Below are 229,153 nucleotides of genomic sequence, written 5' to 3' on the forward strand. Positions count from 1 at the left end.
CTGGCCGACAGTGACGAGGCCGAGCGTGACGAGTTGCTGACGTTGGCCGCCGGTTCGCCGTTGATGGCCGTCAGCCTGCAGGCACAGGGCGTGCGCGAGCAGCGGGCGCTGGTGACCGACGGGGTGAAGAAGCTGCTCAAGCAGCAGCAATCGCCCAGCCAGTTGGCCGAGGCCTGGAACAACGTGCCGCTGTTGCTGCTGTTCGACTGGTTCTGCGATTGGGCGCACTTGATCCTGCGCTACCAATTGACCCAGGACGAGGAGGGGCTAGGCTTGGCCGATATGCGCAAGGTGGTGCAGTACCTGGCGCAGAAGAGCCGCCAGGCCAAGGTACTGGAGGTACAGGCGTGGCTCCTGGAGCAACGCCAGAAGGTGCTGGGCAAGGCCAACCTCAATCGCGCCCTGTTGCTTGAATCGCTGCTGGCTCATTGGCTGCAGTTGCCGGGCGCCCGCTGATTTTCATTTTTCCATGTGTGCCGTTATCCCATGCTCGTAGATTCCCATTGCCACCTCGACCGTCTTGACCTCAGCGCTCACCAGGGCTCGCTCGATGCTGCCTTGCAGGCGGCGCGTGAGCGCGGGGTCGGGCACTTTCTGTGTATCGGCGTCAGTGCCGAGAATGCCGCTGCGGTGAAGGCGCTGAGCGAACAGTACGCCGATGTCGACTGCTCGGTGGGCGTGCACCCACTGGACCTTGCACCTGGCGAGACCCCGGCGCTGGAGTGGCTGTTGCGCGAGCTGGCCCACCCGCATGTGGTGGCGATTGGCGAAACCGGGCTGGATTATCACTACGAGCCGGAGGCCGCCGAGCTGCAGCAGGCTTCGTTCCGCTTGCACCTGGAGGCGTCGCGGCAGACCGGCAAGCCGGTGATCGTGCACACCCGCGCGGCGCGCGCCGACACCTTGGCGCTGTTGCGCGAGGCTGCTCTGCCGCAGGCCGGCGTATTGCACTGCTTCACCGAAGACTGGGAGATGGCCAAGGCCGCGCTGGACCTGGGGTACTACATTTCCTTGTCTGGCATTGTCACGTTCCGCAATGCCGATGCCTTGCGTGAGGTGGCGCGGCAGGTGCCGGTCGATCGGCTGCTGGTGGAAACCGATTCGCCGTATCTGGCGCCGATTCCGTATCGCGGCAAACCGAACCTGCCGCAGTATGTGCGCGAGGTGGCGGAATATGTGGCTTCGTTGCGGGGGGCCAGCTATGAGCAACTGGCCGAGCAGACCACGGCCAACTTCAAGCGGTTGTTCCCATTGGCACGGGTGGCCTGATTCGGCAGGGCGTTGGGGTTGTGTGGGGGCGACAGGTGCCTGCCGCGCCAAATTCAGCGCCTGTGAGATCGAGCGCAACAAAACCCGAGGCATACCCTTGCCGCCCTCATGCAATCCCCCGAATCCCATCGCCCCGAGCCCCCGAAACGAAAAAAAACCCGGGTTCTGGGGGGGGAATCCGGGTTAAGACCATTAGGAGTAAAACAAAGGTACGCGGTCCCTGAGCACCTTTATCGGCGCGCCACTTGGGGGGGATGCGCCGCGCCAACACTTCTAGTATTGGCCAGGTTTGGCGCAGTGCCAGTGCCTGCTGGTCGTTTTTTAAACAGATTTGGAATACGTCGACGTTTCATTCCTCCCGCAGCGTATGGCCGTAAGCATCGTGAAACACAGACATGCTTGGATGATCCGTGCAATTTCCTGCAAGTTAGGCATAATAAACCGCTTCGATTGTCATCCAGCTCCTTCCTATGCAGAAAGAACCTCGTAAGGTCCGTGAGTTTCGCCGTCGCGAACAGGAAATCCTCGATACCGCGCTCAAACTGTTCCTCGAACAGGGTGAAGACAGCGTCACGGTCGAGATGATCGCCGACGCCGTGGGCATCGGCAAAGGCACGATCTACAAGCACTTCAAGTCCAAGGCGGAGATCTACCTGCGCCTTATGCTCGACTACGAGCGCGACCTGAACACGCTGTTGCACTCGGCCGATGTCGACCGCGACAAGGAAGCCCTGTCGCGCGCCTACTTCGAGTTCCGCATGCGCGACCCGCAGCGTTACCGGCTGTTCGACCGCCTGGAAGAAAAGGTGGTCAAGGGCAACCAGGTGCCGGAAATGGTCGGGCAATTGCACAAGATCCGTGCCTCCAACTTCGACCGCCTGACCCAGCTGATCGAAGGCCGTATCAGCGAAGGCAAGCTCGAAGACGTGCCGCCGTATTTCCACTACTGCGCTGCCTGGGCGCTGGTGCATGGCGCTGTGGCGCTGTACCACTCGCCGTTCTGGAGCAACGTGCTGGAGGATCAGGAAGGCTTCTTCCAATTCCTCATGGACATTGGCGTGCGCATGGGCAACAAGCGCAAGCGCGACCCGGAACCTTCCAACTGAAGCGTTCCGACGCTTCCTGCTGAAACCGTCATGGCGCGGGGCTTGCAAAAACCTGATTTATGAGTCAGGTTTTGTCAGCCCCATCACCCATGCCGGAGTCATTCATGATCGTCGATCGTCAAGGCAGGCGTTTTCGCAACCTGCGCGTCAGCCTGACGGCTGCCTGCAACTACGCCTGCACCTATTGCGTTGCCGATGGCAAGCGCCTGGTGGCAGCGCAGGACGAGTTGTCGGCAGACGCACTGGCTCGCGGCGTGGCCTACCTGATCGAGGCGGCCGGTATCGAACGCTTGCGCATCACTGGCGGCGAGCCACTGGTCAGCCCACGGCTGGAGGGCTTCCTGGCCGCGGTGGCCAGGCTCGACCTCGACGATGTCTCGCTGACCACCAATGGCCAGCTGCTGGCGCGCAAGTTGCCCCAGCTGCAGGCGGCGGGTATTCGCCGCCTGAACATTTCCCTCGATACGCTGGACCCGCTGGCTTTCCGCCGCATCGCCCGCGGAGGTGACCTGGCGAGCGTGCTGGCGGGCATGGAGCAGGCCAGCGCGCTGGGCATGCAGATCAAGGTGAACATGGTGCCGATGCGCGGGCAAAACCTCGACCAGGTATTGCCGCTGCTGGACTACTGCCTTGCGCGCGGTTTCGAACTGCGTTTCATCGAACTCATGCGCATGGGGCACCTGGCCCGCGACCATAACGCGTTCCTGCAGCAGTTCGTCGGCCTCGACCAGTTGCTGGCACTGATCGCTGATCGGCATGCCATTGCCAAGGTCGATGCGCCGCCAGGTGCCACCGCCTTGCGTTATCAGGTCCCCGGCAAAGGCCACTTCGGCGTGATCGCCAATGAAAGCGAACCGTTCTGCCGCAGCTGCTCGCGGCTGCGCCTGTCCTCTACCGGCTGGCTGCATGGCTGCCTGTCGTCGGGTAATCGCCACTACATCGCTGACTTGCTGGAGAAGCCGCGCCATCAGGCGCTCCCAGCCTTGCAGCGGTTGCTGGTCAAGGCCCTTGCAGACAAGCAGGAGCTGGCGTTTTCCGGCGATGTGATGGTGATGAAGGTGATCGGTGGTTGAAGCTGGCGCAAAAGCTGCATCCGCCGGCTATTCGCCGGTTTTTCGTCGCCGGCCACTGGAGGAAAGATGCGTAGCCTGGTCTTGCTGCTGGCGCTGATGGCGCTTGGCGGTTGTATGAATGTCAGCGATATGGGCGAGGGCGTCCGTTATCACATGAGCGATGCCGGTCTGCTGGACCACAGCGATACCCGTCGCACCCTGTCGATCCGCCTGCAGCCCGACTCGTTCATCTTCATTGGCCAGGGTGCGTTCGTGCCGCCGGGCAAGGGGCCGGTGCCACGGCAGAATGTGGTCGCCGAGCAGGCGTTCAAGAGTTTCGTCGAATACTTCCCGCTGGTACGCCGGGCCCAGGGCCCGCTGGGCCTCGAAGAGGCCATCGCCCAGGCGCGTTCGGTGGGGGCCGATTATGTGCTGTACACCCGCTTTGCGCGTACCGATGACCGCATCGGCAATGGCGACGAATGGTACGACGAACAGGCCGTCGACCGCCTGGGCTGGGACACTGGCGTGGTGCAGATGATGCTGATCGAGACCAACACCCGCTACCTGATCGACACCGCGCGGATCAAGAGCCGTGGCGGTTTGTTGACGTTCCACGACAATACTCCGGAAGATTTGCTTGCGGCGCCGATGCGCGAGTACGCTCGTAGCCTCCTGGGCATGAGTGAATGAGGCAAGCGCGATGAGCGATTCCGGCAAGGCCAATGATCTGCTGGCGCAGCTTCCCAAGGCCAAGGCCAAGGGCCTGCCGCCGGTGCATCTATGGAACCCGGACTTCTGTGGTGACATCGACATGCGCATCGCCCGCGATGGCACCTGGTACTACCTGGGCAGCCCCATCGGACGCAAGCCGATGGTGCGGCTGTTTTCCACCATCATCCGCCGTGACGGCGATGACTACTTCCTGGTTACTCCGGTGGAAAAGGTGGGTATCCGCGTTGATGATGCGCCGTTCGTGGCCGTGGCGCTGGATGTGCAGGGGCAGGGTGAGCAGCAGGTGCTGCGCTTCACCAGCAATGTCGAGGACCAGGTGGAGGCCGGGCCTGCCAACCCGCTGCGGGTGGTGACCGACCCGGTGACCCAGGAGCCGTCGCCGTATGTACTGATGCGCAGCAACCTCGAGGCGCTGGTTCATCGCAACGTGTTCTACCAACTGGTGGAGCTGGCGGTACCGCGCGACATTGCAGGCGAGCAATGGCTGGGGGTGTGGAGCCACGGTGAGTTCTACCCGATCGGGCGCAACTGCTGAAGGTTTTGGCGGGTGTCGGCCTTCTCGTCCTGAGCATGACCCGGCGTAACGAAAAAGCCCCCGGTGCTTGCGCACCCGGGGGCTTTTTCAGTGTTTGGCTCCGCGACCTGGACTCGAACCAGGGACCCAATGATTAACAGTCATTTGCTCTACCGACTGAGCTATCGCGGAATCTGCGCACATCTTACTGATTGCCCGGGGGAAGTCAAGCCACCCCCCCAGGCAAATCAAGCAGTTACAGCACTTCGACGATGGCCTTGGTGACCACGTGGATGTTGCTCTGGTTCAGGGCGGCCACCGCGATGCGGCCAGTGTCCAGGGCGTAGATGCCGAAGTCGTTCTTCAGGCGGGCGACCTGGTCAACGGTCAGGCCCGAGTAGGAGAACATGCCGACCTGACGACCAACGAAGCTGAAGTCGCGCTTGGCGCCGTACTGGGCCAGCAGCTCGACCATCTGCTTGCGCATGCCGTGGATGCGCTCGCGCATTTCGGCCAGTTCGGTTTCCCACATCTGGCGCAGTTCGGAACTGTTCAGCACGGTGGCAACGATGGTCGCGCCGTGGGTCGGCGGGTTGGAGTAGGTGGTGCGGATCACGCGCTTGACCTGCGACAGCACGCGGGTGCTCTCGTCCTTGGAAGCAGTGACGATCGACAGCGCGCCGACGCGCTCGCCATACAGCGAGAACGACTTGGAGAACGAGCTGGAGACGAAGAACTCCAGGCCCGATTCGGCGAACAGGCGCACGGCGAAGGCGTCTTCGGCGATACCGTCACCGAAGCCCTGGTAGGCCATGTCGAGGAACGGCACGTGGCCCTTGGCCTTGACCACTTCCAGCACGTTCTTCCAGTCGTCCAGGTTGAGGTCGACACCGGTCGGGTTGTGGCAGCAGGCGTGCAGTACCACGATCGAGCCGGACGGCAGGTTGTTCAGGTCTTCCAGCATGCCGGCGCGGTTGACATCGTTGGTCGGTGCGTCGTAGTAGCGGTAGTTCTGCACCGGGAAGCCGGCCGATTCGAACAGGGCACGGTGGTTTTCCCAGCTCGGGTCGCTGATGGCGACCACGGCGTTCGGCGAGATGCGCTTGAGGAAGTCGGCACCAATCTTCAGTGCGCCGGTACCGCCGACGGCCTGTACGGTGACCACGCGGCCTGCGGCCAGCAGCGGCGACTCGGCGCCGAACAGCAGCTTTTGTACAGCCTGGTCGTAGGAGGCGATGCCGTCGATCGGCAGGTAGCCGCGCGAGGCGTGCTGGGCAGCACGCTGGGTCTCGGCTTCGATCACGGCGCGCAGCAGCGGAATGCGGCCTTCCTCATTGCAGTAAACGCCTACGCCCAGGTTGACCTTGTCGGTACGTGGGTCGGCGTTGAATGCTTCGTTGAGGCCCAGAATAGGGTCGCGGGGTGCCAGCTCGACAGCGGAAAACAGGCTCATTGTTACCTTGGCTCTGATTGGAGTGTGATAGGACGTACACGCTCCAGCCGAATGCACTGAAGCGGTGCACAAACGGGGTGTCAGTATAGTGATACCGACCGGTCACCGCGACACTATGGCGCAGCTTTTCCAGTGATTTGCGCAAATATTTTTCGACCATTGGTCCAATTACCCGGTCCACCGTAACAAGCGCTCACAGCTATGCCTTGAAAGCGCCCCCCGGCGAACGCATTTGGGTATAGACTACTGGCTAAATTTACAGTTGCTGAAACACCGCGAGGTCCGTCATGTCCGAGTTCCAGCTCGTCACCCGTTTCCAGCCGGCCGGCGACCAGCCCGAGGCCATCCGCCAGATGGTCGAAGGCATCGAGGCGGGGCTGTCGCACCAGACGCTGCTCGGGGTGACCGGCTCGGGCAAGACCTTCAGCATTGCCAACGTCATCCAGCAGGTGCAGCGGCCGACCTTGGTACTGGCACCGAACAAGACGTTGGCCGCGCAGTTGTACGGTGAATTCAAGGCGTTCTTCCCCAACAACGCGGTGGAGTACTTCGTTTCCTACTACGATTACTACCAACCCGAAGCCTACGTGCCGTCCTCGGACACCTTCATCGAGAAGGACGCGTCGATCAACGACCATATCGAGCAGATGCGCCTGTCGGCAACCAAGGCGCTGCTGGAGCGGCGCGATGCGATCATTGTCACCACGGTATCGTGCATCTACGGCCTGGGCAGCCCCGAGACCTACCTGAAGATGGTCCTGCACGTCGATCGCGGCGACAAGCTCGACCAGCGTGCGCTGCTGCGACGCCTGGCCGACCTGCAGTACACCCGCAACGAGATGGACTTCGCCCGCGCCACCTTCCGTGTGCGTGGCGATGTGGTCGACATCTTCCCGGCCGAATCGGACCTCGAGGCCATCCGCATCGAACTGTTCGATGACGAGGTGGAGAACATCGCCGCGTTCGACCCGCTGACCGGCGAGGTCTTCCGCAAGCTGCCGCGGTTCACCTTCTACCCCAAGAGCCACTACGTGACCCCGCGGGAAACCCTGCTGGAAGCGGTCGAGGGCATCAAGGAAGAGCTCAAGGACCGCCTGGAATACCTGCAGAAAGCCAACAAGCTGGTGGAGGCGCAGCGCCTGGAGCAGCGCACCCGCTTTGACCTGGAGATGATCCTGGAGCTGGGCTACTGCAACGGCATCGAGAACTACTCGCGCTACCTGTCCGGGCGCCCGGCCGGGGCGCCGCCGCCGACCTTGTATGACTACCTGCCGGCTGATGCCCTGCTGGTGATCGACGAATCCCACGTCAGCGTTCCGCAGGTAGGCGCCATGTACAAGGGCGACCGTTCGCGCAAGGAAACCCTGGTCGAATACGGTTTCCGCCTGCCTTCGGCCCTGGACAACCGACCCATGCGTTTCGACGAGTGGGAGGCGGTCAGCCCGCAGACCATTTTCGTGTCGGCGACACCGGGCAGCTACGAGGCCGAGCACGCCGGGCGCGTGGTGGAACAGGTGGTGCGCCCGACCGGCCTGGTCGACCCGCAGGTGGAAGTGCGCCCGGCGCTGACCCAGGTCGACGACCTGCTGTCGGAAATCCGCAAGCGTGTGGCACAGGGCGAGCGGGTGCTGGCGACCACGCTGACCAAGCGCATGGCCGAAGACCTTACCGACTACCTGGCCGACCACGACGTGCGGGTGCGTTACCTGCACTCGGACATCGACACCGTCGAGCGGGTGGAGATCATCCGCGACCTGCGCCTGGGGACTTTCGATGTGCTGGTAGGCATCAACCTGTTGCGCGAAGGCCTGGACATGCCCGAAGTGTCGTTGGTAGCGATCCTCGATGCCGACAAGGAAGGCTTCCTGCGTTCCGAGCGTTCGCTGATCCAGACCATCGGTCGCGCGGCGCGCAACCTCAATGGCCGGGCCATCCTGTACGCCGACCAGATTACCGGTTCGATGCAGCGGGCCATCGACGAAACCGAGCGGCGCCGCGAGAAGCAGATTGCCTTCAACCAGGCTCATGGCATTGTGCCCAAGGGCGTGGTCAAGGACATCACCGACATCATGGAAGGGGCCACCGTGCCAGGCGCGCGCAGCAAGAAGCGCAAGGGCATGGCCAAGGCGGCGGAGGAGAGCGCCCGTTACGAGGCCGAGCTGCGTACGCCAGGCGAGATCACCAAGCGCATCAAGCAGCTGGAAGAGAAGATGATGCAGTTCGCCCGCGACCTGGAATTCGAGGCCGCGGCGCAGTTGCGCGACGAGATTGCCCAGTTGCGGGAGCGGTTGATTACCAGCTGAAGCCAGGCGCGGCCCTTTGTAGGAGCGGCCTTGTGTCGCGATGGGCTGCGCAGCGGCCCCAGGATATTCCATGCGGCACAAATCCTGGGGCCGCTACGCAGCCCATCGCGACACAAGGCCGCTCCTACAGGGGGGGCGTCGATCTGCAGCGGCCTTAATGGGCCTCCCCAGCCTTCAACCCCTCAGGCAGCTTGCGGGTCATCAACACCGCCACCATGCTCACCGCCAAGCCGATCCCGACAAAGTGGAAGGCATCGTTGTAGGCCATGATCAATGCCTGCTGATGGGTAATCTCGCTCAATTTCCCCAGCGCGGCATTGTCATTCCCCAGCCGCTCCGCCAGTTGCGCCAGGCGCTCCGCCACCTGTGGGTTGCCCGGCACCAGCGCCTCCCTCAAATAATCGAAATACACCTTGGTCCGCGCATCCAGCAGCGTGGCCAGCAGCGCAATGCCGATCGCCCCGCCCAGGTTGCGCAGGATATTGAACAGGCTCGATGCCGAGCCGGCATCCTGCGGCTGGATATACGCCGTGGCGATCAGCGAGATGGTCACCATGATCATCGGCTGGCCAATGGCACGGATGATCTGGATATGGTTGAACTGCGGCCCGGCGAAATCCGGGTTGAGCACCCCCGAGCCGAAACTCGCGGCGCCGAACAGGCAGAAGCCCAAAGCGCATAACAACTTGGGCGACACCACTTTCATCAATTGCGGCACCAGCGGGATGAGAAACAGCTGCGGGATGCCCATCCACATGATCACCTCGCCGATTTGCAGGGCGTTGTAGCCTTGCACCTGCGCCAGGTACAGCGGCAACAGGTAGATCGAGCCATACAGGCCCACGCCCATGCCCAGGCTGGCGATGCTCGACAGGCCGAAGTTGCGGTTGCCCAGGATGCGCAGGTTGATCAGTGGCTGTGGTCTGGAAAACTGCAGGATGACAAAGGTGATCAGGCTGACCAGGGCGATGCTGCCGAGGCCGACGATCAGCTGCGACTCCAGCCAGTCCTTGCGGTGGCCTTCCTCCAGAAACACCTGCAGGCAACCCAGGCCCAGGCCCAAGGTGACGATGCCGGCGTAGTCGGTGCTTTTCAGCAGCTCCCAGTGCGCGTCCTTCTTCTCCAGCCCGTACAGCAGGCCGGCGATCATCACCAGGCCTGGCGGGATGTTGATGTAGAAGATGTATTCCCAGCCCCAGTTCTCGGTCAGCCAGCCACCCAGGGTGGGGCCGATGGAGGGGGCGAAGGTGGCGGTCATGGCGAACATGGCCATGCCCTTGGCGCGGTGGTGCTCGGGCAGCTTGATCAGGGTCAGGGTGAAGGCCAGCGGGATCAATGCGCCGCCGGTAAAGCCCTGCAGGGCACGGAACAGGATCATGCTCTCCAGGTTCCAGGCCATCGAACACAGCAGCGACGACAGCAGGAAGCCGCCGGACACCCACACCGCCAGGCGCCGCGCCGACAGCAGTTGCACCAGCCAGGCGGTGAGCGGAATCATGATGATTTCCGCTACCAGGTACGAGGTGGAAATCCACGAGCCTTCCTCCAGCGTCGCCGACAAGGCGCCCTGGATGTCCTTCAACGACGAGTTGGTGATCTGGATGTCCAGCACCGCCATGAACGCACCGAGCATCACGCTCATTACCGCGATCCAGTCGCGCCGGGTCGGCTCCGCAGAGGGCCTGAGCAACACGTCAGCGGCCATTTTGGCCTTCGTCTTCGCTGCGCAGGTCGACGGTGGCGGTCACCGACATGCCTGGGCGGATGCGCCCGTGCAGCGGGTTGTCGGCACGGAAGGTCAGCTTGACCGGGATGCGCTGCACCACCTTGGTGAAGTTGCCGGTGGCATTGTCGGGTGGTAGCAGGCTGAACTGCGCACCAGAGGCGGCGAACAGGCTGTCGACCCGGCCTTCGATCGGTGTATCGGGGTAGCTGTCGAAGACCAGTTCGGCGCGCTGCCCTGGCTGCATGCGGCCGATCTGGGTTTCCTTGAAGTTGGCCTGCACCCAGATGTCTTCGTCCGGCACGATCGACAGCAGGTAGGCACCGGCCTGTACCACCTGGCCATCACGTGCGCTGCGCTGACCAATGGTGCCACTGATCGGCGCACGGATTTCGCAGCGGGTCAGGTTCAGTTCGGCCTGGGCCAGGTCGGCGCGGGCGTTGGCGATTTGCGCGTCGAGGCGCTTGAGTTCGGCGCTCAGTGCGTTGACCTGCTGGCGCTGGCTTTGCAGGTCGGCGCGGGCCTTGTCGACCTGCGAGCCGGCGACATGGCTGTCGGCCGACAACGTGGTGACCCGTTCTTCCGAGACAAAACCCGGCTTGCGCAGCTTCTCGGCGCGGCTCAGGTCCAGGCGCGAGCGGTCGAAGGTGGCCTGGTTGGCTGCCACCTGGGCCTGCCCGGCGGCAATCAGGCTGGCCTGCTGGGTGAGGCGGCTTTCTGCCTGCGCATGCTCGGCTTCGCGGGTGGCCAGGGCGGCGCGGGCGCGTTGCACGGCCAGCTCGAAGTCGGCGGCTTCCAGGCGCACCAGCAGGTCGCCTTTGTTCACATGCTGGTTGTCCGCAACCGCGACGGCATCGATACGCGCGCCCAACTGGCTGGAAACGCGCGTGATTTCGCCCTGCACGTAAGCGTTGTCGGTGCTTTCGTAGAAGCGCCCCTTGAAGTACCAATGGCCGAGGAAGGCGAGGGCGATGATCGTCACCAGGGTGAAGAAGACCAGCAGGCGACGTTTGAGTTGGGCAGGCATGAGCACTATCGTTCCAGAAATGTAAATAAATTTAACAGCGGCATGGGGCGTATCGACAAGTGTCGTTCGCGCCATTGCTGGAGCCCGGTGCCTGCCTCCTGCTAACATCCCGCCTTTGTTTCATCTTTCGTTCGAGACCCTCCATGACCACCGTACGCACGCGTATCGCGCCATCGCCGACCGGCGACCCCCATGTCGGCACTGCCTACATCGCCCTGTTCAACTACTGCTTTGCCAAGCAGCACGGCGGTGAGTTCATCCTGCGCATCGAAGACACCGACCAGCTGCGTTCCACGCGCGAGTCGGAACAGCAGATCTTCGATGCCCTGCGCTGGCTCGGTATTGAATGGAACGAAGGCCCGGACGTCGGCGGCCCGCACGGCCCGTATCGGCAGAGCGAGCGTGGCGAGATCTACGCCAAGTATGCCAAGCAGCTGGTGGACGCCGGCCATGCCTTCTATTGCTTCTGCACCGCCGAAGAGCTGGAGCAGATGCGTGCCGAGCAGCAAGCCCGTGGCGAAACCCCGCGCTACGATGGCCGGGCGCTGTTGCTGAGTGCCGAGGAAGTGCAGCGCCGCCTGGACGCTGGCGAGCCGCACGTGATCCGCATGAAGGTGCCGAGCGAAGGCGTATGCGTGGTCCCGGACATGCTGCGTGGCGATGTCGAGATCCCGTGGGACCGCATGGACATGCAGGTGCTGATGAAGAACGACGGCCTGCCGACGTACTTCCTGGCCAACGTGGTCGACGACCATCTGATGGGCATCACCCACGTGCTGCGCGGCGAAGAGTGGCTGCCATCGGCGCCCAAGCTGATCAAGCTGTACGAATACTTCGGTTGGGAACAGCCCAAGCTGTGCTACATGCCGCTGCTGCGTAACCCGGACAAGTCCAAGCTGTCCAAGCGCAAGAACCCGACCTCGGTGACCTTCTACGAGCGCATGGGCTTCATGCCCGAGGCGATGCTCAACTACCTGGGCCGCATGGGCTGGTCGATGCCGGACGAGCGGGAGAAGTTCTCGCTGGCCGAGATGGTCGAGCATTTCGACCTGTCGCGTATTTCGCTGGGCGGCCCGATCTTCGACATCGAGAAGCTGTCCTGGCTGAACGGTCAGTGGCTGCGCGAGTTGCCGGTCGAAGAGTTCGCCGCGCGCCTGCAGAAGTGGGCGTTCAACAGCGACTACATGATGAAGATTGCCCCGCACGTGCAGGGCCGGGTGGAGACCTTCAGCCAGGTTGCTCCGCTGGGCGGGTTCTTCTTCGAAGGTGCGCTGAAGCTCGATGCCAAGCTGTTCGAAAGCAAGAAGCTGTCCGCCGACCAGGTGCGCCAGGTGATCCAGCTGATCCTGTGGAAGCTCGAAAGCCTGCGCCAATGGGAAAAGGAGCGCATCACCGGTTGCATCCAGGCGGTGGTCGAGGCGCTGGAGCTGAAGCTGCGTGACGCCATGCCGCTGATGTTCGCCGCCATCACTGGCCAGGCCAGCTCGGTGTCGGTGCTCGATGCCATGGAAATCCTTGGCCCCGACCTGACCCGCTACCGCCTGCGCCAGGCCCTGGACCTGCTGGGTGGCGTGTCGAAGAAAGAAAACAAGGAATGGGAAAAGCTGCTGGCGTCCATCGCCTGATAGCGCTCCAAAGGCCTTGGCTGAGCCCGGTAGGAGCGGCCTTGTGTCGCGAAAGGAGCGCAACGCGGTCCCGCGATTTCAGCTTTAACGCAAAAATTGCCGGGGCCGCTTTGCGGCCCTTTGGCGACACAAGATCGCTCCTACAAGCGCGCGGCGCTTAGATTTACCAAGGCAGGGCGGTAAGTGATTGTTATCTGTGAAAATTTTTTTGAATATTTTGAAAAATTAGTTTGACAGCCCTGCAATCCGATCTTAATATGCGCCCCGTCCACAGCGATGAACGAAAACGAAACGCCAGGCACCCAGCCAGTGCTTCGGTTCAGAGCGACATTGTGGGGCTATAGCTCAGCTGGGAGAGCGCCTGCATGGCATGCAGGAGGTCAGCGGTTCGATCCCGCTTAGCTCCACCAAATTCCGCTTGGCAGCCAAGGCTGTCAAGCAAGACCGGGTCCAGCAACCGGGTCTTGCAGGTAAGAAGGTTCGTCCCCTTCGTCTAGTGGCCTAGGACACCGCCCTTTCACGGCGGTAACAGGGGTTCGAGTCCCCTAGGGGACGCCAGTTTTGCACAAGCGATGTTTCAGGATGTCGCTGGGCCGAGAGGCTAGAAATCCGGGGCTATAGCTCAGCTGGGAGAGCGCCTGCATGGCATGCAGGAGGTCAGCGGTTCGATCCCGCTTAGCTCCACCAAATTTTGCCGCGGTTCGCGCAAGCGGATCGGCACGAAGGTTACGTCCCCTTCGTCTAGTGGCCTAGGACACCGCCCTTTCACGGCGGTAACAGGGGTTCGAGTCCCCTAGGGGACGCCACTTTTCCTGCGTTTTGCAGGGCTTAAAAAGGCTCGTCGATTATTGATGAGCCTTTTGTTTCGGGGCTATAGCTCAGCTGGGAGAGCGCCTGCATGGCATGCAGGAGGTCAGCGGTTCGATCCCGCTTAGCTCCACCATTTCTGCCAGGGTTCACATACGTGGATCTTCGCGAAGGTTACGTCCCCTTCGTCTAGTGGCCTAGGACACCGCCCTTTCACGGCGGTAACAGGGGTTCGAGTCCCCTAGGGGACGCCACATTTACCCGCGTATTGCGGGACCTTAAAGGCTCATTCGCTTATTGAATGGGCCTTTTGTTTTTTCTCCCAAAAAAACTTGCCGACAGAAGGCTGCAGAATTCGCTTGCGGGAAAATATGATGGGGATAATATTTCGATCATCATATTTTATCGGCGAGTGCCTGATGAGCGACAAGAAGAGCAAAACCCGCGAGCGCATTCTCGAAGCGGCATGCACGGCGTTGATCCAGCATGGCCCGGCCGAGCCTAGCGTCAGCCAGGTGATGGGGGCGGCAGGCCTGACCGTGGGCGGTTTCTATGCCCATTTCGACAGCAAGGACGAAATGATGCTCGAGGCGTTCCGCCAACTGTTGGGCGAGCGCCGAGCCTTGCTGGCCCAGGTCGATCCCAGCCTCGATGGCGCTGAGCGGCGGGCATTGGTCAGCGCCTTCTACCTGTCGCGCAAGCACCGCGATGCCGAGGTGCATGCCTGCCCACTGCCCAATTCGCTGGGTGAAATGCAGCGCCTGCCAGAGGCTTTCCGCGAGGTGCTGGCCGAGCACATCGAGTTGATGACGGCCGCCATGGTCGACCGCCCCGAGGAAGCCGACAAGGCCCTGGCCGACCTGGCCCTGATGATCGGCGGCCTGGCCCTGGCCCGGGCCTTGGGCACCAGCGAGCTGTCTGACCGCATTCTACGCGCCGCCAAATCGGCGGTGCTCTGACAGGAGCATGGCGATGACGACCCTGAGCTGGATTCGTGGTGTCAACGGCACCCTGGGCCGCCTGGCCCCGGAGCATGTTGCGGGCAAGATGCGCCGTGCGTTCATGACCCCGCGCAACCTGCCACCGCGGGAATGGGAACTGCCGGTACTGGCCAGCGCCGAGCGCATCACCTTGCGCTTCGGTTTGTCTGCGTTGCGATGGGGCAAAGGGCCGACTGTGCTGTTGATGCACGGTTGGGAGGGGCGGCCGACCCAGTTTGCCGCCTTGATCGAGACCCTGGTCGAGGCCGGGCATACCGTGGTGGCGCTGGAGGGGCCGGGGCATGGTCGGTCGCCAGGCGAGCAGGCGCACGTGGTGCTGTTTGCCCGAGCCTTGCTGGAGGCTGCCGCCGAGTTGCCGCCGCTGCGCGCGGTGATTGGCCATTCCATGGGCGGTGCCAGTGTGTTGCTGGCGCTGCAGATGGGCCTGCGTGCGGAAGCAGCAGTGAGCATCGCTGCACCGGCGCAACTGCTGGGCGTGCTGCGTGGTTTCGCCCATCGCCTGGGCCTGCCGGCACGTGCGCGGGCCGCATTCATCCGCCAGGTGGCGCGGGATGTGGGCATGAAGATTGCGCGGCTCGATGTCAGTGGTTACCAGCTGGAGTTGCCGGGGTTGGTGGTGCATGCCGCCGATGATGAGCTGGTGCCTGTTACTGAAGCCCAGGTCATTCACAAGGCCTGGTTCGACAGCCGGCTGCTGCGGCTGGAGGAGGGCGGGCACCAGCGCGTGCTGGCCGACCCGCGCCTGGGTGAAGCGGTGCTGGAGCTGCTGGCCCGGGCTGGTGCGGTCCCTGTAGGAGCGGCCTTGCGTCGCGATGGGCTGCGCAGCAGCCCCGGCAATCTGTGCTGGGACTGAGATTTTCGGGCCGCTATGCGCCCCATCGCGACACAAGGCCGCTCCTACAAGGGCGCGTAGCCCCGCAGGCAAGCGCCGAAGGGCTGGACTTTGCCCCGCAGGTCACTGCTAAATCCACTTTTGCGCCAAGGAAGCGAACATGAGCTGGGACCTGGCAACACCTTTCGTCATCGACCTGCGCGTGGCTAACGAGGACATCGATGGCCTCGGCCACGCCAACAATGCCGTCTACGTCACCTGGCTGGAGCGCTGCGCCTGGCGCCACTCGCAGCGCCTGGGCCTGGACCTGGCCGAATACCGCCGGCTGGACCGGGCCATGGCCGTGGTGCGCCACGAAATCGACTACCTGGCTGCAGCCTATGAGGACGACGAGCTGCAACTGGCCACCTGGATCATCGACTGGGACCAACGCCTGCGCATGACCCGGCGCTTCCAGCTCAAGCGCCCGCGTGACGGCGTGACCCTGCTGCGCGCCCAGACCACCTTCGCCTGCATCGAGCTGTCCAGCGGCAAGCCCAGGCGCATGCCGGCGGAATTTCTCGATGGTTACGGCCCGGCGCTGATCGGCGCCTGAAACAGCGGCAATTTTTGCTAGACTGCCGGCTTTTTCCCGCCGAGACCCCGACATGCAAATTGCCCTGGCCCCCATGGAGGGGCTGGTCGACAACATCCTGCGCGACGTGCTGACCCGCGTTGGCGGTATCGACTGGTGCGTCACCGAGTTTATTCGCGTATGTGACCGCCTGCTGCCGCCTGCCTCGTTCGACAAGCTGGCGCCCGAGTTGCGCAACGGCGCGCGGACTGCCGCCGGGGTGCCGATGCGTGTGCAATTGCTGGGTTCCGACCCGGTGTGCCTGGCCGAAAACGCCGCGCTGGCCTGCGCGCTGGGGGCGCCGGTGATCGACCTGAACTTCGGTTGCCCGGCCAAGACCGTGAACAAGTCGCGTGGTGGTGCAGTACTGCTCAAGGAGCCGGAGCTGCTGCACGCCATCGTGCGCGAGGTGCGCCGCGCCGTGCCGGCGGATATTCCGGTGACGGCGAAAATGCGCCTGGGCTTCGACAGCCCCGATGGCGCGCTGGACTGTGCCACCGCCCTGGCCGAGGGCGGTTCGGCGCACCTGGTGGTGCATGCGCGGACCAAGGTCGAGGGCTACAAGCCGCCGGCCCACTGGGAGTGGGTGGCGCGGGTGCAGGATGTGGTCAAGGTGCCGGTGTTCGCCAATGGCGAGATCTGGACCGTGGACGACTGGCAGCGTTGTCGCGAAGTCAGTGGTGCCGAAGACATCATGCTGGGCCGCGGGCTGGTTTCGCGCCCGGACCTGGGCCTGCAGATTGCCGCAGCGCGAGATGGGCGGGAGTATTTGCCAATGACCTGGGCCGACCTGCTGCCGTTGTTGCGTGAATTCTGGCGCCAGGCCCAGGCCAAGCTGTCGCCGCGTTATGCGCCGGGGCGAATGAAGCAGTGGTTGGCGATGCTGACCCGCAGTTACCCGGAGGCGGTGGTGCTGTTCGCCGAATTGCGCCGGGAAGATGACTGCGCGCGGATCAGTCGCTTGCTGGGGGTTGAAGCGCAACCCTTGACGGCATGTGTTGCCTGATCAGGCGCTTTCACCGGCGTGCCTGCGAAAAGGGGGGCGCACCGGTTCAAGATTTTTTTGCTGGCCCCTCTTGAAAGCCTTTCCCTCGACCCTATCTCTTGAGTACGCGATGCCGAAGTCGGGTCGCGTAGTGAATTTACTTGCTGAATCTCAGGAGTTTATGACCATGAACACTGCTTTTTCTCTCGCTCCACTGTTCCGCCATTCCGTAGGTTTCGACCGTTTCAACGACCTGTTCGAATCTGCGGCACGTAACGAGGCCGGTAGCAGCTACCCGCCCTACAACGTGGAAAAGCATGGCGATGACCACTACCGCATCGTGGTAGCCGCAGCCGGCTTCCAGGAGCAGGACCTCGACCTGCAGGTCGAGAAAGGTGTCCTGACCGTATCCGGTGGCAAGCGCGACAACGGCACTGAAGAAGTGACCTACCTGCACCAGGGTATCGCCCAGCGCGCCTTCAAGCTGTCCTTCCGCCTGGCCGACCATATCGAAGTCAAGGCTGCCGGCCTGGCCAATGGCCTGCTCAGCATCGACCTGCTGCGCATCGTGCCTGAAGAAGCCAAGGCCAAGCGCATCCCGATCAATGGTGACAAGCCAGCGCTGAACTGATCGCGGCGATGTGAAGAAGGGCACCCCAGGGGTGCCCTTTTTTGTGCCCGCTGTACTGGCCCTGGCGCGCTACCTTTTGTAGGAGCGGCCTTGTGTCGCGATAGGGCGCGAAGCGGCCCCAAGACCCAGTCGTCGCAACAATAGCCAGGGCTGCGGCGCTGCCCATCGCGACACCAGGCCACTCCTGCAGGGAGCGTGACTGTCAGCTCCCGGAATTCGCCGGCGCCTCCAGCAGCATCTGCCGAAACTCCGACAAAGGTAGCGGCCGGCTGTGCAGGTACCCCTGGTACAAGTGGCACCCCAGCCGTTCCAGAAACTCCAGCTGTTCGGTCAGTTCCACGCCTTCGGCAATCACCGCCAGGCCCAGGCTGCGGGCCATGGCGACGATGGCGCGGACGATCTCGGCGTCGTTGGGGTCCATCGGCGCATCGCGCACGAAGGTCTGGTCGATTTTCAGTGCGTCTATCGGCAGGCGCTTCAGATAGGTCAGCGAGGAGTAGCCGGTGCCAAAGTCATCCATCGCAAAACTCACCCCGTGGCGCTTCAGCTCCCGCATCTTGCTGATGGTGTCTTCGAGGTTCTGGATGACGATGCCTTCGGTAATCTCCAGCTTCAGCATCTGCCGTGGCAAACGATAGTCGTCCAGGCTGCGCAGCACCCGCCCGACGAAATCGTTCTGGCGGAACTGCCGCGGGCTGATGTTCACGCACAGGCTGAAGCTGTCGGCCTCGACCAGCCCGTCGGCCAGCATGCTGGCGCAGGCGTCGCAGGCTTCGTCGAGAATCCAGCTGCCAACCTCCAGGATCAGGCCGCTTTCTTCCAGCACCTGGATGAATTGTGCCGGCGGTTGCTGGCCCAGTTGCGGGTGGTGCCAGCGCAGCAATACCTCGGCGCCGACGATGCGGTTGTCACGCGCGTCCACCTGCGGCTGGAAGTGCAACGCCAGTTCGCCACGGGCCAGGGCCAGGCGCAGGTCGTTTTCCATGCGCAGGCGCTCGCTGGCGGCCTTCTGCATGGTGGTATGGAACAGCTGGGTGGTGTTGCGCCCGGAGTCCTTGGCCCGGTACAAGGCGATATCGGCGCGCTTGAGCAGGTCGGCTGGCGTGGCGCCATGGTCGGGGATCAGTGCGACACCGATGCTCGGCGTCACCTGCAGGCGCTGGCCATCCAGCGACATTGGCTCGGCCAGCAGTTCGCGCAGGTTGTCGGCCAGTTCACGGACTTTTGCTTCGACCATGTCGCGGCTGCCTTCCAGGCCGCTCAGCAATACCACGAACTCGTCGCCGCCCAGGCGCGCCACGGTGTCTTCCAGGCGCACGCTGGCTTCCAGGCGCGCAGTGACGATTTTCAGCACCGTGTCGCCCACCGGGTGGCCGAGCGAGTCGTTGATGTGCTTGAAATGGTCGAGGTCGAGGAACAGCAGGGCGCCGCGCAGGTTATGGCGCTTGAGCAGGGCGATCTGCTGGCTCAGGCGGTCCATCAGCAGGGCGCGGTTGGGCAGGTTGGTCAATGGATCGTGATAGGCCAGGTGGCGGATTTGCGCTTGGGCATTCTTCAGCTGGCTGACATCGCGAGCATTCAGCAGCAGGCAGTCGACTTCGTTCAGGGTAATGGGTTCGACCGATACCTCCACGGTGAGGATATCGCCACGCTTGTTGCGCCCGAGCATCTCGCGGTGGTGCACCCGGCCACGCTCGCGTAATTCGGCCAGCAGGGCGCTTCGCTGCTTGTCGTCGGCCCAGATGCCCACCTCGTACACCGTGCGGCCGACCACTTCGGCGGCGCTGTAGCCGGTCAGGCGGCAGAAACCGTCGTTGATTTCCAGGTAGCGGCCACTGTAGCGCTCGGTGATGGTGATGGCGTCGGGGCTGGAGTGGAAGGCTTTGGCGAACTTCTCCTCGCTGGACTTGAGCGCCGCCTCGGCGCGCTGCTGCTGGGTGATGTCGCGCAGGGTGGTGACGCTGCAGGGCTGGCCGTCGACGGTGATCAGGCGGCTGGAAATCACGCAGGTCAGCGGTGCACCATTGCGGTGGTTGACCACCACCGCGACGTTGCTCAGGGCCTGTTCGCGGATCACCCGCTCGATGCGTTGCGCGCGCTCGAAGGTCTCGGCCCACAGGCCGATTTCCTCGGCCGTGCGGCCAATGACCTGGTCGGTGCTCCAGCCAAAGGTCTGGGTGAACGCCGGGTTGATCTCGATGAACTGGCCGGTGTCCTGGCGGTTGACGCAGATCGGGTCGGGGCTGACCTGGAACAGGCTGGCGAATTTCTCCTCCGAAGCGCTCAGGCGTTGTTCACGTTCCACCTGGTCGGTGATGTCGAGCAAGGTGCCGGCCATGCGCAACGGGTTGCCCTGCTCGTCGCGGTACAGCCGGGCGCGGCTTTCGATATAGCGCGAGACGCCGTTTTCCAGCTGTACCTGGTAGGTGATCTGGTAGTTGCCGGCAGGGCCTTCGCGCAGGCTGCGGTAGGTCTGGCGCATCGCGTTGCGCTCTTGCTCCGGCACCCCTTCGAAGAATGCGTCGAACGATTCGTGAAAGGGGATCGGCGGCAGGCCATGCAGCTGCGCGGCGCGGGCCGAGCCGTAGAGCATGCCACTGGGTATATGCCAATCCCAGGTGCCCAGCTGTGCCGAGTCCAGGGCCAGGTCCAGGCGCTCCTGGCTTTCCTTCAGCGCCTGTTCGGCGCGCTTGCGTTCGGTGGTGTCCATGAAGGTGCTGAGGAGGAAGGTCACGCCTTCCAGCTCTATGCCCTGGGTGCTGAGTATGCCGTCATGCACCTTGCCGCTGATGGCGCGGAACTGGACTTCCAGGTTCAACGGGCCGTTGCTGGTGCGAGTCGATTCCAGCAATTGGTGGCGCTGTTCGGGGTTGACCCACAGGCCCAGTTCCAGGCTGGTCTTGCCGATCACCTGGCTGCCGGGCCAGCCGAACATGTTTTCGAAGTGCTGGTTGACTTCGAAAATCATGCCGTCGTGGCGGCGGGTCAGCAGAATGGCGTTGGGGCTGAGGTGGAACAGGGTGGCGAAGCGCTTTTCCGAGTTGATCAGCGCGGTTTCCCGTTCGCGTTGGCGGGTGATCTCGCGGATGACCCCGATCATCTGCGGCCGGCCGTGCTGGTCATGGGTCAGGCTGCCGTTGATCTCCAGCCAGTGCAGGCTGCCGTCTGGCCAGCGGATGCGGTGGCGCATGGCTTTTTCCGCCGGCTCGCCGTTGACCACGGCCTGGAACAGCTGGCGGGTGCGGGCGCGGTCTTCTTCTGGCAGCAAATCGAGATAGTCTATATCGCTGGGTAGTGGCTTGTGCGGGTCGAAGCCGAACAGCGCCTGGGTACCGCGCGACCAGCTCACCCGGCCGGTCTGTATGTCCCATAGCCAGGCGCCCAGGCGCGCTCCGTTGAGCGCTGCCAGCAATTGCGGGGCGTTCTGCCAGGCCTGTTCCGACTCCTGTGGATCGGCCGCAGGGATGCGCGGCAGGCGCGGAAAGCGGTTCGCTGATTTGGGCATCGGTACCAGACCTTTGGCGTATGACGCGTCCTTTGGAGGTGGAAAACCGGGCTGACAGCCAGTCAGGCGGGCCCCGCGTGGCTGTCGAGCAGGGCCATGAATGCCCTGGCGGCGTTCGATAGCGTGCGCTCCGTGTGCAAAATGTAGCCTAGCTGGCGCGACAGCTGTATGCCCGGCAAACTGATGCGTGCAACCTGTTCATCGAGCATGGTGCGCGGCAGCACGCTCCAGGCCAAACCGATCGAGACCATCATCTTGATGGTTTCCAGGTAATTGGTGCTCATGGCGATATTGGGAGTCAGGCCCTGGCTTTCGAACAGGCGCTGCACGATATGGTGGGTGAACGTATTGCCGCCCGGGAATACTGCCGGGTGGCGCGCGACGTCGGCCAGGCTCACCGCATGGTTGGCGGCCAGTGGGTGTTCAGGGGCGGCGACGAAATCCAGGGCGTCGTCCCACACCGGCACGGCCTTGACCAGGTGGTGCGGTTCGGGTGCCAGGGTGATTACGGCAATCTCGGCGCGGCCATGCAGGATTTCGTCGTAGGCCTGTTCCGAATCCATGAACTGGATATCCAGCGCCACGGCTGGGTATTGGCGCGTGAAGGCCCGCAACAGCGGCGGCAGGCGGTGCAGGCCGATATGGTGGCTGGTGGCCAGGGTCAGGCGGCCGCTCACTGCGCCGGTGAGGTTGGTCAACGCTCGGCGGGTGTCGTCCAGGACATTGAGGATCTGGTAGGCGCGCGGCAGCAAGGCGCGGCCAGCCTCGGTCAGGGTGACCTCGCGGCCCAGCCGGTCGAACAGGCGCACCTCCAGTTGCTGCTCCAGCCCGGCGATGCGCTTGCTGACCGCTGGCTGGGTCAGGAACAGGCGTTCGGCTGCCCCGGAAAAGCTTCCAGTTTCGGCGATGGCGATGAAGGCGCTGAGGTTGGCCAGGTCCATGGTTTGAATTCCTGTTGGTTATCCAAAGCATAAAAATTATGAATTTGAGTTATTCAATCTAAACCCCTAGCATCGACCGCACAAGCCAAGGGGTCTTTGGCATAGAAAGACGCTGATGAGGAACAGTCTGATGGCTGGCAAAACGCTCTACGACAAACTCTGGGAAGCCCATGAGGTCAAGCGCCGCGATGACGGCTCGTCCTTGATCTACATCGACCGCCACATCATCCACGAAGTGACGTCGCCCCAGGCCTTCGAAGGCCTGCGCCTGGCCAACCGCAAGCCTTGGCGCATCGACGCCAACATCGCCACGCCGGATCACAACGTGCCGACCACGCCCGAGCGCAAGGGGGGGATCGAGGCCATCGTCGACCAGGTGTCGCGCCTGCAGGTACAGACCCTCGACGAAAACTGTGACGAATACGGCATCGTCGAATTCAAGATGAACGACGAGCGCCAGGGCATCGTCCACGTCATCAGCCCGGAGCAGGGTGCCACCTTGCCGGGCATGACCGTGGTCTGCGGCGATTCGCACACCTCCACCCATGGCGCTTTCGGCGCCTTGGCCCACGGTATCGGTACTTCCGAAGTCGAGCACGTGCTGGCGACCCAGTGCCTGGTCGCCAAGAAGATGAAGAACATGCTGGTGCGCGTGGAAGGCCAGTTGCCTGCCGGCGTTACCGCCAAGGACATCGTCCTGGCGGTGATCGGCAAGATCGGCACCGCCGGTGGTAACGGCCACGCCATGGAATTTGCCGGCAGCGCCATCCGCGAACTGTCGATGGAAGGCCGCATGACCATTTGCAACATGTCCATCGAGGCCGGTGCCCGCGTAGGCCTGGTAGCGGTGGACGACACAACCGTTGCCTATGTCGAAGGCCGCCCGTACGCGCCCAAGGGTGAGCAGTGGAAACAGGCGGTCGCAGCCTGGAAAGGCCTGGTTTCCGACGCTGACGCGGTGTTCGACACCGTGGTCGAGCTCGACGCTGCGCAAATCAAGCCGCAGGTCAGCTGGGGCACTTCGCCGGAGATGGTCCTGGCCGTCGACCAGCGCGTGCCGGACCCAGCTGCCGAGCCGGACCTGATCAAGCGTGGTTCGATCGAGCGTGCCCTCAAATACATGGGCCTGGCCGCCAACCAGGCGATCACCGACATCAAGCTCGACCGCGTGTTCATCGGCTCGTGCACCAACTCGCGCATCGAAGACCTGCGCGCCGCGGCCGCGATCGCCAAGGGCCGCAAGGTCGCTGCCAACGTCAAGCAGGCGCTGGTGGTGCCGGGCTCGGGCCTGGTCAAGGCCCAGGCCGAACGCGAAGGCCTGGACAAGATCTTCCTCGAAGCCGGTTTCGAATGGCGTGAACCAGGCTGCTCGATGTGCCTGGCGATGAACCCGGACCGCCTGGAGAGCGGCGAGCACTGCGCGTCCACCTCCAACCGCAACTTCGAAGGCCGTCAGGGCGCCGGTGGCCGTACCCACCTGGTCAGCCCGGCCATGGCCGCCGCCGCCGCGGTGACCGGCCACTTCATCGATGTCCGCGAGTTGATCCAAGGGAGCGCAGCATGAAAGCCTTTACCCAGCACACTGGCCTCGTCGCCCCGTTGGACCGTGCCAACGTCGACACCGACCAGATCATCCCCAAGCAGTTCCTGAAGTCGATCAAGCGCACCGGCTTCGGCCCCAACCTGTTCGACGAGTGGCGTTACCTGGATGTGGGCCAGCCCTACCAGGACAACAGCAAGCGCCCGTTGAACAAAGAGTTCGTGCTCAACCACGAACGTTACCAGGGTGCCAGCGTATTGCTGGCGCGGGAGAACTTCGGTTGCGGCTCGAGCCGTGAGCACGCGCCGTGGGCGCTGGACGAGTACGGCTTCCGCAGCGTGATCGCGCCGAGCTTTGCCGACATCTTCTTCAATAACAGCTTCAAGAACGGCTTGCTGCCGATCATCCTCAGTGATGAGGAAGTCGACGAGCTGTTCAAGCAGGTCGAAGCCAACCAGGGCTACCAGCTGGTCATCGACCTGCAGGCGCAGGCCGTGACCCGCCCGGATGGCAAGGTGCTGCACTTCGAGATCGACGCGTTCCGCAAGCACTGCCTGCTCAACGGCCTGGACGATATCGGCCTGACCTTGCAGGACAGCGATGCGATCAAGGCCTTCGAAAGCAAGCATCGCGCAGCGCAGCCTTGGCTGTTCCGTGATGCCTGATTGTTTGTAGGTGGCAGTACCGGCCTCTTCGCGGGCACGCCCGCTCCCACAGAGAGCAGCGCTGTACCTGTGGGAGCGGGCGTGCCCGCGAAAGGGCCGGTACAGGCAGCGAGAAACCAAAAGGATCGAGACATGACCAGCACCACCCACACCGATGTGGTCCAACGCCAGTTCGGCGAACAGGCCAGCGCCTACCTCAGCAGCGCCGTACACGCCCAGGGCAGCGAATTCGCCCTGCTGCAGGCCGCGCTGGCGGGGCAGGGCCATGCCCGCGTGCTGGACCTGGGCTGCGGTGCCGGCCATGTCAGCTTCCACGTCGCCCCGCTGGTTGCCGAAGTGGTCGCCTACGACCTCTCGCAAGCCATGCTCGACGTGGTCGCCAGTGCCGCTGCCGAGCGCGGCCTGGCCAATATCACCACCGAACGCGGCGCCGCCGAACGCCTGCCGTTCGCCGACGCCTCGTTCGACTTCGTCTTCAGCCGCTACTCGGCCCACCACTGGAGCGACCTGGGCCTGGCCCTGCGCGAAGTGCGCCGGGTGCTCAAGCCGGGCGGCGTGGCGGCCTTCATCGACGTCATGTCGCCCGGTAGCCCGTTGCTCGATACCTACCTGCAAACGGTGGAAGTGCTGCGCGACACCAGCCACGTACGCGACTACTCCGCCGCCGAATGGCAGCGCCAGGTCAGCGAGGCCGGCCTGCACGTGCGCAGCCACACCCGCCAGCCGCTGCGCCTGGAGTTCGGCAGCTGGGTCGAGCGCATGCGCACCCCCGAGCCGATGCGCGTGGCCATCCGCCAGTTGCAGCAAGCCATGGGCGCAGAAGTACGGCAGTATTACCAGATCGAGGCCGATGGTTCGTTCAGCACGGATGTGCTGGTGTTGTGGGCCGAGCGTTAAGAACTTTTCGGTGTGGCCCGCTTGGCCGCACCGCGTGAATGGATAGAGGAAAGCATGAGCAAGCAGATTCTGATTCTCCCAGGTGACGGTATCGGCCCGGAAATCATGGCCGAGGCGGTCAAGGTGCTGGAGCTGGCCAACGACAAGTTCCAGCTCGGTTTCAGCCTGGCCCACGACGTCATCGGTGGCGCCGCCATCGACAAGCACGGCGTGCCACTGGCCGACGAGACCCTGGAGCGTGCGCGCAAGGCCGATGCCGTGCTGCTGGGCGCCGTAGGCGGGCCGAAGTGGGACAAGATCGAGCGTGACATCCGCCCGGAGCGCGGCCTGCTGAAGATCCGTTCGCAACTGGGCCTGTTCGCCAACCTGCGCCCGGCCATCCTCTATCCGCAACTGGCCGATGCCTCGTCGCTCAAGCCGGAAATCGTCTCCGGCCTGGACATCCTCATCGTCCGTGAGCTGACTGGCGGCATCTACTTCGGTGCGCCGCGTGGCCAGCGCGAGCTACAAGGCGGCGAGCGCCAGGCCTACGACACCCTGCCGTACAGCGAAAGCGAAGTGCGCCGCATTGCCCGGGTCGGCTTCGACATGGCCCGTGTGCGCGGCAAGAAGCTGTGCTCGGTGGACAAGGCCAACGTCCTGGCGTCCAGCCAGCTGTGGCGCGAAGTGGTCGAGGACGTGGCCAAGGACTACCCGGACGTGGAACTGAGCCACATGTACGTCGACAATGCTGCCATGCAGCTGGTGCGAGCACCCAAGCAGTTCGACGTGATGGTGACCGACAACATGTTCGGTGACATTCTGTCGGATGAAGCTTCCATGCTGACCGGTTCCATCGGCATGCTGCCTTCGGCGTCGCTGGATGCCGACAACAAGGGCATGTACGAACCTTGCCACGGCTCGGCGCCAGACATCGCCGGCCTGGGTATCGCCAACCCGTTGGCGACCATCCTCTCGGTGTCGATGATGCTGCGCTACAGCTTCAATCAGGTGGCTGCCGCCGAAGCGATCGAGAAGGCCGTGAGCGTGGTTCTGGACCAGGGCCTGCGCACCGGCGACATTTTCTCGGAAGGCTGCCGCAAGGTGGGTACGCAGGAAATGGGCGACGCAGTAGTCGCAGCGCTGCGGAATCTGTAATCTCTCTGGCCCGCCACCCCAAATTCCCGGTGGCGGCCCACTTTTAGCAAAGGTGTAGTTGCGATGAAACGTGTAGGTCTGATCGGTTGGCGCGGTATGGTCGGTTCCGTGCTCATGCAGCGGATGCTGGAGGAGCAGGATTTCGACCTTATCGAGCCGGTGTTCTTCACCACCTCCAACGTCGGTGGCCAAGGCCCGAACGTGGGCAAGGATACTGCTCCACTCAAGGACGCTTATTCGATCGAAGAACTCAAGACCCTCGACGTGATCCTGACCTGCCAGGGCGGCGACTACACCAACGAGGTCTTCCCCAAGCTGCGTGAAGCCGGCTGGCAGGGCTACTGGATCGATGCCGCTTCGTCCCTGCGCATGCAGGATGACGCGGTGATCATCCTCGACCCGGTCAACCGCAAGGTCATCGACCAGCAACTGGACGCGGGCACCAAGAACTACATCGGCGGCAACTGCACCGTCAGCCTGATGCTGATGGGCCTGGGTGGCCTGTTCGAAGCCGGCCTGGTCGAGTGGATGAGCGCCATGACCTACCAGGCGGCCTCGGGTGCTGGCGCGCAGAACATGCGTGAGCTGATCAAGCAGATGGGCGCTACCCACGCCGCGGTGGCCGATGACCTGGCCAACCCGGCCAGCGCCATCCTCGACATCGACCGCAAGGTTGCCGAAACCATGCGTAGCGAAGCGTTCCCGACCGAGAACTTCGGTGTGCCGCTGGCTGGTAGCCTGATCCCGTGGATCGACAAGGAGCTGCCGAACGGCCAGAGCCGCGAAGAGTGGAAGGCCCAGGCCGAGACCAACAAGATCCTCGGGCGCTTCAAGAGCCCGATCCCGGTGGACGGCATCTGCGTGCGCATCGGCGCCATGCGTTGCCATAGCCAGGCGCTGACCATCAAGCTGAACAAGGATGTGCCGCTCGCCGACATCGAAGGCATGATCAGCCAGCACAACCCTTGGGTGAAACTGGTGCCGAACCAGCGGGAGATCAGCATGCAGGAGCTGACCCCGACCAAGGTGACCGGGACCTTGAATATTCCGGTTGGCCGCTTGCGCAAGCTGAACATGGGGTCGCAGTACCTCGGTGCGTTCACCGTCGGTGACCAGCTGCTGTGGGGCGCGGCCGAACCGCTGCGTCGCATGCTGCGGATCCTGCTGGAGCGTTGATCGTTCTGGTGTGACCGAAAACCCGTGCTGGCGACAGTGCGGGTTTTTTTTTGCAGCTGATTGTGGGGTGGGTAGGGCGGCAAGTGTATGGCGCGACATGGTTGGCGCCTGTGAGATCGAGCGCCGCCCGCGCGGCTCATCGCGAGCTGCGCTCGCTCCTACGTTTATTTCGGGCCAGTAACGCCTGTGGCAGGCGCGCGCGACCGCCTGGTTGGTACGACGCGATGGCACGCCATGCGCCAAAGGGGGCCGCGCGCAAATCCCACAGAAATGATTGGCCCGAAACAAACGTAGGAGCGAGCGCAGCTCGCGATGAGCCGCGCGGGCGGCGCTCGATCTCACAGGCGCCGAAAACCCCGCGACCCACCCATACCGGCGATCACGCGTTCAGCCCGCATACCCACGATACGCCAGCAAAGACAAACATCGACAATCCAAGTAAAGTGCCGCCCCCGCCGTTTTCAGCAAAAGGATTCCTTCCATGACAAACCCTTTGGACATCGCCGTCGTCGGCGCCACCGGCAGCGTCGGTGAAGCCCTGGTACAGATCCTCGAAGAACTGGCCTTCCCGGTCGGCACGCTGCACCTGCTGGCCAGCATGGAGTCCGCCGGTAACAGCGTGATGTTCGCCGGCAAGAAGCTGAAAGTACGCGAAGTGGACAGCTTCGACTTCGCCCAGGTCAAACTCGCCTTCTTCGCCACCGGCGCCGCCGTCAGCCGCAGTTTTGCCGGCAAGGCGCTGCAGGCGGGTTGTACGGTTATCGACCTGTCCGGCGGCCTGGACGACGCCCTGGCCCTGGTGCCCGAAGCCAACGCCGAACGCCTGGCCGGCCTGGCGCTGCCTGCGCGTATCGTCAGCCCGTGCTCGGCCGCCGTTGCCCTGGCTGTGGCGCTGGCACCGCTCAAAGGCCTGCTGGATATCGAGCGAGTGCAGGTGATGGCGGCGCTGGCGGTGTCCGCACAGGGCCGCGAAGCCGTCACTGAGCTGGCCCGGCAAACCGCCGAGCTGCTCAATGCCCGGCCGCTGGAGCCACGCTTCTTCGATCGTCAGGTCGCATTCAACCTGCTGGCCCAGGTGGGTGCTGCCGATGAACAGGGCCATACCGCGCTGGAGCGGCGCCTGGTCAGCGAGCTGCGTGTGCTACTGGGCATGCCTGAACTGAAGATTTCCGTGAGCTGTGTTCAAGTCCCGGTGTTTTTTGGCGATAGCTTCAGTGTGGCGGTGCAGAGCCGTCGCCCGGTCGACCTGGAGGCGATTCAACAGGCACTCGAGGCCGCCGACAGTGTCGAACTGGTGGAACGCGACGATTATCCGACCCCGGTTGGTGACGCAGTGGGCCAAGACGTGGTCTATGTTGGTCGTGTACGGCATGGTGTTGATGAAGACCAGCAGCTCAACCTCTGGCTGACCACCGACAACGTGCGCAAAGGCGCCGCGCTGAACGCCGTGCAAGTGGCGCAATTGTTGATTAAACACATGCCGTAAAAGATACTGGCGAGCAATTTTGTCCTGCTCCGCATGCAGGTTTCAGGACGCTTCATACAAGGGAAGAGGTCATGCTTCGAATTCGCAAACTGGTTCTGGCCATGGCTGCAGCATCGGCGCTGTCATCAGGCATGGCGAATGCCCTGGGCCTGGGGGAGTTGACCCTCAAGTCGGCACAGAACCAGCCGCTGGACGCCGAGATCGAGCTGCTGGACGTGCGCGACCTCACCGCCGCCGAAGTGGCGCCGAGCCTGGCGCCGCCGGAAGAGTTCAGCAAGGCCGGGGTGGCGCTGCCGCCTTACCTCGAAGACCTGACCTTCACGCCGGTGATTAACCCCAACGGCAGGAGTGTGCTGCGGGTAACCTCCAGCCAGCCGCTGCCCGGGCCGGTGGTCAAGTTCCTGGTCCAGGTGATGTGGCCGCAGGGCCGTCTGCTGCGTGACTACAGTGTGCTGCTAGACCAGGCCAAGGCCCAGGGCGACAAGCCGGCGGCAGGCAATGTCGCACCGGCGGTGACCAGTGCCGGCAGCTACACCACCCAACGTCGTGACACCTTGTGGCAGATTGCCGCGCGCAACACCCAGGGTGGCTCGATCCAGCAGACCATGATCGCGATCCAGGCGCTGAACCCGGACGCCTTCATCGGCAACAACATCAACCAGCTGAAGGTGGGCCAGGTGCTGCGCCTGCCCGACCAGCAGCAGATCCAGAGTATTGCGCAGGGCGAGGCGACCCGTGAGGTGGCCGAGCAGTATGCGGCCTGGCGTGAAGGCCGCCGTCTGGGCCCACGTGCCCGCCAGCTGGATGCCACCCGTCGCGGTGCCGCCGATGCAGCGCCGGCGCGCATTGCCCAGGGCGACAACCTGCGCCTGGTCAGCCCGGGCACCCAGGCCGGCGCCGACCAGGCCAAGGCACTCAGCGACAAGCTGGCCGTGGCCGAGGAAAGCCTGGATACCAGCCGTCGCGACAACGAAGAGCTCAAGAGCCGCATGGCCGACCTGCAGAGCCAGCTGGACAAGCTGCAGCGTCTGATCGAGCTGAAGAACAACCAGTTGGCCCAGCTGGAGGCCCAGGGCGCAGCTGCCCCGGCCCAGCCTGCAGCCGATGCGCAACCCGTGGTCAAGCCTGCACCTGCCGCCGTGGATACGGCGCCCGAGCCGGCGCCAGCCACCGAGGCAGCAGTCAATGAGCAGCCTGGCGGTGTGCTGGACGAAATCACCGGCAACCCGCTGCTGCTGGGGCTGATTGCCGGCAGTGCATTCCTCGTGCTGCTGCTTCTGCTGTTGCTGCTGGCGCGCAAGCGCAAGGCCCAGCAGGAAGCCGAAAAACATCTGCGCATGGCGCGCGCACTGGAAGAAGAGCAGGGCGCAGGCTTCGACAACGACAGCGCAAGCCTCGAGGGCGTCGAGGTCTCGGCGCCGAGCGTGACCCTGTCGCCAGCCGTGGTCGCCGCTTCGGCCGCCGCCGCAGCAGCAGCGGAAAAACCGCCGACAGCGGCCGTCGAAGCGCAGCCCGAGGCGCAAGCCGACCCGTACGCCGCGCTGCTGGAGGAAGTTGGGCAATGCCTGGCCGCCGGCCGCCTGAACCGTGCTGCCGACCTGCTGGAGCCCGCTGTGGCCGCCGCGCCGCAGCGTGATGACCTGCGCCTGCAACTGATGGATGTGTACGCCCGCCAGGGTGACCAGAGCGCCTTCGCCGAGCAGGAGCGCAAGCTGCCGACCAGCGAGCAGAACACTGCCGCAGTTGCCAGCTTGAAGGAACGCTACCCGGCCATGCTCGGCCTGGCTGCTGCCGGCCTCGGTGCTGCGGCCCTGGCTGCCGAGATGGACGAACAGTATGTGCAGGGCTTGCTGCAGGATCAGCCTGAAACCCCAGCGGCTGCCGATCTCGGGCTGGACGACCTGCCGACCCTCGAGCCGGAGTTGGCGGTCGAGCCGGAGGCCGTCGCGCCAGCGCAGCCTGAAGCAGCACCCGAGCCGGAAGCCGAGCTGGATGCCTTCGATGAAGTGCCGACCCTCGATGTGCCGGGCCTGGACGAACAGGACCTGGACAGTGCCTTCGACCTGAGCCTGGGTGATGACCTGCCCGAGGATGGCCCGCTGGCCGCGCCAGTGCTGGATGAGCCGGTACTGGATGAGCCTCTGCCGCCAGAGGTTCCGGCAGCAGAAGAGCCGTTTGCCGTCGATGCCGAGCTGCAGGCCGATGCCGACGCCGATTTCGAGGCCATGCTGGCCCAAGCCGAAGCGCAACCCACGGTCGACCTGGCCGATTTCGACCTCGATGTCAGCGAGCCGGTTGCCCCGGCTGCCCCGGCGGCGGCCGACGAGCCCACGGTGGATGTCGCTGCGGAACTGGCCGCCTTCGACAGCGTGCCGGCGTTCGACCCATTGTCCGAATTCGACCTGCCGTCCGACTTCGACCTGTCGTTGTCGCTGGAAGACGATTCGCCGGCAGCCAAGAGCTTTGCCTCCGAGCTGGACGACGTCAACGCCGAGCTGGACAAGCTGTCGCAGAGCCTCGAGTCCCCCTCGCTGGAGCCGCACTTCACCAGCGAAGACGCGGCTGCCCAGCCAGAGCCCGAGCCACTGGACGACCTCGACTTCGACTTCTTCTCCGGCAGCGACGAAGTGGCCACCAAGCTTGACCTGGCCCGTGCCTATATCGACATGGGCGATCACCAGGGGGCGCGTGACATCCTCGACGAAGTGGTCAAGGATGGCGATGAAAGCCAGCGCCAGGAAGCCGAGGACATGCTTTCCCGGTTGATCTGAAGCAGGCAGGGCTGGTGCCTTCGCGGGCCAGCCAAGGCAATGCAGATCCAACGGCAGCCCTGCACGGCTGCCGTTGTCGTTATAATCCCCGCCATTACGTACACCCCACAGGTTTCATGCTCTTGGACATCATCGACACCGCCGCCGCCGAGTCTGCGGCCGAAGGCTACTCTCGCATCGCCCTGGGCGTGGAATACAAAGGCGCGCGCTACCGCGGCTGGCAGCGCCAGGCCAGCGGTGTGCCGAGTGTCCAGCAGGCGCTCGAACAAGCCCTGTCCAAGGTGGCCAACGAGCCGATCTCGGTCATCTGCGCCGGGCGCACCGACGCCGGCGTACACGGTTGCGGGCAGGTCGTGCATTTCGACACCCGCGCCGTGCGCGACGAGCGCGCCTGGACCATGGGCACCAACTTCAACCTGCCGCATGACATCAGTGTGGTCTGGTCGCGGCCGATGCCGGCCGACTTCCACGCCCGTTTCAAGGCCTGTGCCCGGCGTTACCGCTACGTCATCTACAACGACCCGATCCGCCCGGCGCACCTGGCCGAGGAGGTCACCTGGAACCATCGCCCGCTGGATGTCGAACGCATGGCGCAAGCCGCGCAGTACCTGCTTGGCACCCATGATTTCAGCGCCTTCCGTGCCAGCCAGTGCCAGGCCAAGTCGCCGATCAAGCATATCTACCATCTGCGCGTTACCCGCCATGGCCAGATGATCGTGCTGGATGTGCGCGCCACCGCCTTCCTGCACCACATGGTGCGCAACATTGCCGGCGTCCTGATGACCATCGGTGCCGGCGAACGCCCGGTGGCCTGGGCGCGTGAGGTGCTGGAGGGGCGCAATCGCCGCGCAGGCGGGGTCACGGCGCACCCGTACGGGCTCTACCTGGTGCAGGTGGAGTACCCCGAGGAGTATGCCCTGCCCAAACGTTACATCGGCCCACACTTTTTGACCGGCTACGAGGCACTGGCTGACTGACGGGCCAAACGTCATTTGTTAACATCCGGCCTTTCACTGCCACCAGCAGGGTTCGCTGTCCATGAGCAACGTTCGCAGCAAGATCTGCGGTATTACCCGCATCGAAGACGCACTGGCCGCTGCCGAGGCCGGGGCTGATGCCATCGGCCTGGTGTTCTACGCCAGGAGCCCACGCGCGGTGGACGTGCGTCAGGCACGGGCGATCATCGCCGCACTGCCACCGTTCGTGACCACGGTGGGGCTGTTCGTCAACGCCACACGCTGCGAGCTGAACGAGATTCTCGAAGCGGTGCCGCTGGACCTGCTACAGTTCCACGGCGATGAAACCCCGCAGGACTGCGAAGGCTACCAGCGCCCCTGGATAAAGGCCCTGCGGGTGCGCCCGGGCGACGACCTGGAGGCGGCTTGCCGGCTATACGCCGGCGCCCGCGGCATTCTGCTGGACACATACGTACCTGGCGTACCCGGAGGTACCGGTGAGGCATTCGACTGGTCGCTGGTACCGGCGCGCCTGAGCAAGCCGGTCATCCTGGCCGGTGGGCTGTCGGCCGACAATGTCGGCCAGGCCATCGCCCAGGTGCGGCCATACGCGGTGGATGTCAGTGGCGGCGTGGAGCAGGCCAAGGGCATCAAGGATGCGGCGAAGATCGAAGCCTTCGTGCGGGCGGTGAAACAGGCGTGATGGCAGATGTGACGGCTGGCTGCGCGCCATCGTCCATAGCTTTCGCAGCCCTGTTGGGCAGCCGCCTGCGCCTGAGGCGGCAGAACGACACATTAGCGGTGGAGTGGCGCGCCGGAAGCCCCGGCGGTCGGTCCATCATCGTTTCATACAAGATTGTGAGCTCAAGGGCAGGGCCGGCGATAGCGGCCGCTGCCTGCCGATACTGGAGAAAGAAAGCATGAGCAACTGGTTAGTCGACAAACTGATCCCTTCGATCATGCGTTCCGAGGTGAAGAAGAGCTCGGTGCCTGAAGGCCTGTGGCACAAGTGCCCGGCCTGCGAGGCCGTGCTGTATCGTCCGGAGCTGGAAAAGACCCTGGATGTCTGCCCCAAGTGCAACCACCACATGCGCATCGGCGCACGTGCGCGCATCGACATCTTCCTCGACGCCGATGGCCGTGCCGAACTGGGCGCCGACCTGGAGCCGGTCGACCGCCTGAAGTTCCGTGATGGCAAGAAGTACAAGGACCGCCTGGCCGGTGCCCAGAAGCAGACCGGCGAGAAAGACGCGCTGATCTCCATGAGCGGCACCCTGATGGGCATGCCGATCGTGGTCAGTGCCTTCGAGTTCTCGTTCATGGGTGGCTCGATGGGCGCTATCGTCGGCGAGCGTTTCGTGCGCGCCGCCAACTACGCTCTGGAACACCGCTGCCCGATGGTCTGCTTCTCCGCCTCGGGTGGTGCGCGCATGCAGGAAGCCCTGATCTCGCTGATGCAGATGGCCAAGACCTCGGCCGTGCTGGCGCGCCTGCGTGAAGAAGGCATCCCGTTCATCTCGGTACTGACCGACCCGGTGTACGGTGGCGTATCCGCCAGCCTGGCGATGCTCGGCGACGTGATCGTCGGCGAGCCAAAGGCCCTGATCGGTTTCGCCGGCCCACGCGTGATCGAGCAGACCGTACGCGAGAAACTGCCGGAAGGCTTCCAGCGCAGCGAGTTCCTGCTGGAGCACGGCGCCATCGACCTGATCATCCCGCGTGGTGAGCTGCGTCCGCGTCTGGCCCGCCTGCTGGCGCAGATGACTGGCCAGAAAACCCCGGAGCAGGCGCGTGAGGCGGCTGCCGTCGCGTGATGAAACAACGATCCCTGGGCGAATGGCTCGCCTACCTCGAGCAGTTGCACCCCACGGCCATCGACATGGGCCTGGAGCGGTCGCAGAAGGTGCTTGCCCGGCTGGCGCTGGGCAAGCTGGCGCCACGCGTGGTAACGGTGACCGGTACCAACGGCAAGGGCTCGACCTGCGCCTTCGTGGCGTCGCTGCTGCGTGCCCAGGGGTTGAGGGTCGGCGTATACAGCTCGCCGCACCTGTTGCGTTACAACGAGCGGGTGCTGATCGATGGCCAGGAAGCCAGCGATCAGCGCCTGTGTGACGCCTTCGCCGCTGTCGAAGCGGCGCGGGGCGATATTTCGCTGACCTATTTCGAAATGGGCACCCTGGCCGCGTTCTGGTTGTTCTACCAGTCGCAACTGGACGCGGTGGTGCTGGAAGTCGGCCTGGGTGGGCGCCTGGACACCGTCAACGTGGTGGATGCCGACCTGGCCCTGGTGACCAGCATCGGCGTCGACCATGTCGACTACCTGGGCGATACCCGCGAGCAGGTGGCCTTTGAAAAGGCCGGGATCTTCCGCCAGGGCAAGCCTGCCCTGTGTGGTGACCTGGATCCGCCCCAGCCGCTGCTGGACAAGGCCGCCGAGCTGGCTGCGCCATTGTTCCTGCGCGGGCGCGATTTCGACCTGGCCAGCGCCGATGGCCACTGGAGCTGGCGTGGGACAGCCGCGACGGGGGAGGCGGTAGCGTTGCCCGACCTGCCATTGCTCGACCTGCCGATGGAGAACGCCGCGCTCGCCCTGCAGGCCTACCTGCTGATGGGGCTGCCATGGGACGCCGGGCAGATTCGCCAGGCGCTGCTGGATACCCGTATCACCGGGCGCCTCGATCGCCGGCTGCTGAGCTGGCAGGGGCGGCCGGTGGAGCTGTTGCTGGATGTGGGGCACAACCCGCACGCCGCAGAATACCTGGCGCGACGCCTGGCCGCCCGCCCGCTGAAGGGGCGCCGCCTGGCGGTGTTCGGACTGCTCGCCGACAAGGACCTGGACGGCGTTGTCGCGCCGCTGCAGGGCCTGGTCGATGACTGGGCGGTGGCGCCGCTGGACACCCCGCGCAGCCGCCCGGCTGCCGAGCTGGCTGCGGCCTTGACGAACCTCGGCGCCGCGGTGAAGTCTTATGCCAGCGTCGACGCCGCCCTCGAGGGGCAATGCGCGCAGGCGACGGCAGATGACCAGATCCTGCTGTTCGGTTCGTTTTTCTGTGTTGCCCAGGCGCTGGAATGGCTGGAGCGGCACGCCCAGGAGGGTGGAGTAGATGGCAGTGCTGGATAAAGGGATGAAACAGCGCATGGTGGGTGCGTTGGTGCTGGTGGCGCTGGCGGTGATTTTCCTGCCGATGCTGTTCACCCGCGAGGACGAGATGCGCCAGGTGCACGTCGAGGCCCCGCAGGCACCGGCCATGCCAAACCTGCCGGAAGTGAAGGTGGAACCGGTCGCCGTGCCGGAGCCACAGGCCATTGCGCAAGAGCCACAACAGCCCCCGGTGGTGGTAGAAGAATCCACTGCACCGGCGAGCCCGCCCAGCCAGCCGATCACGCCGTCGCCGCAGGCCCAGGCTCAGGCGCAGGCTCAGCCGCCCAAGGCCCAGGCTCCTGCACCAAAGGTCGAGCCCAAGCCGGAGCCCAAGCCGGCAGTCGCTTCGGCCTCGGCCGCCACCGTGGCCAAACCGGAAGCGCCCTCGAAGATCGACGTCAATGGCCTGCCGGTCAGTTGGTCCATCCAGCTGGCCAGCCTGTCCAACCGCGCCGGTGCCGAGAAGCTGCAGCAAACCTTGCGTAGCCAGGGTTACAACGCCTATGTCCGCTCGGCGGGTGGCATGAACCGGGTGTACGTGGGGCCGTTGATCGAGCGCGCCGAGGCCGAGCGCATGCGCGATGCGATCAACCGCCAGAACAGCCTCAAGGGCTTTGTGGTGCGTTTCCAGCCCGAGCGCAGCTGATACTGGCTGACTCGGTCCGTGTAGGAGCGGCCTCGTGTCGCGATCGGGCCGCGCCGCGGCCCCTCGGTTATTGCTATGGCCGAAATTGCTGGGGCCGCGGCGCGGCCCGATCGCGACAAGGCCGCTCCTGCAGAAGTCGTGCGTTTCGCTTTGGCGCGCAATCCTTGTCGGCGCTGGCTTGCCGGCGATGAAGCCAACGCCAATCGACCTGACATTCCGCTTACCCAACCCCTCGCCGCTCTGGTAAAATGCGCCGCCTCAAACGTCTGCAGGCAGCACCGTGGCATTTACCCTGGTTGATTGGGCGATCATCGCGATCATCGCCGTCTCCACACTGATCAGTCTCAAGCGCGGCTTCGTCAAGGAAGCCATGTCCTTGCTCATCTGGATCATTGCCGGTGCGGTTGCCTGGATGTTCGGCGGTTCGCTCTCGGTATATCTTGAAAGCTACATCCAGACGCCGTCGATGCGTGTCATCGCCGGCTGCGCCATTCTGTTCGTCGCCACCTTGCTGGTAGGCGCCATGATCAACTTCCTCATCGGCGAGCTGATCCGCGTGACCGGGTTGTCCGGCACCGATCGTTTCCTGGGCATGGCCTTCGGCGCCGCGCGCGGGGCCTTGCTGGTGGTGGTGGCCATCGGGCTGATCAGCCTGGGGCCGGTTCAACAGGACACCTGGTGGCAGGAATCACGCCTGATACCACAATTTCTCTTGGTTGCCGACTGGTCGAAAAACCTGATCCTGGGTTTTACCGGCCAGTGGACACCCAGTGGGCTGATCGGCACTCCGGCTGATCTTCCGTTCAAGGAACAGTTGCTCGGGCCGGCAAAGCCCTGAGCGCTATTCACTCAAGTTTCGTCAAAGTAGGGGTTGCGTCGCATGTGTGGCATCGTCGGTATCGTCGGTAAGTCGAACGTCAATCAGGCGCTGTATGACGCGCTTACGGTCCTCCAGCACCGCGGCCAGGACGCTGCCGGTATCGTGACCAGCCATGACGGCCGGTTGTTCCTGCGCAAGGATAATGGCCTGGTGCGCGATGTCTTCCAGCAGCGCCACATGCAGCGCCTGGTCGGCAACATCGGCATCGGCCACGTGCGCTATCCGACGGCGGGCAGCTCGACCTCGGCCGAGGCACAGCCGTTCTACGTCAACTCGCCGTACGGCATCACCCTGGCACACAACGGCAACCTGACCAACGTCGAGCAGTTGGCCAAGGAGATCTACGAGTCCGACCTGCGTCACGTCAACACCAACTCCGACTCGGAAGTGCTGCTGAACGTGTTCGCCCATGAGCTGGCCGTACGCGGCAAGCTGCAGCCGACCGAAGAAGACGTGTTCGCCGCCGTGTCCCACGTGCACAGCCGCTGCGTCGGCGGTTACGCCGTGGTGGCGATGATCACCGGCTACGGCATCGTCGGTTTCCGCGACCCCAACGGCATCCGCCCGGTGGTGTTCGGCCAGCGTCATACCGACGAAGGCGTGGAGTACATGATCGCCTCGGAAAGCGTGGCCCTGGACGTGCTCGGCTTCACCCTGATCCGCGACCTGGCACCCGGCGAAGCGGTGTACATCACCGAAGAAGGCCAGCTGTACACTAAGCAGTGCGCCGACGCGCCGAAACTGCAGCCGTGCATCTTCGAGCACGTCTACCTGGCCCGCCCGGACTCGATCATGGACGGCGTGTCGGTGTACAAGGCGCGCCTGCGCATGGGTGAGAAGCTGGCCGAGAAGATCCAGCGCGAGCGCCCGGACCACGATATCGACGTGGTCATCCCGATTCCGGATACCAGCCGCACTGCGGCCCTGGAGCTGGCCAATCACCTGGGCGTGAAATTCCGCGAAGGTTTCGTCAAGAACCGCTACATCGGCCGTACCTTCATCATGCCCGGCCAGGCCGCGCGCAAGAAGTCGGTACGCCAGAAGCTCAACGCCATCGAGCTGGAGTTCCGCGGCAAGAACGTGATGCTGGTGGACGACTCGATCGTGCGCGGCACCACCTGCAAGCAGATCATCCAGATGGCCCGCGAAGCCGGCGCCAAGAACGTCTACTTCTGCTCCGCAGCCCCTGCGGTGCGCTACCCCAACGTCTACGGCATCGACATGCCGAGCGCTCACGAACTGATCGCCCACAACCGCACCACCGAACAGGTGGCCGAGTTGATCGGCGCCGACTGGCTGGTCTACCAGGACCTGCCGGACCTGATCGAGTCGGTCGGTGGCGGCAAGATCAAGATCGAGCACTTCGACTGCGCGGTGTTCAACGGTGAATATGTCACTGGCGACATCGACGAGGCCTACCTCGACCGCATCGAGCAAGCCCGCAATGACCTGGCCAAGGTCAAGAACCAGGCAGTCAGCGCGATCATCGACCTGTACAACAACTGATTCGGGAGCGACGGCATGACGGATCAATGGGATGCCGGGCGGCTGGACAGTGACCTCGAGGGTGTCGGTTTCGACACCCTTGCGGTGCGCGCCGGTCAGCACCGTACACCGGAGGCCGAGCACAGCGAAGCGCTGTTCCTGACCTCCAGCTATGTGTTCCGCACGGCTGCCGACGCCGCCGCGCGCTTTGCCGGCGAAACGCCGGGCAACGTCTACTCGCGTTATACCAACCCGTCGGTGCGCGCCTTCGAGGAGCGCCTGGCGGCCATGGAAGGCGCCGAACAGGCCGTGGGCACGTCCACCGGCATGGCCGCGATCCTCGCCGTGGTGATGTCGCTGTGCAGCGCCGGTGACCACGTGCTGGTGTCGCAAAGCGTGTTCGGTTCGACCATCAGCCTGTTCGAGAAGTACTTCAAGCGCTTTGGCTTGCAGGTGGACTACGTGCCGCTGGTCGACCTGGCCGGCTGGGAAAAGGCCATCAAGGCCAACACCAAGCTGCTGATCGTCGAGTCGCCGTCCAACCCGCTGGCCGAGCTGGTCGATATCGCTGCCCTCAGCGAGATCGCCCACGCCCACGGTGCCATGCTGGTGGTGGACAACTGCTTCAGCACCCCGGCGCTGCAGCAACCGCTGAAGCTCGGTGCCGACATCGTGTTCCACTCGGCCACCAAGTTCATCGACGGCCAGGGCCGCTGCATGGGCGGCGTGGTTGCCGGGCGTGCCGAGCAGATGAAGGAGGTGGTCGGTTTCCTGCGTACCGCAGGCCCGACCCTCAGCCCGTTCAACGCCTGGATCTTCACCAAGGGCCTGGAAACCCTGCGCCTGCGCATGCGTGCGCACTGCGAAAGTGCCCAGGCACTGGCCGAATGGCTGGAGCAGCAGGAGGGTGTGGAGAAGGTGCATTACGCCGGCCTGCCGAGCCACCCGCAGCACGAGCTGGCCAAGCGCCAGATGAGTGGCTTCGGTGCGGTGGTCAGTTTCGAGGTCAAGGGCGGCAAAGAGGGCGCCTGGCGCTTCATCGACGCTACCCGGGTGATCTCCATCACCACCAACCTCGGTGACAGCAAGACCACCATTGCCCACCCGGCCACCACCTCCCACGGCCGTCTGACGCCGCAGGAGCGTGAAGCCGCGGGTATCCGCGACAGCCTGATCCGTGTTGCCGTGGGCCTGGAAGACGTGGCCGACCTGCAGGCCGACCTGGCGCGCGGGCTGGCGGCCCTGTGATCGAGATCGGCGGCGCTGCGCCCGGCCATAATGGCCGGGTCGCCCTGGTCACCGGTGCCGCGCGCGGCATCGGCCTGGGCATTGCCGCCTGGCTGATCTGCGAAGGCTGGCAGGTGGTGCTCAGTGACCTCGACCGGCCGCGTGGCGCCAAGGTGGCCAAGGCTTTGGGTGATAACGCCTGGTTCGTTACCATGGACGTTGCCGACGAGGCCCAGGTCAGTGCCGGGGTATCCGAGGTGCTGGGACAGTTTGGCCGCCTGGACGCATTGGTGTGCAACGCGGCCATTGCCAACCCGCACAACCACACCCTGGAAAGCCTGAGCCTGGCGCAGTGGAACCGCGTGCTGGCGGTCAACCTCAGTGGCCCGATGCTGTTGGCCAAGCACTGTGCGCCGTACCTGCGTGCGCACAACGGGGCGATCGTCAACCTGACCTCTACCCGGGCGCGGCAGTCCGAGCCCGACACCGAGGCCTACGCAGCCAGCAAGGGCGGCCTGGTGGCGTTGACCCATGCCCTGGCCATGAGCCTCGGCCCGGAGATCCGCGTCAATGCGGTGAGCCCGGGCTGGATCGACGCCCGCGACCCGTCGCAGCGCCGTGCCGAACCGTTGACCGAGGCCGACCATGCCCAGCATCCGACCGGCAGGGTAGGGACGGTGGAAGACGTCGCGGCCATGGTGGCCTGGCTGTTGTCACGCCAGGCGGCATTCGTTACCGGCCAGGAGTTCGTGGTCGATGGCGGCATGACCCGCAAGATGATCTACACCTGAGCATTCTGCATATCCTGTATTGGCCTCTTCGCGGGCACGCCCGCTCCCACAGGTATTTCACATAGGTCAAGATCGGTGGAGATCCTGTGGGAGCGGGCAAGCCCGTGAAGAGGTCGGTGCAGCCAACCGACCTTTTTTGAAAAAAATCCAACGGGGCTATTGACTTAGCTTCACCACCTGCGTAAATTTCGCGGCCTCAGCGAAGCAAACGCAACAAGCAACATCGCGAGGGTGATTAGCTCAGCCGGGAGAGCATCTGCCTTACAAGCAGAGGGTCGGCGGTTCGATCCCGTCATCACCCACCACTTCCTGAGAAGTTCCTGGTGCTCGAGGTTTCGCAAGAAGCCGATAGCCAGAGAGGAGCGCACTGCGCAGCGGTAGTTCAGTCGGTTAGAATACCGGCCTGTCACGCCGGGGGTCGCGGGTTCGAGTCCCGTCCGCTGCGCCATTTTTCAATAACAGATGGGTGCCTGGCACCGGTCTGAAGTCGCAAGGCAAGCTGCCTTGGACTGATCCCAGTTTCAATCGGGCGCAAGCCTGAACGATACGCAGCGGTAGTTCAGTCGGTTAGAATACCGGCCTGTCACGCCGGGGGTCGCGGGTTCGAGTCCCGTCCGCTGCGCCATCTTCGTTTCAAGGTCCCTTGAACACCTTGAAGCAAATACAAGAAAAGCGATCCAGTCATCGCTTTTTTTGTGCCTGTCCTGAGGCCATTGAGCCGGAAGGGTAGACCCAGGTTTCAATCGGGCGCAAGCCTGAATGATACGCAGCGGTAGTTCAGTCGGTTAGAATACCGGCCTGTCACGCCGGGGGTCGCGGGTTCGAGTCCCGTCCGCTGCGCCATCTTCACTTCAAGGCCCCTTGAACGCCTCGAAGTACGATAAAGCGACCTCATGGTCGCTTTTTTCGTTTCTACGCCTGGCCATCGCCGGCCTTGCCCCAGATTTACACGAATCTGACAGACTCTTCACCGATCAGCGGTTCCTGTGCCAGCCTCGTGTGTTGCACAATAGGCACCTTTCTGACTTACCCGGAATACGCAATGACCAGATCTTCCGTCTTTGGTGCGCTCGGGCTGGCCCTGGTGCTGGCGGGCGTGACCGGTTGTTCCTCGAAAAAAGCCGCCGTCTACGAGCACGAGAATTTCGATGACTCGGGCACCTTTTCGCGCAGCTTCCCAGTGAGCGATGCCGGCTCTTGCGAGGCCGCCCGGCGCGCCTTGCTCAGCCAGGGCTACATCATCACCAGCAGCGGTGCCAACCAGGTGATGGGCAACAAGAGTTTCCAGCAGAACAGCGAGAATCACCTGCAGATCAGCTTCAACGTTACCTGTGCGCCGGATGTGAGCGACGAGCAGCGCTCGACCATGTTCGCCAACGCCCTGCAGGACCGCTATGCCCTGAAAAAGTCCAACACCTCGGCCAGCCTGGGCGTTGGCGTGCTGGGTTCTGTGTCGATGCCGATCGGCTCCAGCGACGACTCCATGGTCAAGGTGGCCAGCGAGACGGTGACGGCGGCGCAGTTCTATGATCGCTATTTCGCCCTGGTGGAGAGCTATCTGCCCAAGCCCAAGCCGCAGCAGGAAAGCAAGGCCAAGGTCGAGGAGCCCGCGCCGAAGGCCGAAGCGCCCGCGCCTGCCCTGGGGCTGCCGGAGCAGGCTGCGGTGGCACCGGTGGCACCAGCCCCGGCAGCGGCACCCTTGGTGGAAGCGGCGCCAGCCCCGGCTGCCGTTACCCCAGCCAATGAGGCAGTAGCGGCACCGGTGGTGGATGACAGCCAGGGCTCGCAGCCGGTGGCGCCGCCGGCGGAGGCGGCTCCTATTGAAGTACAGCAGCAAGCGCAGCCTGCCGAGGCCGTTTCGCCCGCCCTCTGATTTTTAGCCTGTACCGGCCTCTCGCGGGGCTTGCCCGCTTCCACAGATAATGCGCAAGTTCCAGAGCCTATGGAGATCCTGTGGGAGCGGGCAAGCCCGCGAAGAGGCCGGCACAGGGCGAACACATCCCCTGTTACAGACACCCGGTGATTATGTCCTGAACACCTGCTACGTTTACCACTCATAAGATTGTCATCATTCCTTCACTCCACCTGCTTAGGTTGAAGGCGACACCGATAAAATCATGAGATGAGAGGACGCAGGTCGATGGACGAATATCAGGAAGAACTTCTCGAATACCAGGCTTATGAACTGGACACTCCGGAACCGGCTGACGACGCTACCGAGCTCTAGCCCACCCGCCGCTGGCTGCGGCGGAACTCCCCCGGCGTAAGGCCCGTCCAGCGCTTGAAAGCGCGCTGGAATGCCTCGGCCGATGCAAACCCCAACAGATAGGCGATCTCGCCGAAGGCCAGTTCCGTATCGCGGATGTAGGTCTCGGCCAAGTCGCGCCGTGTTTCGTTGAGCAGGTCGCGAAAACGCGTGCCTTCCTCGGCCAGCTTGCGGCGCAAGGTCCAGGTCGGCAGTTGCAGGTGCCGCGCCACTTCTTCCAGGTCCGGTTCGCGACCGCCATTGAGCATCGGGCCCAGCAGGTGGGTGATGCGCTCACCCAGGCTGCGTACGCGCGTGCGTTGCAGCATCTCCGCCTCGCACAATTGCAACAGGTGCTGCCAGGTGCTTGGGCAGTGTCGGGGGTTGGCCAGCTGCAGCGTGGCGCGGCTCAGGCGCAATTGATTGCGTTCGGCGGCAAATTGCACAGGTGTGCCGCACAACGGCTGGTAACGCTCGGCGTAGGCGGGGGCGGCAAATTCGATTTCCAGGCGTTCTGCCTGGACCGGTGTGCCGGCAAGGTCGCTCAGCTGGGCCAACCAGCCCGCGAGCAGGGAATCGACGACGAACCGGTTGTAGGCGTTGTAGGGGCTGATCGAGTAGAAGCGCAGCCAGGCGCCCTGGGCATCTTCATGAAAACTGGAATGGCCACGGTAGTTGGCCGCATACAGCGGTTCGAAGCGCAGCAGGGTACGTGCCGCCTCGCCCACGGAGGGCGCCTGGGCGGCGGTGACCCCGGCCAGTCCGGCATGCGCCAGACGGCTCAGGCGCCCCATGTGCAGGCCCAGCGCAGCCTCGCCGCACAGTTCGATGGCGGCGTGGCCCAGGTGCATGTAGCGCGGTATCGACAAGCGTGCATTGGCCTCGCCCAGGCGAGCCGCATCCAGGCCATAGCGCTGCAACAGCGGCTCAGGGGCGTGGCCAAGCTCGCGCAGGGCCTCGCTCAGCGGCTGGACAAAACCGACCGAAAGGTCGCCCAGGCGCACACGGGGGCGGGCCATCGGCCTACAGCCACAGGTTCAGCAGGCGGGCGCCAGGGCTGGGCGTTCCCACCAGCAGTTCGCCAGCCTGGTGGGCAAAGCCCTGGCCGTCGCTGCCCTGTTCCCAGAACTGCCCACGCATGAACACGCTCATGCTGCTGACATTGGCACCGGCGGCCTTGGTCAGGTGCTGCCAGGCAGCCTGTTCGCTGACTTCGCCGCGCTGCAAGGGCAACCTGGCGCTGGCGTCCTGGTGGCGATTGCCACGCCAGGGTGCCTGCCAGCTGCCCTTGCCGCTGAGGAACACCGGGTTGGCGATCAGTTCCACTGCCTGGCGGGCCAGTTGCTGGTGGTTTTCCGGGTACCAGCTGTCGCTGCCCACCAGTACCCCCAGGCGCCCGGCGGGGGTTTGCACGACCTGCAAAGGCTGCTGGCGGCCATCGTGGACATAGCGGCGCATTTCGCTGTCAGGGAACTGTTGACGCTGTGGCTGGCCCAGCAGCGAGCCGTCGCCGGCGAACACCATGCTGCTGTTGAACAGCGGGCCGCTGCCGGCATGCAGTACGCCCTGCTTCACATAGGGGGCGGGCAGCACGATCGAGCCGGCTACCAGGGTCACGTTGAATTCCTTGGCCAGGCCACCGAACAGTTGCTGGTAATCCGTGGCCATCTGTTCGGCCTTCATGCGCAGGTGTGCGTCGGCGCGGCGGTCGTCGCCGTCAGCACCGAGCATGGCCAGGCCATAGCGCAGCGGGTTGCTCAGCTCCAGCCATTGCAGGGCTTCACGGCTTTGCGTGACCTGGTACAGCTCGTTCTTTTCGCCGCGCGCCCACAGCCAGGTACCGATGTGCTCGGGCAGCACCACCACCGTGCGCGGGCCGACCAGGCCCTGGGCCCGGGCCTGCTCCAGGTAGGCCGCGAGCTTGCGGTGCAGGCGTTGCAGGTTCTGGTAGTCGCCCGGGTACAGCAGCGGCTCGACGCCGAGCAGGTTGCCGTGCTCACCGGGTACGCCATGGTTCAGCGCCAGTTCGATGCGCAGGTCGGACAGGTAATGGCCTTCCGGGCGCTGCTGGGTCCAGAAACCGTAGCCACAGAGTGCGGCGGCCATCACCAGCGCCAGGGTGCTTGCCAGGAGTTTTCGCATCAAACTTCAGCTTTCACCTAAAAATGAACCGGCCGTGCAGAAATCAAGGACATGACGCAGCCTGATTCATCAGCTCTGGAGTCCCTGTTGCACTGCGTTTGCAGTATCGCGACTGGATCATACCAAAGCTGCCGGGCAGTTAGGCGCATTCTCTGCTGCGCGACAGGCCGGGTGTCACGGTTGGCACATAAGGCGCTGGCGCTCGTAGTTGACCGCCGTGTCCCGTTCCGGCAGGTCGTAGTGGGCCGCGCACTGGCGCTCACCCCATTTGATGGTCAGGCTGCCCTGGTCCTGCTCCAGCAGCACCAAGGCTTTACCGCTCGGGTCGGAAATCGCCAACTGCCGGCCTTCGGTGTTTTCGACCGAAGCCCCGAACGGTATCAACTGGCCGCGCTCGTCGAACAGCTCGAACTGCACCCGACGCCCGCTCTTGCCGGTGTAGCGGCCAAGCACCACGGCGCCGCGGCGAGGCACCAGCTGCTGGGTGGCGTTGTCGATCTCGATGTCGCCACCCAGGTCGCGCGTGTCCAGGCTGATCCAGTTGACCCGATAGGGTTGGGCACTGGGGATCACCGCATAGCCATTGCGCCCGGTTTCCACGCCGCTGTAGTTGCTGATCTTCGCACCTTTCACACCTGGTACTTCGGCCAGGGCGAAGGTTTCGCCGAGTGTCTGGCCAAGGTTGATACCGCCCTGGTGGGCAACCACGGCGCCGGCAATATTCAGGTTCTGCGAGTCGTAGCCGCGCCCCTGGCTATAGCCCAGGCTGATGTCGGCGACCGAGGTGCGGGTGTTCAGGTTGGCCGAGGCCGAGCTGCCACTGGTGCGGCTGTGACCACCCTGGATCGAGTAGAAGGTGTCACTGCTCTCCGACAGGTAGCCGTTGATGCCGGCCTGGGTGGTGTCGTTGCCCTTCTGCGTGCTGGCGGTGACGAACGCCCGCGGTGCGCGGGCGCGGCTGCCGAGCGGGAACGACACCGACAGGTTGAACTGGGTGTCCTGCCCCGCAGGGCCTGAGGTTCCCAGCTCCTTGGTGCGGCTGACGTCAAGGTTGTAGGAGATATCGCCCCAGTTGTTGCTGTAGCCGGCGGACAGGCTCTGCGAACCACCGCGGTTCCAGTAGCGCTGGTCGGTGGCCGTCAGGTACAGGCTGCCGAGTGCGCGGTCGCGGCCCAGGCTCTGGTTGATGGTCAGGTCGGTGCGGGTCTTGGAGTTGCCGCTGCGCTTGATCGCGTCGCTGCTCTGGTCCTCGATATGCTGGGTGAGGGTGCGGAAGCCCTCGGTGGAGTAGCGGTAGGCGGCCAGGGTGAAGTTGGTATCGGTGCCGGTGAAGGTCTTGGCGTACAGCGCCCGCAGGCTGTTGCCCTGGGTGGTCTGGCCCTGGGCCTTGCTCGAGGAATGGGTGACATCGAGCGAAAAGGCGCCCAGCAGCGTGTTCAGGCCGCTGCCCACGGCCAGCGCCTTGTAGTCGTCGGTGGCTTGCAGGCCAACGACGCCGGTCACGGTGTTGGTCAGGCCGTAGGCCAGTGTCGTGCTGAGCATCTGCGGCGTCGCCAGGCCCTCGCTGTTGCTGTTGTAGCGCCCGGCGGACAGGCTGTACTTGACCTGGCCGCCACGGACCATCAGCGGCAGGCTGGAAAACGCCTGCACGCTGACCCGGCGGCGACCGTCGGCCTCGATGATGGTGATTTCCAGGTCGCCGTTGGAGCCGCTGGGGTAGATGTCGCTGATCTCGAACGGGCCGGGCGGTACGTTGGCGGTGTACAGCAGGTAGCTGTTCTGGCGGATCTCGACCCTGGCGCTGGTCTGCGCCACGCCCCGCACCACGGGTGCGTAGCCGCGCTCGCTGTCGGCGCGCATGCCTTCGTCCGAAGCCAGCTTCAGGCCCCGGTAGCGCACGCTGTCGAACAGGTCGCTGTCGCTGAAGATGTCGCCGGCGCTGAACTGGCCCTTGAGCGTGGTCACGTCGTGCTGCAGGTAGCTGCGGTTGCTCTTGAAGCTGTCCGGGCGCCCGGTGCCGCTGCTGAAGTTCGACTCGTTGCGCAAGCGCCAGCTGCCCAGGTTGATGCCGTTGCGCAGGCTCAGATTGTTGTTGATGCGGGTCTCGGCATCACCGGCGCTGCGGCTGGTGTTGAACTGATAGTTGACGAATGCCGCAGACACCCCGGCGTCCCACAGTTGCGGGTCGACGTAGCCGCGCAGGCCGCGCTTCATGGCGACCTGCGGGATGCTGGCAGACAGGCGCAGGTGACCCGAGTCATAGCTCAGGCTGGCCTGGTCGATCAGCGTCGGCAGGTCGTGGCAGGCCTGTGCGGTATCCAGGCGCCCCTGGGCCCTGAGCTTGTCCATGTCGATGCCCAACTGCTCGAGCAGTTCCAGGGTCAGGCATGCTTCCACGCGCCCGGTATTGGGGTTGCGGTTGAAGTCGATGTCACGCCGGCCCACCAGTATCTCGTTGCTGTACAGGTCTACCCGATAGTTGCCCGGCAACACGTTGCTGGCTGATAGCAGTAATTGCAGGTCGACCGCCGATTGCGCACCTTGCAAGAAGGTGGTGTTGAAGCCCAGCAGCTGGGGATCGTCCTGCGCCGTCGCGAGGCCGGGCAGCGCGCTGCACAGCAGCAATGACAGGGCATTGAGCTTCCAGGCCGGGCGAGGCGTGCCGCCATTGAGCGCGCGCGCGCCTGCATCGGCACCGTCTACGGAGCGGGGGGCGATGGACAAAGACATACGAGGAACCTATTTCATGTCCCGGCACGGGCTGGGCACGGGAGGCCGCACACGACCGGGGCGCGCGAGGTGGGCGTTATGCGGTCACAAGCTGATGGCGGGTTCGGCAGGCTTGGCGCTACCTGGCTGGGCAGGGTTAAGCAGCACGGAATAGCCATGCTGGGCGCCATAGTCGTTGATGCTCTTGAAGGTGAGCGTCAGCGGGCCGTCCACTTGCGAAAGTGCCGAGCTGAAGGTCTTTTGTTCACCGGGGGCGATCATGCTCGAATCGACGCTGAACACGCTCTGGTTACCGCGTTTGATTTCGATGTCAGCCATCGACACGTGATACAGGCTGGGGTTGTTCACGCTCAGCTGCGCCTTGCCGGCGTGCCGGGTTACTTGCCAAACCAATTGTTCCGGTGCCAGCAGGGCGTTGCCGGGCAAGTTGGCCGGGCGGAAGAAAATCTTGATGCGTTGGCGCACCGCCAACTGCAAGGTATTGGCCTGGGTAGTGGCTTGCGGGATTTCCTGCACATTCAGCCAGACCACCGATTCGCGGTCGGTTGGCAGGCCCTGGCCCTCATAGAGAATGCGCAGCAGTTGTTCCTGCTTGGGCATCACCCTGGCCAAGGGAGGGGTAATGGCAAACGGCGCCTGCGCGCTGTCGCCGGCATCCACCCAGGACTGCACCAGGACTTCCTGGTTGCCATTGCGCACGGTGACATTGGCCTCCTTGTGAGCACCGTCGAACACGACGCGCGTAGCGCTCAGGGAGATGCTGGCGGTTGCCTGGGCAGCGACGAGCATGCCCAGCAACCCGAAAACGGGATACAGAGAACGACGCAACATGGTTGGGGTACCTTGCGGGACGAAGAAGTGGCGAGGCTGTTGAGCCTCGCGCAGGGGAGCAGCGGCGAATCGATTACTCGTACTGCAGGATGAACGGCAGGGTGGCGTCACCACGACCGGCGGTGGCAGTGCCGGCGGCGCCGGTGGTCACGTAGGCTGCGGAGAAGCTCAGGGTGGCATCGCCGCCCGCAGCGCCAGTGCCGTGCACGTCGCTCTGGATCTTGGCGGTAGCGGCCGAGCTCAGGTCGATCAGGTTGCCGTTCGGGTCGAGCAGGGCGATGCCGACGTTGGCCGCGGTGCCGGTGCCTTTGGTCAGGGCCAAGACCTTCTTGCCGGTGACCAGGCCCGAGCCGCCGCTGTTGGCGTCGAAGACCATCGCCACCTTGGTGCCGACGTTGCAGTTGACGTTGAGGTTGAAGTCCTTGCCGGTCACGCGGCCTGCGCTCGGGTTCTCGGCGGTGCCCATGTCCTTGATCGAGACGGTGCCCATGTCCACGGCGATTACGCGGTCGGCATTGGCGCCGTCGACCGAACAGGCGTCATTGTTGATCACGCCGGTGAAGGAAATCTTGCCGCTGCCACCGTTGACTGGCCCGGTAGGATCGGCAGCCAGGGCGCCGGCTGAAGCGGTAATCAGCGCGAGGGTCAGTGCGGCCAGGGAGAATTTATTCATATTGATGTCCACATGAAAATGAGTAAGTGCTGCAACTAAATGCACGCTCACAATAAGTCAGGTGGTTTCCCTGGCCCATCAGACGAATCTTAATGGTCGGCCAATCAAACTGGGTTAATTGAAGATATGACTTGCCAGGCAATAGGCCAATAATTCCTGGTCGCTGTTTACTTCAAGTTTGCGCATGGCGGAAACTTTCTGTGCACTGATGGTCTTGGTACTTCGGTGTTGGCTGCGGGCAATTTCGCTGACACTTTGGCCGGCCACGAACAGGCGCAGTATTTCGAATTCCTTGGGCGACAGGTTTTCTACCCGTTGGTCGATGGCGGTGTTGCAGGCCACCACCGAATGCCTCGCCGGTTCCGGCGCCCGGTAGGTGCTGTTGCGCGCCACGGCGTTGAGCGCCTTCTCGATTTCGCCGTGCAGCTGGCTCTTCTGGATGACACCGTCCACGCCCAGCTCCTGCAGCCGCGTGAGGATCAGCGGGTTGGAAATCATGGTCAGCACGAGAATGCGAACAGCGGGATAGTGGCGCTTGAGATAGTCGATCAGTTTCAACCCGTCACCGTAGGGTGAGTCTGCCGGCATGTTGTAGTCGGAAATGACCATGTCCACGGGTTGGCGTTCGAGCAGTTCGATCAGCCCTTGCGAGCAAACGGCTTCGCCGACCACGCAAAAGCGCGGGTCGCGTTCGACCAGTTCACGGACGCCGAGCAGTACGATGGGGTGATCGTCGGCGATGATGACCTTGAGTTTTTCCATAAATGACGACCCGTTAGCCGGTGCGGATGAGAGGGTGGTTTCCATGCGTTATCAGCGCTGTAGTTGATTCTATGCAAGGCTGTCGAGCATGGCCGACAACCTGTCCAGCACCTCGCGCATCCTAGCCGCCAGGGTAGCGTCGAGCGGCGAGTTGGCCAGCGCGTCCTCAAGTGCGCAGCACTGCTCGGACAGGGCTCTGGCCTGCACCGCACCGAGGGCCCCGGCGACGCTGTGCAGGCGCTCGCCAAGACGCCGATGGTCGCGCTGTTCGAGGGCCAGGCGCAACTGCTGCAGGTCTTCGTGCAGGGTGCTGATGAACAGCGCGCGCATGCTGGCGGGTACTTGCACGGTGTCGCCGGTGGCGGGCAGGGGCGAGCTGCCGTGGGTGTCCGCTTGCGCCTGGCTGGGACCATCGGCCAGGACCGGGCGGCACAGACGGAGCAGATAGCTGCGCAAGGCCTGCAGGCTCAACGGTTTGACCATCCAGGCATTCATGCCCACCTCGAGGCAGCGCTGGCCCTCTTCGCGCAGGGCATTGGCGGTAACGCCGATGATCGGCAGGCGGGCGTCGTGCTGGCGCAGGGTCCTGGCCAGTTCGTAGCCATTCATCAACGGCATGTTCACGTCGGTCAGGACCAGGTCGAACAGGCCTGGCTGCCAGCGTTGCATGGCCTGTTCGCCGTTGGCCGCGACGACCGTGGTGCAGCCCAGCGCCTCGAGCTGCTCCTGCAGGATCGCCTGGTTGATCGGATTGTCCTCGGCCACCAGCACATGCAGGCGCAGGGCGGCACGTTGCTGCTGGGTGGGGTCGTGGCCATCGGCCGCCCCGCCCTGGCGCACCAGGGCGATGGCCTGGGCGATGGCGCGCACGTCATGCAGGTCTACCCGCCAGCAGCCGTCGATGAATGCACCGGGGGCCGGGCCGTCGCTGCAGGCGCAGATCCGCTGGCCATGCCAGCTGGCAGCGTCCGGGCAGTCGAGCAGATCGACCAGCAGGGCCTGGGGGTTGTCCTGCTCGAGAGGGGGAATCGTCAGGGTGGCGGCGATGCCCAGGCGCTGCAGCCAGTCGACGCCATGCTGGGCAAGTTCCGGTATCGGCGCACGCACGTACACCGGGGTCGGGTCGGGCACCAGGCTCGGGCAGTCGCTCAGCGCCCCCTCGGCCAGCGGCAGGCTGACGGTGAGCGAGAAGCTGCTGCCCAGGCCCGGCTCGCTGACCACCTTGATCCGGCCGCCCATCATCTCGGCCAGCCAGCCGCAGATCGGCAGGCCCAGGCCTGCGCCGCTCTCGCTGGAGGCGTCGGCGACCTGGTAGAACAATTCGAACAACCTGGCTTGCTGTGCCTGGGAAATGCCGATGCCGGTATCGGCAACCTGGAACTGCAGGCTGACCTGGCTGGCGTCGAGCGCCAGCACGCGGGTGCGCAGCACCACCCGGCCGGTGTCGGTGAACTTGATGGCGTTGCTCAGCAGGTTGTTGAGGATCTGGCGGATGCGTATCGGGTCGCCGACCACCTGGGCCGGCAGGCGGGCGTCGTGGCAGGCATACAGCAGCAAGCCCTTGCGCTCGGCGAAGGCGCGATAGGTGCGCACGGTGTCCTCGAGCAACTCCAGCGGGCAGAACGTTACCGGCTCGAGCGCCATTTGCCCGGACTCGATCTTGGTCACGTCGAGCACGTCGCTGATCAGCTGGAACAGGGTTGCCGAGGAGCGCTGGATGGTGTGCAGGTAGCCTTGTTGGCGAGCATCCAGCTGCGTCAGGCCGAGCAGCTCGAGGGTGCCCAGCACGCCGTACAGCGGGGTGCGGATCTCGTGGCTCATGGTCGCCAGGAACAGGGTCTTGGCAGTGTTGGCGGCATCGGCGGCGCGGCGCGCCTCGTCCAGCGCCTGGGCGTCCTCGACGTGGCGGGTTACGTCGTTGAATGCATAAAGGCGCACGTCTTCGCCGTGGTAGCGGGTCGACACGAAACCCACCTGCAGGTGGCGGCCTGCGACCTGCAGGGAATGTTCGCCGCTGCTGGCCTCGTCCACCGTCGAGGCGAGGGTGCTGACCAGTTCGCGCGTGCCTTGCCATTGCTGCGCCCGCTGGTTCTCCAGCAACACTTCATGGTCGCTGCTACGCACCACGCACAGGCCGGTCGGGGCGGTATCGATGACCACCCGGCTGAAGGCCTCGCTCTCGGCGATGGTCTCGTGGGCGGCGCGTGCCGGCAGGACGACCTGGCGCTGATACCAGCGGATGGCCACCCGGCCCAGCCCGATCAGCACCAGGAAGGTGGCGGCGATGCTGGTCAGCGACCAGAACGCATAACGGAAGAAGTGCCGGTAGGTCACGGTGTAGACCGCGCTCCAGCCGCCGTTGGCCTGTTCGTGCAGGCGGAACACCAGGCCTTCGGCTTTGATGTTGAGGCCCTCGTGCACGCCCTCCAGGGAGGCAGGCGTGCCGATCAGCACCTCGCCGGACGGGGCGATGAGGTTGAAGTGGTCATACACGGTCCAGTCCATGATGCGTTCGAAATCGTCGATCTGCGCCAGGTCCACCAGCGACGCCACTTGCGTGCGCTGGCTGTCGGCCTTGGCCGGGTGCAGGATGACATTGGCGTAGGCCAGCACACGCGGCGGGGAGGCCTGGTCCGGCTGTTCGACATAGCTGCGCCAGATGATTGCGCCTCCCGGGCGCCAATCCTCGGCGTGCGGCTGGCGTGCCATGACCTGGCGGATGACGTCGATGAACGGTTCTTCCTCGGGCTTGCCGCGCCCGCGTCCTGCAGCGGGCACGGTGATGTCGTAACGGGCATCCGGCGAGAACAGGAACACCTGCGGCGAGCGGTAGGGTGAGGCTGACCAGAACATGCTGTAGAAACTGGCCAGGTTCGCTCCTTGGGTGTACACCTCCGACACGTCGCGGTCAGCGAAATGGCGCCGGTCGAGCTTGAGGCTGAACGGCATGGAGAATGGAAAGACCTCGCCCTTGTAAATGTCCGGCCCTTCTTCAGGCAGCGGCGTCAGCACGGGTTCCAGCGCGCGAGGGTAGTCCAGCAACTCCCCCTTGGCGCTGCGTTGCACGAGGGCCTGGAGGAAGGTTTCCTGTTCCTGGACATTCTCCATCAGGCGGGCGAAATGGATGCTGATCGTATCGCTGTGTTCTTCGACCAGGCGCTCGATCGACCACAAGCTGAAGCCCGCCAGCAGCAGTGCCAGGCCCAGCAGCACGGTCATGCCTTTGTTCAGGCGCAGGGAGCTGCGGGCCAGGTTTTCCAGCAGGGCGTTGTACTGTTTCATGCAAGGATCCGCAAGGCCATGGGGCGTCGATAACCAATGTAGATTACCTTGGATGCCCGCCCGGCGCCGTGAGTTACAACGGGTCAGTAGGCCGACGGCGGGCCGTCGCTGTTCAGCAGGCGCTGGAACTGTTCCGCCGACACGGCATGGGAAATCAGGAAGCCCTGCACCTGGTTGCAATCGACCTTGCGCAGCAGTTCGAGCTCCTGCGGCGTCTCCACCCCTTCGGCGACCACGGTGAGGCCGAGCTTGCGGCCCAGGGCGACGATGCTGGCCAGGGCCGAGGCCAGGCTTTCGCTTTCATCGCAACGCTGCACCAGCGCGCGGTCGATCTTGAGTTCGGTGAAGGGCGTCGAGACCAGGCTCATGTAGGAGCTGTAGCCTTTGCCGAAGTCGTCCTGGGACAGGCCGAAACCTTTCATGCGCAGGCGGCAGGCACCCGCATAGAAGTTGCTCAGTTGTTCGGGAATGGAGCATTCCATCAGCTCGAAGCAGAGCTTGCCGGGCACGCCCTGGTGGTGCAGGACGAATTCCAGCAGGCGATCGGCCAGGTCATGGCTGTTCAGCAGGTGGGTCGGCAGGTTGATCGACACCGGGATGTCATAGCCCCGTTCCCGCCAGCGCGCCTGGGCATCCATGGCTTGCTTGAGCATCACCCACAGCAGCCGTTCCTCCAGGCCGAAGGCATTGAGCGCTGGCAGGAAGGTGCCTGGCAGCAGCACGCCTTGCTCCGGATGCATCCAGCGCACCAGCGCCTCGGCCGCGACGATGCGGCCGTTGTGCAAGGACTTCTTGGGTTGGAACCAGGCCTGGAAGGCCCGGTTGTTCAAGGCATCGACCAAGGTCTGGCGGTCGAATTCGGGGCTGGCCGCCGTGGCCTGGGCCGGCGCCTGATGGTGCAGCTGCAATTGGTCGATCAGGCTGCGCAGTGCGCTGGGCTCGACGGGCTTGGAGATCAGCCCGAGCACGTCCACGCCGAGGTTCTTGGCCACCAGGCTGGCCGCCATCAGCATGCGCCGCGAGGCCGCGCTCATGATCGCCAGGCCTGGCTTGTGGCGCAGCCCGGCGAGGTGCTGGATGAACTGCACACCGTCCATGCCGGGCATCAGCAGGTCGGTCAGGACCAGGTCGAAGTCACGCTGGCGCAAGCGCTCCAGCGCTTCCTGACCATCCCGGGCCGCTTCCAGGTTGAAGCTGCCGAGTTCGCTGAACAGGTGTTGCAGGTACATATGCTGGAACGGGTGGTCTTCGACGATCAGGATGTTAAAGGGCTTCAAGACGGCTACCTCGATACGGGGCCAGGCAGTTGAACAGGGCTTGCAGGTTGAAGGGCTTGATCAGGCAGCGATCCATGCCGGCGGCCAGGCACAGTTCTTCCTCGCCGCGCAGGGCATTGGCGGTGGCGCCGACGATGGGCCGGGTGCAGCCCAGCCGGCGCAGGGCGCGGGCCAGTTCGTAGCCGTTCATGGCGGGCATGTTGACGTCGGTCAGCAGCAGGTCGAAATGCTCGCGCTGCCAGGCTTGCAGGGCCTGTTCGCCGTCGCTGGCCAAGGCCACGCTGCAGCCGAGCTGCTCGAGCTGGTCACGCAGGATCAACTGGTTGATGACGTTGTCCTCGGCCACCAGCACGTGCAGCCCCAGTGGCTCGGTCGAGGGGGCCGGCACGGCCTGGTCCCGGGGGCGGCGCAGGCCCTGGGCCTGGCCGACGGCCTGGTGCAGGGCGGCCAGGTCGTTGAGGTTGACCTGCCAGTGACCGGCTTCGTGCCGCGCCTCCCAGCAGTCCTGGGCGCTGGCCAGGATGCGTGGGCCCGGCCATTCGGCGACCAGCCAGCGCTCGACATTGCCGGGATGCAGTTCGACCAGCAGTTCGCCAGCCAGGGCGCTGCCCGCTGGCGGCGCGCCGACCTGGGCGCGTGCGCCCCAGCGGCACAGCCAGCCACTGATGGCTTCGGCCAGTTCGTGTACCGGCGATACCACGTGAATGCGTTCGGCCAGCAGGTTGAACGGGGCGCTGGCACGGCCTGACGCCTCCTCCAGGGGCAGGCTCAGGCTGAAGCTGCTGCCCAGCCCCAGCTCGCTGACCAGGCGCAGCTGGCCGTTCATCAGTTGCGTCAGGCGCTGGCAGATCGGCAGCCCGAGCCCGGTGCCGGGGATGGCCTGGGTGTACCCTTCGGTCTGGTAGAAGGCGTCGAAGATGAACGGTTGGTCCTGTTCGGCGATGCCCTTGCCGGTGTCCGACACCTGCCACAACAGGCAGGAGCGCTCGCCATCGCGGTTGAGCAGCCTGGCGCGCAGCACCACGCGCCCGCAATCGGTGAACTTGACCGCGTTGCTCAACAGGTTGTTGAGGATCTGGCGGATCCGGTTGACGTCGCCGATCAGGTGTTCCGGCAGGCGCGGGTCCAGGCAGCTGTAGAGCTGCAGGCCCTTGCTCGTGGCCGCCGCGCTGTAGCCCTGGATCACTTCGCGGACCAGGTCCGGGGCACTGAACTCGCTGAGTTCGAGGGCCAGTTGGCCGGCCTCGATCTTCGACACGTCCAGCACGTCGCAGATCAGCTGCAACAAGGTTGACGAGGAACCTTCGATGGCCCTCAGGTAATCGCGTTGCTGGGCGTCGAGCGTGGTACGCGAGAGCAGCTCCAGGGTGCCCAGCACGCCATACAACGGCGTGCGAATTTCATGGCTCATGGTCGCCAGGAACTGCGTCTTCGCTTCGTTGGCTGTGTCGGCCGCGCGCCGGGCGTCCTCCAGCGCGGCCTCGATCTGCTTGCGGGTGCTGATGTCGCTGAAGGCACACAGCAGCACCTGTTCACCCTTGTAGCGGGTGGGCGCGCAGCTCAGGTACAGGTGGCGCCCTTCGGCGCTCTCGAAGTAGTCGCTGCACTGGCCGTCGGGCCGCTCGAAGGCCTGCTCGATCCATTGCGCGCTGCGCAGGCTGCGGGCCTGGTCCTGACCCAGCCACTGCTGGGCCAGGTGGTTCTCCAGCACCACCTGGCCATCGCTGCGGCGCAGCACACACAGGGCGACGGGGGCGGTTTCGATGACGTCACGGCTGAACATCTCGCTTTCCACCAGTGCGCGGATGCGTTCGACGGTGGGGGTGAAGAAGCGCTGGTCGAAACGCTGGATCAGTACCCGTATCAAGCTGATGCTGAGCACGCAGAACAGCAAGGCACCGAGCAGTTGTTGCCACAGGCCGGCAAGGATGGCGGACAGGTCGATCGCGTAGACCAGTTGCCAGTCCGAGGACATCAATGGCTTGCTGATGACCAGGTGCTCAGGCAGCAATCCCTGGCCGGCGAAGCCGAAAAAGTCGTTGCCCACGGGCTGGCGCAGCGAGCGCTCCAGCGTCGGCTCCGGGCTGTTGGTGAATACCAGCATGCCGTCGGCGTTGAACATCATGAATTCGCCTGCGCTGGCATCCCGGAGCGCCGGCGCCACGGCCTGGCTGTCGATTTCCAGGCCCAGCCAGCCAGAATCCGGGTCACGTTCGTCCAGGCGCAGGAAGATGAACAGGCGTGAACGGTGCACATCGTGGTCGGCCAGCCACAACTCCTGGGCAGCGGTGGATCGTTCCCCCGCGGCACGCAGCTGCTCCAGCAACGCAGGCGAAGGCAACGCGGCCTGGGCATCAGCGTGGTACAGCCAGCGCATCGGGGCCTGAGCCGCGGTGTCGACATACAGCAGGTTGACCTGGCGGGCCTTGAGGTACGCGCACATGCGCTGGGTCAGCCACAGGCTCCAGCGCTTGTGCGGCTGGCTGCCCAGTTGCAGGTGCACTTCCTCGCCCGGCGCCAGTGGCACCCAATCGATGAGCGGATCCGTTTGGCGCACGGCCGCGAGGCTCAGGCTCTCCAGCAGTGCCTCACGGTTGGTGAAGAAGGTGTGGGCCTCGGCGATCGCGCTGCTCATGGCGCCGTGGCGCCGGGCGATGTCGGTGTTGAAGGTGAACGACAGGAAATTGTAGGCCGCGCCGAGAATGCCGGCCGACAGCACGATCGCCAGCAGCCGAAGCAGGCGGCGCGCTGCCTCGGGGTCGGAGAGGAGGGGGTTGATTTGTTGCAGGTAGGCTTTGAGTCGCATCCCGTGAATGTAGGGAGACCGCTGGCAACTGGACATCAGACGATCCTTAAAGGTCGCCTGGCCGGGGGCCTACTTGTAATACAGGTCAACCAGCGCCATGGCTTCGAATGGGCCGGGGATGGGCGCCGAGCGCCAGATCAGGTCGGCACGGAACGCGTTGCGGATCAAGCCCGGCACGGTCAGCTCCGTCAGCTTGAACCAGGTGTCGAAGGGCACCGGTTGGTTGCTGTCCTGCTGGGTCAGGGCGATGCCGACCGAGCTGTTGTTGCTGGGCACCAGCAGCTTGTCGATAACGCTGGCGCTGCCAGCGACGGGGGTGAAGCGAGCATTGATGGTGTAAGGTGTGTCGCAGGACCTGACCAGGTCGAGGCTGAAATCGGCCGAGCTGGCGACCTGGCCGACCTGTGCCGAGCTGGCAAGAGCGCGGCGAAAATTGACCACTGACGGCAAAATGGTCAACTCGGGAGAACAAGGGACAAAGCGGATGTTGTCCATGCCGGTGATGACATAGTTGAGGTTGCTGTCGGGCCTTGGGTTGAGTCCGTCCTTGCCATCTAGCTGGAACACGCGGTATTCGCTCAACGTGCTTGCTTGCCCGTTGGTTGGCGTTTTGCCGTACTTTCTGATGAACACGGTAAAGTTCAGGGTGAACCGGGCCTGCCAGCCCAGGCAGTTTGCCCAGGTGCAACCATAGCGTGAGTTGAAACCGGTGGTGACGGCGCCCGAAGCTTGTGTGATCTCCTGGGCCTTGTAGCGTATTCCGACCCGTATGCCCTTACCGATGTCGGCCTTGGCCGGGTTGATATAGAAATAGATGTCTTCCACGACGCCGGTTTGAGTGTCATCGATGCAAATGACCGAAACCGAGTGTGGTGCCGATTCCCAGATGATCGTGCCGTCGGGCGCGTCGGCCGGTACAGCCAGTGCGGTGCCCAGTGCCTCCTTCAATACCGCCTCCTTGGTCGGGTCCAGCTTGCAGGACAGGGCGTAACTGGTGGCGGGGCAACTGGCGGCGACGAGCAACAGGCCCAGCAGGTGTTTGCGGATCAAGGTCATGGGGTAGCTATCCTGTAGCGGTGTGTTCACGGCAGGGCGATGCGGTGGTGCCTCTGCAGGCCGATATCGGTGAGTTCGCTGAACGTCAGGTGGCTCTGCACGGGCAAGGGTGAAGGTGCTTCGAGGGTGAGCGATTGCCCCGGGCGCAGCAGGATATAGTCCGTGAGCTGTTGCGACTGCCCAGGGTTGTCGAGCCGCAGGTCCACCAGCGAAACATGGAAGGCACTCGGGTTATGCACTTCGATCCGGCCGGGCTGGGGCGTGCGCCATTGCAGGCCATCGGCTGCCGCACTGGCCGAGCCTGGCAGGCCGGCAGGGCGGTAGAACAGCTTCAGGCGCTGGCGGATGGCGAACTGCAGGGTGTCGGCCTGTTCGGGCTTGCGCGGGATCTCGAGAATGTTCAGCCAGAACAGTGACTCCCTGTCCTCGGGCAGGCCCTGGCCGGCGTACAGCACCCGCAGCAGCTGCTGGCCGTTGGCCGGTATCAAGGCTAACGGCGGGACAACCGCGAAGGGGGTATCGCGGCCCTCGTCGGGGCTGCTGACCCAGCTCTGCACGACCGTGTCGAGGCCGCTGCGATTGACCACGTTGATGTTCGTTTCCTTGGCCGAGCCCTGGTAGATCAGGCGTGTGCCTTCGATCTTGAGCTGGCACCAGGCCGTGGAGGCCAGGCTCATCAGCAGGAGTGCCGCCATGGCCGGGCGCGAGAGGGTATGAAGCAGGCGCGACATGGTCGGGAAGGGGCTCCGGTGAGGTTGGCTGGGAGGGGCCTGGCTATCCTAGACCGCTGCACCGCCGCCGGCTTTGAGACGTTTCTTAAACCGTCGCGTGGTTTATTTTGCGGGTTTGTGAACGACCTCACGCACGCAGCCAGGCCAGCCAACGCTCATCCGATAGTCTCAAGCGTGGGTATCGGGGAGTGGAAATCATGAGCGGCAAGCGATTCGCAGTGACTGTGGCAATGTGCCTGGCCCTGGTGGGCCAGGCCCAGGCAGGCGGCGTTGTCGCCTCAGGAGTTCTGCAATTCAGTGGCAGCATCGTCGAACCATCCTGCACCACCACGGTGGGCAGTGCCGGTTGGCGCATGGATAACTGTCCGGCGCTGGCGCGTGACAGCGTCATTGGCATCCAAGCGGTGGACGAGCAGGCGCTGCCGGCGCACGCGGTACGCATTGATCGTGGGCACAGCGTGGACCAGGCCTACAGGCTGGTCGATGAGCACGGCAAGCCGCTGACCCAAGGCCATTACGTGGTGGTCGTGACCTCACCTTGAGGGTGGCGCAGCCAGCCTTGAGTCAGCGCTGGCGCAATTGTCGCGGGGTGGCATTGAGCAGGCGCCGCATCAGCCGCCGCAGCGCCGTTGCGTCCTGGTAGCCGACCTGCGCCGAGACCGCTTCGACGGAATAGTCGCCAGACTCGAGCAGCGCCCGGGCCTTGTGCAACTGTACCCGCTGGATCAGCTGCCGGGTGGAGTGTCCCGTTGCCTTGCGCACATGGCGCGACAGGGTCCGCTCGGACATGCCGACGCTTGCCGCCAGGGCCGTGACGCTGGCCGGTTCCGGCAGCGACCTCTCGATCTCGGCAGTCAGGCGCGAGATCAGCGCATTGCCTTGGGCCAGCACGGCGGGGATGACAAAAGGCGCCTGCAGTTGCCGGCGGTCGAGCAGCAGCGCCTTGCCTACCGCGTCGGCGATTTCAGGTGACAGGCGCCGACGAAGCAGGTGCAGCATCAGGTCGGTTTGCGCGAAGGCGGCACCTGCCGTGGTCACTGGGTGATCGGCCAGCACCATGAAGTCCGGGTCTACGCGGCAACCGGGTGCCAGTTGCTGCAGATGCGCTGCCAGCCACCAGGAGGTGGTCACCCGTCGGCCGTCCAGCAGCCCGGCTGCCTGCAGCAGAAACACCGCCGAGCAGGATGCGGCAATTTCCTGGCCGCTGGCGATATGACTGCGCAGCGCAGCGAGAAAGGGCGCTGTCCATGGCTCGGCGAGGCGCTGCTCGAGCAGCTCGATGTCGCTGACGCCGATGCCCGGTATGACCCAGCAGGAATGGTCCGCGGCGCTTGCTTCGAGTGGTTGTACCGGCAGTTGCAGGCCATGGCCCAGCGCTACCGGACCCGGTTGCGGGCCGCAAACCCGCCAGCGTGGTGCGGCCAGGCCGAGCCGCCCGCTGACGGTGGCTGCGCTGGCGAGGATGTCCAGGGTGGCGGCGACGCTCGTCGCGAATGCCCCCGGTGTGACCAGGATGGTGAAATCGTACATTGTCGGATTATGCTCGAAACGGGACGGATCCGACACTTATGCACGCAACGGCTGGCAGGCCTAATGGCGCCTCCATTCATCATCAAGGTTTCCGCCATGCCCAACATTCTGATCAAGGTACCTGCCGGAGCTTTCAACGAGGCGCAACGCGAACAGCTGCTCAAGCGCGTCAGCGAGGCCGCCATCGCCCACGAACACATGGGTAGCGCGCTACCGCAGCGCGGCCTGTGCTGGGTACTCATCGAGCAGGTCCGTGGCGCTGACTGGCTGTGTGGCGGGGTGAACCTGCACGCCCAGGCCATTCCCTGCATCGTCACGGTAAAGGTGCCGGCCGGGGTCCTCGATGCACAGATGCGCAAGGATTATGTGCAGGGCCTGCACCAGGCCATCGAACACTGCGTGGGGCAGGCTGACGGGCGCATGCTGATGACGTCGATACAGCTGGTCGACGTCGCCGATGGCACCTGGGGCGCAAACGGCAACCTCTGGCATCTCGCCGATTTCACCCGCGCTGCCGGTTACGGCCATCTTGTCGCTCGCGCCCAGCCATGCGGCTAAAACCTGCGTACCGCCGTGCAGACGGGTTGGGCGATCCAGCCAGCCGGCACGGCGCTGTCAGGGGTGGGCTGGATAGTCGATGTAGCCTCGTTCGTCGCCACCAAAGAAGGTTGCTGGGTCGGGGGTGTTGAGTTGCAGGCCGTCGCGGATACGGCGTGGCAAGTCCGGGTTGGCCAGGAACGGTCGGCCGAAAGCCACCACGTCGGCACGGCCTTCGGCAATCGCTTGTTCGGCAGAAGCTGCGTCGTAGCCGCCTGCGATCACCAGGACACCTTCCCAGGCATCGCGCAGCTGCAAGATGATCTCGTCCCAGCGCGGGTCGAAGTTTTCGTCCTTGACGGTACCGACGACCGCGGGCTCGACCAGGTGCAGGTAGGCCAAGCCGTAGCGGTTCAGCGACTTGACGATGTAGCTGAACGTTTCGAAGGGGGTGTCATCGCCCATGCCCATGAACCGCCCCATCGGGGTGAGGCGCACACCGACGCGATCGGCGCCGATCTCTCGCGCCACGGCCTGGACCACCGCCAGCAGCAGGCGCGCCCGATTCTGGTACGAGCCGCCGTAAGGGTCGCTGCGCTGGTTGCTGTTGCTGTTGATGAACTGGTCGAGCAGGTAGCCGTTGCCGGCGTGGATCTCGACGCCATCCATGCCCGCCGCCATGGCATTGAGCGCAGCATTGCGGTAATCATCGATGATCGCCGCGATCTCTTCGACTTCCAGGGCGCGCGGGACCGGTACATCACCCCACACGCCATTGCCGTCGTGGTCGACGATGAACGTCTTGCCGGGCGCTGCGATTGCACTCGGTGCCACGGGCAGGCCATGGTCAGGCTGGAAGCTGGGGTGCGATACGCGCCCGACGTGCCACAGCTGCATGAAGATGCGGCCGTCCTGTGCGTGCACCTTGTCGCTCACCTGTTTCCAGGCTGCGATCTGTTCAGCCGTGTAGATGCCGGGGGTCCATGCATAACCTTGGCCCTGCCGGGAGATTTGCGTGGCTTCGGTGATGATCAACGCTGCGCTGGCGCGCTGGGCATAATATTCCGCTGCCATTGCCGTCGGGATATCGCCGGGTTGGCCCGCACGGGAGCGGGTCAAGGGGGCCATGGCAATACGGTGTGGCAGTTGCAAGGCGCCCACGCGAATGGGATTGAACAGGTGAGGGGCCATTACTCAGTTCCTTTGCAAGTGGTTTGAATGCGGTTGGCAAGTGCAGCGCTAGCGCGGCTGTTTGCTGGAGTCAGGTTAATGTCCGGCGCCCAGACTGATAATCAGCACAACCGGGGCAAGTGCATTGCGCAACTCGCAAAGCCCGGGAACCTTCAAAGCGCCGTTCGCGCTTTACCTCGGTAAACCCGCAGCACATCAGCCATGACCGACAATGCAATTTCGGCGGGGGTCCTGGAGCCGATATCCAGGCCGATGGGCATGTGCAGACGGGCGACATCCGCAGCCGACAAACCGCCGATCCGGCGCAATCGCTCCGCGCGTCTTTCCGAGGTCCGTTTCGAGCCCATGGCACCGATGTAGAAGGCAGGCGTGTGCACGGCCTCCATCAATGCGAGGTCGTCGATTCTAGGATCATGGGTCAGCGCAACGACCGCCGTCGCTTCGTGGCAACCGCCGTTGGCGATGTAGATCGAGGGCAGTAGCGGAATCACCGTCACGCCCTCCAGCGCCAGCGTGGCCACTTCTTCTCGCGGGTCGCATGCGATCACTTCAAAGCCCAGGGCCCGGGCGAACTGTGCACAGGCCTCGGCAACCGGTGACAGGCCTGCCAGCAGCAAGCGCAGTGCCGGGCCCAGGCTGATCTCCAGGCGGCTGCCAATACGCACCACGGTGTCGCTGCCGTCGGTGCGGCTGCGGGTGCTGAACAGGCCGCCTTCCAGGTCAATCACCCGGGTCAGCCGACGTTGACCGCGCAGCGCGTCGAGCAACTGGCGCAGGTGGGCGCGCCATTCGGCGCTCGGGCGCCTGTGCTCGACCAGTACGTCCAGGCTACCGCCACACGGCAGCTGCAGGCGACTTCGCTCCTCGGCACTGGCGCCGTAGCAGATGACCTGTGCTGGTGCGGCATGCTCGCCACGGCCGAGTGCTTCGAGAAATGCCTCCTCGACACAGCCGCCGGACAACGAGCCGCTGTGCGCGCCGGACTGGATGGCCACCAACATTGCGCCAGGCGCGCGCGGTGCCGAACCGAAGGTGGAAAGGACCGTGCATAACCACACGCTGTGTCCTTCGTCTGCCCAGGCCAGCGCCTGCTCCAGCACCGTCACATCAAGATGTTGCATCTGCCGTTACCTTTGCAAAACGCGGGTTCAAGTACCGCCGGTTCATGCCTTGCGGGCCAGCGGCAGCGCCAGCCGGCGCTGGCCGGTGGCATCCGCCACTGCGTTACCCAGGGCTGCGGCCATCGGGCCCTGGACGATTTCGGCTGCACCGAGGAAGGGTTGGCCAGGCTGGTCGATCAGGTGCACTTCCACGTGTTTCGGCAGTTGCGGGAAGCGCAGGATCGGATAGCCACTCCAGTCATAGCTGCGTACCCCACCGGGGTCATAACTGACCGCCTCGTAGAGCGTCCAGCTGCTCGACTGGACGATGCCACCCTCGACCTGGTTGCGCAGCCCATCGGGGTTGACGATCTGCCCGACGTCCACCGCCGTGACTACCCGCTGAATCGCGATCTCGCCGGTTTGCGGATGCACCTGGATTTCCACTGCCACCGCGCAGTAGCCCATGATGTTCTTGTAGCGGGCGAAGCCCAGGCCGATGCCCGTGCCCGGTGCAGGCGACCGCCGTGGCCAGGCGAACTCATCGCGGGCCCGTTCGACCACGGCGCGGGCCCTTGGGTCGGTGAGATGGCTGAGGCGGAACTCGACGGCATCCACGCCTGCCTGCGCCGCCAGTTCGTCCAGGCAGGCCTCGATGGCAAACACATTGATATGGGCACCCAGCGAGCGCATTGCCGAAGTGCGGAACGGCATTTCGCTGATGAAGTGCATGTCGATGTCGCTTGCGCCCGTCTGGTACAGCGGGATCGCGTTGCGGTCGCCATCCCCTTCTGGCTGGGCAATCGGCACCGATGGCGCCGAGGTGAACGGGCGGGCGAGCAGGCGCGCGGGCACCAGGCGGCCGGCGTTGGTGATGCGCTCGTTATGTGGCGTGGTCCATAGCTGGTACTTCCAGTGGTTGATGCGGCCGCTGCTGTCCAGGCCGGCTTCCAGTTCGGTGAGCATGGCCGAGCTGTACGGTTCCCACAGGTTTTCCTGTTCGCGCATCCATTGCACGCGCACCGGCACGCCTGGTACTCGCATGGCGATGAGCGCCGCGTCGGCTGCGGCATCATCGGCACCGTTGTGGCCGTAGCATCCGGAACCTTCGGCGTGGATGCAGCGCACAGCCGTCAGCGGTAGGCCGAGCATTTCGGCGATGCCCGCACGCAGCGGGAACACACCTTGGGTATGGGTCCAGACGGTCAACGTACCGTCCTTGAACCAGGCCAGCGAGCAGGAGGGGCCGATGGAACCGTGCATCAGGTATTGTTTGGTGACACGCGCCCGATAGGTCTTGCCACTTGAAGGCGTCGGCTGGCCTTCGTGCTGGATGGGGTAGCGCCTGGATTGCAGCTTGGGCAGCAGCTGGTGGATGACGGCCTGGTCCGGAATCACCTCGCCAGTGGTCCACGTTGCCGCCGCGTAGCCCGCCCGCATGGCCTTGATGGCCTGCCATTCATCCCTGGCCACCACGGCGAGATAGTTGCCGTCCTCGACCACCTTGACGATGCCCGGCAGGCGTTCAATCGCCTGTTTATCGAAACCGGTGAGCGTGCAGCCCGGCCTGGGTGGCCGGATCACCCGGGCATGGAGCATGTCCGGCAGGCGCATGTCCTGCACGAACGCCGCGCCACCGCTGACCTTGGCCGGAATATCCAGGCGTGGGATGGCGTGGCCGATGAGCTTGAACTGCGCAGGTGGAAGGTCCGGCGAGTTGGCCTTGGCATATTGATGCAGGTCCACGCCCGCTACCGCCTCGGCATAGCTCATGCGGGCGCCGGACGGGGCCGTGATCATCGCACCGCCTGTCTGCAGCGACGATACGTCCACGCCCCAGCGCCTGGCGGCCGACTCCATCAGCATCTGCCGCACCTGCGCGGCGGCATTGAACAGCGCCGTGCCGCTGTCGAAGATGGTATGGCTGCCGGCCGTGTAGCCTTCGTTCGGTGTCAGCGCCGTGTCCGCCGTAAGGAAGGTGACCGCCGCCGGCGAGACGTCCAGCCGCTCGGCCGCAATCTGCAACAGCGCGGTCTTCACCCCGGTGCCCAACTCCACTTTCCCGGTATACACGGTGATGCCTTCGACGCCGACCTTGATCCACGCGTCGAGGTAAGGGTTGGTGCGCAAGCTGCCGGGCAGATCCGGGGCGAGCACGACAGTACCGAGGGTATCCACCTCGGTATCGGCCAGCGCCTTGCGGGCGGCCGGCATCAGCGCGAATGCCATCAGCAGGCTGCCGCCCTGCAGGAACGCGCGGCGACCGAATTCAGTTGTGGACGACATGCAGGCCACCGTTTTCGACGACGCGGGTGATCGCTTCGATGATTCGAAGATGCGTGCCGCAGCGACACAGGTTGGTGGCCATGTGCGCGCGGATGGTGGCTGCGTCGGGCCGCGGATTCTGCTCCAGCAAGGCTTGGGCGCGCATGATCATCCCGGCGATGCAGTAGCCACACTGCGCGGCCTGGGTATCGATGAAGGCTTGTTGCAGCGGGCCTGGCCGTTCAGGCGTGCCCAGGCTCTCGACGGTGCGCACGTGGCGGCCTTGCATGCCAGCACACGGGGTCACGCAGGCGAATACCGGCTGGTCGTCGACGATGACGGTGCACGCGCCACACTGGCCCAGCCCGCAGCCATACTTGGCGCCGTTGAGTTCCAGGTGGTTGCGCAAGGCATAGAGCAGCGGCATGTCCGGGTCGATATCCAGGCTGTGCAGCTTGCCGTTGACTGTAAGGTTCACGTTGCTCATGGGGTCTCCTCGCGCAGAGCCTGAATAGTCGAATGCAAATCCGGCCACGGCCGATCTGGGGCGGCTTGGCCACGGACGAAGGCCGCCAGGGCGGCGAGCTGCTGGTCGTTCAGGCTGGCCGCGAAGGGCGGCATCGCCGGGCCGGGCTCACCGGGTGTGGAGGCAATGCCTTCCAGTACCGTCTTGATGAAGTTGCGTGGCGCAGGGGCTTGCACCGAGGACGTCGCCGTCAGCGCTGGCCGGCCGTCGATACTGCGCATCGGTGCGGCTGCACCGTGGCAGCCTGCGCAGGCGGCCTGGAACAGATCACCCCCGAGGCTGGACGATTCGGCCGAGGCCACAGCCTTTGTTTCGAGCGTGGCGGGTTGGTGGGGGGAGGCCGGCAAACTGAGCAGATATTCCGCCATGGCTTCGACGTCGCTCCGAGGCAGCCGCGCGAGTTCCTGGCTGACCGGGCGCATGGGGCCGGCCGCGGTGCCATGGCCGTCGACGACCTTGGCTTGCAGGTAATCCACCAGCTGGGCTTGGGTCCAGGGCGTTTCGCGGCTGGCCAGGCCGAGCAGGGAAGGGGCCGCCCAGCCGTCAACCACGCCACCGGCAAGCGCCTGGCCCGTTTTCTCGGCACCGAGCAGGTTCAAAGGGGTATGGCATCCGCCGCAGTGGCCCGCGCCTTCGACCAGGTAGCGGCCACGGTTCCACTGCGGCGACGCCTGCGCGGTCGGCACGAACGGCGCTGAATGCAGGAACAACAGGTTCCAGCCCGCGACCAGCGGGCGCAGGTTCATCGGGAACTTCATGCGGTTGGGGGTTGCCGGCTGGTACACCGGAGGCCCGCTCATCAGGTAGGCATAGGCGTCCGCCAGGTCCTGATCGTCGAGCAGCCGGTAATGCGTGTATGGGAAGGCTGGGTAGAGGAAATGCCCATCGCGGGAAATCCCGTCGCGCATGGCGCGCTGGAATGCTTCGAGTGGCCAGCTGCCGATACCGGTCTGCGCGTCAGGGGTGATGTTGGTGCTGTACAGCGTGCCAAACGGCGTCACCAGTGGCAGGCCGCCTGCCAGGTACTTGCCGCCAGGGCGCGTATGGCAGACCGCGCAGTCGCCGGCGGTGACGACCTGGGCACCGCGTGCGATCTGTGCGGGTTCGAATGCCATGGGCCGCTCGATCGGATCGATTGCCGGTCGCCACATCAACCCGAACGCTGCGGCTAGCCCACCCACGCCCAGCGCAATAGCTGCCAATGCCCAACGCTTCCTACGTGACATCGATACCCACCTCGTTCTCCGCCCTTGGCAACCAGCAACTCCCGGTATTGCCGGATGCCGATCAGTTCAGGGCGAGCCTAAAGGAGCACGGCTTGTGCGGGTATGGGTCGCTCGCGCAAGGCAGCTTTGCTCATTACGCAAGGCTGGCAGCGCGTGTTCGATAGCACGCCTGTTCAATCTCGAGGCCGGGCAGGTGGCTATGCTGCAGGCTGATGCAACCTCGACTGGTGATGCCACCAGCTTCCCTCTGGATATCTTCGACAGGGTCGGTCAATGGACAAGTTTCTCGCCTTGAGCATGTTCGTAGAAACGGTACGTTGCGGTGGCTACTCCGCCGCAGCCCGCAAGCTTGGCGTGGCAACATCGTCCGTGGCGCGTCAGGTGGCAGCACTGGAGGCGGAGCTGGGCACCACGCTCATTACCCGCAGCACCCGCCAGAACCGCCTGACCGACCTGGGCCAAGCCTATTTCGACAACGCGGTGGGCATTCTCGATGCGCTCGCTGCAGCCGATGGCATGGTCACCGACAGGGGCAGCGAAGCGAAAGGCAAGCTGCGGGTCAGCGTGCCGGTGGAGTTCGGCCGACGCTTGATCTCTCCCCACCTTGGTCGGTTTCTGGCGAGCCATCCAGAGCTGGAGGTCAGCCTCAACCTCAGCGACGAGCGCGTGGACCTTTACAAGGACCGTATCGACCTGACCGTGCGCCTGGGGTCGACCGTCTCCAGCGAGGACGTGATCTGCACCACCATCGGTCATTTCCAGCGTTGGCTGGTGGCCAGCCCGGGCTACCTGGAGCGACACGGTGCGCCGACGCAACCGAGCGAACTCACCCAGCATTCCTGCATGCGCTTCGATTACGGCGGGCCAATGCGCGACTGGCTGTTCGAGGTGGCTGACGAGACGGTACCCGTCGCGGTGCAGGGCCGGATGCAGAGCAACAATGCCGACATTCTCAGGCAGGCGGCGGTCGCCGGGCAGGGCGTTGCGCTGCTGGCCGACTGGCTGGTTGCCGAGGATGTGCAACAGGGCCGGCTCACCCGCTTGCTGCCTGAATATGAAGTGAACCCGGTGTCAGTCAACGCCTCGATCAATATCGTCTACCTGCCGATCAATCGCGCCTCGACGCGTATCAGGGCCTTTGCGCATTTCATGAAACAGCTGGTCAGTGTTGCCTAGCGACATTGCGCAACGCTCTATTGCGTGCTGTGTGGCTTCTGCCTGTGCAGCTGACGCCGTACGCTGGGCTGAACCACCTTACTCAGGGTCTGGACCATGCACATTCCCCCGCTCCTGGCGTTCGACTTTCTTGACCCTTGGAGCTGGGTAGCGCAGCGCCGGCTTGCGCTCGCGATGAGCCAGGTCGGGCAACCACTGAAGGTCACTTTTCAGCCGTGCCGCTCGCCGTTGAGCCGTGCCGCCGCTGGCATGGCCTACCACGACTTTCTCGAACGTCGCTTTGGCACCCAGGCGCTGATACAGCAGTCCCTGGTGGCTGCGGAAATGCGCCAGCTTGGCATTGAACCGGCGTTCAGCCAGATCGTCCGCCTGCCCGACACGCGCCCCGCGCTTGCCGCTGTACTGTGGCTGCAGCGTAGCGGGAAACCCGCTCATCACTTTGTGGAAAGTGTCTTCGAAGCCTTGTATTGCCATGGCCAGGACATCGGCGATCCGGCAGTCCTGAAACAGCTGCTGCTGCGAGAGCGAGTAGCTTTGAGCGAAGTCGTGCAATTCATGCACAGCGACACGTTCAGTGAGGAATTGCAGGCCAGCGAAGCCACGGCTGCGGCGTGGGCGGGGCGTGTGATTCCATCTTTGCGCATCAACGGTACGGTGGTATTCGGTGCGCAGACACCGAGTGTTCTGGCGCCGATGCTTGGCTTCTTCGGCGCTCAGCAAGAATGAAATGGCCATCAAGGCAATCAAGGACAGGGTATTGCCCAGTTTTGCAATCTTTGTTGCACGGTTAGGGATTGCAGTCAGGCTTTGCGTCGCTTCTGCGCAAATGCCTCCAGGGTAACCGTCCTGGCTGAATTAGTCGGCAGGTTGTAAGTCGCTCTCGGTAAATGGTTGCTAGGTTCTGTGTGAAAAGTCTTGAGACGAAGGTCAGGCAAGGCGAAAACAGCCGAGGAAGCGGAGTTTACGGGTTGTAAATGAGCATTCCGAGGCTGTTTTCAACGCAGCATCACCGAGTATCAAGGCTTTTCACACAGAGCCTAGGGGGCGAGCAGTTTTGCGTTTGGACTGTGTTCAGCACGCGATGTAGTCCTTGCGTGATTCACGAGCTGCCTATTAGTATGCGATCGCTCGGCAGGATCAGCCGAAATGTTTTTCCATCCGCGAAACAAGGAGGTGCCCTATGACCCGGTTTTCAATGATGTGTCTGCTAATAAACCGTCAACGAAATCCTGAAGGGGCCCCTTTTGCCCCGCGGAGAATCAAACATGTCCAATCTTTGCCCACCGGTGTTTCTTGTTAGCCTCAGCTCGCCAGAGGAAGAAGCACTCTGCCGCGCCCTACGGGTACGCGACGACCAAAGTGATTTTATTGCCAGCAATGCCGAATCGCTGGAACAGGCTGCCGATAGCCCGTGGTGTGAGCCGTTGGCCATACGGGCCATGCAGACTGGTGAGCTAGTCGGTTTCCTGATGCACGCCCTCGATCCGGATGAGAACAGCCGCTGGATCTACCGCCTGATGATTGACCGCAACCACCAGGGCCGCGGTTACGGGCGTGCTGCCCTACGAGCGCTCATGGCACATCTCCACACCTTGCCTGGAGGACCTGGCGTCGCCCTTGGTGTTGACCCCGAGAACATCGGCGCGCGACGTCTCTATGCTTCTGAAGGCTTTGTCGAGACCGGTGAAGTCATTGATGGCGAGTTGATCATGCGACGGATGTCTACGTGATCAAAGGCAGGGGCGCCGTGTCGCCCCTGCAACTTCGCAGAGCCATCCCCAACGGGTGCCTGACAAACAGGAGTTATAGATGAAGGAGAAAAGCATCGCCTCTCAGCGGGTACTTTTCATCGGACGCGAGCTATCCATCTCGGAAATTGCTGACCAAGCGTCAGTATGTTGTGCGGAGATTATTAGCGCGGCCGAAGATCTGGAGCTTGAGGTCGTCGGTCCATGGATTTTCGTTTCCCACAAGATGCCTAACAATTCCAACGACCGTTTTCGGATAGAATTCTGCCTGCCAGTGGAGGGTGACTTCGAAGAGCAGATCGAAGGGGTTCGCTATCAACTGCTACCGGCGTTACATTGCATCTATGAAGATTACCGAGGGCCACTCAGTGACCTCTTTTCCCATGGTTATGCGAAGCTCTTCGAAGGGGCTCGTGCAGCCGGCTGTAGACTAACCGACGAAAGCCGAGAGGTCTATCACAACTGGCAGGGACCAGATTCACTAGATAATCACATAGAACTCCAATTCGGCATCGTTTGAGCATGGCAAAGAATGCCTAGACCCTTCCTTGTGAACCTATTGATTGGACTGTTCAGGTGCCAGAACCCTGAACCGCTCTTAACGTCATAAATACGGAACGACGCATTTGGCCGATTGCTGCCGTCCGCGAGAGGCAGCTTTCGACCCTAAGCAGCCCTTCACGCGGAGGGCCACTATCAGCCAAAAGCAGACATGCGCACCTGGCAAAAGTAAGCTCTACAGACTTCAGGGATTCGAGAGCTGGAATGAGTAATTTGCTATCCATCACAAGCCACAAATCCAAGTACAGTCTCGGCTTCTACCCGACGTTTGCCGTTGACGGAGTACCTTTGGAGGTTTGGCTACCTCAGCACAATCGGGAAGCTGAGTTACACCTCGTATCAGCGCATTCAGGCTTGAGCGACGATGACGACACCTATTTGGTATGGGATCGGACCTATTCCACAGCGCCGGGCTGGGAGACTTTGGTCCCCCTGCTTGTTTGCTCTGATGACTTGGACCTGACATGTACCGTCATTGTTGCTGAGCAGCACGCCGATGAGCACCATGTCCAGTGGCGCCGATTTGGTTTGCTGAGGGATTTAATCACTTTGCAATGCCCTGCCGTTGATTGGTATGACTCAATACCGAGCCTGACTTTCGAGCGCTCCCGTTTCGAGAGTGTGCTGGATGCGTTCAGGAAACAAGAGAGCATCAAAATGGACTGGGACTAACGCGGGTTGCTGTCTGTGCGAGCGACCACACTCGACCCTTAGCTGCCATCGCCGAGGGCAGCAAGCGGCCAGAAGCGACCGGCCTCGAGTGAACAGACTATCCTAGAGGCTTGAAGGCGTATACGAAACTAGGGGGGATTCAGGTAGCCATTCGCAAGTGGTCGCCTCGCCCAAGATCGGGTACGTAAGACCAAGGGGCAGCTTCCTAACACGGCCAAATCAAATCTCAGACGCGGCTTTAACGGCGCGCTCATAGGAGGCAGAGCCGAATAAAAAAGGGCCAACATCAAGGATTATGCGAGGCTCTTCATATCCGTTTTCGTAAGCGAACTCCTCCCAGATGATCTCGTCACCAGAACTGCGAATGTGCACTGAGTATGCTCCGCAGCCGATGTCTCCACATTCAGGGCAAATGTAGATGATTACCCGATTGGACCTTGTCTCGGGCAGGCCGCTTCGGATCAGGCTATTGGCAAAGAGAAGATTTTGTTCTGGATATCCCGATACGAAACCACTCATATAGTCAGAGTGCCCACCGTCAGCGCTTACTAAAATTTCCAATAGAGAACGCTCGTCGATTCTAAAGTCGGCAAAATAACGCTCAACGCTGGTACAACCGTTCGATGCGCCTCCAGAGCGAATCGCATCCTGAAAAGTTATGGTGTTGCGGTGCATGCCTTGTTCCTTACTTCGATATGGTCACGATTACACACATTGGGCGTGACTCACGCAAGTGCAGAGGGCACCGACGACTGTCCGCTGAGACGCTTTTTAACTGCCGCGACGGGCTGCTATGGGTTGGATAGCGACGGTCTGCCCTCGACCGTCGCTTTTGGATGGTCAGACCTCCGTCTGCTCTGCCATCTCCAAGGCATCGTCGACCTCAATCCCCCAGATATCTGACGGTGCTTTCAAGCTTCGTATGGCCAAGCAGGAGTTGGACTGCCCTTAGATTCTTGGTCCTGCGATAGATGAATGAGGCCTTCGTTCGCCGCAGCGTGTGGGTGCCGTACATTGTTGGATCAAGGCCAATGGCTGTCACCCAGGCTTTCACTATTCGAGCGTATTGCCTGGTGGAGAGATGATCTGAACCGTGTAGCCGACTCAAACAGACAGTCCTCGCTAAGGAGGTGAGCCTGATGCGTCCAGGCTTCCAAAGCCATACGGGTTTGCTCGGTGATTTCAAATTGCACTGGATGCTGAGTTTTCTGCTGTATCACGATCGCTCGTGACGAAACATGCTCTCCATGGGCTACGTCCCGCACACGAAGCTTGGTTAAGTCGCTGGCTCGCAGCTTGCTGTCGATGGCAAAGTTGAACAACGCCAGATCCCTAGATTTCTCTGCGATCTGGAGCCTTACCCGGATGGCCCAGATATCTCTCAGTCAGAGCGGGGCTTTTGCCCGACTAGCTTTCCCTTGTTCCATGGCCGATGGGGGTAGGTAGCAGCGGTTTTCATGGGTTGTCCTCCGCGTTAGGGAGAACAAGGGTGAACTCGATACGGTGTACGGTCGCTAACCGACCCAGAGCAGGCATTTGGCGGGGTATACTGACGGCCAGCAGCGTAGGCAATCACCTGCTGGCTATGCACTTACGAGGGAATTGAAAAAGGTGACGGGATTCTCATGCCTGATTTGCCATTGGTATGGAGAGGAGCAGCACGAACGCATTGCTGCTGTGGATCACGCCATGGTTGCCGTTGAATTTCTCGCGATGCAAGCGAAGCAACAACAACAGATCATCCCTGACTGTCCAGTCTGCGAAGCCTGGTCATCGAAGGTGCTGCCGATCCACGATTTGCTCAGTACCTGCGGCGATGCCTTGCCGGATGACATCCGAACCCCTCTCGAGAGTCTCTGGGCTGCCTGCTGCACTTTGAAGACGCTTGAGATGCCCTGCCACGACAGAGGCATCTTCGAGCATGGCGCATGGCAAACAGTAAGAGCAGCTGCCCATGAGGCACTCACGGCCATGGAGTCAACCTTGATAAAACCGCTCCTGGTGGATCTTGTCCCTAAGTGATGCGTCGATAACTGCCGCCTGATCGAGAGCAGAGACAATACACGAAGGGCTGCGACGAGACAGGAGCAGACGTTCTACTACCAGTAGTGCGATGAAGAGAGACACAAGGATGGCTATACGGTCGGCCAATAACGCATGCAACCCCGCCTGGGTCTGGCTGGACGTCTGACCTGATCGAATGATTCACGGCACATAGGTCACCACAATCTGAGGAATGACTGTCATGAGCCCACTTAACAACGACGTGAGGGCCGCTTTCGTTGAGGCACTTAAGGAAATCTCGACGCAGATGTCGATTGCATACGAACAACTCGGTCCTGTACCAGAGGGCCATGTATTTGCTCAGGCAGGTTTGCAGAATGGCGCTGAAATCGTTCTGACTGGAGTAGCGTTCGAACACCTGCTTTACATGATTAAAGAACCACCGCTCGTCGTTTCTGAACAATTCATAAAAACTCTAGCTGGGATCGCAAGCGCCTTGAAGATGCCATTCACGATAGGACAGCGTTTACCCTGCTGAACGTCAGCTTTGGGTCGTTAGCGGTCATCCGCAACCAACCCTGTTCCGTCAAGCCTGCGGCGAACCCAATGCAGCCACAACTTCGTCTATGAAGTGCCTGAGCTTTGCGGAGGGGCGACGGTCCAAGGGGTAGATCAGATTGACAGGATACGTGGGCCCTTCGAATTCCTCGAAGAGTACGACCAGTTCGCCCCGTTGCACGTAAGGCATCAGTACGTCCTCGACGCACAGCGTGATGCCGAAATCCGCTAATGCGGCGTTCACCTTGGCCAGGGTGTTATTGACGTTCAGTCGACTCGTAATGGGGACCGTGAACGTCTGCCTGTTTTTGGTAAATCGCCAGACTCTGTCCGTCATGCGATCGGAGAACAGATAGCCCAGGCAATCATGGTCCACGAGTTGTTCGGGATGGAGCGGGGTGCCTTTGCGTGCCAGATAAGCGGGAGATGCGCAAGCAAACATCCTGAAAGGCCTCAAGCCGCGTTGCACCAATGCCGCGCTGTCGCCCAGTTGGGGTTTGCCCAACCGAAACACGACTTCGAATCCCTCTTCTACGATATTCACGAACCTGTCGGTCAACTCCAACTCGATTTCCGTTTCCGGGTATCGCGTCAGGTATTGGGTCAGGAACGGGATGAGTCGATGAGAGCCGTAATTATAGGGCGCGCTGATGCGGATTTTTCCGCGCGGTGTCGAGCTTGCTGACTGCGCCAGCTCATCGGCGTCTTCAACGTCGCTCAGGATAGCCTTGCAGCGCAAGTAATAGTCCCTGCCCACGGCGGTCAGGCTTTGTCGGCGAGTGGTGCGGGTGATCAGTTTAAGGCCTAGCTGAGATTCCAGATTGCTGACCTGTTTGGCAATCAGCTGCGGCGTCACGCCTAACACGGCGGCGGCTGCCGAGAAGGAGTCTGACTCAGCTGCTGCTACGAACGCCGCCATGCTTTTAAGCTTGTCCATATCCTCAATCTTTAGTTGTTAATGTTGTTTGAATTCGAGCATTTATCTTGAAGATCTTCCTGCTTAGCATCTCTGCGGTCAATCAATAGAAGCGCTGCGCGCTTTACTGAACGGAGAGTCTGGAATGGTGAACATTTCCCATGAAACGGTCGAAGATACGGAGCGCCGCTTGTTGCGCGTCATTACCCAAGCCCATGTGCGATTCTTCCCTGGCTCTTACACCTTTTTGGAGTTTCCGTTTTCATCGTTTCCTGATGCTGCCTGCCGCGATGCGCTGGCGCTCGTACGGGATGACCAGGTATGGAGTCAACTGGTCCCCTGTGGTGATGTCGAGCAAGAGCTGTTCGGTGTTTTCCGATTCCATTTTCCGCAAGGCGCCGACAACAGCGGTTTCGTGGGCTGGTTGGCAATGCGCCTGAAGCAGAAGTTTGGGACCGGCGTTTTTGTGACCTGTGGCCAGAATCGAGATGAGGGTGGGATCTTCGATTATTGGGGCGTCCCGGCCAGCCTGGCTTCAGATGTCTTTGCAGAGATCCAGGCTTTGGTGGACGGCCGAGCGGACGGGGAGGTGGGAGTTTTCTTGTAGCGGATGCGTTCGCGTATGCCGAGATCTTAGCTGTGCACCAGGATCATCAACTTGTCAGTTTCGATCATTGAGCCGGTTCAAACGGCTGTTTACTGTCGCAGGCAGACAAACGACGGGGGCCCATCGGCTGGTGAGGCGCCCGCATCCCGTGATCACGCCAATTGGGGACCTTTCCATGGCCGCCGACCGCTACCCGCACCTGCTTGCCCCGCTGGACCTGGGCTTCACCACCTTGCGCAACCGCACCCTGATGGGCTCGATGCACACCGGCCTGGAAGAGCGCCCTGGCGGCTTCGAGCGCATGGCCGCGTACTTTGCCGAACGCGCCCGGGGCGGCGTTGGGCTGATGGTCACGGGTGGCATCGCGCCCAACGATGAAGGCGGGGTGTATTCCGGCGCGGCCAAGCTCAGCACCGAGGAAGAAGCCGACAAGCACCGCATCGTCACCGAGGCGGTACACGCCGCCGGCGGCAAGATCTGCCTGCAGATCTTGCATGCCGGGCGTTATGCCTACAGCCCGCGGCAGGTCGCACCCAGCGCGATCCAGGCGCCGATCAACCCGTTCAAGCCCAGGGAGCTTGACGAAGCAGGGATCGAGAAGCAGATCGCCGACTTCGTCAATTGCGCCGCACTCGCCCAGCGGGCCGGCTACGATGGCGTCGAGATCATGGGTTCGGAAGGCTATTTCATCAACCAGTTCCTCGCCGCCCACACCAATCAGCGCACCGACCGTTGGGGCGGCAGCTATGAGAACCGCATGCGCCTGGCCGTGGAAATCGTCAGCCGGGTGCGTGCCGCGGTAGGGCCGAACTTCATCATCATCTTCCGCCTGTCGATGCTCGACCTGGTCGAGGGCGGCAGCAGCTGGGACGAGATCGAGCTGTTGGCCAAGGCCATCGAGCAGGCCGGCGCGACCCTGATCAACACCGGTATCGGCTGGCACGAGGCGCGCATCCCGACCATCGCCACCAAGGTACCGCGCGCGGCGTTCAGCAAGGTTACCGCCAAGCTGCGGGGCGTGGTCGGCATTCCGCTGATCACCACCAACCGCATCAACACCCCGGAAGTGGCCGAGGCGGTGCTGGCCGCGGGTGATGCCGACATGGTCTCGATGGCCCGGCCGTTCCTGGCCGACCCGGACTTCGTCAACAAGGCCGCCGCCGGGCGCAGCGACGAAATCAATACCTGCATCGGCTGCAACCAGGCCTGCCTGGACCATACCTTCGGCGGCAAGCTGACCAGCTGCCTGGTCAACCCGCGTGCCTGCCACGAGACCGAACTCAACTACCTGCCGGTGCGCGCGGTGAAGCGCATTGCCGTGGTTGGTGCTGGCCCGGCCGGCCTGGCCGCTGCGACGGTGGCAGCCGAGCGCGGCCACGCGGTGACCCTGTTCGATGCCGCCAGCGAGATCGGCGGGCAGTTCAATGTGGCCAAGCGGGTGCCGGGCAAGGAAGAATTTCATGAAACCCTGCGTTATTTCCGCAACAAGGTGAAAAGCTCAGGCGTGGACCTGCGCCTGAACACCCGCGTGGATGTGCAGGGCCTGGTCGCCGGAGGCTACGACGAGATCATCCTGGCCACCGGTATTGCCCCGCGCATGCCGGCCATCCCGGGTGTCGAGCATGCCAAGGTGCTCAGCTACCTGGATGTGCTGCTTGAACGCAAACCGGTCGGCAAGGCTGTCGCGGTGATTGGCGCGGGAGGTATCGGCTTCGACGTTTCCGAATACCTGGTGCATCAAGGTGTGGCCAGCAGCCAGGACCGCGAAGCGTTCTGGAAGGAATGGGGCATCGATTCCCAGCTGGAAGCACGCGGTGGCGTCGCCGGGGTCAAGGCCGAGCCCCATGCCCCGGCGCGGCAGGTATACCTGTTGCAGCGCAAGAAATCCAAGGTGGGCGACGGCCTGGGCAAGACCACCGGCTGGATTCACCGCACCGGGCTGAAGAACAAGCAGGTGCAGATGCTCAACAGTGTCGAGTATCTGGGCATCGACGATGCCGGCCTGCACATTCGCGTGGCGGGTGGTGAACCGCAGGTGTTGGCGGTGGACAACGTGGTGATCTGTGCCGGCCAGGAGCCGTTGCGCGAGCTGCAGGACGGGCTGGTGGCGGCGGGGCAGTCGGTGCACCTGATTGGCGGTGCGGATGTGGCGGCGGAGCTGGATGCCAAGCGGGCAATCAATCAAGGTTCGAGGTTGGCGGCCGAGCTCTGAATTTGCCGGGGGCCGCGTTGCGGCCCTTTCGCGACACAAGGCCGCTCCTACAGGGGCCCGGGGTTGTGCAAATCGCTGTAGGAGCGGCCTTGTGTCGCGAAAGAGGCGCGCAGCGCCCCCCGAGTTCACTGGTAAACTCGCTGCATGCCCCTCGACCTAGCCCAAGCCCCCCTGCACCCACTGAACCTGCCCTGGCTGGAAAACGCCAGGGTCGAAGCCGCCATCCTGCGCCTGGACCTGATCGACCCGCTGATCAGCGGCAACAAATGGTTCAAGCTGCGCCATCACTTGCAGCACGCCATGGCCAGCAAAGCTCCCGGGCTGATCAGCCTAGGTGGCAACCATTCCAACCATTTGCACGCGCTGGCCGCCGCCGGCAAACGCTTCGGTTTCGCCACCGCCGGGCTGCTGCGCGGGCACGCCCAGGACACGCCGACCGTACGTGACCTGCAGGCGCTGGGCATGCAGCTGCACTGGCTGGGCTACGGCGGCTACCGCGCGCGCAACCAACCCGGTTTCTGGCAACCCTGGCAGGCGCGCTATCCGGGTTGGCAGTGTATTGCCGAGGGTGGTGGCGGGCTGGCGGGGGCGCAAGGTTGTGCCCTGATCCTGCTGCAGGCCCGCGCCCAACTCGCCGCACTCGGCTGGGCCGACTATGACGCCTGGTGGCTGGCCGCTGGAACCGGGACGACCCTGGCCGGCCTGGTGCTGGCCGAGGAGGGGAGGCATATGGTGCATGGCGCACTGGCCGTACCCCGCGATCATGGCGTGGAGCAGGCGGTGAAGGAACTGGCGGGGACGCAGGGCTATCAGCTGCACGACGCCTGCCGTGGCGGCTTCGGCAAGTTCGATGATGAACTGCTGGCGTTCATCGCTGACTGCGAGCGGCACACCGGCGTGCCACTGGAAGCCCTGTATACCGGCAAGGCGCTGCTGGCCCTGCGGCAACAGGTCGAGGCCGGGCTGTTCGCGCCCGGCACTCGCCTGATCGTGGTGCACACCGGCGGCCTGCAAGGCCGGCGCGGTTACTTGTAAGGCAGCATGCGCAACAGCGTGTTGTCGCGCTTGACATAGTGATGGTACAGGCCGGCCACGGCATGGATGCCGATCAACCAGTAGCCCCAGCTGCCGACGCGTTCATGCCAGCCCTTGATGAACTTGGCCTGGTCCGGGTCGGGGCCGATCAGGTGCGGCAGCTCCAGGCCGAAGAACGGCACCGGTTTGTCGGCGGCGCTGAGGATCAGCCAGCCGGCCAGCGGCAGGCCGATCATCAGCAGGTACAGCGCCAGGTGCACCAGGTGCGCCAGCCCGGTCTGCCAGGCCGGCGGCTTTGGCGTGATCGGTGGTGTCGGGTTGCTCAGGCGGATGGCCAGGCGCAGCCAGACCAGCACGAACACGCTGAGCCCGAGCATGAAGTGCAGCTCTTTCATCAAGTTGCGTTCGACGCTGTCCTTGGGGAACAGGCCGCGGAATTCGATAAGGGCATAGACAGCAGCCAGTAGCACCAGCATCAGCCAGTGCAGGGCGATGGACAGGCGCGCGTAATGGCGCGCGGGGGTGGTTGAAACCATGATCGGTCCTCGTCATCAGGGTCGGGAAGGCGCTCTTGCTGGCGCTCAGGTACAACTGTAAAGGTTATGGGGAAGTGAATCTTTGCGCTGGGTCTGTGAAAATTGTGTCACCTGCGTGGGTCTTTTCGCGGGGTAAACCCGCCCCCGCGGGAACTTTACTGCTGCTGAAGGTGTCGCGGCACCTGTGCGCGCGGGTTTACCCGCGAAGAGGCCGGTCCAGCGGTTCATGCCTCTGGCGCAAGCGGCCAGCTGTCAGCCACCAGAAACACCCGCTCCGCTTCCTGCCAGGCGCCGTCAGCCTCGCGTTCCAGGCGCACCAGCAATTGCGCCGGTGCCTGCCGCTGCAGCAGGTGCAACCATGCTGCAAACTGCTCCACCTCCCAGCAGTCCGCCGCTTCGACCCGCGCCGGTGCCAGCCAGGCATGCCGCGGCAGCGGCTGCCAGCGCTCACCCTCGGCCAGTACCCAGTCGCGCCGCCGCAGCCAGCGCCCGCGCAGGTGCTGCGGGTTGGCGCCCTGCGGTGGCTCGGCCTGGCCTGGCCACGGGTAGAACAGATAACCCCCCAGCCACACATGCGCGTGCACCTGGCCGACGCCCAGCTGCGCCAGCACTTCGCGACTGTGCGCACTGTGCGACATGGGCAACTGGTGCCTCGCCAGGTGCGCCAGCTTGGTCCCCAGCCGGTCATGGCACCCCGGCCCCAGCCAGGTGGCAGGGTCCTGCCCGGCGTGCTCCGGCCCCAGGTACAGCTTGATCGCCAGTTCCAGGTGGTGCACGCCGTCGCGGTCGCGCAGCAGCACATCCAGCTCGCCCAAGGTGCGCCCGCCGTCGCGAATCGCCAGGTTCGCCGCCAGCACTTCGATGCCCGGCGCCTGACCCAGGGCGAATTGCCACAGGCGTTCGTAGTAATGGCCCAGGCGCCGGCTGCCCAGTTGCGCGAGCCACTCGCGCAATGGCCGGTCATCATCATCCAGGGCCCGCAACCAGCGTTCCAGGCCTTGCGGCTGGTCTGCCCACAGGCTGCCTGCCAGCGGGTGGCGCTGGGGGCAGGGCGGGGCGCTGAGCAACGGCGGCGACAACAGCGCCCAGGCCAGGTCGCGCACGGCGGGTCGGCGCAACTGTCGGGGCAGGTCGTGGAGCAAGGCGAATGGCGTCATCCTGCGAGCATAGCCGGTTTGCCGCTGCCCGGTGGTTTCGCCCATAATCGGCGCATTGTCACCCGCCGCAGAGCCTCGCAGGAGCCCCATGGAGCAATTTCGCAATATCGGTATCATCGGCCGCCTTGGCAGCTCGCAGGTGCTCGACACCATTCGCCGACTGAAAAAATTCCTCCTCGAGCGCCACCTGCACGTGATCCTCGAGGACACCATCGCCGAAGTGTTGCCCGGCCACGGCCTGCAAACTTCCACCCGCAAGCTGCTGGGCGAGGTCTGCGACCTGGTCATCGTGGTCGGCGGCGATGGCAGCCTGCTGGGCGCCGCCCGCGCCCTGGCCCGGCACAACATTCCGGTGCTCGGCATCAACCGCGGCAACCTGGGCTTCCTCACCGACATCCGCCCGGACGAACTGGAAGACAAGGTCGCCGAAGTGCTCGACGGCCACTACCTGGTGGAAAACCGCTTCCTGCTGCAGGCCGAGGTGCGCCGCCACAACGAAGCCATCGGCCAGGGCGACGCGCTGAACGACGTGGTGCTGCACCCGGGCAAGTCCACGCGCATGATCGAGTTCGAGATCTACATCGATGGCCAGTTCGTCTGCAGCCAGAAGGCCGACGGCCTGATCGTCGCCACGCCCACCGGCTCCACCGCCTACGCGCTGTCGGCTGGCGGGCCGATCATGCACCCCAAGCTCGACGCCATCGTCATCGTGCCGATGTACCCGCACACCCTGTCGGGCCGGCCGATCGTGGTCGATGGCAATAGCGAGCTGAAGATCGTGGTGTCCAAGGACCTGCAGATCTACCCGCAGGTGTCCTGTGACGGCCAGAACCACTTCACCTGCGCCCCCGGCGACACCATCACGGTGAGCAAGAAACCGCAGAAACTGCGCCTGATCCATCCGCTGGACCACAACTACTACGAGGTCTGTCGTACCAAGCTCGGCTGGGGCAGCCGCCTGGGAGGCAGGGACGACTGATGCTCGATCCGGCGCGAAGTTTCGACATCATCGGCGATGTGCATGGCTGTGCGCTGACCCTCGAACGCCTGCTCGACGCCCTCGGTTACAAGCGCCAGGCCGGCGTCTGGCGTCATCCGTGGCGCCAGGCGCTGTTCCTGGGCGACATCGTCGACCGCGGGCCACGCATTCGCGAGGCGCTGCATATCGTCCATGACATGGTCGAGGCCGGCCAGGCGTTCTGCATCATGGGCAACCACGAATACAACGCCCTGGGCTGGGTGACCCCGGCGCTGCCTGGCAGCGGCAAGGCCTATGTGCGCGAGCACACGCCACGACATGCCCGGCTGATCGACGAAACCCTGACCCAGTTCGCCCAGCACCCGGCGGACTGGCACGACTTCGTCAACTGGTTCTACGAGCTGCCGCTGTTCGTCGACGCCGGGCGTTTCCGCCTGGTGCACGCCTGCTGGGACCCACGCCTGATCGAGCCGCTGCGCCAGCAATACCCCGACGGCTGCATCGACCAGCACTTCATCCAGGCGTCGGCGGTGAACGGCAGCTTTGCGGCCAACGTGTGCAACCGGCTATTGCGCGGTACTGACATGCGCCTGCCGGACGGGCTGACCCTGACCGGCGGCGACGGCCTGACCCGGGCATTCTTCCGCACCAAGTTCTGGGAAGAAGACCCGCAAACCTACGGCGACATCGTGTTCCAGCCTGACGCCCTGCCAGCGGAAGTGGCCAATACCCCACTCAGCCACAGCCAGAAGAACGCCTTGCTGCGCTATGCCGAAGACGAGCCCATGCTGTTCGTCGGCCATTACTGGCGCAGTGGCCGCCCGGCACCGATCCGTGCCAACCTCGCCTGCCTGGACTACAGCGCCGTGCTCTACGGCAAGCTGGCCGCCTACCGGCTGGATGATGAAACCCGCATCGACCCGCACAAGTTCGTTTGGGTCGATGTCGACCGCCCACAGGCCAGCCAATGAACATTATCGAAGTGATGCGCCTGCCGCTGTCGGTCGACCTCAGCGGCTTCGTCCAGCTGCTGCAGCGCCTGCAGGTGCCGCACCGGGTCAGCGAGGAGGGTGAGGTCCAGGTGCTCTGGGCCCCCGACACCCTGGCCGCAGACGTTCGCGAACTCTACCAGCGCTACCCCGACGGCAACGCCGACCTGCCGGCCACCACCGATCCTGTGGGAGCGGGCGAGCCCGCGAAAGGGTCGTCCCTGGCGGAACAGGCCCGCGCCTGCAAGATCACCACCGTCACGCTGCTGCTGTGCTTCATCGTCGCCGGCCTCACCGGCCTGGGCGACAACTTCACCACCATCAGCTGGTTCACCTTCCTCGACTTCCGCGTGCAGGGCGACTACCTGTACTTCAGCCCGCTGGCGCAAAGCCTGGAACAAGGCCAGTGGTGGCGCCTGGTCTCGCCGATGCTGCTGCACTTCGGCGTGCTGCACCTGGCGATGAACAGCCTGTGGTACTGGGAACTGGGCAAACGCATCGAACTGCGCCAGGGCCCCTGGGCGCTGCTGGGCCTGACCGTGCTGTTCAGCCTGGTGTCCAACCTGGCCCAGCACTACACCAGCGGGCCGAGCCTGTTCGGCGGGTTGTCCGGTGTGCTGTACGGCCTGCTCGGGCACATCTGGTTGTACCAGTGGCTGGCGCCCAACCGTTACTTCAACCTGCCCAAGGGCGTGCTGGCCATGATGCTGATCTGGCTGGTGGTGTGCCTGACCGGCGTGGTCGGTACCCTGGGCCTGGGCCAGATCGCCAATGCCGCGCATGTCGGCGGGCTGCTCATCGGATGCCTGACCGGGCTCTTGGGCGGGGCGCTGGCCAGGCGTAAACTGTCGGCTTGAATCAGGAGACACTATGTCCACTTTCGCGCAAATGATCGAAAACATCACACCCGAGATCTACCAGAGCCTGAAACTGGCGGTGGAAATCGGCAAATGGTCCGATGGCCGCAAGCTCACCGCCGAGCAGAAGGAGCTGTCGCTGCAGGCGGTCATCGCCTGGGAGATGAAAAACCTGCCCGAAGACCAGCGCACCGGTTACATGGGCCCGCAGGAATGCGCGTCGAAGTCGGCACCGATTGCCAACATTCTGTTCAAGTCGGACTCGCTACATTGATCGAACTCGCACGTGGCTCGTTGAGCAAGATGGCGGTCAGCCTGCAGGCGCCGGTGGTGCAATACAGCTTCCGCCTGGGTGACACCCAGGTGCCGGTCAACCCGCTGATCGGCCAGCACCTGCGCCTGGAATACCTTGGCGCCATTCACTGCAGCCATTGCGGCAAACGCACCAAGACCAGTTTCAGCCAGGGCTACTGCTACCCGTGCATGACCCGGCTGGCCCAGTGCGACGTGTGCATCATGGCCCCGGAAAAATGCCACTACGACGCCGGCACCTGCCGCGAACCGTCGTGGGGCGAACAGTTCTGCATGACCGACCATGTGGTCTACCTGGCCAACTCGTCGGGGATCAAGGTCGGCATCACCCGTGCCACCCAGTTGCCTACCCGCTGGCTCGACCAGGGGGCCAGCCAGGCCCTGCCGATCCTGCGCGTGGCCAGCCGCCAGCAGTCCGGCCTGGTCGAAGATTTGCTGCGCAGCCAGGTGCCGGACCGCACCAACTGGCGCACCCTGCTCAAGGGCGATGCCGAGGAGCTCGACCTGGTCGCCATTCGTGAGCAGGTCTTCGACGCCTGCGCCGATGGCCTGCGCGAGCTGCAGGGGCGCTTCGGCCTGCAGGCGATCCAGCCACTGACCGATGCCGACGTGGTGCAGATCAAATACCCGGTCGAGGCCTACCCGAAGAAAATCGTCAGCTTCAACCTCGACAAGGACCCGGTGGCCGAAGGCACGCTGCTGGGCATCAAGGGCCAGTACCTGATCTTCGACACCGGTGTGATCAACATTCGCAAGTACACGGCCTACCAGTTGGCCGTGCTCCAGTAAAAAGGACCTGCACATGCGTACCGAACAACCGCAAGTGATCTACCTCAAGGATTACCAGGCGCCCGAGTACCTGATCGACGAGACGCACCTGACCTTCGAGCTGTTCGAGGACCACACCCTGGTCCACGCGCAACTGGTCATGCGCCGCAACCCGGCACGCGGTGCCGGCTTGCCGCCACTGGTACTCGACGGCCAGCAGCTGGAACTGCTGCGCGTTTCGCTGGACGACCAGGAGCTGGGTGCGGATGCCTACCGGCTGGATGCCGACAGCCTGACCGTGCAGCCCCAGGCCGAGCGCTTCACCCTCGATACCAGCGTCAAGATTCACCCCGAGCGCAACACTGCGCTGGAAGGCCTGTACAAGTCGGGCAAGATGTTCTGCACCCAGTGCGAGGCCGAGGGCTTCCGCAAGATCACCTACTACCTCGACCGCCCGGATGTGATGAGCACCTTCACCACCACGGTGATCGCCGAGCAGCACCGCTACCCGGTATTGCTGTCGAACGGCAACCCGACCGGCAGCGGGCCAGCGGAAGACGGCCGCCACTGGGCGACCTGGGAAGACCCGTTCATGAAGCCGGCCTACCTGTTCGCCCTGGTGGCCGGTGACCTGTGGTGTGTCGAGGACAGCTTCACCCGCCAGTCCGGCCGCGACGTGACCCTGCGCATCTATGTCGAGCCCGAGAACATCGACAAGTGCGACCACGCCATGGTCAGCTTGAAGAAGTCCATGCGCTGGGACGAGGAAGTCTATGGCCGCGAGTATGACCTGGACATCTTCATGATCGTCGCGGTCAACGACTTCAACATGGGCGCCATGGAAAACAAGGGCCTGAACATCTTCAACTCCAGCTGCGTGCTGGCGCGTGCCGAAACCGCCACCGATGCTGCCCACCAGCGCGTCGAAGGCGTGGTGGCCCACGAGTACTTCCACAACTGGTCGGGCAACCGCGTCACCTGCCGTGACTGGTTCCAGCTGTCGCTCAAGGAAGGCTTCACGGTGTTCCGCGATGCCGAGTTCAGCGCCGACATGAACTCGCGAACGGTCAAGCGCATCGAAGACGTCGCCTACCTGCGTACTCACCAGTTCGCCGAAGACGCTGGCCCCATGGCCCACCCGGTACGCCCAGACAGCTTCATCGAGATCTCCAACTTCTACACCCTGACCGTGTACGAGAAGGGCGCCGAAGTGGTGCGCATGGTTCGTACCCTGCTGGGTGCCGATGGCTTCCGCAAGGGCAGTGACCTGTACTTCGAACGCCACGATGGCCAGGCGGTAACTACCGACGATTTCATCAAGGCCATGGAAGACGCCAACGGCGTCGACTTCACCCAGTTCAAGCGCTGGTACAACCAGGCCGGCACCCCGCGCCTGGACGTCAGCGAGGCTTATGATGCTGCCGCGCAGACCTACAGCCTGAGCTTCCGCCAGAGCTGCCCGCCGACCCCGGACAAGGCGGAGAAGCTGCCGTTCGTGATCCCGGTGGAACTGGGCCTGCTGGACGCCGCCGGCAACGACTTGCCGTTGCAACTGGCGGGTGAAGCGGCCGCGCAAGGCAGCAGCCGCGTGCTGGCGGTGACCGAAGCCGAGCAGACCTTCACCTTCCGCGGCATCCAGGCCAAGCCGCTGCCTTCGCTGTTGCGCGGCTTCAGCGCGCCGGTCAAGCTCAGCTTCCCCTACGACCGCGACCAGCTGATGTTCCTGATGCAGCACGACAGCGATGGCTTCAACCGCTGGGAAGCCGGGCAGCAGCTGTCGGTGCAGGTGCTGCAGGAGCTGATCGGTCAGCATCAGCGTGGCGAAGCGCTGCAACTCGACCAGCGCCTGATCACCGCCCTGGCTACCGTACTCGGCAACCAGGCACTAGACCCGGCGATGGTCGCCGAGATGCTCTCGCTGCCGGGTGAGGCCTACCTCACCGAGATCAGTCAGGTCGCCGATGTGGATGCCATTCACGCTGCCCGCGAGTTTGCCCGCCGGCAGATCGCCGAGCAGCTGTTCGACGCCCTGTGGGCGCGCTACCAGGCCAACCGTGAGGTATCGCGCAACACCGCCTACATGGCCTCGGCCGAGCATTTTGCCCGTCGCAGCCTGCAGAACATCGCCCTGTCCTACCTGATGCTCAGCGGCCAGCCGCAGGTGCTCGAGGCGACCCTGGAGCAGTTCGAGCAGTGCGACAACATGACCGAGCGCCTGACCGCGCTGGCGGTACTGGTCAATTCGCCGTACGAGGCCGAGCGGGCCAAGGCCCTGGAGGCCTTTGCCGAGCACTTCAGAGACAACCCGCTGGTCATGGACCAGTGGTTCAGCGTGCAGGCCGCCAGCACGCTGCCGGGCGGGCTGGCGCGGGTCAAGGCGCTGATGCAGCACCCGGCGTTCACCCTGAAGAACCCGAACAAGGTACGTGCGTTGATCGGCGCCTTTGCCGGGCAGAACCTGGTCAACTTCCATGCCGCGGATGGTTCGGGGTATCGCTTCCTGGCCGACCTGGTGATCGAGCTGAATGCGCTGAACCCGCAGATCGCCTCGCGGCAACTGGCACCGCTGACCCGCTGGCGCAAGTATGACACTGCGCGTCAGGCCCTGATGAAGGGCGAGCTGGAGCGGATTCTGGCTTCTGGTGAGCTGTCCAGTGATGTGTATGAGGTTGTGAGCAAGAGCCTGGCTTGAGGGCCGGTGGGGCTGCTTTGCAGCCCATCGCGACACAAGGCCGCTCCTACAGGGGGCCGCGTCAATCCGGCGTTCGCGGTCCCTGTAGGAGCGGCCTTGTGTCGCGATGGGCCGCACAGCGGCCCCCGGCTACACGCCGATAACAAAACATAACACCCCGCCCGTTGTCTTCCCGCAAACATCCCCGCTACGATCCGGTCAAGTTATTGCAGGCCTCTAGCTCAGGCTTTTCGCAGTACCTGCAATGCATTGACCCACCAACAAGAACACAACAGGGGGCAGTCATGGGGCAGCAGAACAGGCGTGGTGCCTGGCCGTTGGCAACCAGCGCGATGCTGGCACTGGCACTGGGGGTTTGGGCCGAGGTTGTCCAGGCCGCACCGGCCGAGGAATATTCCACCGAATCGGCCAAGGCCAGCCAGAGCCTGCTGATCGACGCCGCCCAGGCCGGCAAGCGCCTGGTGGTGGTAGGTGATCGCGGCCACATCCTGTTTTCCGATGACCAGGGCCGCACCTGGACCCAGGCCCGCGTGCCCACCCGACAACTGCTGACCGCAGTGTTCTTCCTCGACGACAAGCACGGCTGGGCGGTCGGCCATGATGCACAGGTGCTTACCAGCAACGATGGCGGGGCCACCTGGAGCAAGCAGTTCGAAGACCTTTCCCGCGAAGCCCCCCTGCTCGATGTGGCCTTCCTCGACGCCCAGCATGGCTTTGCCGTGGGCGCCTACGGCGCCTTGCTGGAAACCACCGACGGCGGCCAGCACTGGCAGGACGTGGCCGAGCGCCTGGACAACCCCGACCAGTTGCACCTGAACGGCATTGCCCTGGTACGCGAGGCCGGGCTGTTCATCGTCGGCGAGCAGGGCGGCATGTTCCGCTCGACCGACCACGGCCAGACCTGGGCCAAGGTCCAGGGCCCCTACGCGGGCTCGCTGTTCGGCGTGATCGGCACGGCACAGCCCCATACACTGCTGGCCTACGGCCTGCGCGGCAACCTGTTCCGTTCCACTGACTTCGGCGACAGCTGGCAGCCGATCGAGCTCAAGGCCGCACGCGGCAACCTCGAGTTCGGCCTGGCAGGCGCTACGCTTGTCGAGGATGGCAGCCTGGTACTGGTCGGCAACGGCGGCAGCGTGCTGCGCAGCACCGACGATGGCCACACCTTCAGTGTCTACAACCGCACCGACCGCATTGCCCTGGCCAGCGTCAGTGGCCTGGCCAACGGTGGCCTGTTGCTGGTAGGGCAGGGTGGCGTGCACCTGGCCACTGCCCAGGGTGCCGACCAGGAGGTGCAGCCATGACCAGCAGGGAGAGCATCACCATGCACCCGCATCACCAGGACAAGGCCACGTTGCTGGAGCGCCTGATCTTCAACAACCGCCCGGTGGTCATCGCCTTGTGCCTGCTGGTGAGCATTTTCCTGTTCTGGCAGGCCACGCAGATTCGCCCGTCCACCAGTTTCGAGAAGATGATCCCGCTGCAGCACCCGTTCATCGAACAGATGATGGCGCACCGCAACGACCTGGCCAACCTGGGCAACACCGTGCGCATCTCGGTGGAGGCGGTCAACGGCGACATCTTCGACAAGGACTACATGGAGACCCTGCGCCAGGTCCATGACGAAGTGTTCTACATCCCCGGTGTCGACCGAGCCGGGCTGAAGTCGCTGTGGAGCCCCAGCGTGCGCTGGAGCGAGGTGACCGAAGAAGGGTTCTCCGGTGGCGAGGTCATACCCAACACCTACAACGGCTCCCAGGACAGCCTCGATACCTTGCGCGACAACGTGCTCAAGTCGGGCCAGGTAGGGCGCCTGGTGGCGAACAACTTCAAGTCCAGCATCGTCGACGTGCCGCTGCTGGAGAGCTACCCCGACCCGCAGGACCCGGGCAGGCAGGTGAAGCTGGACTACCAGCAGTTCTCGCACCAGCTGGAAGAGAAGATCCGCGACAAGTTCCAGGCGCAGAACCCCAACGTCAAGGTGCACATCATCGGTTTCGCCAAGAAGGTCGGCGACCTGATCGATGGCCTGGTGATGGTGGCGCTGTTCTTCGGCATCGCCCTGGCCATCACCTGGGTGTTGCTGTACTGGTTCACTTGGTGCATCCGCAGCACCATCGCCGTGCTCATCACCACCCTGGTGGCGGTGGTCTGGCAGCTGGGCCTGATGCATGCGGTGGGCTTCGGCCTGGACCCCTACTCGATGCTGGTGCCGTTCCTGATCTTCGCCATCGGTATTTCCCACGGGGTGCAGAAAATCAATGGCATCGCCCTGCAGTCCAGCGACGCCGACAATGCCCTCACCGCGGCCCGCCGCACCTTCCGCCAGCTGTTCCTGCCGGGGATGATCGCCATCCTTGCCGATGCCGTGGGCTTCATCACCCTGCTGATCATCGACATCGGGGTGATTCGTGAACTGGCCATCGGCGCCTCCATCGGCGTGGCGGTAATCGTGTTCACCAACCTGATCCTGCTGCCGGTGGCCATCTCCTACGTCGGCATCAGCAACAAGGCCGTCGCGCGCAGCAAGCAGGACGCCACCCGCGAGCATCCGTTCTGGCGCCTGCTGTCGAACTTCGCCAGCGCCCGGGTAGCACCGGTGTCCGTGGTGCTGGCGCTGGTCGCCTTTGCCGGTGGCCTGTGGTACAGCCAGAACCTGAAGATCGGCGACCTCGACCAGGGCGCGCCGGAGCTGCGCCCCGATTCGCGCTACAACCAGGACAACAACTTCATCATCAGCAACTACTCGACCAGTTCCGATGTGCTGGTGATCATGGTCAAGACGCCACCGGAACACTGTTCGATCCACTCGACCATGGCGCCGATCGACGAGCTGATGTGGACCATGCAGAACACCCCGGGGGTGCAATCGGCGATTTCCCTGGTGACCGTGTCCAAGCAGGTGATCAAGGGCATGAACGAGGGCAGCCTGAAGTGGGAGACCTTGTCGCGCAACCCGGACATCCTCAACAACTCCATCGCCCGCGCCGATGGCCTGTACAACGGGGACTGTTCGTTGGCACCGGTGCTGGTGTTCCTCAACGACCACAAGGCCGAGACCTTGGAACGGGTCACTGCCGTAGCCAAGGCGTTTGCCGACAGCCACAACAAGGAAGGCCTGCAGTTCCTTTTGGCGGCGGGCAACGCCGGCATCGAGGCGGCGACCAACGAAGTGATCAAGTCGGCCGAGCTGACCATCCTGATCATGGTGTACATCTGCGTGGCGGTGATGTGCCTGATCACCTTCCGCTCGTTCGCCGCCACCCTGTGCATCGTCCTGCCACTGGTGCTGACCTCGGTGCTGGGCAACGCGCTGATGGCCTACCTGGGCATCGGCGTCAAGGTGGCGACCCTGCCGGTGGTGGCGCTGGGCGTGGGCATCGGCGTGGACTACGGCATCTACATCTACAGCCGCCTGGAGAGTTTCCTGCGCGCGGGGCTACCGTTGCAGGAAGCCTACTACCAGACCCTGCGCTCGACCGGCAAGGCGGTGCTGTTCACCGGCTTGTGCCTGGCGATTGGCGTGTGCACCTGGATCTTCTCGGCGATCAAGTTCCAGGCCGACATGGGCCTGATGCTGACCTTCATGTTGCTGTGGAACATGTTTGGTGCGCTGTGGTTGCTGCCGGCCCTGGCGCGGTTCCTGATCAAGCCGGAGAAAATGGTGGGCAAGGAGGGCGGCTCGATCTTTGCCCATTGAAGAGCGGGGCCGCTCCTACCTGGGAACGCGACGTGCCAATTGGCGCGACCCGTGTAGGAGCGGCCTGGTGTCGCGATGGGCTGCAACGCAGCCCCAGGGTTATAATGCTGGCACATCCCTCACAGGTAACCCCATGTCCCCCCTCGCCACCGCCCTGCAGTCCTGCGACATGCTCCTGATCGACGGCCTGCACGCCTTCGACTTCACCGCCGACGCATCCGGCCTCACCGTCGAATGCATGGACGGCCGCCAGTTGCGCCGCTGGTCCTTCACTGCCGAACAAGTCGCCGCTGCCGTCGCCATCGCTGACGAATGGCAACTCGACGATGCCGACGGCGCGCATCGACTAGTCTGTATGAGTGCCTTTCGCGCCCCGGATGATAATGACAATGAAGCGGATCTGGACGAGCCTGCTGGCCACTAGCCTGATGAGCCTGAGCCTCACTGTCCCTGCCGCCACCTTGCTGGTGGGCAGTTACACCGACGGTGCCAGCCAGGGCATCTACCGTTATCGCTTTGACAGCAAGGCCGGCCACATCGACCCCACGCCGCTGCAAGTGGTGAAAAGCGTCAGCCCCTCGTGGCTGGTACTTTCGGCCGACCAGCGCCAGCTGTTCGCGGTCAATGAAACCCCAGGCGGCCAGGTCAGCAGTTTCAGCGTCAGTGCCAAGGGCGAGATCAAGCCGCTCAACCAGGTCGCCAGCCAGGGTGACGAACCGACCCATGCCAGCCTCAGCCGCGACCAGCGTTACCTGTTCGTCGCCAACTATGCGGTCAAGCCCGACCCCGGCAGCAGCCTGGTGGTGATCCCGGTGGCCAGGGACGGCAAGCTCAAGCCGGTGGTGCAACATGCCCGGCACCAGGCCAGCGGGGTCAACCCCGAGCGCCAGGCCAGTGCCCACGTGCATTCGCTGGTGCTGTCGCCCGACGGTCGGCACCTTTACGCCAGCGACCTGGGCGCTGACAAGGTGTTCATCTACCGCTACGACGGCGCCAGCGCCGACCACCCGTTGACACCGGCGATCCCGGCGTCGGTGGCCCTGCCACCGGGTAGCGGGCCGCGCCATTTGTTGTTCGATGCCAAGGGCCGGCATGCCTACCTGACCCTGGAGATGAGTGCCGAGGTGGTCATGTTCGACGTGCAGGACGGCAACCTGGTCGAACGCCAGCGCCTGCCCCTGGCCGAGCGCCAGGAGGCGGCGGCGAAAGCGGCCGGTGGCTTGCACCTGTCGGCGGACGGGCGCTTCCTGTATGTGAGCAACCGTGGCACGAGCAACGAGATCGTCGCCTTCAGCGTGGGCAAGCAGGACGGCCAGCTGACGCTGCTGCAACGCCGCTCGGTGGAGGGTGATCATCCCCGGGAATTCGCCCTCGACCCGAGTGACAACTTCCTGCTGGTGGCCAACCAGAAGAGCAACCAGATCGTGGTGATACGCCGCGACCCACGCAGCGGCAAGCTGGGGGAGACGGTGCAGACGCTGAAGCAGGACGCCCCGTCGGACCTGAAATTCATCGAGTGATATCGATTGGCGTGATAACCGATACTGCCGCAATGAATTTCTGCCGGCGCCCTCGGCGGCGTAAGTTTGACCCAAGGCCCGGATGGGCCACCGTCAAACCACCGCCGTCGAGGTCAACCCAGATGAACTTCAATCTCTTCCCGGTCATTGCTGCATCCGCCATTTCCGCTTCGGTCGTCCTGCCGACGCATGCCCATGCCGACAGCAGCGGCAAAGCGTCCGCTACCCACAGCTACACCGAGCAGTACCTGCGCCAGAGTGCCAACTTCCATGCGGCCCTGAGCGGTAAGCAGCACGCGTGAATCCGACTCGGTCCGATGTAGGAGCGGCCTTGTGTCGCGATGGGCCGCAGAGCGGCCCCGGCAATTTCAGCGGCAACGCAAAAAACCGGGGCCGCTGCGCGCCCCATCGCGACACAAGGCCGCTCCTACAACGGAGCGTATGAACCTATTTGGCCATGACGGCCTTGAACAGGTCCGATGCCAACCAGCCCTGCAGCCAGCTCCGCAGCCGCGGATAAGCCGCCTCGGCGAACCACTGCGGTTCGACCCCGGCAAACTGGCGCATCAAGGGCAGCAGTGCGGCATCGGCAATGCTCGGATGGTCGGCCAGCAGGTAAGGCCGGCCGGCTAGCAAGCCCTCAAGCTCGGCCAGCCAGGTTTCGGCCTGTTGCCGGTAATGTGCGCGGGAATGCGCCGGGTAGCGCTCGGCGTACTTGTACAGGCTCACCTGCGCCTTGAACGTGCTGTCGTTGCGCGCAATCAGTGCTTCAGCCCGCTGCGCCGCAGTAGCGTCGGCTTGCAGCTGCCAATCCTGTGGGTCGTTGCGTGCCAGCGCCCAGCGCATGATGTCCAGGCTCTCTTCCAGCACCTCGGTACCGGTATCCAGCACCGGCACCGTGCCCTTGGGCGACAACGCCAGCAGTTCTGCCGGCTTGTTCTTCATCGCCACTTCGCGGATTTCCACCTCGCAGCCGGCATAGCGCAGGGCCAGGCGCGCGCGCATGGCCCAGGGGCAACGGCGGAACGAGTAGAGAATCACCCGCACACCTCAACATCACTGAGGCCGTTGCCCTGCCGGCGCACCTGGATCTGCACCGGGATGCGCTCATGCATTTCCTGCACGTGGGAAATCACCGCCACCTTGCGGCCCTGGGCTTGCAGGCCGTCGAGGGCATCCATGGCCAGCTGCAACGATTCCGGGTCGAGGCTGCCGAAGCCCTCATCGATGAATAGCGATTCGATGCGCAGGGTGCTGGAGGCCATCGAGGCCAGGCCCAGGGCCAGGGCCAGCGACACCAGGAAGGTTTCGCCGCCTGACAGCGAGTGCACCGAACGCAGTTCGTCGCCCATTTCGGTGTCCAGCACCAGCAGGCCAAGGGCGCTGCCGCCGCGCTTGAGGCGGTAGCGACGGGCCAGCTGGCGCAGCTGGGCGTTGGCGTGGTGCAGCAACAGGTCGAGGTTGTAGCCCTGGGCGATCTTGCGGAACACATCGCCCGAGGCCGAACCGATCAGGGCGTTCAGGCGGGCCCAGCGCTGCCATTGCTGGTGTGCCTGCTCGATTTCTGCCGCCAGCGCCTGGTGCGCCTGTTGCCGGCGCTGGTCGTCGGCCTGCTGGGCGCGCAGTTCGGCACACTGCTGCTCATGCCCGGCCAGGCGTTCACGCAAGTCGGCCAAGGCCTGTTCCAAGGCTTCGGCCGAGGTGTCCACGGTCATTTGCGCTGCATGTTGCTGCAGGCGTTGTTCACGTTCCTGCAGCAGTACGCGGCCCTGTTCGATGGCTTTTTCGGCACCTTGCAGGCGCTGGCGCAGTTCAGTGACCTGCGCGTCCTCCATGCCCAGCAGGCGATCCAGGCCAGCGTCGTCCAGTTCCGGGTGTTCACCGCGCCACTGGGCGATCTGGCCCTGCAACTGCTGGCACTCGGCGTCCAGCGCCTGCTGCTGCTGGGTGTTGGCCTTGAGTTCGCTGGCCAGTTGCACGCCTTGGGTACGCAAGTCCTGCAGGCGCTGGGCAGTGTCGGCATCGAGGGCGCGTGCCTGCTCCAACGCTACATCCATATGCTGTTGCCAGGCCTCGGCGCTGGCGTGACCGCCAAGCAGTTCAGCGAGCAATGCCAGGGCCTGTTGGCGCTGTTCGTCGAGGGCGGCAAGTTTCTGCTGCAACTGCTGCTGGGTCTGCACGCGCGCCTGTTGCTGGTCGCGCAGCTTGTCCAGCTGGGCCTGGCGGGCTAGTTGTTCTTCCTGTTCGTCCTTGCGCTGCTCCAATTGCTGCAGGCGCTGGGCGATCTGCTGATCCAGGGCGAGGAAGGCATTGGCCGGGTCGTCGTTCAAGGCCTTGAGGGCCTCTTCGGGCAACACGCCGGCCAGGTCGTCAAGGCCTCGCTGCAACTGTTGCTCGTCGCTGGCCAGGGCCTGGTGCTGTTGCTCCAGGTGGCGCTGGGCCTGCTGTTGCGCCTGCTGGGCGGCCTGCAATTGCTGGTTGAGACGTGCTGCATCTTTTTGCAGGGTGAGCAGGGCGCTCTGGCGTTTCTCGTCCTGGCCGATTTCTTCGTCCAGGCGCCGCAGCTGGCTGTCGAGCCAGGCACTGCGGGCCTTGTCGTCCTGCGGGGCCAGGGCTGGCCACAGGCTGTGCGCCTGCACCTGGGCCACCAGCGGTTGCAGCTGTTCGCCCAGTTGCTGCTGTTGCTGCTGGAACTCCTTGAGCTGGGCATTGACCACGCCCAGCTGGGTACGCAGCTCAACCAGCTTGCTGTTGAGGGTTTCGACCTGCTTCTGCGCGGCCTCTTCCTCGGCCTGGTCATGGCGACCCAGGCTTTGTAACAGTGCTTCAGGCTGGTGGAACGGATGCTCGGCGCTGCCGCACACCGGGCAGGGTTCGCCGTCGCGCAACTGGCCACGCAGCTCTTCGACGCTGGTATTACGTGCCAGGCGCTGGCGTTCCAGCAACTGGCGGGTGAGGTTGAGCGCTTGCTCGGCGGCTTCCAGCTCGGCCTTGGCGGCGGTGCCTTCGGTAATCAGTTGCTGGCGCTGCTGCATAGCCTGCTGCTGACGCATGCGCGCGGCCTCCAGCTGCTGGCGCAGTTCCAGCTCACGGCCATGCAGGCGTGACAGTTCTTCCACGGCGCGCTGCTGCTTGCGGTTGTCCTGCAGCATGCCACCCAGCAGGTCGATCTGTTCTGCCAGGGCCTGGGGTTCGGCCTTGGCTTCGCGGAACAGCAGCTCGAAGGCATCGCGCTCGGCCTGCAACTGCGCATTGGCTTGGCTGGCCTGGGCCTGCAGGCCGGGCAGCTCTTCACGGCCCTTGGCCAGGCGGCCGCCGATCAGCATTACCTGTTTCAGTTGTGGCAGGTAGGCGTGCCAGGCATTGGCCAGGCCCGCCAGGTGCTGGCTGTCGGCGAGCGCGGTATCGATCTGTGCCAGTTGCTGCAAGCTGCGCTGCTGGTTGTCTTCCAGCTGTTGCAGGTGTTGCTGGCCTTCGGTGACCTGCTGCTCAGCCTGCTGGCTGGCGCTGCGCTGTGCTGCCAGCTCCTGTTCCAGGCGGGCCAGGTTGTCCTGGGCGGCAAAGGCCTGGCGCAGGCGAGGGGCGTTCTCGCTGTGTTCGGCCTGGCTGACGGCAAGCGCCTTACGCGCGGCGTCCAGCGCCTGTTCGAGCTCACTGGTGCGCACTTGCAGCTCGGCTTGCTGCTGCTGTTGCTCGGCGATCTTCGCTGCCACCGGTGCCAGTTGCGCAGTCAATGTCTGCTGGCGGTGGAACTGGTGACGCTGCGGGGCCAGGCGCTCCAGGCGCACGAGGTCCAGGCGCTGGTCAGCCAGTTGTTGCCAGTCCTGTTCGGCGGCCTGCAGTGCGCTGCTGGCTTCGGCATGCTGTGCCTGCAACTGGCGTTGTTCATTCAGCCAGTTGCGTTGCTGTTCCAGCTGGCGCTCGGCGGCCTGGTCGGCCTTGAACTGCTGCTGTGCCAGCTCCAAGCGCTGGTCGAGTTCGGCGCGGGCTTCGGCGGCCATCGGCAGCAGGTGGCTGGCACGCTCCTTGAGGGCGTTGTGGGCTTCGCCGGCCTCGCGCGCCTTGCTGAAAGCGCGTTGGCCCAGGCGGGTATAGATGGCGGTGTTGGTGAGCTTTTCCAGCAGCTCGCTGCGCTCTTTGTCGTCGGCCTTGAGGAAGGCGCCGAACTCGCTCTGGGCCAGCATCACCGCGCGGGTGAACTGCTCGAAGTTCAGGCCCAGGCGGGCTTCGACCAGTTGTTTGTATTCGTTCTTGCCGCTGGCCAGCACCTGCTCGCTGTCCAGGTCGTAAAAGCTCTGGCGGCTGAACTGCAGCTTGCCGTTGGCCTTGTCGCGGGCGCGGTTGGCCTCCCAGCGGGCCCGGTAGCGGCGGCCGTCGATACCGACGAAGTCCACTTCGGCAAAGCCGCTACCGGTACCCCGGCGCAGCAGGTTGCGCGGGTCGGAGGTGGGGATGTCGCCGTCGGCATCCGGCACCTTGGCCTCGCGGCCGATGTCGTTGAGCCGCGGGACGCTGCCGAACAGGGCCAGGCACAGCGCGTCGAGCAGGGTACTCTTGCCGGCGCCGGTAGGGCCGGTGATGGCGAACAGGCCGGCGCTGGCCAGCGGCTCGGCGGTGAAGTCGATGTCGATCGGGCCGGCCAGCGATGCCAGGTTCTTCAGGCGGATGGCGAGAATCTTCATGGCTGTTCCTCTTCCTGCTGCACGTCCTGCAACAGCAGGGCAAAGTCGGCCAGCGCCTGTTCGTCGACAGGGTTGCCGTAGGCCTGCTCCCAGGCGCGGCTGAACAGGTCCTGCGGGGTCATCTGGGCCAGTTCGACGAAGGCCAGGTCATCGTCTTCGGCGTTGTTGCGGCCAGCGTATTCGGCACTGATGCGCACCAGGCGCACGGCCTTGCCTTGCAGGGCACCTTCGATCTGCTGGCGCAGGTCGGGTTGCGGTTCGTCGAGGATCACCCGCACTTCCAGCCAGGGCTGGCGGTTGGGGTCTTCGAGCAGGTCGATCACTGGCAGCTCGCCCAGTTGCGTCAGCAGTTCGCCCAGCGGTGCCGGGCCAACCCGTTGCAGGGCCACTGCGCGTGGTACCGGGCGCGGCTCGACACTGACCAGGCCGCTGCCATCCAGTTCCACCTCCAGCACCTGATGCGGGTAGTTGATCTCGGCGAATGACAGCGGGATCGGCGAGCCGCTGTAGCGAATGCGTTCTTCGCGGTTGACCTTTTGCGGCTTGTGCAAGTGGCCCAGGGCGACGTAGCTGATGGCCTTGTCGAACAGCCTGGCCGGCAGCGCCTCGGCGTTACCGATGATCAGGCTGCGTTCGGAGTCTTCCGAGACCGCGCCACCGGCCATGTGCGCGTGGCTGATGGCGATCAGCGCCTGGTCTTTCCTGCGCTTCTTCTGTGCAGCGGCGATCAGTTGCTGGTGCACTTGGGTGATGCCTTGCAGGTAGTCGTCGCCCAGGTGCGGGCCGGTCACCTCGGCCGGGCGCAGGAAGGGCAGGGCCAGGCACCAGGCGGCGACTTTACCGCGGCCGTTGGTCAGCGGGATCAGCAGGCGCTCGGCATCCAGCTGGCCCTCGTCCAGCCAGTGCACGCGGCCAAGGGCATGGGTACGCAGGCGGCGCATGAGTGCGGCGGGCAACTCGATGCGCGAGCCAGAGTCGTGGTTGCCGGCGATCATCACGATGTCCAGCTTGGGCTGCTGCTCGTGGGCCTGGACGATGAAATCGTAGAGGCGCTCCTGGGCTTTGACCGGCGGGTTGACCGTGTCGAAGATATCCCCGGCGATCAGCAGCGCATCCGGCTGACGCAGGCGCAGCTGGCCGAGCAGCCATTCGAGGAAGCAGGCGTGTTCGAAATCGCGTTCCTGGCCGTGCAGGCTTTGGCCCAGGTGCCAGTCGGAGGTATGAAACAGACGCATGGATGACCTGTTGGTGTCGAGTCGAGCAAGCGAGGGCTTGGCTTGGGTGATAGGCGTTGCGCAAGGGCGGTATGGTAACCCAAGCGTGGGGCCGCTGTGCGCCCCGATCGCCGGCAAGCCTCAAGGCCTGCGCAGCGCATTCTGTAGGAGCGGCCTTGCGTCGCGAAAGGGGTGCGAAGCGCTCCCGGGATACTCGCATCACTGTCAGATTGCCGGGGCCGCTTTGCAGCCCTTTCGCGACGCAAGGCTATGGCCTGGATGATGGTGTAGAAGCGGCCGGTCAGTTTCACGGTGGATCGGCAAGCTGTCAGGTATCAGGCTTGCTCTCGAAGACGTGCTGATTTACCCTCGCGGCCCGCCATGATCATGGCGATTCGATATCCACGGACGAAATCACAGGAGCTACCAATGGAAGGGATCCCACAGACCCAATCCAACCCAGGCAACCTCAAGTCAAAATGGCAGGAGCGTTTCGCCTTCTTCGATCAGTACGGCGCACCCACCTCCGAGGCCTACAAAGCCGCTTTCCGCGCCTTGCCATTTGGCAAGAAAATACTGATCAACAACAACTTCATCGCGTTCTTCTTTGGCCCGATCTACTGGTTCGTGCTGGGGCTGTGGAAGAAGAACCTGGTCATGCTGGCCATCATGATCGTCATTGGCGTTCTCCTGAGCTACTACGAGATCGCGACCGGTAGCGAAATCCCGCGGCCGTTGGATAACGGCATCAGCATGGGGTTTGCATTTCTGTACGGTTTTCTGACCAACCGTGCCTACTACCTGAAGCAGACCAAAGGGCAGCAGGGCTGGAACCCGTTCGAGGGGCAGCGGTTCATCTGAGCCGTCAGCCAGTTCAACCGGTGCTCGCAGGTTGATGAAGCCCTCTCTCCGATCGTGGTCTCTGTAGGAGCGGCCTTGTGTCGCGAAAGGGCTGCAAGGCGGCCCCGGCGATTTTGTGGTGGTGCGCAGATCCTGGGGGCGCTTCGCACCCCTTTCGCGACACAAGGCCGCTCCTACAGGGGCCGCGTATGTCTTGGGGCTGTGTAGTCAGTGCCAGGTTATATCCCCGGCTTGCGGGTGCAACAGCAACTCGGCCAAGGCCTTGGTCATCTGAACGTGATGCACCGCGTTGACCAGCATGTTGATGCCGGGCTCGCCGGCATTGGCGCAGATGTATTCGGAGAAATGTCGTACGCCGGTGTTCGCGGGTGAACCCGCGAAGAAGCCCGCACAGGCAGCTCATCACTTGGGATAGAGCGGCGGCAGGCTGCCGTTCTCGCCGGTCGGCAGCAATACCTGCTCAGCCGGCGGAATGGTACCGATCGCCCGCCACAGATCCTCACCCTGCCAATATTGCCCGCTCTCGCTGTACAACGCCCCGTTCAAGCCGTCCAGCGCATCCGACAGCGGCACGAAGCGCGCCGCCATTTCGGCCAGGGTTTCCGGCTGCTGCCGGGCCCAGGCGTCCAGTGCCTGGCGGGTAGCCTGCGGGTCGTTGGCCTGGCAGGCGCGCTTGAGGTCATCCAGCAAGGTACGCGGGCTCGGCCCGGTCTGCGCGGCGCGCAGCACGGCCGGCTGCGAACGGGCGCGCCACCACAGGGCGAAGCCCAGCACGCTGGTCAGGGCAAACAGCAAGGTCGCCAGCTGCCACGGCCACAGCAGGCTGCTGGCGCTGCTGCTGTCGCCCGCCGGGGTGTCGGCACTCAGTGCCGGGTTGTCCTGCACGTTGAGCGTACGCGCTGGCAGGCTGCTGTGCTCCAGGTGGTCCTCGCGGGTGTTCCACCAGGCTACTTCCAGTACCGGCAGGGCCAGTGCGCCACTGTGGGTCGGCACCAGCGCCTCGCGTTCCTCACGGTTGGCGGTCATGCCCCGTTCGCCAATCTCGTTGCGCAGCAGCGGCTGGTCGGGGTAGCGGCGCAGCCCGGTGATTTCGGTGGCTGGCAGCGGTGGCAGCTGGGTGCTGGACAAGCCTTCGGCACGCAAGGTGATGTTCCGGGTCAGCGAGTCGCCAATCTGCACCTGTTGGTCGCCCGGGTCAGGGTTCCAGTGCTCTTCCAGGCTCAGGCTACGGGCCGGTAGCCACGGCACGCCAGCTGGCCAGGCCGCCGGAATCGGCCGCACGGCCAGGCGCAATGGCAGCGAGCTGACCTGCACCTGGCGCCCGGCCCGGGCCGTGCCGTTGGCGGCCGAGGCCGCGTCGGGGCTGGCGGCAGCGGTGGCGGTGAAGGTCAACGACGGTATCTCGAGGGTACCGCTCTGCTGGGCATAAATGGCATAGCGGGTTTCGATCACGCCATGGCGTACGCCGTTGATTTCCTTTTCATAGGTACGCGATTCGCCCAGCGGTTCGACCTTGGCATTGTCCAGTTGCAGCGGGCTCAGGCTGCTGTCGTCGTACAGTGCCACCGAGTGGTAGATGCGCAGGGTCAGCACGGCCTGGGCCTGGACATAGACGTCGGCAGTGTCGAGGCTCGCTTCGATGAACACCTGGGAAGCACTGTCCTGGCGGCTGGCGTCGGCCTGCAGGACTTGCAGGTCGATGGCCTGGCTGTGCGACTGGCCCAGTTGCAGTTCGGGGATGCGCAGGCTGCCACTGCGCCGTGGCAACAGGGTGATGATCCAGCGGGTGCTGGCGCGGGTTTCGCCATCCAGGCTGTGCAGGCTGTTCAGCTGGCGTGTGCCGCGCACCTCGAAGTCGTTTTCCAGCGCGCGCAGGTCGGGCTTGCCAAACTCGGTGACGTCCTGGCTTTCCAGGGTCAGCTCGAGGCTTTCGCCGGCCTCCACGCGGGTACGGTCAACGCTGGCCCGCAGCAGCGGTTCGGCCTGGGCCAGCACGGCCCACAGCAGGCCGAGTAGAAAGACGCCGAAGCGACTCATTGTGGATTTTCCTGTTGCAATTGCTGTTCATACCAGAATTTGCGCCGCAGCAGCTCGGCCGGGTTGTCGGGGATCTCGCGCAGCCACTGTTCCAGGGCCTGGCGCTGTTCGGCATCGAGGCTGGTCGACACCGGGCGCTGCGGCGGCTGGATGACGCCGTCATCTGCGCCCGGCTGGTTGCCGGACGCAGCCTGGCTGTTGCCGCTGCCTTCACCGGGCTGTTCGTTGCCAGGCTGTTCATCATCGCCCGGGGTGCCTTGGGCCGGGCTGCTGGCCGAGCTGCTGTTGCCTTCGGTTTCGCTGCCGGGCGTGCCTTGGGCATCGCTGTTGGCCGGTTGCTCGTCGGCCTTGGCCGTCCGCTGTTGCAGCAGTTGCTGCACCAGCGCCTGGTTGTCCAGCGCTGCTTGCAGGTCGGGCTGGCGCTCCAGGGCTTGTTCATAGGCGTCCAGCGCAGCTTCCAGCTCGCCGCTGCGGGCCAAGGCATTGCCTCGATTGTAGTGGGCTGCGGCCGTATCGCCCTGGGAAAACGCTTCGGCGGCAGCGGCATAGTCGCCGGCCTGGTACAAGGCCATGCCGCGCCATTGTGGGTCGTGGAAGTGGCGCGCGGCGCTGGCCGGGCGGTTCTGCTCGAGCAGGCGCTGGCCTTGCTGGTCGGGGCGCAGCCACAGGTCGTTGAATTCGAAGGCGTGGCTGGGTTGTGGCACGGCCAGGAGCAAGGGCAGGCAGAACAGCCAGCCGCGTCGGCCGGCACAGGCGGCCAGCAGCAACAGCGGCAGCAACAGCCAATAGCCTTGGTCGGCCCAGCTGTCCAGTTGCAAGGTCTGGCCGTCACTGCGCCCGGCACGCGGGCTGTCGAACAGGCCCAGGCCGCGCAGGTCCAGGTCGTCGATCCGGGCATGCCGGTAGCGCCCGCCGGTGCCGCTGATGAAGCCCTTGAGGCTGGCGCTGTCCAACCGTGGCAGGAGGATGCCGCCCTGGTCGTCCTTGAGGTATTCGCCGTTGGCCTGGCGCACTGGCGCACCTTCGCGGCTGCCGATGCCCAGCATCAGCAGGCTCGGGCCCTGGCGGCCAAGGGCCTGGGCGATACCCTGGCGCTCCGGGGCACTGAGCGCAGAACCGATCAGCAGCAGGCGGCCCTGGCCCAGGCCGCTCTGGGCCAGCAGGGCCAGGCCTTTCTGCACGGCGAGATCGGCGCGTTGGCCGGGTTTGGGCATGATCGACGGGTCGAGCGCCTCCAGCAGGTTGCGGGTGGTCGCCAGGTCGTCGGACAGCGGTACCAGGGTGTGCGCCGAGCCGGCGTAGACCACCAGTGCGGTCTGGCTGTCGCGGCGGTGCTCCAGCAGGTCGAGAATCTTGCGCCGCGCTTGCTCCAGGCGGTTGGGTGGGCTGTCCTCGGCGAGCATCTGCGGGGTCAGTTCCAGCAGGATCACCAGCGGGTCGGCCGGGCGCTGGCGGCTTTCCTCCACGCGCTGCCAGCTGGGCCCGAGCAGGGCCAGGACCACCAGCGCCCAGGCCAGGCCCAGCGCCACCCACGGCAGCTTGCTGCTGCTGCCACTACCACCGCCGAGCAGCACGCCATGGAACGCCGGCGGCAGGATCAGCTGCCAGCGCCCGGCGCGCTTGCGCCGGTGCCACAGCTTGTACAGCAGCCAGCCGAGCAGGGGCACGGCCAGCAGCCATAGCGGGCGCAACCATTCAGGCCACAGTTCGCTCATCGCCGCCTCCTCAGGCGCAGGCGCTTCAGGCGTTGGCGCCACTCCGGATGCGGCTGCAGGAAGCGCGGCTTGCGCAACACCCGCTGCAGCAGGTTGTCGGGCCATTGCACGGCGACTACCAGCAGCACGCTCAACAACAGCGCCAGGGCCAGCGGCCAGGCGTAAAGGGCTTTCGCGGTGCGCGACTGGGTCGGTTGCTGGGCCACCGGTTCAAGCTGGTCAAGGGTGTCGCCAATGGCGTCCAGTTCGGCGCCGTCATGCGCGCGGAAGTAGCTGCCATGGGTGATCTCGGCAATTTCCTTGAGCGAGGCTTCGTCCAGGTCCAGGCTCGGGTTGAGGCCGAGCAGGCCCGGGGTGCCACTGGCCTCGGGGTTGGCGCCGATGCCGATGGTGTAGATGCGTACGCCTTCCTGGGCGGCCAGGCGGGCGGCGGTCAGTGGGTGGATCTGCCCGCCGTTGTTGGCGCCGTCGGTGATCAGTACCAGCACCCGGCTTTGTGCCGGGCGTTGGCGCAGGCGCTTGACCGCCAGGCCAATGGCGTCGCCGATCGCCGTGTTCTTGCCGGCGATGCCGATCTGGGCTTCGTCGAGGAAGGTCCGTACGGTGCGCCGGTCGAAGGTGAGCGGGGCCTGCAGGTAGGCCTGGCTGCCGAACAGGATCAGGCCCACGCGGTCGCCTTCGCGGTCCTGCAGAAAGTCGCCGAGCAGCGCCTTGACCAGGTCGAGGCGGCTGATCTCTTCGTTCTGCCATTGCATGTCGGGGAAATCCATCGACCCGGACACGTCCACCGCCACCAGCAGGTCACGGCCGCTGGCGGCCACCGGGACCGGGTCGCCCAGCCACTGCGGGCGGGCGGCGGCGCACAGCAACAGCAGCCAGATGACGACGAACGGCGCCTGCTGGCGCCAGGTCGGCAGGTTCAGCCGCGCACGGCGCCCGGCCAGGCTTTCCAGTTCGTTGAGGAAACCGACCTTGAGCACCGGCTCGCCGCTGTCGGCGGCCGGCAACACCAGGCGCGCCAGCCACGGCAACGGCAACAGGGCGAAGACCCACGGCCAGGCCAGTTCAAACATGCTTGCGGATCCAGGTTTCGACGGCTTGGCTGAGCCCGGCGATGGCTTTGTCGTCGAGCTTGCACTCGGGTTTGTAAGCGCCTTCGACCAGCACCATCCAGCGGGTCAGGCCGGCGGCCGGGCAGCGGTTGTCGAGAAACGCCAGCCACTGGCGGCCGTTGAGGGTATGGCTGTTGGCCCCCGGGTAGTGGATGCGGCACAGGCGCTTGAGCAGCGCGTTGATCTGTTGCAGCCAGGCACCCGCGGGGGCGCCGTCATAGGGGCGTGGCAGGCGGGCCAGCTCGGCCAGCGCCTCTACCCGCACCGGGTCCAGCGGTTGCTCGGCGCGCACGACGCGGCGTTTGCCCGGGCGCCAGCGGCGTAGCCGCCACAGGCCCCAGGCCAGCAGCGGCAGCACGCCCAGCAACACCCACCAGCCGGGCGCCGGCGGCCACAGGCCGATCGGCGCCGGGGCGATCAACGGTTGCAATTGGTCAAGCGGGTTCATTGGCCGTTGCTCTTCATGACGCGCTCCGTGGCCGCTGGGCATTCAGGTATTCGCGCAGTTGCTCGATCATTTCGCTCTGGGTGCTCAGTGGCATCAGCAGCACGCGCAGCTTCTGCGCCATCAGTTCCCAGCGTTCGATGCGCGCTTCGGCCTGCTGGCGGTACGCCTGGCGCAGGTTGGCGTCGAGGGTGTCGAGCTCCAGTTGCGCACTGCGCTGGGCAAAACGCAACAGGCCGGCGGCGGGCAGGGCGTGGTCGAGCGGGTCGGATACCGGCATCAACAGCAGGTCGCAGTGGCGCGAGAGCATGGCCAGGTGCTGTTCCACCTGGCCAGTGAGCGAGCGTTCGTCGCAGATGATGATGGCCAGGCTGCCGGGGCGCAGCACTTCGCGGGCGCGGCGCAGGGCCAGGCCCAGGCTGTCTGTGCCGGGGGTGGCTTCGGTGTGCAGTGCCTGGTTGACCTTGGCCAGGCGGTTGAGCAACTGCAGCAGGCTCTGCTTGCTGCGTCGCGGCTTGATTTCGTGGTGTTCGTTGTCGCCGAACACCAGCCCGCCGATGCGGTCGTTGTGGCCCAGCGCGGCCCAGCCGAACAGTGCTGCAGCCTGGGCGGCCAGCACCGACTTGAACATCAGCCCCGAGCCGAAGAACAGCCGTTGGCTCTGCTCGACGAGAATGAAGATCGGCCGTTCGCGCTCTTCGTGGAACAGCTTGGTGTGCGGCTCCTGGGTGCGCGCGGTGACCCGCCAGTCGATGTTGCGCACATCGTCGCCGGCCTGGTACACGCGCACCTGGTCGAAGTCCACGCCGCGCCCGCGCAGCTTGGAATGGTGCAGGCCCACCAGCGGGCTGCGCTGGCCGGGCCGGGAAAACAGCTGGATTTCACGCACGCGGTGGCGCATGTCGATCAGCTCGGCAAGGCCGATACGGATGCCGGGTTCGGCCAGCGACGCGGTGGGCATGGGTTCAGGCTACGGCGACGACGTCGAGGATACGCTGGACCACGCGGTCCTGGTCGATCCCGGCGGCCTCGGCCTCGAACGAGAGGATGATGCGGTGGCGCAGTACGTCGAACAGCACCGCCTGGATATCCTCGGGGCTGACGAAGTCGCGCCCGGCCAGCCAGGCATGCGCGCGCGCGCAGCGGTCCAGCGAAATGGAACCGCGTGGGCTGGCACCGTAGGCGATCCAGTCGGCCAGCTCGGTGTCGAACTTGGCCGGGGTGCGGGTGGCCATCACCAGCTGCACCAGGTATTCCTCCACCGCGTCGGCCATGTACAGGCCGAGGATTTCCTTGCGGGCGGCAAAGATCGCCTGCTGGCTGACCCGGCGTTCGGGCTTGGTCTCGCCGCCCAGGGCTTCGCCACGGGCCTGCAACAGGATGCGCCGTTCTACCGCCGCGTCGGGGAAGCCGATTTTCACGTGCATCAGGAAGCGGTCGAGCTGGGCTTCGGGCAGCGGATAGGTGCCTTCCTGCTCGATCGGGTTCTGCGTGGCCATGACCAGGAACAACGGCGACAGGTCGTAGGTACTGCGGCCCACGCTGACCTGGCGCTCGGCCATGGCTTCGAGCAGCGCCGACTGCACCTTGGCCGGGGCGCGGTTGATTTCGTCGGCCAGCACCAGGTTGTGGAAGATCGGGCCCTGCTGGAACACGAAGCTGCCGGTTTCCGGGCGGTAGATCTCGGTGCCCGTAATATCGGCCGGGAGCAGGTCGGGGGTGAACTGGATGCGATGGAACTGCGCCTCGATGCCTTCGGCCAGCTCTTTGATGGCCTTGGTCTTGGCCAGGCCCGGCGCGCCCTCGACCAGCATGTGGCCATCGGCCAGGAGCACGATCAACAGTCGCTCGACCAGTTTTTCCTGGCCCAGGATCTGGGAAGAAAGAAAAGTGCGCAGCGCGATCAGCGCTTCACGGTGTTCCATCGGCGACGGTTCCTGGTGTGGGGCCGCAGGCAACTGGAATCAGCTGCCCTGGCAAGGGCTGATACTTTAATCCATCCGGGGGGGCGGCGACCAATGGCGGCAGGGAAATTTATCCTTGCCGGGGGCCATGCACGCGCGGAATTTTCCTGATCATGGCTGGCCATTGGCTGATGTTCCGTCGCGGCGCGCTGGCGCTTGCTTGTGCTTTTTGAACAAGCAGGAAGCACGCTGATGGTACCGAACAGCTGTAACAACGAATGTATGTTCCCGGTCGCCCTGCGTTTCGGGGTGTTCTTCGATGGCACCGGCAACAACCAGAACAATGCGGCACAGCTGGAGGTGCCGGTGGGCAGGGGGGCCAGTTATACCAACGCATTGAGCAATGTGGCCCTGTTGCATGCCCTGTATCCGGGGCAGGGGGCCGATGCCGAGGGCCGCATGGCGTTCCTGAAACGTTATATCGAAGGCGTGGGTACCCTGGCGGGCGAGGCGGACCAGGTGTACGCGTCTGCCACCGGGTGCGGGTCGACAGGGGTGGAGGCGCGGGTTGCCGAGGCGCTGGCCGCGATAGCCGAGCAATTGCGCGGCTGGTGCCAGGCGCATCCCCAGGCCAGGCCCGAGCGCGTCGAGTTCGATCTGTTCGGCTTCAGCCGCGGCGCGGCGGCGGCGCGGCATCTGGCCAACTTGCTGCACGACAATGCAGGCCGGCTGATACCGGTGCCCTGCAGGCTGGTGATCAATTTCATCGGCCTGTTCGACACCGTCGCGGCGATCGTCGCGCCGTTGCAGGGTGACTTCGACCCGGCAGACGAGCGCCACGCCGGCTTGCGCCTGGGGCTTTGGCCAGGCATTGCCCGGCAAACGGTGCAACTGGTGGCGCGGGACGAGCAGCGGCACAACTACCCGCTGGTGCGCAGCGATCATGACATCGTGCTGCCAGGCGTGCACTCGAACATCGGCGGTGGTTATCCGGAGACCACCCAGGAGCAGGTGTTGCTGTGCAAACCGCAATCACAGCGTGTGCCGCAAGGTATGCGTGCCGAGCAGACACGCGTATACGCCACGATGCAGGCCTTGCTGGCCTCGATACCGGAGGCACGTGGAGCGCAGGTGCTGGCCTGGGAGGTGCCGCTTGCCGGTGACCGCTCGGATGAGGCGCAAAAGCAGGTGTATGCGGCGGTATACCGTGAACGGGAGGTGGCGGGGCAGCTATCACGGGTGTACCTGAGCATCATGCGCGAACTGGCGGTGCGGGCGGGGGTGCCGTTTGCCCCGTTGGGCGGGCAGGCCGAGCATCGCTTGCCGGGGGCATTGCTGGAAATCAGCCGCAAGTTGCATGCGTTCGCCCTGGGTGAGCAGCAACAGCCGGGGCTGACGGCGGAGGAGGAGCAGCTGTTGCGCCACCGGTACATACATGCGTCGGCGAACTGGAATGCTGTGAAGGGGTTGCGTAACAGTGTGCTGGATGTGTTGTTCGTCAACCGGCCGGCGGCGGATGGTCGCGTGCTGCATGCCAATCCGCTCGCCTGAGCCGACTGCGGCAATCGGCTTGCATGGCAGCGGCTAGGCACGTTGTCGCTGCCTTCTGGCCAGGTACGCTTCCTGCGCCAGGGTCAGCAGTACTGTCAGCAGCATGAACACCACCGATGCCACGAAGACGCCATTGGCCAGGCGCTGGTCGAGCATCCAGCCAAACGCCACCGGCCCCAGGGCGCCGCCGATGTTGAAGCCGGTCGAGACCAGCCCGAAGGCTTTGCCTTCGCTACCACGCGCAGCCGCAGCCTTGACCAGCATGTCCCGCGACGGGGCGATGACCCCGGTCAGCAAGCCAATGGCACCCAGCACCACCACCAACGTCCAGCCCCGAAGCAGCCCCAGGGCCACCAGCGCGGTCAAAGCCGCTGCCAAGGCAAAGGCCAATGCCGCTACCAGGCCATGGCGCCGGGTCCGGTCTGCCAAGGCCCCGCCGCACAGCACGCCCACGGCACTGCTGAGCAGGAAGGCGGTGAGCGCCGTGTTGGCCCAGGCCAGGGTCAGGCCTTGGCCCTGGACGAGCGCAGCCACGGAGAACTTCTCGATGGCACTGGTGCTCAGGTTGAGCAGGATGAACAGCACCGTCAGCACCCCGAGCATAGGCGTGAACAGCCGTACGCGAGCGGCTGCTGCGGGGGCGGCGCCATCGGCATTGCCCGGCCTGGCAACCTGATACACGCCACTGCCGGGCACTGATATCAGCAGCAAGGCAGCCAGCCCCACTGCCGCACCCGCCGCCAGGGCTGCCTGCGTGCCGAAACCAGCAGCGATGCCGAGAAACAACGCTGGCGTCAGCGCCGAGCCAAGGAAGCCGGCAAAGGTATGGATCGAGAACGCCTGCCCCAGGCGGCTTTGCTCGATGCCGTTGGCCAGCAGCGCGTAGTCGGCCGGGTGGTACACGCCATTGGCCAGGCCGGCCATGGCCATCGCTACCAGCAGCAGTGCGTAGCTGGGGCTGAGGGCAACCAGCAGGAAGCTGAGGCTGCCCAGCAGCAAGCCGGCCTTGAGCACTTTGCGCGCACCGTAATGGTCGACGGCATAGCCCAGCGGCGCCTGCACCAGGGCGGAGACGATGTTGAACACCGCCAGGGCCACGCCGAGCTCGACGAACCCGACCCCCAGCAAGCCGGGGAGCACGGGCAGCAGCGCCGGGACCAGCATGATGTGCACATGGCTGACGAAGTGCACTGCAGCAATTTGGGTAAGAAGCTTGGGGCCAGCTGGGGGCATGTCGATACCTTTGTATGGCGTGCGCACCCGGCGCACGGCAGGGTGGTGAAAGCCCGCTTAACGGGGCGAGCGGCTGAAACCGGGTAGGCGGCCGTTCAGCACGGCATGGGCCAGCAGGCCCATGACCAATCCCCAGAATGCCCCGCCGATGCCGAACAGGCTGATGTTGGCGGCCGCTGCCAGGAAGGTGATCAGTGCTGCCTCGCGCGAACGGGCATCGGCCATCGCGCTGGCCAGGCTGGCGCCGATGGTGCCGAGCAGGGCAAGACCGGCCAGCGTGGTGATGAAGGTGGCCGGCAGGGCCATGAACACACTGGCCAGGGTGACCCCGAACACCCCCACGAGGATGTAGCAGACACCGGCAGCGATGCCCGCAACCCAGCGTTTGCCCGGGTCTTCGTGGGCGTCCTTGCCGGTACAGATGGCAGCGGTGATGGCGGCGATATTGAAGGCGTGCGACCCGAACGGAGCCATCAGCAACGATCCCAGGCCAGTCACCGCGACGATCGGGTTGGCGCTGGTCTTGAAGCCGTCGTTGCGCAGCACCAGCATGCCAGGCATGTACTGGCCGGTGAGGGTGATCAGGAACAACGGCAGGGCCACGCTCAGCGCGGCATTGAGCGAGAAGGTGGGCGCGGTGAACACCGGCGAGGCGAATTCCAGCCTGAGCGATGCCAGGCCCACCTGGCCCTGGACAAGCAGGTAGCCCAGGCCCAGCAGCAGAATACCTACTACAGCGTAGCGGGCGGTAAAGCGCTTGAACGTCATATAGGCCGCGATCAGCAGCCCGGCCAGCGCGGGGTCGACCGACAGGCCGCCGAATGCACCGATGCCGAACTGCAGCAGGATACCCGCCAGCAGCCCAGCGGCAATCCCGCCGGGAATCACCCGCACCAGGCGCTCGAAGCACCCGGTCAGCCCCAGCACCACGAAACCGGCAGCCGACAACAGATACGCGCCGATGGCCTCGCTGTAGGGCACGCTGCCCAGCGCCGTGACCAGGAACGCTGCGGCCGGCGTGGACCAGGCAGTAATCACTGGCTCGCGGCTGTACCAGGACAGGGCCAAGCCACTGAGGCCGACGCCGATCGACACGGCCCAGACCCACGACGAGGTCAGCTCCGGGCTCAGCCCGGCCAGCTTGGCGGCCTGGAACACCAGGATGAAGGTGCCACCGTAATTGACGATGACCGACACGATCCCCGCCACCATCGGGTGTAGCAGATCGGTCAGCTGTAGGGGGGTTGAAGCAGTGTGTGCAGGCGCGTCCATGGGGGCCTCCGGTGTACTGGCACATAGGGTTGCAAGGCATGGTTTTTATAGCGTTAAAATGGCCGGTAATACCCCACCAATTTTTAAGGTCTGGCCATACCAATGTTCAAGCATGCACAGCTGGAGTCGGTGAAGGCCTGGATCGGTGACCCGGTGCGTGGGGCGCTGCCGTTGCACGTGCGGATCCAGCGGGCGATACGCCAGCTGATTCTCGAAGGGGCGTTGCCGGCAGGTAAGGCCTTGCCTGCCTCTCGTGCACTGGCGACTTCGCTGGCGGTATCGCGGGATACAGTTGAAGCCGCATACGGCCAGTTGCACGCCGAAGGCTTCATCGAGCGCCGGGTAGGCAGCGGCAGCTTCGTTTCACCCCGCGCGCAGCACCTCCCGGCGCGCCCCCAGGGCCGGCGGGTGAATGCCACGGCCGAGCCGGCAGTGCTCAGCCGCCGGGGCCAGGCGCTGTGCCAGGACGGTGGCGTGCACAATTTTTTTTCCCCGCGCCCGTTTGCACCGGGTGTGGCAGAGACACGCAACTTTCCGTTACAGACCTGGGAAAAGCTGCAGCGGCAGGTGTTGAGGGAACATGGCACCCAGGCGCTGCTGCACAGTGCGGCGCAAGGCGCCGAGTCACTACGGCGGGCCATTGCCGATTACGTCAACCTGGAGCGCGGCGCCCAGGCCACGGCCGACCGCGTGCTCATTCTCACCAGTTCGCAGCAGGCGTTCAGCCTGTGTGCCCATGTGCTGGCCGATGCCGGTGACCAGGTGGTTATCGAAGACCCGGTGTACCACGGCGCCAGGAAGGCACTGGTGGCTGCGGGCCTGCACTGCATCCCCGTGGCCGTGGACCCGGGTGGCATGCAGGTGGAGCAGATCCCACGCCTGGCGCCCCAGGCCCGGGCGGTTTTCCTGACCCCTTCGCACCAGTTCCCCACCGGCGTGACTTTGTCCCTGGACCGGCGCCTGGCGGTGATCGAGTGGGCATGGCAGCAGCGCGCCTGGCTCATCGAAGATGACTACGACAGCGAATTTCACTATGCCGGCAAGCCCACTGCGTGTGTGCAAGGCCTGGATGCCCATGACCGGACGGTTTACATCGGCACGTTCACCAAGTCCCTGTTCGCCGGCTTGCGTATTGCCTACATGGTCTTGCCACCGCAGCTGGTCGGGCCGATGACCGCTGCACGGACGTTGCAGGACGGGCATACGGCTTCGCTGGCCCAACTGACCCTGGCCAGGTTCATCGAAGGTGGGCACTTCGGCGCCCACGTGCGCTTGATGCGGGCGATCTATGCCGAGCGCCGCGATGCCCTGGCGGCGCTGGTGCAGGCGCAGTTGTCCGACTTTCTGGTCGCGCGCGTACCAGCGGGTGGCATGCAGATGCCCTGTGTATTTACCCGGCCCATGCCTGAAGCACAGGTGGTGAAAGCGGCGCAGGCCGCCGGCATCGATCTGTTGGGGCTCAGTGGCCTGTATGCGTCGTCCAGCGCGGAGGCGGGGGTACTGATGGGGTTCGCGGCGCATACCCCGGGCGAGCTGGCGATGGCTGTGGCGAAACTGGCGAAGGTGTTGCGCCAGTTCGCGCTCGGCCAAGGCGCAGCAAAGCTGGTGCGATGAGGCCCGGCGGCAGGGCGCCGCCGGGCAGTTGGCGCGGTCAGTCAGCCAGCGCTACCAGCTGGCTTTTCAGGTAGGTGCTGCCTTGCGTATCCAGCGGCTGCAGGGGCAGGCGTGGGGCGCCGACATCATGGCCAAGCATCTTCAGCCCCGCCTTGATGGTGGTGGGCAGGCCGCGGCGAGTGATGTACTCCAGCAGTTCGTACTGGCGGTAGAACAGCGCACGGGCTTCGCCCAGGTCGCCTTGCTGCACCGCGTCCCACAGCGCCAGGTTCAGTGCCGGGATCAGGTTGGGCGCGGCGGTGCACCAGCCGGCGGCACCGGCCACCAGGGCTTCCAGGGCGAGCGGGTTGCAACCGTTGTAGAACGCCACCTGGCCCTCGGTGGCCTTGAACAGGCGGTGCATGCGCTGGATGTCACCGGTGCTTTCCTTGACCATGGTCACGTTGGGCACTTCGTCGAGGATGCGCAGGATCAGCTCTACCGGCAGGTCGGTGCCACTGGTCCCGGGGTTGTTGTAGAGCATGATCGGAATGTCGATCGCCGCGCCCACTGCGCGGTAGTGAGCGACCACTTCGGCTTCGGTGAGTTTCCAGTAGGAAATGGGCAGCACCATCACCGCCGTGGCGCCGCAAGCCTGGGACAGGCGGGCGCGCTGCACGGTGCGTGCGGTGGTCAGGTCGGAGACGCTGACCACGGTTGGCACACGGCCGGCGATACGCGCCTGGCTGAAGCGCACCACCGTTTCCCATTCGCTGTCGGACAGGTAGGCGCCCTCGCCGGTGCTGCCCAGCGGTGCGATGGCGTGCACGCCGTCGGCGATCAGGCGGTCGATGGACAGGCCCAGGGCATCCAGGTCAAGCGTGCCGTCTGCCGTGAAGGGAGTGATGGTGTAGCCGATAACGCCGCGAATTACAGGTGTAGACATGACCAGGCACCTCTGCCGTTGTAGGGGATAGGGAGCAACATCTTCGATCAGCCCAGGCAGTCGCCATGGGCACGCAAGGCACGGCGCGCGTAATAGCTGAACGCGGCGCCATGACGTTTCGGGGTAGAGATCCAGTCGTGGGCTTCCTTGCCCAGTGCTTCGGGGATGGGGCGGATGTCGCCAGCGCCCATGGCCAGCAGCTGCATCTTGGCCGCGCGTTCGAACAGCATGGCGAGTACACAGGCTTCCTCGATCGAGCGGCCGGCGATCAGCAGCCCGTGGTGGGATAGCAGGATCGCGCGCTTGTCGCCGATCGCCCGGGCAATGATCTCGCCTTCTTCATTGCCCACCGGTACGCCGGGCCATTCCTTAAGAAACGCGCAGTCATCGAACAGCGGGCACAGGTCCATGTGCGAGATGGCCAGCGGCACCTCCAGCATCGAAAGGGCGGCACTGTGCAGCGGGTGGGTGTGGATGATGCAGTTGACGTCGGCACGTGCGCGGTACAGCCAGCTGTGGAAGCGGTTGGCCGGGTTGGCCATGCCGCGGCCTTGCAGCACGTTGAGGTCTTCATCCACCAGCAGCAGGTTGGAGGCGGCGATTTCGTCGAAGCCCAGGCCGAGTTGTTGGGTGTAGTAAGTGCCGGGTTGCTCGGCGCGCGCGGTGATCTGCCCGGCCAGGCCGGAGTCGTGGCCAGCATCGAACAGGATGCGGCAGGTGAGGGCGAGTTTTTGCCGTGGGGTGTAGGTGTTGTCGGCCAGCGCCGTCAGCATTTGCTGCTGGGCGAGTTTGACGAGCTGGTCCTTGGGGGTTTGCATGGTGGTCGTCATGGGCGGTACCTGCATGGGATGGCGATCAGGGGCTGAGCGGCGCGGGGCGACGTCAGGACACAATGCGATCTTAATGACACAATGTGTCATAAGCAAGCGTTGTGTCATCGCCGTCGTACTTTCGTACGCTGCTATCCGAATGCAGTAGCTGGTGGTGGAGAGTTGCGCCCGCTGCAGAGCCTAGCGGGGCGGTGTACTTAGGCTCTGTACGAAAAGCCTTGATACTTGTTCATGCTGCGTTGAAAACAGCCTCGGAATGCTCATGTACTCCAGTACACTCCGCTTCCTCGGCTGTTTTCGCCTTGCCTGACCTGCGTCTCAAGACTTTTCGTACAGAGCCTAGTGCGAAATACGATGTGGGCATTGATTGCACAGGGCGTTGCGTGAACGCCGGGCTGGGAAAGGCCCTGCAGGACAGTCTGGTGAATAGGACCGCGCCAGACCGCTCGAATTTGCTTGATGGCAGTCTGGCCAAGATCGGACTGCAGGCCGTTATGGGCGGGGTTGGCCGCTGAGGCCGCTGGCGGTTATTTCAGTACTGGTGCGCTGGAAGGATTATCCAAAGGTTTCAGAGGGAGGTAAGAACTATGCTCAGGTCGGAGATCGACTATAAATGTGATCCGCTCAGGTCAACCAGTGCATACCGTTGTTGATGAGGTTCCTAGGACGGTTTACTGGAGTGGAAATGTTTGGCGTGGTAACTGAGAATTCAGGGAAACTTGTGGTTACGATCCTTCGGAGGGCCAGCGAATGACTGAGTGGCTCTATCCTAAGACAGTTGAGGCTGTTGAGCGTGCGTGCGCCTTATTTCTGAGCGGTGGATTGGCTAGGAGCGACCTGCAAGCTGCTTTATATAAAGCAGAGCAGGAGGTTGTCGCATATGAGGAGCGCTGGTTTAGGTCTTTGCTGTGCGATGCTGAAAATAGAATTGAAGAAATAACTTACACGGAGTCATCTGAACGACATTCCGCGTTGATTGCTTTAATTGTTCATCAGTTACTTGAAAGCATGCGGCGCGGTGATTTACTCCATGCACAGTGACTCCACGTTTCTCAGGCACCGGAGCTTACGCCGGTTTTGTCTTGTCTGCGGTCGGCACCAGGCGTAACTACCTGTTTCTTCAGTTCTCAGGTGTTCTCCTCGTGTTGCTTTTCTGTTCTTGTTGTTGCTGTGTTGCTGTGTTGCTGTCGAGTTGTCTGAAGGTCCCTGTGCATGACGCCATTTGAACTGCTTATTTTGTGCCATCAGGCTTCTATTTATCAGCTATCGTGCGACTTTCTTTCTGCGGCCGACTCTCTCAAGGCGCACCAAACACCATCGTCCAGTAAACCCCATCATCGCTACGCGAATTCTCGGCATATGCCGCCCCCACCTGGGTAAACATCGGATTCATCAGGTTGGCGCAATGCCCCGGGCTGGCCAGCCAGCCTGCCATCGCCTTGCTCGCTGAGCCCTGGCCGGCGGCGATGTTTTCGCCGATCTGGCGGCCGCGATAGCCGGCATTCCGCGCCCGGTCCGCCGGCAGGTCACCGTCGAGGTCGCGGTGGGCGAAGAAGTTTTCGTTGGCCATCGCCCGGCTATGGCGCTGTGCGGCCGCGCCCAAGGCGGCGTTCCAGGTCAGCGGGCGTGCGGCAGCAAAGCGCTGGCGCCCGCACAGGCGCGGTTTGGCCCGGGCAGCGTTGACCTGGGCCAGCAACGCCTGGCCCGTGCTGCGCCGGTCGCCGAGTTGCGCCTCCAGCAACGGGCGCGCCAGCACCACTTGCCACTCATTGCGGGCGCGGCGCACGCCAATATCGGCATACTGGCTATCGAGCAACGCAGCACAATAGTCGCTGCGCAGCATGTCGAAGGCCTCCTCGGCATCGTGCGCGCCGACCAGGCGGATAGCCCGCACCTTCACTGCCTGATAGCCAACCGCCTTCAAGCCGTCGCGCAAGCCACCCCCATAGCCGATCGGCAGCGCCAGGTTCGCCTTCAGCGCCAACGGCGTCGAGACCCGAACCAGGCGCCGCTCGCAGCGCTGTGGCTGGGCGCGGTAGTCGTTGATCGCCGCTACCAGCTGGCGCTCCCCGCTGGCATGGGCGGGGCTGGTCAACAGCGGCAGCAAAGGCAACAGGCAGAGCGAGACAAGGCGGGAGCAGCAGGCAGCGTGGCGCATGGGGCAGACAGCTCGGCAGGAGGTTGGCAGTGAGGCCGGTCAAAGGGCCCGGCTATGACTGCGCCGCCCGACACTGGTTCACCAACAATCCGTACATTTTCATTCGCTGGGAAACTGCCAGACGGTAGCGCTACAAGCGCCAGAAAGGTGTCGCCCGGCTCGAAAACCCGGCTTTGCAGCGCTACGCTTATTCCACCCAATCGAAAACTGCCCTGGTCAAGCAGCGGAGGAATGACTGCATGCGGTTGTCTACGTTCATCATTCAGCATATGGAAAGGATCCTCCAGGCTTGGGAGGACTTCGCCCGAACGGTTGACCTGCCCAGGGAAGCTCTGAGCACATCGGGCCTGAGGAACCACGCAGCGCACATTCTCCTGGCCGTGGCGCGGGACATGCAAACCAGCCAGACCGTGCAGGAGGAAATAGACAAATCCCACGGACTGGCTGCAGCGTCAGCGGGCGAAAGCGCGGCGGAAACCCATGCGGTCATGCGCCTGATGGATGGCTTCAGCATGGATCAGATGGTGTCGGAGTATCGGGCCCTTCGATCAAGCGTGTTGCGCCTGTGGCTTGCTCAGGAAATGTCGATCGACCAGCCCGAGCGGGTGGCGGAGGTCATCCGCTTCAACGAAGCCATCGACCAGGCCCTGGTCGAATCCATCGCTTCGTATGGCAAGGCCGTCGAGACCACACGAAAGATGGTGCTGGGTGTACTCGGCCATGATCTTCGTTCACCGCTGACCGCCATCACCATGGGGGCCGGTATGCTTGCCAGGAATCAGCAACTGGGGCCGCGGGAACAGACTGTGCTGAACCAGATCTACACGAGCGTCGGGCGTGCCAACGACCTGGTGAACGACTTGCTCGACCTGGCCCGATGCAACCTCAGCCTGGGCATACCCATACAGCGTGAGCCTGGTGAACTCAGCGCCGTGTGCGCCGCCATCGTCAAGGAAACCAGCCTGGCCTATCCGCAGATAGACCTGCGCTTCGAGCAGGCAGGGCCATTACCGGCCAGCTTCGACCCGTCACGCATTTCCCAGGTAGTATCGAACCTGGTCGCCAATGCCATACGGCATGGCGATGACCGCTCGCCGATTCGGATACGGCTGACGACCGAGAACAATTGCGCGGTGATTGAGATCCACAACTGGGGCAACCCTATTCCTCCAGACCGCAAGATGTATCTGTTCAATCCTGAGGCACGTTTGGCCCGGGCGGGCCATATGGAAGGTAGAAAGCCGCATGGGCTGGGGCTTGGCTTGTTCATTGCCAACGAGATTGTCGCCAGCCATGGGGGCATGATCGAAGTACTGTCCAGTGCGGAACTGGGTACGACATTCAAGGTTGTTTTTCCTCTTGAGCCAGGTACTTCTGCCGGTTGACGGCGTAGAGCCTGGCACCGGCCGTGCCCGTTCTCACAAGGTGAATGCCTGCAATGCTTCACCCAGGCAGAAGCGGCCTTGTACCGCTGCCTGGCAGTAGGGCGATGGCCTCGCGCAGCAAGGCCGTCATCAGGCGCATCGCGGGGTCGCGGGCATTGTCGATTCGCCAGCCCAGCTCTATCGAATACCGCGGCAAGTGGATCGGGCAAGGCTGGCACACGACATGGCTCACCCGCGCCAGCGCCTGTGCCGCATGCGTCGGCAGGGTGGCCACGCAGTCACTGCCTTGCAACAGCGCAGGGAGCGCAGCGAAATGCGTGGTGGAAGCTTCCACCGTGCGGCTCTGTGCCTGCGCTGCCAGCACTTCGTCCACCACGCCAACATAACCGCCTGAAGAAACCAGGACATGGCGTTTTTCCAGGTAAGCCTCAAGGGTCAGCGCAACCGGCGCAGCGCTGGTTGCCGTAAGGCAGCTGTAGCCACCGGTTCCGAGCGCCAGGCGCCCGAGCGCTTTCGAGGCGACGGCGCCTGAAGTCAGCGCCAGGTCGAACTGCCGATTCATCAAGGCATCGTTGGCAAGCAAGCTGTGGGTCTGCTTGAACACCAGGCGGATGCCAGGCGCGTGGGCTTTCGCCTGATCGATCAACTGCCTGCCGATCGCCAGTTCGAAATCATCCGACATGCCCAACGCGATCGTGCGCCCCTGGATGGCTGCATCGTCGTTGAATGCCAACATCAAGCCTTGGCGACACTTGTCCAGCGCGGCAGCAATCACAGGGCGCAGTTCCTCGCTTTTTGCCGTGGGCTGGAGGCCGCGCCCGGTGCGCTCGAACAAGTGATCACCGAAGACCCGCCGAAGCCTGGCCAGCGCAGCGCTCACCGCTGATTGGGTAATGCCCAGGCGGATGGCGGCGCGGCCGGCACCGCCTTCTTCATATAAGGCTTCGAAGACCTTGAACAGGTTCAGGTCCACCGAGGCGAGGTCGAGTTTGCTCATGATCGGGACTGCCCTTTGCAAGAATGACTGCGGCCACGCTAGGCGAAACCCGATATGAATTCCAGTCATATCAGATGTTGCCCTGGCGGTGTTGTTCAATAACGTGTCGCGACAGAACATGGCAGCCACACCGTTCACACGAGACAGTCGATCATGGCCCATACCACCGTTGCAGCACTGCAGATAGGTTCCCACCCGGACGGCAAGGCCGAGACCCTGAAGGCGATCCTCGGCTACGAGGAAGCGATCAGGGCCAGCGGGGCAAAACTGGTCGTGATGCCCGAAGCGCTGCTTGGCGGCTACCCGAAAGGCGCGACCTTCGGCACCTACCTGGGCTATCGCCTGCCCGAGGGGCGCGAGGCATTCCAGGCCTATTTCGCCAATGCGGTTGACGTGCCCGGCGCAGAAACCGATGAACTCGCCGCGCTCTCCGAGCGCACTGGGGCGCACCTGGTGGTCGGGGTGATCGAACGCTCCGGCAACACCCTGTTCTGTTCCGCACTGTTCTTCTCGCCAGAGGGCGGGTTGGTCGCCAAGCACCGCAAGCTGATGCCGACGGGCACCGAGCGCCTGATCTGGGGCCAGGGTGACGGCTCGACCCTGCCTGTGGTCGATTCGCCCGCAGGCAAACTGGGCGCGGCGATCTGCTGGGAGAACCACATGCCGCTGCTGCGCACGGCCATGTACGCAAAAGGGGTACAGGTGTGGTGCGCGCCGACCGTCGACGAGCGGGATGTCTGGCAAGCCAGCATGCGCCACATCGCGCATGAGGGGCGGATGTTCCTGGTCAGTGCCTGTCAGGTCCAGCCGTCGCCGCGTGAACTGGGCATCGAAGTGCCAAGCTGGGATCCGCAGCGTCCGCTGATTCAGGGCAACAGTGTTATCGTCGGGCCGCTGGGCGACGTGCTTGCCGGGCCGCTGCGTGGTGAAGCGGGGCTGTTGACCGCGGATATCGACCTGGAGGAGCTGGTGCGCGCTCGCTACGATTTCGATGTGGTGGGCCATTATTCGCGGCCCGACGTGTTTTCGTTGAGTGTCGATGAGCGCGCCAGGCGCGGTGTCGACTTTCAAAAATGACTCATTGCTGAGGATATTCGGGAGCGCAAGCATGGAAGGCCTTGCTACCTTGTTCACAAAGCGTCTGCTGCTGACGCCGCTGCGCTTGGAGGATGCCCAGGCGATACAGGCGCTGTTTCCCCAATGGGAGGTGGTGCGCTACCTCGACCGTCGCGTGCCATGGCCGTATCCGCCAGACGGGGCGCTGACCTATTTGCGTGATATCGCCCTGCCTGCGATGGCCGCCGGCCGAGAGTGGCACTGGATGATCCGCCTGCGCGACGAAGACGAGCGCATCATCGGCAGCATCAGCCTGTATGACCAGGCTGGAAACAACCGCGGATTCTGGCTGGCGCCGCAGTGGTGGGGCCAAGGCTATATGCGCGAAGCATGCCGGGCCATCAATGCTTATTGGTTCGAAACCTTGTCGCGCCCCGTCATGCGGGTTCCCAAGGCGGTAGCCAACAAAGCGTCGCGCAAGGTTTCGGAACACGAAGGCATGCGCCTGGTCGATGTGCGCGATGGCGATTTCGTTGCCGGGCCAATGCGCGTCGAGATCTGGGAGATGACCCGTAGCGACTGGCTGGGCAGGGTGAACCCAGGCCGCTAGTGGCTCGTGCCTGGCCAAGCGGTTTGCCGGTCAGGCTGGCAGCCCGGCCAGTTGCAGGCCTTCGGCCAGCCGGGCCAAGTCCTCGTCGCGATGGATCGGCAACCACTCACGCAAGGTCGCTACACGCAGCCCCGGGTCTTGCTCGCGCAGGCGCGCCATGGCCCGGTAGGCGCTGTCCATCCGCCCGCTCAGGGCATGGCTGGCGGCGACCAGGGCTACCGCCACCAGCAAGTTGGGCAGGTTGCCCAACGATTTTTCCGCCCACTCCAGCGCTTGCTCCAGGCGCCCGGCAAAGAAGTGCGCCAACGCCATGCCCACCTGCATGCGGAACATCTCCGGGTCCAGCGGGCTCAGCCGGGTGGCATGGCTGAGGTTGTCGATGGCGGCCTGGGTCTCGCCACGCAGCGCCCGCAACACCCCGCCCAGGTACCAGGCCGGCGCCAGGTTGGGGTTGAGCAGGCGTGCCCGGTCGAGCAAGGCGATGGCACCGTCCAGGTCGCCGGTCAGGTGGCCAAGGGCATGGCCACCGCGGGTCAGGGCCACGGCATCGTCACGCCCCAGCGCCACGGCAAGGCGCGCGAGCCGGGCGCCCTCGGCGATTTCCTCGGCGCGGTTGTCCATCCAGCCATTGAGCTTGCGCCAGAAGTAGCACCATGCCGCCATGCCATAGGCCGAAGCGAACTCAGGATCGCGCTCGATGGCGTGGTAATACAGCGTCAACGCCTCGGCGATCGCCTCGCGGGTGCCGTGGTGCAGCTTGGCCGTGCCGCGCAGGTAGAAATCGTAGGCGCCAAGGTCGGCGGTAGGCTTGCGCTTGGCCCGCTCGATCTCGGCCCGCTCCAGCTGCGGCGCGATCGCCCCTACCACGCTTTCAGTGACCTGGTCCTGCAACTCGAACACATCATCCAGCGACCCTTCGAACCGCTCGGCCCACAGGTGCTCGCCGCTGCTGGCGTCGATCAGCTGGCCGGTGATGCGCAGCCGCTGGCCGGCCCGGCGCACGCTGCCTTCGAGTACATAGCGCACGCCCAGTGCCTGGCCCACCTGCTGCACGTCGATGGGCTGGCCCTTGAAGGTGAAGCTGGAATTGCGGGCGATGACGAACAGCCAGCGGATGCGTGACAGGGCGGCGATGATGTCCTCGACCATGCCATCGGCGAAATAGTCCTGCTCGGGGTCACCGCTGAGGTTCTGGAACGGCAGCACGGTGATCGATGGCTTGTCCGGCAGCGCGGGCCCGCTGGGGGCCGGCGCCGTTGCGGCTACGGCTTGCGCGGCGGCGCTGGCGGGTTCGCGGACTTCGCCGACGAAGCGATAGCCCTTGCGCGCCACGGTACGCAGCAGCCGTTGCTCCTCGCCGGAGTCGCCGATGGCTTTGCGCACGGCGTTGATGTGGCTGGTGATGGTCGATTCGGAGACCACCTTGCCGTTCCACACCCGTGCCAGCAATTCGTCGCGGCCCAGCACCCGGTCGCGGTGGCTGACCAGTTGTACCAGCAGGTCGAACACCTGCGGGCCGATGGCCACGGCCTGGCCCTGGCGGGTCAGTTCCCGGCGCTGCTCGTCGAGCTGATAGTCGTCAAACACGAATGGCACGTGGCATCCCTCGCACGCCCTGGGCCTGGTGGCCGAGGCGCCTGGTTTCAGGTATCGGTCGATGATACGGCAGCAGCCCAGGCGGCAGTACTGGCCTGCGCCCGGATTGAATAGTTTGGACGCAAATTACAGCCTGCGTGGAGGCAAATCCAGCCCGCGAACAAGGACTGGCTGTACCAGGCGGCGCATGCTGCAGCCAGACGACAGCAATGGTTGCGGTCGTGCATGCGGAGACAGCCCAATGAAAATCGTGGTCATCGGAGGCACCGGCCTCATTGGTTCGAAGCTGGTCAACGGCCTGCGTGAGCGCGGCCACCAGGCCGTCGCGGCAGCGCCGAGCACCGGGGTCAACAGCATCACCCGCGAGGGCCTGGCCGAGGCGATGGATGGTGCGGATGTGGTGGTGGACGTGGCCAACGCCCCGTCCTGGGAGGACCAGGCGGTACTGGAGTTCTTCGAGACGTCCACGCGCAACCTGCTGGCGGCCGAGAAAGCCGCTGGGGTGAAGCACCATGTGGCGTTGTCGATCGTCGGTACCGAGCGCCTGCCGGATAACGGCTACTTCCGCGCCAAGGTCGCCCAGGAGGCGCTGATCAAGGACTCGGCGTTGCCGTACACCGTGTTGCGGGCCACGCAGTTCTTCGAGTTCGTCGAAGGCATCGCCCAGGCGGGTACTGTCGGTGACGAAGTCCACCTGTCGCCGGCGCTGTTCCAGCCGCTGGCTTCCGATGACGTGGTGGCGGCACTGATCGACGTGGCCCTGGCACCCGCGGCCAACGCTACGCTGGAGGTGGCCGGGCCGGAGGCACTGCCGATGGACGAACTGGTGCGCCGCTTGCTGCGCCTGCGTGGCGACAACCGCAAGGTGGTGGCCGACGTGCACGCCCGCTATTTCGGCGCCGAGCTCGACGACAAGGCACTCACCCCCGGCAGCGGCGCGCGGCTTGGCACCATCCGTTTCGAAGACTGGCTGGCGCGCCAGTGAGTCGCCCAGCCCCCACCCGTCAACCAAGGAGCACCAGCATGTTCAATCGCACCCTCCTGGCCGCCGCGTTCAGCGTGCTGGCCATTACCCCGGCAATCGCCGCCGAACGCCCGCTGAGCAAGGTCACCGTGGTGTTCGACAAGCCATTGCCGAACGTGCCAGGCAAGAGCATGCGCGGGGTCATCGTCGACTACGCGCCGGGCGCTGCGTCACCCGCGCACCGCCACCCGAATTCCGCCTTCATTTACGCCACCGTGCTCGAAGGTGAAGTACGCAGCAGCGTCAATGGCGAGCCTGCCAAGGTCTACAAGCCCGGCGAGAACTGGTACGAGGCCCCGGGCGCGTTCCACGGCGTCAGCGCCAACGCCAGCGACAGCAAGCCTGCCAAGCTGATGGCGGTGTTCGTGCTCGACAGCAACGAGACGGTACTGGTCACCCCGAGCGACAAGTAGGCCGCGGACAGGCGCCGATCCTGCGTACAATGCGGGCAGGGCAGGGGCATCGCGAGGTCAATGTGGAGTTACGCCAGTTTCGCTATTTTTTGAGTGTGCTGGAGCACGGCAGCCTGGGCAGGGCCGCGCTCGAGCTCGGGGTGGGCGCGTCCGCCCTGAGCCAGCAGCTGTCGAAGCTGGAAAGCGAGCTGAGTACCCGCCTGCTGACCCGCTCGAGTACCGGTGTTACGCCGACAGCGGCGGGCCTGGCCTTCGAATACCACGCGCGGCTGGCGCTGCGCCAGGCCGAACACGCCATGCTGGCGGCGCAGAGCGGGCGCATGAGCGGCTATGTCAGCGTCGGCCTGGCGCCGACCACCGCATCGGTGCTGGGCCTTGCTCTGATCGAGCGGATGCGTCAGCGCTATCCGGACATCCACCTGCACCTGGTGGAAATGCTATCGGGCTATCTGCTGAGCCAGCTCAACGCCCGGCACCTGGACCTGGCGGTGTTGTTCCAGGCGGAAGCAGGGGCGCGGCTGGAGGTGCGCCCGCTGCTGCAGGAGCGCTTGTTCGCCCTGGTGCCGCAGCGCCTGGTGCAGGAGGGCTGGGGCGAAGCGCTGACCCTGCAGCAGATCGCCACGCTGCCGCTGGTGATGCCTAGTACCCAGCACGGCCTGCGCTCGACCTTGCAGGCGATCCTGGCCCGGGCCGGGCTGGAAGCCGACATCGTCATGGAGGTCGACGGCTTGTCGCTGCTCATGGATTGCGTGGCCGCCGGCCACGCCGCCACCCTGCAACCCGGTGCTGCGGTAGCCCGGGCAGCCCAGGCCGGCGTGCGGGTATTCGCCATCGACGATGCCCAGGCGCAGCGCCGCAACCTGGTGGTGAGCCTGGGTGAAGACGAGCTCTCGCCAGCAGCATTGGCGACCCGGATCGTGCTGCATGAAGTGGCCCGCGACTTGGTCGCCCACGGCAAATGGCCGGGCGCGCGACTGCTCTGACCAGGGCCTGCCGCGGCGCCACCCTTTAGAAAAACTGAACACCTACCCCCGCTGATCGCGTTTCGTCACCCGCGCGGTGTCATTAGATTCCGTGGTCCGCGAGGAGCACACCGACCGTTCTGGCTCCTCGAGACCTGGAGGCAAAATGATCGATGTGCTTGTCATTGGCGGTGGCAACGCCGCCCTGTGCGCTGCGTTGATGGCCCGTGAGGCCGGCGCCAGCGTGCTGCTGCTGGAGGCCGCGCCGCGTGCCTGGCGAGGTGGCAACTCGCAACACACCCGCAACCTGCGGTGCATGCACGATGCACCGCAGGATGTGCTGGTCGATGCATACCCGGAAGAAGAGTTCTGGCAAGACCTGCTCAAGGTCACCGACGGCCAGACCAACGAAAAACTGGCGCGGCTGGTGATCAGGGCGTCGTCCGATTGCCGCGACTGGATGCGGCGCCACGGTGTGCACTTCCAGCCGTCGTTGTCCGGTGCCTTGCACACGGCACGTACCAATGCGTTTTTCATGGGCGGCGGCAAGGCGTTGGTCAATGCCTATTTCCGCAGCGCCGAACGCCTGGGCGTGCAGGTTCGCTACGACACCCCGGTGTGCGACATCGAGCTGCACGGCGACCATTTCGTCGCCGCCCATGTACCGGCGCGCGAGGTAGGCGGGCGGCAGTTGCCGGCCGAACGTATCCAGGCACGCAGCTGCGTGCTGGCCGCCGGTGGCTTCGAATCCAACCGCAGCTGGCTGCGTGAGGCCTGGGGGCAGAACCAACGCGGCGAATGGCCGGCGGACAACTTCCTGGTGCGTGGTACCCGCTTCAATGACGGCGTGCTGCTGCGGCGCATGATCGACCTGGGCGCCGACACCATCGGTGACCCGACCCAGGCACACATGGTGGCCATCGATGCCCGCGCGCCGCTGTACGACGGCGGCATCTGCACCCGCATCGACTGCGTGTCGCTGGGGGTGGTGGTCAATCGCGACGGGCGGCGCTTCTACGATGAGGGCGAAGACTTCTGGCCCAAACGCTACGCGATCTGGGGGCGCCTGGTGGCCCATCAGCCGGGCCAGGTCGGGTTTTCCATCATCGACCAGAAGGCCCTGGGCCGGTTCATGCCGCCGGTGTTTCCGGGCACCGCCGCCAATACCCTGGAAGAACTGGCGGGCCTGCTTGGGCTGCCGCCGGCGGCCTTCGTGGACAGCGTGCAGGCCTACAACCGCGCCTGCCAGCCCGGCACCTTCGACCATACCCGGCTGGACGACTGCCACACCGTCGGTATCACCCCGGCCAAGAGCCACTGGGCCCTGCCTATCGATACGCCACCTTTCTACGGCTACCCGTTGCGCCCTGGTGTCACCTTCACCTACCTGGGCCTGCGCACCGACGAGAGCGCCGCCGTGCACTTCGCCGGTCGGCGCAGCCCGAACCTGTTCGTGGCCGGTGAAATGATGGCCGGCAACGTACTCGGCAAGGGCTACACCGCCGGGGTCGGCATGTCCATCGGCACCGCCTTCGGCCGTATTGCCGGCACCCGCGCCGCTGCCGCTGCCGAGCGCATTTCATCCCCAGACGAGGCCCGCCATGACCGCGCAACTGCCTGAACCCCGCCAGTACCAGCCTGCCGCAAGCGGCCCCGAACTGATCCCGTTGCTGAACCTGGACGAGCAGGACGTGCAGCGGCAGATGAGCATCTGCAACGCCTGTCGCTATTGTGAAGGGTTTTGCGCCGTGTTCCCGGCGATGACCCGCCGGCTGACCTTCGGCAAGGCCGATATTCATTACCTGGCCAACCTGTGCCACAACTGCGGTGCCTGCCTGCACGCCTGCCAGTATGCCGCGCCCCATGAGTTCGCCGTCAACGTGCCACAGGCCATGGCCAAGGTGCGCGGCCAGACCTACGCCGACTATGCCTGGCCGGCGGCGTTCGGCCGGTTGTACCGGCACAATGGTGCCTATGTCGCCGGCGCGCTGGCCGTGGCGCTGTCGCTGTTCTTGCTGCTGGCCCTGGTGGTCAATGGCACCTTGCTGCCGGGTCGGTTGGCGGGTGACTTCTATGCGGTGTTCCCGCACAACACCCTGGCGCTGTTGTTCGGTAGCGTCTTCAGCCTTGCCGGCGTGGCGCTGGCGGTGGCGGTGCGGCGCTTCTGGCGCCAGGTATCGCCCGCCGAGCGCCAGGCAGCGCCGGTCGATGGCGCTGTGCTCGAGGCTTCGGCGGCAGTACTGACACTCAAGTACCTCGACGGAGGTCATGGCCAGGGTTGCAACAATGAGGACGATCGCTACACGCTCTGGCGTCGGCGCTTCCATCATCTGACCTTCTACGGCTTCCTGCTGTGCTTCGCGGCCACGCTGGTCGCCACCGGTTATCACTACCTGCTCGGCCTGGCAGCGCCTTACCCGGTGCTGAGCCTGCCGGTGCTGCTGGGCACGGTCGGTGGGGGTGGCCTGGTCATCGGCCCGGTCGGGCTGCTGGCGCTGAACCTGCGCCGGGCGCCGGAACACGGCGATGCTCGGCAAAGGCCGATGGACCGGGCGTTCATCCTGCTGCTGTTGCTGGTCAGCGTCACCGGGCTGGCACTGCTGGCGCTGCGTGACAGCGGGGCCATGGCCATTCTGCTGGCCATCCACCTGGGCACGGTGATGGCGCTGTTCCTCACGCTGCCGTACGGCAAGTTCGCCCACGGCCTGTTCCGCAGCGCCGCGTTGCTGAAGTTCGCCATCGAGAAACGCCGGCCCGACCCGCATGGCCTGGGTGGGGACTGAAGCATGGGCACGACGCTGGTGTTTTTCCGGGTTGGGCATCGGCCTGGTGGCCGCCCTCGTTCAGCGGTTGGGCCACTTTTCCAGGAGGATCGAAACGAACTTTTCCGCGGCAGGCGACAGCGACGCGCCGCGGCGGTACACCAGGCCCAGGGTGCGCGTTACCTGGGGTTCGATCAGCGGCACGCTGACCAGCGTCGGGTGGTCGGCACTGGGCATGGCCAGGCTGGGCATGGCGGATACCCCCAGCCCGGCCTCGACCATCCCCAGCGAGGTGGACAGGTGCTGCACCTCGTAGAACCACTTGGGGCGCAGGTTGAGGCCGGAGAGGGCATGGTCGAGCAGCATGCGGTTGCCGCTCAGGCGGCCAACGCCGATCAGCCGGTAGTCGGCAAGCTCGGCCCAGGTAACGGCCTCACGCCCCGCCAGTTTGTGGTCACGCCGGCAGGCCAGGACAAAGTGCTCCTGCACCAGCGAGACGAATTCGATGTCCGGGTGTTGCCCGCTCATCATGTTGATGCCGAAGTCGGCTTCGCCGCGCAGCACGGCTTCCAGCCCATCATTGGCGCTGAGGTCGAGCAGGCGGATACGGATTTTCGGGTACTGCTCGTTGTAGTCGCGAATCACCGACGGCAGGAAGTAGAACGCGGCCGTGGGAATGCAGGCGAGGGTGACCTGGCCGGTCTGGCGCTCTGCCAGTTCGCGGATGCTGAGGATCGAGTCCTCGAAATCATCCAGCAGCCGCCTGGCCTTGGGCAGGAAGTCGCGCCCGACACTGGTCAGGCTGACCCGACGGGTGGTGCGTTCCAGCAACGATGTACCCAGCCCTTCTTCCAGCTTCTTGATCCGCCGACTCAGGGCCGGTTGCGACAAGTGCAGTGCTTCGGCGGCTTCATGGAAGCTGCCGAGTTCGGCGATTTTCACGAAAGATCGGATGTCTTGCAGCTCATATTCCATAAATAAACCACAGCCCGTGCGACGGAGGATTGTTTTGTGAAAGGCAATAATGACTACGATATTTGCATTGGATTGATTTATCCATCCCTGTCACTCTTTTGCCCACAGCATCAATGATGTCCATTGATCAACAAGAGTGCGAAATCATGCAACGAATTCCTTGCGTACTCATGCGCGGTGGCACCTCCAAGGGGCCGTTCTTCCACGCCTGGGACCTGCCTGCCAATGTGGTCGAGCGCGACGAATTGCTGATCAACCTGATGGGCTCCGGCCACGAACTGGAAATCGACGGCATTGGTGGCGGCAGCCCGCAGACCAGCAAGGTCGCCATCATCAGCCCGTCGTTGCATGCCGACGCCGACGTCGACTACCTGTTCGTCCAGGTCATGGTCGCCCAACGCCGGGTCGACACAGCCCCGAACTGCGGCAACATGCTGTGCGCCGTGGGCCCGTTCGCCATCGAGCAAGGCCTGGTCAAAGGCCAGGACGGCAAGACGTTGGTGCGTATTCGCAACCTCAACACTGGCACCTTCGTCAATTCGCTGGTGGAAACCCCCGGCGGTATCGTGCGCTACGAAGGCCGTACGGCGATCGACGGCGTACCGGGCACTGCCGCCCCGGTGCACCTGACCTTCCTCGATGCGGTCGGCAGCAAGACCGGCAAGCTGTTCCCCACCGGCCAGGCCAAGGATGTGATCGATGGTGTGCCGGTCACCTGCATCGACATGGCCATGCCAATGATGGTGGTGCAGGCCAGCGAACTGGGGGTCAGCGGCGCGGAAACCCCGGCTGAACTCGACGCCAACGGCGCGCTGCTCGCACGCCTCGAGGCGTTGCGCCTGAAGGCCGGCAAGGCCATGGGCCTGGGGGATGTCAGTGGCATGGTGATTCCCAAGCCGGTGCTGGTGTCCAAACCGCGCTACGACGGCACCGTGCAGGTTCGCTACTTCATGCCGCACAACTGCCATCGCGCCCTGGCCATCACCGGCGCGGTAGGGCTGGCGACTGCCTGCGTCAGCCCCGGTACGGTGATCGGCGACCTGCTGGGCGAGGGTGCCGGGCAACTCACCGAGGTGCGCCTGGAACACCCGAGCGGCGGCATCGATGTCGCGCTGTCGCGCAGCGGTGCCGATGGCAAGACGATCCAGGCCTCGGTGGTGCGAACCGCCCGGCGGCTCTTCTCAGGGTTCGTCTACGCCCCTACATTCCGCAGGTTGGCGGGGTAAGCCCAGGCGTTATCCAGACCTGCACAATCGCAACCAGCGCATCCGCACAATTTCAACAATGGGTGATGCCACATGAAACTCGCCAAATCGCTGTACTTCCAGATCCTCTGCGCCGTCCTGCTGGGCGTGGTGGTCGGCCATTTCTGGGCGCAACAGGCAGTGGCCCTGAAGCCGCTGGGTGATGCGTTCATCAAGCTGATCAAGATGATGATCGCCCCGGTGGTGTTCTGCACCATCGTCACCGGCATCGCCGGCATGACCGACAAGCGCTCCCTGGGGCGCCTGATGAGCAAGACCCTGCTGCTGTTCCTGGGGCTGACCGTGGTCAGCCTGGTGATCGGCCTGGCGGCGGTGTACCTGTTCAAGCCCGGCGTCGGCATGAACATCGACCCGGCCACCCTGAGCACCGCAGGCCTGAGCCAGTACACCGCGTCGGCGGCCAAGCTGAGCGTGGTGGACTTCTTCATGCACATCATCCCGGACACCTTCATCGGTGCCTTCAACAAGGGTGAAGTGCTGCCGGTGCTGTTCATTGCCGTGCTCAGCGGTTTTGCCCTGTCGTCGATGGGCGAGAAGGGCAAGCCGGTCCTGGATGTGCTGGAGTCGGCCTCGACCATGGTGTTCCGTATCTTCGGCTACCTGATGCGGTTTGCCCCGATCGGTGCCTTTGGTGCGCTGGCGTTCACCGTCGGCCAGTACGGCATCACCTCGCTCGGCTCGCTGGCCAAGCTGGTGGGCACGCTGTACATCGCCTGCGCGTTCTTCGTGCTGGTCGTGCTGGGCGGCATCTGCCGTGCCCATGGCTTCAGCCTGTGGAAGCTGCTGCGCTACTTCCGCGAAGAGTTCCTGGTGGTGCTGGGCACGTCATCGACCGAGCCGGTGCTGCCGCGCATGCTCGAGAAACTGGAGAAGCTGGGCTGCAAGAAGGGCGTGGTCGGCCTGGTGTTGCCCACCGGCTACTCGTTCAACCTGGACGGTACCGCCATCTACCTGTCGCTGGCGGCGGTGTTCATCGCCCAGGCCTGCAACATCGACCTGAGCCTGGGCCAGGTGGTCACCATGCTGGCGATCATGCTGCTGTCGTCCAAGGGCGCCGCCGGCGTGACCGGCAGCGGCTTCGTGGCGCTGGCTTCGACCCTGACCGTGATCCACGATATCCCCCTGGCCGGCCTGGCCCTGCTGATCGGCATCGACCGCTTCATGTCGGAAGCCCGTGCCCTGACCAGCCTTGCCAGCAACGCAGTGGCAACGGTGGTGGTGTCGCTGTCGGAAAACGCCTGCGACCGCCAGACCCTGCTCAGCCGCCTGGACGGCGAACCGCTGCCCGGCCCGGTTGCGCAAACACCTGAATGGACTGCCGAGCCGCGTCGTCACGGCTGAACTGCGGTGCCCTGAACCCTTGTCGACCAATCCCCCCACCCGCTTTTGCCGGGTGGGGTAGGGGGCCGTCTGCGCTGCGCTCGGCCACACTGGAAAAATAACAACAAGAGAACAAACCATGCTCGCACTTCTGGGCCTGATCATGGTGGTGACCTTCACCTACCTGATCATGAGTAAACGCCTGTCTCCGATCGTTGCACTGACCGTCGTGCCGATCGTCTTCGCCCTGATCGGCGGCTTTGCCCCCGAGCTGGGCAAGATGATGCTCGACGGGCTGAAAATGGTTGCACCGTCTGCTGCATTGCTGCTGTTCGCCATCCTGTTTTTCGGCCTGATGATCGACGCCGGGCTGTTCGACCCGCTGATCCGCAAGATCCTCAAGCGGGTGAACGGCGACCCGGTCAAGATCGCCATCGGCACCGCACTGCTGTCGCTGCTGGTGGCGCTGGACGGTGATGGCACCACCACCTACATGATCACCTGTGCCGCCATGCTGCCGCTGTACAAGCGCATTGGCATGAACCCGATGATCCTGGCCACCGTGTCGATGTTGTCGCTGAGCATCATGAGCGGCATGAGCCCCTGGGGTGGCCCGGCCACGCGTGCCATTGCCGCGCTGGGGCTGGATGCCACCGAATACTTCATCCCGATGTTGCCCACCGTCATCGGTGGCGCCGCGTGGGTGGTGTTCACCGCCTTCCTGCTGGGCCGCGCCGAACGCCGGCGTATCGGCAACATCGCGCTGGAGTCCGGTGGTGGCAACTGCTACATCAAGGAAATCCTCGGCGATAGCCCGCACAAGCGCCCGCGCCTTGCCTATGTGAACCTGGTGCTGGTGATTGCCGTGATGACCGCGCTGGTGCTCGGGCTGATGCACGCCGCCATCCTGTTCATGATCGGTTTCGTCGCCGCGCTGATGATCAACTACCCGCAGTTGGAGCTGCAGAAGGAACGCATCCTCGCTCATTCGGGCAATGCGATGACCGTGGTGCTGCTGGTGTTCGCCGCGGGCATCTTCGCCGGTATTTTCTCTGGCACCAAGATGGTCGATGCGCTGGCGCAAACCCTGGTGGACTGGATCCCTGAAGCCTGGAGCCACTGGTTCCCGCTGGTGGTGGCGCTGACCAGCATGCCGCTGACCTTCGTGCTGTCCAACGACGCCTACTACTTCGGCGTAGTGCCGATCCTGGCCAATGCCGCGGCGGCCTATGGCATCGACCCGGTGGAAATCGCCCGCGCCTCGGTGCTGGGCCAGCCAGTGCACCTGATGAGCCCACTGGTGGCGTCGACCCTGCTGCTGGTGGGCATGGTCGACCGGGATATCGGCGACTTCCAGAAAGCCACGGTGAAATGGGCGGTGCTCACCTCGCTGGTGATCACCGCGCTGGCATTGCTCACCGGGGCCTTGTCCTTCTTCGTCTAAGCGTTACCGGGCGCTGCCAGGCGCCCGCCACTACTCATTCTGAAAACAACAACAGAGTACCGATCATGTCCCGAGCTGTGTTCCGTGGGGCCACCTGTGGCCTGCTGTGCGGCTGGCTGCCTGTTGCCGGCGCCGCTGGTTTCGTCGATGACAGCAAGCTCAAGCTGCAATTGCGCAATGTCTATTTCAACGAGAATTTCCGTGACGAGCAGGGCATGAGCGCGCGCGCCGCGGCCAATGCCAAGAGCGAGCGGGTAGAGTGGGCGCAAGGCTTTTTGCTCGACTACCAGTCGGGCTTTACCAACGGCACCCTGGGCGTGGGGCTGGATGCCCTTGGCCTGTGGGGCGTACGCCTCGATTCCGGTCGTGGGCGCAGTGGCACCGGGCTGCTGCCGGTGCATGACGACGGCCGCGCTGCGGACGAGTTCGCCAGCGCGGGGGTGACCGCCAAGGCGCGCCTCGGCCAGACCGTGGTCAAGCACGGCACCTTGCTGCCGAAGACGCCGTTGCTGGTGTACAACGATGCGCGGTTGCTGCCGCAGACCTACCAGGGCACGCAGCTGACCAGTACCGACATCGACGGGCTGGCCTTGACTGCTGCCCACCTGGACCGCTTCAAGCAGCGTGATTCCTCCGACAGCACAGGCCTTTACCTGGACGGTTATGGCGGCGACAAGTCAGGTGATTTCAACTTCGCTGGTGCTGATTATGCCGTTAACAAACAACTGCGCCTGAGCTACTACCATGGCCAGCTCGAGGATTTCTATCGCCAGGATTTCGCCGGGCTGGTCCACGACCTGCCGTTGGCCGGCGGGGTGCTGACCACCGACCTGCGCTATTTCAAGAGCCGTGACAGCGGGGCGGCCTACGGTGGCGCCATCGACAACGACATGTTCAGCGGGCAGCTGGCCTATGCCCATTCCGGCCATACCGTTGGTGCTGGCTACCAGGTGCTCGATGGCGACGCGGGGTTGCCATATATCAGTGGTGCGACGGTGTATTCGTTCAGCAACGTCGGTATCGGCAAGTTCATCGAGGAAGAGGAGAAGACCTGGATGGCCAGCTACGCCTACAACTTTGCCGCCGCTGGTGTGCCTGGGCTGACCTTCATGACGCGCTACCTGAGTGGCGACAATGGCCGCTCCGGTAGCGAGGGGATCAAGGAGTGGGAGCGTGACGCCGAGCTTGCCTATGTAGTGCAGGACGGGCCGTTGAAAGGCCTGGGGGTGAAGTTGCGCAATTATGTCTACCGTTCGGATTTTGCTCGGGGGCGGGACAGTAATCGCCTTTATCTGACCTACGATATCGCCATCTGGTAAGGGGCCGGGCTTCAGCCGCGAACCGCGTCGCCTGCATCGCGGATGAATCCGCTCCTACAAGGGTGAACGGCTTCAGGTTGAGGCTGCACCTGGTAGGAGCGGATTCATCCGCGATCACCGGCACAGCCGGTGCCATCCACCGCGCTGCCTGTTTCAGGGCACGCCTTGTCGGGGCGCATGCCTTATCGGGCCTTGCTCTCCAGAATCCGCCCACCGGTGCCTTGCTTGCCCAACACATCCTCAGGGTTGCGCAGCGGGCACTCCTCCAGCGACAGGCAGCCGCAACCAATGCAATTGTCCAGGCTGTCGCGCAACGCCTCCAGCGTACGGATGCGCGCATTCAGGTCTTCGCGCCAGGCGGTGGACATTTCCCCCCATTGCGCCGCCGTCAGCTTGCTGTTCGGCGGATAGCGGCTGAACGCCTGCCTGATTTCTTCCAAGGGAATGCCGGTGCGCTGCGCCACCTTGATGATCGCCAATGTTCGCAGCACCAGCGCGGGATAGCGGCGCTGGTTGCCTGCCGTTCGGGTGCTGGCAATCAACCCCTTGGTTTCGTAGAAATGCAGCGCAGACACGGCCACGCCGCTGCGCCTGGCCACTTCCCCTACCGTTAGCATTCGTGTGCTTTCTACTGCCATGCCTGTTGGCCTCGACTTAACCTGCAGAAACTGGTGCGTATTGCTTCGAGAGCACCGCGATGATGGGTTCAACCCGCTGGACGATCCCGACGCAGTTGGGTAACCAGGGTAAAGCGGTCGCCCGGATGCACGGTCTCGGATACCGCCATCAGGTCGCCGTTTTCCTCACGGTAGTGGCGGATGATCCGCAGCCCAGGTGAACCCGCCTCGGCCTTCAGCGCCTGGGCGATCGGCGCAGTCAGCAAGACCGCCCGCACCTGCTGCTCGACCAGCGCGATGGCCCGGCCGTAGCGTTGCTCGATCAGCCCTGCAATCACTTGGTCGGGGTGTTCGCGGGCCAGTTCGATGACCTCGGTGTAGTCCCGCGGGAGATAAACCTCGCTCCAGCACTGCGGCAAGCTATCGTGCACGCGGTCGACACGGATGCTCGACACGCAGAGATAGTGCTCACCCGGTACCAGGCCCAACCGCTCGGCCTCGCTCAGGTCGGCGACGAATTGGCGCACGTCCTGTATTTGCCGCTGCTGGTTTTGCCCGAGTTGCACCAGCTCCGCCACGCTGGCCAGCGACTGGCAATAGCCGCCACGCGGGCTGCTGGCCTCGACCCGGGTGCCCACGCGCTTGCGGCGCGACACCAGCCCCTGGTCGAGCAACTGGTCGATGGCCGCGCGCACCGTATGCCGGCTGACATCGTACAGGTCGCACAGTTCGAGCTCGGTGGGCAGCAGGCTGCCCACCGGGTAACGGCCGCTGGTGATGCCTTGCATCAGGTCCTTTGCCACACGGGCATAGCGCGTCGGGTTCATGCCTTGCCCTGTCGGCAAAATGAAAGAGGGGCAGTTTAACAGAGCCCCCCGACGCTGCAGGTTACGCTGCCTGTCACTCCAGGTTCAGCAAGTCCTGCACGGTCTGCCGGCGGCGGATCATCCGCAACGCGCCTTCCTCGATGAGCAATTCCGGCAACAGTGGCCGGCTGTTGTAGTTCGACGACATCGATGCCCCGTAAGCGCCGGCGTCGTGGATCACCAGCAGGTCGCCCACCTGTGCCTGGGGCAGGTCGTGCGGGGTCAGTTCCTGGTCATCCTGGGTAAACACGTCACCCGACTCGCACAGCGGCCCGGCCACCACGGTTGGCTGGCGTGGGCGGTCCACCGGCTGGCCATTGGCGTCGAGCAGGGTCATGCGGTGGTAGGCGCCATACATGGCCGGGCGCATCAGGTCGTTGAAGCCGGCGTCGATCATGACGAAGGTATTGCGGCCGGCCTGCTTCACGGCCCGTACTTCGGCCACCAGGTAGCCCGATTCCGCCACCAGGAAGCGCCCGGGCTCGATCTCCATGCGTACCGGATGGCCCAGCATGGCTTCGATTTCCTGGCGCGCCACGGCCCAGGTGCGGGCGTAGCGCTGCAGGTCGACCGGCGTGTCGCTGCTGCGATACGGGGTGGAAAGCCCGCCGCCGATGGAGAACGCTTCGATGTCCACGCCCAGCCGGCCAACCAGCTCGATCATCGCCCTGGCCACCTGTTCCAGGTGCTGGTAGTCCACGCCGGAGCCGATGTGCATATGCACACCCACCAGGTGCAGGCCGTGAGCCTTGACGCAGGCCAGCGCCTCGTCCAGCTGTTCGTGCCAGATGCCGTGCTTGCTGTTCTCGCCACCGGTGTTGGTCTTGCGGCTGTGGCCATGGCCGAAACCGGGGTTGATGCGCAGCCACACGCGGTGGCCGGGGGAGCGTTCCCCCAACTGGCGCAGCATGTCGATGGAGCCGGCGTTGACCTCGATCTTCGACGCCACCACCCGCTCCAGGGTCGGCCGGTCCAGCGCATCGCAGGTCAGGACCACGCCGGGGGGGTCGCCATCCACGCTCGCACCGGCAGCGAAGGCCCGCTCCATCTCGCCCAGCGATACCGCGTCCAGCACCAGGCCGTGGGCGCGCATCAGCCGCAGCACGTGCAGGTTGGGGTTGGCCTTCTGGGCGAAGCGCACGGTGTCGAACACTTTCAGTTGTTCGACCCGTGCGGCGATGGTGCTGGCGTCGTAGGCCCACAGCGGCGTGCCGTGACGGCGGGCCGCCTCGGCCAGGAGGGGGAAGGGTGCGGTCATGGTGGCGCTACTCATATAAGGAAGGGTTCGAGGATGAGCCAAAGTGGAAATTCAGAAAAATAGCTATTTTTCTGTTGATCATTCATATCTGATATACCCTCCGCCACTTTCTTGGGACTGCCGTGAAACTCTCTGTTCGCCATATTGAAGTGTTCCGCGCCATCATGGCCGCTGGCAGTGTCACCGGTGCAGCGCGCCTGCTGTTCACCTCGCAGCCCACCGTCAGCCGTGAACTGGCGCGGTTGGAGCAGGTGACTGGGCTGAACCTGTTCGAGCGCGAGGCCGGGCGCCTGGTGGCCACGGCCCAGGCGTTGCTGTTGATCGAGGAGGTGGAGCGCGCCTACCTCGGGCTGGAGCGGATCGAGCGCTTTGCCCAGGCCATTCGCAATTTCGAGCAAGGCCGGCTGGCCATCACGTGCTTGCCGCTGTTTTCCCAGACCTTGTTGCCCAAGGCGTGCCAGCGTTTTCATCAGCAGCACCGGGGCGTGAGCGTGAGCATCCTGGCGCAGGAGTCACCGTTGCTGGAGGAGTCGCTGGTCGCCCAGCAGCATGACCTGGGCCTGACCGAGGTCGAGCAGATACCACGCGGCGCCTACGGCGAATTGTTGTTCAGCGCCAACATGGTCTGCGTGCTGCCCGAGGGGCATCCGTTGCAGGCCAAGGCCGAACTGGAGCTGAGCGATTTCCACGAGGTCGACTTCATCAACCTGGCCAGCCTGGACACCTACCGGCAGCGCCTGGACCAGCACTTCCGGGCGGCGGGGGTCAACCGCCGCACGGTCATCGAGACCACCAGTGCCGCTTCGGTGTGCGCCATGGTCAGGCAAGGCCTCGGGGTGGCGATCATCAACCCGCTGAGCGGGCTGGAGGCGGCGCAGGGTGGCTTGCCGATCCGCCGGTTGCGGGTATCGGTGCCGTACCAGGTGATGTTGATACGCCCGGACCACCGGCCAGCGTCGGCGGCGGTGGAGCCGTTCTGTGAGGCGTTGCGGGTGCAGGCGCAGGAAATGCAGGCGGCCTTGGCCTGACGCCAGGCTCGCTTTTCATGTAGGAGCGGCCTTGTGTCGCGATGGGCCGCAACGCGGCCCCGGCAATCTTTGCGGCATCCAGATCCCGGGGCCGCGTTGCGGCCCATCGCGACACAAGGCCGCTCCTACACACACACAAACACTGAGCACGCCTGGTTTGGGCCTACAGCTCGCAGACGAAGGTGCCGGTCCCGGCCAGGATGTTCTCCAGGGTCTGCTTCACCTCATCCAGGTCGCTCAGCTCGCTGGTCAGGTTGATCTCCAGCGTTTCATCCCCCTTCAGCGCATCGCGGTCGCCGGCCGCCACTTCGATCAGCAGGCGCTTGGCGCTCAAGGTCACTTTCAACCCATCCAGCGTCGACGGTTCGTCGTCCAGGGTCAGGTCGACGGTGTCTTCGTCCGGGTAGCGGGTCAGCAGGAACATCTGGCCCTTGTCGCTGTGACAGCACAGGGTCGCCATGTTGTCTTCCTCGTCATCGCAAGGGGTGGCGAACAGCAGGGCAGTATTGATTTGCATGGACAAGGCTCGGATCAAAGGAAACGGAAGGGAATTCTGACAGTCTTGTCAGCAGGCATAAACGTAAAGTTACCGCCCCTTGACCGAAATTGTCGCAGCGCTGCAAGCCTGAATGACCGATCAGTCGGTAAGCTTCGGCGAGCCCTGGGCGTGCCTGCGCACGTTCAACGTCTGGTTTTACCGTCCGCCTTGCCACGGGTTGGCTATCGTTGATCCGTACATGGCGCACGCAGCGACGCTTCAACTATTACAAAGCCCAAGCGGAGTACCACAGATGGCGTTCTTCACCGCAGCCAGCAAAGCCGACTTCCAGCATCAACTGCAAGCGGCCCTGGCGCAGCACATCAGCGAACAGTCCCTGCCACAAGTGGCGCTGTTCGCCGAGCAGTTCTTCGGCATCATCTCTCTGGACGAACTCACCCAGCGCAGGCTTTCCGACCTGGCCGGCTGCACCCTTTCAGCCTGGCGTATCATCGAACGTTTCGACCCCGAGTACCCGCAGGTGCGGGTCTACAACCCCGATTACGAACGCAATGGCTGGCAGTCGACCCACTCGGTGGTCGAGGTGCTGCACCACGACCTGCCGTTCCTGGTCGACTCGGTGCGTACCGAACTCAACCGCCGTGGCTACAGCATCCACACCCTGCAGACCACCGTGCTCAGCGTGCGCCGTGGCGCCAAGGGCGAATTGCTCGAACTGCTGCCCAAGGGTACCCAGGGCGAGGGCGTGCGCCATGAATCGCTGATGTACCTGGAAATCGACCGTTGCGCCAATGCCGCCGAGCTGACCGTGCTGGCCCGCGAGATCGAGCAGGTGCTGGCCGAGGTGCGCGTGGTGGTGGCCGACTTCGAACCGATGAAGGCCAAGCTGCGCCAGGTGGTGGCGGAGGTGGAACAGACCGCCTTTGCCCCGGCGCAGCACGAGAAGGCCGAGGTCAAGGCGTTCCTCGAGTGGCTGCTGGACAACCACTTCACCTTCCTCGGCTATGAAGAATTTACCGTCCAGGGTGGCGCCGATGGCGGCCAGATGGTCTACGACGAGCAGTCGTTCCTCGGCCTGCCACGCCGCCTGCGCGTGGGCCTGACCAGCGACGAGCTGCGCATCGAAGACTACGCCGTGGCCTACCTCAACGAGCCACTGCTGCTGTCGTTCGCCAAGGCCGCGCTGCCCAGCCGCGTACACCGCCCGGCCTACCCGGACTACGTGTCGATCCGCCAGCTGGACGCCGACGGCAAGGTCATCAAGGAACACCGCTTCATGGGCCTGTACACCTCGTCGGTGTATGGCGAAAGCGTGCATGCCATCCCCTATATCCGGGTCAAGGTCAACGAAGTCGAGCGCCGCTCGGGCTTCGACCCCAAGGCGCACCTGGGCAAGGAACTGGCCCAGGTGCTGGAAGTGCTGCCGCGTGACGACCTGTTCCAGACACCGGTCGACGAGCTGTTCAGCACCGTCATGTCGATCGTGCAGATCCAGGAGCGCAACAAGATCCGCGTGTTCCTGCGCAAGGACCCGTACGGTCGCTTCTGCTACTGCCTGGCCTATGTACCGCGGGAAATCTACTCCACCGAAGTGCGACAGAAGATCCAGCAGGTCCTGATGGAGCGCCTGAAGGCCAGCGACTGCGAGTTCTGGACCTTCTTCTCCGAGTCGGTGCTGGCACGCGTGCAGCTGATCCTGCGGGTAGACCCGAAGAATCGCATCGACATCGACCCGCAGCAGCTGGAGCGCGAAGTGATCCAGGCCTGCCGCTCCTGGCACGACGACTACTCCGCGCTGGTGATCGAGAACTTCGGCGAAGCCCAGGGCACCAACATTCTCGCCGACTTCCCCAAAGGCTTTCCGGCTGGCTACCGCGAGCGCTTTGCCGCGCACTCGGCGGTGGTCGACCTGCAGCACGTGCTGAACCTGTCGGAAAGCAAGCCCCTGGCGATGAGCTTCTACCAGCCGCTGACCCAGGTCGGCGAACGCATCCTGCATTGCAAGCTGTACCACGCCGATACACCGCTGGCGTTGTCCGATGTGCTGCCAATCCTGGAGAACCTCGGCCTGCGCGTGCTCGGCGAGTTCCCCTACCGGCTGCGCCATGCCAGCGGCCGTGAGTACTGGATCCACGACTTCGCCTTCACCTACAGCGAAGGCCTGAGCCTGGATATCCAGCAGCTCAACGACATCCTCCAGGACGCCTTCATCCATATCGTCCGTGGCGATGCCGAGAACGACGCCTTCAACCGCCTGGTGCTGACCGCCGGCCTGCCATGGCGTGACGTGGCGCTGCTGCGCGCCTACGCCCGTTACCTGAAGCAGATCCGCCTGGGCTTCGACCTGGGCTATATCGCCAGCACCCTGAACAACCACACCGACATCGCACGCGAGCTGACCCGGTTGTTCAAGACCCGCTTCTACCTGGCGCGCAAGCTCACCCAGGAAGACCTGGACGACAAGCAGCAGCGCCTGGAGCAGGCCATCCTGACCGCGCTGGACGATGTGCAGGTGCTCAACGAAGACCGCATCCTGCGCCGCTACCTGGACCTGATCAAGGCCACCCTGCGCACCAACTTCTACCAGCCGGATGCCAACGGCCAGAACAAGTCGTACTTCAGCTTCAAGTTCAACCCCAAGCTGATCCCCGAGCTGCCCAAGCCGGTGCCCAAGTTCGAGATCTTCGTCTACTCGCCGCGGGTCGAGGGCGTGCACTTGCGCTTTGGCAACGTGGCCCGCGGCGGCCTGCGCTGGTCGGACCGCGAGGAAGACTTCCGCACCGAGGTGCTGGGCCTGGTGAAAGCCCAGCAGGTGAAGAACTCGGTGATCGTGCCGGTCGGTGCCAAGGGCGGCTTCCTGCCGCGCCGCCTGCCGCTGGGTGGCAGCCGCGACGAGATCGCTGCCGAAGGCGTGGCGTGCTACCGCATCTTCATTTCCGGCCTGCTCGACATCACCGACAACCTCAAGGACGGTGGCGTGGTGCCGCCGGCCAACGTGGTGCGCCACGATGATGACGACCCGTACCTGGTGGTGGCGGCCGACAAGGGCACCGCGACCTTCTCCGACATCGCCAACGGCATCGCCATCGACTACGGCTTCTGGCTGGGTGACGCCTTCGCCTCGGGCGGTTCGGCCGGTTACGACCACAAGAAGATGGGCATTACCGCACGCGGCGCCTGGGTCGGCGTGCAGCGCCACTTCCGCGAGCGCGGCATCAATGTGCAGGAAGACCCGATCACCGTGATCGGCATCGGCGACATGGCTGGCGACGTGTTCGGCAACGGCCTGCTGATGTCCGACAAGCTGCAGCTGGTGGCTGCCTTCAACCACCTGCACATCTTCATCGACCCGAACCCGGAGCCGGCCTCCAGCTTTGCCGAGCGCAAGCGCCTGTTCGACCTGCCGCGTTCGGCCTGGAGCGACTACGACACCAGCATCATGTCCGAAGGCGGCGGGATCTTCCCGCGCAGTGCCAAGAGCATCGCCATCAGCCCGCAGATGAAAGAGCGCTTCGCCATCGAAGCCGACCGCCTGACCCCGACCGAGCTGCTCAACGCGCTGCTCAAGGCACCGGTGGACTTGCTGTGGAACGGTGGCATCGGTACCTACGTCAAGGCCAGCACCGAAAGCCACGCCGATGTCGGCGACAAGGCCAACGATGCGCTGCGGGTCAACGGCAACGAACTGCGCTGCAAGGTGGTGGGCGAGGGCGGCAACCTGGGCATGACCCAGCTCGGCCGGGTCGAATTCGGCCTCAACGGCGGCGCCACCAACACCGACTTCATCGACAACGCCGGCGGCGTGGACTGCTCCGACCACGAAGTCAATATCAAGATCCTGCTCAATGAAGTGGTGCAGGGTGGCGACATGACCGAGAAGCAGCGCAACCAGCTGCTGGGCAGCATGACCGACGAAGTGGCCGGCCTGGTGCTGGGCAACAACTACAAGCAGACCCAGGCGCTGTCGCTGGCGGCCCGCCGCGCCCGCGAGCGGATTGCCGAGTACAAGCGCCTGATGGCCGACCTCGAAGCCCGTGGCAAGCTGGACCGCGCCATCGAGTTCCTGCCGTCCGAAGAGCAGCTGGCCGAACGCCTGGCCGCAGGCCAGGGCCTGACCCGCGCCGAACTGTCGGTATTGATCTCGTACAGCAAGATCGACCTCAAGGAGCAACTGCTCAAGTCGCTGGTGCCGGACGACGACTACCTGACCCGCGACATGGAAACTGCCTTCCCGCCGTCGCTGGTCAGCAAGTTCGCCGAGGCCATGCGCCGCCACCGCCTGAAGCGCGAGATCGTCAGCACCCAGATCGCCAACGACCTGGTCAACAACATGGGCATCACCTTCGTCCAGCGCCTGAAGGAGTCGACCGGCATGAGCCCGGCCAACGTGGCCGGGGCCTATGTGATCGTGCGCGACATCTTCCACTTGCCGCACTGGTTCCGCCAGATCGAGGCGCTCGACTACCAGGTGCCGGCGGAAGTCCAGCTGACCCTGATGGACGAGCTGATGCGCCTGGGCCGCCGGGCTACCCGCTGGTTCCTGCGCAGCCGCCGCAACGAGCAGGACGCCGGGCGCGACGCCGCGCACTTCGGGCCGAAGATCGCGCAGCTGGGGCTCAAGCTCGACGAGCTGCTCGAAGGGCCGACCCGCGAGCGCTGGATGGTGCGTTACCAGGGCTTCGTCGAGGCTGGGGTGCCGGAGCTGCTGGCGCGCATGGTGGCCGGTACCAGCCACCTGTACACCCTGCTGCCGATCATCGAGGCGGCTGACGTTACCGGGCATGACCCGGCGCAGGTGGCCAAGGCGTTCTTCGCCGTGGGCAGCGCGCTGGACCTGACCTGGTACCTGCAGGAGATCAGCAACCTGCCGGTGGAGAACAACTGGCAGGCGCTGGCCCGCGAAGCTTTCCGCGACGACATCGACCTGCAGCAGCGGGCAATCACCATCTCGGTACTACAGATGGCCGACGGGCCGGAAGACATGGACGCCCGTGTGGCGCTGTGGGCCGAGCAGCACCGGGTGATGGTGGAGCGCTGGCGCGCCATGCTCGACGACCTGCGCAACGCCACCGGTACCGACTATGCGATGTACGCGGTGGCCAACCGCGAGCTGGTCGACCTGGCCATGAGCGGGCAGGCGACGGTGGTGCCGTCCTGAGTCTGATGACGCGGTAAGAAGAAAGCCCCGGCAGTGATGCCGGGGCTTTCTTTTGGTCTGTACGGTTGGTTGACGCGGCCCCTGTAGGAGCGGCCTTGTGTCGCGAAAGGGCTGCAACGCAGCCCCGGCTTCAGGTGTGCTGTAGCTGAAATCCCGGGGCCGCTTTGCGGCCCTTTCGCGACACAAGGCCGCTCCTACAGGGGCCGCGTCAAGCCGGGGGGCAGGCTTACTTGAACCTGCGCTCCACGCCTTTCTCGACCAGGATCTTGGCCGAGATCTCTTCCACCGAGAAATGCGTGGAATTGATATGTGGAATGTTCTCCCGGCGGAACAGGCTCTCTACTTCGCGCACTTCGAACTCGCACTGGGCAAAGCTTGAATAGCGGCTGTTGGGTTTGCGCTCGTGGCGGATGGCGGTCAGGCGGTCGGGGTCGATGGTCAGGCCGAACAGCTTGTTGTGGTGTTTTTTCAGCACCGCCGGCAGTTGCAGGCGCTCCATGTCGTCTTCGGTCAGCGGGTAGTTGGCCGCCCGGATGCCGAACTGCATGGCCATGTACAGGCAGGTCGGGGTCTTGCCGCAGCGCGACACGCCAACCAGGATCAGGTCGGCCTTGTCGTAGTAATGGGTGCGCGCGCCATCGTCGTTGTCGAGGGCGAAGTTGACCGCCTCGATGCGCTCCATGTAGTTGGAATTGCCGCCAATCGAGTGCGATTTACCGACGGAATACGACGAATGGGCCGTCAATTCCTGTTCGAGTGGGGACAAAAACGAAGAAAAGATGTCGATCATGAAGCCGTTCGAGGTCGCCAGGATTTCACGGATGTCCTGATTGACGATGGTGTCGAAGATGATCGGGCGGACACCGTCACGCTCGGCCGCGGCATTGATCTGCTGGACCATGCTGCGTGCCTTGTCCGGCGAATCGATGTAGGGACGAGTGAATTTATTGAAAGGAATGCTCTCGAATTGAGCGAGCAGACTCTGGCCCAGGGTTTCGGCAGTAATGCCGGTGCCGTCGGAGATGAAGAACGCGGTTCGTTTCATTTGCGATCTGGGCCTTAAGCTGATGACGTTTCTTGGATATGATAAGTTCGGTTTGCCGAATGCGGCTGTCGGCATTCTCACTTATTTTCCATGTACAGGCCACAAGCGTCCGGCCAAGTCAATGAAGGCAGGCGGGCGCCCTTGAGCTTTTCCAACACAGTTAGTGGAGAGATCACCTTGGTAGAGTACGTAGTTTCCCTCGATAAGCTCGGCGTCCATGATGTGGAGCATGTGGGGGGCAAGAACGCATCCCTGGGCGAGATGATCAGCAACCTCGCAGGTGCTGGTGTATCGGTGCCGGGCGGCTTTGCCACTACGGCGCAGGCGTACCGCGATTTTCTCGAACAGAGTGGTCTCAACGACCGTATCCATGCGGCGCTCGACGCACTGGACGTGGATGACATCAATGCCCTGACCAAGACCGGCGCGCAGATTCGCCAGTGGGTCATGGAAGCCGACTTCCCGCCGCGCCTTGACAGCGAGATCCGCGCGGCCTTCGCCGCCATGGCCGCCGGCAATGACAACATGGCCGTGGCCGTGCGTTCCTCGGCCACCGCCGAAGACCTGCCGGACGCCTCGTTCGCCGGCCAGCAGGAAACCTTCCTCAACATCCGCGGCGTCGACAACGTGATCCGCGCCGCCAAGGAAGTGTTTGCCTCGCTGTTCAACGACCGTGCCATCGCCTACCGCGTACACCAGGGCTTCGACCACAAGCTGGTCGCCCTGTCGGCCGGCGTGCAGCGCATGGTCCGCTCGGAAACCGGCACCGCTGGCGTCATGTTCACCCTCGACACCGAGTCGGGCTTCCGCGACGTGGTGTTCATCACTGGCGCCTACGGCTTGGGTGAGACCGTGGTGCAGGGTGCGGTCAACCCCGACGAATTCTATGTGCACAAGAGCACCTTGCAGGCAGGCCGCCCGGCCATCCTGCGCCGCAACCTGGGCAGCAAGGCGATCAAGATGGTCTACGGCGACGAAGCCAAGGCCGGCCGTTCGGTCAAGACCGTGGAAGTGGACCGCGCCGAGCGCGCGCGCTTCTGCCTGACCGATGCCGAAGTCAGCGAGCTGGCCAAGCAGGCGATGATCATCGAGCAGCACTACCAGCGCCCGATGGACATCGAGTGGGCCAAGGACGGTGACGACGGCAAGCTGTATATCGTCCAGGCCCGCCCTGAAACGGTGAAAAGCCGCTCCAGCGCCAATGTCATGGAACGCTACCTGCTGAAGGAAAAGGGCACCGTCCTGGTCGAAGGCCGCGCCATCGGCCAGCGCATCGGCGCCGGCAAGGTCCGGGTGATCCACGACGTCTCGGAAATGGACAAGGTCCAGCCGGGCGACGTGCTGGTTTCCGACATGACCGACCCGGACTGGGAGCCGGTGATGAAGCGCGCCAGCGCCATCGTCACCAACCGCGGCGGGCGCACTTGCCACGCGGCGATCATCGCACGTGAGCTGGGCATCCCGGCCGTGGTCGGTTGCGGCAACGCCACCCAGGTGCTGAAAGACGGCCAGGGCGTGACCGTATCCTGCGCCGAAGGCGACACCGGCTTCATCTTCGAGGGCGAGCTGGGCTTCGACGTCAAGCAGAACTCGGTCGATGCCATGCCCGACCTGCCGTTCAAGATCATGATGAACGTCGGCAACCCGGACCGTGCCTTCGACTTCGCCCAGCTGCCCAACGCCGGTGTCGGCCTGGCGCGCCTGGAATTCATCATCAACCGCATGATCGGCGTGCACCCCAAGGCGCTGCTGAACTACGCCGGCCTGCCTGCCGACCTGAAGGACAGCGTCGACAAGCGCATCGCCGGTTACAACGACCCGGTCGGCTTCTATGTCGAGAAGCTGGTCGAGGGCATCAGCACCCTGGCGGCAGCCTTCTACCCGAAAAAGGTCATCGTGCGCCTGTCGGACTTCAAGTCCAACGAGTACGCCAACCTGATCGGCGGCAAGCTGTACGAGCCGGAAGAAGAGAACCCGATGCTGGGCTTCCGCGGTGCCTCGCGCTACATCAGCGAGTCGTTCCGCGACTGCTTTGAGCTCGAGTGCCGTGCGCTGAAGCGTGTGCGCAACGAGATGGGCCTGACCAACGTCGAGATCATGGTGCCGTTCGTGCGCACCTTGGGCGAAGCCAGCCAGGTCGTCGACCTGCTCGCCGAAAACGGCCTGGCCCGCGGCGACAACGGCCTGCGCGTGATCATGATGTGCGAACTGCCGTCCAACGCCATCCTCGCCGAAGAATTCCTCGAGTACTTCGACGGCTTCTCGATCGGTTCCAACGACCTGACCCAGCTGACCCTGGGCCTGGATCGCGACTCGGGCATCATCGCCCACCTGTTCGACGAGCGTAACCCTGCGGTGAAAAAGCTGCTGGCCAACGCCATTGCCGCGTGCAACAAGGCTGGCAAGTACATCGGCATCTGCGGCCAGGGCCCCTCGGACCACCCGGACCTGGCCAAGTGGCTGATGGAGCAGGGCATCGACAGCGTGTCGCTGAACCCGGATTCGGTACTCGAAACCTGGTTCTACCTGGCCGAGGGCCAGGGCGAGGCCTGACGCAGTAGAACGCGGGGGGACGTCTGGCGTACCCCCGCCTGGTTTTTCCAGGGCGAGTTCCAGCAATGGATCCCGCCCTTTTTTATGCACCAAGCAAAATTATGCAAAGCAGCAGCACTCTATTCCCCGTGGCCCTGCTCAGTGCCGAACGCCGCGGCGACCTCAGCGAAGACGTGTATCGGATCAAGGCCGGCAACGGCCCCGACCCCAGCGTCGAGTTGGCGGTGACCCGCCTGGGGTTGGCCGACCAGGGGCAGGCCCAGGGCGCACCGGTCATCCTTCTACACGGCAGTTTTTCCAACCGTCGCTTCTGGTACTCGCCCAAGGGCGTCGGCCTGGGGGCCTTTCTCGCCCGCGCCGGTTTCGATGTGTGGATCCCGGAAATGCGCGGCCACGGCCTGTCGCCGCGCAATCGCGAGTGGAAGCACAACAACGTCGCTGCCTATGCCCGTGATGACCTGCCGTTGATTGCGGCGTTCGTGCGCGAGCAGTCGGGCGAGGCGCCACATTGGGTCGGTCATTCGCTGGGCGGCACGACCCTGGTGGCCGCCCTTGGCGGTGGCTTCCTGGAGGCCGGGCAGGTGGCCAGCGTGGCCTTGTTCGGCACCCAGGTCAGCCGTGTGTACTGGCCGTTGAAGGTCCCGCCGCTGACCTGGGGAGCGAAGCTGTTGCTCAAGCGCTGGGGGCAGATCTCCGGGCCGCGTTTCAAGCGTGGGCCGGAGGACGAGCCGATTGGCCTGGCCCTGGAGAGCATGCGCTGGCATGGCCTGTTCGGGCGCTTTGGCGACAAGCACAGCGACTGGTGGGCCGGGCTTGCCGAGGTGGATGTGCCGCTGCTGGCAGTGGCCGGCGCAGGCGACTTCCAAGACCCGGTATGGGCCTGCCGCAAGCTGTTCGAGCAGTTGGGCGGGGAACGCAAGCAGTTTCTGCGGCTGGGCCGCGAGGAAGGCTTCGAGGCCTTCGGGCATGTCGACATGCTGGTGAGCAAGGCCGCACAGGTGCAGGTGTGGCCGCTAGTGGAGCGCTGGTTGCGTGACCCGTTGCTGCCGGTGCATGCCTCCACGGTGGCGGTGCAGCCTGTACCTGCTGGTTGATTCGGCTGACTGCTCAGTCCTGGATGACTGCGACAGCCTCCAGGGTGTAGCCTTGGCCGATAACCGCTTTCGTTGTGACTGACAGGAGCTTCCCATGCAGCATTACGTAACGCCCGACCTGTGTGACGCCTACCCGGACCTGGTGCAGGTACTGGAACCGATGTTCAGCAATTTCGGTGGCCGCGATTCCTTCGGTGGCCAGATCGTCACCATCAAGTGCTTCGAGGACAACTCGCTGGTCAAGGAGCAGGTCGAGCTCGATGGCAAGGGCAAGGTCCTGGTGGTCGATGGCGGTGGCTCGCTACGCCGTGCCTTGCTTGGCGACATGCTTGCGGAAAAGGCCGCGAAGAACGGCTGGGAAGGCCTGGTGATCTATGGCTGCGTGCGTGACGTCGATGTGCTGATCCAGACTGACGTTGGCGTGCAGGCCCTGGCCAGCCACCCGATGAAGACCGACAAGCGCGGCATCGGCGACCTCAATGTGCCGGTGACCTTCGCCGGGGTGACCTTCCGCCCGGGTGAGTATGTGTATGCCGACAACAACGGCGTGCTGGTCTCGCCAAGCCCGCTGGAAATGCCGGCGTAATGCGCCAGCCGCGCTGATGGAGCTTTGATGTTCGAGGAAGACAACGCGCAGTGGGGGCTGGTCCATGCCCTGGTGCTCGATGGCAAAGGCGGCGCGCGCTCGATTGCCCGTACCGAACTGGACAGCCTGCAGCTGCAACCCGAGCAGAGCCTGTGGCTGCACTGGGACCGCAGCCATCCGCAAACCCGCACCTGGCTGTTGCACGACAGCGGGCTGAGCGAGTTCGCCTGCGAGCTGCTGCTGGAAGAAAACACCCGCCCGCGCCTGCTGCCCCTGGCGCAGGAGCAGCTGTTGCTGTTCCTGCGTGGGGTCAACCTCAACCCCGGTGCCGAGCCTGAGGACATGGTCTCGGTGCGCATCTTCGCCGAGGCGCAGCGGGTCATCTCGCTGCGCCTGCGGCCCTTGCGTGCCAGTGACGAGATTCTGCAGCAGCTCGAAGAGGGCAGGGGGCCGAAATCGGCCTCCGAGCTCTTGCTGCTGATGGGTGAGCTGCTGACGGAAAAGGTTCAGGCCCTGGTCAGCGACCTGTCCGAACAGGTCGACCTGGAGGAAGAAAAGGTCGAATCCGACGAGCGGTACACCCCTGAAAACGGTTGCCTGCAGCATATCCGTCGGCGCGCTGCCAGCCTGCGCCGTTTCCTCGCCCCGCAGCGGGAAATCTACGCCCAGCTGTCGCGCAGCAAATGGAGCTGGTTCGCCAATGCCGACGCCGATTACTGGAACGAACTGAACAACAGCCTGATCCGCTACCTCGAAGAGCTGGAACTGGCCCGCGAACGTGCCGCGCTGGTACTGGAAAGCCAGGACCGCCGGCGCAGCGAGCGGATGAACCGCACCATGTACCGTTTCGGCATCATCACCTGCATCTTCCTGCCCATGAGCTTCATCACCGGGCTGCTGGGCATCAATGTCGGTGGGATACCGGGCGCGGAAAACCCCTACGGCTTCCTGTTTGCCTGCATCGTGGTGCTGGGCCTGGCGGTGGGGCAGTGGTGGCTGTTCCGACGGTTGCGGTGGGTGTAGATGTTGATTGACCTGCACCGGCCGCTTCGCGGGCATGCCCGCTCCCACAGGAACAGCACAGGTTTGAGGGCGAGTGGCACTCCGGTGGGAACGGGCGTGCTCGCGAAAAAGCCAGCGCGCATGCATTTTGAAACATCCGTCCCAGTGCGATGTGTGACCCATCGCCCGGCCATCTCGTCTCTGACTGACACTGCGCGAGGTGCCCATGCACGATCCGTTTGAAGAATCCCTGCGTGACCTGCTCAAGGCGTCACCCTCCGGCAATGACCGGGACGACCGGGATGACGCCGCCTGCCTGGGTCGCGTGCTGAAAACCGCCAACCGCCAGGTTGGCGCCGGTGATCTGTTCAGCCTGCTTGGCCGCTGGAGCCAGGCGCTGCTGATCGCCGTGAACAATGGCGCGGCGCATGTTGCGCCGGTGCGCCGACATTCTTCCCGCAACGCTGCCAATGGCAGCAAAGCAGATAAGGCCGATTGAATATGGAACTCGATCTCTGGACCCAGAGCCTGGTCACTGCCATGACCGCCCTTTGGACCAAGGTAGCGAACTTCATCCCCAACCTGTTTGGCGCGCTGGTCGTGGTGCTGCTCGGTTTCGTGGTGGCCAAGCTGCTCGACACGTTGTTGTCCAAACTGCTGGCCAAGTTCGGCCTGGACCGCCTGATGGCCGGCACCGGGCTGACCAAGATGCTCGGCCGGGTCGGCATTCAGGTGCCGATCTCGACCCTGATCGGCAAGGTGGTGTACTGGTTCGTGCTGCTCATTTTCCTGGTCTCGGCGGCGGAGTCGCTGGGCCTGGAGCGGGTCTCGGCGACCCTCGACATGCTCGCCCTGTACCTGCCGAAGGTATTCGGCGCGGCCCTGGTGCTGCTCGCCGGCGTGCTCCTGGCCCAGGTCGCCAACGGCCTGGTGCGTGGCGCTGCCGAAGGCATTGGCCTGGAATACTCGGCAGGCCTGGGGCGTATCACCCAGGGCCTGGTGATCATCATCAGCATCTCGGTGGCCATCAGCCAGCTGGAGGTGAAAACCGACCTGCTGAACCACGTGATCGTGATCGGGCTGATTACCGTTGGTCTGGCCGTTGCGCTGGCGATGGGCCTTGGCAGCCGTGAAATTGCCGGGCAGATCCTGGCCGGCATCTACGTGCGCGAGCTGTACCAGGTAGGCCAGCAGGTGCGGATTGGCGAGGTCGAAGGGCAGATCGAGGAGATCGGTACGGTGAAGACCACGCTGCTGACCGATGATGGCGAACTGGTGTCGCTGTCCAACCGCGAGTTGCTGGAACAGCGAGTCAATAGCCGCTAACCGCACAAAAGCTGTTAATGTATGCCGCCGCGAAAATCGACCCACGGGGTCACGCGGCGACATTGACCTGACTGTCGGCCAGATCCGTTTTGAATAAAGTTCATTCGCCGCCCATGCGCTATGACCCCCGCGAGCTCACCGACGAAGAGTTGGTGGCGCGTTCGCATGAGGAGCTGTACCACGTTACCCGCGCCTATGAGGAGCTCATGCGGCGCTATCAACGGACCCTGTTCAACGTCTGTGCGCGTTATCTGGGGAACGACCGTGACGCGGACGATGTCTGTCAGGAGGTCATGCTGAAAGTGCTCTACGGGTTGAAGAACTTCGAGGGCAAGTCCAAGTTCAAGACCTGGCTCTACAGCATCACCTACAACGAATGCATTACCCAGTACCGCAAGGAGCGCCGCAAGCGGCGCTTGATGGATGCCTTGAGCCTGGACCCGGTGGAAGAGGCGTCCGAAGAAAAGGCGCCGAAGCCGGAAGAAAAAGGCGGGCTGGACAAGTGGCTGGTGCATGTGAACCCGATTGACCGGGAAATTCTGGTGCTACGTTTTGTCGCAGAGCTGGAATTTCAGGAAATTGCCGACATCATGCACATGGGCCTGAGCGCGACGAAAATGCGCTACAAGCGCGCGCTAGACAAGCTTCGGGAGAAATTTGCCGGCCTTGATGAAACTTAGGGGCGTGCAAATATCTCTAACGAACCGGCGAGTTCTGCTAGACTTGCCGTCGAGTTGTCCCCCTTGTTTGTGGTGGGACTGCTTAACTATCACCAGATGGGGATTTAACGGATGAAATTGAAAAACACCTTGGGCTTGGCCATTGGTTCGCTTGTAGCCGCCACTTCGATTGGCGCTATGGCGCAAGGCCAAGGCGCCGTCGAAACTGAAGTCTTCTACAAGAAAGAGTTCTTCGACAGCCAGCGCGACTTCAAGAACGACGGCAACCTGTTCGGCGGTTCGATCGGTTACTTCCTGACCGACGACGTTGAGCTGCGTCTGGGCTACGACGAAGTTCACAACGCTCGTGGCGAAGACGGCAAGAACATCAAGGGCTCGAACACCGCCCTGGACGCCGTTTACCACTTCAACAACCCGTACGACGCTATCCGTCCGTACGTTTCCGCTGGTTTCTCGCACCAGTCGCTGGGCCAGACCGGCCGTGGCGGTCGTGACCACTCCACCTTCGCCAACGTTGGCGCTGGCGCCAAGTGGTACATCACCGACATGTTCTACGCCCGTGCTGGCGTTGAAGCTCAGTACAACATCGACCAGGGCGACACCGAGTGGGCCCCGAGCGTTGGCGTTGGCCTGAACTTCGGCGGTAGCCCGAAGCAAGCTGAAGCTGCTCCGGCTCCTGTTGCTGAAGTCTGCTCCGACTCCGACAACGACGGCGTTTGCGACAACGTTGACAAGTGCCCGGACACCCCGGCCAACGTTACCGTTGACGCTGATGGCTGCCCGGCTGTTGCCGAAGTCGTTCGCGTTGAGCTGGACGTCAAGTTCGACTTCGACAAGTCGGTCGTCAAGCCAAACAGCTACGGCGACATCAAGAACCTGGCTGACTTCATGAAGCAGTACCCACAGACCACCACCACCGTGGAAGGTCACACTGACTCCGTCGGCCCAGACGCTTACAACCAGAAGCTGTCCGAGCGTCGTGCCAACGCTGTCAAGCAGGTCCTGACCCAGCAGTACGGCGTAGAAGCTAGCCGTGTTGACTCGGTAGGCTACGGCGAAACCCGTCCGGTTGCCGACAACGCCACCGAAGAAGGCCGCGCTATCAACCGTCGCGTTGAAGCTCAGGTAGAAGCCCAGGCCAAGTAATTGGTTTGAAGCTTCACGAAAAACCCGGCCTCGGCCGGGTTTTTCTTTGCCAGGATTTCCGCGCAGGTGCACAAGTCGCTGGGGCTGCCTTGCAGTCCTTTCGCGACGCAAGGCCGCTCCTACAACGGACCGTGTTTCAGCCGGCTGCTGCCACCAATGGCTGAACCGCCTGTTCCCCAACCACCTCGCCAATCACCAATATCGCCGGGCTACGCAAGCCAAACCCCCGCGCAGCCTCCACCATCCCGCGCACATCGCTCCAGCATGCCCGCTGTTGTGGCAACGAGGCATTCTCGATCATCGCCACCGGCATTCCCGGTGCCATGCCGCCGTCCAGCAGCCCCTGGCGCACCTGCTCCAGTCGTGCCACGCCCATGTACACCACCAACGTGGTTCCGCCCTGGGCCAAGGCCGCCCAGTTCAGTTCGCTGTCGTCCTGGGTATGCGCCGTGACCAACGTCACGCCCCGGCTCACACCCCGTGAGGTCAGGGAAATGCCACACTGCGTGGCGCCGGCCAGGCCGGCGGTGATGCCGTTGATCACTTCCACCTCGATGCCATGCCCCTGCAGCCACAGCGCCTCTTCGCCACCACGGCCAAAAATGCACGGGTCGCCCCCTTTCAGGCGTACCACGCAACGCCCTTGCCGGGCATGGCGCAACATCAGGCGCTGGATGAACGCTTGCGGCGTGGAGCGGCAGCCACCGCGCTTGCCCACGGCAATCACCCGGGCCTGGGGGCAATGCTCCAGCACTGCCGGGTTGACCAGGTCGTCGATCATCACCACGGCGGCCTGCCGCAGGGCGCGCACGGCCTTGAGGGTGAGCAACTCAGGGTCACCAGGGCCGGCACCGACCAGCCAGACTTTCGCATTCATCAGCATTTCCTCTTTGGCGTCGAGCATTCAGCCCTTGAGCAGGGTGAGCAGCAAGATCAGGTTGAACAGCAAGGACAGCAGGGCCAGGGTGCGCCACACCTTCAGTGGCTCGCGCTCCAGCAGTGGGCGTGGCCGGTCCGGCAGTTCCTGGCGGTCGCCGCGCTCGAGCAGCAGCAACCAGTGTTCGGCGGTTTCGAAACGTTGCGCCGGGTCGGCCGCCACTGCCTGCTGCAGGTTGTGCTGCAGCCATTCCGGCAGGTCGGGGCGATAGCGCGCGGCGCTGACCGGCTGGCCGAAGCGCGGGCGCTGGAAGGCCTCGACCTCGCCGTACGGGTAATGCCCGGTCAGCAGGTGATACAGCGTAACGCCTACGGCATACAGGTCCTGGCGCGGGCTCGGCGGTTGGCCATCGAACGCTTCCGGGGCAATGTACGAGGGCGTGCCCGGCAGCTCGTGCAGCGCGTCTTCGGACAGCCCCGGGCAGTAGGCCAGGCCGAAGTCCAACAGGCGTAGCTGGCCGTCGCTGCCCAGGTGCAGGTTCTGCGGCTTGATGTCGCGGTGCAGCAGGTTGCGCCGGTGCAGCACGCCGACCGCCTGCAGCAGTTGCCGGGCCAGCTCCAGCCACTGCGACAGGGGCAGTGGGCCGTGCTCGGCGAGCAGCGCCGCCAGGCTCTGGCCGGGGTATTCGCGCATCACGTAGTACAGGTGCTGGCGTTGGCTGGCCGGGTGCAGCTCGGGGAAGTGGCGGCCGGCGACCCGGCGCAGGAACCACTCCTCCAGCAGCAGGCCTTGCGCCGCGCCGGGCGCCTGCTCGCGCGCGGCGGGCAGGGTCTTGAGCAGCCAGGGCTGGCCGTGGCCATCGCGTACCCGGTACAGCAGCGACTGGCGGCTGTGGGCGAGCAGCTTTTCGGCCTGCCAGCCATCGATTGCCTGGCCCTCGCGCAGCGGGCCAGGTAGCGGCCATTGCTGCAGTTGGGCCAGGGTGTCGCCGAGGTTGGCCGTGCCCAGCTGCTCGACCTGCACCAGCAAGGCACTGGCGTTGTCCTGGCTGCCGTTGAGGTGCGCGCTGGCAACCAGGGTATCGACGGCCAGTTGCAGGTCGGGTTGCTCGCGCAACACCGCCTGGATGTGCTGGTCGCCCAGGCTGGCCCAGACCCCGTCGCTGAGCAGCAGGAAGCATTCACCGGCCTGCAGCTCGCCTTCCAGATAATCCACCAGCAGGTGCTGGTCCAGGCCCAGCGCACGCTTGAGCACATGTTGCATGCCGGGCTGGTCCCACACGTGGTCTTCGCTCAGGCACTGCAGGCGCCCGGCGTGCCAGCGGTACACCCGGCAATCGCCGACGTGGGCAAGGGTAAAGCGCCGGCCACGCAGCACCAGCGCGCTGAGGGTGGTCAGCAACGGCTGGCCGCTGCCTTGGGCACGCAGCCAGCGATTCTGCGCCAGCAGCAGGCGGTCGAGGGCCTGGGCCACGCTCCAGGTCGCGGGGGTGGCGTAGTAGTCCAGGGCCAGCGCCTGCAGGCTGGCGCGTGCCGCCAGGCCACCATCGGCGCATTGGCTGACGCCGTCGGCGAGGGCGAACAGGTAGCCCTTGCTGGCGGCCAGCTCTGGCGCCGGGGTGACCAGGCGCAGGGCATCCTGGTTTTCCTCGCGCGGCCCGGTGGCGCTGGCCTGGGCAAAACTCAGTTGCAGGCTCATTGGTGTGCCTCAGACCCGCGCCGCGGTAACGGCTGCCGAGCCCCAGGTGGTGCGCCAGCGCTGTTTGACGCCATGCAGGCCGAACCAGGCCAGCAGGCCCAGGCTGGCGAACAGCCACAAGCCCAGTTGGTAGTCACCGGTGTGCTGCTTGATGGTGCCGAGACCGGCCGCCAGCAGGAAGCCACCGATGCCGCCGGCCATGCCGATCAGCCCGGTCATCACGCCGATCTCCTGGCGGAAGCGTTGCGGCACCAGCTGGAACACTGCGCCATTGCCGGCACCAAGGCCCAGCATCGCACTGACGAACAGCGCCAGGGCGGCGGCCGCGCTGGGCAGGTTGAAGCCGACCGCAGCGATGCAGATGGCCGCCACGCTGTACATGCCCAGCAGGGTGCGGATGCCGCCGAAGCGGTCGGCAAGCGCGCCGCCGAGCGGGCGCATCAGGCTGCCGGCGAACACGCAGGCGGCGGTGTAGTAGCCGGCGGTGACCGGGCTCAGGCGGTACTGGTCGCTGAAGTAGCCGGGCAGGGCGCTGGCCAGCCCAATGAAGCCACCGAAGGTGACACTGTAGAAGAACATGAACCACCAGCTGTCGCGGTCGCCCAGGGCCTTGAGGTAGTCGGCCATGGCTTTCGGCTTGGGCCGCTGCGGAGCATTGCGTGCCAGCAGGGCGAACACCAGCAGTGCCAGCGACAGCGGTATCAGCGCGAAGCCGAACACGTTGTTCCAGCCAAAGCCTGCGGCCAGCGCCGGTGCCAACAGGGCGGCGAACACCGTGCCGGAGTTGCCGGCCCCGGCAATACCCATGGCCTTGCCCTGATGCTGCGGTGGGTACCACTGCGAGGCCAGCGGCAGCGACACGGCGAACGAGGCGCCGGCAAAGCCGAGGAACACGCCCAGCAGCAGCGCCTGTTCATAGCTGCGCACGCCCAGGTGCCAGGCTGCCGCAAGCGCGACGATGACCACCACCTGGCCGATCAACCCGGCGGTTTTCGGCGACAGGCGGTCGACCAGCACGCCCATGGCGAAGCGCAGGATCGCCCCGGCCAGGATCGGTGTGGCCACCATCAGGCCCCGTTGTTGTGCGCTCAGTTGCAGGTCGGCGGCAATCTGCACCGCCAGCGGGCCGAGCAGGTACCAGACCATGAAGCTGAGGTCGAAGTACAGGAACGCGGCGAACAGGGTGGGCACATGCCCGGATTTCCAGAAGCTGGTACTCATCGAACACCTCACTTGGCAATGCAGCGGAACGAAAAAGACGCCGCTTCCCGCTCCACGGGTGTGGAGGGGAGAGCGACGTCTTTGTCGGGATCAAGTGGGCAACCGCCGTTGGTTACCGGTGCAATTCGTTCAGCAAGAGATGGGCCAACTTTGCCAAGCGACCGGGTATTTGTAGGAGCGGCCTTGCGTCGCGATGGGCTGCGCAGCAGCCCCGAATTTCAGCCTGCAGCACAGATTGCCGGGGCTGCTGCGCAGCCCATCGCGACGCAAGGCCGCTCCTACAGGGGGGCCGCGTGAAGCAGGTTGCTAACCGAGCATCTCGTGCATGGCGATGATCTGCTCGGCTACCTGGATCAGCTTCTGCTGGCGGCTCATGGCCTGCCGGCGCATCAGGGTGTAGGCCTGTTCCTCGTTGCAGTCCTTCATTTTCATCAGCAAGCCCTTGGCCTGCTCGACACGCTTGCGCTCGGCCAGTTGCTGGTCGCGCGCCTGCAACTGCGCCTTCAGCGCCTGGTCACTTTCGAAGCGGGCCATGGCCACATCCAGGATCGGCTGCAGCCGTGCGGCATGGATGCCTTCGACGATGTAGGCGCTGACGCCGGCCTGGATCGCCTGGCGCATCACTGCGGGGTCGTGTTCGTCGGTAAACAGCACAATCGGGCGTGGCTGGTCCCGGCTGACCAGTACCACCTGCTCCATCACGTCACGGTCTGGTGAATCGGTATCGATCAGCACCACGTCCGGGCGCACTGTTTCGACGCAGGCAGGCAGGTCGATGGTCAGGCCTGGGGCTTCGATCACCTCGAAACCGGCCTCGCTCAGTGCCGCCTTGAGACGGCCGAGTTTGTTCTGGGTATCGTCGATCAGCAGGATACGCAACATGCTCATCCCCCTTACGCGCCGACGCGAGCATCGGGCAGCTCGCCCAGGGCATGCAGGCGGAAACTGCGGGCATAGGCGTAGGGATCGCTGCCATCCCAGCGGGTACCGTCGATCAGCAGGCTGCTGCGCATGGGCTGCTCGGGGCAGGCCACGCCCAGGCTCTGTGCCGCTTCACGGTACAGGGCCAGTTGCTGCACCTGGCTGGCCACGCCGAGGTAGTCGGGGTCTTCGCGCAGCAGGCCCCAGCGGCGGAATTGGGTCATGAACCACATGCCGTCGGACAGGTAGGGCAGGTTGGCCTGGCCATGGTCGTGCAGGCGCAGGGCGTGCGGGTCTTGCCAGTGATTGCCCAGGCCGTCCTGGTAATGGCCGAGCAGGCGCGGTTCGATGCGCTCCAGCGGGGTGTCCAGGTAGGCGCTGCCACTGAGCAGCTGTGCGGTGCTGCGGCGGTTCTCCGGGCTTTGCTCGATGAAGCGGCTGGCGGCGAGGATCGCCTTGATCAAAGCGCGGGCGCTGTTGGGGTACTGTTCGGCGAAGGCACGGGCACAGGCCAGGACCTTTTCCGGGTGGTCCGGCCAGATCGACTGGCTGGTGGCCAGGGTGAAGCCCTGGCCCCTGGCCACCGCATCGGCGGCCCAGGGTTCGCCCACGCAGAAACCGTCGATGCGCCCGGCCTGGATGTGCGCAGCCATCTGCGCTGGCGGCACCACTACGCTATCGACGTCGCGCAGCGGGTGGATGCCCTGGCTGGCCAGCCAGTAATACAACCACATGGCATGGGTGCCGGTGGGGAAGGTCTGGGCGAAGGTCAGTCGTGCGCCATGCTGGTGCACCAGGCGCGCCAATGCCTCGGGGTTGGTCACGCCCTTGCGTTGCAGGGCCGGCGACAGGTTGATCGCCTGGGCGTTCTGGTTCAGCCCCATGAGCACGGCCATGGCGCTGGCCGGTACGCCGCCGATGCCCAGGTGCACGGCATAGGCCAGGCCGTACAGGCAATGTGCGGCATCCAGCTCGCCGCTGACCAGTTTGTCACGCAGCCCAGCCCAGGAACCCTGGCGCTTGAGGTTCAGGGTAAGGCCATGCTGCTGGGCAAAGCCCTGGGTGGCGGCGACCACCACCGAGGCGCAGTCGGTCAGGGCCATGTAGCCGATGTTCAGGCTGGGCTTTTCCGGCGCGTCGCTGCCGTTGACCCAGGCCAGGGGCATTGCTCGGGGTGCTGTGTTCACAAGGTTCCTCGCCCGTACTGATAAGGCTGTGGGCTTGTCTGGTGCAACCGATGTGCCATCTGGCGGCAGCACTGGCGCAGTTGCCCCACGATTTGCTGTCATGCCGGCTGCGCGCTGGCTATAATCGCCCCCTCATTCACCCCGAGCCTCGCCGCCCATGTATACCCTGGCCCGCCAGCTGCTGTTCAAGCTTTCTCCGGAAACCTCCCACGACCTTTCCCTGGACCTGATCGGTGCCGGTGGCCGGCTTGGCCTCAACGGCGTGCTGTGCAAGCAGCCGGCGGCATTGCCGGTCACGGTCATGGGCTTGAACTTCGCCAACCCGGTAGGCCTGGCGGCCGGCCTGGACAAGAACGGCGCGGCCATCGACGGTTTCGCCCAGCTGGGCTTCGGCTTTGTCGAGATCGGCACGGTCACCCCACGCCCGCAGCCGGGCAACCCCAAGCCGCGCCTGTTCCGCCTGCCGGAGGCCACCGCGATCATCAACCGCATGGGCTTCAACAACCTGGGCGTCGACCACCTGCTCGGCCGGGTGCGCGCAGCACGTTACAAAGGCGTGCTGGGCATCAACATCGGCAAGAACTTCGACACCCCGGTCGAGCGCGCTGTGGATGACTACCTGATCTGCCTGGACAAGGTCTACACCGACGCCAGCTACATCACCGTCAATGTCAGCTCGCCAAACACCCCTGGCCTGCGCAGCCTGCAGTTCGGCGATTCGCTCAAGCAACTGCTCGACGCCCTGGCCGAGCGCCGCGAGCAACTGGCTGGTGCGCATGGCAAGCGTGTGCCACTGGCGATCAAGATTGCCCCGGACATGAGCGATGAAGAAACCGCCCTGGTGGCCGCCGCGCTGATGGAGTCGGGCATGGATGCGGTGATCGCCACCAACACCACGCTGGGCCGTGAAGGTGTCGAAGGGCTGCCATACGGCGGCGAGGCCGGCGGCCTGTCGGGCGCGCCGGTACTGGAGAAGAGCACCCATATCGTCAAGGTGCTGGCGGGCGAGCTGGGCGGCAAGTTGCCGATCATCGCTGCCGGCGGCATTACCGAAGGCCGCCATGCTGCGGAAAAGATCGCTGCCGGTGCAAGCCTGGTGCAGATCTACTCGGGCTTCATCTACAAGGGGCCGGCGCTGATTCGCGAGGCGGTCGACGCGATCGCCGCGATGCCGCGTTGACCTGACGGGCCCATTTGCCGGGGAACCGCAAAAGCCAGCGTGGATACCGAATCGAAGCCATAAAAAAGGGCCCCATCAAGGGGCCCCTGGGCCTTCGCCCGCCGCCCGGATAGGGCGTGCATGGTAAATCGAATTCAGTGTCCTCGTTCAGCCAACGGCGTGATTTTCGTTGAGTCTATGGATGCCAGCGGTGCCAGTCATTCCGTCCCAGTTATCACCGCGACCTTCACGCCAGCCGTTGATCCAGGCTTGGCGAACAGAAGGAAGATTGAAGGGGCAAAGTTCGCGGGATTTGCCGGTGACCCCGTATTGGTAGCCACGTGAATATGCTCTTTCCAACGGATCACGCTTAAGTCTTCTCATAGGGTGTTGCCCTCACTTGTTGACTGTAATGTCCCGTCGGCCTCTCCGAGGCCGGGCAGAGTCTTTCTGCCGGTGTGCGCTCGCTGCCGGCGTGGCGAGCTGAAAGTGCCGCCTCGTTGCGAAGCGGCCTGAGACCAGTTCTATCGAATGCGGGTCACGGTGTGAATGATCGATTTGTCATAAGGACGTAACCTTTCCAAGGGTGACGGGATAAGTAAATAAATGCGACTCAACCTTGTTTAGCGTTGAGCCCGCTATGATCAGGGTTTGCCGAACCTTGACGCCATTTCGCCAGCGTTGCTGGCGGATGACGGAAATAATTTGAAATGCGACGAAGGGTCACATTGGCCCCGCCGTCACCAGAATTTTACGTACTGCCTGATGATCTAAGCTGTCCTTGCCGCTGGGCCAGGCGCAGATTGGTCAGGCGGCCCGGCCGTTCACCGCACGCTCGCGTGCCGGGGAAGGCCACCCGCACACCTGCTGGAAAGGGGTGCGGCAAACATCGCGGGGCGATGCGTTGCCCCGTCAGTCAAATAGCCCAAGGCGCTGGATTACTCATGTCGGACCGTTTCGAACTTTATCTCACTTGCCCCAAAGGCCTGGAAGGCCTGCTTGCCGAAGAGGCGCGCAGCCTCGGCCTGGATGAGGTGCGTGAGCACACCTCGGCCATTCGCGGCGCCGCCGACATGGAAACCGCCTACCGCCTGTGCCTGTGGTCACGCCTGGCCAACCGGGTGCTGCTGGTGCTCAAGCGCTTCTCCATGAAGAACGCCGACGATCTCTACGACGGCGTGCACGCGGTCGACTGGGCCGACCACCTGGCTGCCGATGGCACCCTGGCGGTGGAATTCAGCGGCCACGGCTCGGGCATCGACAACACCCACTTCGGTGCGCTGAAGGTCAAGGATGCGATCGTCGACAAGCTGCGCAACCGCGAAGGCCTGCGCCCGTCGGTGGAAAAGATCGACCCTGACGTACGCGTGCACCTGCGCCTGGACCGTGGTGAAGCCATCCTCTCCCTCGACCTTTCCGGGCACAGCCTGCACCAGCGTGGCTACCGCTTGCAGCAAGGCGCCGCGCCGCTGAAGGAAAACCTGGCGGCGGCGGTGCTGATCCGTGCCGGCTGGCCACGCATTGCCGCCGAAGGGGGCGCGCTGGCCGACCCGATGTGCGGTGTCGGTACCTTCCTGGTCGAAGCCGCGATGATCGCCGCCGACATCGCGCCCAACCTCAAGCGTGAACGTTGGGGCTTCAGTGCCTGGCTCGGCCACGTGCCGGCGCTGTGGCGCAAGGTGCATGAAGAAGCGCAGGCACGGGCCGAAGCCGGCCTGGCCAGGCCGCCGCTGTGGATCCGTGGCTACGAGGCCGACCCACGCTTGATCCAGCCCGGCCGCAATAACGTCGAGCGTGCCGGCCTGGGCGACTGGGTGAAGATCTACCAGGGCGAGGTCAGCACCTTCGAGCCGCGCCCGGACCAGAACCAGAAAGGCCTGGTCATCAGCAACCCGCCCTACGGCGAGCGCCTGGGTGACGAAGCCAGCCTGCTGTATCTCTACCAGAACCTCGGCGAGCGCCTGCGCCAGGCCTGCATGGGCTGGGAGGCCGCGGTATTCACCGGCGCGCCGCAGCTGGGCAAGCGCATGGGCATTCGCAGCCACAAGCAGTACGCGTTCTGGAACGGCGCCTTGCCGTGCAAGCTGTTGCTGTTCAAGGTGCAGCCTGACCAGTTCGTGACCGGCGAGCGCCGCGAGCTGCCCGCGCAAGGCGCAGACCTCGATGCGCAGGCGCCGGTGGCCAGCGAGCCGGCGCGCCTGTCGGAAGGGGCGCAGATGTTCGCCAACCGCCTGCAGAAAAACCTTCGGCAACTGGGCAAGTGGGCGCGTCGCGAGCAGGTCGATTGCTACCGCCTGTACGATGCCGACATGCCCGAATATGCCCTGGCAGTCGACCTGTACCAGGACTGGGTGCACGTGCAGGAGTACGCCGCGCCACGTTCGGTCGACCCGGACAAGGCCCAGGCACGCCTGCTCGACGCGCTGGCAGCCATCCCCCAGGCGCTGGGCATTGCCCCGCAGCGGGTGGTGCTCAAGCGCCGTGAACGGCAGAGCGGTACGCGCCAGTACGAGCGTCAGGCCACCGAAGGGCGCTTCCAGGAAGTGCGCGAAGGCGGCGTCAAGCTGCTGGTCAACCTCACCGATTACCTCGATACCGGGCTGTTCCTCGACCACCGCCCGATGCGCATGCGCATCCAGCGCGAGGCCGCCGGCAAGCGCTTCCTCAACCTGTTCTGCTACACCGCCACGGCCACCGTGCACGCCGCCAAGGGCGGGGCGCGCAGTACCACCAGCGTCGACCTGTCGAAAACCTACCTGGACTGGGCGCGGCGCAACCTGGCGCTCAACGGTTTCTCCGAACGCAACCGCCTGGAGCAGGGTGATGTGATGGCCTGGCTGGAAGGCAACCGCGACAGCTACGACCTGATTTTCATCGACCCGCCGACCTTCTCCAACTCCAAGCGCATGGAGGGTGTGTTCGACGTGCAGCGGGACCACGTGCAACTGCTGGACCTGGCCATGGCCCGCCTGGCTCCGGGCGGTGTGTTGTACTTCTCCAACAACTTCCGCAAGTTCCAGCTCGACGAGCACCTGATGACGCGCTACGCCGTGGAGGAAATCACCGCCCAGACGCTGGACCCGGATTTCGCCCGCAACAACCGCATTCATCGCGCCTGGCGTTTGCAGCTGCGGTGAGGCGACGAGGTACATTGCGCGGCTGATGGCCAATAGCTATAAATGACAGCAGGGCAAGATAATCCGCAGGACGCTGGCTTGACGAGACGGGTGTATGTCGAAGGGTGGCGTGCGTGCGCGGTTGCTTGGCCTGAGCACAGAGGGGGTGCCCGCCTGGGCTGTCGCGCTGGTCGCCCTGCTGGTGGGCGGCCTGCTGACCGCCGTGCTGGCGCTTGCCGCGCAAACTTTCTACAAGCAGCAGCTGCGCCAGCGCTTTGAGCTGCTGGCCAGCGAGCGCTTCAGCCGTATCGCCGAGCGCCTTGACCAACAGCAGCAGCGCCTGGACGGGCTGCGGCGGTTTTTCAGCTTGGCCGAGGCTGTCACCCCGCAGGCATTCAACGCCTACGCCCGGCCATTGTTGCAGCGGACCCTGGCCTATGCCTGGGCGCCGCGTGTGGAAGCTGCACAACGCGCCGAGTTCGAGCGCCAGGCCAGCGTGTACCTTGGCCCGGGTTATGTAGTGCGGGACCAGGACGAACATGGCCAGTGGCACCCCGCCCCGCTGCGTGACCATTACTTCCCGGTGTTCTATACCCAGTCGGGCGAATTGCCTGGGTTGCCCTATGGGCTCGACCTCGCCGGCCAGGCCACGTTCCGGGCGGCACTGGCGCGGGCGCTCGGGCCAGGCAGCATGGCGGTTTCCGGATCACTGGCCCTGTTCGATGGGCGCTCGGACGCACGCGGCCTGCTGATGGTGGCGCCGGTGTTTGCCGATTCCGCGCCCAGTGGCGCAGCAATCGGCTACGTGGTGGCCTTGCTGAGCATGCTTGAGCTGGTCAGTGACGGGCAACCGGCGGTGGCAGACGACAACCTGGTCGTGCGTATCGTCGATCCCGCCGGCTCGCGTGGCCCCGAAGTGCTGTTCGATTCGCAGAACCCGGTAGCCCCCCTGGCGCTGGCCAGCAACCAACTGCTGCACCTGGCCGACCACCACTATCAGCTGGGCATCAGGCCGAGCCTGGCGTTCATGCAGGCCAACCGTTCCTCCGCAGTGCTGGCGGTGAGCTTGCTGGGTGGCTTGTTGAGCCTGCTGCTCAGCGTGCTGTTCCACAGCCTGTTCAGCCAGCGCCAGCGTGCCCTGGCCCTGGTCGAGCAGCGCAGCGCCGAGCTGCGGGTCAGCGAGCAAGCCCTGCGCGGCACCCATAATCAGCTGCGCAGCGTGCTGGATGCCGCGACCCAGGTGGCGATCATCGCCACCAACCTCAAGGGCGTCATCAGCACCTTCAACGCGGGTGCCGAGCGCATGCTCGGTTACCCGGCCAGCGAGGCGATTGGCCAACTGCACCTGGAAGACCTGGTACTGGCCGAGGAATTGAGCCAGCGCGCCCACGCCTTGAGCCTGCGTTACGGCCGACCGATCGCCGGCGGCCAGGCCATGTTCGCCGAGACGGTGCAGGCGCATGGTGCCGAGCCGGGGGAGTGGACCCTGTTGCGCGCCGATGGCAGCCAGCTGGTGGCCAACATGCTGGTCACCGCCATGCTCGATGAACAAGGCTTGTGGACGGGCTACCTGGCGATCTGCATCGATGTCACCGAACGGCGTCGGGTACATGAGGCGCTGGCGGCGCGTGATCGCCTGCTGGAAAAGCTCAGTGCTGAAGTGCCGGGTGGTATCTACCAGTACCGCCTGGATAGCGATGGCCATTCGTGCTTCCCCTACGCCAGCATGGGCCTGTACGACATCTACGAAGTCGACCTGCAGCAGTTGCGCGAGGATGCCACGGCGGTGTTCGAGCGCATCCACCCCGATGACCTGGAGCGGGTACGCCGTTCAGTGCGCTACTCGGCCGAGCACCTGTCGCCCTGGCGCGAGGAGTACCGGGTCTGCCTGCCGCGTGCCGGGTTGCGCTGGGTGCGTGGCGAGGCGACGCCGGAGGTGGGCGAGCAGGGCTGCACCCTGTGGCATGGCTACCTGACCGATATCTCCGACCTCAAGAGCGTGGAAGAGGAGTTACGGACGCTGTCGGTGACCGATTCGCTGACCGGCATTCACAACCGCCGCTATTTCCAGGAGCGCTTGAAGTCCGAGCTGGAACGGGCCCAGCGCGATGGCCAGGCGCTGGCGGTGATCATGCTCGACATCGATCATTTCAAACGCATCAATGACCGCTTCGGCCACGCCGTCGGTGACCGTGTGCTGCGCAGTTTGTGCCTGCGCATTGCCCAGCGTCTGCGGCGTACCGATGTGTTCTGCCGGCTGGGTGGCGAGGAATTCATGGTGCTCTGCCCAGGCAGCGATGCCGAGCAGGCGCGGCAACTGGCGCTGGAGCTGTGGCAGGGGGTGCGCAATGTGCCGGTGGAGGGTGTGGGCAGGGTGACTGCCAGCTTTGGGGTAGCGGGTTGGCGGCGGGGAGAAGGTGCCGATGCCTTGCTGCTGCGCGCCGATGCCGGGGTGTACGCGGCCAAGCAGGCCGGGCGCGACCGGGTGGAGGGGGAGTCGGCCTGATCGGCCATGGCGGGCGCGATCGATGTAGGAGCGGCCTCGTGTCGCGATGGGCTGCAACGCAGCCCCAGGATCCAGCTTCGCAATACCAAATGGCTGGGGGCTGCTGCGCAGCCCATCGCGACACGAGGCCGCTCCTACACCGACCGGGTCAGCCGGCCCTTTGTTGCCGGGCCGCTGCGGTCAATTGGCCGCAGTGCTGCCGGCCAGCTTCGGCTGGCGGTACAGGTCCAGCAGCACCTGGTCGAGCACCTGCGATGCGCCCCATGGTTTCGGGTCGTTGAGGATTGCCGCCACCGCCCAGGTATGGCCATTGCTGTCGCGGCTGAAGCCGGCGATCGCCCGCACGGTGTTCAGGGTGCCGGTCTTGATGTGCCCTTCACCCGACATCGCCGTACGTTTCAGGCGCTTGCGCATGGTGCCGTCCATGCCCACCAGCGGCATCGAGCTGATGAACTCGGCGGCGTACGGGCTTTTCCAGGCGGCCTGCAGCATTGCCGCCATTTCCCGCGTGCTGACCCGCTCGGCGCGCGAGAGGCCGGAGCCGTTTTCCATGACCAGGTGCGGTGCGGTAATGCCCTTCTTCGCCAGCCATTGACGCACCACGCGCTGGGCGGCGCGGGCATCGTCGCCATCGGCATCGGTGCGGAACTGCGCGCCAAGGCTCAGGAACAGTTGCTGGGCCATGGTGTTGTTGCTGTATTTGTTGATGTCGCGGATCACTTCCACCAGGTCTGGCGAGAAGGCCCGGGCCAGCAGACGCGCACCTTTTGGCACGTTCTCGAAGCGGTCGCCCCCCTGGATGCTGCCACCCAGCTCGTTCCAGATCGCGCGCACGGCACCGGCGGCGTAGGTCGGGTGGTCAAGCAGCGACAGGTAGGTCTGCGAGTTGCAGCCTTCACCCAGCTGGCCGCTGACCGTCACGCTGATGCCATCGGCCTGCGGCACCGGGTTGTAGCGCACATCACCCGCGCACTGCCGGGAGGCTACCGCCTTGACCTGGTTGTCGATGCGGATACTGGCAATCGGCGGCTCGACCGCAATGGTGACCTTGCCGCCATCATTGCGGGCCACGAAGCGCAGGGCCTTGAGGTTGATCATCAGCGAGTCCGGCTTGACCAGGAACGGCTTGTTTTCATCGCCGCCATCATCGTTGAATTGCGGCAGGTTGGGCTGCACGAAGTGGCTGCGGTCCAGCACCAGGTCGCCGGTGATGGTGCGCACGCCATTGGCACGCAGGTCACGCATCAGCAGCCACAGCTTTTCCATGTTCAGTTTCGGGTCGCCGCCGCCTTTGAGGTACAGGTTGCCGTTGAGCACCCCGTTGCTGAGCGTGCCATCGGTGTAGAACTCGGTCTTCCACTGGAAGGTCGGGCCAAGCAGTTCGAGGGCGGCGTAGGTGGTGACCAGTTTCATGGTCGAGGCCGGGTTTACCGACACATCTGCGTTGAACACGGTCGGTGTACCAGGGCCGTCCAGCGGCAGCATCACCAGCGACAGCGCCGAGTCCTGCAGCTTGCTGGCCTTGAGGGCCTGCTGCACTTTGGGGGGCAGGGTGGTATTGACGGCGGCGGCCTGGCTGGGCAGGGCGAATGGCAGCAGCAGGCCGGCAAGCATGAGGGGACGAAGCTTTTTGATCATAGTGCGTAAATACCCTACGGCGAGGGGAAAGGGCATTGGGGCTGTAAAGGATGATGGCCCCAGGATGAAAGAATGCGCATTATGCCCCAAGCGCAGCGACGATGCGCCACGTTCGACAGAAAAGCACCACCCATGGAAAACCACTGGCCATGAAAAAGGCCACCATGAAGGTGGCCTTTTCAGCGATCGGGCCGGTATTACTCGGCCTTGTTGATCGGCTTTTCCGGGTACCAGGCGTCCAGCAGCGGGCTGACTTCGATCTTGGTCAGTTCGCTGCGGCCCTTGAGCCAGGCTTCAACGGCTGCACGCTGTTCTTCGCTGACCGAGCCGCGTTTGACCGAGCACACCAGGCCGAAATCGTCACCGCCTACATAGTCCAGGCCGTTGGCGTCCATGGCTTCTGCCAGGAACGCGTCGAGGAAAGCATCGATTGCCTGGTCATCCAGATCTTCCTTGAATTCCAGGTTCAGCTCGAAGCCCAATTCCTGAAACTCGTCGACACACAGCTTCTTGCGCAGACGACGGGAGCGGTTTGTGGCCATGAAACAATCCTCTTAGGTAATAACGCCGCGCAGTCTACCAGTTAACACGCCTGGCTGCCTGCCTGTGTGCAGCTATCGGTAGCCAGTTCCCTGGCCAGGGCCCGTTCCACCCGGCACATGTGCCGCGCCAGTGCCTGGCGCCGCCGGCGCAGCTGGAGGGTGGACAAGCCGCCGGCCTCCAGGGCTTCGCAGGCCGCCATCAGCTCGGGGGCTTCGAGCATGCGTGCGGCGCTGAGCACCTTGTGCGCCTGTTCGCCGATGGCCCCGCTGTCGTGCTCCGGATGCAGTGCCATGAGCGTGGCCAGATCGGCCTGCAGGCTTTGCTGCAGGGCTTCCAGGAAGCGCTGGCGGTCGTTGGGGTCATGCCCGACCACTGCAGCCAGCCCGTCCAGGTTATACAGCTTGCGCCGGGGTTTTTGCTGGCGCCGCGGGCGGATGCCGGCCAGGCGCTGGCTGAGCGTGCTGAGGCTGATGGGCTTGAGCAGGCAGTCGTCCATGCCGGCGCTCAGGCATTTGCGCCGCACCTCCGGTTGCGCATTGGCGGTGTAGCCGAGAATGGTGCAGCGCGAGCGCTTGCCATGGCGCTCTTCGGCACGAACCGCAGAGGCCAGCTGATAGCCGTTCATGTGTGGCATGTTGCAGTCGAGCACCAGCACATCGAAGTCGCCCGCCCGCCAGGTAGCCAGGCCTTCACGGCCATCGTGGGCACTGGCATGGTCCAGGCCCAGGTAACCAAGCTGTTGCGCCATCAACTGCAGGTTGGCCGGATGGTCGTCGATCACCAGCACGCTGAGCCGTGGGTCGGGCACGTCGAGTTCTTCAGGCAACGGGGCCTGCAGCGTGGGGGCGTCTACCCGCTGCAGCGGCATCTTCAGGCGCACCTGGGTACCGACATCTTCCAGGCTCCTGATGCTCAGGTCGCCGCCCATCATTTCGCACAGGTTGCGACAGATGGCCAGGCCCAGGCCGGTGCCCGCGCGAGCGCCCTGGCTGTGCGGGTTGGCCTGGATGAAGGGGTTGAACAGGCGTTGCAGGTCGTCAGCGGGTATGCCAATGCCACTGTCGCGCACCTCCAGCTCCAGCACTGCCGGGGTGCAGGCCTCATCCAGGCTGACGTTGATGCGCACCTGGCCATGTTCGGTGAACTTGATGGCGTTGCTCACCAGGTTGGACAACACCTGCTTGAAACGCAGTGGGTCGAGCAGTGCATGGCAGCGTGCCGCGGGGGCGATCATCACTTCCAGGGCGAGGCCTTTCTGCCGTGCCTGGCCCTCGAAAATGCGCCCTACCGATTCGACCAGGGCCGCCAGGTCGACGGTTTCCGGGGCGAGGGTCAAGTGCCCGGACTCGATGCGCACGATATCGAGGATGTCGCCGATCAGGCCCAGCAGGTCCTTTGCCGAGTGGTGCGCCAGTTCCAGAGCGCTGCGGTCCACCCGGCCCTGGTCGGCACGCTTGACCGCCAGTTCCAGCATGCCGATGACCGCGTTCATCGGGGTGCGGATCTCGTGGCTGATGGTGGCCAGGAACGTGCTCTTGGCGCGGTTGGCATCGTCGGCCTGCTGTTTGGCCTGGCGCAGTTCCATGACCAGTTGGCGGCGGTCGCTGATGTCGATCCAGCCGCCGATGATGCCCTGGACCTCGCCCAGCGAGTCGCGATACGGCAGGATCCAGTGGTAAATGGTCATCTCACGGCCCTTGATCCGTAGCGGCCGGTCCATGATCAGCGGGGTGCCGACTGCCATCACCTTCAGGTAATCCGCCTCGATCTGGCGAATATGCTCGTACTCGGCGAACAGGCTGTCTTTCAGGCGTTTGCCAATGACCTCCTCGGAGCACGCCTGCACGGCTTCCAGGTAGCTGAAGTTGCAACTTTGCAGGCAGCCCTCGCGGTCACGCACGTACATGGGGTGAGGCGTGCCGTTGAGCAGGGCGCGCATGAACGCCAGTTGGTCGTTCAGCGCGCGCTCGGCGCGTTGCCGCTGGCGAATCTGCAGGCGCAGGCGGGCGTTCCAGAGCAGCGCCAGCAGCAACAGCACGGCTGCGCCCAGTACCAGCTGTACCGCGAGGCGATGGTAATCCCGGCCGTTGCCGTCATCGTGCAGGTCGAAGCCGCGCCAGCGGTTGTTGATTACCCCCAGCTCCTCCGGCGAGATGCTCAGCAGGGCCTTGTCGAGGATCGAGACCAGCACCTGCGACGAGGCGCTGGTCGCCATGGCGAAATTGGCGGGTTCGCTACCGACAGTGGTGCGGATGACCAGCTCGGGATTGCTGGCCAGGGCATGGTTGGCGTCGACCAGGGTGGTAATCACTGCATCGACGGCGCCGCTGTTGAGCAATGCCATGGAGTAGAACGTGCTTTCCGTCTCGATCCAGCCGATTTGTGGATAGTGCTGTGACAGCATCGCGTCCATGGCGCTGTAGCGGGTAATGGCGATGCGACGCCCGTGCAACTGTTCCAGCGAGGCCGGTGCCTCGTTGTCCTTGCGGCTGACCAGTACGTAGGCGCTTTCCAGGTAAGGGCGGCTGATCTGCAGGTTGTCCTCGGCGTCGCCGCCGGTGGCCAATGCGGCGATGACATCCGCGCGGCCGTCCTTGAGGCGGGCAATCATGTCGGCGATGCCACTGGCGCGCTGCACTTCGAAGCGCAAGCCGGTACGCAGGCGGATGAGTTCCAGCAGGTCGGCGGTAATGCCGCGAATATGCCCCGCGCCATCGAAGTAGGACACCGGTGCGGCTGTGTCATCGATCGCCACACGCATCACCGGGTGGTCGCGCAACCATTGCTCTTCGGCCTCGGTCAGTTGCAGCTTGCGGTCGGTCAGCAACAAATCGCTGCCGGCACTCCAGCGTTTGAAGATGCTGGCGCGTATGGCGGGGGGCTGGCTGTCCAGCACGGCATTCACCAGCTCCATCAGCAGCCTGTCCTGCTGGCGCAGGGCAAAGCCGAAGCCGATGGCTTCGTGCTTGCCGAAGTTGGCCATGCGCAGGCGCGGCAAGTGGCCGCGGTTGAGCTGGTAATGGGTGGAAATGGTATCCCCGATGAACACGTCGGCCTGGCCGAACGCCACGGCATTCAAGGCCTGGCTGGAAGAGCCGAAGGCCAGGAGCTCGGCCTTGGGGTAGGTGCCCAGGACTTCTTGTCTGGGCAGGTAGTGGTAGAGCATGGCCAGGCGCATGCCAGGCAAGCCCACGTCCAGTGCCCGGCTTTCGTCCTCACGCGTTACCAGCACCGGTTGGTCGATGGCATAGGGGTGCGAAAGCGCCAGGCCGTCGCTGGCTGCCTCGTAGCCATTGGCACTGCCAAGCAGATCGATGTCGCCGTGGCGCAGCGCTTCCACCGCCGCCTGCCGGCTTGAAAAGCGCAGTACCCTCACCGGCAACTGCAGGGCCTTGCCGATCAGGCTGGCGTACTCGGCGGTCAGGCCCTGATAGTCGCGGCCACCACTGGTGATGTCAAAGGGTGGGTAGTCCGGTGCCGAGGTACCCAGTACCAGTTCCTGACGGCTGTCGAGCCATTGCCTTTGTTTGGCGGTAAGCGCTGGCAGGGCGGGTTGAGCCGATGACCGGGCCAGCAACGTGTAGGAAGAGGCTTCTTGATGGGTAGCCTGTGCCACGCTGCTGAGCAGGAGCAGGGCGAGCAGCAGGCGAGCGATAGGGCGCGCCATGACCATCCTCAGACCAGTGCATTGCGCTTGGCCATCTCGATCAGGTCGACAAGCGTATCGACCTGAAGTTTGTGCATCAGGCGCTTCTTGTAGGTGCTGACGGTCTTGCTGCTGAGGAACATGCCCTTGGCGATTTCCTTGTTGCTGCGGCCTTGGGCGAACAGCTGCAGCACCATCAGTTCGCGGTCGTTCACCTGCCGGAAAAGTTGCAGGTCGGTATCCGCCGCCTGGTTGTGCTTTATCGCCTGGCTGGGGAAATAGTTATAACCGGCCAATACTGCCTTGATTGCACTGAGCAATTCGCTCAGGTCTTCCTGCTTGCACACATAGCCGGCGGCACCCGAGTGCATGCAGCGTACGGCAAACAATGCCGGCGATTGTGCGGTCAATACCAGAACCTTCAACGGCAATGCCATGGCCTGGAAGCGGGACAGCACCTCCAGCCCGTCCAGCTTGGGGATGCTGATGTCGAGAATGACCAGGTCGGGGTTGGTTTCGCGGACCATCTGCATGGCGTCCACACCGTTGTCCGACTCGCCGACAACCTTGTAATTCTGGTTCTCCAGCAACATACGGACAGCCAGGCGGATGACAGGATGGTCGTCGACAATAAATATGGATTGCATGTTCAACTTCCTGCGGGCGATTGAGGTGACAGGCGGCACCTTATCGCAGTTGGAAGTGATCGGGGATGCGAGGAAGGGCTGTTAGACCTATATGGGAAATGGCTTACAAGATAAAACAAATCTGTCTACGAAATAGGGGGATTCAACACGATGTCAAAACAAATTTGGTAACCAATCATTTTGTTTTTAATCGTGTTGTTTAGTTTGTCGTGCGTATATGTAGGAAGTTTCCTTCAAGCAGGATGGTAGCACCGGGGGCGGGCTGCACCTGCCAGGTTCAGACCGGGCTGGAGCGACCGGTCATCTCGCGAGCCATTTCGCTGGCATAGCTGTCGGTCATCCCGGCGATGAAGTCGATCATGCGCAGGAAGGCACTGTGCAGGGAGCCGTGCGGGTCGGGGGCATTGTTGCCGATCAGGTCCAGCACCCGGCGGCTCTTGAACGAGGGCGTGCGCCCGCCGTGCTGTTCGAGGGCTGCGCCACAGAAGGTGTTCAGCAGAATCTCCAGGGTGGTATAGGCGCCGATCTCGTGCAAGGTCTTGCGCTTGTCCTGGAAGATCTTGTTGCGCGCCATGGCCTTGGCCTGCAGCACGCAGCGTTTGGCCGGGCCATGCATGTGTTCGACCAGGTCGCCCGCCAACTGGCCGGCCAGCAGGGCTTGCTGTTGCTCGACGAAAGCACGGGCGGCGGCGTTGGTCAGGTGTTCGATGGCCTTGCCACGCAGGATGGCCAACTTGCGCCGCCGGGAATCGCCCGGGCCGAGCTGGCGGTAGGTTTCCGGCAGATCGTCGCCGACCAGGTCGAGCAGCAGCGCTTCGACTTCGGCGTATTGCAGCAACTCCATTTCCAGGCCGTCTTCCAGGTCGATCAGCGCATAGCAGATGTCATCGGCGGCCTCCATCAGGTAGACCAGCGGGTGGCGTGCCCAGCGTTGGTGTTCCAGCTGCGGCAGGCCAAGCTTGCGAGCGATCTGCTCGAGCAGGGGCAGTTCGCTCTGGTAGCTGCCGAACTTGTGCTTCTTGTAGCCCAGGGCGTCGGCGTGGCGCGCGCTCCACGGGTATTTCAGGTAGGTGCCGAGGGTGGCGTAGGTCAGCCGGGTACCGCCGTCGAACTGGTGATATTCCAGCTGGGTGAGTACCCGAAAGCCCTGGGCGTTGCCTTCGAAGTTGAGGAAGTCGGCGCGTTCGTCGTCGTTCATGTCATCCAGCCAGCCGCGCCCGGCGGCCTGCTGGAACCAGTGGCGGATGGCATCTTCGCCGGAGTGGCCGAACGGTGGGTTGCCGATGTCATGGGCCAGGCAGGCCGACTGCACGATCATGCCAAGGTCGCTGGGGGCGCACCAGTCCGGCAGGCTGTCGCGCAGGGTTTCGCCGACGCGCATGCCCAGTGAGCGACCGACGCAGCTGACCTCCAGCGAGTGGGTCAGGCGTGTGTGGATATGGTCGTTGCTGGAAACCGGGTGCACCTGGGTCTTGCGCCCGAGGCGGCGGAAGGCTCCGGAGAAGATGATGCGGTCGTGGTCTTTGTGAAAGGGGCTGCGCCCGAGCTCATCGGCGCTGTACAGCGCTTTGCCCAGGCGTTCGCGGGTGAGCAGGGTGTGCCAGTCCAAGGCGCGGTCTCCTGTGCATCGAGGGGTATAGCTTCGGGTGTCCGAAGGGTCAGCGCAAGGGGCAAAGCCTGCGATGAGACCATCGCAGGCGGCATAAAACGCTCAAGGACGGCGGCTGGCTTGCAGATACAGGCGCAGCAGCGGTAGCACGCTGGTGCTCAGGCGCAGCAGCCGCGCGAGGTTGCCGCTGCGTACGCCCTTGCCGGTGAGGAAACCCAGTGCCACCACGGCGCCGATCCCCCACAGCGGTGCATGCTTGATGCCCAGGCCGTCCTGTAGCGAGTTGCCCATGCCACGCACGCGGCGCAACGGTTCCAGCAGCTGCGCGGATTCGTGGCGGATTTCCTGGCGGTGCATTTCCATGCGCAGGCGCAACAACGCCTTGCGCAATTCCCGCGGGTTACGCGTGTCTGGCAGTTCTGGCAGGCTCATGGCAACAGGCGCTCCCGGTCCTTGGCGAGTTCCTCGAGGGTGGCACCGAACGGTGACGATTCGTCGAATACTGCGGCCTTGAGACGCAGCCCGCAGTACAGTGCGGCGATGCCGTAGAACACACAGAGGCCGATGATGCCGGCCAGGCGATAACTGTCCCACAGCAGCACCAACAACAGCCCGGACAAGGCGGTCAGCAGCAGCAAGGCGAACACCAGGGCCAGGCCGGCGAACAACAGCAGGCTCAAGGTGCGGCCCTTCTGTTCCTGCAACTCGATGCCGAACAGTTCGATATGGCTGTGCAGCAGCCCCAGCGCAGCTGCGCCCAGGCGCTTGCCTGAAGCGCTGGCGCCGTTGGCGTCGTTATCCATGGTATCCCCTCAGTGGCGGTTGGCCAGCAGGCCGATCAACAGCCCGACGCCCGCCGCGATGCCGATCGCCTGCCACGGGTTTTCCTGCACGTACTGCTCGGCGCTGCCCAACGCAGCCTGGCCGCGCTCGCGCACCGAGTCCTGGGTCAGTTGCAAGGTTTCGCGGGCCTGGGCCAGGCGCTCGTGAATCTGTCCGCGCAATTCGTCCGCCTGGTCGCCGGCCAGGTTGGCGGTGTCGGCCAGCAGCTTCTCGGTGTCGCGCACCAGCGCCTGGAAGTCAGCCATCAATATCTCTTGTGCAGTCTTTGCCGATTTGCTGGCCATGGGTGTCTCCCTGTCGATGAATGTTGGTAGTTCGAGTGATAGCACACGCGGAAGGTTCAAGTGCCGGCGCTGGTATGGGCCTTGCTTGAGGCTTTGCCACGTTGCGGGGCGTTCGTGGCAGGTTTTGCGCCGATTCAGGGCGCCGACGCAGCGGCTACCGATAAACCTTAACCCAATCCACGACAAACCCAAGAAAAAACCGCGCAGGCCCGCCCGGCTCACCGAAACAGGGCAGGGGGGGGGCACCGATTCGGTGCAGGGATGCAGGTTCTTGAACTGTCCTGGTGCCTTTTCAGCAGGTCTGCCTACTTCATGGAAAACATGCACAGCGCGATGGATTCTCTGGTCCACGGTTCCAATACCCTGTTCATCCTCATGGGCGCCATCCTGGTGCTGGCCATGCATGCCGGCTTCGCGTTTCTCGAAGTGGGTACGGTGCGCCACAAGAACCAGGTCAATGCCTTGTCGAAGATTCTCAGCGATTTTGCCATCTCGGCGCTGGTGTACTTCTTCATCGGCTACTGGATCGCCTACGGGGTCAACTTCCTGCAGCCGGCAGCCGCACTGGCGGCCGACCAGGGTTACGCGCTGGTCAAGTGCTTCTTTCTGCTGACCTTCGCCGCAGCGATCCCGGCAATCATCTCCGGGGGCATTGCCGAGCGGGCGCGCTTCGTGCCGCAGCTGTGCGCCACGGCGTTGATCGTGGCGTTCGTCTACCCGTTCTTCGAGGGGGTGGTGTGGAACGGCAACCTCGGCCTGCAAGCCTGGTTGCAGGCACGCTTTGGCGCGCCATTCCATGACTTTGCCGGCTCGGTGGTGGTGCATGCCATGGGCGGCTGGCTGGCCTTGGCAGCGGTGCTGCTGCTGGGCGCGCGTCGAGGGCGCTATCGCGATGGCCGGTTGGTGGCGTTTGCGCCGTCGAGCATCCCGTTCCTGGCGCTGGGGTCGTGGATCCTGATCATTGGCTGGTTCGGCTTCAACGTCATGAGTGCGCAGACCCTGCAGGGTGTCAGCGGCCTGGTGGCGATCAACTCGTTGATGGCCATGGTCGGTGGCACCCTGTCGGCGTTGCTGGCCGGCCGTAACGACCCGGGCTTCCTGCACAACGGTCCGCTGGCCGGCCTGGTGGCGGTCTGTGCGGGCTCCGACCTGATGCACCCGGTTGGCGCACTGGTTACCGGCCTGGTCGCCGGTGCACTTTTCGTCTGGACCTTCACGGCGGCGCAGAACCGCTGGAAGATCGACGACGTGCTGGGCGTGTGGCCGTTGCATGGCCTGTGCGGCGTGTGGGGCGGCCTGGCTTGTGGTGTGTTCGGCCAGGCGGCCTTGGGCGGTGTGGGCGGTGTCAGCCTGGTCAGTCAGTTGCTGGGCAGCCTGTTGGGCGTGCTGGTGGCACTGGCCGGCGGCTTTGCCGTGTACGGTGCGATCCGCGCGTTGCATGGCCTTCGCTTGAGCCATGAGCAGGAGTTCCAGGGCGCCGACCTGTCGTTGCACCGTATCGGCGCAACCAGCCAGGATTGAGCCAGGTCAGGTGCGCGCTGGGCAGGAGCGGCCTAGAATAGGCTTCTGTGCATGTCAATCCGGAACCTGCCCATGCTGCCTGAATGCCAACTGTTCGGCACCCTCGGCTGCCACCTGTGCGAAGTGGCCGAGGCTGTGCTGATGCCCTTCGTCGATCACGGCCTGTTGGTGGAACTGGTCGATATTGCTGAAAGCGAGGCGATGGTCGAGCGCTACGGCCTGATCATTCCGGTGTTGCGGCGCTGCGACAATGGCGCCGAGCTGCATTGGCCGTTCGATTCCGAGCAGGTCGTGGCGTTTCTCGCGCAATGACGGCACCAGGGGAGGTGCCTCCCTGCTCCATGTGGCGCGCTGCGTCGTGATGATCACTTGCCGGCACACTGAGGCCGGCATTTGCCACCAATCATCAGGACCCCAAGCATGCTTATTACCCCCCATTTCTCCCTCGATGAAATGACCGTTTCGCAGCTTGCCGCCAGGGAAGGGCTCGACAACGACCCGCCAGCCGAGGCGCGGACCAACCTGCAACTGCTGTGCAATGTCCTGGAGCAGGTACGCGCCCTGTTCGGCGCGCCGGTCATCGTCAGCAGTGGCTATCGCAGTCCGGCGGTCAACAGCCGCATTGGCGGGTCGATGGCGAGCAAGCATTTGCAAGGGTTGGCCGCCGACTTCACGGTGATCGAAGTCAGCCCGCGCGAAGTCGTGCGGCGCATCAGCGAAAGCGCCATTCCCTTCGACCAGCTGATCCTCGAATTCGACCAATGGGTACACCTGGCGGTGACCCCAGGCAGGCCGCGACGACAGGTACTGACGATTCGCAGAGGCAGCGGCTACGAGGAGGGGCTGCAATGAAGCGCATTGACGGCAGCAAGGGGATGTTCGTATGCTGTATATAAATACAGTATCGAGGTAAAGCCATGCTCAATGTCGAGCAACTCAAGTACAGCGTCAACCGCATGCCCGTCGAACGGGTGGCCGACGCTGTTCTGGAACTGCGCCTCGAAGGCCTGGTAACCGACGACCGCACGCCGTTCGGCAAGGTCCACTTCAATACCTGCTTCGCCGAGATAGAGGCCTTGTTCCAGCGTGCCGGCTACCACCGCGGGCTGGATGTGGTGGGTTACCAGGGGTTGCTGTATGCCCTGTACGACCCTGGCCGCTGGGAGCCGGTGCAGGTACTGCGTTGGTTGAAGGAGCGCAGCGAAGCGATGGCCAAGGCTGGTTGAGGGCGCGGGCTTGGAGGATAATGCGCGGCCGTGACTGTTTCGAGCCCTGCCATGACCACGCCGTTCGACCCCGCCCGCCAGCAAGCCAGCACGGTGTGCCTGCCACCCGGTAACTGGGCGACGGTACTCGACTGCCTGTGCGACCATTTCAAGGCCATCGACCGAGCCCAATGGCTCGATCGCTTTGCCCGTGGCCGGGTGCTGGATGCCGAGGGGCGAGCAGTCGCGGCCGAGCTGCCGTACAAACGGGGCATGCGCCTGCATTACTTCCGCGAGGTGCCGAATGAGCGGCCGATCCCGGTGCAGGAGGCGGTGTTGCATGTGGATGAACACCTGGTGGTGGCGGACAAGCCGCATTTCCTGCCTGTGACGCCGAGCGGAGAATACGTCGAGCAAACCTTGCTGCGCCGGTTGATTCGCCACCTGGGCAACCCGCACCTGGTGCCGTTGCACCGAATCGACCGGCATACCGCCGGGCTGGTGCTGTTTTCCGCCAACCCGCAGAGCCGCAGTGCCTACCAGCGGCTGTTTCCCGAGCGGCGCATCGATAAACGCTACCAGGCCATTGCCGCGGCCATGCCGCAACACGATTTCCCGCTGGTGCATAAAAGCCGCCTGGTGCATGGCGAGCCGTTTTTCCGCATGCATGAGGTCGAGGGGGAGGCGAACAGCGAAACGTGGGCTGAGGTGTTGGAAAAGCATGGCGACCTGTGGCGTTACGGGTTGTCGCCAGTGACCGGCAAGACCCACCAGCTGCGCGTGCACATGGCGGCACTGGGCGCAGGGATCAGCAATGACCCGTTTTACCCGCAGTTGCTCAAGGAAGACGATGACTACCAGCGGCCGTTGAAACTGCTGGCGCAGAGCTTGCGTTTCGAGGACCCACTGAGTGGCGAAGAGCGTTATTTCGAGAGCCGCTTGCACCTGGATTGGTAATCTGGAGGCTGGCACCGGCGGTGCCGGTGATCGCGGCTGAAGCCGCTTCTACAGAAATAGCGTCAACTGTAGAAGCGGATTCATCCGCAAAGCAGGCGGTACGGTGGATGGCACAGGCTTTGCCGGTGATCGCGGCTGAAGCCGCTCCCAGCGGAAACGGCCTCAGCGGTTGAAACGCTCCACCAGTGAGTACTGAGTACCTGCGGTGCTGGTCAGCTCCTCGCTGAGCAGCGCCGAATGCTGGGCCTGTTCGGCAGTCTGGTCGGCCAGCTGGGCGATGGTGCTGATGTTGCGGCTGATCTCGTCCGCTACCGCCGTCTGTTCTTCTGTCGCTGCCGCAATCTGGGTCGCCATGTCGGTGATGTTGGCCACCGCTTCGCTGATGCCCACCAGCGCTTCGTCGGCCTGCATCACGCGGTCCACGCCTTCCTGTGCCTGGCGGTGGCCGGTTTCCATGGTCAGCACGGCGTTGCTGGCAGTTTGTTGCAGCTTGGCGATCAGCCCATGGATCTGCCCGGTGGATTCAGCGGTGCGCTGTGCCAGCTGGCGCACTTCGTCGGCCACCACGGCAAAGCCACGGCCCATTTCACCCGCACGCGCCGCTTCGATGGCTGCGTTCAATGCCAGCAGGTTGGTTTGATCGGCGATGCCCTTGATCACATCGACCACGCCACCAATCTCGTCACTATCCTTGGCCAGCTGGGTGACCGTCTGGCCGGTTTCGCCCACCGCAGCCGACAGGCGCTCGATGGCTTCCCGGGTTTCCCCGGCGATCTGCCGGCCCTGGCTGGTCAGGCGGTTGGCTTCCTGGGTGGCATCGGCCGTGCGCTGCACGTGGTTGGCCACTTCCTGGGTGGTGGCGGCCATCTGATTGACAGCGGCGGCGACCTGTTCGGTTTCCACGCGCTGGCGTTCCAGCCCCGAGGAGCTCTTGTGCGCCAGGGCGTCGGACTGGCGTGCCTGTTCGCTGAGGTGTTCGGCGCTGTCCTGCAGGCGGGTCAGGCAGGTTTTCATGCGCGCGTCCTGGCTGAGCATGGCCATTTCCAGGCGCGCCTGCACGCCGCGGCTGTCGGTGTACATCTGTGCGATCAGCGGGTCGGAGGTGGTCTGTTCGGCCAGGCGCAGCAGGCGCTTGAGGCCGCGCTGCTGCCAGCCCAGGCCGAGCAGGCCCAGGGGGACGGAAAGCCCGGCGGCCAGGGCGAAGCCCCAGGAATGGCCGAGCCAGTTGCCGATCAGGAAGCCCACCTGGCTGATCAGGATGAACGGCAGCCAGTCCTGCAGCACCGGTAGCCACTTGTCGCGGCGTGGTACGGGCGGCTTGCCTTGGTTGATGCGTTGGTAGAGCGCCTCGGCGCGACGAATCTGTTCGGCAGTGGGTTTGACCCGCACCGATTCGAAGCCAACCACCTGGTTATTGTCGAAGATCGGCGTGACGTAGGCGTTGACCCAGTAGTGGTCGCCGGACTTGCAGCGGTTCTTGACGATGCCCATCCATGGCTGGCCCTGCTTGAGGGTCTGCCACATGTGCGCGAACACGGCAGGCGGCACGTCCGGGTGGCGCACCAGGTTGTGCGGCGCGCCAGTCAGTTCCTCGCGGGTGAAACCACTGATCTCGATGAAAGCATCGTTGCAGTAAGTGATCACACCTTTGGCATTGGTGGTGGAGATCAACCGCTGCTGGGCAGGGAAAGTCCTTTCTCTCTGGGTAATCGGCTGGTTGTTACGCATGGGTTGATAGTCCGCAGGGCTTTCCAAAGCTATCGGCAAGGCCCTGGTTTTATTGAGTGAATATTTGCAAGGCTTGATCTATGGCAATGAGCCATTATGCAATCTGGGGTAGTCGCCGGGCACGTTCAAGCTTGTTTGCGTCATTATTGCGTTTTTACTGCGGATTAATGACGTAGAAGTCAGATGATGACCGATTAGCTAGCCAAGAGCCAGCATTGGGTAGCTGAACAGCGCGAAATGCACCAGGTTCAGGCCGAAATGGCAAAGCACGGCTGCCGCCAAGCCGCCCCAGCGGTACGCCAAGCCGTAGCCCACTCCGGCAAGCGTGGCCAGGTATACCCACTGCCAGCCAGCCCCCAGGTGGGCCAGGCCGAACAGCGTGGCGGCGGCGAGCAACGCCAGCCCCTGATGGCGCAGCAGGCGTTGCAGGCCGCCTTGCAGATAACCGCGAAACAGCAGCTCTTCGGTCAGGCTGACCAACAACAGGTTGTTCAGCAGCCACAACCAGGCTTGTTCGGGCCATTTCGGCGCCCATGCAACCATGCCCAGGGCCCAGGCCCCGCCCAGGCAGGCCAGCAGGGTCAGGGGCAGGGCGCACAGCAGACTGGCCGGCAGGCCCTGGCTGCGCCACAGGATCAGCCAAGGGCAGGCCAGCAGCAGCCAGGCGCCGATCAGCGGTTTGTCCAGGTTCAGGTACATCGTGAAAGGTTGGGCGCCGGGGCTGAAAGTGGTGCTGTCGATGACCTTGGCTGCGTTGAAACCGGGCAGCCAGTGCAGTGCCAGGGCGATAGCCAGCAGGATGAACATCCCATGGCCCAAGGCTTGTAGCCAGCGCTGCGGGCGACCAGCAAGCAGGGCGCTGGTGAGCAGGGCGAGGAAGGTGGGCAGGCTGGCGATGCCGAGCTTGCCGTGGCTCAGGGCGAGCGTGTAACCGAGGGCCAGGAGTAGGAGAGCGATCAGCTGGAGGCGAGGCACGAGTGGTCCTTCTCGGGTAAATGGAAATGGGCCGCTGCCCATCGCTGGTAGGAGCGGCCTTGTGTCGCGACGGGCCGTATAGCGGCCCAAGATTTCAGCTTCGCCGCTACTATCGAGTGGGGGCGCTATGCGCCCCATCGCGACACAAGGCCGCTCCTACAGCGGCCCAAGCATACCCGGTTCAGCCCGCGATCAATTGACGCAACACGTAATGCAGGATTCCCCCGGCCTTGAAATACTCCACCTCGTTCAAGGTATCGATCCGGCACAGCACCTCGATCTGTTCCTGTTGCCCGTCTTCGCGGGTGATGCGCAAGGGCAGGCTCATGCCTGGGTGGAGCTCCGCACCGGTCAGGCCCAGGACGTCGATCTGTTCCTTGCCGGTCAGCCCCAGTTGCTTGCGGTTGTGCCCGGCCTTGAACTGCAGCGGCAGCACGCCCATGCCCACCAGGTTTGAGCGGTGAATGCGTTCGAAGCTTTCTGCCAGCACCGCCTTGACTCCCAGCAGGTTGGTGCCTTTGGCCGCCCAGTCGCGGCTCGAGCCGGTGCCGTACTCCTGCCCGGCGATCACCACCAGCGGGGTGCCTGCCTGCTGGTAGCGCATGGCGGCGTCGTAGATCGACAGTTTCTCGTCGCTGGGCACATGCAAGGTGTTGCCGCCTTCCTCGCCCGCGAGCATTTCGTTGCGGATACGGATGTTGGCGAAGGTCCCGCGCATCATTACTTCGTGGTTGCCACGCCGCGAGCCATAGGAGTTGAAGTCACGTGGCTCCACGCCTTGGGCACGCAGGTAGCGCCCGGCCGGGCTGTCGGCCTTGATGTTGCCTGCCGGGGAAATGTGGTCGGTGGTCACCGAGTCGCCGAGCAACGCCAGTATCCGCGCGCCGCGGATGTCGGTGACCTGCGGGGGTGGCCCGCCGATGTCATCGAAGAATGGCGGGTGCTGGATGTAGGTCGAGTCGGCCTGCCACACGTAGGTGGCCGCCTGCGGTACCTCGATCGCCTGCCACTGCGCATCGCCGGCGAACACTTCGGCGTATTCCTTGTGGAACATCGCCGTGTCGACCTTGGCCACGGCAGCGGCAATTTCCTGCTGGCTGGGCCAGATGTCGCGCAGGTACACCGGTTGGCCGTCGTTGCCGATACCCAGCGGGTCGCAGGTCAGGTCCAGGCGCACCGTGCCGGCCAAGGCGTAGGCCACGACCAGCGGTGGCGATGCCAGCCAGTTGGTCTTCACCAGCGGGTGCACGCGGCCTTCGAAGTTGCGGTTGCCCGACAACACCGAGGCTACGGTGAGGTCGGCGCTGCCGATGGCCTTTTCGATCGCGTCATCCAGCGGACCGGAGTTGCCGATGCAGGTGGTGCAGCCATAGCCGACCAGGTCGAAGCCCAACTGGTCGAGGTAAGTGCTGAGCCCGGCGGCTTTGAAGTAGTCGGTGACGACCTTGGAGCCCGGTGCCAGCGAGCTCTTGACCCAGGGTTTGCGTTGCAGGCCTTTTTCCAGGGCCTTTTTCGCCACCAGCCCGGCGGCCATCATCACGCTGGGGTTGGAGGTGTTGGTGCAGGAGGTGATCGCAGCGATCACCACCGCGCCATCGCGCAGGGTATGGGTCTGGCCTTGATGGCTGTAGTCGATTTCTCCTGCCTGGTCGGCGTTGCCCACCGCCACGCCGCCGCCACCTTCGCTTTCCAGGCGGCCGACTTCCTTGGCCAGGGGTTTGGGTTGCAGTTCGATGAAGTGGTCGAAGGCCTGGCGCACCTGGCCCAGGGCCACGCGGTCCTGCGGCCGCTTGGGCCCGGCCAGGCTGGCCTCGACCTCGTGCATGTCCAGCGCCAGGCTGTCACTGAACAGCGGTTCCTGCCCTGGCATTCGCCACAAACCCTGGGTTTTGCAGTACTGCTCGACCAGTTGCACGGTCGCCTCGGGGCGGCCTGACAGGCGCAGGTAGTCCAGGGTCACCTGGTCGACCGGGAAGAAACCGCAGGTGGCGCCGTATTCCGGGGCCATGTTGGCGATGGTTGCGCGGTCGGCCAGGGGCAGCTCGGCCAGGCCATCGCCATAGAACTCGACGAACTTGCCCACTACGCCTTTCTTGCGCAGCATCTGCGTCACCGTCAGCACCAGGTCGGTGGCGGTGATGCCTTCGCGCAGCTTGCCGGTCAGCTTGAAGCCGATCACTTCCGGAATTAGCATCGACACCGGCTGGCCGAGCATGGCCGCCTCCGCTTCGATGCCGCCCACGCCCCAGCCGAGCACGCCCAGGCCATTGATCATGGTGGTGTGCGAATCGGTACCGACCAGGGTGTCCGGGAAGGCGTAGGTGCGGCCATCGGCTTCACGGGTCCAGACGGTGCGGCCCAGGTATTCCAGGTTGACCTGGTGGCAGATTCCGGTACCTGGGGGTACCACGCGGAAGTTGTCGAAGGCGCTCTGGCCCCAGCGCAGGAACGCGTAGCGTTCGCCGTTGCGCTGCATTTCGATGTCGACGTTCTCGCTGAAGGCTTGTGGTGTGCCATAGCGGTCGACCATCACCGAATGGTCGATCACCAGGTCCACCGGCGACAGCGGGTTGATCCGCTGCGGGTCGCCACCGGCCTTGGCCATGGCAGCGCGCATGGCGGCCAGGTCGACCACGGCCGGTACGCCGGTGAAGTCCTGCATCAGTACCCGTGCCGGGCGGTACTGGATCTCACGGTCGGAGCGCCGCTCAACCAGCCATTGGGCGAGGGCACGCAGGTCGTCACCGGTAACGGTCTTGCCGTCCTCCCAGCGCAGCAGGTTTTCCAGCAGCACCTTCAGCGACATGGGCAGGCGCTGCAGGTCGCCCAGCTGTCGGGCGGCTTCGGTGAGGCTGTAGTAGTGGTAGGTCTGGTCGCCGACCTTGAGGGGCTTGAGTGTGTTCAGGCTATCGAGCGAGGGCATTGCCAACTCCTTCTGCGCCGGTGCCCGGTACGACTCAGGGTTGCCGGGGGCACCGCTCTGTATCGGTCCGCACGCTACGGACCTGGCTGAAAAGTCAGGTTAGACCGCTTTGCGCCACCTGACCCTTTTCTGGACCGGCGGGGCATGTCGCAGGTTCCGATCTTCCTTTATCATCGCCGCCCTGCCGGCGCCTGTGGCGCCCGCCGTAGTGGAGTGAGAGATGAATACCCTGTTCATGCATTGCCGGCCCGGTTTCGAGGGCGAGGTGTGCGCCGAAATCAGCGAACATGCCGCCCGCCTGGGCATTGCCGGCTATGCCAAAGGCAAGCCGCACAGTGCCAGTGCCGAGTTTGTCTGCAGCGAGGAGGGCGGTGCCGAGCGCTTGATGGGGGAAATGCGCTTCAATCAGCTGATTTTCCCGCGGCAATGGGCCCGTGGCGGTTATGTCGAGTTGCCGGAGAACGACCGCATCAGTGTGCTGCTGGCGCACCTGGCGGGGTTACCGGTGTTCGGCAGCCTGTGGCTGGAGGTGCTGGACAGCAACGAAGGCAAGGAACTGTCCACGTTCTGCCGCAAGTTCGAGGTACCGCTGCGCAAGGCGCTGGAAAAGGCCGGTCGCCTGGTCGACGATGCCAGCCGTCCGCGCCTGCTGCTTACGTTCATCAGTGGCCGGCGAGTGTTCGTCGGCGTTGCCCCGGCCAACAACAGCGCGCTGTGGCCCATGGGCATCCCGCGCCTGAAATTTCCTCGCGAAGCTCCCAGCCGCTCGACGCTCAAGCTGGAAGAGGCCTGGCACCAGTTCATCCCGCGCGAGCAATGGGCGCAGCGCCTGGGTGACGACATGACCGGTGTCGACCTGGGGGCCTCGCCGGGCGGCTGGACCTACCAGCTGGTGCGTCGGGGCATGCTGGTGACGGCCATCGACAACGGGCCGATGGCTGAAAGCCTGATGGATACCGGGTTGGTTCAGCACCTGATGGCCGATGGTTTTACCTGGCAGCCGAAGCAGCCGGTAGACTGGATGGTATGCGACATTGTCGAGAAGCCGGCGCGCACTACCGCGCTGATCGAGACCTGGCTGGGCGAGGGCTTGTGCCGCGAAGCGGTGGTCAACCTGAAATTGCCGATGAAGCAGCGCTATGCCGAGGTGCGGCGGCTGCTCGAGCGCATGGAGGCGACATTCAAGGCACGCAAGATCAAGGTGTCGATTGCCTGCAAGCAGCTGTACCATGACCGAGAGGAAGTGACTTGCCACCTGCGTCGAATGGACTTGAAACCGCGTTGAGCACGGCCCGGTAATTGCCGTTGCTTTTAAGCGCGCGGTAGTGCAGGCGCCGCCGATTGCGACTTCAGGAGGCCTCACTCCGGCCTTGCTCCCGGGAGGACGCGCTGCAGGCCCCATCCATGGGGCCTCAGCGCTTGACGGGCATCCATGCCCGTCACCTCCCTCCGCAAGGCCTGCGTTCGGCCTCCTGAAGTCGCGAAGATCAAGATCAAGATCAAGATCAAGATCAAGAGCAAGAAGAGCGAGTGGGGCGTGTGGTGCTTGGACCGCGTCGCGCTATGCGCGACAATAGCGCATCATTTGCGGAGCCCCCCATGACCGAATTCACCCCCGACGCCATCCTCGACGCCACCGGCCTGAACTGCCCGGAACCGGTGATGATGCTGCACCAGCACGTACGTGACCTCGCCGCTGGCGGCCTGCTCAAGGTCATCGCCACCGACCCCTCGACCCGTCGCGATATCCCCAAGTTCTGCAACTTCCTCGGCCACGAACTGCTGCAGCAGCAGGAAGACGCCGGCACCTTCCTGTACTGGATTCGCAAGAAAGCCGACTGAAGCGCTCTGGAACACGCCCCGCGTTGCGCCTACACTGCGTTCCCCAGACAGGAGAGCGCCATGCTGATAGTTGCCGACGAGAACATCCCGCTGCTCGATGCCTTCTTCCAGGGCTTCGGCGAAATCCGCCGTTATCCGGGCCGAAGCCTCGATGCCGCCAGCGTCAAGGACGCCGACATCCTGCTGGTGCGCTCGGTGACCAAGGTCGATCGCCAGTTGCTCGAAGGCAGCCGCGTGCGCTTTGTCGGCACCTGCACCATCGGCACCGACCACCTCGACCTCGACTACTTTGCCGAGGCTGGCATTCGCTGGAGCAGCGCGCCGGGCTGCAATGCCCGTGGCGTGGTGGATTACGTGCTGGGGAGCCTGCTGACCCTGGCCGAACTGGATGGCGTCGCATTGCCCGAGCGGGTGTATGGCGTGGTGGGTGCTGGTGAGGTAGGCGGGCGCCTGGTGCGGGTACTGCACGGCCTGGGCTGGAAGGTGCTGGTGTGTGACCCGTTGCGCCAGGCCGCCGAAGGCGGCGACTACGTCAGCCTCGATACCCTCCTGCAACAATGCGATGTGATCAGCCTGCATACGCCCTTGCAGCGCGGCGGCGAGCACCCGACCTGGCACTTGCTGGGCCAGGCACAGCTGGCACAACTGCGCCCCGGCGCCTGGTTGATCAATGCCAGCCGCGGCCCGGTGGTGGACAACAGCGCCCTGCGCGAACTGCTGCTCGACCGTGAAGACGTGCATGCGGTGCTGGACGTGTGGGAGGGCGAGCCACAAGTCGACCTACAACTGGCCGACCTGTGCACCCTGGCCTCACCGCACATTGCTGGCTATAGCCTCGACGGTCGCCAGCGTGGCACGGCGCAGATCTACCAGGCGCTGTGCCGCTTCCTCGGCGTGGAGGCACAGGTGCAACTGGCCGACCTGCTGCCACGCCCGCCGCTGGCACAGATCGAGCTGGACGCCGATGCCGACCCCGCCTGGGCCTTGGCCACCCTGTGCCGCGCCGTATACGACCCGCGCCGTGACGATGCCGATTTCCGCCGCAGCCTCAGCGACGACCCGCAGCAGCAGCGCGCGGCATTCGATCAGTTGCGCAAACAGTACCCGCCACGGCGCGAGATCGAAGGCCTGGCGGTGCGCTTGCGCGGTGAGTCGCCGCAGTTGGCGCAACTGGTGAGTGCCTTGGGTGGGGTGCTGGTTTGACAGCCTGTTGACCGCTGCCACTGCGCTGGGCAGCTGTGCGGTCCCTGTGGGAGCGGGTTCACCCGCGAAGAGGCCAGTGCAGGATTCAGGCAAATAAAAACCCGGCGCGAGCGCCGGGTTACAAGGGATTCGCCGATCAACCTTTGCGTACGCGCTCGACCCGGCTTTGTTCCAAGGCCTTGCAGGCCTGCTGGATCATCTGCTCGGTAATCGGTACCTCGCGCCCCTGGGCGTCGATGATCGAGCCGCACACCTGCGTGGGCGGGATGGGGCGGGGCTTCTGGTTGTCGCTGCCATGCTGCAAACTCATGTAGTGCCTCCTTATCAGGTTCAAGCTCAGGGTAACCCTGCGCCGTGACTGGCCTGTGAAACCTACCGCCGCGTCCCGGCAGAAATACTCCAGCAGAAACGGCGACAAAGCTCCAGCGTCTGGTTAGACCGATAGGCTATAGCGACCTGCAAGGGTTCCCTGGGCGCCGATGAGTGGTAGGCTGCGGTTTCCCCGCTCTTGTGGTCGCCGCCATGCCTGAATCGGTTTCCCCGCGTCAACGCCGCGCCTTGCGCCTGGGTTGGCAGTTCCTCCGTCCATACCGTCGACAGATGCTGCTGGCGTTGCTGGCCCTGGTGGTCACGGCTGCCATTACCTTGTCCATGGGGCAGGGCATCCGCCTGCTGGTCGACCAAGGCTTCATGACCCGCTCCACACACCAGCTCAACCAGACCATCGGCCTGTTCCTGCTGCTGGTGCTGGCCCTGGCGGTGGGTACCTTCAGCCGCTTCTACCTGGTGTCATGGATCGGCGAGCGCTGCGTGGCCGATATCCGACGGGCTGTGTTCGACCACCTGATCGGCCTGCACCCCGGCTTTTTCGAAGACAACCGCAGCTCCGAGATCCAGTCGCGGCTGACCGCCGACACCACCTTGCTGCAGTCGGTAATCGGTTCGTCGCTGTCGATGTTCCTGCGCAACGCGCTGATGGTCATCGGCGGTGTGGTGTTGCTGTTCATCACCAACCCCAAGCTCACCAGCATCGTGGTCGTGGCCCTGCCGCTGGTGCTGGCGCCGATCCTGCTGTTCGGCCGCCGGGTACGCCGCCTGTCGCGGCAGAGCCAGGACCGTGTAGCCGACGTGGGCAGTTACGTAGCCGAGACCCTCGGCCAGATCAAGACCGTGCAGGCCTACAACCACCAGGCACATGACCGCAAGTTGTTCGCAGGCGCAGTCGAGGCGGCGTTCGCCGTGGCGCGGCAACGCATTGCCCAGCGTGCCTGGCTGATCACCCTGGTGATCGTGCTGGTGCTCGGCGCGGTGGGAGTGATGTTGTGGGTCGGCGGCATGGATGTGATCGCCGGGCGAATCTCGGCGGGCGAACTGGCCGCCTTCGTGTTCTACAGCCTGCTGGTCGGCAGTGCCTTCGGCACCCTCAGTGAAGTGATCGGCGAGCTGCAGCGTGCGGCCGGCGCAGCCGAGCGCATTGCCGAACTGCTGGCGGCACGCACGGCGATCCTGGCGCCCAGTGTGGCGCGGGTGCTGCCACAGCAACGGGCCAGTGGGCGTATCGAGCTGCAGGAACTGCTGTTCGCCTATCCGTCACGGCCCTCGGTCGCGGCTGTCGATGGCCTCAGCCTGACCATCGAGCCGGGGCAGACCGTAGCGCTGGTGGGCCCTTCGGGGGCGGGCAAGTCGACCTTGTTCGATCTGTTGCTGCGCTTCTACGACCCGCAGCAAGGGCGCATCCTGCTCGACGGCGAGGCGATTACCGAACTGGACCCCGAGCAATTGCGCCGGCAGTTCGCCCTGGTGGCGCAATCCCCCGCGCTGTTCCGCGGCACGGTCGAGGCCAATATCCGCTATGGGCGGCCCGAGGCCACCTTGGCCGAGGTCGAGGCGGCGGCCCGTGGTGCTCATGCCGATGCGTTCATCCGGCAACTGCCCCAGGGTTACCAGACCCCGCTGGGCGAGGGGGGCATCGGCCTGTCTGGCGGCCAGCGGCAACGCCTGGCCATCGCCCGGGCGTTGCTGGTCGATGCGCCGATCCTGTTGCTGGACGAAGCCACCAGCGCCCTCGACGCGCAGAGTGAACACTTGATCCAGCAGGCACTGCCCAGCCTGATGGCCGGGCGCACCACCGTGGTGATTGCTCATCGCCTGGCCACGGTACAGCATGCCGACCGTATCGCCGTCATCGACAAGGGCCGGCTGGTGGCGATAGGCACGCATCGCCAGTTGATCGAAACCAGCCCGCTTTATGCGCGCTTGGCAGCCTTGCAGTTCACCACCGGCTAGCTTGTCGTGGCTTTGTAACATTTCTGTAGTATTTGCCTGAGAGTATCTGTCTCAACTGTTGCGCGCTTGACCTGGCTGCCATTGCTTGATGGCAGCCTTTTTTTGGCCTGCCAGTAACCGGGGCTGCGTCGTCGGCCCCAGCCTTCCCCCTGGTTTCCGAGATCCAAGATGTTGCGTAAATCACTCAGAGTGCAAATTCTCTCGCTGCTCGGTGGCAGCCTGTTGGCCATGCTGCTGATCGCCCTGGTGTGCTTCCAGGTCCTCTCGTCCAGCGTGCGTGGCTATGCCGAGCTGGTGGACGGGCCGCTGCGGGCCTCGCAATTGATCGACGAAGCCAACCTGCAGTTCAAGATCCAGGTGCAGGAATGGAAGAACGTGCTGTTGCGCGGGCGCCAAACCGCTGACATGGACAAGTACTGGCAGCAGTTCCAGGCCCGCGAGCAGCAGGTGCAGCAACTGCTCGGGCAATTGATCGAAAGCAGCGACGCGCGTCTCAAGGCACCGCTGCAGCAACTGCGCGACAGCCACCGGCAGCTTGGCCAGGCCTATGCGCAGGGCCGCCAGGCGTTCCTGGCGGCGGGGGGCGACCCGGTTGCCGGCGACCAGGCGGTCAAGGGCGTGGACCGTGCCGCCAGCGAGCAGATGAGCGAGCTGGTCGAGCAACTGCGGGGCGATGCCCGCCAGCGCGCCGCCAGCCTCAGCGCCGGCGCCGAACGCACGGTATGGCTGGGCCTGTTGGTGATGCTCGCCTCGGCGGTACTGGTGGGGCTGTTCAGCCTGTGGCTGGTCAACCGCAGCCTGATCGAGCCGATCCGCCAGTTGATCGACTATGTCGCACAGCTCAGCCAGGGCCGCTTTGCGGCGCGGGTAGACAGCCGCCGCGAGGATGAACTGGGGCGCCTGGCGCGGGCGGCCAACACCTTGCGCGATTTCCTCGCCGATACCGTCGGCCGCCTGCAGGACAACGCCCAGGAGCTGGAGGGTGCCAGCGGCCAGCTGCGCAACATCGCTGGCGACATGGCCCGTGGCACCCACGACCAGTTCCAGCGCACTGACCAGGTGGCCACGGCCATGCACGAGATGTCTGCCACCGCCCAGGAAGTCGCACGCCACGCCGCTGAGGCGGCCCGCGCCGCGGACGATGCCGACCACAGTGCCCAGGCAGGCGAGCAGGTGATGCAGCAGACCATCGACATCATCGGCGTGGTCAACCGCGAGATTGCCGGCACGGCGGCGGTGATTCGCGACCTGGAGCATGACAGCACGCGCATTGGCAAAGTCCTCGAAGTGATCCGTGGCATAGCCGAACAGACCAACCTGCTGGCGCTCAACGCGGCCATCGAGGCGGCTCGCGCTGGCGAGGCCGGTCGTGGCTTTGCCGTGGTCGCCGATGAAGTGCGCAGCCTCGCCCAGCGCACGGCGGCGTCGATTGCCGAGATTCAGCAGATCATCGAAGCGGTGCAGTCCGGGGCAGTGGAAGCGGTCAAGGCCATCGAAAGCGGCCAGCAGCGCAGCGAGGAGGGCGCCGCGCAGGTGCAGCAGGCCGGGCAGATGCTGCAGCGCATCACCCTGGCAGTAGAGGCTATCCGCGACATGAACCGGCAGATCGCCACGGCGGCCGAGGAGCAGACCAGCGTGGCCGAAGACATCTCGCGCAACCTGATCGAGATCACCCGCATCGCCACGGCCAACCAGGAGGCGGTGCAGCATACCGAACAAGCCGGGCAGCGCCTGCATGGCTTGTCGGGGCAACTGGGTGAGGTCACCTCACGCCTCACTGCTTGAGGCGTTCCAGCGTTCATGCGGTCCCTGCAGAAGCGGGGACCCTTTCTCGGATGCAACAAAAAGCCCGCACAATGGCGGGCTTTTTGATCAGGATTTGGTCGGAGAGACAGGATTCGAACCTGCGGCCTTCTCGTCCCGAACGAGACGCGCTACCTGGCTGCGCTACACTCCGATGAAGGAAATCCTACTGCATCCTGTTTTTGCACGCAACCCCTTGTTGTTAAAAGGGCGTTTGCAAAAAAGCATGCTGCAATCAGAGCTCTTTCACGGTGCGAATCTGGTCCTTGTTCAGGCGCGTGCGCTTGCCATCCAGTTGCTCGAATTCGTAGAAGCCGGAGTCTTCATCGAATTTTGGGGTGTCGGTGGCCTGGATTTCGCGACCGTCGTTCAGGGTAATGACGGTTGGCGATGCGCAGCCTGCCAGGGCGCCCAGGCCCAGGGCGAGCAGGAAGGCGGGTAGGGTCCGTTGAATCATCGTGTTTCTCCAGTGCGATGGTGCTAGATGACATTAAGACGCAGCGCGTCCGCGCAAGTTCCTTCTACAGTGCAGCATAGCCGCTCAGCCAAGGCATTGACCAAGCGCAACAGCCACGGGTGTCACGCTGTGATGGGGGCGCGCTGTGTTATAACTGCGGCCATCCCATCTTGTTGTGACGGACGTCCATGAAAGCCAAGGCAGATACCCCCTTCGTGCCGCTGAACATCGCCGTGCTCACGGTCAGCGACACCCGTACCTTCGACACCGATACCTCCGGCCAGCTGTTCGTTGACCGCCTGAATGCAGCCGGCCACCGCTTGGCCGAGCGTGTGCTGCTGAAAGACGACCTGTACAAGATCCGTGCGCAGGTTGCCACCTGGATTGCCGATGACAACGTGCAAGTGGTGCTGATTACCGGCGGCACCGGCTTCACCGGGCGTGACAGCACGCCAGAGGCCGTGGCGTGCCTGCTGGACAAGCAGGTGGAAGGCTTTGGCGAGCTGTTCCGGCAGATTTCCGTGGCCGATATCGGCACCTCCACCGTGCAGTCGCGCGCCCTCGCCGGGCTGGCCAACGGCACCCTGGTGTGCTGCCTGCCGGGGTCGACCAATGCGGTGCGCACCGGCTGGGACGGTATCCTCGCGGAGCAGCTGGATGCCCGCCATCGCCCGTGCAACTTCGTCGCGCACCTGAAGCAGGCTGCGGCCTGTGACAGCCGTGGCTGAGGTCCACCAGGCCCGGCCGCTGATGCCGGTGGAACAGGCCCTGGCGCAACTGCTGGCATTGGCCGAGGCCGCCCCGATCGGCGACTCCGAGAGCCTGCCGCTGGCGGAGGCCGAGGGCCGTGTGCTGGCCAGCGCTCTGCTGGCCCCGCTCGACCTGCCGCCTTGGCCGAACAGCGCCATGGACGGTTATGCCCTGCGCCTGGCCGACTGGCAGGGCGAGCCGCTGCCGGTCAGCCAGCGGATCTTCGCTGGCCATGCGCCGCAACCGCTGCAACCCGGCACCTGTGCACGGATCTTCACCGGCGCGCCGCTCCCTGACGGCGCCGACTGCGTCGAGATGCAGGAAAACACCGCCGACGTGGAACAGGGCCGGGTCCGCTTCCTCGAACCGTTGAAAGCCGGGCAGAACATTCGTCCCCAAGGCCAGGAAACCCGCAAGGGCGAGCAGGTGATGAATGCCGGCACCCGGCTGGGGCCGATCGAGCTGGGCCTGGCCGCAAGCCTCGGTTACGACCGCCTGCAGGTGGTGCGCAAGGTGCGGGTGGCAGTGCTGTCCACGGGCGACGAACTGGTCGAGCCCGGCCTGCCGCTGGGGCCGGGGCAGATCTACAACAGCAACCGCCAGCTGCTGGTCAGCTGGTTGCAGCGGCTGGGCTGCGAGGTGGTCGATGCGGGTATCCTGCCGGATGACCTGGCGCGAACCCGCGCCTGCCTGGCCGAGCTGGTCGCTGTCGACCTGATCCTGTCCACGGGCGGCGTTTCGGTGGGCGAAGCCGACTACCTCGGTGCCGCCCTGCGCGAAGCGGGCGAGCTGGCCTTGTGGAAGCTGGCAATCAAGCCGGGCAAACCGTTGACCTTCGGCCACTACCAGGGTGTGCCGGTGATCGGCCTGCCTGGCAACCCGGCGTCGACCCTGGTCACGTTTGGCCTGCTGGCCCGGCCGTATCTGTTGCGGCGCCAGGGCGTGGCCGACGTCACGCCGCTACGTTTCGACATGCCGGCAGGCTTCGACTGGCCCAAGCCCGGCACCCGTCGCGAATACCTGCGTGCCCGCATCGAGCAGGGCCAGGTGCGCATCTACAAGAACCAGAGCTCTGGCGTGCTGCGCAGTGCGGCCTGGGCCGAAGGGTTGGTGGAGGTGCGCGAAGGCAGCACGCCGAAGCAGGGTGACTGCGTGCCGTTCATCCCATTCAGCGAGCTACTTGGCTGACCGGCCCAGCCAGGCGCTGGGCAGCGGCGCGGCCTCGGCCGCTGCCGCCTGGGCCAGGCGCATGTGTACATTCTCCAATTGCTGGGCAGCCACCCGCCAATCATGGCGCTGGCGGGCGAACTGGCGCCCGGCAGCGCCCAGCTGGCTCATGCGCCAGGGCTGGTTGAGCAGCTGTGTGATCAACAAGGCCAGCTGGTCGCCGTCGTCACTGCCCAGGTAATGCTCGCCGTTGTTCGCCGCCAGGCCGGAAACGCCTTTGCCAGTGGTGATGACCGGCAAGCCGGCGGCCATCGCTTCGAGTATCTTTACCTTGGAGCCACCGGCATAACGCAGCGGCGCAAAGAACAGTGCCGAGCGCCGCTGCAGCTCACGCAGGTCCGGGCAATAGCCCAGCCATTCGATGCGCGGGTCGTTCCAGTGCAGCTTCCAGCTGGCCGGCATGGCATGCCCGGCGATGGCCAGGCGCACCGCCGGATTGCTCATCCACACTTGTGGCAGGATGTCTTCCAGCGCCCATTCGATTGCCTCCAGGTTGGCGCCGCACTCGAAGTTGCCAACGAACAGCAGGCGCTGGCTGTGCAGCGCCGGTTCCACGAACTGGTAGAAATCGCAGTCCACGCCATTGACCACCACGTTCACCGGGCGCCCGCTGGCCTGCGCGATCAACTCGGCGTCGTGGCTGCTGACCGCCACCAGTTCGGTGGGCTGGCGCAGTACCCGCTGTTCCCAGCGCCGGTAGCGCCACCGGTCGAAGGCATTGAACGGGCGCAGCCACAGCGGCAGGCGGTCGTGGTTGGCACCGCCTGTCAGCGACTCCAGGGTGTGTTCGCTGAGCATATACGGCAGCCTGCGGGTCTGCAGGGCCTTTTCGAAGGGCTGGAAACTGTAGCTGTGCTCGATCTGGATCACGTCCCACGGCTCGTCCAGCAATTGCTCGAAGCGGTGCCGCAGGCGGGGCGCCAGGCCATTGATGATCGCCCGCATGGGGTAGTCGAGGATGGGCGAGGCCAGCAGGTTGAGCGGGCTGTGCAAGGGCCGGCGGGGCAGTACGATCAGGCGTTCGAGCAACGGCTCCAGGACCTCGCGGGCCGCCTCGTCGAGAGGAATTTTCGATTGCACCAGCAGGGTGATCCGGTGGCCGCGCTGGGCCAGTGCGCGCAGTAGATGGTATTGCCGGGTCTTGCTGCCGCTGGTGGTCGGCCAGGGCAGGTAAGGCAGCGTCCAGAGAATGCGCATGACCCGGAGTCCTCGCTGAAGGTCACGGTTGACAAGGCACGCGCGTCGGCAGGCGTGCACACCACTGCCGGTGGGGCGCGTCCTTGGCCAGGGTTGAGGCAGGCCCGGGCAAACAGGCGTCAATAGGCTGACTGGCCTGGAAAGACTCCCTGCTCGGGTCAAAAACTTGTCGATGCATCAGCCAAGCATAGCCGGGCCTGTGCGATGCTGTGAAAAAACACCGGTTGAGCCGATCAATTGCACAGCGGCATGCAACGATCCTGGGCTGCCGAGGGTCGAGATCTGGGTTGATCCATTCATGGAGGGGCGCACATGCAAGGGCGCAAGGCAATGCTGATCCTGCACGGCAAGCAGGCGATGAACGAAGAGGTGCGCAGCGCCGTGCGCGGCCTGCGCGACAGCGGCTGGGTGCTGGATGTGCGGGTTACCTGGGAGGCCGGTGACGCCCAGCGCCTGGTTACCGAAGCGCTGGCCGCCGGCTACAGCCATATCGTTGCAGGGGGTGGGGACGGCACGCTGCGCGATGTCGCCGAGGCCATGGGGCTGGCGGGTACCGAGGCCAGCCTGGCGTTGCTGCCGCTGGGCACGGCCAACGACTTTGCCAAGGCCGCCGGCATCCCCCTGGAGACCGCCACGGCGCTGGCCTTGCTCAACGTTCCTGCGCAGCCGATAGACCTGGGGCAGGCCGGCGAGCAGTTGTTCCTCAACATGGCCACAGGCGGTTTTGGCAGCCAGGTCACGGCCAACACCTCCGAAGACCTGAAGAAAGTCCTGGGCGCTGCCGCCTACCTGTTCACCGGGCTATCGCGCTTCAGCGAACTGCAGGCCGCTTCGGTGGCGTTGCAGGGGCCAGGTTTTCACTGGCAAGGGGACTTGCTGGCGCTGGGTATCGGCAATGGCCGCCAGGCCGGGGGCGGGCAGGTGCTGTGCCCCGAGGCGGTGGTCAACGACGGCTTGCTCGACATCGCCATCCTGCCGGCTCCGCAGGAAGTGGTCGGGACCTTGCGTGACCTGTTGGCCGGAGACGGCCTGTTCGTCCGGGCCAGGTTGCCCTGGGTCGAGATCAAGTGCTCGCAGGGGCTGGACATCAACCTCGATGGCGAGCCGTTGCAGGCCGACAAGCTGCGCTTCCAGGCCAGGGCCGCAGCACTGCGCCTGCACCTGCCAGCCGGGTCGCCGTTGCTCAGTCGTCCAGGCTGATGATTTTCTCGCGCACGGCGAACAGCACCAGGCCAGCCACGTCATGGATCTGCAGGCGTTTCATGATTTGCGAACGGTGGGTTTCCACCGTCTTGATCGACAGGCCCAGGCCGCTGGCGATCTCCCGGGTCGATTTGCCACGCACGATCAGGCGCAGGATCTCCAGTTGCCGCGCGGTGAGGCTGTGGCGCTCGCCCGTGGCTTGCTTGCCCTGCCTGGTGTGCTGCAGCGCCTGGTTGATGACCGTGTGGGCGATGGCCGGGCTGAGGTAGCGTTCGCCGTTGCGCACCGCGGCCAGGGCCTGCTCCAGCTCGGTGGCGCTGGTGTCCTTGAGCAGGTAGCCGTGGGCGCCGCTTTCCAGGGCACGCATGATCAGGTCCGGGTCGGTGTGCATCGACAGGATCAGTACCTTGCAGTTGTTGCCGCTGGCGCGTAGCTGGGTAAGCGCATCCAGGCCGCTGGTCGAGCGCATGGAGATGTCCAGCAAGACGATATCCGGCGCCAGCATGCGCACCCGTTCCAGCAATTGGCTGCCATCGTCGGCTTCGCCGATAACGTCATAACCGGGGATGTCGCAGACCAGGGCACGCACCCCGGCGCGGATCAGCGAATGGTCGTCTACCAACAGCAGTCTACAGGTCATGGGTGTCGGTATTCCTGGCGCGTTGCTGAGTACGCGGTGGCCATGGGAACACCGCCTCGATGTGCGTGCCCTGGCCGGGCTGGCTGGTGATGGCGAGGCTGCCCTGCAGCGCGGTGACCCGCTCCAGCATGCCGGCCAGGCCGCGTTGGCCTGCCTCGGCCGGGTTTCTCGCCGGCACAAAGCCATGGCCGTCATCACGGATCGACAGCGCCAGCCCTACGGGGGTGCGTTGCAGGCCGATGACCAGGTTGCGTGCCTGGGCATGGCGCAGCATGTTGGTCACGGCTTCCTGGGTAATACGAAACACTGCCATGGTCACCGCCTCGTCAATGCCGCCCAGGCGCTGGTTGCAAGCCAGGCTCCAGTGCACGTCGCTGTTGGCCAGGGTGCGCACCAGGTGCGCACGCAGGCTGGCTTCCAGGCCAAGGCTGGCCAGCTGCCGCGGGTTGAGCAGGGCGGACACGTTGCGCACGTTGCCCAAGGTGTCATCCAGCGTACTGCGCAGCGCCTCGCAGTGGCCCTGCAGCTCCTCAGGCATGCGTTTTTGCAGCCATTGCAACTGCAGCTTGGCGGCGGTGAGCAACTGGCCGATGTCGTCGTGCAGTTCACGGCCCAGGTGCTGGCGTTCGTCTTCCTGGACCTTGAGCATGCGCTCGGCCAGTTCCGCCGGGCGCAGGCTGATCGACCTTGCGCTCAGGCCCAGTTGCACGGCAGTGCCCAGGGTGGCGGCCAGCTGTAGCAGCAGCAGGCTGGTCGGGATCGCCTGGTTGCCCAGGTACAGCACCAGGTTGGCGACCAGCGAGGCCACGCACAGCCCGACCGTTGCCCAGCGCAGCAGGGCGGCGCGGGAGCGGCAGCGCAAAGAAGTCTTCAAGCGTGGGAGCATAGGTAGGGAAGCCACTGAAGTATTGCTGATGAAGGGCCTTGCACAATGCTGGTCAGAAGCTTGGGCGCAGTTCTTTCGATAGGTTTTCGAGCACATGAGCTTCCAACCTTTCAGTAGGTTGCAAGCGTTTATGGGTGCGCATATTACCACTTCGTACTGCCGCGGTCGCGGCTGGGTAGCGCTTTGAAACGCCGGCCGGTTGCGCCCTGCCGGCCAGCAAAGTGCCACCCGTTGAGGCGCGTAATGGGTAACTTGTGCGGTAATGATCCGACCTTGCTCCGGCAACTTCGGGCACCTTCCAGGCTCGACCATGGTGGGGCTTGAATCAACGAGGCCAGTTGCACGTTGTGCCGGGTCAATACGAGGACGGCGAGCGGTCGGGTTGTGTGCTGTCTGCCGCTTTGTCATGCGGGTGGATGCACACGCTGCCTTGTTCGTCACAGGACGTGCAGGTTCGGGCCAAGGGCTGCTGCACGACCTTGGCCAGTTCACCCAGCAGCACCAGCTGCTCGCCGATGTCCAGGTTAAGCCGGCCTGTCAGGGGGTCGACCAGCTCCAGCTGCCAGGCGAGCAGGGTCAGGCATGCCTCCACGGCCGGCAATGCTTCGCGCTGCAGGCAGCCGTCGTGGCAGGCCGGGGCGAGCAACTGTTGCAGGGCAGTGGTGTAATGGGCGACTTCGCGCAGGCCCAGGTGCATGGCCTGGCGGGCGAGGCTATCGAGCGCGTTGTCCAGGCAGCGGCAGGCATCCGGGTCGTTGTCGATCAGTTCCAGATGCTGCAGGCACTCCTGCGCCTGGGTCAGCTGTACCTGAGCGTCCAGCAGAAACCGCTGCAGCGCGTCATCGAACGATAAGGCACTGTCCTTCATGATGCCCCCGCGCGTAAGGCAGGCGCAGAGGACGGGCACGCCGATACGATAGCTAGCAAAAGCCTGACTCCATTCATGCAATGAGAATGGCGTCACATTAATGGCTAAAGGATAGCGCGAACATCAGGTTGCACCCGATTGTCGCTAAGGGTTTCCCTTATCCGAGCCTCAGGTAGGGAACTTTTTGCCGGGCTGCCGATTTGCTCGGCGGTGCCCGCAGTAAAGCATGATGTTAAAGTGATATCAATTGTTTCGGCGCATTTTCCGGCAAGGGTCAAGCTGGGCGTGAAGCCGCCGATACAAGGTGGATGATCTCAATTTTTTCGACTCAAGCCTGGGGGTTTTCCAATGGCTGGCATTCTCGACACGGTAGACCAACGTACGCAACTGGTGGGTGAGAACCGCCTGGAAATCCTGATGTTTCGCCTGGCTGGTCGCCAGCTGTTCGCGATCAACGTGTTCAAGGTCCAGGAAGTGCTCCAGCTGCCCAAGCTGACCCTGATGCCCCAGCGCCACGCCTTCGTCTGCGGGGTGGTCAACTTGCGTGGCCAGACCCTGCCAGTGATCGACCTGTCCCAGGCGATCGGCATGCGCCCGCTGCAGCCGGGGCCTGACAGCACCATCATCGTGACTGAGTACAACCGTTCGGTGCAGGCCTTCCTGGTGGGCGGTGTCGACCGCATCGTCAACATGAACTGGGAGGCGATCATGCCGCCGCCGACCAGCGCCGGGCGCCAGCATTACCTGACCGCCATCACCAAGGTGGATGACAAGCTGGTCGAAGTGATCGACGTGGAGAAGGTGCTGGCCGAGATCGTGCCGTACAACGCCCGGGTTTCCGGCGACAAGCTCGCTGACCCGGTGCTGGCGCGGGCGCGTGGCCGCGAAGTGCTGCTGGTGGACGACTCCAGCGTGGCCCTGGCGCAGTTGCGCGACACCCTGTCCCAGCTGGGGGTGAAGCTGCACGTGGCCAGTGACGGGCTGAAGGCGTTGCGCCTGCTCAAGGGCTGGGCCGATGCCGGCGAGGATGTCTGCAAGAAGTTGCTGATGGTGTTTACCGACGCCGAGATGCCGGAAATGGACGGCTACCGGCTGACCACCGAGATTCGTGGCGATGCCCGTTTGCGCCAGCTTTACGTGGTGCTGCATACCTCGCTGTCGGGCAGCTTCAACGAGTCGATGGTGAAAAAAGTCGGCTGCGACAACTTCCTGTCCAAGTTCCAGCCTGATCGCCTTGTCGATGTGGTCAAGCAACGCCTGTTGCTGGATGCCGCTACTGCGTGATCCAGGCCCCTGCCGGGTATAAGCTTGGCGTTTTTGCATGACGCGAGGCGGCAGGGATGTTTCTCAGTGAGCTGTATCGGTACCCGGTGAAGTCGGGGCAGGCGCAACGCCTGCGGGCTTCAGCGGTGGGGTTGTTGGGGTTGCAGGGTGATCGGCGCTGGATGGTGGTGGAGGAGGAGAACGGACGCTTCCTCACCCAACGTGCCTGGCCGCGGCTTGGCCAGCTCCGCGCCAGCGAAGACGACTGCGGCCAGTTGCTGCTGCAGGCGCCGGGGCAGGCTGCGTTGCGGGTGTCGGTGCCGGCGGCCGATGACGCACTGCGGGGCGTGACCATCTGGCGCGATACCTTGCGCGTGCCGGATGCCGGTGATGCGGCGGCGGCCTGGCTCAGCGAGCTGCTGGGCAAGCCCGTACGCCTGGTGCATTGCCCCGAACAGCGCGCGCGCTACCTGCCCAATGGCTATGGCTTGAACAGTGACCGGGCGGCGTTTCCGGACGGTTTTCCGTTGTTGCTGATCGGCCAGGGCTCGCTGGACGAACTCAACCGGCGGATCGGCCGGCCGATGGAAATGCTGCGCTTTCGCCCCAACCTGGTGGTGCAAGGCGCGGCGCCCTTTGCCGAGGATGGCTGGAAGCGGATTCGCATCGGCAGCCTGGAGTTCCGCGTGCTCAAGCCCAGTGTGCGCTGCATCTTCACCACCATCGACCCGGCGACTGGCGAGCGCAGTGCCGACCGCGAGCCGATGGCCACGCTCAGGACCTTCCGCGAAAAGGAAGGGGATGTGTTGTTCGGGCAGAATCTGGCGGTGGATGGTGGTGGGCAGCTTGAAGTAGGGATGGAAGTCGAAATCCTGCAATGACCGGTTGCCTGCACCGGCCTCTTGGCGGGGTTATCCACCAAGAGACCGGTGCAGTTTCAGCAACCCTCACATGTCGTCAAAGTACCGCTCATGCCAATCCACCAACGGCTGCGGCGAGTTGAGCTTCTGCCCGTAGATCACCGAATACGACAGCACGTTCTGCACGTACTGGCGGGTCTCGTCGAACGGGATGGATTCCACCCACACATCGAAGCTCAGGTGCTTGGCACCTTTGAGCCACTGCCGCACCCGCCCTGGCCCGGCGTTGTAGGCCGCCGACGCGAGTACCCGGTTGCCGTTGAACTGGCTGTGCACCTGGCTCAGATAGGCGGCGCCGAGCTGGATGTTCTTGTCCGGGTTGAGCACCTGTGCCGGCGATGCCAGGGGAATGCTGAACTTGCGCGCGGTTTCCTTGGCGGTGGAGGGCATCAGCTGCATCAGGCCGCTGGCGCCCACCGGGGAGCGTGCATCCTCCATGAAGGCACTCTCCTGGCGGGTAATGGCGAATACCCAGCTCGAGTGCAGGCCGCGGACCTTGGCTTCACGCACCAGGGTGTCGCGGTGGGCCATCGGGAAGCGGATGTCCAGGTCGTCCCAGTACTGTGCCTGGCTGATGGTACGAATGGCCGGGAAGTACCAGCGCAGGTCGTAGCCCAGGCGCGCCTGGGCGACCATTTCGTCACGGTTGAAGTGGCGGCTGACGTGGTACCACTCGCGGCGGCCTTCGACGATCTGGCCGCGGGCATGGAACTCCAGCGCGCGGCGGATGCCCGGAGTGTTGCGCACCTTGTTGACCAGCTGCGGGCTGAGTACCAGCGGCTTGTTGTTCAGCTGGTAGGGGGTCTGTGCCCGGTCGGCGGCGAGGAAGCCGTAGAAGTCACGCTCGCGCGCCACGTTCTTGTACAGCAACGGCACTTGCGGGTTGTTCGGCTGCGCCAGCTCCAGGCTGCGGGCTTGCCAGTACTTCCAGCGGCTGCTGCTGGCCAGGTCCTGCGGCAAGCGCTTGGTCAGCTCGTAGGCGTCCTCCCAGCGGCCCAGGCGCAGCAGCAGGCGCAGGCGCCACTCGCTGACGGTGTTATCGCGCAGCTCCGGGTCGTAGCGGGTCATCAGGTCGAGTGCGCGCGGGTCGTAGCGACGGGCCAGGGTAAGGCCGATCTCACGGGCGATCGCCACCTTCTCGTCGCGGGAAAAATGCATGCGCTGGGCGTAGTCGTCGAGCAGCGCCATGGCCCGTTCCGGGTCCTGCCGGGCCAGGCGACGCAGGCCGAGGCTGACCACGTCGGACATGGCTTCGTTGGCCGGGGTGAAGCGCGACGGCTGATTGAGCAGTTCGGGCTTTTGCGCCACGTCGACCAGCAGGCGCCCTTGCGGGCCGAGGGTGGTCAGGGTCTGGACCAGATTGTTGGCCAGGCTGTAGTTGCGCGCCTGGGCCGCCAGCTTGGTGCGTTGCCAGCGCTTGGCCTCGGTCAGCTGGCCTTCGGCTGCCCACATGGCGAACAGCGTGTCGCAGGTGGCCGGCTGCGACTTGCCGACGTTCCATAGCTTGTCGGCGGTGGCGTAGCCCTCGGCACGCAGGCCATGGCTGAGCTGGTACTGGCCGTTGAGGCAGTCCAGTTCGGTGAAGTTGAGCTTGGGGTCGTAGTACTTGACGAAGGTATCCCAGTCGCCGCGTTCGGCCAGCCAGCGCAGCCAGCGCAGCTTCATCCAGTTGGCCTGGGGCAGGTCGCCATGCTTGGCGAGGAAGTCTTCGATTTCCTGGTTGCTGGCGCTTTTCAGGCGCGCGGTGAGTTCGTCATAGGCCAGGTAGGGCGTCAGCGGGTAGTCGCTGAGGGCCTGGGCATAGCGCAGGTACGGGCCCTTGTCGCCCTTGGCCAGCGCGCGCTTGGCCTCGTCATAGTATTGGCGTTGCAGGGTAAGGTCGGCGGCCTGCGCCGCGCCGGTGGCGGCGGTGAGCAGCAGGCAGGATGCAATGTGTAACAGGCGGCTGCGCATGATACGTCCGGGCAGTTGAACCATGGGGAAGTGACGGCGGAGCCAGCACTGTTGGAAGCTATAGCCTTAGCTTAGCCGTTTGCCGGCGGCGGGTGAAAGCACTGTGCTTGTATCGGGATATTAAGTTCGACCAGTTGTCGCCCAACCCTGGTCTACCGGCCAGGCAGATGCCGTCCGGGGCCAAGTCAGGTAGAATGCGCGCCCGATTTATGGAGACCAACATGACCCTGCTCAAATTCAGCGATGTGTCCCTTGCATTCGGCGCCATGCCGCTGCTGGACCACGTGTCCTGGCAGATCGCTCGTGGCGAGCGGGTGTGCATCATCGGCCGCAACGGCACCGGCAAGTCGAGCATGCTGCGCCTGGTCAAGGGCGAGCAGAAGGGTGACGACGGCGAGATCTGGCGTGCCCCGGGGCTGAAGATCGGTGAGCTGCCACAGGAGCTGCCGGTGGCCGACGAGCGCACGGTGTTCGACGTGGTGGCCGCCGGCCTGGATGGCGTCGGCGAGTTGCTGGCGCAGTTCCATCACCTGAGCCTGAATATCCAGGGCGATGAAGACCTGGAAAAACTCATGCACGTGCAACACGAGCTGGAAGCCCGTGACGGCTGGCGCCTGCAGCAGGTGGTGGAAAGCACCCTCAGCCGCCTGCAACTGCCGGCCGACAAGACCCTGGCCGAGCTGTCCGGTGGCTGGCGCCGCCGTGTGCTCCTGGCCCAGGCACTGGTGTCGGAGCCGGACCTGCTGCTGCTCGATGAGCCGACCAACCACCTGGACATCGGTGCCATCGCTTGGCTCGAAGAGGCCCTGCGCGGCTTCAACGGCGCGGTGCTGTTCATTACCCACGACCGGTCCTTCCTGCAGAACCTGGCCACCCGCATCCTCGAGCTGGACCGTGGCGGCCTGATCGACTGGAACGGTGACTATGCCAGCTTCCTGGTGCACAAGGAGGCCGCGCTGGCCGCCGAGGAAACCGCCAACGCGCTGTTCGACAAGCGCCTGGCCCAGGAAGAGGTATGGATCCGCCAGGGCATCAAGGCCCGCCGTACGCGCAATGAAGGCCGGGTGCGCGCACTCAAGGCTTTGCGTGTGGAGCGCAGCGAACGCCGCGAGCGCCAGGGCAAGGCCAACATCCAGATCGAGGCGGCGGAAAAGTCTGGCAAGCAGGTGATGGTGCTGGAGAACGTCAGCTTCCATCACCCGGACGGGCCGATGCTGGTGAAGGATTTTTCCATGGTCCTGCAGCGCGAGGACCGCATCGGCCTGCTGGGTGCCAACGGTACCGGCAAGACCACCTTGCTCAAGCTGATGCTCGGCGACCTGCAGCCGACCTCGGGCAAGGTCGAGCGCGGGACCAAGCTGGAAGTGGCCTACTTCGACCAGATGCGCCACCAGCTCGACCTGGAAAAGACGGTGATCGACAACCTGGCCGAAGGCCGCGACTTCATCGAGATCGATGGCCAGAACCGCCACGTGCTGAGCTACCTGGGCGATTTCCTGTTCAGCCCGCAGCGTGCCCGTACGCCGGTCAAGGCGCTGTCCGGTGGCGAACGCGCACGGCTGTTGCTGGCCAAGTTGTTCAGCAAGCCGGCCAACCTGCTGGTGCTGGACGAACCGACCAACGACCTGGACGTGGAAACCCTCGAGCTGCTCGAAGAGGTGCTGTCCAACTACAAGGGTACCGTGCTGATGGTCAGCCACGACCGGGCCTTCCTCGATAACGTCGTCACCAGCACCCTGGTGTTCGAGGGCGAGGGCAAGGTGCGCGAGTACGTGGGGGGTTATGAAGACTGGATCCGCCAGGGTGGTTCGCCGAAGTTGCTGGGCGTGACCGAGAGCAAGGGCGGCAAGTCCGAGCTCAACAGCGCGGTGGTCGAAAAGGTCGAGGCCAAGCCTGCACCGGCGCCGGTTGTTGCGGCGGCCGATGCCTCGAAGAAGAAGCTCAGCTACAAGCTGCAGCGCGAGCTGGAGATGCTGCCTGGGCAGATCGACGAACTGGAGCAGCGCATGGCCGAAGCTCAGGAAGAGGTGAATGCGGCGGGCTTCTATCAGCGGCCGATTGCGGAAACCTCGGCAGTGCTGGCGAAGATCGAGAAGCTACAGGCCGAGCTGGATGTGCTGGTCGAGCGCTGGGCCGAGCTGGAAGGCTGATCGGCGTCAGCCTGGGCCGGCGTCTTCGCGGGCTTGCCCGCTCCCACAGGTCCTCCACAGATTTTCAGCTCTGTGCAGTCCCTGTGGGAGCGGGCAAGCCCGCGAAAGGGCCGGTACAGGTCAAATCATTCTTTTTTCTGCAGCCTTACCGCCAGCACATCGCACGGCGCGCCATGCAGCACATCATTGGCCGTGGAACCCAGCAGCAACGCCAGGCCATGGCGGCCGTGGCTGCCGACCACGATCAGGTCGCACTTCTGGTCCTTGGCCAGCTGGTGGATTTCCTGGCGCGGCTGGCCATAGGTCAGGTGCGAGTCGCCGCGGTGGATGTCCGGGTACTTGTTGAACAGGCGTTCCATGCGCTCCTTGGCCTGGTCGAACTGCTGCTGTTGCAGTTGCGACAGGTCCATGGGTACGTCACCGCCGAACGCCATGGCCATCGGCTCGACGATATGTACCAGTGAAACCTTGGCATTTGACGGTGTCGCCAGCGCCATGGCGCGTTTGATCACCGGGTCGCATTCTTCGGTCAGGTCGACGGCGACCAGAAGATGTTCGTATTGCATGAGCGGAACTCCTGACAATCGCGATAGAAGAAGTATGGTCGCTTTCGGGCGGGTCTTCCGTGAAAAATGGCTAACCGGCTCATTTGCAACGTTTTATGGGAACTACTGATATGACGGTATTGCTGGTGGTGTCAATCCTTGCGCTGATTCTCAGCCCGCTTTCCTGGTTGCGCACCTCGCGCAAGCAGAGCGAGCAGATGAAGCTGCGCCTGGAGGCGCGGCGCATGGGCCTGGCCATGCAGTTGGCGCCGCAGCAGTGGCCGCACTGGCTGGAAAGGCCAGCGCCAAGCCCATGCCCGCAATACCATCGGGCGCGCCGTCGCGGGCATGAGGACAGCTTCAGCTTCTGGCAGATCAGCCCCGGGGTGTGGTGGAACCAGTGGCGCGAGCCATGTGAAGACCCACGGTTCATGGAGCCCTTGGCGCGCTTGCCCGCGAGCGTCTACAAGGTCGAAGCCGATGCGCGGATGATTGCCCTGTACTGGACCGAGCGTGGCGATACGGCTGTGTTGCAGGATGTTGCCTACGTCCTCGAAACGCTGGCCTGAGGCCTGTCATGCACGGGCCCTGTAGGAGCGGCCTTGTGTCGCGATGGGGCGCGCAGCGGCCCCGGTTTTTTGCGCCATAGCTGAAATTGCCGGGGCCGCTCTGCGGCCCATCGCGACACAAGGCCGCTCCTACAAGGCTATGCGGCGCTGTGGAACCTCTGTAACGACAAAGCGGCGGCTTGGCATTCCCCTGAAGGGATAGGGTGCCAAGTCGCCGCTTTGCGTTCTGCTGCGCAGAAAAGGCCAGGCAGGCCGGGTATTCATCAAGCAAGTGGCAGTGTAGCCGCCAGGCATTGTCGCGCAAGCTGAAAAACACCGCGCTTCACCGTCGCCTATGGTCAATCGCTGACATGAATGGTCAGCGATCACTGTCATCATGTTTTGTACCTGAGCGATACAAAATGACTGGAAAGTCGCGTTTTCACCCGGCTCGTGAGCATTTGACAACGCCGATCTTTTCGGAGAATGTGTGCACACCCAAATCAAACGGGCGTATGAATTGAGCGTTTGTATGTCAGCGCGCCAAGCCATACTTCCGAATAGCGCGCTGACGGGTGTGCCTGGGGCAGGGCAGCTAGGCCTGCTTTTGCTGCAGCGATCGGCGTGTACGTTCAGCTTCCATATCGTGGAGATCAGTTGATGATTTACGAAGGTAAAGCCATCACGGTTAAGGCTCTTGAAAGTGGCATCGTCGAGCTCAAGTTCGACCTCAAGGGTGAGTCCGTCAACAAGTTCAACCGCCTTACCCTGAACGAGCTTCGCCAGGCCGTCGATGCCATCCAGGCCGACGCCTCGGTCAAGGGCGTGATCGTCAGCAGTGGCAAGGACGTGTTCATCGTCGGCGCCGACATCACCGAGTTCGTCGACAACTTCAAGCTGCCCGAGGCCGAACTGGTCGCCGGCAACCTGGAAGCCAACCGCATTTTCAACGCCTTCGAAGACCTCGAAGTGCCGACTGTGGCCGCCATCAACGGCATCGCCCTGGGCGGTGGCCTGGAAATGTGCCTGGCCGCCGACTACCGGGTCATGTCCAGCAGCGCCAAGATCGGCCTGCCGGAAGTCAAGCTGGGTATCTACCCGGGCTTCGGCGGCACCGTGCGCCTGCCGCGCCTGATCGGTCCGGACAATGCCATCGAGTGGATCGCCGCCGGTAAGGAAAACCGTGCCGAAGACGCGCTGAAAGTCGGGGCCGTGGATGCCGTTGTCGCGCCTGAACTGCTGATGGCCGGTGCGCTCGACCTGATCAAGCGCGCCATCAGTGGCGAACTGGACTACAAGGCCAAGCGCCAGCCCAAGCTGGAAAAGCTCAAGCTCAACGCCATCGAGCAGATGATGGCCTTCGAGACCGCCAAGGGCTTCGTCGCTGGCCAGGCCGGCCCGAACTACCCGGCACCGGTCGAAGCCATCAAGACCATCCAGAAGGCTGCCAACTTCGGCCGTGACAAAGCCCTGGAAGTGGAAGCGGCAGGCTTTGCCAAACTGGCCAGGACCTCGGTTGCCGAAAGCCTGGTCGGCCTGTTCCTGAACGACCAGGAACTCAAGCGCAAGGCCAAGGCCCACGACGAAATCGCCCACGACGTGAAGCAGGCGGCCGTGCTCGGCGCCGGTATCATGGGTGGCGGCATCGCCTACCAGTCGGCGGTCAAGGGCACCCCGATCCTGATGAAGGACATCCGCGAAGAAGCCATCCAGCTGGGCCTGAACGAGGCTGCCAAGCTGCTTGGCAACCGCGTCGAGAAGGGCCGCCTGACCCCGGCCAAGATGGCCGAGGCGCTCAACGCCATTCGCCCGACCCTGTCCTATGGCGATTTCGCCAATGTCGACATCGTCGTCGAGGCGGTGGTCGAGAACCCGAGGGTCAAGCAGGCCGTGCTGGCCGAAGTCGAAGGCCAGGTGAAGGACGATGCGATCCTCGCCTCGAACACCTCGACCATTTCCATCAACCTGCTGGCCAAGGCGCTCAAGCGCCCGGAAAACTTCGTCGGCATGCACTTCTTCAACCCGGTGCACATGATGCCGCTGGTGGAAGTCATCCGTGGCGAGAAGTCCAGTGACGTGGCGGTCGCCACCACCGTGGCCTACGCCAAGAAAATGGGCAAGAACCCGATCGTGGTCAACGACTGCCCGGGCTTCCTGGTCAACCGCGTGCTGTTCCCGTACTTCGGCGGTTTCGCCAAGCTGGTCAGTGCCGGTGTCGACTTCGTGCGTATCGACAAGGTCATGGAAAAGTTCGGCTGGCCGATGGGCCCGGCGTACCTGATGGACGTGGTCGGCATCGACACCGGCCACCACGGTCGTGACGTGATGGCCGAAGGCTTCCCGGACCGCATGAAGGACGAGCGTCGCTCGGCCGTCGATGCCCTGTACGAGGCCAACCGCCTGGGCCAGAAGAATGGCAAGGGCTTCTACGCCTACGAAACCGACAAGCGTGGCAAGCCGAAGAAGGTCGCCGATGCCAGCGTGCTTGATGTGCTCAAGCCGATCGTCTTCGAGCAGCGTGAAGTCAGCGACGAAGACATCATCAACTGGATGATGATCCCGCTGTGCCTGGAGACTGTGCGCTGCCTGGAGGACGGTATCGTCGAAACCGCTGCCGAAGCCGACATGGGCCTGGTCTACGGCATTGGCTTCCCTCCCTTCCGCGGTGGCGCGCTGCGCTACATCGACTCGATCGGTGTGGCCGAATTCGTTGCCCTGGCCGATCAGTACGCCGACCTGGGGCCGCTGTACCACCCGACCGCCAAGCTGCGTGAAATGGCCAAGAACGGCCAGCGCTTCTTCAACTGAGCGGTCAACGAGCTAGAGCGAGAGATTTGATATGAGCCTGAATCCAAGAGACGTGGTGATTGTCGACTTCGGTCGCACGCCAATGGGCCGCTCCAAGGGTGGCATGCACCGCAATACCCGTGCCGAAGACATGTCGGCACACCTGATCAGCAAGCTGCTGGAACGCAATGACAAGGTCGACCCGAAAGAGGTCGAGGACGTGATCTGGGGCTGCGTCAACCAGACCCTGGAGCAGGGCTGGAACATCGCCCGCATGGCCTCGCTGATGACCCAGATCCCGCACACTTCTGCAGCTCAGACCGTCAGCCGCCTGTGCGGCTCGTCGATGAGCGCGCTGCACACCGCCGCCCAGGCCATCATGACCGGTAACGGTGATGTGTTCGTGGTCGGTGGCGTGGAGCACATGGGTCACGTCAGCATGATGCATGGCGTGGATCCCAACCCGCACCTGTCCCTGCACGCCGCCAAGGCCTCGGGGATGATGGGCCTGACTGCGGAAATGCTCGGCAAGATGCACGGCATCACCCGTGAGCAGCAGGACCTGTTCGGCCTGCGTTCGCACCAGCTGGCCCACAAGGCCACGCTCGAAGGCAAGTTCAAGGACGAAATCATCCCGATGCAGGGCTATGACGAGAACGGCTTCCTCAAGGTATTCGACTTCGACGAAACCATTCGCCCGGAAACCACCCTCGAAGGCCTGGCCTCGCTCAAGCCGGCGTTCAACCCCAAGGGCGGTACCGTCACTGCCGGCACCTCGTCGCAGATCACCGACGGTGCCTCGTGCATGATCGTCATGTCCGGCCAGCGCGCCATGGACTTGGGTATCCAGCCGTTGGCCGTCATCCGTGCCATGGCAGTGGCCGGTGTCGACCCGGCGATCATGGGCTACGGCCCGGTGCCATCGACCCAGAAAGCCCTCAAGCGTGCCGGCCTGACCATGGCCGACATCGACTTCATCGAGCTCAACGAAGCTTTCGCTGCACAGGCCCTGCCAGTGCTGAAAGATTTGAAAGTACTCGACAAGATGGATGAGAAGGTTAACCTGCACGGCGGCGCCATTGCCTTGGGCCACCCGTTCGGTTGCTCCGGGGCACGGATTTCCGGCACCCTGCTCAACGTCATGAAGCAGAATGGCGGTACCCTGGGGGTGGCGACCATGTGTGTCGGCCTCGGCCAAGGCATCACCACTGTCTTCGAACGCGTCTGATCGCGTTGCGGACAGCGACCGGGGCCTTGTGCCCCGGTTTTGTTTTTTTCAGGTTTTTTTCAAGAGGGTGGGCAACATGCAGATACAACCAGGCATATACCGGCATTACAAAGGGCCTGAGTACCGTGTCTTCAGTGTTGCACGGCACTCCGAAAGCGAAGAGTGGATGGTGTTCTACCAATGCCTGTATGGTGATTACAGCTTCTGGGTACGGCCACTTTCGATGTTCCAGGAGTCCGTCGAGGTTGACGGCGAGCAGGTGCCACGCTTTGCTTTGGTCAAGGCCGAAGAGGGGCTGTCCGGGCTGCCGGGCAAGTCGCAAGCGTGATAGTCCGAACTTGACCTCACACTTTTGCCACTATATATAGCGGTGCCGCGTCTGGCACCTGACGCGTTTTTTATCTTCAGATTCAGGAATACTCCGATCCATGGGCAAATCGCTGGTCATTGTGGAATCCCCGGCCAAGGCCAAGACCATCAACAAGTACCTGGGCAACCAGTACGTGGTGAAGTCGAGTATCGGCCATATCCGAGACCTCCCCACCAGCGGTTCGGCCAGCGCCAGCAAAGAGCCGGCCGCCAAGCGTGGCAAGGCTGCGGCTGAGGCTCCGGCGCTGTCGCCGAAGGAAAAGGCCCGGCGCCAGCTGGTCGCACGGATGGGCGTCGACCCTGACCACGGCTGGAAGGCCAAGTACGAAATCCTGCCCGGCAAGGAAAAGGTGATCGAAGAGCTGCGCCGCCTGGCCAAGGATGCCGACACCATCTATCTCGCAACCGACTTGGACCGCGAGGGGGAAGCCATTGCCTGGCACCTGCGCGAGGCCATTGGCGGCGACGACAGCCGCTACAAGCGCGTGGTGTTCAACGAAATTACCAAGAAGGCCATCCAGGATGCCTTCTCGCAGCCGGGCGAACTGGATATCGACCGGGTCAACGCTCAGCAGGCGCGGCGCTTCCTTGACCGTGTGGTCGGCTACATGGTTTCGCCACTGCTGTGGGCCAAGATTGCCCGCGGCCTGTCCGCCGGCCGTGTACAGTCGGTGGCGGTTAAGCTGGTGGTGGAGCGTGAACGCGAGATCCGCGCGTTCATCCCGGAAGAGTACTGGGAAATCCACGCCGACCTCGGCACGGCCAAGAACGCCAAGGTGCGCTTCGAAGTGGCGCGCGAGAAGGGCGAGGCCTTCAAGCCGCTGAACGAAGCCCAGGCCATGGCTGCGCTGGAAAAGCTCAAGGCCTCCAGCTACAGCGTGGTCAAGCGCGAAGACCGTCCGACCAGTAGCAAGCCTTCGGCACCGTTCATTACCTCCACCTTGCAGCAGGCGGCCAGCAACCGCCTGGGCTTCGGGGTGAAGAAAACCATGATGATGGCCCAGCGCTTGTACGAAGCTGGCTACATCACCTACATGCGTACCGACTCGACCAACCTGTCGGCCGACGCCCTGGACATGGCGCGCAGCTACATCGAGCGTGAATTCGGCAAGCAGTACCTGCCGGATGCACCGCTGGTGTATGGCAGCAAGGAAGGCGCCCAGGAGGCGCACGAAGCGATTCGTCCTTCCGACGTCAATACCCACCCGACCAAGCTCAGTGGCATGGAGCGTGACGCCGAGCGCCTGTACGAGCTGATCTGGCGCCAGTTCCTGGCGTGCCAGATGCCGCCGGCGCAGTACCTGTCCACCAGCGTCACCGTGGCTGCTGGCGACTTCGAGCTGCGCGCCAAGGGCCGTATCCTCAAATTCGACGGTTACACCCGTGTGCTGCCGCAGCAGAGCAAGCCGGGCGAAGATGACGTGTTGCCGGAGATGGTCCAGGGTGAAGCGCTAAAGCTGATTCAGATCGACCCGAGCCAGCACTTCACCAAGCCACCGGCGCGCTTCACCGAAGCCAGCCTGGTCAAGGAAATGGAGAAGCGCGGCATCGGCCGTCCGTCGACCTACGCGGCTATCATCTCGACCATCCAGGACCGTGGCTATGTGACCCTGCACAACCGCCGCTTCTACTCGGAAAAGATGGGCGACATCGTCACTGAGCGCCTGTCCGAGAGCTTCTCCAACCTGATGGACTACGGTTTTACCGCCGACATGGAAGAGAACCTCGACGACGTGGCCCAGGGTGAGCGTGACTGGAAGAACGTGCTCGACGAGTTCTACGGTGACTTCAGCAAGAAGCTGCAGACTGCCGAGTCCAGCGAAGACGGCATGCGCGCCAACCAGCCGACCATGACCAACATTCCGTGCAAGGAATGTGGCCGCCCGATGATGATTCGTACTGCCTCGACCGGCGTATTCCTCGGCTGCTCGGGCTACAGCCTGCCGCCGAAAGAGCGCTGCAAGGCTACCGTTAACCTGGTGCCGGGCGATGAGATTGCCGCCGACGACGAGGGTGAATCGGAATCCCGTGTGCTGCTGGGCAAGCACCGCTGCCCGATCTGCGCCACGGCGATGGATGCCTACCTGCTGGACGAGAAGCACAAGCTGCACATCTGCGGTAACAACCCGGATTGCGCCGGATATGAGATCGAAGAAGGCAACTATCGCATCAAGGGCTACGAAGGGCCGAGCCTGGAATGTGACAAGTGCGGCAGCGAGATGCAGTTGAAGACTGGCCGCTTCGGCAAGTTTTTCGGTTGCACCAACCCGGCCTGCAAGAACACCCGCAAGCTGCTCAAGAGCGGCGAGGCGGCGCCACCGAAGATGGACAAGGTGGATATGCCTGAACTCAAGTGCGAGAAGGTCGACGACACCTACGTGCTGCGTGATGGCGCTTCGGGGCTGTTCCTGGCTGCCAGCCAGTTCCCCAAGAACCGTGAGACGCGTGCGCCGCTGGTGCTGGAAATCGTGCCGCACAAGCACGAGATCGATCCGAAGTACCACTTCCTGTGCGATGCACCGCAGAAGGATCCGGACGGCCGGCCTGCGGTGATCCGCTACAGCCGCAAGACCAAGGAGCAGTACGTGCAGTCTGAAGTCGATGGCAAGCCGACCGGCTGGAAGGCGTTCTACGACGGTGGTGCCTGGAAGGTTGAAGACAAGCGCTGATCCTTCAGTGCTGTGATTGGGGCCGCTTTGCGGCCCTAATCATTTATGATGCAGCTATCCGCCTTGCAGCCTTATGGGAGGGCACCGAGATGGCCCAGGAACTCTACACCCGCACCAACCAGAAACTGTTCTTCGCCGGCCTCGCCTTGGAGTCCATGGCCAAGGCCGAGCAAAGCCAGGCGATGAACGCCCAGGGCCTGGTCCAGGCTGAGCGTGAATCGGCGCTGTTTCACCTGTACGGCGCGCTGCTGGGGCTGTGCCATGAGATTGGTGGCTTCTACCGCTTGCCTGTCGTTGCTACTGTCGAGCAAGCGCTGGCCGACGACGCCCTGAACGGCATCGCCATCCCGGAAGTGGCCGAGCTGCTGGAACTGGCCCGCCAGCGTGAAACCTGGCTGGCACAGATGCTAGGTGCTTATGCCGATTTGTTCCGACCACCGGTCGCGAAGAAAACACCAAAAACCGACGTTACCCAGCCGCTGATCCAAGCTGTCAATCTCGATGAGCCCGAGCATCCGGCGCTGTCACGTGCAGAACTGGAAAGCTGGCGCAGCAACCTCAAGGGCCTTGTAAGACGTTTCCGTGATGCGTTGAGTGAGTGCTGATAACCGCTACGGCTGGTACAATGCTGGCCTTTCGCGGAGAACTGCCATTTATGTCTACGTCGTTTCTGGAAATTGTCGAGTTGCCTGATGGCCGCATCGAACTGCGTCGCGCCGAGGATGAGGGCTCTCTGGTAACCTTGGATTTCTCGGAAGACGCCAAGGCGTTCCTGCAGGGTCAACATGTGGAAGTGGCCAAGGCCATGCTCAGTGTGGGCGTGCAAATGGCCGGTCGCCTGATGGATGGCGAACTCGAGCGCGATGAGGGGCCGCGCGTGCTGCACTGACAGGCAGCGCGGCATCAGGTGTCATGTAGCAACAGGCAAAGCCTGAACATCAGCCGAGGCGGATGTTCAGGCTTTGTGCGTTTCCGGCGCTGGCGGCACGCAGCAATTGCTGGCGTGCCGTGGCATTCACATTGCCGAGCCAGCTGACCACGGTGTGGCTGCGGCCCAGGCGCAGCGCTTCGCAGGCCAGTTGCAGCGGGCTTTGATTGCCGCGAGGGTGCAGCAGCAGGATGCGTTCACGGTTGAGCCCGGCGTCGCGCAGCCAGGCCTGGGTCAGGCTCGAAGGCGGAGCGATCAAGGTCAGCCAGCGGGCCTCGTCCTCTTCGCTCAGCTCGCGCAGTACCGGTGCCAGCAGGCTGTGGCAGTGCCCGGGAGCACCGCGTAGCGACAGTTCGCTGAACAGCTCGGGCTGGCTGCTCTTGCGTGCCAGTTCAGTGGTTTTCAGGCCTGGCAAGACTGGCTGGGCGAGGAATGCTTCGAACAATGGCAACTGGGCTTGCTCGGGTGCGTGAATGAACTGCTGCATGACGCCTCCTGGATCAGCGGCGAATGACGCCGACGCTCAAACCCTCGATCACCAGTTCCTGTTCTTTCAGGTCGACTTCGATAGGGGCGAATTCGGGGTTTTCGGCAAGCAACCAGACCTTGCTGCCTTCACGCTTGAAACGCTTGACGGTGACTTCGTCGCCGATACGCGCCACGACGATCTGGCCGTTGCGTGCTTCGCGGCAGGTATGCACCGCCAGCAGGTCGCCATCGAAGATACCGACGTCCTTCATGCTCATGCCGTGCACGCGCAACAGATAGTCGGCCTGGGGGTGGAAAAAGTCGGGGCTGATATTGCAGGATTGCTCGATGTGCTGTTCGGCAAGGATCGGCGCACCGGCGGCGACCCGGCCGATGATCGGCAGGCCGCTTTCTTCGGCCTTGGCCTCCAGGCCAGGGATGCGAATGCCGCGAGAGGCGCCCGGGGTCATTTCGATCGCGCCCTTGCGGGCGAGGGCCTTGAGGTGTTCCTCGGCGGCGTTGGGCGACTTGAAGCCCAGCTCCTGAGCGATCTCGGCGCGGGTTGGCGGGAAGCCGTTGTCTTCCAGGCAACGCTTGATGAACGCGAGAATTTCGGCTTGGCGTGGCGTCAGTTTCAACATGTTGGGCGCTCTGTCTTTTTGTACAGTGCCTGGGATTATATACAGTACTGGATGCGCTGCAAGTTACCGGCAGCAAGAAAACTGCGAAACGCTGCTGCAGGCCCCGGCGTGCGCCGCTGCTGTTTTGAGGCTTGCAGCGTGAAGCGCGTCGCCTTTTAATGGCGACCGACCGGTCACCGAGCCTTGACAGAAGCAGGGCTGAAACGTATGTTTCAAACACCTGTTTGTCTGGCGGAGTAGTCGGAGTAGTCATGGCCCAATCGGAAACCGTTGAACGCATTCTCGATGCTGCCGAGCAGCTGTTCGCGGAAAGGGGGTTCGCCGAAACCTCGTTGCGGCTGATTACCAGCAAGGCCGGGGTCAACCTGGCGGCGGTCAACTATCACTTCGGTTCCAAGAAGGCCCTGATCCAGGCAGTGTTCTCGCGCTTCCTCGGGCCATTCTGCGCCAGCCTCGAGCGCGAGCTGGAGCGGCGCCAGGCAAAGCCGGAGCACAAGCCCAGCCTCGAAGAGCTGCTGGAAATGCTGGTGGAACAGGCCCTGGCCGTGCAGCCACGCAGCAACAACGACCTGTCGATCTTCATGCGCCTGCTGGGCCTGGCCTTCAGCCAGAGCCAGGGCCACCTGCGGCGGTACCTGGAAGACATGTACGGGAAGGTGTTCCGCCGCTACATGCTGCTGGTCAACGAGGCCGCGCCGCGTATCCCACCGCTTGAGCTGTTCTGGCGGGTGCACTTCATGCTTGGTGCCGCAGCCTTCAGCATGTCCGGTATCAAGGCCCTGCGCGCGATCGCCGAAACCGACTTCGGCATCAACACCTCGATCGAGCAGGTAATGCGCCTGATGGTGCCTTTCCTGGCGGCCGGCATGCGTGCCGATAGTGGCGTTACCGACGAGGCCATGGCCACCGCCCAGTTACGCCCGCGCAGCAAGTCCGCTACCATCACCGCCAAAGCCTGAAGGCTGGGCGGGGCAGGGCGCTTCGGCTAAGCTAGCGCCCATGTCCGATCTCGATCTGCTGCACATTTCCCTTGCCGACCAGTGCCTGTACGGTTTCAGCCGTGGCCAGCTATGCCTGCGCCTGCCGGTTTCCACCGCGCGCAACGGTGCCGGCGAGCGCAACGGCTCGGGCTGCACGCCTTGCGGCTTGCACCAGGTGCGGGCAAAGATCGGCGCAGGCCTGCCGTTGAATGCGGTACTGGCCGGGCGGCGCTGGACCGGCGAGGTGTGGTCGCCGGCGTTGCAGGCGCAGTACCCCGGGCGGGACTGGATCCTTACCCGCATCCTCTGGCTCAGCGGTTGCGAGCCCGGGGTCAATCGCCTTGGCGCGGTCGATACCTTCCGCCGCTATATCTACCTGCACGGCACCCCGGATACGGAACCCATGGGCGTAGCGCTGTCCCATGGCTGCATACGCCTGCGCAACACCGATTTGCTCAGCCTGTTCGAGCGGGTGCCGGCGCATTGCCTGGTGCGCATCGAGCAGGCCGCTTGCCCCCAGTGGGCTTCTCTCAGTCTCCAATGAAGGATTTCCCATGACTGTCAGCCTGCAAGGCTCCTTGATGGTGGATATCGCCGGTAAATGGCTGACCGCCGAAGACCGTCACCTGCTACGCCAGCCTGAAGTGGCCGGCCTGATCATCTTTGCCCGTAACGTCGACAGCCCGCGCCAGGTGCGTGAGCTGTGCGCCTCCATTCGTGCCATACGCCCCGACCTGATCCTGGCGGTGGACCAGGAAGGCGGTCGCGTGCAGCGCTTGCGCCAGGGTTTCGTGCGCCTGCCAGCCATGCGCGCGCTGGCTGACAACGACAACGCCGAATACCTGGCCGAGCAGTGCGGCTGGCTGATGGCGACCGAGGTGTTGGCGGTTGGCCTGGACCTCAGCTTTGCCCCGGTGCTCGACCTGGACTACCAGCGCAGTGCGGTGGTCGGCAGCCGCGCCTTCGAGGGTGACCCGCTGCGTGCCACGCAACTGGCCGGGGCGTTCATCCGCGGCATGAACGCGGCGGGCATGGCGGCGTGTGGCAAACATTTCCCGGGCCATGGCTGGGCCGAAGCGGACTCGCATGTGGCCATTCCCACGGATGAGCGCAGCCTTGAACAACTGCGTCAGGCCGACCTGGTGCCGTTCACCCGCCTGAGCGGGCAATTGGCGGCAGTGATGCCGGCGCATGTCATCTACCCACAGGTCGACAACCAGCCGGCGGGCTTCTCGCGGCGCTGGTTGCAGGATATCCTGCGTGGCGAGTTGGGCTTTGACGGGGTGATCTTCAGTGACGACCTGTCGATGGCTGGCGCGCATGTGGTCGGGGATGCGGCTAGCCGGGTCGAAGCGGCGTTGAGCGCTGGCTGTGACATGGGCCTGGTGTGCAATGACCGGGCAGCGGCGGAGCTGGCGTTGAGTGCGGCGCAGCGAATGAAGGTCAAGCCCTCGCCACGGATTGCGCGGATGCGTGGGCAAGGGTTTGCGCGGACGGATTATCGCCAGCAGCCGCGGTGGCTGGAGGCGTTGGGGGCGTTGCGGGAGGCGCAGTTGGTCGATTGACCGCGCCGGCCCCTTCGCGGGCACGCCCGCTCCCACAGGTGCAGCGCTGGTTTCGAAATTAGTGTTGTATCTGTGCCGGCTCCTTCGCGGGTAAACCCGCTCCCACAGGTACGGCACCGCCCTTGAGGGCACTGATATGCCTGTGGGAGCGGGCGTGCCCGCGAAGAGGCCGGTACAGGCAGTGGAGGATTCTGGGCTAGCGCCCGCGCTTCCCGGGCAGCGGCGCAAACAGTGCCTCGATCTCTTCATCCCCCAGCCGCCATTGCCCGGCCTGCCCGCCATCGAGCAGGCTCGCTGCCAGCGCCGCCTTCTCCTGCTGCAACAGCTGGATCTTCTCTTCCACCGTGCCCCGGGTGATCAGCTTGAACACGAACACTGGCTTGTCCTGGCCAATGCGGTAGGCGCGGTCGGTGGCCTGATTCTCGCTGGCCGGGTTCCACCAGGGGTCGAAGTGGATCACCGTGTCTGCGGCCGTCAGGTTCAAACCCACGCCCCCCGCCTTGAGGCTGATCAGGAACACTTCGCTGTCACCCTGCTGGAATTGCTGTACCGGCGTGCGCCGGTCACGGGTATCTCCGGTCAGCAGGCTGTAGCGGATCTTGCGCTTGTGCAGTTCCTCCTCGATCAGCGCCAGCATCGAGGTGAACTGCGAAAACAGCAGTACCCGGCGCCCTTCGCTGAGCAGCTCGTCGAGCATTTCCAGCAGCGCGCCCAGCTTGCCCTTGTCCGCCTGGTTGCCTTTGCTTTCCACGCCTTTGACCAGGCGCAGGTCGCAACATACCTGGCGCAGCTTGAGCAGGGCGTCGAGGATGACGATCTGGCTGCGTGCGGCACCATTGCGGGCGATTTCGTCGCGGACCTTCTTGTCCATGGCCACCCGCACGGCCTCGTAGGTGTCACGCTGGGCATCGCTGAGCTCGACCCAGTGCACCATCTCGGTCTTGGCCGGCAGCTCGGTGGCCACCTGCTCCTTGGTGCGGCGCAGCAGGAACGGGCGGATGCGCTTGGCCAGGTGGGCCATGCGCTCGCCGTCGCCGTGGCGCTCGATCGGGGTGCGGTAGTCCTGGTTGAAGCGCTTCTGGTCGCCCAGCCAGCCAGGCATGAGGAAGTGGAAGAGCGACCACAGCTCGCCGAGGTTGTTCTCCATCGGCGTGCCGGTCAGACACAGGCGCTGCCCGGCCTGCAGTTCGCAGACGGCAAGGGCGGCTTTGCTGGTGCTGCTCTTGATGTTCTGCGCCTCGTCCAGCACCAGTACGTGCCAGCGCTGGGCGCGCAGGTGTTCGAGGTCGCGGGGGGCCAGGGCATAGGTGGTCAGCACCACGTCATAGGCGTGCAGGTTGGCGAAATGCTTGCTGCGCCCTGGCCCGTGCAGGGCCAATACCCGCAGGCCGGGGGCGAAGCGTTGCGCTTCGTCGAGCCAGTTCGGTATCAGGCTGGTGGGCATGATGGCCAAGGCCGGTGCACTCAGGCGACCGGACTCCTTTTCCAGCAGCAGGTGCGCCAGGGCCTGCAAGGTCTTGCCCAGGCCCATGTCGTCGCCCAGGATGCCGCCGGTGCCCATTTCTCGTAGCGCCTGCAGCCAGTTCAAGCCCTGTTGCTGGTAAGGGCGCAGGCTGGCTTGCAGGCCGGCCGGTGGTTGCACCTGCAGGTCGCGGGCATCGCGCAGGCGGCGGCCGAGATCGCGCACATGCTCGCCGCCTTCCCAATGCAGTGGCAGCCTTTCGATCTCGTTCAGGCGCGCGGCATCGGCGCGGTCCAGGCGCAGCGATGGGCCGGTGGCATCTTCGTGCAGGTACAGCTCGCCAAGGGTGCCCATGACCGCCTTGATCCGCCCGTAGGGCAGGGCGACACGCAAGGCCGGGGTGTCCAGGCGCCCGCGGTTGAGGTCGAGCAGCAGGTGCTCGTCATCGCTGCGCCGGGCCAGTTCACTGGGGCGCAGCAGTTCCGGGTTGCTGCGTAGCAGTTGCAGCACGATCGGCAGCAGGCTGTGGCGCTGGCCATCGACCACGATGCCCAGTTCCAGGTCGAACCATTCATGGCCGGGTGCCTCGTCGATGCTGGCGTACCAGTCGTCAACCTCCTGCAGGTTGAAGGCGAAGTCGCGCTGGATGTCGATGTCCCAGCCTGCCTCGCGCAAGCGTGGCAGGCCTGCGCGGGCGAAACGCAGCCAGGCTTCGTCGTCGGGAAGCTGGAGCATCTCGCCAGCGCTGTCGGGCAATGCCTTGCTCTGCCGGGTGGCGGGCTTGAAACCGAGGTCGCGCAGCACCTTGCGCAGCGCCTGCTCGGCCTGTGGCTGGCGGCGGATGCGCTGGCTGGTGTCGCCGACCAGACGGGTCAGCGGTTTGTCGTCGCTGCCGCTGGCGTGCAGGCCGTCGTAGTCGAATGCCAGCGCGGCGCGGTGTTGCATCTGCCGTTGCATGCGGCCGGTCTTGGGCATGTAGGCACTGAATTCGAGGCTGCCGAGGGTCAGCCTCCCTCTTGGCGTGAGGTCTTCGATTTGCCGGGTGCTAACGGCTGTGGGGGTAGGGACGTGGCGGTTCAAGGCGTTCAATCGATGGCTCAAGGGAACGACCAGGTGTTCGGGAACAACAGGTGCACGTGCGAGCTGGCTGGCAATGAAGGGGTCGAGGTCATGGCGCAGTGTGCCGGTCTGATGCGAATGCCTGTCCACATAGTACATGGGCTCGATGGGCAGTACCTGCAGCTGCAAGTGGCCATCGTGATACCAGGCGCCGCGGTAGCTGCCATTGTCCAGCCTGACCCAGCGGAACTCGGCATGCAGCTCCGGCCCGGGAGACAGTGGCGCAGCGTCGTCTTCGAACAGCAGGCGATCAGTGGCCAGGGCGTAGCTGTAGAGCTCCGCGCCCTGCTTGCCTTCCAGTTGCACCACGGGCGTAATCGTCTTGCTGCGGGCATCGATCAGGCGCAACAGTCGGGCGTCGTCCTCCGTGACATAGCGGGGGGTGTAGTAGATCATCTCGGGCATTGATGTGATGCGACCGATCTTCAGTGTGCCGTCTGTCTGCCGGGTGCCTTTGATCGGTTCGAGCCGCCATTGCTCATGATCCAGGTGAATACGGTAATAGATTGCCGGGCCTTTGCGTGCGGGTTCGCGGGAGGCCGCGGGTTGGGACGGCGACTCGAGTGCCTGGACCCACAGGTTGAGGTCCGGTGGCAGCGAAAGCGCGGCCTGCTCCGGCGGGGCTGCAGCGTCAAGGCCGTCTGTTCCGTCCTGCAGTTGCAGCAGCGCTGCAACGCAGTGCTTGCAGTTGAGCCCGACGGGGCAGGAGCAGCGCCCGAACACGCGCAGGTCACCGTGATTGACGAGCAGCTGGATGGTCTGCTGGTAGGTCTGGCCGGCCGAGCCCTTGCAGATTGCCTCGACCGTTGCGCCATGCTGCGACAGGATGCGCGTCCGCTCTTGGGCCGCATAATTGCGGCCTCGTGCCAGTGCGCCAGCCTCGATGAACTTCACCCAGCCGGGGTGGGCCCTCAGCAGTTGCTGCGCATCGCCGCTGCTCACATCACTGCTCCATCATCTCCGGGTCCATCACCGGCATCTTCGGCGTGCCCGGTGGCGTCACTTTCAGCAGCAGCGCCAGGTGCCCGCCGTCAAGGAAGGTCAGCTGCCCACCCTTGACGTTGCTGTTGCTCTGCTTGAACTGCTCGCTTTGCAGCACACTGCCGTTGCCGTCCAGCTGGTTGACCCAGAAGTTGGCCTCGACCGCGATGAAGCGGCCCTCGGTGATGCTCAGGTTGCCTTCGATGGGGAAGTGGCCGAACTGCTCGGCGCCTTCGCCCAGGGCGATGCGGCTGGGTTCGCTGCCAACCCGCTGCTGCCAGGCCTTGTGCATCAGCACGGTGTAGTCGGCAGTGGCTTCCAGGCGGGTGGCTTCGTCTTCCAGCGCCGGGCGGCGCTCGGCGTCCTTTTCCAGGCGCGGGGCGCCGGCGCTCCAGTTTTCCGGGGCAAACGGGCTGGTAAAGGCGGGCACGCTGTTCTGCCGCACCAGGATCATTTCCACCTGATACAGGCCTTCGGCGAAGGCGGCCGGGGCGAACAGCGCCAGCAGCAGGGTCAGGCAACGGATGGCACGCATGGATCTTCCTTAAGCAGGCTGTGGGGTCAGGCGCTCGAACAGCGCCTCCAAGGTATTGAAGCGTTCGTCGGGGCGTTCCATCGGTACCAGGAAGCGGAACTGGGTGGCGCCTTCGAACTTGTAGCGTTTGGGCTGGCCCTGGATCAGCTTGATCAGGGTCAGCGGGTCGACCGGGGTTTCGGCCTCGAACTCGATTTTGCCGCCATTGGGGCCGGCATCGACTTTCTTGATGCCGAGCTTTTCCGCCTGCAGCTTGAGCGAGGTCAGGCGCATCAGGTTCTTGGTCGGCTCGGGCAGCAGGCCGAAGCGGTCGATCATCTCCACCTGCAGGTCCTTGAGGCCTTCTTCGTCGGCGGCCGAGGCGATGCGCTTGTACAGGATCAGCCGTGCGTGCACATCGGGCAGGTAGTCCTCGGGGATCAGGGCCGGCAGGCGCAGGTTGATCTCCGGGCCGCCGCCCAGCGGTTGCTCCAGGTTGGGCTGGGTGCCCTTGCGAATCGCCTTGACTGCGCGTTCGAGCATTTCCATGTACAGGGTGAAGCCCACTGCCTGGATCTGCCCGCTCTGGCCTTCGCCCAGCAATTCGCCGGCACCGCGGATTTCCAGGTCGTTGGTGGCCAGCACGAAGCCGGCACCAAGGTCCTGGGTGTTGGCGATCGCCTCCAGGCGTTTCTCGGCATCGGCGCTGACCTTCTGCCGGGTCGGCGTCAGCAGGTAGGCGTAGGCCTGGTGGTGGCTACGGCCAACCCGGCCGCGCAACTGGTGCAGCTGGGCCAGGCCAAACTTGTCGGCACGCTCGATGACGATGGTGTTGGCGCTGGGCACGTCGATGCCGGTTTCGATGATGGTCGAGGCCACCAGCACGTTGAAGCGCTTGTGGTAGAAGTCGCTCATCACCTGTTCCAGCTCGCGCTCGCGCATCTGCCCATGGCCGATGCCGATGCGCGCCTCGGGGACCAGTTCGGCAAGGTCGGCGGCGCATTTCTCGATGGTTTTCACATCGTTGTGCAGGTAGTACACCTGGCCGCCGCGCAACAGTTCACGCAGCAGCGCTTCCTTCACGGTGCTCTTGTTCTGCTCCATGACGAAAGTGCGAACCGACAGGCGGCGCGCCGGTGGCGTGGCGATGATGGACAGGTCGCGCATGCCTGCCACGGCCATGTTCAGCGTGCGCGGAATCGGCGTGGCGGTGAGGGTGAGGATGTCCACCTCGCTGCGCAGGGCCTTGAGCTGTTCCTTCTGGCGCACACCGAAGCGGTGCTCTTCGTCGATGATGGCCAGGCCCAGGTCCTTGAAGCGCACGTCGTCCTGCAGCAGCTTGTGGGTGCCGATGAGGATGTCGATCTTGCCTTCGGCCAGGTCGGCGGCGGCGGCGGCCACTTCCTTGGCCGACTTGAAGCGGCTCATCACCTCCACGGTCACCGGCCAGTCGGCGAAGCGGTCGCGGAAGCTGTTGTAGTGCTGCTGGGCGAGCAGGGTGGTGGGCACCAGCACGGCCACCTGGCGGCCACTGTGTACGGCAATGAATGCCGCGCGCATGGCCACTTCGGTCTTGCCGAAGCCGACGTCGCCGCACACCAGCCGGTCCATCGGCTTGGGCGCGAGCATGTCGGCGCGCACGGCTTCGATGGCGGCCTGCTGGTCCGGGGTTTCCTCGAACGGGAAGCCGGCGCTGAAGGTGGCGTAGTCGGCGGCCGGGTCGGCGAACGCATAGCCCTTGCGTGCGGCGCGGCGGGCATAGATGTCGAGCAGTTCGGCGGCGACATCGCGTACCTGTTCGGCGGCCTTGCGCTTGGCCTTCTGCCAAGCCTCCGAGCCCAGCCGGTGCAGCGGCGCCAGGGCATCGTCGCTGCCGGTGTAGCGGGCGATCAGGTGCAGGTTGGCCACGGGCACGTACAGCTTGGCGCCCTCGGCGTATTCCAGAGTCAGGAACTCGGCGGCCTGGCCTTCGATTTCCAGGGTTGCCAGGCCCAGGTAGCGGCCTACACCATGGTCGATGTGCACCACCGGTGCGCCTTCGCGCAGCTCGGTGAGGTTCTTGATTACCGCGTCGTTGGCGGTTTCGCCGCGCTTGTCGCGGCGGCGGCGCTGCATGACGCGTTGGCCGAACAGCGGGCTTTCGGCGATGAGGGCGATGGCCGGGTCGTCCAGCAGCAGGCCGTCGTCTAGTGGGGCAATGGTTATCGCCAGGCGCTCGGCGCCGGTGATGAAGTCGGCCCAGCCATCGACGCTCTGTGGTCGCAGCTTCAGCCGCTCGAGCAGCTCCAGCAGCACTTCGCGGCGGCCTGCCGATTCGGCGGTGAACAGCACGCGCCCGGGGAACTGGTCGAGGAAGCTGGCCAGCTCGGCCAGCGGCTGGTTGGCCTTGGCCTCGATCGCCAGGTTGGGCAGCGCGCGCGCCGGGAAACGCTCGCGGCCAACCCCGGAGTCGAGGTCCTCGCTACTGACCACCACCCGTGGCCATTGCTTGAGCCGGGCAAAGCAGTCTTCCACCGGCAGGAACAGCTCGGCGGGCGGCAGCAAGGGCCGGCTCAGGTCGCCACGGCGCTCTTCATAACGCCCGCGTACGTCGTTCCAGAAATGCTCGGCGGCCTGTTCCACGCCGGGCAGCGAGAACACCTGGGTGTCGGCCGGCAGGTAGTCGAACAGGGTCGACGTCTCTTCGAAGAACAGCGGCAGGTAGTACTCGATACCGGCAGGGATGATGCCGCTGGCCAGGTCCTGGAAAATCGCGCTGCGGCGGAAGTCGACATCGAAGCGTTCGCGAAAGCGCGCCTTGAAGCGGGTCACTTCCTCTTTCTGCATCGGGAACTCGCGCGCCGGCAGCAGGCGTACCGAGTCGACCTTGTCGATCGAGCGCTGGGTCTCGGGGTCGAAGGTGCGCAGGGTTTCGATCTCGTCATCGAACAGGTCGATGCGGTAGGGCAGCTTGCTGCCCATCGGGAACAGGTCGATCAGCGCCCCGCGCACGGCGAACTCGCCATGCTCGTAGACGGTATCGACACAGCGATAGCCGCTGGCTTCCAGGCGCGTGCGCATCTGTTCGACGTCGATGGTCTGGCCGACGTCCAGCACCAGGCTGCTGCCCAGCAGGAAGCGGGTTGGTGCCAGGCGGTGCAGGGCGGTGGTGACCGGCACCACGAGGATGCCATGGCTCAGCTCCGGCAAGCGGTACAGGCTGGCGATGCGCTGGGAGATGATGTCCTGGTGCGGTGAGAACAGGTCGTAGGGCAGGGTTTCCCAATCGGGGAACGGCAGCACCGGCAGGTCCGGGGCAAAGAAGCGGAGTTCCTGTTCCAGACGATCGGCTGCCTGGCTGTCGGCAGTCAGCAGCAGGGTGAAGCGGCCCGCGCTGCTGGCGGCCTCGGCGATGGCCAGGCTGAGGGCGGCTCCGGGCAGATTACCCCAGGTTTGTTTGCCGGCCGTGGCCGACATTTGCGGTAGGCGCAGAACTGACACGGGAGATTGCACTCCAAGCGTTGCGGCAAAGAGATCGATTGTACCGGTGACGGTGCCGGCTGTCAGGCTCGAAAGGGCATGAACGCTGGCGCGCGTGCCGCGACAGGCGCTCATTGCCGGTTACGCGTTGGGGCGTCATAATGTAGCCCCTTTTTTCTGTCCCTACATGTGGAAGGTTCCCGTGACTCAGAAGCCCGACCAGTGTCTTGGTGAGTGGATCGATCGTGAAGCCCTGGCTGAAGCGATGATCCCGCTTATCGGTCAGCTCTACCGCAACAACAATGTGGTGAGCTCGATTTATGGCCGTAGCCTGATCAACCGTTCGGTTATCTCGATCCTCAAGGCGCACCGCTTTGCGCGCCATCGTCAAACCGACGAAACCGAACTGTCCGTCCACGAGACATTCCCCCTGCTCAAGGCCATGAGCGAGCTGAAGCTGGGCGCCGCCTCGGTCGACCTCGGCAAGCTGGCCAACAAGTTCAAGCAGGAAGGCAATGGCCGTACTGCCGAGCAGTTCGTCCGTGAAGAACTGGCCGAAGTGGTTGGCCAGCAGAACGCTTCGGCGCGCAAGGGCACCGACGTTGTGCTGTACGGCTTCGGCCGCATTGGCCGCCTGCTGGCGCGCATCCTGATCGAGAAGACCGGTGGCGGCGACGGCCTGCGCCTGCGTGCCATCGTCGTGCGCAAGGGCGCCGAGAACGACCTGGTCAAGCGTGCCAGCCTGCTGCGCCGTGACTCGGTGCACGGCCCGTTCGATGGCACCATCACCATCGACGAAGCCAACAACACCATCACCGCCAACGGCAACCTGATCCAGGTGATCTACGCCAAGAGCCCGAGCGAAGTCGACTACACCCAGTACGGCATCGAAAACGCGCTGATCGTCGACAACACCGGCGTATGGCGTGATGCCGACGGCCTGGGCCAGCACCTGGCCTGCCCGGGTGCTGCCCGCGTGATCCTCACCGCACCTGGCAAGGGCGCGCTGAAGAACATCGTGCACGGCATCAACCACGGTGACATCGCTGCCGATGACAAGATCATCTCGGCCGCTTCCTGCACCACCAACGCCATCGTGCCGGTGCTCAAGGCCATCAACGACCAGTACGGCATCGTCAACGGCCACGTCGAAACCGTTCACTCGTTCACCAACGACCAGAACCTGATCGACAACTTCCACAAGGGCAGCCGCCGTGGCCGTGCCGCGCCGCTGAACATGGTCATCACCGAAACCGGCGCCGCCACTGCTGCCGCCAAGGCACTGCCAGTGCTCAAGGGCAAGCTGACCGGCAACGCCATTCGCGTACCGACGCCGAACGTTTCGATGGCCATCCTCAACCTGAACCTGGAAAAGCCCACCTCGCGCGACGAGATCAACGAGTACCTGCGCCAGACCGCCATGCACTCGGAACTGCACAAGCAGATCGACTACGTCAGCTCGCAGGAAGTGGTTTCGACCGACTTCGTCGGCTCGCGCCACGCCGGTGTGGTCGACGCTGAAGCGACCATCGCCAACGATAACCGTGTTGTCCTGTACGTCTGGTACGACAACGAATTCGGTTACAGCTGCCAGGTGGTTCGCGTGATGGAAGAGATGGCCGGTGTGAACCCGCCAGCGTTTCCGCGCTGATTCGCTTGTAAGGCAATGAAAAAACGGGAACCTTCGGGTTCCCGTTTTTTTATGCTTGCCGTGGGTTGTGTGGCGCTCGATTTACGCCACACCTCAAAACCCAAGGCAAGCCTCCAGGACCTGAAACCGTGCGCGCGCCCTTACTGCTCACCCTCATGCTGCTTACCGCCTGCAACCAGGGCCCCACCCTGGAGCGCCTGGGCGGCCCGACAATGGGCAGCAGCTATAGCATCCAGTATGTGCGGGAGCCCGGCGGCCCGGCACCGGCCCAGGTGCAAGCAGCGGTGGAAGCCATCCTGCAGGGCATCGATCAGCACTACTCGACCTACCGCGGCGACTCTACCGTCAGCCAGTTCAACCAATTGCCCGCCAATCAGTGCCAGGCTATGCCCCCCGACATGCTCGAACTGGTCAGCCTGGGCCAGCAACTGGCCGAGCAGAGCGATGGCGCCTTCGACCTCACCGTCGAGCCGTTGCTCGACCTGTGGGGCTTCGGCCCCCAGGCGCGCCACACGCAGGTGCCCGACCCGCAGGCCCTGGCGCGGGTGCGCCAGCGGGTCGGCTACCGGCACCTGCACATCCAGGGCCAGGCCCTGTGCAAGGACGCCCCGGTGCAGCTCGACTTCAACAGCATGGCCGCCGGCCATGCCGTCGACCTGATCGCTGCGCGCCTGCAGGCCATGGGTGTCGCCAGCTTCGTCGCCGAAGCGACCGGTGAGCTCAAGGCGGTCGGCCGCAAGCCTGACGGCAGCCCCTGGCGCATCGCCCTGGAGCTGCCCCGCGAAGATCGCCAGATCGCCCGGCAGATCATTCCGCTCAATGGCCTTTCAGTATCAACCTCGGGTGACTATCGGCACTATTTCGAGGACAATGGCCGGCGCTATTCGCACACCTTCGATGCCCGCCTCGGGCGCCCGGTGCAGCACGACCTGGCCGCGGTCAGCGTGCTCGATGCCTCGGCACTGCGGGCAGACGGCTATTCGACGCTGCTGTTGATCCTGGGCCCGCAACGCGGTTGGGATTTTGCCGTGGCGCATGGCCTGCCTGCGGTGCTGGTGACTCGGGTCGAGGGTGGCTTCGTCTCCCGAGCTACGCCCGCGTTCGAACGGGCAGTGAAAGGCGAGTGAAAGCACAAGCAGGGATGATCGCCGCCAGGGAGTGGGTGAACCACATGTAGTGCGGGCAAAATTGGCCTACGACGCGACCAAGGGTTAATGTGCGCGGCGTTCACGCTTGATTAGACTGCACCCGAATTTTCTCATGGCGCCCTGGCGGCATGATCGCGCCCCGCGAGCGACCGTGGCTTGCGGGCCAGTTCTGAAGGAGTACGCATGGCTGTCTACAACTACGACGTAGTGGTGCTGGGTTCCGGCCCGGCCGGGGAAGGCGCGGCAATGAACGCCGCCAAAGCAGGGCGCAAGGTGGCGATGGTCGACAGCCGTCGCCAGGTCGGGGGCAACTGCACCCACCTGGGTACCATCCCGTCCAAGGCACTGCGTCACTCGGTGCGGCAGATCATGCAGTTCAACACCAACCCGATGTTCCGTGCCATCGGCGAGCCGCGCTGGTTTTCGTTCCCCGACGTGCTGAAGAGCGCCGAGAAGGTCATTGCCAAGCAGGTGGCCTCGCGCACCGGCTATTACGCCCGTAACCGCGTGGATGTGTTCGTCGGTACCGGCAGCTTCGCCGACGAGCAGACCATCGAAGTGGTCTGCCCGAACGGCGTGGTGGAAAAGCTCAACGCCAAGCACATCATCATTGCCACCGGCTCGCGCCCCTATCGCCCGGCCGACATCGACTTCAACCACCCGCGCGTCTACGACAGCGACACCATCCTCAGCCTCAGCCACACCCCGCGCAAGCTGATCGTGTACGGCGCCGGCGTGATCGGTTGCGAATACGCCTCGATCTTCAGCGGCCTGGGCGTGCTGGTAGAGCTGGTGGACAACCGCGGCCAGTTGTTGAGCTTCCTCGATTCGGAAATTTCCCAGGCGCTGAGCTACCACTTCAGCAACAACAACATCACTGTGCGCCACAACGAAGACTACGAGCGTGTCGAAGGCCTGGACAACGGTGTGATCCTGCACCTGAAATCGGGCAAGAAGATCAAGGCCGACGCCTTGCTGTGGTGCAACGGCCGTACCGGCAACACCGACAAGCTGGGCCTGGAAAACATCGGCATCAAGGTCAACAGCCGCGGCCAGATCGAGGTCGACGAGAGCTACCGCACGAGCGTGCCGAACATCTACGGTGCCGGTGATGTGATCGGCTGGCCGAGCCTGGCCAGTGCCGCCCACGACCAGGGCCGCTCGGCAGCGGGCAGCATCGTCGACAATGGCAGCTGGCGTTTCGTCAACGACGTGCCGACCGGCATCTACACCATTCCCGAGATCAGCTCGATCGGCAAGAACGAGCAGGAGCTGACCCAGGCCAAGGTGCCGTACGAAGTGGGCAAGGCCTTCTTCAAGAGCATGGCCCGTGCGCAGATTGCCGGCGAGCCGCAAGGCATGCTGAAGATCCTGTTCCATCGCGAAACCTTGGAAGTGCTGGGCGTGCACTGCTTCGGCTACCAGGCTTCGGAAATCGTCCACATCGGCCAGGCGGTGATGAACCAGCCGGGCGAGCTGAACAACCTGAAGTACTTCGTCAACACCACGTTCAACTACCCGACCATGGCCGAAGCCTATCGGGTAGCTGCTTACGACGGCCTGAACCGGCTTTTTTGAGCGGCTCCGACCGGTGGCCTGAGCCGGTCGGAGAGACCGATTTCAACCCTGCCCGAGGGTGGTCTTGGCCAAACCGGGAAAGTCTGTAATCAGGCTGTCCACGCCAAAGTCAGCGAGCCGGCGCATCAGTGCCGGTTCGTTGACCGTCCACACCGACACGTGCAAACCCTGGCTCTGCGCTTTCAGCAGGCGCTCCGGCGTGCACAGTGTCCAGTTCAATGCCAGCAGGTCACAGCCGTAGTTCTGCGCCACCTTCAACGGGTCGAGCCAGGCGTATTCGGCCACCAGCCCG

General features: G+C 64.2%; 190 protein-coding genes, 12 tRNA genes and 2 pseudogenes (2 of these 204 cut by a window edge). 122 read left to right on the forward strand and 82 right to left on the reverse strand.

The features are described 5' to 3' along the window. The 6 genes from HU763_RS07740 to HU763_RS07765 form a co-directional block, all read left to right on the forward strand. A protein-coding gene (locus tag HU763_RS07740; protein ID WP_170034086.1) for a DNA polymerase III subunit delta' crosses the window boundary here: on the forward strand, positions 1-456 show its end. 531 nt of this gene lie to the left of the window's left edge; 456 of the gene's 987 nt are visible here — the last part of the coding sequence; its start codon lies beyond the left edge, outside the window; it ends in the stop codon at positions 454-456. 30 nt (positions 457-486) lie between these two features. Then, on the forward strand, positions 487-1,269 hold the full coding sequence (locus tag HU763_RS07745) for a TatD family hydrolase (protein ID WP_186689117.1): 783 nt from the start codon (positions 487-489) through the stop codon (positions 1,267-1,269). Positions 1,270-1,739: 470 nt separating this feature from the next. Beyond that, complete coding sequence (locus HU763_RS07750; RefSeq protein ID WP_170028924.1) at positions 1,740-2,375, forward strand: TetR/AcrR family transcriptional regulator; 636 nt, start codon at positions 1,740-1,742, stop codon at positions 2,373-2,375. 104 nt (positions 2,376-2,479) lie between these two features. Further along, the gene (locus tag HU763_RS07755) at positions 2,480-3,448 is read left to right on the forward strand and encodes a GTP 3',8-cyclase MoaA (protein WP_186689126.1); all 969 of its coding nucleotides are present in this window, start codon (positions 2,480-2,482) and stop codon (positions 3,446-3,448) included. 66 nt (positions 3,449-3,514) lie between these two features. Continuing rightward, on the forward strand, positions 3,515-4,120 hold the full coding sequence (locus HU763_RS07760; RefSeq protein ID WP_170028926.1) for a DUF4823 domain-containing protein: 606 nt from the start codon (positions 3,515-3,517) through the stop codon (positions 4,118-4,120). 10 nt (positions 4,121-4,130) lie between these two features. Next, positions 4,131-4,697, forward strand: a complete 567-nt coding sequence (locus HU763_RS07765) for a DUF1285 domain-containing protein (RefSeq protein ID WP_186689131.1) — start codon at positions 4,131-4,133, stop codon at positions 4,695-4,697. A 95-nt stretch (positions 4,698-4,792) separates the two neighbouring features. On the opposite strand, the gene HU763_RS07770 is transcribed toward HU763_RS07765, so the two are convergent. Together HU763_RS07770 and HU763_RS07775 are read right to left on the reverse strand one after the other, a co-directional pair. Continuing rightward, positions 4,793-4,868 (reverse strand) — tRNA-Asn (locus HU763_RS07770). Positions 4,869-4,932: 64 nt separating this feature from the next. Further along, positions 4,933-6,129: an amino acid aminotransferase gene (locus HU763_RS07775; RefSeq protein WP_186689133.1), complete on the reverse strand. Its 1,197-nt coding sequence runs from the start codon at positions 6,127-6,129 to the stop codon at positions 4,933-4,935. Positions 6,130-6,416: 287 nt separating this feature from the next. Here HU763_RS07775 and uvrB point away from each other — a divergent pair, with 287 nt between their 5' ends. Then, positions 6,417-8,432 (forward strand): excinuclease ABC subunit UvrB, encoded by a 2,016-nt coding sequence (gene uvrB, locus HU763_RS07780; RefSeq protein WP_186689135.1) that lies wholly within the window; start codon positions 6,417-6,419, stop codon positions 8,430-8,432. A gap of 154 nt (positions 8,433-8,586) precedes the next feature. On the opposite strand, the gene HU763_RS07785 is transcribed toward uvrB, so the two are convergent. Together HU763_RS07785 and HU763_RS07790 are read right to left on the reverse strand one after the other, a co-directional pair. Beyond that, a complete protein-coding gene (locus HU763_RS07785) occupies positions 8,587-10,137 on the reverse strand; it encodes an MDR family MFS transporter (RefSeq protein ID WP_170028930.1) in 1,551 nt (516 codons plus the stop codon). Continuing rightward, positions 10,127-11,182, reverse strand: a complete 1,056-nt coding sequence (locus tag HU763_RS07790; RefSeq protein ID WP_186687241.1) for an HlyD family secretion protein — start codon at positions 11,180-11,182, stop codon at positions 10,127-10,129. Before HU763_RS07790 ends, HU763_RS07785 begins: the two co-directional genes overlap by 11 nt. A gap of 143 nt (positions 11,183-11,325) precedes the next feature. On the opposite strand from HU763_RS07790, the gene gltX reads away from it, so the two are divergent. From gltX to HU763_RS07850, 12 genes are all read left to right on the forward strand, one after another. After that, positions 11,326-12,807 carry a glutamate--tRNA ligase gene (gltX, locus tag HU763_RS07795; protein WP_170028932.1) on the forward strand — a complete coding sequence of 494 codons (1,482 nt, stop codon included), beginning with the start codon at positions 11,326-11,328 and terminating at the stop codon, positions 12,805-12,807. Positions 12,808-13,141: 334 nt separating this feature from the next. Continuing rightward, positions 13,142-13,217, forward strand: a tRNA-Ala gene (locus HU763_RS07800). Between the two features lie 72 nt (positions 13,218-13,289). Beyond that, positions 13,290-13,365 (forward strand) — tRNA-Glu (locus HU763_RS07805). A 53-nt stretch (positions 13,366-13,418) separates the two neighbouring features. Continuing rightward, a tRNA-Ala gene (locus tag HU763_RS07810) sits at positions 13,419-13,494 on the forward strand. A 43-nt stretch (positions 13,495-13,537) separates the two neighbouring features. After that, positions 13,538-13,613, forward strand: a tRNA-Glu gene (locus HU763_RS07815). A gap of 61 nt (positions 13,614-13,674) precedes the next feature. Further along, positions 13,675-13,750: transfer RNA gene (locus tag HU763_RS07820), tRNA-Ala, on the forward strand. 42 nt (positions 13,751-13,792) lie between these two features. Then, positions 13,793-13,868: transfer RNA gene (locus HU763_RS07825), tRNA-Glu, on the forward strand. A 165-nt stretch (positions 13,869-14,033) separates the two neighbouring features. After that, the gene (locus HU763_RS07830; RefSeq protein WP_186687244.1) at positions 14,034-14,573 is read left to right on the forward strand and encodes a TetR/AcrR family transcriptional regulator; all 540 of its coding nucleotides are present in this window, start codon (positions 14,034-14,036) and stop codon (positions 14,571-14,573) included. 13 nt (positions 14,574-14,586) lie between these two features. Beyond that, complete coding sequence (locus tag HU763_RS07835; protein WP_186687246.1) at positions 14,587-15,468, forward strand: alpha/beta hydrolase; 882 nt, start codon at positions 14,587-14,589, stop codon at positions 15,466-15,468. A gap of 139 nt (positions 15,469-15,607) precedes the next feature. Beyond that, positions 15,608-16,042 (forward strand): acyl-CoA thioesterase, encoded by a 435-nt coding sequence (locus HU763_RS07840; RefSeq protein WP_170028935.1) that lies wholly within the window; start codon positions 15,608-15,610, stop codon positions 16,040-16,042. 52 nt (positions 16,043-16,094) lie between these two features. Further along, on the forward strand, positions 16,095-17,066 hold the full coding sequence (locus tag HU763_RS07845) for a tRNA dihydrouridine synthase (RefSeq protein WP_170028936.1): 972 nt from the start codon (positions 16,095-16,097) through the stop codon (positions 17,064-17,066). Positions 17,067-17,232: 166 nt separating this feature from the next. Then, positions 17,233-17,676 carry an Hsp20 family protein gene (locus HU763_RS07850; protein ID WP_186687248.1) on the forward strand — a complete coding sequence of 148 codons (444 nt, stop codon included), beginning with the start codon at positions 17,233-17,235 and terminating at the stop codon, positions 17,674-17,676. 202 nt (positions 17,677-17,878) lie between these two features. Here HU763_RS07850 and HU763_RS07855 read toward each other — a convergent pair whose 3' ends face one another. After that, positions 17,879-21,181, reverse strand: coding sequence for a PAS domain S-box protein (locus tag HU763_RS07855; RefSeq protein ID WP_186687250.1), 3,303 nt, complete (start codon positions 21,179-21,181; stop codon positions 17,879-17,881). 62 nt (positions 21,182-21,243) lie between these two features. After that, entirely contained in the window at positions 21,244-22,122 is an 879-nt protein-coding gene (locus HU763_RS07860) for a LysR family transcriptional regulator (RefSeq protein WP_186687252.1), read from the reverse strand. Positions 22,123-22,252: 130 nt separating this feature from the next. Here HU763_RS07860 and leuC point away from each other — a divergent pair, with 130 nt between their 5' ends. The 21 genes from leuC (at position 22,253) to HU763_RS07965 (ending at position 42,794) form a co-directional block, all read left to right on the forward strand. Beyond that, positions 22,253-23,686: a 3-isopropylmalate dehydratase large subunit gene (gene leuC, locus HU763_RS07865; RefSeq protein WP_186687254.1), complete on the forward strand. Its 1,434-nt coding sequence runs from the start codon at positions 22,253-22,255 to the stop codon at positions 23,684-23,686. Then, entirely contained in the window at positions 23,683-24,327 is a 645-nt protein-coding gene (leuD, locus tag HU763_RS07870; protein ID WP_186687257.1) for a 3-isopropylmalate dehydratase small subunit, read from the forward strand. The genes leuC and leuD overlap by 4 nt, the downstream gene beginning before the upstream one ends. 132 nt (positions 24,328-24,459) lie before the next feature. Then, positions 24,460-25,224 (forward strand): class I SAM-dependent methyltransferase, encoded by a 765-nt coding sequence (locus HU763_RS07875; protein WP_186687261.1) that lies wholly within the window; start codon positions 24,460-24,462, stop codon positions 25,222-25,224. Between the two features lie 54 nt (positions 25,225-25,278). Then, complete coding sequence (leuB, locus tag HU763_RS07880; RefSeq protein ID WP_170028942.1) at positions 25,279-26,361, forward strand: 3-isopropylmalate dehydrogenase; 1,083 nt, start codon at positions 25,279-25,281, stop codon at positions 26,359-26,361. A 63-nt stretch (positions 26,362-26,424) separates the two neighbouring features. Beyond that, positions 26,425-27,537, forward strand: coding sequence for an aspartate-semialdehyde dehydrogenase (asd, locus tag HU763_RS07885; protein ID WP_023660790.1), 1,113 nt, complete (start codon positions 26,425-26,427; stop codon positions 27,535-27,537). 481 nt (positions 27,538-28,018) lie between these two features. Then, complete coding sequence (locus HU763_RS07890) at positions 28,019-29,023, forward strand: aspartate-semialdehyde dehydrogenase (protein ID WP_186687264.1); 1,005 nt, start codon at positions 28,019-28,021, stop codon at positions 29,021-29,023. A gap of 71 nt (positions 29,024-29,094) precedes the next feature. Continuing rightward, positions 29,095-31,794 (forward strand): motility hub landmark protein FimV, encoded by a 2,700-nt coding sequence (locus HU763_RS07895; protein ID WP_186687267.1) that lies wholly within the window; start codon positions 29,095-29,097, stop codon positions 31,792-31,794. A gap of 116 nt (positions 31,795-31,910) precedes the next feature. Then, positions 31,911-32,771: a tRNA pseudouridine(38-40) synthase TruA gene (gene truA, locus HU763_RS07900; RefSeq protein WP_186687269.1), complete on the forward strand. Its 861-nt coding sequence runs from the start codon at positions 31,911-31,913 to the stop codon at positions 32,769-32,771. A gap of 61 nt (positions 32,772-32,832) precedes the next feature. Continuing rightward, complete coding sequence (locus HU763_RS07905) at positions 32,833-33,453, forward strand: phosphoribosylanthranilate isomerase (protein WP_170028946.1); 621 nt, start codon at positions 32,833-32,835, stop codon at positions 33,451-33,453. Positions 33,454-33,670: 217 nt separating this feature from the next. Continuing rightward, complete coding sequence (gene accD / locus HU763_RS07910) at positions 33,671-34,564, forward strand: acetyl-CoA carboxylase, carboxyltransferase subunit beta (protein ID WP_170028947.1); 894 nt, start codon at positions 33,671-33,673, stop codon at positions 34,562-34,564. Beyond that, on the forward strand, positions 34,564-35,871 hold the full coding sequence (gene folC, locus HU763_RS07915; protein WP_186687270.1) for a bifunctional tetrahydrofolate synthase/dihydrofolate synthase: 1,308 nt from the start codon (positions 34,564-34,566) through the stop codon (positions 35,869-35,871). Before accD ends, folC begins: the two co-directional genes overlap by 1 nt. Beyond that, complete coding sequence (locus HU763_RS07920) at positions 35,855-36,538, forward strand: SPOR domain-containing protein (RefSeq protein ID WP_186687271.1); 684 nt, start codon at positions 35,855-35,857, stop codon at positions 36,536-36,538. The genes folC and HU763_RS07920 overlap by 17 nt, the downstream gene beginning before the upstream one ends. A gap of 280 nt (positions 36,539-36,818) precedes the next feature. Then, complete coding sequence (locus tag HU763_RS07925) at positions 36,819-37,376, forward strand: CvpA family protein (RefSeq protein ID WP_170028950.1); 558 nt, start codon at positions 36,819-36,821, stop codon at positions 37,374-37,376. A gap of 42 nt (positions 37,377-37,418) precedes the next feature. Further along, positions 37,419-38,924: an amidophosphoribosyltransferase gene (gene purF / locus HU763_RS07930; RefSeq protein ID WP_170028951.1), complete on the forward strand. Its 1,506-nt coding sequence runs from the start codon at positions 37,419-37,421 to the stop codon at positions 38,922-38,924. Positions 38,925-38,939: 15 nt separating this feature from the next. Beyond that, entirely contained in the window at positions 38,940-40,151 is a 1,212-nt protein-coding gene (locus tag HU763_RS07935; protein WP_186687272.1) for an O-succinylhomoserine sulfhydrylase, read from the forward strand. Continuing rightward, entirely contained in the window at positions 40,148-40,921 is a 774-nt protein-coding gene (locus tag HU763_RS07940) for an SDR family oxidoreductase (RefSeq protein ID WP_186687273.1), read from the forward strand. The genes HU763_RS07935 and HU763_RS07940 overlap by 4 nt, the downstream gene beginning before the upstream one ends. A gap of 229 nt (positions 40,922-41,150) precedes the next feature. Further along, positions 41,151-41,226, forward strand: a tRNA-Val gene (locus HU763_RS07945). 66 nt (positions 41,227-41,292) lie between these two features. Next, positions 41,293-41,369 (forward strand) — tRNA-Asp (locus tag HU763_RS07950). A 100-nt stretch (positions 41,370-41,469) separates the two neighbouring features. Continuing rightward, positions 41,470-41,546, forward strand: a tRNA-Asp gene (locus tag HU763_RS07955). A 141-nt stretch (positions 41,547-41,687) separates the two neighbouring features. Continuing rightward, positions 41,688-41,764, forward strand: a tRNA-Asp gene (locus HU763_RS07960). Between the two features lie 199 nt (positions 41,765-41,963). Then, positions 41,964-42,794, forward strand: a complete 831-nt coding sequence (locus tag HU763_RS07965; RefSeq protein ID WP_170028954.1) for a DUF2242 domain-containing protein — start codon at positions 41,964-41,966, stop codon at positions 42,792-42,794. A 350-nt stretch (positions 42,795-43,144) separates the two neighbouring features. Here the strand turns inward: HU763_RS07965 and HU763_RS07970 are convergent, their stop codons facing one another. The 11 genes from HU763_RS07970 to HU763_RS08020 form a co-directional block, all read right to left on the reverse strand. Then, complete coding sequence (locus tag HU763_RS07970) at positions 43,145-44,185, reverse strand: AraC family transcriptional regulator (RefSeq protein ID WP_186687274.1); 1,041 nt, start codon at positions 44,183-44,185, stop codon at positions 43,145-43,147. 4 nt (positions 44,186-44,189) lie between these two features. Next, positions 44,190-45,308 (reverse strand): nitrilase-related carbon-nitrogen hydrolase, encoded by a 1,119-nt coding sequence (locus tag HU763_RS07975; protein WP_186687277.1) that lies wholly within the window; start codon positions 45,306-45,308, stop codon positions 44,190-44,192. A 174-nt stretch (positions 45,309-45,482) separates the two neighbouring features. Then, on the reverse strand, positions 45,483-48,038 hold the full coding sequence (locus tag HU763_RS07980; RefSeq protein WP_186687280.1) for a fimbria/pilus outer membrane usher protein: 2,556 nt from the start codon (positions 48,036-48,038) through the stop codon (positions 45,483-45,485). Between the two features lie 84 nt (positions 48,039-48,122). After that, positions 48,123-48,869, reverse strand: a complete 747-nt coding sequence (locus HU763_RS07985; protein WP_186687283.1) for a fimbrial biogenesis chaperone — start codon at positions 48,867-48,869, stop codon at positions 48,123-48,125. Between the two features lie 73 nt (positions 48,870-48,942). Further along, a complete protein-coding gene (locus tag HU763_RS07990; RefSeq protein WP_186687288.1) occupies positions 48,943-49,542 on the reverse strand; it encodes a fimbrial protein in 600 nt (199 codons plus the stop codon). Between the two features lie 114 nt (positions 49,543-49,656). Next, the gene (locus HU763_RS07995; protein WP_063913809.1) at positions 49,657-50,304 is read right to left on the reverse strand and encodes a response regulator; all 648 of its coding nucleotides are present in this window, start codon (positions 50,302-50,304) and stop codon (positions 49,657-49,659) included. Positions 50,305-50,373: 69 nt separating this feature from the next. Next, positions 50,374-53,586, reverse strand: coding sequence for a hybrid sensor histidine kinase/response regulator (locus tag HU763_RS08000; RefSeq protein ID WP_186687291.1), 3,213 nt, complete (start codon positions 53,584-53,586; stop codon positions 50,374-50,376). 83 nt (positions 53,587-53,669) lie between these two features. Further along, the gene (pvrR, locus tag HU763_RS08005) at positions 53,670-54,863 is read right to left on the reverse strand and encodes a response regulator cyclic di-GMP phosphodiesterase PvrR (protein WP_170028961.1); all 1,194 of its coding nucleotides are present in this window, start codon (positions 54,861-54,863) and stop codon (positions 53,670-53,672) included. After that, positions 54,850-57,669 carry an ATP-binding protein gene (locus tag HU763_RS08010; RefSeq protein ID WP_186687293.1) on the reverse strand — a complete coding sequence of 940 codons (2,820 nt, stop codon included), beginning with the start codon at positions 57,667-57,669 and terminating at the stop codon, positions 54,850-54,852. Before HU763_RS08010 ends, pvrR begins: the two co-directional genes overlap by 14 nt. A 69-nt stretch (positions 57,670-57,738) precedes the next feature. After that, positions 57,739-58,725, reverse strand: coding sequence for a fimbrial protein (locus HU763_RS08015; protein WP_186687295.1), 987 nt, complete (start codon positions 58,723-58,725; stop codon positions 57,739-57,741). Positions 58,726-58,751: 26 nt separating this feature from the next. After that, entirely contained in the window at positions 58,752-59,456 is a 705-nt protein-coding gene (locus tag HU763_RS08020; RefSeq protein WP_186687297.1) for a fimbrial biogenesis chaperone, read from the reverse strand. Between the two features lie 197 nt (positions 59,457-59,653). Between HU763_RS08020 and HU763_RS08025 the strand changes: the two genes are divergently transcribed. Continuing rightward, positions 59,654-59,998, forward strand: a complete 345-nt coding sequence (locus tag HU763_RS08025; RefSeq protein WP_186687299.1) for a hypothetical protein — start codon at positions 59,654-59,656, stop codon at positions 59,996-59,998. 22 nt (positions 59,999-60,020) lie between these two features. Here HU763_RS08025 and HU763_RS08030 read toward each other — a convergent pair whose 3' ends face one another. Next, positions 60,021-60,986 carry a GlxA family transcriptional regulator gene (locus HU763_RS08030; protein ID WP_186687301.1) on the reverse strand — a complete coding sequence of 322 codons (966 nt, stop codon included), beginning with the start codon at positions 60,984-60,986 and terminating at the stop codon, positions 60,021-60,023. Positions 60,987-61,082: 96 nt separating this feature from the next. Here HU763_RS08030 and HU763_RS08035 point away from each other — a divergent pair, with 96 nt between their 5' ends. Next, positions 61,083-61,544, forward strand: coding sequence for a tautomerase family protein (locus tag HU763_RS08035; protein WP_186687303.1), 462 nt, complete (start codon positions 61,083-61,085; stop codon positions 61,542-61,544). Between the two features lie 57 nt (positions 61,545-61,601). Here HU763_RS08035 and HU763_RS08040 read toward each other — a convergent pair whose 3' ends face one another. The 5 genes from HU763_RS08040 to HU763_RS08060 all read right to left on the reverse strand — a co-directional run bounded on the left by HU763_RS08040 (position 61,602) and on the right by HU763_RS08060 (position 67,720). Next, on the reverse strand, positions 61,602-62,714 hold the full coding sequence (locus HU763_RS08040) for an alkene reductase (protein ID WP_186687305.1): 1,113 nt from the start codon (positions 62,712-62,714) through the stop codon (positions 61,602-61,604). Between the two features lie 152 nt (positions 62,715-62,866). After that, complete coding sequence (locus tag HU763_RS08045) at positions 62,867-63,835, reverse strand: XdhC family protein (protein ID WP_186687307.1); 969 nt, start codon at positions 63,833-63,835, stop codon at positions 62,867-62,869. Between the two features lie 42 nt (positions 63,836-63,877). Continuing rightward, positions 63,878-66,100, reverse strand: a complete 2,223-nt coding sequence (locus HU763_RS08050; RefSeq protein ID WP_186687309.1) for a xanthine dehydrogenase family protein molybdopterin-binding subunit — start codon at positions 66,098-66,100, stop codon at positions 63,878-63,880. Then, positions 66,084-66,566 (reverse strand): (2Fe-2S)-binding protein, encoded by a 483-nt coding sequence (locus HU763_RS08055; protein WP_186687311.1) that lies wholly within the window; start codon positions 66,564-66,566, stop codon positions 66,084-66,086. Before HU763_RS08055 ends, HU763_RS08050 begins: the two co-directional genes overlap by 17 nt. After that, the gene (locus tag HU763_RS08060; protein WP_420831034.1) at positions 66,563-67,720 is read right to left on the reverse strand and encodes a cytochrome c; all 1,158 of its coding nucleotides are present in this window, start codon (positions 67,718-67,720) and stop codon (positions 66,563-66,565) included. The genes HU763_RS08055 and HU763_RS08060 overlap by 4 nt, the downstream gene beginning before the upstream one ends. A 384-nt stretch (positions 67,721-68,104) precedes the next feature. On the opposite strand from HU763_RS08060, the gene HU763_RS08065 reads away from it, so the two are divergent. From HU763_RS08065 to HU763_RS24680, 5 genes are all read left to right on the forward strand, one after another. Beyond that, on the forward strand, positions 68,105-69,007 hold the full coding sequence (locus HU763_RS08065) for a LysR family transcriptional regulator (protein WP_186687314.1): 903 nt from the start codon (positions 68,105-68,107) through the stop codon (positions 69,005-69,007). Positions 69,008-69,103: 96 nt separating this feature from the next. Then, the gene (locus HU763_RS08070; RefSeq protein WP_186687325.1) at positions 69,104-69,733 is read left to right on the forward strand and encodes a DsbA family oxidoreductase; all 630 of its coding nucleotides are present in this window, start codon (positions 69,104-69,106) and stop codon (positions 69,731-69,733) included. A 539-nt stretch (positions 69,734-70,272) separates the two neighbouring features. After that, a complete protein-coding gene (locus tag HU763_RS08075; protein WP_189665593.1) occupies positions 70,273-70,737 on the forward strand; it encodes a GNAT family N-acetyltransferase in 465 nt (154 codons plus the stop codon). Between the two features lie 79 nt (positions 70,738-70,816). After that, on the forward strand, positions 70,817-71,275 hold the full coding sequence (locus HU763_RS08080; protein WP_186687328.1) for a GyrI-like domain-containing protein: 459 nt from the start codon (positions 70,817-70,819) through the stop codon (positions 71,273-71,275). Positions 71,276-71,520: 245 nt separating this feature from the next. After that, positions 71,521-71,988: a hypothetical protein gene (locus HU763_RS24680; protein ID WP_225931935.1), complete on the forward strand. Its 468-nt coding sequence runs from the start codon at positions 71,521-71,523 to the stop codon at positions 71,986-71,988. A 219-nt stretch (positions 71,989-72,207) separates the two neighbouring features. Here HU763_RS24680 and HU763_RS08090 read toward each other — a convergent pair whose 3' ends face one another. Further along, positions 72,208-72,663, reverse strand: a complete 456-nt coding sequence (locus tag HU763_RS08090; protein ID WP_170030363.1) for a hypothetical protein — start codon at positions 72,661-72,663, stop codon at positions 72,208-72,210. A 165-nt stretch (positions 72,664-72,828) separates the two neighbouring features. After that, positions 72,829-73,447, reverse strand: a pseudogene (locus HU763_RS08095) (tyrosine-type recombinase/integrase). A gap of 143 nt (positions 73,448-73,590) precedes the next feature. Here HU763_RS08095 and HU763_RS08100 point away from each other — a divergent pair. Both HU763_RS08100 and HU763_RS08105 read left to right on the forward strand, forming a co-directional pair. After that, complete coding sequence (locus tag HU763_RS08100) at positions 73,591-74,010, forward strand: hypothetical protein (protein ID WP_186687331.1); 420 nt, start codon at positions 73,591-73,593, stop codon at positions 74,008-74,010. A gap of 223 nt (positions 74,011-74,233) precedes the next feature. Further along, entirely contained in the window at positions 74,234-74,530 is a 297-nt protein-coding gene (locus HU763_RS08105; protein ID WP_186687333.1) for a hypothetical protein, read from the forward strand. 48 nt (positions 74,531-74,578) lie between these two features. On the opposite strand, the gene HU763_RS08110 is transcribed toward HU763_RS08105, so the two are convergent. Then, positions 74,579-75,487 carry a LysR family transcriptional regulator gene (locus HU763_RS08110; RefSeq protein WP_186687336.1) on the reverse strand — a complete coding sequence of 303 codons (909 nt, stop codon included), beginning with the start codon at positions 75,485-75,487 and terminating at the stop codon, positions 74,579-74,581. A 124-nt stretch (positions 75,488-75,611) separates the two neighbouring features. Between HU763_RS08110 and HU763_RS08115 the strand changes: the two genes are divergently transcribed. The 3 genes from HU763_RS08115 to HU763_RS08125 all read left to right on the forward strand — a co-directional run bounded on the left by HU763_RS08115 (position 75,612) and on the right by HU763_RS08125 (position 79,320). Continuing rightward, positions 75,612-76,073 (forward strand): DUF6196 family protein, encoded by a 462-nt coding sequence (locus tag HU763_RS08115; protein WP_186687339.1) that lies wholly within the window; start codon positions 75,612-75,614, stop codon positions 76,071-76,073. 175 nt (positions 76,074-76,248) lie between these two features. After that, entirely contained in the window at positions 76,249-78,285 is a 2,037-nt protein-coding gene (locus HU763_RS08120) for an NADPH-dependent 2,4-dienoyl-CoA reductase (protein WP_186687341.1), read from the forward strand. Between the two features lie 144 nt (positions 78,286-78,429). Next, on the forward strand, positions 78,430-79,320 hold the full coding sequence (locus HU763_RS08125; protein ID WP_186687342.1) for a 1-aminocyclopropane-1-carboxylate deaminase/D-cysteine desulfhydrase: 891 nt from the start codon (positions 78,430-78,432) through the stop codon (positions 79,318-79,320). Here HU763_RS08125 and HU763_RS08130 read toward each other — a convergent pair. Both HU763_RS08130 and HU763_RS08135 read right to left on the reverse strand, forming a co-directional pair. Then, positions 79,311-79,856, reverse strand: a complete 546-nt coding sequence (locus HU763_RS08130; RefSeq protein ID WP_186687344.1) for a cytochrome b — start codon at positions 79,854-79,856, stop codon at positions 79,311-79,313. The genes HU763_RS08125 and HU763_RS08130 overlap by 10 nt on opposite strands. A gap of 224 nt (positions 79,857-80,080) precedes the next feature. Further along, positions 80,081-81,058, reverse strand: a complete 978-nt coding sequence (locus tag HU763_RS08135; protein ID WP_225931936.1) for a DUF1853 family protein — start codon at positions 81,056-81,058, stop codon at positions 80,081-80,083. 43 nt (positions 81,059-81,101) lie between these two features. Here HU763_RS08135 and HU763_RS08140 point away from each other — a divergent pair, with 43 nt between their 5' ends. From HU763_RS08140 to HU763_RS08190, 11 genes are all read left to right on the forward strand, one after another. After that, on the forward strand, positions 81,102-81,992 hold the full coding sequence (locus HU763_RS08140) for an NAD(+) kinase (RefSeq protein WP_186687347.1): 891 nt from the start codon (positions 81,102-81,104) through the stop codon (positions 81,990-81,992). Further along, positions 81,992-82,963, forward strand: a complete 972-nt coding sequence (locus HU763_RS08145) for a metallophosphoesterase (RefSeq protein WP_170028998.1) — start codon at positions 81,992-81,994, stop codon at positions 82,961-82,963. The genes HU763_RS08140 and HU763_RS08145 overlap by 1 nt, the downstream gene beginning before the upstream one ends. Continuing rightward, complete coding sequence (locus HU763_RS08150) at positions 82,960-83,838, forward strand: rhomboid family intramembrane serine protease (RefSeq protein WP_186687351.1); 879 nt, start codon at positions 82,960-82,962, stop codon at positions 83,836-83,838. Before HU763_RS08145 ends, HU763_RS08150 begins: the two co-directional genes overlap by 4 nt. A gap of 13 nt (positions 83,839-83,851) precedes the next feature. Then, complete coding sequence (locus HU763_RS08155) at positions 83,852-84,112, forward strand: YeaC family protein (protein WP_161774617.1); 261 nt, start codon at positions 83,852-83,854, stop codon at positions 84,110-84,112. Continuing rightward, positions 84,109-84,939 carry a DUF2797 domain-containing protein gene (locus tag HU763_RS08160; RefSeq protein WP_186687354.1) on the forward strand — a complete coding sequence of 277 codons (831 nt, stop codon included), beginning with the start codon at positions 84,109-84,111 and terminating at the stop codon, positions 84,937-84,939. The genes HU763_RS08155 and HU763_RS08160 overlap by 4 nt, the downstream gene beginning before the upstream one ends. A gap of 13 nt (positions 84,940-84,952) precedes the next feature. Next, positions 84,953-87,610: an aminopeptidase N gene (gene pepN / locus HU763_RS08165; RefSeq protein ID WP_186687357.1), complete on the forward strand. Its 2,658-nt coding sequence runs from the start codon at positions 84,953-84,955 to the stop codon at positions 87,608-87,610. Between the two features lie 284 nt (positions 87,611-87,894). After that, a complete protein-coding gene (locus HU763_RS08170) occupies positions 87,895-88,914 on the forward strand; it encodes a WD40/YVTN/BNR-like repeat-containing protein (protein WP_186687359.1) in 1,020 nt (339 codons plus the stop codon). A 20-nt stretch (positions 88,915-88,934) separates the two neighbouring features. Next, positions 88,935-91,310, forward strand: coding sequence for an efflux RND transporter permease subunit (locus tag HU763_RS08175; RefSeq protein WP_186687478.1), 2,376 nt, complete (start codon positions 88,935-88,937; stop codon positions 91,308-91,310). A 133-nt stretch (positions 91,311-91,443) separates the two neighbouring features. Continuing rightward, positions 91,444-91,734, forward strand: coding sequence for a DUF5629 family protein (locus HU763_RS08180; protein ID WP_186687361.1), 291 nt, complete (start codon positions 91,444-91,446; stop codon positions 91,732-91,734). After that, positions 91,700-92,830 carry a lactonase family protein gene (locus HU763_RS08185; RefSeq protein WP_225931937.1) on the forward strand — a complete coding sequence of 377 codons (1,131 nt, stop codon included), beginning with the start codon at positions 91,700-91,702 and terminating at the stop codon, positions 92,828-92,830. The genes HU763_RS08180 and HU763_RS08185 overlap by 35 nt, the downstream gene beginning before the upstream one ends. A gap of 122 nt (positions 92,831-92,952) precedes the next feature. Then, positions 92,953-93,132 (forward strand): hypothetical protein, encoded by a 180-nt coding sequence (locus HU763_RS08190; protein ID WP_170029005.1) that lies wholly within the window; start codon positions 92,953-92,955, stop codon positions 93,130-93,132. A 145-nt stretch (positions 93,133-93,277) separates the two neighbouring features. On the opposite strand, the gene HU763_RS08195 is transcribed toward HU763_RS08190, so the two are convergent. From HU763_RS08195 to HU763_RS08205, 3 genes are read right to left on the reverse strand one after another with little or no spacing between them, the layout of a single operon-like run. Beyond that, the gene (locus HU763_RS08195) at positions 93,278-93,871 is read right to left on the reverse strand and encodes a glutathione S-transferase (protein WP_186687365.1); all 594 of its coding nucleotides are present in this window, start codon (positions 93,869-93,871) and stop codon (positions 93,278-93,280) included. Continuing rightward, positions 93,868-97,512, reverse strand: coding sequence for an AAA family ATPase (locus tag HU763_RS08200; RefSeq protein WP_186687367.1), 3,645 nt, complete (start codon positions 97,510-97,512; stop codon positions 93,868-93,870). Before HU763_RS08200 ends, HU763_RS08195 begins: the two co-directional genes overlap by 4 nt. Then, complete coding sequence (locus tag HU763_RS08205; protein WP_186687369.1) at positions 97,509-98,747, reverse strand: exonuclease SbcCD subunit D C-terminal domain-containing protein; 1,239 nt, start codon at positions 98,745-98,747, stop codon at positions 97,509-97,511. The genes HU763_RS08200 and HU763_RS08205 overlap by 4 nt, the downstream gene beginning before the upstream one ends. 408 nt (positions 98,748-99,155) lie before the next feature. Here HU763_RS08205 and HU763_RS08210 point away from each other — a divergent pair, with 408 nt between their 5' ends. Then, a complete protein-coding gene (locus HU763_RS08210; protein ID WP_186687371.1) occupies positions 99,156-99,587 on the forward strand; it encodes a DUF2628 domain-containing protein in 432 nt (143 codons plus the stop codon). A gap of 402 nt (positions 99,588-99,989) precedes the next feature. Here the strand turns inward: HU763_RS08210 and HU763_RS08215 are convergent, their stop codons facing one another. From HU763_RS08215 to HU763_RS08240, 6 genes are read right to left on the reverse strand one after another with little or no spacing between them, the layout of a single operon-like run. Next, positions 99,990-101,624 (reverse strand): BatD family protein, encoded by a 1,635-nt coding sequence (locus HU763_RS08215; protein WP_186687373.1) that lies wholly within the window; start codon positions 101,622-101,624, stop codon positions 99,990-99,992. Beyond that, the gene (locus HU763_RS08220) at positions 101,621-103,339 is read right to left on the reverse strand and encodes a tetratricopeptide repeat protein (RefSeq protein ID WP_186687375.1); all 1,719 of its coding nucleotides are present in this window, start codon (positions 103,337-103,339) and stop codon (positions 101,621-101,623) included. Before HU763_RS08220 ends, HU763_RS08215 begins: the two co-directional genes overlap by 4 nt. Then, on the reverse strand, positions 103,336-104,412 hold the full coding sequence (locus HU763_RS08225; protein ID WP_186687378.1) for a vWA domain-containing protein: 1,077 nt from the start codon (positions 104,410-104,412) through the stop codon (positions 103,336-103,338). Before HU763_RS08225 ends, HU763_RS08220 begins: the two co-directional genes overlap by 4 nt. Beyond that, the gene (locus HU763_RS08230) at positions 104,405-104,899 is read right to left on the reverse strand and encodes a DUF4381 domain-containing protein (protein WP_186687381.1); all 495 of its coding nucleotides are present in this window, start codon (positions 104,897-104,899) and stop codon (positions 104,405-104,407) included. The genes HU763_RS08225 and HU763_RS08230 overlap by 8 nt, the downstream gene beginning before the upstream one ends. Before the next feature lie 13 nt (positions 104,900-104,912). Then, positions 104,913-105,857 (reverse strand): DUF58 domain-containing protein, encoded by a 945-nt coding sequence (locus tag HU763_RS08235; RefSeq protein ID WP_186687384.1) that lies wholly within the window; start codon positions 105,855-105,857, stop codon positions 104,913-104,915. Positions 105,858-105,861: 4 nt separating this feature from the next. Then, positions 105,862-106,821 carry an AAA family ATPase gene (locus HU763_RS08240; protein ID WP_186679428.1) on the reverse strand — a complete coding sequence of 320 codons (960 nt, stop codon included), beginning with the start codon at positions 106,819-106,821 and terminating at the stop codon, positions 105,862-105,864. 231 nt (positions 106,822-107,052) lie between these two features. On the opposite strand from HU763_RS08240, the gene HU763_RS08245 reads away from it, so the two are divergent. Further along, positions 107,053-108,351 carry a T6SS phospholipase effector Tle1-like catalytic domain-containing protein gene (locus HU763_RS08245; protein ID WP_186687387.1) on the forward strand — a complete coding sequence of 433 codons (1,299 nt, stop codon included), beginning with the start codon at positions 107,053-107,055 and terminating at the stop codon, positions 108,349-108,351. Between the two features lie 33 nt (positions 108,352-108,384). Here HU763_RS08245 and HU763_RS08250 read toward each other — a convergent pair whose 3' ends face one another. After that, positions 108,385-109,584, reverse strand: coding sequence for an MFS transporter (locus tag HU763_RS08250; protein ID WP_186687390.1), 1,200 nt, complete (start codon positions 109,582-109,584; stop codon positions 108,385-108,387). Positions 109,585-109,641: 57 nt separating this feature from the next. After that, positions 109,642-110,856 carry a benzoate/H(+) symporter BenE family transporter gene (locus HU763_RS08255; RefSeq protein WP_186687393.1) on the reverse strand — a complete coding sequence of 405 codons (1,215 nt, stop codon included), beginning with the start codon at positions 110,854-110,856 and terminating at the stop codon, positions 109,642-109,644. A 102-nt stretch (positions 110,857-110,958) separates the two neighbouring features. On the opposite strand from HU763_RS08255, the gene pdxR reads away from it, so the two are divergent. Then, positions 110,959-112,470: a MocR-like pyridoxine biosynthesis transcription factor PdxR gene (pdxR, locus tag HU763_RS08260; RefSeq protein WP_186687396.1), complete on the forward strand. Its 1,512-nt coding sequence runs from the start codon at positions 110,959-110,961 to the stop codon at positions 112,468-112,470. 37 nt (positions 112,471-112,507) lie between these two features. On the opposite strand, the gene HU763_RS08265 is transcribed toward pdxR, so the two are convergent. Together HU763_RS08265 and HU763_RS08270 are read right to left on the reverse strand one after the other, a co-directional pair. Next, positions 112,508-113,395 carry a dihydrodipicolinate synthase family protein gene (locus HU763_RS08265; protein ID WP_186687399.1) on the reverse strand — a complete coding sequence of 296 codons (888 nt, stop codon included), beginning with the start codon at positions 113,393-113,395 and terminating at the stop codon, positions 112,508-112,510. Between the two features lie 47 nt (positions 113,396-113,442). Further along, positions 113,443-114,225, reverse strand: coding sequence for an aldolase (locus HU763_RS08270; protein ID WP_186687404.1), 783 nt, complete (start codon positions 114,223-114,225; stop codon positions 113,443-113,445). Positions 114,226-114,975: 750 nt separating this feature from the next. Here HU763_RS08270 and HU763_RS08275 point away from each other — a divergent pair. After that, positions 114,976-115,266: a hypothetical protein gene (locus HU763_RS08275; protein WP_186687407.1), complete on the forward strand. Its 291-nt coding sequence runs from the start codon at positions 114,976-114,978 to the stop codon at positions 115,264-115,266. Positions 115,267-115,522: 256 nt separating this feature from the next. Here HU763_RS08275 and HU763_RS08280 read toward each other — a convergent pair whose 3' ends face one another. Next, positions 115,523-116,383 carry a CAP domain-containing protein gene (locus tag HU763_RS08280; protein WP_186687410.1) on the reverse strand — a complete coding sequence of 287 codons (861 nt, stop codon included), beginning with the start codon at positions 116,381-116,383 and terminating at the stop codon, positions 115,523-115,525. 239 nt (positions 116,384-116,622) lie between these two features. On the opposite strand from HU763_RS08280, the gene HU763_RS08285 reads away from it, so the two are divergent. Then, positions 116,623-117,768, forward strand: a complete 1,146-nt coding sequence (locus HU763_RS08285) for a sensor histidine kinase (protein ID WP_186687411.1) — start codon at positions 116,623-116,625, stop codon at positions 117,766-117,768. A 58-nt stretch (positions 117,769-117,826) separates the two neighbouring features. Here HU763_RS08285 and HU763_RS08290 read toward each other — a convergent pair whose 3' ends face one another. After that, positions 117,827-118,765 carry a LysR family transcriptional regulator gene (locus HU763_RS08290; protein ID WP_186687413.1) on the reverse strand — a complete coding sequence of 313 codons (939 nt, stop codon included), beginning with the start codon at positions 118,763-118,765 and terminating at the stop codon, positions 117,827-117,829. 153 nt (positions 118,766-118,918) lie between these two features. Between HU763_RS08290 and HU763_RS08295 the strand changes: the two genes are divergently transcribed. Beyond that, on the forward strand, positions 118,919-119,842 hold the full coding sequence (locus HU763_RS08295; protein WP_186687415.1) for a carbon-nitrogen hydrolase family protein: 924 nt from the start codon (positions 118,919-118,921) through the stop codon (positions 119,840-119,842). 31 nt (positions 119,843-119,873) lie between these two features. Beyond that, positions 119,874-120,431 carry a GNAT family N-acetyltransferase gene (locus HU763_RS08300; protein WP_186687417.1) on the forward strand — a complete coding sequence of 186 codons (558 nt, stop codon included), beginning with the start codon at positions 119,874-119,876 and terminating at the stop codon, positions 120,429-120,431. Positions 120,432-120,461: 30 nt separating this feature from the next. On the opposite strand, the gene HU763_RS08305 is transcribed toward HU763_RS08300, so the two are convergent. Further along, positions 120,462-122,027 (reverse strand): winged helix-turn-helix domain-containing tetratricopeptide repeat protein, encoded by a 1,566-nt coding sequence (locus HU763_RS08305; protein WP_186687419.1) that lies wholly within the window; start codon positions 122,025-122,027, stop codon positions 120,462-120,464. 241 nt (positions 122,028-122,268) lie between these two features. On the opposite strand from HU763_RS08305, the gene HU763_RS08310 reads away from it, so the two are divergent. The 5 genes from HU763_RS08310 (at position 122,269) to tcuB (ending at position 127,209) form a co-directional block, all read left to right on the forward strand. Continuing rightward, entirely contained in the window at positions 122,269-123,012 is a 744-nt protein-coding gene (locus HU763_RS08310) for an SDR family oxidoreductase (protein WP_186687421.1), read from the forward strand. 38 nt (positions 123,013-123,050) lie between these two features. Continuing rightward, positions 123,051-123,464 carry a cupin domain-containing protein gene (locus tag HU763_RS08315; protein WP_170029028.1) on the forward strand — a complete coding sequence of 138 codons (414 nt, stop codon included), beginning with the start codon at positions 123,051-123,053 and terminating at the stop codon, positions 123,462-123,464. A 62-nt stretch (positions 123,465-123,526) separates the two neighbouring features. Beyond that, on the forward strand, positions 123,527-124,447 hold the full coding sequence (locus HU763_RS08320) for a LysR family transcriptional regulator (protein ID WP_186687423.1): 921 nt from the start codon (positions 123,527-123,529) through the stop codon (positions 124,445-124,447). Between the two features lie 145 nt (positions 124,448-124,592). Further along, positions 124,593-126,047: an FAD-dependent tricarballylate dehydrogenase TcuA gene (tcuA, locus tag HU763_RS08325; protein WP_186687425.1), complete on the forward strand. Its 1,455-nt coding sequence runs from the start codon at positions 124,593-124,595 to the stop codon at positions 126,045-126,047. After that, positions 126,028-127,209: a tricarballylate utilization 4Fe-4S protein TcuB gene (tcuB, locus tag HU763_RS08330; protein WP_186687433.1), complete on the forward strand. Its 1,182-nt coding sequence runs from the start codon at positions 126,028-126,030 to the stop codon at positions 127,207-127,209. Before tcuA ends, tcuB begins: the two co-directional genes overlap by 20 nt. A 60-nt stretch (positions 127,210-127,269) precedes the next feature. On the opposite strand, the gene HU763_RS08335 is transcribed toward tcuB, so the two are convergent. Then, positions 127,270-128,163, reverse strand: coding sequence for a LysR family transcriptional regulator (locus HU763_RS08335; RefSeq protein WP_186687436.1), 894 nt, complete (start codon positions 128,161-128,163; stop codon positions 127,270-127,272). Positions 128,164-128,309: 146 nt separating this feature from the next. On the opposite strand from HU763_RS08335, the gene HU763_RS08340 reads away from it, so the two are divergent. From HU763_RS08340 to HU763_RS08355, 4 genes are all read left to right on the forward strand, one after another. Further along, positions 128,310-129,389, forward strand: coding sequence for a 4-oxalomesaconate tautomerase (locus tag HU763_RS08340; protein WP_186687438.1), 1,080 nt, complete (start codon positions 128,310-128,312; stop codon positions 129,387-129,389). 72 nt (positions 129,390-129,461) lie between these two features. Then, positions 129,462-130,769, forward strand: coding sequence for a dicarboxylate/amino acid:cation symporter (locus tag HU763_RS08345; protein ID WP_186687440.1), 1,308 nt, complete (start codon positions 129,462-129,464; stop codon positions 130,767-130,769). 118 nt (positions 130,770-130,887) lie between these two features. Further along, entirely contained in the window at positions 130,888-132,192 is a 1,305-nt protein-coding gene (locus HU763_RS08350; protein WP_186679394.1) for a CitMHS family transporter, read from the forward strand. A gap of 65 nt (positions 132,193-132,257) precedes the next feature. Further along, the gene (locus tag HU763_RS08355) at positions 132,258-133,511 is read left to right on the forward strand and encodes an OprD family porin (protein WP_186687442.1); all 1,254 of its coding nucleotides are present in this window, start codon (positions 132,258-132,260) and stop codon (positions 133,509-133,511) included. 182 nt (positions 133,512-133,693) lie between these two features. Here the strand turns inward: HU763_RS08355 and soxR are convergent, their stop codons facing one another. The 3 genes from soxR to lysA form a co-directional block, all read right to left on the reverse strand. Next, entirely contained in the window at positions 133,694-134,149 is a 456-nt protein-coding gene (gene soxR / locus HU763_RS08360) for a redox-sensitive transcriptional activator SoxR (protein WP_186687444.1), read from the reverse strand. Positions 134,150-134,217: 68 nt separating this feature from the next. After that, positions 134,218-134,955: a GntR family transcriptional regulator gene (locus HU763_RS08365; protein WP_186687447.1), complete on the reverse strand. Its 738-nt coding sequence runs from the start codon at positions 134,953-134,955 to the stop codon at positions 134,218-134,220. A gap of 73 nt (positions 134,956-135,028) precedes the next feature. Continuing rightward, positions 135,029-136,252 carry a diaminopimelate decarboxylase gene (lysA, locus tag HU763_RS08370; RefSeq protein ID WP_186687450.1) on the reverse strand — a complete coding sequence of 408 codons (1,224 nt, stop codon included), beginning with the start codon at positions 136,250-136,252 and terminating at the stop codon, positions 135,029-135,031. A gap of 122 nt (positions 136,253-136,374) precedes the next feature. On the opposite strand from lysA, the gene HU763_RS08375 reads away from it, so the two are divergent. Then, complete coding sequence (locus tag HU763_RS08375; RefSeq protein WP_186687453.1) at positions 136,375-137,280, forward strand: LysR family transcriptional regulator; 906 nt, start codon at positions 136,375-136,377, stop codon at positions 137,278-137,280. A 163-nt stretch (positions 137,281-137,443) separates the two neighbouring features. On the opposite strand, the gene HU763_RS08380 is transcribed toward HU763_RS08375, so the two are convergent. After that, positions 137,444-137,797: a hypothetical protein gene (locus HU763_RS08380; protein WP_186687456.1), complete on the reverse strand. Its 354-nt coding sequence runs from the start codon at positions 137,795-137,797 to the stop codon at positions 137,444-137,446. A gap of 274 nt (positions 137,798-138,071) precedes the next feature. Between HU763_RS08380 and HU763_RS08385 the strand changes: the two genes are divergently transcribed. Next, entirely contained in the window at positions 138,072-142,937 is a 4,866-nt protein-coding gene (locus HU763_RS08385; RefSeq protein ID WP_186687459.1) for an NAD-glutamate dehydrogenase, read from the forward strand. Between the two features lie 226 nt (positions 142,938-143,163). On the opposite strand, the gene ppsR is transcribed toward HU763_RS08385, so the two are convergent. Then, positions 143,164-143,982 carry a posphoenolpyruvate synthetase regulatory kinase/phosphorylase PpsR gene (gene ppsR / locus HU763_RS08390; RefSeq protein ID WP_170029043.1) on the reverse strand — a complete coding sequence of 273 codons (819 nt, stop codon included), beginning with the start codon at positions 143,980-143,982 and terminating at the stop codon, positions 143,164-143,166. Between the two features lie 177 nt (positions 143,983-144,159). On the opposite strand from ppsR, the gene ppsA reads away from it, so the two are divergent. The 8 genes from ppsA (at position 144,160) to HU763_RS08430 (ending at position 152,369) form a co-directional block, all read left to right on the forward strand. Next, entirely contained in the window at positions 144,160-146,535 is a 2,376-nt protein-coding gene (gene ppsA, locus HU763_RS08395; RefSeq protein ID WP_186687462.1) for a phosphoenolpyruvate synthase, read from the forward strand. Positions 146,536-146,636: 101 nt separating this feature from the next. Next, positions 146,637-147,629, forward strand: a complete 993-nt coding sequence (locus HU763_RS08400; RefSeq protein ID WP_225931938.1) for an alpha/beta fold hydrolase — start codon at positions 146,637-146,639, stop codon at positions 147,627-147,629. A gap of 94 nt (positions 147,630-147,723) precedes the next feature. Beyond that, positions 147,724-148,215, forward strand: a complete 492-nt coding sequence (gene rraA / locus HU763_RS08405) for a ribonuclease E activity regulator RraA (protein ID WP_186687468.1) — start codon at positions 147,724-147,726, stop codon at positions 148,213-148,215. Positions 148,216-148,242: 27 nt separating this feature from the next. After that, on the forward strand, positions 148,243-149,238 hold the full coding sequence (locus tag HU763_RS08410; protein ID WP_186687470.1) for a zinc transporter ZntB: 996 nt from the start codon (positions 148,243-148,245) through the stop codon (positions 149,236-149,238). 205 nt (positions 149,239-149,443) lie between these two features. After that, complete coding sequence (locus HU763_RS08415; protein WP_004376140.1) at positions 149,444-149,716, forward strand: hypothetical protein; 273 nt, start codon at positions 149,444-149,446, stop codon at positions 149,714-149,716. Between the two features lie 2 nt (positions 149,717-149,718). Continuing rightward, a complete protein-coding gene (locus HU763_RS08420; RefSeq protein WP_170029048.1) occupies positions 149,719-150,543 on the forward strand; it encodes a mechanosensitive ion channel family protein in 825 nt (274 codons plus the stop codon). 113 nt (positions 150,544-150,656) lie between these two features. Then, the gene (gene sigX / locus HU763_RS08425) at positions 150,657-151,223 is read left to right on the forward strand and encodes an RNA polymerase sigma factor SigX (protein WP_033696348.1); all 567 of its coding nucleotides are present in this window, start codon (positions 150,657-150,659) and stop codon (positions 151,221-151,223) included. A gap of 111 nt (positions 151,224-151,334) precedes the next feature. Then, positions 151,335-152,369: an OmpA family protein gene (locus HU763_RS08430; RefSeq protein WP_170029049.1), complete on the forward strand. Its 1,035-nt coding sequence runs from the start codon at positions 151,335-151,337 to the stop codon at positions 152,367-152,369. Positions 152,370-152,505: 136 nt separating this feature from the next. Here the strand turns inward: HU763_RS08430 and cobA are convergent, their stop codons facing one another. The 5 genes from cobA to HU763_RS08455 all read right to left on the reverse strand — a co-directional run bounded on the left by cobA (position 152,506) and on the right by HU763_RS08455 (position 158,273). After that, positions 152,506-153,246 carry a uroporphyrinogen-III C-methyltransferase gene (cobA, locus tag HU763_RS08435; RefSeq protein ID WP_186687472.1) on the reverse strand — a complete coding sequence of 247 codons (741 nt, stop codon included), beginning with the start codon at positions 153,244-153,246 and terminating at the stop codon, positions 152,506-152,508. A gap of 27 nt (positions 153,247-153,273) precedes the next feature. Then, a complete protein-coding gene (locus HU763_RS08440; protein WP_186687474.1) occupies positions 153,274-154,944 on the reverse strand; it encodes a bifunctional protein-serine/threonine kinase/phosphatase in 1,671 nt (556 codons plus the stop codon). Positions 154,945-154,953: 9 nt separating this feature from the next. Then, positions 154,954-156,165: a nitrate/nitrite transporter gene (locus HU763_RS08445; RefSeq protein ID WP_170029051.1), complete on the reverse strand. Its 1,212-nt coding sequence runs from the start codon at positions 156,163-156,165 to the stop codon at positions 154,954-154,956. Between the two features lie 306 nt (positions 156,166-156,471). Next, complete coding sequence (locus HU763_RS08450; protein ID WP_170029052.1) at positions 156,472-157,047, reverse strand: ANTAR domain-containing response regulator; 576 nt, start codon at positions 157,045-157,047, stop codon at positions 156,472-156,474. An 11-nt stretch (positions 157,048-157,058) separates the two neighbouring features. After that, positions 157,059-158,273, reverse strand: coding sequence for a CmpA/NrtA family ABC transporter substrate-binding protein (locus tag HU763_RS08455; RefSeq protein ID WP_186690735.1), 1,215 nt, complete (start codon positions 158,271-158,273; stop codon positions 157,059-157,061). 157 nt (positions 158,274-158,430) lie between these two features. Between HU763_RS08455 and HU763_RS08460 the strand changes: the two genes are divergently transcribed. After that, positions 158,431-159,453: a quinone-dependent dihydroorotate dehydrogenase gene (locus tag HU763_RS08460; protein WP_186690733.1), complete on the forward strand. Its 1,023-nt coding sequence runs from the start codon at positions 158,431-158,433 to the stop codon at positions 159,451-159,453. 147 nt (positions 159,454-159,600) lie between these two features. Here the strand turns inward: HU763_RS08460 and rmf are convergent, their stop codons facing one another. Beyond that, positions 159,601-159,816 carry a ribosome modulation factor gene (gene rmf, locus HU763_RS08465; RefSeq protein WP_003248687.1) on the reverse strand — a complete coding sequence of 72 codons (216 nt, stop codon included), beginning with the start codon at positions 159,814-159,816 and terminating at the stop codon, positions 159,601-159,603. A 560-nt stretch (positions 159,817-160,376) separates the two neighbouring features. Here rmf and rlmKL point away from each other — a divergent pair. Both rlmKL and HU763_RS08475 read left to right on the forward strand, forming a co-directional pair. After that, entirely contained in the window at positions 160,377-162,569 is a 2,193-nt protein-coding gene (gene rlmKL, locus HU763_RS08470) for a bifunctional 23S rRNA (guanine(2069)-N(7))-methyltransferase RlmK/23S rRNA (guanine(2445)-N(2))-methyltransferase RlmL (protein WP_186690731.1), read from the forward strand. Between the two features lie 94 nt (positions 162,570-162,663). Next, on the forward strand, positions 162,664-165,054 hold the full coding sequence (locus HU763_RS08475; protein ID WP_186690730.1) for a sensor domain-containing diguanylate cyclase: 2,391 nt from the start codon (positions 162,664-162,666) through the stop codon (positions 165,052-165,054). 180 nt (positions 165,055-165,234) lie between these two features. Here HU763_RS08475 and dacB read toward each other — a convergent pair whose 3' ends face one another. The 8 genes from dacB to HU763_RS08515 form a co-directional block, all read right to left on the reverse strand. After that, positions 165,235-166,692 (reverse strand): D-alanyl-D-alanine carboxypeptidase/D-alanyl-D-alanine endopeptidase, encoded by a 1,458-nt coding sequence (dacB, locus tag HU763_RS08480; RefSeq protein ID WP_186690659.1) that lies wholly within the window; start codon positions 166,690-166,692, stop codon positions 165,235-165,237. A gap of 197 nt (positions 166,693-166,889) precedes the next feature. Next, entirely contained in the window at positions 166,890-167,234 is a 345-nt protein-coding gene (locus HU763_RS08485) for a YggL family protein (protein ID WP_004376110.1), read from the reverse strand. 41 nt (positions 167,235-167,275) lie between these two features. Beyond that, positions 167,276-170,902, reverse strand: a complete 3,627-nt coding sequence (locus HU763_RS08490) for an ATP-binding protein (protein ID WP_186690657.1) — start codon at positions 170,900-170,902, stop codon at positions 167,276-167,278. Positions 170,903-170,910: 8 nt separating this feature from the next. Beyond that, entirely contained in the window at positions 170,911-171,528 is a 618-nt protein-coding gene (locus HU763_RS08495; RefSeq protein WP_186690655.1) for a response regulator transcription factor, read from the reverse strand. A 277-nt stretch (positions 171,529-171,805) separates the two neighbouring features. Beyond that, a complete protein-coding gene (locus HU763_RS08500) occupies positions 171,806-173,137 on the reverse strand; it encodes a deoxyguanosinetriphosphate triphosphohydrolase (RefSeq protein ID WP_186690653.1) in 1,332 nt (443 codons plus the stop codon). A 102-nt stretch (positions 173,138-173,239) separates the two neighbouring features. Beyond that, complete coding sequence (locus HU763_RS08505; RefSeq protein ID WP_186690651.1) at positions 173,240-173,569, reverse strand: hypothetical protein; 330 nt, start codon at positions 173,567-173,569, stop codon at positions 173,240-173,242. Next, positions 173,566-173,940: a phage holin family protein gene (locus HU763_RS08510; RefSeq protein WP_051098817.1), complete on the reverse strand. Its 375-nt coding sequence runs from the start codon at positions 173,938-173,940 to the stop codon at positions 173,566-173,568. Before HU763_RS08510 ends, HU763_RS08505 begins: the two co-directional genes overlap by 4 nt. A gap of 9 nt (positions 173,941-173,949) precedes the next feature. Next, on the reverse strand, positions 173,950-174,264 hold the full coding sequence (locus HU763_RS08515) for an ElaB/YgaM/YqjD family protein (RefSeq protein ID WP_170029062.1): 315 nt from the start codon (positions 174,262-174,264) through the stop codon (positions 173,950-173,952). A gap of 312 nt (positions 174,265-174,576) precedes the next feature. Here HU763_RS08515 and HU763_RS08520 point away from each other — a divergent pair, with 312 nt between their 5' ends. The 5 genes from HU763_RS08520 (at position 174,577) to HU763_RS08540 (ending at position 177,947) form a co-directional block, all read left to right on the forward strand. Further along, a complete protein-coding gene (locus HU763_RS08520) occupies positions 174,577-175,785 on the forward strand; it encodes an ammonium transporter (RefSeq protein WP_186690649.1) in 1,209 nt (402 codons plus the stop codon). A 72-nt stretch (positions 175,786-175,857) separates the two neighbouring features. Next, positions 175,858-176,097: a glutaredoxin family protein gene (locus HU763_RS08525; protein ID WP_186690647.1), complete on the forward strand. Its 240-nt coding sequence runs from the start codon at positions 175,858-175,860 to the stop codon at positions 176,095-176,097. Positions 176,098-176,205: 108 nt separating this feature from the next. Further along, entirely contained in the window at positions 176,206-176,637 is a 432-nt protein-coding gene (locus HU763_RS08530; RefSeq protein ID WP_186690645.1) for a D-Ala-D-Ala carboxypeptidase family metallohydrolase, read from the forward strand. A gap of 65 nt (positions 176,638-176,702) precedes the next feature. After that, on the forward strand, positions 176,703-177,011 hold the full coding sequence (locus tag HU763_RS08535) for a transcriptional regulator (protein WP_170029066.1): 309 nt from the start codon (positions 176,703-176,705) through the stop codon (positions 177,009-177,011). A 51-nt stretch (positions 177,012-177,062) separates the two neighbouring features. Beyond that, complete coding sequence (locus HU763_RS08540; RefSeq protein ID WP_186690643.1) at positions 177,063-177,947, forward strand: pseudouridine synthase; 885 nt, start codon at positions 177,063-177,065, stop codon at positions 177,945-177,947. A 162-nt stretch (positions 177,948-178,109) separates the two neighbouring features. Here the strand turns inward: HU763_RS08540 and HU763_RS08545 are convergent, their stop codons facing one another. The 3 genes from HU763_RS08545 to acnA form a co-directional block, all read right to left on the reverse strand. After that, positions 178,110-179,675 (reverse strand): methyl-accepting chemotaxis protein, encoded by a 1,566-nt coding sequence (locus HU763_RS08545; protein WP_186690641.1) that lies wholly within the window; start codon positions 179,673-179,675, stop codon positions 178,110-178,112. 198 nt (positions 179,676-179,873) lie between these two features. Then, complete coding sequence (locus tag HU763_RS08550) at positions 179,874-180,650, reverse strand: CPBP family intramembrane glutamic endopeptidase (protein WP_225931939.1); 777 nt, start codon at positions 180,648-180,650, stop codon at positions 179,874-179,876. Positions 180,651-180,831: 181 nt separating this feature from the next. Continuing rightward, positions 180,832-183,573, reverse strand: coding sequence for an aconitate hydratase AcnA (acnA, locus tag HU763_RS08555; protein ID WP_186690637.1), 2,742 nt, complete (start codon positions 183,571-183,573; stop codon positions 180,832-180,834). A gap of 220 nt (positions 183,574-183,793) precedes the next feature. Between acnA and rlmM the strand changes: the two genes are divergently transcribed. From rlmM to pdxB, 3 genes are all read left to right on the forward strand, one after another. Continuing rightward, entirely contained in the window at positions 183,794-184,858 is a 1,065-nt protein-coding gene (rlmM, locus tag HU763_RS08560) for a 23S rRNA (cytidine(2498)-2'-O)-methyltransferase RlmM (RefSeq protein ID WP_186690635.1), read from the forward strand. A 314-nt stretch (positions 184,859-185,172) separates the two neighbouring features. After that, complete coding sequence (gene tusA / locus HU763_RS08565; protein WP_170029072.1) at positions 185,173-185,415, forward strand: sulfurtransferase TusA; 243 nt, start codon at positions 185,173-185,175, stop codon at positions 185,413-185,415. Between the two features lie 60 nt (positions 185,416-185,475). Beyond that, entirely contained in the window at positions 185,476-186,618 is a 1,143-nt protein-coding gene (pdxB, locus tag HU763_RS08570) for a 4-phosphoerythronate dehydrogenase PdxB (RefSeq protein ID WP_170029073.1), read from the forward strand. A gap of 136 nt (positions 186,619-186,754) precedes the next feature. Here pdxB and HU763_RS08575 read toward each other — a convergent pair whose 3' ends face one another. Next, a complete protein-coding gene (locus HU763_RS08575) occupies positions 186,755-186,928 on the reverse strand; it encodes a PA1571 family protein (protein WP_170029074.1) in 174 nt (57 codons plus the stop codon). 212 nt (positions 186,929-187,140) lie between these two features. Between HU763_RS08575 and HU763_RS08580 the strand changes: the two genes are divergently transcribed. The 3 genes and pseudogenes from HU763_RS08580 to HU763_RS25020 all read left to right on the forward strand — a co-directional run bounded on the left by HU763_RS08580 (position 187,141) and on the right by HU763_RS25020 (position 190,689). Beyond that, positions 187,141-188,904 carry an ABC transporter transmembrane domain-containing protein gene (locus HU763_RS08580; protein ID WP_186690624.1) on the forward strand — a complete coding sequence of 588 codons (1,764 nt, stop codon included), beginning with the start codon at positions 187,141-187,143 and terminating at the stop codon, positions 188,902-188,904. Positions 188,905-189,645: 741 nt separating this feature from the next. After that, a pseudogene (locus HU763_RS25015) lies at positions 189,646-189,756 on the forward strand (hypothetical protein); the annotation flags it as partial. Positions 189,757-189,984: 228 nt separating this feature from the next. Further along, the gene (locus HU763_RS25020; RefSeq protein ID WP_420831051.1) at positions 189,985-190,689 is read left to right on the forward strand and encodes a methyl-accepting chemotaxis protein; all 705 of its coding nucleotides are present in this window, start codon (positions 189,985-189,987) and stop codon (positions 190,687-190,689) included. A 95-nt stretch (positions 190,690-190,784) separates the two neighbouring features. Here HU763_RS25020 and HU763_RS08590 read toward each other — a convergent pair. After that, positions 190,785-190,861 (reverse strand) — tRNA-Pro (locus HU763_RS08590). A gap of 81 nt (positions 190,862-190,942) precedes the next feature. Next, a complete protein-coding gene (locus tag HU763_RS08595) occupies positions 190,943-191,164 on the reverse strand; it encodes a YgdI/YgdR family lipoprotein (protein WP_025338312.1) in 222 nt (73 codons plus the stop codon). Between the two features lie 188 nt (positions 191,165-191,352). On the opposite strand from HU763_RS08595, the gene moaB reads away from it, so the two are divergent. Both moaB and HU763_RS08605 read left to right on the forward strand, forming a co-directional pair. Continuing rightward, positions 191,353-191,892, forward strand: a complete 540-nt coding sequence (moaB, locus tag HU763_RS08600; protein WP_170029077.1) for a molybdenum cofactor biosynthesis protein B — start codon at positions 191,353-191,355, stop codon at positions 191,890-191,892. Next, the gene (locus HU763_RS08605; RefSeq protein WP_186690625.1) at positions 191,876-193,102 is read left to right on the forward strand and encodes a molybdopterin molybdotransferase MoeA; all 1,227 of its coding nucleotides are present in this window, start codon (positions 191,876-191,878) and stop codon (positions 193,100-193,102) included. The genes moaB and HU763_RS08605 overlap by 17 nt, the downstream gene beginning before the upstream one ends. Here the strand turns inward: HU763_RS08605 and HU763_RS08610 are convergent. Continuing rightward, a complete protein-coding gene (locus HU763_RS08610) occupies positions 193,091-194,338 on the reverse strand; it encodes a glycosyltransferase family 4 protein (protein WP_186690626.1) in 1,248 nt (415 codons plus the stop codon). The two genes, HU763_RS08605 and HU763_RS08610, sit on opposite strands and share 12 nt — an antisense overlap. A gap of 312 nt (positions 194,339-194,650) precedes the next feature. Between HU763_RS08610 and yegS the strand changes: the two genes are divergently transcribed. Beyond that, complete coding sequence (gene yegS, locus HU763_RS08615) at positions 194,651-195,538, forward strand: lipid kinase YegS (RefSeq protein WP_170029080.1); 888 nt, start codon at positions 194,651-194,653, stop codon at positions 195,536-195,538. Here yegS and HU763_RS08620 read toward each other — a convergent pair. From HU763_RS08620 to HU763_RS08630, 3 genes are all read right to left on the reverse strand, one after another. Continuing rightward, positions 195,522-196,181 carry a response regulator gene (locus HU763_RS08620; RefSeq protein WP_170029081.1) on the reverse strand — a complete coding sequence of 220 codons (660 nt, stop codon included), beginning with the start codon at positions 196,179-196,181 and terminating at the stop codon, positions 195,522-195,524. The two genes, yegS and HU763_RS08620, sit on opposite strands and share 17 nt — an antisense overlap. Further along, a complete protein-coding gene (locus tag HU763_RS08625; RefSeq protein ID WP_186690627.1) occupies positions 196,171-197,067 on the reverse strand; it encodes a sensor histidine kinase in 897 nt (298 codons plus the stop codon). Before HU763_RS08625 ends, HU763_RS08620 begins: the two co-directional genes overlap by 11 nt. Positions 197,068-197,422: 355 nt before the next feature. Beyond that, positions 197,423-197,935: a histidine kinase gene (locus tag HU763_RS08630; RefSeq protein ID WP_186690629.1), complete on the reverse strand. Its 513-nt coding sequence runs from the start codon at positions 197,933-197,935 to the stop codon at positions 197,423-197,425. Between the two features lie 348 nt (positions 197,936-198,283). On the opposite strand from HU763_RS08630, the gene HU763_RS08635 reads away from it, so the two are divergent. Next, on the forward strand, positions 198,284-199,219 hold the full coding sequence (locus HU763_RS08635) for a chemotaxis protein CheV (protein WP_170029084.1): 936 nt from the start codon (positions 198,284-198,286) through the stop codon (positions 199,217-199,219). A gap of 56 nt (positions 199,220-199,275) precedes the next feature. Next, positions 199,276-200,079 carry an MOSC domain-containing protein gene (locus HU763_RS08640; RefSeq protein ID WP_186690631.1) on the forward strand — a complete coding sequence of 268 codons (804 nt, stop codon included), beginning with the start codon at positions 199,276-199,278 and terminating at the stop codon, positions 200,077-200,079. A gap of 66 nt (positions 200,080-200,145) precedes the next feature. On the opposite strand, the gene HU763_RS08645 is transcribed toward HU763_RS08640, so the two are convergent. Next, positions 200,146-202,071, reverse strand: coding sequence for a transglycosylase SLT domain-containing protein (locus HU763_RS08645; protein WP_186690633.1), 1,926 nt, complete (start codon positions 202,069-202,071; stop codon positions 200,146-200,148). Between the two features lie 221 nt (positions 202,072-202,292). Here HU763_RS08645 and HU763_RS08650 point away from each other — a divergent pair, with 221 nt between their 5' ends. Then, positions 202,293-204,221, forward strand: a complete 1,929-nt coding sequence (locus HU763_RS08650) for an ATP-binding cassette domain-containing protein (protein WP_170029087.1) — start codon at positions 202,293-202,295, stop codon at positions 204,219-204,221. Between the two features lie 125 nt (positions 204,222-204,346). Here the strand turns inward: HU763_RS08650 and HU763_RS08655 are convergent, their stop codons facing one another. After that, the gene (locus HU763_RS08655; protein WP_186678717.1) at positions 204,347-204,787 is read right to left on the reverse strand and encodes a universal stress protein; all 441 of its coding nucleotides are present in this window, start codon (positions 204,785-204,787) and stop codon (positions 204,347-204,349) included. A gap of 110 nt (positions 204,788-204,897) precedes the next feature. Between HU763_RS08655 and HU763_RS08660 the strand changes: the two genes are divergently transcribed. The 7 genes from HU763_RS08660 (at position 204,898) to HU763_RS08690 (ending at position 213,256) form a co-directional block, all read left to right on the forward strand. Continuing rightward, positions 204,898-205,335, forward strand: a complete 438-nt coding sequence (locus HU763_RS08660; RefSeq protein WP_170029089.1) for a hypothetical protein — start codon at positions 204,898-204,900, stop codon at positions 205,333-205,335. 639 nt (positions 205,336-205,974) lie between these two features. Then, positions 205,975-208,122, forward strand: a complete 2,148-nt coding sequence (fadB, locus tag HU763_RS08665; protein WP_186690493.1) for a fatty acid oxidation complex subunit alpha FadB — start codon at positions 205,975-205,977, stop codon at positions 208,120-208,122. Positions 208,123-208,153: 31 nt separating this feature from the next. Then, on the forward strand, positions 208,154-209,329 hold the full coding sequence (gene fadA, locus HU763_RS08670) for an acetyl-CoA C-acyltransferase FadA (RefSeq protein WP_186690495.1): 1,176 nt from the start codon (positions 208,154-208,156) through the stop codon (positions 209,327-209,329). 76 nt (positions 209,330-209,405) lie between these two features. Beyond that, positions 209,406-209,657: a DUF1653 domain-containing protein gene (locus HU763_RS08675; protein WP_186690497.1), complete on the forward strand. Its 252-nt coding sequence runs from the start codon at positions 209,406-209,408 to the stop codon at positions 209,655-209,657. Positions 209,658-209,757: 100 nt separating this feature from the next. Next, entirely contained in the window at positions 209,758-212,367 is a 2,610-nt protein-coding gene (topA, locus tag HU763_RS08680; protein ID WP_186678706.1) for a type I DNA topoisomerase, read from the forward strand. A gap of 89 nt (positions 212,368-212,456) precedes the next feature. Beyond that, entirely contained in the window at positions 212,457-212,972 is a 516-nt protein-coding gene (locus tag HU763_RS08685) for a DUF6586 family protein (protein ID WP_031324481.1), read from the forward strand. Between the two features lie 50 nt (positions 212,973-213,022). Next, a complete protein-coding gene (locus tag HU763_RS08690; RefSeq protein ID WP_004376430.1) occupies positions 213,023-213,256 on the forward strand; it encodes a hypothetical protein in 234 nt (77 codons plus the stop codon). A gap of 49 nt (positions 213,257-213,305) precedes the next feature. Here the strand turns inward: HU763_RS08690 and sulA are convergent, their stop codons facing one another. Both sulA and lexA read right to left on the reverse strand, forming a co-directional pair. Then, a complete protein-coding gene (gene sulA / locus HU763_RS08695) occupies positions 213,306-213,782 on the reverse strand; it encodes an SOS-induced cell division inhibitor SulA (RefSeq protein WP_170029095.1) in 477 nt (158 codons plus the stop codon). A 13-nt stretch (positions 213,783-213,795) separates the two neighbouring features. Then, complete coding sequence (gene lexA, locus HU763_RS08700) at positions 213,796-214,404, reverse strand: transcriptional repressor LexA (protein WP_114170995.1); 609 nt, start codon at positions 214,402-214,404, stop codon at positions 213,796-213,798. A 251-nt stretch (positions 214,405-214,655) separates the two neighbouring features. Between lexA and HU763_RS08705 the strand changes: the two genes are divergently transcribed. From HU763_RS08705 to nagZ, 3 genes are read left to right on the forward strand one after another with little or no spacing between them, the layout of a single operon-like run. Beyond that, complete coding sequence (locus HU763_RS08705; RefSeq protein ID WP_186690499.1) at positions 214,656-215,363, forward strand: TetR/AcrR family transcriptional regulator; 708 nt, start codon at positions 214,656-214,658, stop codon at positions 215,361-215,363. A gap of 40 nt (positions 215,364-215,403) precedes the next feature. Then, positions 215,404-215,928 carry a L,D-transpeptidase gene (locus tag HU763_RS08710; RefSeq protein WP_170029097.1) on the forward strand — a complete coding sequence of 175 codons (525 nt, stop codon included), beginning with the start codon at positions 215,404-215,406 and terminating at the stop codon, positions 215,926-215,928. Between the two features lie 22 nt (positions 215,929-215,950). Beyond that, the gene (nagZ, locus tag HU763_RS08715) at positions 215,951-216,949 is read left to right on the forward strand and encodes a beta-N-acetylhexosaminidase (protein WP_186690520.1); all 999 of its coding nucleotides are present in this window, start codon (positions 215,951-215,953) and stop codon (positions 216,947-216,949) included. A 196-nt stretch (positions 216,950-217,145) separates the two neighbouring features. On the opposite strand, the gene HU763_RS08720 is transcribed toward nagZ, so the two are convergent. Genes HU763_RS08720 through mfd form a run of 3 tightly spaced genes read right to left on the reverse strand, consistent with a single transcriptional unit; the run spans position 217,146 to position 224,505 of the window. Beyond that, on the reverse strand, positions 217,146-220,472 hold the full coding sequence (locus HU763_RS08720; protein ID WP_186690501.1) for a DEAD/DEAH box helicase: 3,327 nt from the start codon (positions 220,470-220,472) through the stop codon (positions 217,146-217,148). A gap of 1 nt (position 220,473) precedes the next feature. Next, positions 220,474-221,046: a CsiV family protein gene (locus HU763_RS08725; RefSeq protein WP_170029099.1), complete on the reverse strand. Its 573-nt coding sequence runs from the start codon at positions 221,044-221,046 to the stop codon at positions 220,474-220,476. Positions 221,047-221,055: 9 nt separating this feature from the next. Further along, a complete protein-coding gene (mfd, locus tag HU763_RS08730; RefSeq protein WP_186690502.1) occupies positions 221,056-224,505 on the reverse strand; it encodes a transcription-repair coupling factor in 3,450 nt (1,149 codons plus the stop codon). 166 nt (positions 224,506-224,671) lie between these two features. Between mfd and HU763_RS08735 the strand changes: the two genes are divergently transcribed. The 3 genes from HU763_RS08735 (at position 224,672) to sthA (ending at position 228,861) form a co-directional block, all read left to right on the forward strand. Further along, positions 224,672-226,135: a glyceraldehyde-3-phosphate dehydrogenase gene (locus tag HU763_RS08735; protein WP_186690505.1), complete on the forward strand. Its 1,464-nt coding sequence runs from the start codon at positions 224,672-224,674 to the stop codon at positions 226,133-226,135. Between the two features lie 128 nt (positions 226,136-226,263). Continuing rightward, entirely contained in the window at positions 226,264-227,262 is a 999-nt protein-coding gene (locus tag HU763_RS08740; protein ID WP_186690507.1) for an FAD:protein FMN transferase, read from the forward strand. A 204-nt stretch (positions 227,263-227,466) separates the two neighbouring features. Further along, positions 227,467-228,861 (forward strand): Si-specific NAD(P)(+) transhydrogenase, encoded by a 1,395-nt coding sequence (sthA, locus tag HU763_RS08745; protein WP_170029103.1) that lies wholly within the window; start codon positions 227,467-227,469, stop codon positions 228,859-228,861. A 42-nt stretch (positions 228,862-228,903) separates the two neighbouring features. On the opposite strand, the gene HU763_RS08750 is transcribed toward sthA, so the two are convergent. Then, on the reverse strand, positions 228,904-229,153 hold the end of the coding sequence (locus HU763_RS08750) for a glycerophosphodiester phosphodiesterase (RefSeq protein WP_170029104.1). The gene runs 473 nt beyond the window's last position; 250 of the gene's 723 nt are visible here — the last part of the coding sequence; the start codon falls outside the window, past its right edge; the stop codon is at positions 228,904-228,906.

The sequence above is a fragment of the Pseudomonas anuradhapurensis genome (assembly GCF_014269225.2).
Taxonomy (GTDB): Bacteria; Pseudomonadota; Gammaproteobacteria; order Pseudomonadales; family Pseudomonadaceae; genus Aquipseudomonas; species Aquipseudomonas anuradhapurensis.

What these genes read in the sequence shown, in the direction of transcription:
- HU763_RS08650 (WP_170029087.1), top strand. Translation starts at nt 202,293, where the DNA reads ATGACCCTGCTCAAATTCAGCGATGTGTCCCTTGCATTCGGCGCCATG.
- HU763_RS08510 (WP_051098817.1), bottom strand. Translation starts at nt 173,940, where the DNA reads ATGGATAACGACGCCAACGGCGCCAGCGCTTCAGGCAAGCGCCTGGGC.
- HU763_RS08535 (WP_170029066.1), top strand. Translation starts at nt 176,703, where the DNA reads ATGCTCAATGTCGAGCAACTCAAGTACAGCGTCAACCGCATGCCCGTC.
- HU763_RS08540 (WP_186690643.1), top strand. Translation starts at nt 177,063, where the DNA reads ATGACCACGCCGTTCGACCCCGCCCGCCAGCAAGCCAGCACGGTGTGC.
- HU763_RS08170 (WP_186687359.1), top strand. Translation starts at nt 87,895, where the DNA reads ATGGGGCAGCAGAACAGGCGTGGTGCCTGGCCGTTGGCAACCAGCGCG.
- truA (WP_186687269.1), top strand. Translation starts at nt 31,911, where the DNA reads ATGCTCTTGGACATCATCGACACCGCCGCCGCCGAGTCTGCGGCCGAA.
- HU763_RS08620 (WP_170029081.1), bottom strand. Translation starts at nt 196,181, where the DNA reads ATGACCTGTAGACTGCTGTTGGTAGACGACCATTCGCTGATCCGCGCC.
- HU763_RS08350 (WP_186679394.1), top strand. Translation starts at nt 130,888, where the DNA reads ATGCTCGCACTTCTGGGCCTGATCATGGTGGTGACCTTCACCTACCTG.
- HU763_RS07775 (WP_186689133.1), bottom strand. Translation starts at nt 6,129, where the DNA reads ATGAGCCTGTTTTCCGCTGTCGAGCTGGCACCCCGCGACCCTATTCTG.
- HU763_RS24680 (WP_225931935.1), top strand. Translation starts at nt 71,521, where the DNA reads ATGAGTAATTTGCTATCCATCACAAGCCACAAATCCAAGTACAGTCTC.
- rraA (WP_186687468.1), top strand. Translation starts at nt 147,724, where the DNA reads ATGCAGCATTACGTAACGCCCGACCTGTGTGACGCCTACCCGGACCTG.
- leuC (WP_186687254.1), top strand. Translation starts at nt 22,253, where the DNA reads ATGGCTGGCAAAACGCTCTACGACAAACTCTGGGAAGCCCATGAGGTC.
- tcuB (WP_186687433.1), top strand. Translation starts at nt 126,028, where the DNA reads ATGACCGCGCAACTGCCTGAACCCCGCCAGTACCAGCCTGCCGCAAGC.
- pdxR (WP_186687396.1), top strand. Translation starts at nt 110,959, where the DNA reads ATGTTCAAGCATGCACAGCTGGAGTCGGTGAAGGCCTGGATCGGTGAC.
- HU763_RS08130 (WP_186687344.1), bottom strand. Translation starts at nt 79,856, where the DNA reads ATGGTTTCAACCACCCCCGCGCGCCATTACGCGCGCCTGTCCATCGCC.
- HU763_RS08055 (WP_186687311.1), bottom strand. Translation starts at nt 66,566, where the DNA reads ATGAGCAACGTGAACCTTACAGTCAACGGCAAGCTGCACAGCCTGGAT.
- HU763_RS07755 (WP_186689126.1), top strand. Translation starts at nt 2,480, where the DNA reads ATGATCGTCGATCGTCAAGGCAGGCGTTTTCGCAACCTGCGCGTCAGC.
- rmf (WP_003248687.1), bottom strand. Translation starts at nt 159,816, where the DNA reads ATGAGAAGACTTAAGCGTGATCCGTTGGAAAGAGCATATTCACGTGGC.
- rlmM (WP_186690635.1), top strand. Translation starts at nt 183,794, where the DNA reads ATGAATACCCTGTTCATGCATTGCCGGCCCGGTTTCGAGGGCGAGGTG.
- HU763_RS08070 (WP_186687325.1), top strand. Translation starts at nt 69,104, where the DNA reads ATGCACATTCCCCCGCTCCTGGCGTTCGACTTTCTTGACCCTTGGAGC.
- HU763_RS07840 (WP_170028935.1), top strand. Translation starts at nt 15,608, where the DNA reads ATGAGCTGGGACCTGGCAACACCTTTCGTCATCGACCTGCGCGTGGCT.
- leuB (WP_170028942.1), top strand. Translation starts at nt 25,279, where the DNA reads ATGAGCAAGCAGATTCTGATTCTCCCAGGTGACGGTATCGGCCCGGAA.
- soxR (WP_186687444.1), bottom strand. Translation starts at nt 134,149, where the DNA reads ATGGCAGTAGAAAGCACACGAATGCTAACGGTAGGGGAAGTGGCCAGG.
- HU763_RS08645 (WP_186690633.1), bottom strand. Translation starts at nt 202,071, where the DNA reads ATGCGCAGCCGCCTGTTACACATTGCATCCTGCCTGCTGCTCACCGCC.
- HU763_RS08065 (WP_186687314.1), top strand. Translation starts at nt 68,105, where the DNA reads ATGGACAAGTTTCTCGCCTTGAGCATGTTCGTAGAAACGGTACGTTGC.
- pepN (WP_186687357.1), top strand. Translation starts at nt 84,953, where the DNA reads ATGCGTACCGAACAACCGCAAGTGATCTACCTCAAGGATTACCAGGCG.
- HU763_RS07935 (WP_186687272.1), top strand. Translation starts at nt 38,940, where the DNA reads ATGACGGATCAATGGGATGCCGGGCGGCTGGACAGTGACCTCGAGGGT.
- HU763_RS08110 (WP_186687336.1), bottom strand. Translation starts at nt 75,487, where the DNA reads ATGGACAAGCTTAAAAGCATGGCGGCGTTCGTAGCAGCAGCTGAGTCA.
- HU763_RS08030 (WP_186687301.1), bottom strand. Translation starts at nt 60,986, where the DNA reads ATGTACGATTTCACCATCCTGGTCACACCGGGGGCATTCGCGACGAGC.
- HU763_RS07850 (WP_186687248.1), top strand. Translation starts at nt 17,233, where the DNA reads ATGAACACTGCTTTTTCTCTCGCTCCACTGTTCCGCCATTCCGTAGGT.
- HU763_RS08485 (WP_004376110.1), bottom strand. Translation starts at nt 167,234, where the DNA reads ATGGCCACAAACCGCTCCCGTCGTCTGCGCAAGAAGCTGTGTGTCGAC.
- HU763_RS07830 (WP_186687244.1), top strand. Translation starts at nt 14,034, where the DNA reads ATGAGCGACAAGAAGAGCAAAACCCGCGAGCGCATTCTCGAAGCGGCA.
- HU763_RS08410 (WP_186687470.1), top strand. Translation starts at nt 148,243, where the DNA reads ATGTTCGAGGAAGACAACGCGCAGTGGGGGCTGGTCCATGCCCTGGTG.
- HU763_RS08625 (WP_186690627.1), bottom strand. Translation starts at nt 197,067, where the DNA reads ATGCTCCCACGCTTGAAGACTTCTTTGCGCTGCCGCTCCCGCGCCGCC.
- HU763_RS08285 (WP_186687411.1), top strand. Translation starts at nt 116,623, where the DNA reads ATGCGGTTGTCTACGTTCATCATTCAGCATATGGAAAGGATCCTCCAG.
- HU763_RS08335 (WP_186687436.1), bottom strand. Translation starts at nt 128,163, where the DNA reads ATGGAATATGAGCTGCAAGACATCCGATCTTTCGTGAAAATCGCCGAA.
- HU763_RS07750 (WP_170028924.1), top strand. Translation starts at nt 1,740, where the DNA reads ATGCAGAAAGAACCTCGTAAGGTCCGTGAGTTTCGCCGTCGCGAACAG.
- HU763_RS08020 (WP_186687297.1), bottom strand. Translation starts at nt 59,456, where the DNA reads ATGTCGCGCCTGCTTCATACCCTCTCGCGCCCGGCCATGGCGGCACTC.
- HU763_RS07975 (WP_186687277.1), bottom strand. Translation starts at nt 45,308, where the DNA reads ATGCGAAAACTCCTGGCAAGCACCCTGGCGCTGGTGATGGCCGCCGCA.
- gltX (WP_170028932.1), top strand. Translation starts at nt 11,326, where the DNA reads ATGACCACCGTACGCACGCGTATCGCGCCATCGCCGACCGGCGACCCC.
- moaB (WP_170029077.1), top strand. Translation starts at nt 191,353, where the DNA reads ATGAAAGCCAAGGCAGATACCCCCTTCGTGCCGCTGAACATCGCCGTG.
- HU763_RS08725 (WP_170029099.1), bottom strand. Translation starts at nt 221,046, where the DNA reads ATGCGTGCCATCCGTTGCCTGACCCTGCTGCTGGCGCTGTTCGCCCCG.
- HU763_RS07860 (WP_186687252.1), bottom strand. Translation starts at nt 22,122, where the DNA reads ATGGACCTGGCCAACCTCAGCGCCTTCATCGCCATCGCCGAAACTGGA.
- HU763_RS08580 (WP_186690624.1), top strand. Translation starts at nt 187,141, where the DNA reads ATGCCTGAATCGGTTTCCCCGCGTCAACGCCGCGCCTTGCGCCTGGGT.
- HU763_RS08150 (WP_186687351.1), top strand. Translation starts at nt 82,960, where the DNA reads ATGAACATTATCGAAGTGATGCGCCTGCCGCTGTCGGTCGACCTCAGC.
- HU763_RS08080 (WP_186687328.1), top strand. Translation starts at nt 70,817, where the DNA reads ATGAAGGAGAAAAGCATCGCCTCTCAGCGGGTACTTTTCATCGGACGC.
- HU763_RS08475 (WP_186690730.1), top strand. Translation starts at nt 162,664, where the DNA reads ATGTCGAAGGGTGGCGTGCGTGCGCGGTTGCTTGGCCTGAGCACAGAG.
- HU763_RS08445 (WP_170029051.1), bottom strand. Translation starts at nt 156,165, where the DNA reads ATGAGTACCAGCTTCTGGAAATCCGGGCATGTGCCCACCCTGTTCGCC.
- HU763_RS08340 (WP_186687438.1), top strand. Translation starts at nt 128,310, where the DNA reads ATGCAACGAATTCCTTGCGTACTCATGCGCGGTGGCACCTCCAAGGGG.
- HU763_RS08545 (WP_186690641.1), bottom strand. Translation starts at nt 179,675, where the DNA reads ATGCGTAACAACCAGCCGATTACCCAGAGAGAAAGGACTTTCCCTGCC.
- HU763_RS08300 (WP_186687417.1), top strand. Translation starts at nt 119,874, where the DNA reads ATGGAAGGCCTTGCTACCTTGTTCACAAAGCGTCTGCTGCTGACGCCG.
- HU763_RS08265 (WP_186687399.1), bottom strand. Translation starts at nt 113,395, where the DNA reads ATGTCTACACCTGTAATTCGCGGCGTTATCGGCTACACCATCACTCCC.
- leuD (WP_186687257.1), top strand. Translation starts at nt 23,683, where the DNA reads ATGAAAGCCTTTACCCAGCACACTGGCCTCGTCGCCCCGTTGGACCGT.
- HU763_RS08205 (WP_186687369.1), bottom strand. Translation starts at nt 98,747, where the DNA reads ATGCGTCTGTTTCATACCTCCGACTGGCACCTGGGCCAAAGCCTGCAC.
- HU763_RS08040 (WP_186687305.1), bottom strand. Translation starts at nt 62,714, where the DNA reads ATGGCCCCTCACCTGTTCAATCCCATTCGCGTGGGCGCCTTGCAACTG.
- HU763_RS08450 (WP_170029052.1), bottom strand. Translation starts at nt 157,047, where the DNA reads ATGTTGCGTATCCTGCTGATCGACGATACCCAGAACAAACTCGGCCGT.
- fadB (WP_186690493.1), top strand. Translation starts at nt 205,975, where the DNA reads ATGATTTACGAAGGTAAAGCCATCACGGTTAAGGCTCTTGAAAGTGGC.
- HU763_RS07995 (WP_063913809.1), bottom strand. Translation starts at nt 50,304, where the DNA reads ATGGAAAAACTCAAGGTCATCATCGCCGACGATCACCCCATCGTACTG.
- HU763_RS08415 (WP_004376140.1), top strand. Translation starts at nt 149,444, where the DNA reads ATGCACGATCCGTTTGAAGAATCCCTGCGTGACCTGCTCAAGGCGTCA.
- HU763_RS08230 (WP_186687381.1), bottom strand. Translation starts at nt 104,899, where the DNA reads ATGAACCCGCTTGACCAATTGCAACCGTTGATCGCCCCGGCGCCGATC.
- asd (WP_023660790.1), top strand. Translation starts at nt 26,425, where the DNA reads ATGAAACGTGTAGGTCTGATCGGTTGGCGCGGTATGGTCGGTTCCGTG.
- HU763_RS08145 (WP_170028998.1), top strand. Translation starts at nt 81,992, where the DNA reads ATGCTCGATCCGGCGCGAAGTTTCGACATCATCGGCGATGTGCATGGC.
- HU763_RS08010 (WP_186687293.1), bottom strand. Translation starts at nt 57,669, where the DNA reads ATGCGACTCAAAGCCTACCTGCAACAAATCAACCCCCTCCTCTCCGAC.
- HU763_RS08115 (WP_186687339.1), top strand. Translation starts at nt 75,612, where the DNA reads ATGGTGAACATTTCCCATGAAACGGTCGAAGATACGGAGCGCCGCTTG.
- HU763_RS08140 (WP_186687347.1), top strand. Translation starts at nt 81,102, where the DNA reads ATGGAGCAATTTCGCAATATCGGTATCATCGGCCGCCTTGGCAGCTCG.
- HU763_RS08735 (WP_186690505.1), top strand. Translation starts at nt 224,672, where the DNA reads ATGTGGAAGGTTCCCGTGACTCAGAAGCCCGACCAGTGTCTTGGTGAG.
- HU763_RS08075 (WP_189665593.1), top strand. Translation starts at nt 70,273, where the DNA reads ATGTCCAATCTTTGCCCACCGGTGTTTCTTGTTAGCCTCAGCTCGCCA.
- HU763_RS08345 (WP_186687440.1), top strand. Translation starts at nt 129,462, where the DNA reads ATGAAACTCGCCAAATCGCTGTACTTCCAGATCCTCTGCGCCGTCCTG.
- HU763_RS08420 (WP_170029048.1), top strand. Translation starts at nt 149,719, where the DNA reads ATGGAACTCGATCTCTGGACCCAGAGCCTGGTCACTGCCATGACCGCC.
- HU763_RS08220 (WP_186687375.1), bottom strand. Translation starts at nt 103,339, where the DNA reads ATGAGCGAACTGTGGCCTGAATGGTTGCGCCCGCTATGGCTGCTGGCC.
- HU763_RS08655 (WP_186678717.1), bottom strand. Translation starts at nt 204,787, where the DNA reads ATGCAATACGAACATCTTCTGGTCGCCGTCGACCTGACCGAAGAATGC.
- HU763_RS07965 (WP_170028954.1), top strand. Translation starts at nt 41,964, where the DNA reads ATGACCAGATCTTCCGTCTTTGGTGCGCTCGGGCTGGCCCTGGTGCTG.
- HU763_RS07835 (WP_186687246.1), top strand. Translation starts at nt 14,587, where the DNA reads ATGACGACCCTGAGCTGGATTCGTGGTGTCAACGGCACCCTGGGCCGC.
- HU763_RS08250 (WP_186687390.1), bottom strand. Translation starts at nt 109,584, where the DNA reads ATGCCCCCAGCTGGCCCCAAGCTTCTTACCCAAATTGCTGCAGTGCAC.
- HU763_RS08175 (WP_186687478.1), top strand. Translation starts at nt 88,935, where the DNA reads ATGCACCCGCATCACCAGGACAAGGCCACGTTGCTGGAGCGCCTGATC.
- HU763_RS07845 (WP_170028936.1), top strand. Translation starts at nt 16,095, where the DNA reads ATGCAAATTGCCCTGGCCCCCATGGAGGGGCTGGTCGACAACATCCTG.
- HU763_RS08240 (WP_186679428.1), bottom strand. Translation starts at nt 106,821, where the DNA reads ATGGAACACCGTGAAGCGCTGATCGCGCTGCGCACTTTTCTTTCTTCC.
- tusA (WP_170029072.1), top strand. Translation starts at nt 185,173, where the DNA reads ATGACCGAATTCACCCCCGACGCCATCCTCGACGCCACCGGCCTGAAC.
- HU763_RS07875 (WP_186687261.1), top strand. Translation starts at nt 24,460, where the DNA reads ATGACCAGCACCACCCACACCGATGTGGTCCAACGCCAGTTCGGCGAA.
- HU763_RS07790 (WP_186687241.1), bottom strand. Translation starts at nt 11,182, where the DNA reads ATGCCTGCCCAACTCAAACGTCGCCTGCTGGTCTTCTTCACCCTGGTG.
- pdxB (WP_170029073.1), top strand. Translation starts at nt 185,476, where the DNA reads ATGCTGATAGTTGCCGACGAGAACATCCCGCTGCTCGATGCCTTCTTC.
- HU763_RS08640 (WP_186690631.1), top strand. Translation starts at nt 199,276, where the DNA reads ATGTTTCTCAGTGAGCTGTATCGGTACCCGGTGAAGTCGGGGCAGGCG.
- HU763_RS08610 (WP_186690626.1), bottom strand. Translation starts at nt 194,338, where the DNA reads ATGCGCATTCTCTGGACGCTGCCTTACCTGCCCTGGCCGACCACCAGC.
- topA (WP_186678706.1), top strand. Translation starts at nt 209,758, where the DNA reads ATGGGCAAATCGCTGGTCATTGTGGAATCCCCGGCCAAGGCCAAGACC.
- HU763_RS08515 (WP_170029062.1), bottom strand. Translation starts at nt 174,264, where the DNA reads ATGGCCAGCAAATCGGCAAAGACTGCACAAGAGATATTGATGGCTGAC.
- HU763_RS07895 (WP_186687267.1), top strand. Translation starts at nt 29,095, where the DNA reads ATGCTTCGAATTCGCAAACTGGTTCTGGCCATGGCTGCAGCATCGGCG.
- HU763_RS07855 (WP_186687250.1), bottom strand. Translation starts at nt 21,181, where the DNA reads ATGCCCAAATCAGCGAACCGCTTTCCGCGCCTGCCGCGCATCCCTGCG.
- HU763_RS08090 (WP_170030363.1), bottom strand. Translation starts at nt 72,663, where the DNA reads ATGCACCGCAACACCATAACTTTTCAGGATGCGATTCGCTCTGGAGGC.
- HU763_RS07990 (WP_186687288.1), bottom strand. Translation starts at nt 49,542, where the DNA reads ATGAATAAATTCTCCCTGGCCGCACTGACCCTCGCGCTGATTACCGCT.
- HU763_RS08035 (WP_186687303.1), top strand. Translation starts at nt 61,083, where the DNA reads ATGCCCAACATTCTGATCAAGGTACCTGCCGGAGCTTTCAACGAGGCG.
- HU763_RS08530 (WP_186690645.1), top strand. Translation starts at nt 176,206, where the DNA reads ATGCTTATTACCCCCCATTTCTCCCTCGATGAAATGACCGTTTCGCAG.
- HU763_RS08595 (WP_025338312.1), bottom strand. Translation starts at nt 191,164, where the DNA reads ATGATTCAACGGACCCTACCCGCCTTCCTGCTCGCCCTGGGCCTGGGC.
- HU763_RS08630 (WP_186690629.1), bottom strand. Translation starts at nt 197,935, where the DNA reads ATGAAGGACAGTGCCTTATCGTTCGATGACGCGCTGCAGCGGTTTCTG.
- HU763_RS08180 (WP_186687361.1), top strand. Translation starts at nt 91,444, where the DNA reads ATGTCCCCCCTCGCCACCGCCCTGCAGTCCTGCGACATGCTCCTGATC.
- sthA (WP_170029103.1), top strand. Translation starts at nt 227,467, where the DNA reads ATGGCTGTCTACAACTACGACGTAGTGGTGCTGGGTTCCGGCCCGGCC.
- HU763_RS08440 (WP_186687474.1), bottom strand. Translation starts at nt 154,944, where the DNA reads ATGAGCCTGCAACTGAGTTTTGCCCAGGCCAGCGCCACCGGGCCGCGC.
- HU763_RS07765 (WP_186689131.1), top strand. Translation starts at nt 4,131, where the DNA reads ATGAGCGATTCCGGCAAGGCCAATGATCTGCTGGCGCAGCTTCCCAAG.
- fadA (WP_186690495.1), top strand. Translation starts at nt 208,154, where the DNA reads ATGAGCCTGAATCCAAGAGACGTGGTGATTGTCGACTTCGGTCGCACG.
- HU763_RS08690 (WP_004376430.1), top strand. Translation starts at nt 213,023, where the DNA reads ATGTCTACGTCGTTTCTGGAAATTGTCGAGTTGCCTGATGGCCGCATC.
- HU763_RS08400 (WP_225931938.1), top strand. Translation starts at nt 146,637, where the DNA reads ATGCAAAGCAGCAGCACTCTATTCCCCGTGGCCCTGCTCAGTGCCGAA.
- sulA (WP_170029095.1), bottom strand. Translation starts at nt 213,782, where the DNA reads ATGCAGCAGTTCATTCACGCACCCGAGCAAGCCCAGTTGCCATTGTTC.
- HU763_RS08575 (WP_170029074.1), bottom strand. Translation starts at nt 186,928, where the DNA reads ATGAGTTTGCAGCATGGCAGCGACAACCAGAAGCCCCGCCCCATCCCG.
- HU763_RS08710 (WP_170029097.1), top strand. Translation starts at nt 215,404, where the DNA reads ATGTCCGATCTCGATCTGCTGCACATTTCCCTTGCCGACCAGTGCCTG.
- HU763_RS08280 (WP_186687410.1), bottom strand. Translation starts at nt 116,383, where the DNA reads ATGCGCCACGCTGCCTGCTGCTCCCGCCTTGTCTCGCTCTGCCTGTTG.
- accD (WP_170028947.1), top strand. Translation starts at nt 33,671, where the DNA reads ATGAGCAACTGGTTAGTCGACAAACTGATCCCTTCGATCATGCGTTCC.
- HU763_RS08385 (WP_186687459.1), top strand. Translation starts at nt 138,072, where the DNA reads ATGGCGTTCTTCACCGCAGCCAGCAAAGCCGACTTCCAGCATCAACTG.
- uvrB (WP_186689135.1), top strand. Translation starts at nt 6,417, where the DNA reads ATGTCCGAGTTCCAGCTCGTCACCCGTTTCCAGCCGGCCGGCGACCAG.
- ppsR (WP_170029043.1), bottom strand. Translation starts at nt 143,982, where the DNA reads ATGAAACGAACCGCGTTCTTCATCTCCGACGGCACCGGCATTACTGCC.
- HU763_RS08505 (WP_186690651.1), bottom strand. Translation starts at nt 173,569, where the DNA reads ATGAGCCTGCCAGAACTGCCAGACACGCGTAACCCGCGGGAATTGCGC.
- HU763_RS08660 (WP_170029089.1), top strand. Translation starts at nt 204,898, where the DNA reads ATGACGGTATTGCTGGTGGTGTCAATCCTTGCGCTGATTCTCAGCCCG.
- HU763_RS08190 (WP_170029005.1), top strand. Translation starts at nt 92,953, where the DNA reads ATGAACTTCAATCTCTTCCCGGTCATTGCTGCATCCGCCATTTCCGCT.
- HU763_RS08490 (WP_186690657.1), bottom strand. Translation starts at nt 170,902, where the DNA reads ATGGCGCGCCCTATCGCTCGCCTGCTGCTCGCCCTGCTCCTGCTCAGC.
- HU763_RS08235 (WP_186687384.1), bottom strand. Translation starts at nt 105,857, where the DNA reads ATGCCCACCGCGTCGCTGGCCGAACCCGGCATCCGTATCGGCCTTGCC.
- HU763_RS08255 (WP_186687393.1), bottom strand. Translation starts at nt 110,856, where the DNA reads ATGGACGCGCCTGCACACACTGCTTCAACCCCCCTACAGCTGACCGAT.
- HU763_RS08200 (WP_186687367.1), bottom strand. Translation starts at nt 97,512, where the DNA reads ATGAAGATTCTCGCCATCCGCCTGAAGAACCTGGCATCGCTGGCCGGC.
- HU763_RS08000 (WP_186687291.1), bottom strand. Translation starts at nt 53,586, where the DNA reads ATGAAACAGTACAACGCCCTGCTGGAAAACCTGGCCCGCAGCTCCCTG.
- HU763_RS08275 (WP_186687407.1), top strand. Translation starts at nt 114,976, where the DNA reads ATGACTGAGTGGCTCTATCCTAAGACAGTTGAGGCTGTTGAGCGTGCG.
- rlmKL (WP_186690731.1), top strand. Translation starts at nt 160,377, where the DNA reads ATGTCGGACCGTTTCGAACTTTATCTCACTTGCCCCAAAGGCCTGGAA.
- HU763_RS07970 (WP_186687274.1), bottom strand. Translation starts at nt 44,185, where the DNA reads ATGGCCCGCCCCCGTGTGCGCCTGGGCGACCTTTCGGTCGGTTTTGTC.
- HU763_RS08430 (WP_170029049.1), top strand. Translation starts at nt 151,335, where the DNA reads ATGAAATTGAAAAACACCTTGGGCTTGGCCATTGGTTCGCTTGTAGCC.
- yegS (WP_170029080.1), top strand. Translation starts at nt 194,651, where the DNA reads ATGCAAGGGCGCAAGGCAATGCTGATCCTGCACGGCAAGCAGGCGATG.
- HU763_RS08155 (WP_161774617.1), top strand. Translation starts at nt 83,852, where the DNA reads ATGTCCACTTTCGCGCAAATGATCGAAAACATCACACCCGAGATCTAC.
- cobA (WP_186687472.1), bottom strand. Translation starts at nt 153,246, where the DNA reads ATGAATGCGAAAGTCTGGCTGGTCGGTGCCGGCCCTGGTGACCCTGAG.
- HU763_RS08635 (WP_170029084.1), top strand. Translation starts at nt 198,284, where the DNA reads ATGGCTGGCATTCTCGACACGGTAGACCAACGTACGCAACTGGTGGGT.
- HU763_RS08675 (WP_186690497.1), top strand. Translation starts at nt 209,406, where the DNA reads ATGCAGATACAACCAGGCATATACCGGCATTACAAAGGGCCTGAGTAC.
- HU763_RS08380 (WP_186687456.1), bottom strand. Translation starts at nt 137,797, where the DNA reads ATGCAAATCAATACTGCCCTGCTGTTCGCCACCCCTTGCGATGACGAG.
- tcuA (WP_186687425.1), top strand. Translation starts at nt 124,593, where the DNA reads ATGATCGATGTGCTTGTCATTGGCGGTGGCAACGCCGCCCTGTGCGCT.
- HU763_RS08015 (WP_186687295.1), bottom strand. Translation starts at nt 58,725, where the DNA reads ATGACCTTGATCCGCAAACACCTGCTGGGCCTGTTGCTCGTCGCCGCC.
- HU763_RS08315 (WP_170029028.1), top strand. Translation starts at nt 123,051, where the DNA reads ATGTTCAATCGCACCCTCCTGGCCGCCGCGTTCAGCGTGCTGGCCATT.
- HU763_RS08355 (WP_186687442.1), top strand. Translation starts at nt 132,258, where the DNA reads ATGTCCCGAGCTGTGTTCCGTGGGGCCACCTGTGGCCTGCTGTGCGGC.
- HU763_RS08225 (WP_186687378.1), bottom strand. Translation starts at nt 104,412, where the DNA reads ATGTTTGAACTGGCCTGGCCGTGGGTCTTCGCCCTGTTGCCGTTGCCG.
- HU763_RS08495 (WP_186690655.1), bottom strand. Translation starts at nt 171,528, where the DNA reads ATGCAATCCATATTTATTGTCGACGACCATCCTGTCATCCGCCTGGCT.
- HU763_RS08460 (WP_186690733.1), top strand. Translation starts at nt 158,431, where the DNA reads ATGTATACCCTGGCCCGCCAGCTGCTGTTCAAGCTTTCTCCGGAAACC.
- lexA (WP_114170995.1), bottom strand. Translation starts at nt 214,404, where the DNA reads ATGTTGAAACTGACGCCACGCCAAGCCGAAATTCTCGCGTTCATCAAG.
- dacB (WP_186690659.1), bottom strand. Translation starts at nt 166,692, where the DNA reads ATGATCAAAAAGCTTCGTCCCCTCATGCTTGCCGGCCTGCTGCTGCCA.
- HU763_RS08210 (WP_186687371.1), top strand. Translation starts at nt 99,156, where the DNA reads ATGGAAGGGATCCCACAGACCCAATCCAACCCAGGCAACCTCAAGTCA.
- HU763_RS08120 (WP_186687341.1), top strand. Translation starts at nt 76,249, where the DNA reads ATGGCCGCCGACCGCTACCCGCACCTGCTTGCCCCGCTGGACCTGGGC.
- HU763_RS07785 (WP_170028930.1), bottom strand. Translation starts at nt 10,137, where the DNA reads ATGGCCGCTGACGTGTTGCTCAGGCCCTCTGCGGAGCCGACCCGGCGC.
- HU763_RS08290 (WP_186687413.1), bottom strand. Translation starts at nt 118,765, where the DNA reads ATGAGCAAACTCGACCTCGCCTCGGTGGACCTGAACCTGTTCAAGGTC.
- HU763_RS07905 (WP_170028946.1), top strand. Translation starts at nt 32,833, where the DNA reads ATGAGCAACGTTCGCAGCAAGATCTGCGGTATTACCCGCATCGAAGAC.
- folC (WP_186687270.1), top strand. Translation starts at nt 34,564, where the DNA reads ATGAAACAACGATCCCTGGGCGAATGGCTCGCCTACCTCGAGCAGTTG.
- HU763_RS08045 (WP_186687307.1), bottom strand. Translation starts at nt 63,835, where the DNA reads ATGCAACATCTTGATGTGACGGTGCTGGAGCAGGCGCTGGCCTGGGCA.
- HU763_RS07985 (WP_186687283.1), bottom strand. Translation starts at nt 48,869, where the DNA reads ATGTTGCGTCGTTCTCTGTATCCCGTTTTCGGGTTGCTGGGCATGCTC.
- HU763_RS08060 (WP_420831034.1), bottom strand. Translation starts at nt 67,720, where the DNA reads ATGGCATTCGAACCCGCACAGATCGCACGCGGTGCCCAGGTCGTCACC.
- HU763_RS08685 (WP_031324481.1), top strand. Translation starts at nt 212,457, where the DNA reads ATGGCCCAGGAACTCTACACCCGCACCAACCAGAAACTGTTCTTCGCC.
- HU763_RS07760 (WP_170028926.1), top strand. Translation starts at nt 3,515, where the DNA reads ATGCGTAGCCTGGTCTTGCTGCTGGCGCTGATGGCGCTTGGCGGTTGT.
- HU763_RS07980 (WP_186687280.1), bottom strand. Translation starts at nt 48,038, where the DNA reads ATGTCTTTGTCCATCGCCCCCCGCTCCGTAGACGGTGCCGATGCAGGC.
- HU763_RS07920 (WP_186687271.1), top strand. Translation starts at nt 35,855, where the DNA reads ATGGCAGTGCTGGATAAAGGGATGAAACAGCGCATGGTGGGTGCGTTG.
- HU763_RS08705 (WP_186690499.1), top strand. Translation starts at nt 214,656, where the DNA reads ATGGCCCAATCGGAAACCGTTGAACGCATTCTCGATGCTGCCGAGCAG.
- HU763_RS08270 (WP_186687404.1), bottom strand. Translation starts at nt 114,225, where the DNA reads ATGACGACCACCATGCAAACCCCCAAGGACCAGCTCGTCAAACTCGCC.
- HU763_RS07890 (WP_186687264.1), top strand. Translation starts at nt 28,019, where the DNA reads ATGACAAACCCTTTGGACATCGCCGTCGTCGGCGCCACCGGCAGCGTC.
- HU763_RS25020 (WP_420831051.1), top strand. Translation starts at nt 189,985, where the DNA reads ATGTCTGCCACCGCCCAGGAAGTCGCACGCCACGCCGCTGAGGCGGCC.
- HU763_RS08215 (WP_186687373.1), bottom strand. Translation starts at nt 101,624, where the DNA reads ATGAGTCGCTTCGGCGTCTTTCTACTCGGCCTGCTGTGGGCCGTGCTG.
- HU763_RS08365 (WP_186687447.1), bottom strand. Translation starts at nt 134,955, where the DNA reads ATGAACCCGACGCGCTATGCCCGTGTGGCAAAGGACCTGATGCAAGGC.
- HU763_RS08295 (WP_186687415.1), top strand. Translation starts at nt 118,919, where the DNA reads ATGGCCCATACCACCGTTGCAGCACTGCAGATAGGTTCCCACCCGGAC.
- HU763_RS08525 (WP_186690647.1), top strand. Translation starts at nt 175,858, where the DNA reads ATGCTGCCTGAATGCCAACTGTTCGGCACCCTCGGCTGCCACCTGTGC.
- HU763_RS08185 (WP_225931937.1), top strand. Translation starts at nt 91,700, where the DNA reads ATGAAGCGGATCTGGACGAGCCTGCTGGCCACTAGCCTGATGAGCCTG.
- HU763_RS08125 (WP_186687342.1), top strand. Translation starts at nt 78,430, where the DNA reads ATGCCCCTCGACCTAGCCCAAGCCCCCCTGCACCCACTGAACCTGCCC.
- HU763_RS08245 (WP_186687387.1), top strand. Translation starts at nt 107,053, where the DNA reads ATGGTACCGAACAGCTGTAACAACGAATGTATGTTCCCGGTCGCCCTG.
- HU763_RS07745 (WP_186689117.1), top strand. Translation starts at nt 487, where the DNA reads ATGCTCGTAGATTCCCATTGCCACCTCGACCGTCTTGACCTCAGCGCT.
- HU763_RS08025 (WP_186687299.1), top strand. Translation starts at nt 59,654, where the DNA reads ATGAGCGGCAAGCGATTCGCAGTGACTGTGGCAATGTGCCTGGCCCTG.
- HU763_RS08050 (WP_186687309.1), bottom strand. Translation starts at nt 66,100, where the DNA reads ATGTCGTCCACAACTGAATTCGGTCGCCGCGCGTTCCTGCAGGGCGGC.
- HU763_RS08135 (WP_225931936.1), bottom strand. Translation starts at nt 81,058, where the DNA reads ATGGGCGAAACCACCGGGCAGCGGCAAACCGGCTATGCTCGCAGGATG.
- purF (WP_170028951.1), top strand. Translation starts at nt 37,419, where the DNA reads ATGTGTGGCATCGTCGGTATCGTCGGTAAGTCGAACGTCAATCAGGCG.
- acnA (WP_186690637.1), bottom strand. Translation starts at nt 183,573, where the DNA reads ATGCCCTCGCTCGATAGCCTGAACACACTCAAGCCCCTCAAGGTCGGC.
- lysA (WP_186687450.1), bottom strand. Translation starts at nt 136,252, where the DNA reads ATGACCGCACCCTTCCCCCTCCTGGCCGAGGCGGCCCGCCGTCACGGC.
- HU763_RS08520 (WP_186690649.1), top strand. Translation starts at nt 174,577, where the DNA reads ATGGAAAACATGCACAGCGCGATGGATTCTCTGGTCCACGGTTCCAAT.
- HU763_RS08310 (WP_186687421.1), top strand. Translation starts at nt 122,269, where the DNA reads ATGAAAATCGTGGTCATCGGAGGCACCGGCCTCATTGGTTCGAAGCTG.
- HU763_RS08105 (WP_186687333.1), top strand. Translation starts at nt 74,234, where the DNA reads ATGAGCCCACTTAACAACGACGTGAGGGCCGCTTTCGTTGAGGCACTT.
- sigX (WP_033696348.1), top strand. Translation starts at nt 150,657, where the DNA reads ATGCGCTATGACCCCCGCGAGCTCACCGACGAAGAGTTGGTGGCGCGT.